The 230686-nt window shown below is 75.7% G+C and carries 188 protein-coding genes and 2 pseudogenes (2 of these 190 cut by a window edge); 88 read left to right on the forward strand and 102 right to left on the reverse strand.

What is annotated here, in order from left to right:
* From SK069_RS08505 to SK069_RS08515, 3 genes are all read left to right on the forward strand, one after another.
* Positions 1 to 1028 carry the 3' portion of an MMPL family transporter gene (locus tag SK069_RS08505; protein ID WP_319953781.1) on the forward strand. The gene continues 1144 nt to the left of window position 1, outside the view, so the window shows 1028 of its 2172 coding nt (coding positions 1145–2172); its start codon lies beyond the left edge, outside the window; the stop codon is at positions 1026 to 1028.
* Between the two features lie 492 nt (positions 1029 to 1520).
* On the forward strand, positions 1521 to 2471 hold the full coding sequence (locus SK069_RS08510; RefSeq protein ID WP_319953782.1) for a spermidine synthase: 951 nt from the start codon (positions 1521 to 1523) through the stop codon (positions 2469 to 2471).
* Positions 2472 to 2667: 196 nt separating this feature from the next.
* On the forward strand, positions 2668 to 3123 hold the full coding sequence (locus tag SK069_RS08515; RefSeq protein ID WP_319953783.1) for a MarR family winged helix-turn-helix transcriptional regulator: 456 nt from the start codon (positions 2668 to 2670) through the stop codon (positions 3121 to 3123).
* 19 nt (positions 3124 to 3142) lie between these two features.
* On the opposite strand, the gene SK069_RS08520 is transcribed toward SK069_RS08515, so the two are convergent.
* The 3 genes from SK069_RS08520 to SK069_RS08530 form a co-directional block, all read right to left on the reverse strand.
* Positions 3143 to 4651: a long-chain-fatty-acid--CoA ligase gene (locus SK069_RS08520; protein WP_406628272.1), complete on the reverse strand. Its 1509-nt coding sequence runs from the start codon at positions 4649 to 4651 to the stop codon at positions 3143 to 3145.
* A 188-nt stretch (positions 4652 to 4839) separates the two neighbouring features.
* Positions 4840 to 5274 carry a hypothetical protein gene (locus SK069_RS08525; protein ID WP_319953785.1) on the reverse strand — a complete coding sequence of 145 codons (435 nt, stop codon included), beginning with the start codon at positions 5272 to 5274 and terminating at the stop codon, positions 4840 to 4842.
* 239 nt (positions 5275 to 5513) lie between these two features.
* Positions 5514 to 6662: a phosphotransferase gene (locus tag SK069_RS08530; RefSeq protein ID WP_319953786.1), complete on the reverse strand. Its 1149-nt coding sequence runs from the start codon at positions 6660 to 6662 to the stop codon at positions 5514 to 5516.
* 193 nt (positions 6663 to 6855) lie between these two features.
* On the opposite strand from SK069_RS08530, the gene SK069_RS08535 reads away from it, so the two are divergent.
* Together SK069_RS08535 and SK069_RS08540 are read left to right on the forward strand one after the other, a co-directional pair.
* On the forward strand, positions 6856 to 7851 hold the full coding sequence (locus SK069_RS08535; RefSeq protein ID WP_319953787.1) for an ABC transporter ATP-binding protein: 996 nt from the start codon (positions 6856 to 6858) through the stop codon (positions 7849 to 7851).
* Positions 7848 to 8555, forward strand: a complete 708-nt coding sequence (locus SK069_RS08540) for an ABC-2 transporter permease (protein WP_319953788.1) — start codon at positions 7848 to 7850, stop codon at positions 8553 to 8555. The genes SK069_RS08535 and SK069_RS08540 overlap by 4 nt, the downstream gene beginning before the upstream one ends.
* A gap of 136 nt (positions 8556 to 8691) precedes the next feature.
* Here SK069_RS08540 and lon read toward each other — a convergent pair whose 3' ends face one another.
* The 4 genes from lon to SK069_RS08560 all read right to left on the reverse strand — a co-directional run bounded on the left by lon (position 8692) and on the right by SK069_RS08560 (position 16307).
* A complete protein-coding gene (gene lon, locus SK069_RS08545) occupies positions 8692 to 11100 on the reverse strand; it encodes an endopeptidase La (protein ID WP_319953789.1) in 2409 nt (802 codons plus the stop codon).
* A 384-nt stretch (positions 11101 to 11484) separates the two neighbouring features.
* Entirely contained in the window at positions 11485 to 14469 is a 2985-nt protein-coding gene (locus SK069_RS08550; protein WP_319953791.1) for a hypothetical protein, read from the reverse strand.
* A gap of 84 nt (positions 14470 to 14553) precedes the next feature.
* Positions 14554 to 15648, reverse strand: a complete 1095-nt coding sequence (locus SK069_RS08555; RefSeq protein ID WP_319953792.1) for a UDP-N-acetylglucosamine 2-epimerase — start codon at positions 15646 to 15648, stop codon at positions 14554 to 14556.
* The gene (locus tag SK069_RS08560; protein WP_319953793.1) at positions 15645 to 16307 is read right to left on the reverse strand and encodes a hypothetical protein; all 663 of its coding nucleotides are present in this window, start codon (positions 16305 to 16307) and stop codon (positions 15645 to 15647) included. Before SK069_RS08560 ends, SK069_RS08555 begins: the two co-directional genes overlap by 4 nt.
* Between SK069_RS08560 and SK069_RS08565 the strand changes: the two are divergent.
* Positions 16273 to 16755 (forward strand): annotated as a pseudogene (locus SK069_RS08565) (S16 family serine protease); the annotation flags it as partial. The gene SK069_RS08560 and the pseudogene SK069_RS08565 overlap by 35 nt on opposite strands.
* Positions 16756 to 17837: 1082 nt before the next feature.
* On the opposite strand, the gene SK069_RS08570 reads toward SK069_RS08565, so the two are convergent.
* Both SK069_RS08570 and SK069_RS08575 read right to left on the reverse strand, forming a co-directional pair.
* A complete protein-coding gene (locus SK069_RS08570; RefSeq protein ID WP_319953795.1) occupies positions 17838 to 19280 on the reverse strand; it encodes a hypothetical protein in 1443 nt (480 codons plus the stop codon).
* 135 nt (positions 19281 to 19415) lie between these two features.
* The gene (locus tag SK069_RS08575) at positions 19416 to 20873 is read right to left on the reverse strand and encodes a hypothetical protein (RefSeq protein ID WP_319953796.1); all 1458 of its coding nucleotides are present in this window, start codon (positions 20871 to 20873) and stop codon (positions 19416 to 19418) included.
* Between the two features lie 554 nt (positions 20874 to 21427).
* Here SK069_RS08575 and SK069_RS08580 point away from each other — a divergent pair.
* From SK069_RS08580 to SK069_RS08590, 3 genes are all read left to right on the forward strand, one after another.
* A complete protein-coding gene (locus SK069_RS08580) occupies positions 21428 to 23266 on the forward strand; it encodes a hypothetical protein (protein ID WP_319953797.1) in 1839 nt (612 codons plus the stop codon).
* Positions 23263 to 25188 (forward strand): NHL repeat-containing protein, encoded by a 1926-nt coding sequence (locus SK069_RS08585; RefSeq protein WP_319953798.1) that lies wholly within the window; start codon positions 23263 to 23265, stop codon positions 25186 to 25188. Before SK069_RS08580 ends, SK069_RS08585 begins: the two co-directional genes overlap by 4 nt.
* 117 nt (positions 25189 to 25305) lie before the next feature.
* The gene (locus SK069_RS08590; RefSeq protein ID WP_319953799.1) at positions 25306 to 26157 is read left to right on the forward strand and encodes a class I SAM-dependent methyltransferase; all 852 of its coding nucleotides are present in this window, start codon (positions 25306 to 25308) and stop codon (positions 26155 to 26157) included.
* A gap of 48 nt (positions 26158 to 26205) precedes the next feature.
* Here SK069_RS08590 and SK069_RS08595 read toward each other — a convergent pair whose 3' ends face one another.
* Genes SK069_RS08595 through SK069_RS08610 form a run of 4 tightly spaced genes read right to left on the reverse strand, consistent with a single transcriptional unit; the run spans position 26206 to position 32561 of the window.
* Positions 26206 to 27018 (reverse strand): class I SAM-dependent methyltransferase, encoded by an 813-nt coding sequence (locus SK069_RS08595; RefSeq protein ID WP_319953800.1) that lies wholly within the window; start codon positions 27016 to 27018, stop codon positions 26206 to 26208.
* 31 nt (positions 27019 to 27049) lie between these two features.
* Positions 27050 to 28177 carry a class I SAM-dependent methyltransferase gene (locus tag SK069_RS08600; protein ID WP_319953801.1) on the reverse strand — a complete coding sequence of 376 codons (1128 nt, stop codon included), beginning with the start codon at positions 28175 to 28177 and terminating at the stop codon, positions 27050 to 27052.
* A complete protein-coding gene (locus SK069_RS08605; RefSeq protein WP_319953802.1) occupies positions 28159 to 30204 on the reverse strand; it encodes a glycosyltransferase in 2046 nt (681 codons plus the stop codon). Before SK069_RS08605 ends, SK069_RS08600 begins: the two co-directional genes overlap by 19 nt.
* Positions 30205 to 30215: 11 nt before the next feature.
* Positions 30216 to 32561 carry a glycosyltransferase gene (locus SK069_RS08610; protein ID WP_319953803.1) on the reverse strand — a complete coding sequence of 782 codons (2346 nt, stop codon included), beginning with the start codon at positions 32559 to 32561 and terminating at the stop codon, positions 30216 to 30218.
* A 41-nt stretch (positions 32562 to 32602) separates the two neighbouring features.
* Between SK069_RS08610 and SK069_RS08615 the strand changes: the two genes are divergently transcribed.
* Genes SK069_RS08615 through SK069_RS08625 form a run of 3 tightly spaced genes read left to right on the forward strand, consistent with a single transcriptional unit; the run spans position 32603 to position 37970 of the window.
* On the forward strand, positions 32603 to 33844 hold the full coding sequence (locus SK069_RS08615) for an ABC transporter ATP-binding protein (protein WP_319953804.1): 1242 nt from the start codon (positions 32603 to 32605) through the stop codon (positions 33842 to 33844).
* Positions 33841 to 34737: an ABC transporter permease gene (locus SK069_RS08620; RefSeq protein ID WP_319953805.1), complete on the forward strand. Its 897-nt coding sequence runs from the start codon at positions 33841 to 33843 to the stop codon at positions 34735 to 34737. Before SK069_RS08615 ends, SK069_RS08620 begins: the two co-directional genes overlap by 4 nt.
* A gap of 29 nt (positions 34738 to 34766) precedes the next feature.
* Positions 34767 to 37970, forward strand: coding sequence for a glycosyltransferase (locus tag SK069_RS08625; RefSeq protein WP_319953806.1), 3204 nt, complete (start codon positions 34767 to 34769; stop codon positions 37968 to 37970).
* A gap of 34 nt (positions 37971 to 38004) precedes the next feature.
* On the opposite strand, the gene SK069_RS08630 is transcribed toward SK069_RS08625, so the two are convergent.
* Positions 38005 to 39345: a rhamnosyltransferase WsaF family glycosyltransferase gene (locus SK069_RS08630; protein WP_319953807.1), complete on the reverse strand. Its 1341-nt coding sequence runs from the start codon at positions 39343 to 39345 to the stop codon at positions 38005 to 38007.
* 462 nt (positions 39346 to 39807) lie between these two features.
* Here SK069_RS08630 and SK069_RS08635 point away from each other — a divergent pair, with 462 nt between their 5' ends.
* Complete coding sequence (locus SK069_RS08635; RefSeq protein ID WP_319953808.1) at positions 39808 to 41499, forward strand: glycosyltransferase; 1692 nt, start codon at positions 39808 to 39810, stop codon at positions 41497 to 41499.
* Positions 41500 to 41533: 34 nt separating this feature from the next.
* Here the strand turns inward: SK069_RS08635 and SK069_RS08640 are convergent, their stop codons facing one another.
* The 4 genes from SK069_RS08640 to SK069_RS08655 all read right to left on the reverse strand — a co-directional run bounded on the left by SK069_RS08640 (position 41534) and on the right by SK069_RS08655 (position 47705).
* Positions 41534 to 42835, reverse strand: a complete 1302-nt coding sequence (locus SK069_RS08640; protein WP_319953809.1) for an alginate O-acetyltransferase AlgX-related protein — start codon at positions 42833 to 42835, stop codon at positions 41534 to 41536.
* Positions 42836 to 42838: 3 nt separating this feature from the next.
* The gene (locus tag SK069_RS08645; RefSeq protein ID WP_319953810.1) at positions 42839 to 44275 is read right to left on the reverse strand and encodes an MBOAT family O-acyltransferase; all 1437 of its coding nucleotides are present in this window, start codon (positions 44273 to 44275) and stop codon (positions 42839 to 42841) included.
* Positions 44276 to 44313: 38 nt separating this feature from the next.
* Entirely contained in the window at positions 44314 to 46419 is a 2106-nt protein-coding gene (locus SK069_RS08650; RefSeq protein WP_319953811.1) for a DUF2142 domain-containing protein, read from the reverse strand.
* A 101-nt stretch (positions 46420 to 46520) separates the two neighbouring features.
* The gene (locus tag SK069_RS08655; RefSeq protein WP_319953812.1) at positions 46521 to 47705 is read right to left on the reverse strand and encodes a glycosyltransferase family 2 protein; all 1185 of its coding nucleotides are present in this window, start codon (positions 47703 to 47705) and stop codon (positions 46521 to 46523) included.
* Positions 47706 to 47841: 136 nt separating this feature from the next.
* On the opposite strand from SK069_RS08655, the gene SK069_RS08660 reads away from it, so the two are divergent.
* Positions 47842 to 47979 carry a hypothetical protein gene (locus SK069_RS08660; protein WP_319953813.1) on the forward strand — a complete coding sequence of 46 codons (138 nt, stop codon included), beginning with the start codon at positions 47842 to 47844 and terminating at the stop codon, positions 47977 to 47979.
* Here SK069_RS08660 and SK069_RS08665 read toward each other — a convergent pair.
* Positions 47922 to 48329 carry a DUF192 domain-containing protein gene (locus SK069_RS08665; RefSeq protein WP_319953814.1) on the reverse strand — a complete coding sequence of 136 codons (408 nt, stop codon included), beginning with the start codon at positions 48327 to 48329 and terminating at the stop codon, positions 47922 to 47924. The genes SK069_RS08660 and SK069_RS08665 overlap by 58 nt on opposite strands.
* Before the next feature lie 151 nt (positions 48330 to 48480).
* Between SK069_RS08665 and SK069_RS08670 the strand changes: the two genes are divergently transcribed.
* Both SK069_RS08670 and glmS read left to right on the forward strand, forming a co-directional pair.
* Positions 48481 to 48765 carry a hypothetical protein gene (locus SK069_RS08670; RefSeq protein WP_319953815.1) on the forward strand — a complete coding sequence of 95 codons (285 nt, stop codon included), beginning with the start codon at positions 48481 to 48483 and terminating at the stop codon, positions 48763 to 48765.
* Positions 48766 to 48781: 16 nt separating this feature from the next.
* Positions 48782 to 50614, forward strand: coding sequence for a glutamine--fructose-6-phosphate transaminase (isomerizing) (glmS, locus tag SK069_RS08675; protein WP_406628273.1), 1833 nt, complete (start codon positions 48782 to 48784; stop codon positions 50612 to 50614).
* A 54-nt stretch (positions 50615 to 50668) separates the two neighbouring features.
* Here the strand turns inward: glmS and rfbC are convergent, their stop codons facing one another.
* Both rfbC and SK069_RS08685 read right to left on the reverse strand, forming a co-directional pair.
* On the reverse strand, positions 50669 to 51232 hold the full coding sequence (gene rfbC, locus SK069_RS08680; protein ID WP_319953817.1) for a dTDP-4-dehydrorhamnose 3,5-epimerase: 564 nt from the start codon (positions 51230 to 51232) through the stop codon (positions 50669 to 50671).
* Positions 51233 to 51369: 137 nt separating this feature from the next.
* Complete coding sequence (locus tag SK069_RS08685) at positions 51370 to 51960, reverse strand: TetR/AcrR family transcriptional regulator (protein ID WP_319953818.1); 591 nt, start codon at positions 51958 to 51960, stop codon at positions 51370 to 51372.
* A gap of 70 nt (positions 51961 to 52030) precedes the next feature.
* Between SK069_RS08685 and SK069_RS08690 the strand changes: the two genes are divergently transcribed.
* Positions 52031 to 52585 (forward strand): hypothetical protein, encoded by a 555-nt coding sequence (locus SK069_RS08690; RefSeq protein WP_319953819.1) that lies wholly within the window; start codon positions 52031 to 52033, stop codon positions 52583 to 52585.
* On the opposite strand, the gene SK069_RS08695 is transcribed toward SK069_RS08690, so the two are convergent.
* Together SK069_RS08695 and SK069_RS08700 are read right to left on the reverse strand one after the other, a co-directional pair.
* Positions 52521 to 53510, reverse strand: coding sequence for a COX15/CtaA family protein (locus SK069_RS08695; protein WP_319953820.1), 990 nt, complete (start codon positions 53508 to 53510; stop codon positions 52521 to 52523). The two genes, SK069_RS08690 and SK069_RS08695, sit on opposite strands and share 65 nt — an antisense overlap.
* A 169-nt stretch (positions 53511 to 53679) precedes the next feature.
* The gene (locus tag SK069_RS08700) at positions 53680 to 54669 is read right to left on the reverse strand and encodes an Ig-like domain-containing protein (protein ID WP_319953821.1); all 990 of its coding nucleotides are present in this window, start codon (positions 54667 to 54669) and stop codon (positions 53680 to 53682) included.
* 883 nt (positions 54670 to 55552) lie between these two features.
* Here SK069_RS08700 and SK069_RS08705 point away from each other — a divergent pair.
* The 4 genes from SK069_RS08705 to SK069_RS08720 are packed head-to-tail and all read left to right on the forward strand — an operon-like array spanning position 55553 to position 60361.
* Positions 55553 to 57088: an oligosaccharide flippase family protein gene (locus SK069_RS08705; RefSeq protein ID WP_319953822.1), complete on the forward strand. Its 1536-nt coding sequence runs from the start codon at positions 55553 to 55555 to the stop codon at positions 57086 to 57088.
* Positions 57089 to 57098: 10 nt separating this feature from the next.
* Positions 57099 to 58301 carry a glycosyltransferase family 4 protein gene (locus tag SK069_RS08710; protein ID WP_319953823.1) on the forward strand — a complete coding sequence of 401 codons (1203 nt, stop codon included), beginning with the start codon at positions 57099 to 57101 and terminating at the stop codon, positions 58299 to 58301.
* A gap of 3 nt (positions 58302 to 58304) precedes the next feature.
* Positions 58305 to 59240 (forward strand): glycosyltransferase family 2 protein, encoded by a 936-nt coding sequence (locus SK069_RS08715; protein ID WP_319953824.1) that lies wholly within the window; start codon positions 58305 to 58307, stop codon positions 59238 to 59240.
* Complete coding sequence (locus tag SK069_RS08720) at positions 59237 to 60361, forward strand: glycosyltransferase family 4 protein (RefSeq protein WP_319953825.1); 1125 nt, start codon at positions 59237 to 59239, stop codon at positions 60359 to 60361. The genes SK069_RS08715 and SK069_RS08720 overlap by 4 nt, the downstream gene beginning before the upstream one ends.
* Here the strand turns inward: SK069_RS08720 and SK069_RS08725 are convergent.
* Both SK069_RS08725 and SK069_RS08730 read right to left on the reverse strand, forming a co-directional pair.
* Positions 60345 to 61478: a glycosyltransferase family 4 protein gene (locus SK069_RS08725; protein ID WP_319953826.1), complete on the reverse strand. Its 1134-nt coding sequence runs from the start codon at positions 61476 to 61478 to the stop codon at positions 60345 to 60347. The two genes, SK069_RS08720 and SK069_RS08725, sit on opposite strands and share 17 nt — an antisense overlap.
* Complete coding sequence (locus tag SK069_RS08730; protein WP_319953827.1) at positions 61475 to 62566, reverse strand: glycosyltransferase family 4 protein; 1092 nt, start codon at positions 62564 to 62566, stop codon at positions 61475 to 61477. The genes SK069_RS08725 and SK069_RS08730 overlap by 4 nt, the downstream gene beginning before the upstream one ends.
* A 67-nt stretch (positions 62567 to 62633) precedes the next feature.
* On the opposite strand from SK069_RS08730, the gene gmd reads away from it, so the two are divergent.
* Positions 62634 to 63599: a GDP-mannose 4,6-dehydratase gene (gene gmd, locus SK069_RS08735; RefSeq protein WP_319953828.1), complete on the forward strand. Its 966-nt coding sequence runs from the start codon at positions 62634 to 62636 to the stop codon at positions 63597 to 63599.
* Between the two features lie 30 nt (positions 63600 to 63629).
* Here gmd and SK069_RS08740 read toward each other — a convergent pair whose 3' ends face one another.
* Positions 63630 to 64322, reverse strand: coding sequence for a class I SAM-dependent methyltransferase (locus SK069_RS08740; RefSeq protein WP_319953978.1), 693 nt, complete (start codon positions 64320 to 64322; stop codon positions 63630 to 63632).
* A 45-nt stretch (positions 64323 to 64367) separates the two neighbouring features.
* Between SK069_RS08740 and SK069_RS08745 the strand changes: the two genes are divergently transcribed.
* Positions 64368 to 65546: a glycosyltransferase family 4 protein gene (locus SK069_RS08745; RefSeq protein WP_319953829.1), complete on the forward strand. Its 1179-nt coding sequence runs from the start codon at positions 64368 to 64370 to the stop codon at positions 65544 to 65546.
* A 10-nt stretch (positions 65547 to 65556) separates the two neighbouring features.
* Here SK069_RS08745 and SK069_RS08750 read toward each other — a convergent pair whose 3' ends face one another.
* Positions 65557 to 66702, reverse strand: coding sequence for a glycosyltransferase family 4 protein (locus tag SK069_RS08750; protein ID WP_319953830.1), 1146 nt, complete (start codon positions 66700 to 66702; stop codon positions 65557 to 65559).
* Between the two features lie 160 nt (positions 66703 to 66862).
* Positions 66863 to 67858: a GDP-mannose 4,6-dehydratase gene (locus SK069_RS08755; protein WP_319953831.1), complete on the reverse strand. Its 996-nt coding sequence runs from the start codon at positions 67856 to 67858 to the stop codon at positions 66863 to 66865.
* Between the two features lie 299 nt (positions 67859 to 68157).
* Here SK069_RS08755 and SK069_RS08760 point away from each other — a divergent pair, with 299 nt between their 5' ends.
* The 4 genes from SK069_RS08760 (at position 68158) to SK069_RS08775 (ending at position 72349) form a co-directional block, all read left to right on the forward strand.
* On the forward strand, positions 68158 to 69069 hold the full coding sequence (locus SK069_RS08760) for a WecB/TagA/CpsF family glycosyltransferase (RefSeq protein WP_319953832.1): 912 nt from the start codon (positions 68158 to 68160) through the stop codon (positions 69067 to 69069).
* A gap of 92 nt (positions 69070 to 69161) precedes the next feature.
* The gene (locus SK069_RS08765) at positions 69162 to 70463 is read left to right on the forward strand and encodes a nucleotide sugar dehydrogenase (protein ID WP_319953833.1); all 1302 of its coding nucleotides are present in this window, start codon (positions 69162 to 69164) and stop codon (positions 70461 to 70463) included.
* Between the two features lie 37 nt (positions 70464 to 70500).
* Positions 70501 to 71361, forward strand: a complete 861-nt coding sequence (locus SK069_RS08770; RefSeq protein WP_319953834.1) for a class I SAM-dependent methyltransferase — start codon at positions 70501 to 70503, stop codon at positions 71359 to 71361.
* Between the two features lie 28 nt (positions 71362 to 71389).
* On the forward strand, positions 71390 to 72349 hold the full coding sequence (locus SK069_RS08775; RefSeq protein WP_319953835.1) for an NAD-dependent epimerase/dehydratase family protein: 960 nt from the start codon (positions 71390 to 71392) through the stop codon (positions 72347 to 72349).
* A gap of 6 nt (positions 72350 to 72355) precedes the next feature.
* Here SK069_RS08775 and SK069_RS08780 read toward each other — a convergent pair whose 3' ends face one another.
* The 5 genes from SK069_RS08780 to SK069_RS08800 form a co-directional block, all read right to left on the reverse strand.
* Positions 72356 to 73678, reverse strand: coding sequence for a hypothetical protein (locus SK069_RS08780; protein ID WP_319953836.1), 1323 nt, complete (start codon positions 73676 to 73678; stop codon positions 72356 to 72358).
* A 10-nt stretch (positions 73679 to 73688) separates the two neighbouring features.
* On the reverse strand, positions 73689 to 74717 hold the full coding sequence (gene galE / locus SK069_RS08785) for a UDP-glucose 4-epimerase GalE (RefSeq protein ID WP_319953837.1): 1029 nt from the start codon (positions 74715 to 74717) through the stop codon (positions 73689 to 73691).
* Between the two features lie 120 nt (positions 74718 to 74837).
* Positions 74838 to 75956 carry a glycosyltransferase family 4 protein gene (locus SK069_RS08790; protein ID WP_319953838.1) on the reverse strand — a complete coding sequence of 373 codons (1119 nt, stop codon included), beginning with the start codon at positions 75954 to 75956 and terminating at the stop codon, positions 74838 to 74840.
* Positions 75953 to 76441, reverse strand: a complete 489-nt coding sequence (locus SK069_RS08795; protein WP_319953839.1) for a DUF6314 family protein — start codon at positions 76439 to 76441, stop codon at positions 75953 to 75955. The genes SK069_RS08790 and SK069_RS08795 overlap by 4 nt, the downstream gene beginning before the upstream one ends.
* 122 nt (positions 76442 to 76563) lie before the next feature.
* Entirely contained in the window at positions 76564 to 77343 is a 780-nt protein-coding gene (locus tag SK069_RS08800; protein ID WP_319953840.1) for a glycosyltransferase family 2 protein, read from the reverse strand.
* Positions 77344 to 77434: 91 nt separating this feature from the next.
* Between SK069_RS08800 and SK069_RS08805 the strand changes: the two genes are divergently transcribed.
* From SK069_RS08805 to SK069_RS08825, 5 genes are all read left to right on the forward strand, one after another.
* Positions 77435 to 78793 (forward strand): glycosyltransferase, encoded by a 1359-nt coding sequence (locus tag SK069_RS08805; protein ID WP_319953841.1) that lies wholly within the window; start codon positions 77435 to 77437, stop codon positions 78791 to 78793.
* An 8-nt stretch (positions 78794 to 78801) separates the two neighbouring features.
* Positions 78802 to 79857 (forward strand): glycosyltransferase family 4 protein, encoded by a 1056-nt coding sequence (locus SK069_RS08810; protein ID WP_319953842.1) that lies wholly within the window; start codon positions 78802 to 78804, stop codon positions 79855 to 79857.
* A 174-nt stretch (positions 79858 to 80031) separates the two neighbouring features.
* Positions 80032 to 80658, forward strand: coding sequence for a hypothetical protein (locus tag SK069_RS08815; protein ID WP_319953843.1), 627 nt, complete (start codon positions 80032 to 80034; stop codon positions 80656 to 80658).
* Positions 80648 to 82831: a tetratricopeptide repeat protein gene (locus SK069_RS08820; protein WP_319953844.1), complete on the forward strand. Its 2184-nt coding sequence runs from the start codon at positions 80648 to 80650 to the stop codon at positions 82829 to 82831. The genes SK069_RS08815 and SK069_RS08820 overlap by 11 nt, the downstream gene beginning before the upstream one ends.
* A 53-nt stretch (positions 82832 to 82884) precedes the next feature.
* Positions 82885 to 84489, forward strand: a complete 1605-nt coding sequence (locus tag SK069_RS08825; RefSeq protein WP_319953845.1) for a cellulase family glycosylhydrolase — start codon at positions 82885 to 82887, stop codon at positions 84487 to 84489.
* Between the two features lie 63 nt (positions 84490 to 84552).
* Here the strand turns inward: SK069_RS08825 and SK069_RS08830 are convergent, their stop codons facing one another.
* Together SK069_RS08830 and SK069_RS08835 are read right to left on the reverse strand one after the other, a co-directional pair.
* The gene (locus tag SK069_RS08830) at positions 84553 to 85740 is read right to left on the reverse strand and encodes a glycosyltransferase (RefSeq protein ID WP_319953846.1); all 1188 of its coding nucleotides are present in this window, start codon (positions 85738 to 85740) and stop codon (positions 84553 to 84555) included.
* A gap of 234 nt (positions 85741 to 85974) precedes the next feature.
* Positions 85975 to 87051, reverse strand: coding sequence for a glycosyltransferase family 4 protein (locus SK069_RS08835; protein ID WP_319953847.1), 1077 nt, complete (start codon positions 87049 to 87051; stop codon positions 85975 to 85977).
* 152 nt (positions 87052 to 87203) lie between these two features.
* On the opposite strand from SK069_RS08835, the gene SK069_RS08840 reads away from it, so the two are divergent.
* Positions 87204 to 88340: a glycosyltransferase family 4 protein gene (locus SK069_RS08840; RefSeq protein WP_319953848.1), complete on the forward strand. Its 1137-nt coding sequence runs from the start codon at positions 87204 to 87206 to the stop codon at positions 88338 to 88340.
* A 2-nt stretch (positions 88341 to 88342) separates the two neighbouring features.
* The gene (locus tag SK069_RS08845; RefSeq protein ID WP_319953849.1) at positions 88343 to 89278 is read left to right on the forward strand and encodes a glycosyltransferase family 4 protein; all 936 of its coding nucleotides are present in this window, start codon (positions 88343 to 88345) and stop codon (positions 89276 to 89278) included.
* A gap of 117 nt (positions 89279 to 89395) precedes the next feature.
* Here the strand turns inward: SK069_RS08845 and SK069_RS08850 are convergent, their stop codons facing one another.
* Positions 89396 to 90310 (reverse strand): 5'-3' exonuclease, encoded by a 915-nt coding sequence (locus tag SK069_RS08850; protein ID WP_319953850.1) that lies wholly within the window; start codon positions 90308 to 90310, stop codon positions 89396 to 89398.
* 60 nt (positions 90311 to 90370) lie between these two features.
* Here SK069_RS08850 and SK069_RS08855 point away from each other — a divergent pair, with 60 nt between their 5' ends.
* On the forward strand, positions 90371 to 90949 hold the full coding sequence (locus SK069_RS08855) for a cadmium resistance transporter (protein ID WP_319953851.1): 579 nt from the start codon (positions 90371 to 90373) through the stop codon (positions 90947 to 90949).
* A 91-nt stretch (positions 90950 to 91040) separates the two neighbouring features.
* Here SK069_RS08855 and ptsP read toward each other — a convergent pair whose 3' ends face one another.
* From ptsP to SK069_RS08895, 8 genes are all read right to left on the reverse strand, one after another.
* A complete protein-coding gene (gene ptsP / locus SK069_RS08860; protein ID WP_406628278.1) occupies positions 91041 to 92699 on the reverse strand; it encodes a phosphoenolpyruvate--protein phosphotransferase in 1659 nt (552 codons plus the stop codon).
* 69 nt (positions 92700 to 92768) lie between these two features.
* Positions 92769 to 93053, reverse strand: coding sequence for an HPr family phosphocarrier protein (locus SK069_RS08865; RefSeq protein WP_319953853.1), 285 nt, complete (start codon positions 93051 to 93053; stop codon positions 92769 to 92771).
* 64 nt (positions 93054 to 93117) lie between these two features.
* Positions 93118 to 94647, reverse strand: a complete 1530-nt coding sequence (locus tag SK069_RS08870; RefSeq protein ID WP_319953854.1) for a PTS fructose transporter subunit IIC — start codon at positions 94645 to 94647, stop codon at positions 93118 to 93120.
* Positions 94647 to 95099, reverse strand: a complete 453-nt coding sequence (locus SK069_RS08875) for a PTS sugar transporter subunit IIA (protein WP_319953855.1) — start codon at positions 95097 to 95099, stop codon at positions 94647 to 94649. Before SK069_RS08875 ends, SK069_RS08870 begins: the two co-directional genes overlap by 1 nt.
* Positions 95096 to 96049, reverse strand: coding sequence for a 1-phosphofructokinase (gene pfkB / locus SK069_RS08880; protein ID WP_319953856.1), 954 nt, complete (start codon positions 96047 to 96049; stop codon positions 95096 to 95098). The genes SK069_RS08875 and pfkB overlap by 4 nt, the downstream gene beginning before the upstream one ends.
* Positions 96046 to 96807 carry a DeoR/GlpR family DNA-binding transcription regulator gene (locus tag SK069_RS08885; protein WP_319953857.1) on the reverse strand — a complete coding sequence of 254 codons (762 nt, stop codon included), beginning with the start codon at positions 96805 to 96807 and terminating at the stop codon, positions 96046 to 96048. Before SK069_RS08885 ends, pfkB begins: the two co-directional genes overlap by 4 nt.
* A 173-nt stretch (positions 96808 to 96980) precedes the next feature.
* Positions 96981 to 97991 (reverse strand): glycosyltransferase family 2 protein, encoded by a 1011-nt coding sequence (locus SK069_RS08890; protein WP_319953858.1) that lies wholly within the window; start codon positions 97989 to 97991, stop codon positions 96981 to 96983.
* A complete protein-coding gene (locus SK069_RS08895; RefSeq protein ID WP_319953859.1) occupies positions 97988 to 99034 on the reverse strand; it encodes a glycosyltransferase family 4 protein in 1047 nt (348 codons plus the stop codon). The genes SK069_RS08890 and SK069_RS08895 overlap by 4 nt, the downstream gene beginning before the upstream one ends.
* Before the next feature lie 151 nt (positions 99035 to 99185).
* Between SK069_RS08895 and SK069_RS08900 the strand changes: the two genes are divergently transcribed.
* Entirely contained in the window at positions 99186 to 100004 is an 819-nt protein-coding gene (locus tag SK069_RS08900; protein WP_319953860.1) for a WecB/TagA/CpsF family glycosyltransferase, read from the forward strand.
* Positions 100005 to 100034: 30 nt separating this feature from the next.
* On the opposite strand, the gene SK069_RS08905 is transcribed toward SK069_RS08900, so the two are convergent.
* From SK069_RS08905 to SK069_RS08925, 5 genes are read right to left on the reverse strand one after another with little or no spacing between them, the layout of a single operon-like run.
* Complete coding sequence (locus tag SK069_RS08905; protein WP_319953861.1) at positions 100035 to 101210, reverse strand: ABC transporter permease; 1176 nt, start codon at positions 101208 to 101210, stop codon at positions 100035 to 100037.
* Positions 101211 to 101251: 41 nt separating this feature from the next.
* Positions 101252 to 102031: an ABC transporter ATP-binding protein gene (locus SK069_RS08910; RefSeq protein WP_319953862.1), complete on the reverse strand. Its 780-nt coding sequence runs from the start codon at positions 102029 to 102031 to the stop codon at positions 101252 to 101254.
* Positions 102028 to 103125 (reverse strand): peptidoglycan-binding protein, encoded by a 1098-nt coding sequence (locus SK069_RS08915; protein ID WP_319953863.1) that lies wholly within the window; start codon positions 103123 to 103125, stop codon positions 102028 to 102030. Before SK069_RS08915 ends, SK069_RS08910 begins: the two co-directional genes overlap by 4 nt.
* A complete protein-coding gene (locus SK069_RS08920; RefSeq protein WP_319953864.1) occupies positions 103122 to 103697 on the reverse strand; it encodes a hypothetical protein in 576 nt (191 codons plus the stop codon). The genes SK069_RS08915 and SK069_RS08920 overlap by 4 nt, the downstream gene beginning before the upstream one ends.
* Complete coding sequence (locus tag SK069_RS08925) at positions 103694 to 104290, reverse strand: M15 family metallopeptidase (protein WP_319953865.1); 597 nt, start codon at positions 104288 to 104290, stop codon at positions 103694 to 103696. The genes SK069_RS08920 and SK069_RS08925 overlap by 4 nt, the downstream gene beginning before the upstream one ends.
* An 86-nt stretch (positions 104291 to 104376) precedes the next feature.
* On the opposite strand from SK069_RS08925, the gene SK069_RS08930 reads away from it, so the two are divergent.
* Both SK069_RS08930 and SK069_RS08935 read left to right on the forward strand, forming a co-directional pair.
* Positions 104377 to 105063, forward strand: a complete 687-nt coding sequence (locus SK069_RS08930) for a response regulator transcription factor (protein ID WP_319953866.1) — start codon at positions 104377 to 104379, stop codon at positions 105061 to 105063.
* On the forward strand, positions 105060 to 106172 hold the full coding sequence (locus SK069_RS08935; RefSeq protein WP_319953867.1) for a sensor histidine kinase: 1113 nt from the start codon (positions 105060 to 105062) through the stop codon (positions 106170 to 106172). The genes SK069_RS08930 and SK069_RS08935 overlap by 4 nt, the downstream gene beginning before the upstream one ends.
* A 47-nt stretch (positions 106173 to 106219) precedes the next feature.
* Here SK069_RS08935 and SK069_RS08940 read toward each other — a convergent pair whose 3' ends face one another.
* The 3 genes from SK069_RS08940 to SK069_RS08950 form a co-directional block, all read right to left on the reverse strand.
* The gene (locus SK069_RS08940; RefSeq protein WP_319953868.1) at positions 106220 to 108256 is read right to left on the reverse strand and encodes a hypothetical protein; all 2037 of its coding nucleotides are present in this window, start codon (positions 108254 to 108256) and stop codon (positions 106220 to 106222) included.
* A gap of 263 nt (positions 108257 to 108519) precedes the next feature.
* On the reverse strand, positions 108520 to 111453 hold the full coding sequence (locus SK069_RS08945; RefSeq protein WP_319953869.1) for an ABC transporter substrate-binding protein: 2934 nt from the start codon (positions 111451 to 111453) through the stop codon (positions 108520 to 108522).
* Between the two features lie 10 nt (positions 111454 to 111463).
* The gene (locus tag SK069_RS08950; protein WP_319953870.1) at positions 111464 to 113914 is read right to left on the reverse strand and encodes a hypothetical protein; all 2451 of its coding nucleotides are present in this window, start codon (positions 113912 to 113914) and stop codon (positions 111464 to 111466) included.
* A gap of 282 nt (positions 113915 to 114196) precedes the next feature.
* Here SK069_RS08950 and SK069_RS08955 point away from each other — a divergent pair, with 282 nt between their 5' ends.
* The 9 genes from SK069_RS08955 (at position 114197) to SK069_RS08995 (ending at position 124933) form a co-directional block, all read left to right on the forward strand.
* Complete coding sequence (locus SK069_RS08955; protein WP_319953871.1) at positions 114197 to 115039, forward strand: MlaE family ABC transporter permease; 843 nt, start codon at positions 114197 to 114199, stop codon at positions 115037 to 115039.
* Positions 115036 to 115854 (forward strand): MlaE family ABC transporter permease, encoded by an 819-nt coding sequence (locus SK069_RS08960; RefSeq protein WP_319953872.1) that lies wholly within the window; start codon positions 115036 to 115038, stop codon positions 115852 to 115854. Before SK069_RS08955 ends, SK069_RS08960 begins: the two co-directional genes overlap by 4 nt.
* On the forward strand, positions 115851 to 117194 hold the full coding sequence (locus tag SK069_RS08965) for an MlaD family protein (RefSeq protein WP_319953873.1): 1344 nt from the start codon (positions 115851 to 115853) through the stop codon (positions 117192 to 117194). Before SK069_RS08960 ends, SK069_RS08965 begins: the two co-directional genes overlap by 4 nt.
* Positions 117191 to 118456: an MlaD family protein gene (locus tag SK069_RS08970; protein ID WP_319953874.1), complete on the forward strand. Its 1266-nt coding sequence runs from the start codon at positions 117191 to 117193 to the stop codon at positions 118454 to 118456. The genes SK069_RS08965 and SK069_RS08970 overlap by 4 nt, the downstream gene beginning before the upstream one ends.
* Entirely contained in the window at positions 118453 to 119715 is a 1263-nt protein-coding gene (locus SK069_RS08975) for an MlaD family protein (protein ID WP_319953875.1), read from the forward strand. Before SK069_RS08970 ends, SK069_RS08975 begins: the two co-directional genes overlap by 4 nt.
* Positions 119709 to 121097 carry an MlaD family protein gene (locus tag SK069_RS08980; RefSeq protein ID WP_319953876.1) on the forward strand — a complete coding sequence of 463 codons (1389 nt, stop codon included), beginning with the start codon at positions 119709 to 119711 and terminating at the stop codon, positions 121095 to 121097. Before SK069_RS08975 ends, SK069_RS08980 begins: the two co-directional genes overlap by 7 nt.
* Positions 121094 to 122737 carry an MlaD family protein gene (locus SK069_RS08985; protein WP_319953877.1) on the forward strand — a complete coding sequence of 548 codons (1644 nt, stop codon included), beginning with the start codon at positions 121094 to 121096 and terminating at the stop codon, positions 122735 to 122737. Before SK069_RS08980 ends, SK069_RS08985 begins: the two co-directional genes overlap by 4 nt.
* Complete coding sequence (locus SK069_RS08990; RefSeq protein WP_319953878.1) at positions 122734 to 124050, forward strand: MlaD family protein; 1317 nt, start codon at positions 122734 to 122736, stop codon at positions 124048 to 124050. Before SK069_RS08985 ends, SK069_RS08990 begins: the two co-directional genes overlap by 4 nt.
* 508 nt (positions 124051 to 124558) lie before the next feature.
* Positions 124559 to 124933, forward strand: a complete 375-nt coding sequence (locus tag SK069_RS08995) for a VOC family protein (protein ID WP_319953879.1) — start codon at positions 124559 to 124561, stop codon at positions 124931 to 124933.
* A gap of 659 nt (positions 124934 to 125592) precedes the next feature.
* Here SK069_RS08995 and SK069_RS09000 read toward each other — a convergent pair.
* From SK069_RS09000 to SK069_RS09010, 3 genes are all read right to left on the reverse strand, one after another.
* Positions 125593 to 126951: a nucleotide sugar dehydrogenase gene (locus tag SK069_RS09000; RefSeq protein WP_319953880.1), complete on the reverse strand. Its 1359-nt coding sequence runs from the start codon at positions 126949 to 126951 to the stop codon at positions 125593 to 125595.
* Positions 126948 to 128006, reverse strand: a complete 1059-nt coding sequence (locus SK069_RS09005) for a Gfo/Idh/MocA family protein (RefSeq protein WP_319953881.1) — start codon at positions 128004 to 128006, stop codon at positions 126948 to 126950. Before SK069_RS09005 ends, SK069_RS09000 begins: the two co-directional genes overlap by 4 nt.
* A 192-nt stretch (positions 128007 to 128198) precedes the next feature.
* Entirely contained in the window at positions 128199 to 128711 is a 513-nt protein-coding gene (locus SK069_RS09010; protein ID WP_319953882.1) for a glucosaminidase domain-containing protein, read from the reverse strand.
* A gap of 921 nt (positions 128712 to 129632) precedes the next feature.
* On the opposite strand from SK069_RS09010, the gene SK069_RS09015 reads away from it, so the two are divergent.
* From SK069_RS09015 to SK069_RS09025, 3 genes are read left to right on the forward strand one after another with little or no spacing between them, the layout of a single operon-like run.
* Positions 129633 to 130517, forward strand: a complete 885-nt coding sequence (locus SK069_RS09015) for an acyltransferase (protein WP_319953883.1) — start codon at positions 129633 to 129635, stop codon at positions 130515 to 130517.
* Positions 130518 to 130574: 57 nt separating this feature from the next.
* Positions 130575 to 131396: a hypothetical protein gene (locus SK069_RS09020; RefSeq protein ID WP_319953884.1), complete on the forward strand. Its 822-nt coding sequence runs from the start codon at positions 130575 to 130577 to the stop codon at positions 131394 to 131396.
* Positions 131393 to 132109: an RDD family protein gene (locus tag SK069_RS09025; RefSeq protein ID WP_319953885.1), complete on the forward strand. Its 717-nt coding sequence runs from the start codon at positions 131393 to 131395 to the stop codon at positions 132107 to 132109. Before SK069_RS09020 ends, SK069_RS09025 begins: the two co-directional genes overlap by 4 nt.
* A 6-nt stretch (positions 132110 to 132115) precedes the next feature.
* Here SK069_RS09025 and SK069_RS09030 read toward each other — a convergent pair whose 3' ends face one another.
* From SK069_RS09030 to SK069_RS09065, 8 genes are all read right to left on the reverse strand, one after another.
* Entirely contained in the window at positions 132116 to 133438 is a 1323-nt protein-coding gene (locus SK069_RS09030) for an adenylosuccinate synthase (RefSeq protein WP_319953886.1), read from the reverse strand.
* A 176-nt stretch (positions 133439 to 133614) separates the two neighbouring features.
* Positions 133615 to 134553, reverse strand: coding sequence for an ATP-binding protein (locus SK069_RS09035; RefSeq protein ID WP_319953887.1), 939 nt, complete (start codon positions 134551 to 134553; stop codon positions 133615 to 133617).
* Between the two features lie 3 nt (positions 134554 to 134556).
* Positions 134557 to 136128 (reverse strand): replicative DNA helicase, encoded by a 1572-nt coding sequence (dnaB, locus tag SK069_RS09040; RefSeq protein ID WP_319953888.1) that lies wholly within the window; start codon positions 136126 to 136128, stop codon positions 134557 to 134559.
* 274 nt (positions 136129 to 136402) lie between these two features.
* Positions 136403 to 136855: a 50S ribosomal protein L9 gene (gene rplI, locus SK069_RS09045; protein WP_319953889.1), complete on the reverse strand. Its 453-nt coding sequence runs from the start codon at positions 136853 to 136855 to the stop codon at positions 136403 to 136405.
* 189 nt (positions 136856 to 137044) lie between these two features.
* On the reverse strand, positions 137045 to 137647 hold the full coding sequence (locus tag SK069_RS09050) for a single-stranded DNA-binding protein (RefSeq protein ID WP_319953890.1): 603 nt from the start codon (positions 137645 to 137647) through the stop codon (positions 137045 to 137047).
* A 553-nt stretch (positions 137648 to 138200) separates the two neighbouring features.
* The gene (rpsF, locus tag SK069_RS09055; protein WP_319953891.1) at positions 138201 to 138551 is read right to left on the reverse strand and encodes a 30S ribosomal protein S6; all 351 of its coding nucleotides are present in this window, start codon (positions 138549 to 138551) and stop codon (positions 138201 to 138203) included.
* Between the two features lie 1555 nt (positions 138552 to 140106).
* Complete coding sequence (locus SK069_RS09060; protein WP_319953892.1) at positions 140107 to 141606, reverse strand: alpha,alpha-trehalose-phosphate synthase (UDP-forming); 1500 nt, start codon at positions 141604 to 141606, stop codon at positions 140107 to 140109.
* A 68-nt stretch (positions 141607 to 141674) separates the two neighbouring features.
* Positions 141675 to 142616 (reverse strand): AraC family transcriptional regulator, encoded by a 942-nt coding sequence (locus SK069_RS09065; protein WP_319953893.1) that lies wholly within the window; start codon positions 142614 to 142616, stop codon positions 141675 to 141677.
* Between the two features lie 133 nt (positions 142617 to 142749).
* Here SK069_RS09065 and SK069_RS09070 point away from each other — a divergent pair, with 133 nt between their 5' ends.
* On the forward strand, positions 142750 to 143556 hold the full coding sequence (locus SK069_RS09070; RefSeq protein WP_319953894.1) for an alpha/beta fold hydrolase: 807 nt from the start codon (positions 142750 to 142752) through the stop codon (positions 143554 to 143556).
* Positions 143557 to 143650: 94 nt separating this feature from the next.
* Here SK069_RS09070 and SK069_RS09075 read toward each other — a convergent pair whose 3' ends face one another.
* Complete coding sequence (locus SK069_RS09075) at positions 143651 to 144922, reverse strand: PucR family transcriptional regulator (RefSeq protein WP_319953895.1); 1272 nt, start codon at positions 144920 to 144922, stop codon at positions 143651 to 143653.
* 120 nt (positions 144923 to 145042) lie between these two features.
* Between SK069_RS09075 and SK069_RS09080 the strand changes: the two genes are divergently transcribed.
* Entirely contained in the window at positions 145043 to 146305 is a 1263-nt protein-coding gene (locus tag SK069_RS09080; RefSeq protein ID WP_319953896.1) for a cytochrome P450, read from the forward strand.
* Positions 146306 to 146379: 74 nt separating this feature from the next.
* Entirely contained in the window at positions 146380 to 147837 is a 1458-nt protein-coding gene (locus SK069_RS09085; protein ID WP_319953897.1) for an aldehyde dehydrogenase family protein, read from the forward strand.
* Positions 147838 to 147954: 117 nt separating this feature from the next.
* Here SK069_RS09085 and SK069_RS09090 read toward each other — a convergent pair whose 3' ends face one another.
* The 3 genes from SK069_RS09090 to SK069_RS09100 are packed head-to-tail and all read right to left on the reverse strand — an operon-like array spanning position 147955 to position 151291.
* On the reverse strand, positions 147955 to 149154 hold the full coding sequence (locus tag SK069_RS09090) for a S1C family serine protease (protein ID WP_319953898.1): 1200 nt from the start codon (positions 149152 to 149154) through the stop codon (positions 147955 to 147957).
* The gene (locus tag SK069_RS09095; protein ID WP_319953899.1) at positions 149151 to 150596 is read right to left on the reverse strand and encodes a sensor histidine kinase; all 1446 of its coding nucleotides are present in this window, start codon (positions 150594 to 150596) and stop codon (positions 149151 to 149153) included. Before SK069_RS09095 ends, SK069_RS09090 begins: the two co-directional genes overlap by 4 nt.
* Positions 150593 to 151291, reverse strand: coding sequence for a response regulator transcription factor (locus tag SK069_RS09100; RefSeq protein WP_319953900.1), 699 nt, complete (start codon positions 151289 to 151291; stop codon positions 150593 to 150595). Before SK069_RS09100 ends, SK069_RS09095 begins: the two co-directional genes overlap by 4 nt.
* Before the next feature lie 149 nt (positions 151292 to 151440).
* Here SK069_RS09100 and SK069_RS09105 point away from each other — a divergent pair, with 149 nt between their 5' ends.
* Together SK069_RS09105 and SK069_RS09110 are read left to right on the forward strand one after the other, a co-directional pair.
* Positions 151441 to 153183, forward strand: coding sequence for a M28 family peptidase (locus SK069_RS09105; protein WP_319953901.1), 1743 nt, complete (start codon positions 151441 to 151443; stop codon positions 153181 to 153183).
* Entirely contained in the window at positions 153180 to 153920 is a 741-nt protein-coding gene (locus SK069_RS09110; RefSeq protein WP_319953902.1) for a sortase, read from the forward strand. Before SK069_RS09105 ends, SK069_RS09110 begins: the two co-directional genes overlap by 4 nt.
* 9 nt (positions 153921 to 153929) lie before the next feature.
* Here the strand turns inward: SK069_RS09110 and thiL are convergent, their stop codons facing one another.
* The 3 genes from thiL to SK069_RS09125 all read right to left on the reverse strand — a co-directional run bounded on the left by thiL (position 153930) and on the right by SK069_RS09125 (position 157371).
* On the reverse strand, positions 153930 to 154922 hold the full coding sequence (gene thiL, locus SK069_RS09115) for a thiamine-phosphate kinase (RefSeq protein ID WP_319953903.1): 993 nt from the start codon (positions 154920 to 154922) through the stop codon (positions 153930 to 153932).
* A 54-nt stretch (positions 154923 to 154976) separates the two neighbouring features.
* A complete protein-coding gene (gene infA, locus SK069_RS09120) occupies positions 154977 to 155195 on the reverse strand; it encodes a translation initiation factor IF-1 (protein WP_007577037.1) in 219 nt (72 codons plus the stop codon).
* A gap of 133 nt (positions 155196 to 155328) precedes the next feature.
* A complete protein-coding gene (locus SK069_RS09125; protein ID WP_319953904.1) occupies positions 155329 to 157371 on the reverse strand; it encodes a transglycosylase domain-containing protein in 2043 nt (680 codons plus the stop codon).
* A gap of 228 nt (positions 157372 to 157599) precedes the next feature.
* Between SK069_RS09125 and SK069_RS09130 the strand changes: the two genes are divergently transcribed.
* The 4 genes from SK069_RS09130 to pyrE all read left to right on the forward strand — a co-directional run bounded on the left by SK069_RS09130 (position 157600) and on the right by pyrE (position 161565).
* Positions 157600 to 158907: a mannosyltransferase family protein gene (locus tag SK069_RS09130; RefSeq protein ID WP_319953905.1), complete on the forward strand. Its 1308-nt coding sequence runs from the start codon at positions 157600 to 157602 to the stop codon at positions 158905 to 158907.
* Positions 158908 to 159030: 123 nt separating this feature from the next.
* Positions 159031 to 159882, forward strand: coding sequence for a CPBP family intramembrane glutamic endopeptidase (locus SK069_RS09135; protein WP_319953906.1), 852 nt, complete (start codon positions 159031 to 159033; stop codon positions 159880 to 159882).
* Positions 159883 to 159991: 109 nt separating this feature from the next.
* Positions 159992 to 160984, forward strand: a complete 993-nt coding sequence (locus tag SK069_RS09140; protein WP_319953907.1) for a L,D-transpeptidase family protein — start codon at positions 159992 to 159994, stop codon at positions 160982 to 160984.
* A gap of 23 nt (positions 160985 to 161007) precedes the next feature.
* Positions 161008 to 161565, forward strand: a complete 558-nt coding sequence (gene pyrE, locus SK069_RS09145) for an orotate phosphoribosyltransferase (protein WP_319953908.1) — start codon at positions 161008 to 161010, stop codon at positions 161563 to 161565.
* A gap of 204 nt (positions 161566 to 161769) precedes the next feature.
* On the opposite strand, the gene SK069_RS09150 is transcribed toward pyrE, so the two are convergent.
* From SK069_RS09150 to SK069_RS09160, 3 genes are all read right to left on the reverse strand, one after another.
* The gene (locus SK069_RS09150; protein WP_319953909.1) at positions 161770 to 162171 is read right to left on the reverse strand and encodes a hypothetical protein; all 402 of its coding nucleotides are present in this window, start codon (positions 162169 to 162171) and stop codon (positions 161770 to 161772) included.
* Positions 162171 to 164003, reverse strand: a complete 1833-nt coding sequence (locus SK069_RS09155; protein WP_319953910.1) for an acyl-CoA dehydrogenase — start codon at positions 164001 to 164003, stop codon at positions 162171 to 162173. Before SK069_RS09155 ends, SK069_RS09150 begins: the two co-directional genes overlap by 1 nt.
* 99 nt (positions 164004 to 164102) lie before the next feature.
* Positions 164103 to 165311, reverse strand: a complete 1209-nt coding sequence (locus SK069_RS09160; protein ID WP_319953911.1) for a helix-turn-helix domain-containing protein — start codon at positions 165309 to 165311, stop codon at positions 164103 to 164105.
* An 88-nt stretch (positions 165312 to 165399) separates the two neighbouring features.
* Between SK069_RS09160 and SK069_RS09165 the strand changes: the two genes are divergently transcribed.
* From SK069_RS09165 to SK069_RS09230, 14 genes are all read left to right on the forward strand, one after another.
* Entirely contained in the window at positions 165400 to 166254 is an 855-nt protein-coding gene (locus tag SK069_RS09165) for an SDR family NAD(P)-dependent oxidoreductase (protein WP_319953912.1), read from the forward strand.
* Positions 166251 to 166667 carry a hypothetical protein gene (locus tag SK069_RS09170; protein ID WP_319953913.1) on the forward strand — a complete coding sequence of 139 codons (417 nt, stop codon included), beginning with the start codon at positions 166251 to 166253 and terminating at the stop codon, positions 166665 to 166667. Before SK069_RS09165 ends, SK069_RS09170 begins: the two co-directional genes overlap by 4 nt.
* Entirely contained in the window at positions 166664 to 168223 is a 1560-nt protein-coding gene (locus tag SK069_RS09175) for a flavin-containing monooxygenase (protein ID WP_319953914.1), read from the forward strand. Before SK069_RS09170 ends, SK069_RS09175 begins: the two co-directional genes overlap by 4 nt.
* Positions 168220 to 170211: a linalool dehydratase/isomerase domain-containing protein gene (locus tag SK069_RS09180; RefSeq protein WP_319953915.1), complete on the forward strand. Its 1992-nt coding sequence runs from the start codon at positions 168220 to 168222 to the stop codon at positions 170209 to 170211. Before SK069_RS09175 ends, SK069_RS09180 begins: the two co-directional genes overlap by 4 nt.
* 2 nt (positions 170212 to 170213) lie before the next feature.
* Positions 170214 to 170387 (forward strand): hypothetical protein, encoded by a 174-nt coding sequence (locus tag SK069_RS09185; protein WP_319953916.1) that lies wholly within the window; start codon positions 170214 to 170216, stop codon positions 170385 to 170387.
* A 128-nt stretch (positions 170388 to 170515) separates the two neighbouring features.
* Complete coding sequence (locus SK069_RS09190; RefSeq protein ID WP_319953979.1) at positions 170516 to 172075, forward strand: sensor histidine kinase; 1560 nt, start codon at positions 170516 to 170518, stop codon at positions 172073 to 172075.
* The gene (locus SK069_RS09195) at positions 172072 to 172773 is read left to right on the forward strand and encodes a response regulator transcription factor (protein WP_319953917.1); all 702 of its coding nucleotides are present in this window, start codon (positions 172072 to 172074) and stop codon (positions 172771 to 172773) included. The genes SK069_RS09190 and SK069_RS09195 overlap by 4 nt, the downstream gene beginning before the upstream one ends.
* A 347-nt stretch (positions 172774 to 173120) precedes the next feature.
* Positions 173121 to 174941, forward strand: a complete 1821-nt coding sequence (kdpA, locus tag SK069_RS09200; RefSeq protein WP_319953918.1) for a potassium-transporting ATPase subunit KdpA — start codon at positions 173121 to 173123, stop codon at positions 174939 to 174941.
* The gene (locus tag SK069_RS09205) at positions 174941 to 175630 is read left to right on the forward strand and encodes a potassium-transporting ATPase subunit C (RefSeq protein WP_319953919.1); all 690 of its coding nucleotides are present in this window, start codon (positions 174941 to 174943) and stop codon (positions 175628 to 175630) included. Before kdpA ends, SK069_RS09205 begins: the two co-directional genes overlap by 1 nt.
* A 73-nt stretch (positions 175631 to 175703) precedes the next feature.
* Positions 175704 to 177815 carry a potassium-transporting ATPase subunit KdpB gene (kdpB, locus tag SK069_RS09210; RefSeq protein ID WP_319953920.1) on the forward strand — a complete coding sequence of 704 codons (2112 nt, stop codon included), beginning with the start codon at positions 175704 to 175706 and terminating at the stop codon, positions 177813 to 177815.
* Position 177816: 1 nt separating this feature from the next.
* Positions 177817 to 178962, forward strand: a complete 1146-nt coding sequence (locus SK069_RS09215; RefSeq protein WP_319953921.1) for a histidine kinase — start codon at positions 177817 to 177819, stop codon at positions 178960 to 178962.
* 7 nt (positions 178963 to 178969) lie between these two features.
* The gene (locus tag SK069_RS09220; protein WP_319953922.1) at positions 178970 to 179623 is read left to right on the forward strand and encodes a hypothetical protein; all 654 of its coding nucleotides are present in this window, start codon (positions 178970 to 178972) and stop codon (positions 179621 to 179623) included.
* Positions 179620 to 180261, forward strand: a complete 642-nt coding sequence (locus tag SK069_RS09225; protein ID WP_319953923.1) for a DsbA family oxidoreductase — start codon at positions 179620 to 179622, stop codon at positions 180259 to 180261. The genes SK069_RS09220 and SK069_RS09225 overlap by 4 nt, the downstream gene beginning before the upstream one ends.
* A gap of 108 nt (positions 180262 to 180369) precedes the next feature.
* A complete protein-coding gene (locus SK069_RS09230; protein ID WP_319953924.1) occupies positions 180370 to 180549 on the forward strand; it encodes a hypothetical protein in 180 nt (59 codons plus the stop codon).
* Between the two features lie 12 nt (positions 180550 to 180561).
* Here SK069_RS09230 and SK069_RS09235 read toward each other — a convergent pair whose 3' ends face one another.
* On the reverse strand, positions 180562 to 181203 hold the full coding sequence (locus tag SK069_RS09235; protein ID WP_319953925.1) for a TetR/AcrR family transcriptional regulator: 642 nt from the start codon (positions 181201 to 181203) through the stop codon (positions 180562 to 180564).
* A 164-nt stretch (positions 181204 to 181367) separates the two neighbouring features.
* On the opposite strand from SK069_RS09235, the gene SK069_RS09240 reads away from it, so the two are divergent.
* From SK069_RS09240 to SK069_RS09250, 3 genes are all read left to right on the forward strand, one after another.
* On the forward strand, positions 181368 to 182501 hold the full coding sequence (locus SK069_RS09240; RefSeq protein ID WP_319953926.1) for an alpha/beta hydrolase: 1134 nt from the start codon (positions 181368 to 181370) through the stop codon (positions 182499 to 182501).
* Positions 182501 to 184006: a flavin-containing monooxygenase gene (locus SK069_RS09245; RefSeq protein ID WP_406628279.1), complete on the forward strand. Its 1506-nt coding sequence runs from the start codon at positions 182501 to 182503 to the stop codon at positions 184004 to 184006. Before SK069_RS09240 ends, SK069_RS09245 begins: the two co-directional genes overlap by 1 nt.
* A gap of 62 nt (positions 184007 to 184068) precedes the next feature.
* Entirely contained in the window at positions 184069 to 184257 is a 189-nt protein-coding gene (locus SK069_RS09250) for a hypothetical protein (RefSeq protein WP_319953928.1), read from the forward strand.
* Between the two features lie 173 nt (positions 184258 to 184430).
* Here the strand turns inward: SK069_RS09250 and SK069_RS09255 are convergent, their stop codons facing one another.
* From SK069_RS09255 to SK069_RS09265, 3 genes are read right to left on the reverse strand one after another with little or no spacing between them, the layout of a single operon-like run.
* Positions 184431 to 184721 carry a cytochrome C oxidase subunit IV family protein gene (locus tag SK069_RS09255; RefSeq protein WP_319953929.1) on the reverse strand — a complete coding sequence of 97 codons (291 nt, stop codon included), beginning with the start codon at positions 184719 to 184721 and terminating at the stop codon, positions 184431 to 184433.
* 3 nt (positions 184722 to 184724) lie between these two features.
* Entirely contained in the window at positions 184725 to 185348 is a 624-nt protein-coding gene (locus tag SK069_RS09260) for a cytochrome c oxidase subunit 3 (protein WP_319953930.1), read from the reverse strand.
* A gap of 15 nt (positions 185349 to 185363) precedes the next feature.
* On the reverse strand, positions 185364 to 185744 hold the full coding sequence (locus SK069_RS09265; protein WP_319953931.1) for a hypothetical protein: 381 nt from the start codon (positions 185742 to 185744) through the stop codon (positions 185364 to 185366).
* On the opposite strand from SK069_RS09265, the gene SK069_RS09270 reads away from it, so the two are divergent.
* Positions 185743 to 186384, forward strand: a complete 642-nt coding sequence (locus tag SK069_RS09270) for a GMC oxidoreductase (protein WP_319953932.1) — start codon at positions 185743 to 185745, stop codon at positions 186382 to 186384. The genes SK069_RS09265 and SK069_RS09270 overlap by 2 nt on opposite strands.
* A gap of 30 nt (positions 186385 to 186414) precedes the next feature.
* Here SK069_RS09270 and SK069_RS09275 read toward each other — a convergent pair whose 3' ends face one another.
* From SK069_RS09275 to SK069_RS09300, 6 genes are all read right to left on the reverse strand, one after another.
* A complete protein-coding gene (locus SK069_RS09275) occupies positions 186415 to 187866 on the reverse strand; it encodes a WS/DGAT/MGAT family O-acyltransferase (RefSeq protein ID WP_319953933.1) in 1452 nt (483 codons plus the stop codon).
* A gap of 113 nt (positions 187867 to 187979) precedes the next feature.
* The gene (locus tag SK069_RS09280) at positions 187980 to 189422 is read right to left on the reverse strand and encodes a hypothetical protein (RefSeq protein ID WP_319953934.1); all 1443 of its coding nucleotides are present in this window, start codon (positions 189420 to 189422) and stop codon (positions 187980 to 187982) included.
* A gap of 100 nt (positions 189423 to 189522) precedes the next feature.
* On the reverse strand, positions 189523 to 189924 hold the full coding sequence (locus tag SK069_RS09285; RefSeq protein ID WP_319953935.1) for a nuclear transport factor 2 family protein: 402 nt from the start codon (positions 189922 to 189924) through the stop codon (positions 189523 to 189525).
* Between the two features lie 43 nt (positions 189925 to 189967).
* A complete protein-coding gene (locus SK069_RS09290) occupies positions 189968 to 191011 on the reverse strand; it encodes a carbon-nitrogen hydrolase family protein (RefSeq protein ID WP_319953936.1) in 1044 nt (347 codons plus the stop codon).
* Positions 191012 to 191020: 9 nt separating this feature from the next.
* Positions 191021 to 192664 (reverse strand): NAD(P)/FAD-dependent oxidoreductase, encoded by a 1644-nt coding sequence (locus SK069_RS09295; RefSeq protein ID WP_319953937.1) that lies wholly within the window; start codon positions 192662 to 192664, stop codon positions 191021 to 191023.
* Positions 192665 to 192811: 147 nt separating this feature from the next.
* A complete protein-coding gene (locus SK069_RS09300) occupies positions 192812 to 194065 on the reverse strand; it encodes a LuxR C-terminal-related transcriptional regulator (protein ID WP_319953938.1) in 1254 nt (417 codons plus the stop codon).
* Positions 194066 to 194208: 143 nt separating this feature from the next.
* Between SK069_RS09300 and SK069_RS09305 the strand changes: the two genes are divergently transcribed.
* The 4 genes and pseudogenes from SK069_RS09305 to SK069_RS09320 all read left to right on the forward strand — a co-directional run bounded on the left by SK069_RS09305 (position 194209) and on the right by SK069_RS09320 (position 198950).
* Entirely contained in the window at positions 194209 to 195729 is a 1521-nt protein-coding gene (locus SK069_RS09305; RefSeq protein ID WP_319953939.1) for a long-chain-fatty-acid--CoA ligase, read from the forward strand.
* A 5-nt stretch (positions 195730 to 195734) separates the two neighbouring features.
* The gene (locus tag SK069_RS09310) at positions 195735 to 196556 is read left to right on the forward strand and encodes an enoyl-CoA hydratase/isomerase family protein (RefSeq protein WP_319953940.1); all 822 of its coding nucleotides are present in this window, start codon (positions 195735 to 195737) and stop codon (positions 196554 to 196556) included.
* Between the two features lie 13 nt (positions 196557 to 196569).
* Positions 196570 to 198117, forward strand: a pseudogene (locus tag SK069_RS09315) (succinic semialdehyde dehydrogenase); the annotation flags it as partial.
* Between the two features lie 8 nt (positions 198118 to 198125).
* Positions 198126 to 198950 carry a hypothetical protein gene (locus SK069_RS09320; protein WP_319953941.1) on the forward strand — a complete coding sequence of 275 codons (825 nt, stop codon included), beginning with the start codon at positions 198126 to 198128 and terminating at the stop codon, positions 198948 to 198950.
* A gap of 41 nt (positions 198951 to 198991) precedes the next feature.
* On the opposite strand, the gene SK069_RS09325 is transcribed toward SK069_RS09320, so the two are convergent.
* Genes SK069_RS09325 through SK069_RS09365 form a run of 9 tightly spaced genes read right to left on the reverse strand, consistent with a single transcriptional unit; the run spans position 198992 to position 209412 of the window.
* Positions 198992 to 200323 carry an MlaD family protein gene (locus SK069_RS09325; protein ID WP_319953942.1) on the reverse strand — a complete coding sequence of 444 codons (1332 nt, stop codon included), beginning with the start codon at positions 200321 to 200323 and terminating at the stop codon, positions 198992 to 198994.
* Positions 200320 to 201561 (reverse strand): MlaD family protein, encoded by a 1242-nt coding sequence (locus SK069_RS09330; RefSeq protein ID WP_319953943.1) that lies wholly within the window; start codon positions 201559 to 201561, stop codon positions 200320 to 200322. The genes SK069_RS09325 and SK069_RS09330 overlap by 4 nt, the downstream gene beginning before the upstream one ends.
* Positions 201558 to 202892 (reverse strand): MlaD family protein, encoded by a 1335-nt coding sequence (locus tag SK069_RS09335; protein WP_319953944.1) that lies wholly within the window; start codon positions 202890 to 202892, stop codon positions 201558 to 201560. The genes SK069_RS09330 and SK069_RS09335 overlap by 4 nt, the downstream gene beginning before the upstream one ends.
* The gene (locus tag SK069_RS09340; protein WP_319953945.1) at positions 202889 to 204169 is read right to left on the reverse strand and encodes an MlaD family protein; all 1281 of its coding nucleotides are present in this window, start codon (positions 204167 to 204169) and stop codon (positions 202889 to 202891) included. Before SK069_RS09340 ends, SK069_RS09335 begins: the two co-directional genes overlap by 4 nt.
* Entirely contained in the window at positions 204166 to 205506 is a 1341-nt protein-coding gene (locus SK069_RS09345) for an MlaD family protein (protein ID WP_319953946.1), read from the reverse strand. Before SK069_RS09345 ends, SK069_RS09340 begins: the two co-directional genes overlap by 4 nt.
* Positions 205503 to 206825: an MlaD family protein gene (locus SK069_RS09350; protein WP_319953947.1), complete on the reverse strand. Its 1323-nt coding sequence runs from the start codon at positions 206823 to 206825 to the stop codon at positions 205503 to 205505. Before SK069_RS09350 ends, SK069_RS09345 begins: the two co-directional genes overlap by 4 nt.
* Complete coding sequence (locus tag SK069_RS09355; protein ID WP_319953948.1) at positions 206822 to 207694, reverse strand: MlaE family ABC transporter permease; 873 nt, start codon at positions 207692 to 207694, stop codon at positions 206822 to 206824. The genes SK069_RS09350 and SK069_RS09355 overlap by 4 nt, the downstream gene beginning before the upstream one ends.
* Before the next feature lie 7 nt (positions 207695 to 207701).
* On the reverse strand, positions 207702 to 208592 hold the full coding sequence (locus SK069_RS09360; protein ID WP_319953949.1) for an MlaE family ABC transporter permease: 891 nt from the start codon (positions 208590 to 208592) through the stop codon (positions 207702 to 207704).
* Position 208593: 1 nt separating this feature from the next.
* Positions 208594 to 209412: an ABC transporter ATP-binding protein gene (locus tag SK069_RS09365; protein WP_319953950.1), complete on the reverse strand. Its 819-nt coding sequence runs from the start codon at positions 209410 to 209412 to the stop codon at positions 208594 to 208596.
* 115 nt (positions 209413 to 209527) lie between these two features.
* On the opposite strand from SK069_RS09365, the gene SK069_RS09370 reads away from it, so the two are divergent.
* The gene (locus SK069_RS09370; protein ID WP_319953951.1) at positions 209528 to 210388 is read left to right on the forward strand and encodes an SDR family oxidoreductase; all 861 of its coding nucleotides are present in this window, start codon (positions 209528 to 209530) and stop codon (positions 210386 to 210388) included.
* A 20-nt stretch (positions 210389 to 210408) separates the two neighbouring features.
* Here the strand turns inward: SK069_RS09370 and SK069_RS09375 are convergent, their stop codons facing one another.
* Positions 210409 to 211251 (reverse strand): helix-turn-helix transcriptional regulator, encoded by an 843-nt coding sequence (locus SK069_RS09375; RefSeq protein ID WP_319953952.1) that lies wholly within the window; start codon positions 211249 to 211251, stop codon positions 210409 to 210411.
* Between the two features lie 145 nt (positions 211252 to 211396).
* Here SK069_RS09375 and SK069_RS09380 point away from each other — a divergent pair, with 145 nt between their 5' ends.
* Complete coding sequence (locus tag SK069_RS09380) at positions 211397 to 212332, forward strand: SDR family oxidoreductase (RefSeq protein WP_319953953.1); 936 nt, start codon at positions 211397 to 211399, stop codon at positions 212330 to 212332.
* A gap of 9 nt (positions 212333 to 212341) precedes the next feature.
* On the opposite strand, the gene SK069_RS09385 is transcribed toward SK069_RS09380, so the two are convergent.
* Together SK069_RS09385 and SK069_RS09390 are read right to left on the reverse strand one after the other, a co-directional pair.
* A complete protein-coding gene (locus tag SK069_RS09385; RefSeq protein WP_319953954.1) occupies positions 212342 to 215155 on the reverse strand; it encodes an ATP-binding protein in 2814 nt (937 codons plus the stop codon).
* A gap of 69 nt (positions 215156 to 215224) precedes the next feature.
* The gene (locus SK069_RS09390; protein ID WP_319953955.1) at positions 215225 to 215989 is read right to left on the reverse strand and encodes a SigB/SigF/SigG family RNA polymerase sigma factor; all 765 of its coding nucleotides are present in this window, start codon (positions 215987 to 215989) and stop codon (positions 215225 to 215227) included.
* 449 nt (positions 215990 to 216438) lie between these two features.
* Between SK069_RS09390 and SK069_RS09395 the strand changes: the two genes are divergently transcribed.
* On the forward strand, positions 216439 to 218394 hold the full coding sequence (locus SK069_RS09395; protein WP_319953956.1) for a hypothetical protein: 1956 nt from the start codon (positions 216439 to 216441) through the stop codon (positions 218392 to 218394).
* Here the strand turns inward: SK069_RS09395 and SK069_RS09400 are convergent.
* Complete coding sequence (locus SK069_RS09400) at positions 218391 to 220838, reverse strand: molybdopterin oxidoreductase family protein (protein WP_319953957.1); 2448 nt, start codon at positions 220836 to 220838, stop codon at positions 218391 to 218393. The genes SK069_RS09395 and SK069_RS09400 overlap by 4 nt on opposite strands.
* A gap of 121 nt (positions 220839 to 220959) precedes the next feature.
* Between SK069_RS09400 and SK069_RS09405 the strand changes: the two genes are divergently transcribed.
* A complete protein-coding gene (locus tag SK069_RS09405) occupies positions 220960 to 221943 on the forward strand; it encodes an arsenic resistance protein (protein WP_319953958.1) in 984 nt (327 codons plus the stop codon).
* Here SK069_RS09405 and SK069_RS09410 read toward each other — a convergent pair.
* The 3 genes from SK069_RS09410 to SK069_RS09420 form a co-directional block, all read right to left on the reverse strand.
* Entirely contained in the window at positions 221936 to 222478 is a 543-nt protein-coding gene (locus tag SK069_RS09410) for a hypothetical protein (protein WP_319953959.1), read from the reverse strand. The two genes, SK069_RS09405 and SK069_RS09410, sit on opposite strands and share 8 nt — an antisense overlap.
* 123 nt (positions 222479 to 222601) lie before the next feature.
* Positions 222602 to 223069 (reverse strand): hypothetical protein, encoded by a 468-nt coding sequence (locus tag SK069_RS09415; protein ID WP_319953960.1) that lies wholly within the window; start codon positions 223067 to 223069, stop codon positions 222602 to 222604.
* Between the two features lie 127 nt (positions 223070 to 223196).
* A complete protein-coding gene (locus SK069_RS09420) occupies positions 223197 to 223955 on the reverse strand; it encodes a SigB/SigF/SigG family RNA polymerase sigma factor (RefSeq protein ID WP_319953961.1) in 759 nt (252 codons plus the stop codon).
* 471 nt (positions 223956 to 224426) lie between these two features.
* On the opposite strand from SK069_RS09420, the gene SK069_RS09425 reads away from it, so the two are divergent.
* The 3 genes from SK069_RS09425 to SK069_RS09435 are packed head-to-tail and all read left to right on the forward strand — an operon-like array spanning position 224427 to position 227338.
* A complete protein-coding gene (locus tag SK069_RS09425) occupies positions 224427 to 225062 on the forward strand; it encodes a TetR/AcrR family transcriptional regulator (protein WP_319953962.1) in 636 nt (211 codons plus the stop codon).
* Positions 225059 to 225883 carry a hypothetical protein gene (locus SK069_RS09430; protein ID WP_319953963.1) on the forward strand — a complete coding sequence of 275 codons (825 nt, stop codon included), beginning with the start codon at positions 225059 to 225061 and terminating at the stop codon, positions 225881 to 225883. The genes SK069_RS09425 and SK069_RS09430 overlap by 4 nt, the downstream gene beginning before the upstream one ends.
* Positions 225884 to 225907: 24 nt before the next feature.
* Complete coding sequence (locus SK069_RS09435; protein WP_319953964.1) at positions 225908 to 227338, forward strand: cytochrome P450; 1431 nt, start codon at positions 225908 to 225910, stop codon at positions 227336 to 227338.
* A gap of 77 nt (positions 227339 to 227415) precedes the next feature.
* Here the strand turns inward: SK069_RS09435 and SK069_RS09440 are convergent, their stop codons facing one another.
* The 3 genes in view from SK069_RS09440 to SK069_RS09450 are tightly spaced (each overlapping or abutting the next) and all read right to left on the reverse strand, a layout consistent with a single transcriptional unit that may run on beyond the window.
* Positions 227416 to 228411, reverse strand: a complete 996-nt coding sequence (locus SK069_RS09440; RefSeq protein WP_319953965.1) for an oxygenase MpaB family protein — start codon at positions 228409 to 228411, stop codon at positions 227416 to 227418.
* Positions 228408 to 230606 (reverse strand): molybdopterin-dependent oxidoreductase, encoded by a 2199-nt coding sequence (locus tag SK069_RS09445; RefSeq protein WP_319953966.1) that lies wholly within the window; start codon positions 230604 to 230606, stop codon positions 228408 to 228410. The genes SK069_RS09440 and SK069_RS09445 overlap by 4 nt, the downstream gene beginning before the upstream one ends.
* Positions 230603 to 230686, reverse strand: partial view of a phosphotransferase family protein gene (locus SK069_RS09450; protein ID WP_319953967.1) — the 3' portion only. Its footprint extends 501 nt past the window's final position; 84 of the gene's 585 nt are visible here — the last part of the coding sequence; the start codon falls outside the window, past its right edge; its stop codon occupies positions 230603 to 230605. Before SK069_RS09450 ends, SK069_RS09445 begins: the two co-directional genes overlap by 4 nt.

The following is a 230686-nucleotide window of genomic DNA, read 5'->3' on the forward strand; positions in this document are numbered from 1 at the left end:
AGCCCGACGACGGCAACCAGCCGGCGGACAAGACCCAGCGCATCGCCTACGACCAGCTGACGAAGGCGTTCGGCCCGGGCTCCAACGGCCCGTTCCTCATCGCCGTGGACACGCCGGGCGGCTATCAGGCCAACGCGGCGCCGGTCGCGAAGCTCCGCGACGCGGTCGCCGGGGATCGCGGCATCGTGAAGCAGGGCGTCGTGGCCGTGCCGTCGGAGGACGGGCGGATCGCGACGATCTTCGCCACGCCGACCTCGGCACCGCAGGACGAGAAGACGACGAAGACGCTCGAGCGACTGCGCGACGACGTCATCCCCGCCGCGACGGAGGGCACGCCGATCGCCGGCAAGGCCTACGTCGGCGGGCAGACCGCCGGGTTCCAGGACTTCTCGGACAAGGTCTCCCGCGGGCTGCCGCTGTTCTTCGCGGTCGTCATCGGGTTGTCGGTGCTCCTGCTGATGGCGGCGTTCCGGTCGTTCTGGATCCCGCTGGCCTCGGCGGTCTTCAACCTGCTGTCGATCGGCGCCGCCTACGGCGCGGTCACGGCGGTCTTCCAGGACGGCGTGGGCGCGAGCCTCATCGGGGCCGACAGCGGCGTGCCGATCGTGTCGTTCATCCCGGTGATGCTCTTCGCGATCCTCTTCGGCCTGAGCATGGACTACAACGTGTTCCTGCTCAGCCGGATGCACGAGGCGTACAAGGAGGGCGACGGGCCGCGCGAGAGCGTCATCAACGGCATGGCGAGGATCGGCAAGGTCGTCCTCTTCGCGGGGCTCGTGATGGCGTCGGTCTTCCTCGCGTTCGTCACCCAGGACGACGTGATCGGGAAGATGTTCGGCGTCGGCCTCGGCCTGGCGATCCTCATCGACGTCCTCATCGTGCGCCTGCTCATCGCCCCCGCGGTGGTGACGCTCCTGGGCGACAAGGCGTGGTGGATGCCGAAGTGGATGGACCGCCTGATCCCGAACGTCTCGCTCGAGGGGCACCTCGTGAAGAACGTGGATCCGAAGGGCGAGCCCGTGCAGTGATCGCGAGGCCCTCGTGGTCGCTGACCAAGGAGGTCGTCGTCCGGACCCGAGAGCCAGGCTGGTGGCCTGACCGAGGGGCCGGGCGGCGAGATCCGCCGGTCAGCGGCCGCGAGGGTCCGTGAGCGCTGCACGGGCTCGCCCCCGGGCGAGCCCGTGCAGTGATCGTGGATGCCCGGTGGGCGCCGACCGAGGAGGTCGGTTCCCGGCCCTGAGAGCCAGCTCGGTGACCTGACCGAGGGGTCGCCCTCGACGAACGGCTCGCCCTTGGGCGAGCCGTTCGTCGTTCTCGCCACGCCCGGCGCCGCGAGAGCGACGCTCGGCACGTCATCGATGCCGATCGTCGGGCTCGCGCCCGCCCCGATTCGAGATCGCCGTCGGCGACGTGCCCGGCAGGCGGGCACCGGATGCGGCGCGGGGAGGGTCGGGAGCGTCCCGCGCTCGGTGACCGGCGGGTGCGAGCCGGGCGGAGGGGGCGCGCCGACGATCCGCGTCGTGGCTCGAGGGCACCGAGCTCGCCGCCCCGGGCGCCGGGCGAGCTCAGCGCTAGCATCGCCGCGTGCTTGCTGGCGCTCCGTCCTCCCGCACGCCTTCGTCGCGCCCGGCCGCGACGAGCGGCTCGCCGCGCCGGGCTGGCTGATCATGGCCGGGCGGGGGCGCCGCGGCGGCGGCCGGCCGGCCGTCGTGCGCGCGACGTCGAGCATCGGCCCGCTGGAGCTCGAGCCCGACCCGCGGCGCCGGGGCGGGCGGACGCTGCTCATCGACGGGCTCGTCCACGGGTACGTCGACCTCGACGACCCGACGCACCTCGAGGTGGACTACGTCGCCCGGATCGGCGCGGCGCTCGAGGTGCTCGTGCCGCGCGGCGCGGCAGCGCGCGTGCTGCACCTCGGGGGCGGCGCGTTCAGCCTGCCCCGGTTCCTCGCCGCGACGCGACCGCAGGTCGAGCAGACGGTCGTCGAGCGCTCCACGGCGATCGTGCGACTGGCCGAGCAGCACCTGCGCCTGCGCCGCACGGACCGCCTGCGCGTCGTGACCGCCGACGCGGCGCGCGCCGTGCGCCGGCTCGAGGACGGCGCGTTCGACCTCGTCCTGGGCGACGCGTTCGTCGGCACGGAGACCCCGGACGCGCTGACGGGCGCGTTCGCGGACGAGGTCCGGCGGCTGCTCGCGCCCGGCGGGCGCTACCTCTGGAACGTCGTCGACCAGCCGCCCTGGCCCGTCGCCGCCGCGGAGCTCGCCGCGCTGCGGGAGCGCTTCGCCCACGTCACGGCGTTCGGCGGTCGCGAGGTCGCCCGCGGACGCCACGCGGGCAACCTCCTGCTGCTCGCGAGCGCCGCGCCCCTGCCGCTCGAGGCGCTCGCCCGGCGGCTGGCGGGCGGCGCGCACCCCGCGGAGCTCCTGGCCGCCGGCCGGCTGGCGTCGCTCGCCGACGGCGCGGGCTGATCCTGGGTCCGCCGAGGCGCCCCGGCGACGCGCGGGCAGCAGCGCGAGCTGCGGCTCGTGCTCGAGCTCGCCGCCAAGGACGTCCGGCGGATCCGGCAGCCCCGGTCCCGACCGGGCCGCCGGACGGGACCGACGTCGGGTGCGGATCGGGGAACCGACGCCCGGTGCGGCCGGGCGCGCGCGTAGCATCGCGCCGATGCCCTCACCCGCCCGAGCGTCCCACCGCCTGAGCGCCGACGAGCTGGCCACGTGGGAGCTGTTCCTGCGGTCCCACGCCCAGATCAACCGCCGGCTCGAGCAGGATCTCGCCGCGCACGACCTGACGCTCAGCGACTACGACGTGCTCGTCCAGCTCGTCCAGGCCCCGGAGGGCTGCCTGCGGCCGATCGAGCTGAGCCGGCGGGTCCTGCTGACCCGCTCGGGGATCACGCGCCTCGTCGCCGGGCTGGAGCGTCAGGGACTCGTCGAGCGCCGGCCGGCCCCGGAGGATCGCCGCGGCCAGCTCGTCCAGCTCACCGAGGCGGGGCGCGAGCTGGTGCGCGAGGCCGGACGCACCCACGCGCGCGGCATCCGGGAGCTCTTCGCGGATCGCCTCGACGCCCGGCAGCTCGCGACGCTCCGCGAGCTGCTCGTGCCGCTCACCGCCGACTGACCCGCGCCGGCGCCCCGGGTCAGGCGGAGATCTCGCGCTTGAGGATCTTGCCCGTCGGCCCCTTCGGCAGCGCGTCGACGATCTTCACCGTGCGCGGGTACTTGTACGCCGCGACCTGCGCCTTGACGTGCTGCTGGAGCTCGTCCTCGGTCACCGACTGACCGTCCTTGAGGGCGACGACGGCGGCGATCTCCTCGCCGAGCTCGTCGTGCGGCACGCCGATCACGGCGGCCTCGGCGACGGCCGGGTGCTCGTAGAGGACCTCCTCGACCTCGCGCGGGTAGACGTTGTAGCCGCCGCGGATGATGAGGTCCTTCTTCCGGTCGACGATGAAGAAGAAGTCGTCCTCGTCCTTCTTCGCCATGTCGCCGGAGGCGAACCAGCCGTCGTCGCTGATGGCCTTCGCCGTGGCCTCCGGGTTGCGCCAGTAGCCCTTCATGACGTTCGGGCCCTTGATCTGCAGCTCGCCGACCTCGCCGACGCCGACCTCGTTGCCCTCGTCGTCGACGAGCCGCAGCTGCACCCCGTCGATCGCGACGCCGATCGAGCCCGGCTTCAGCGGCAGGTCCGCCCGGCTAAACGACGCCACGGGCGAGGTCTCCGAGAGGCCGTAGCCCTCGAGGATCGGCGAGCCGAACGCCTCCTTGATGCCCTTGAGCACCTCGACCGGCAGCGCCGAGCCGCCGGACACGAAGAGTCGCAGCGAGCTCGTGTCGAAGTCGCCGCGCTTGGGGTGGTGCAGGACGGCGCCGTGCATCGTCGGGACGCCCATGAAGATCGTCACCCCGTCGCGCTGCACGACCTCGAGCGCCTTCGTCGGGTCGAACCGCGGCAGCAGCGTGACCTCCGAGCCCGTGGCGACGGAGACGTTCAGCGTGCAGGTCTGGCCGAAGACGTGGAAGAACGGCAGGCCGCCGAAGAACACGTCCTCCTCGCTCGGGTCGAACAGGCCGATCGAGGCCTGCACGTTGGAGCCGATCGAGTGGTGGGTGAGCTCGGCGCCCTTCGGCCGGCCGGTCGTGCCCGAGGTGTAGAGGACGACGGCGGTGTCGTCGCCCTCCTTGTGGGCGACCTCCTCGATCGCCGGCGCCGCCGCGACGCGCTGGGCGATGTCGGTCGGCTCGACGAGCAGGACCTGGGCGTCGCCCTCGGCCTGCTCGGCGCCGCCCTCGGCGGAGGCCGCGAAGTCGTGCCAGGCCAGCAGGACCTTCGCCCCGGAGTCGTCGAGGTAGTAGGCGACCTCGCGCGGGGACAGCAGCGGGTTCATCGGCACGACGATCGCCCCGAGGCGCAGCGCGCCGTAGTAGGCCATCGGGAAGTGCGGCGTGTTCGGGAGCATGATCCCGACGCGGTCGCCGTCCTCGACGCCCATCTCGCGCAGCAGGCCCGCGACGCGCTGGCTCGCGGCGTCCAGTCCCGCGTAGGGCACCGCGATGTCGTCGAGCCGGATCGCGATCCGCTCGGGGTGCTTCGCCGCAGTGGTGGTGAGGAGCGTCGCCAGGTTCGCGTTCGTGCCCATGAGCGCCATCCTGCCAGCCCGGCGCCCGGACGCGGGAGGGACCTCTGCCCAGCACGGAGCCCGTGCGCTGTGCAGGGTGCCCCGTCCCGCGTCCGGTCGAGGCGTCGAGGCGCCCCTCTCGGGCTCCGGTCGGTCGAGCCGCGACCGACCGAAGGTGGGCGACGCGACCGGAGCGGCCGACGTCGGACGTGGGTCGCTCAGGCGCGGACGGTCCCCGCGAGCGCGTCGAGGAGCGCGTCGGCGCGTCCCGCGGTCTGCAGCTCGAGGGATCCCTCGAGCCCGGCGCCGGTGATCGTGACCTTCGTGCCGAACCTCGCCGGTGCCGTCGCGACGACCGCCGTCGCGCGGTCGAGCTCGAGCAGCACGCCGGTGGCCTTGGGCGTGCGGCTCCAGCGGACCTTCGGCTGCGACAGCGCGTACAGGCGGTCGCTCGTCACCGCGAGGAGGAACATGTCGGGCAGGCCCTGCGCAGCGCGCTTGCCACGGTGGCGCTGGATGGCGCCGGCCGCGCCCGAGACCTGACCGAGCGCGAGGGCGGACAGGCCCTTCGTGCGGGTGCAGGGGCCGCAGGCGACGACGGGTCCGGGGACGACGGCCTCGGCGGCGGTGAGGTACTGCTGATCGTTCGGCATGGGCGGCATCCTGCGAACCGGGGCCGGCGACCACATCAGGGGGTCCCCTGAACCCCCTCCCCCATCCCGTGCGGGTCCCGCACCTGCTTCGGACGACTCGAGTCACCCAGGTACCGAATCCCCTACCCAGACGACTCGAGTCACCCAGGCACCGAATCCCCTACCCGGACGACTCGAGTCACCCAGGACCGGAATCCCGCGCCCGAACGACGCGCGTCACCCAGATCGTCTCGGCGGGGTCAGCTCGCCGCCCACCGCGGGGCGTCGGCGTCCCCGCGGAGCGCCGCCAGGCGGACGTCGACCTCCGGGTCTCGCGCCGCGCGCGAGGTGCGGGGCTGGGCCGCCACGAGCCACAGCGCCGAGGCGAGCTCCCGCAGGTCGACGAACGCGTCCTCACGCGGGTCCCGCGGCGGACCGTAGGCCTCGCGGGCCGCGTCCCACCACGCCGGCGATCCCCCGGCGTAGCGTCGGGCGTGCAGCGCCGCGGGCGCGAGGTCCCAGGCGCGGGGACCCCGCGCGACGAGGTCGAGGTCCAGCAGCACGGCCCCCTCGGCGCCGAGCAGGACGTTGCCGGGGTGCGCGTCACCGTGGACGACCACCGCGTCCCGTTCCCATCCGGCGACGGCGGCCAGCCGCGCGTCGCGCAGGCGACGCAGCAGCGCGCGCTCGTCGTCGTCGACCGCCGGGTGGTCGTCGAGCCCGGCGAGCCAGCCGTCGATGATCGCCGGCTGCCGCCAGGGACCGAGCACGACCGGCGCTGGCCCAGGTCGCGCCACCCCCGCCACGACGTCCGCGTCCCGTTCGCCGTGCCCGACCAGGCTCGACGAGGCGTCCGCGTCCCGTTCGCCGCCACGCGCCGACCTCGCCGCCGCGTCCGGGCCGCCGCCCTCGTCCGTCCTGGCTCCGAGGTCCCCTCCCGGCCCGGCGAGGTCCGCCGTTCCGTCGTGGAACCGCCGCAGTAGCGCGCCGAAGGCCGCGCCGTCGACGCGCGCGTCGGGGTCGTGCGGGATCCATCGCCACGTCGTGACCCAGTGACCGCCGCGCGCCGCGCCCGGATCCGGCCTCCGTCCCGGCGCGGACTCCCGGCCCGATTCCGGGGCCCGCGCTCCCCGCGGCGCCGGATCCGCGCCGACGAGCACCGACTCGCCCAGCGGCTCGACGACCGGGACCCCCGCGGCCGCCGCATGGCGCGCCACCGCGACCTCCGCGGCGACGGCCTCGTGCTCGCGCCCGGCCGGCGCCACGCGCACGACGACGTCACCCACGCGCGCGGTCGCGTTCGTGCCGAGCCGCAGGATCCGCGGCTCGACCGACGGGAGCCCGAGCGCGGCCGCGGCCGCTCGCAGGAGCGGCAGCGCGTCGGTGCTCGTCCACGCGCGACGACTCACCCGCCCATCTTCCCGCGGAGCGTTCGCCCGCGATCCGTGCCTGGCGCCTGGACGCTCGTCCAGGCCGCGGGGACCCTCGCCCTGGACGCGACGCGGGACCCGCTCACGGGCGGGCGAGCGCCCGGCTATCGTGCGGCGGGCCCGCGTCCCTCGCCGGCGCCGCCGCGCGCGGCACGTCCTCCGGAAGGCCCGCATGGACCACGTCATCTCCCTGCGCAACGTCACGAAGCGCTTCGGATCGAACACCGCCGTCGACGACGTCACGATCGACGTCCCGTCCGGCCACTGCTACGCGTGGCTCGGCCCGAACGGCTGCGGCAAGACCACCCTGATCCGGATGATGCTCGGGCTCGCGCGGGCGTCGTCGGGGCAGATCGTGGTGCGCGGCAAGCAGGTCCCGAGCCAGGGCCGCGAGGCGCTCTCGCGGGTCGGGGCGATCGTCGAGGAGCCGCGCTTCTACCCGTACCTCAGCGGGCGCGCGAACCTCGAGATCTGGGCCGCGCACCAGAGCGCCGACGCGAAGGCCGCGATCGGCGGCGCGCTCGATCGGGTCGGGCTCTCGTCGCGCGCGGGCGACAAGGTCGGCTCCTACTCGCTCGGCATGCGCCAGCGACTCGGCGTCGCGCGGGCGCTGCTGAACGACCCGGAGCTCCTCGTCCTCGACGAGCCGACGAACGGCCTGGACCCCGCCGGCCTGCAGGAGTTCCGCGGCATGATCCGCGAGCTCGTGGCCGAGGGCCGCAGCGTCTTCATCTCCTCGCACATCCTCAGCGAGGTCGAGAAGATGGCCGACTCGATCGCGATCATCGAGAAGGGGAAGGTGCTCGCGTCCGGTCCCGTCGAGGACCTCATCCGCGGAGGGCGCCAGGCCGTGGGCGTGCGCGTGGACGACCCGGGGCGCGGCCTGCCGGTCCTGCGCGGCCTGCCGTTCGCGCGCGAGGTCCGCGAGACGGACGTGCCGGGCGCCTACGAGGTCCTCGTGGAGGAGCTCGCCGACGACCAGCTGCTGGCGACGGGTCGCGAGCTCTTCGCCGCCGGGATCGGGGTGCTGGAGCTGCGTCCGGTCCGCGAGACCCTCGAGCGGCGGTTCCTCGAGCTGACCGGCGACCACGCCGGCGAGCTCGCGCGCGCGGAGCTGGGGGACGTGCCCCCGGCGGACGACGCCCCGACCGGAGGGACCGACCGATGATCGCGCTCGTGCGCGCCGAGACGCGCCGGATCACGGGCCGCCGCGGCTCCTTCTGGGGCGGACTGGGCTTCGTCGCCACCATCCTCGTGATCGCGGTCCTCGCCAACGGCGACGACGGTGCCGACAAGCTCGAGGCGACGAGCACGATCGGCCGCTACGCCGGCCTGCTGTCGGTCGTCGTGATGGGCGCGCTGGCCGGCTCCTACGACACCGCGAACGGCACGATGCGCTACCTCGTGCTGACCGGCGTCCCCCGCTGGCAGCTCGCCGTCGTGCGGCTGCTGGGGATCATGGTCACCACGATCCCGATGGCGCTGCTGATCCTCGTCGTCGCGCTCGTCACCGCCGGCGGGTCGTTCGACGGCACGGACGTCGGCAACGCGGTCTGGGCGACGTTCTCCACGCTCTGGGTGTGGGGGGTCGTCTGCGCCGCGATCGGGATGCTGCTGCGCTCGAACGGGCCCGCGATCGCCGCGGGCGTGGTGCTCTTCTTCGGCGGGTCCCTGATCACGTCGCTGGTCTACGAGTACCTCTCCGAGACGGTCGGCAACTACCTCTTCCCGGGGCTCTTCGCGCAGGTCTCCGAGCTCTCGGACGACGACGACTTCAAGATCTCGCTGGCGGCGGCGTTCGTCGGGCTGGCGGTCTGGATCGCGGCGATCGTCGCGCTCGCGATCGGGCGCGTCCGGCGCGACGAGTACTGATCCCGTTCGCCGCGCCGCGGGCGTGGTCCCGGCTCGCGGTCGAGCGGGACCCACGCCCGGCGGGGCGGATCCGGCCGGGTGCGGTCCCCGGCCGTCAGCGCCCGACGGGCCCGCACGCGTACGGGCCCGTCGTCGGTCAGGCGGTCTGCGTCACCGCGACCGGCCGCTCCTCCAGCGCGACGGCGAGGACCTCGTCGAGGCTCATCGTCGGGTGGAACGTGATCGCGTCGCGGACCTCCTGCGGCACGTCGTCCAGGTCGCCCCGGTTGCGCTCGGAGATCACGACGTCGGTCAGGCCGGCGGCGTGGGCGGCCAGCGACTTCTGCTTCAGCCCACCGATCGGCAGCACCCGGCCCTGGAGCGTCACCTCGCCGGTCATGCCGACCGTGTGCTTCACCGGACGCCCGGTGAGCAGCGACACGAGCGCGGTGACCATGGTGATGCCGGCCGACGGCCCGTCCTTCGGGATCGCGCCCGCCGGGACGTGGACGTGGAACTCCGCGTCCTCGAACCGCTCGGCGTCGATCCCGAGCCGCTCGGCGTTCGCGCGGACCCAGCTCAGCGCGATCCGCGCGGACTCCTTCATGACGTCGCCGAGCTGGCCGGTCAGGACGAGCCCGCCCTTCGAGCCCGACACGGGGATCCGCGTCGCCTCGATGAACAGCACGTCGCCGCCGGTCCCGGTCACCGCCAGGCCGGTCGCCACGCCCGGCACCGCCGTGCGCGCCGCCGACTCGTGGAAGACCTTCTGCCGGCCGAGCGCGTCGCGCACCCGGTCGAGGTCGATCCGCACCGGCGCCTCGTCCTTGCCCGAGGCGATGCCGGTGGCCGCCTTGCGCAGGAGCTTGCCGACCTCCCGCTCGAGCTGACGCACGCCGGACTCCCGCGTGTACTCGTCGACGACGAGCCGCAGCAGGTCGTCGCTGATCGTCACCTCGTCGTCGCGCAGCGCGTTGGCGCGCCGCTGCCGCGGGACGAGGTGATCGCGCGCGATCGCCGTCTTCTCGGCGACGGTGTAGCCGTCGAACGGGATGAGCTCCATCCGGTCCAGCAGCGGCGCCGGGATCGTCTCCAGGCTGTTGGCCGTCGCGAGGAACAGGACCTGCGACAGGTCGAGCTCGACGTCGAGGTAGTGGTCGCGGAAGCTGTGGTTCTGCGCGGGGTCGAGGACCTCGAGCAGCGCCGCGGACGGATCGCCGCGCCAGTCCGCGCCGACCTTGTCGACCTCGTCGAGCAGGATCACCGGGTTCATCGTCCCGGCGTCGCGCAGCGCCCGGACCAGGCGGCCCGGCAGCGCGCCGATGTACGTGCGGCGGTGGCCGCGGATCTCGGACTCGTCGCGCACGCCGCCGAGCGCGATCCGGACGAACTCGCGGCCGGTCGCCTTCGCGATCGACTCGCCGATCGACGTCTTGCCGGTGCCGGGGGGCCCGACGAGGGTCAGGATCGTGCCGCCGTCGCGGCGGCGCGACGCGGCGGGGCGGCGCGGGGCGTCGTCGCGGCGGGGCGCGTTCTCGTCGGCCGCGTCGTGGTCGGTGCCGGCGGCGGCCACCGGCGCCTCCCCCGCGTCGAGGCCGCGGTCGGCCCGCAGCTTCTTGACGGCCAGGAACTCGACGATTCGGTCCTTCACGTCGTCGAGGCCGAAGTGGTCGGCGTCGAGCACCTCGCGAGCGTGCGTCGGATCGAGGTTCTCCTCCGACCGCGCGCCCCACGGCACGGCGACGAGCCAGTCGAGGTAGTTGCGGATCATCTGGGCCTCGCCGGAGCCCTCGCCGCCCATCCGCTCGAAGCGGGCGAGCTCCTTGTCGGCCTGCTCGCGGACGTGCGCGGGCATCCCGGCGTCCTCGATCTTGCGCCGGTACTCGTCGACGACCGAGGCGTCGTCGTCCCCGAGCTCCTGGCGAATCGACTCCATCTGCTTGCGCAGGAGGTACTCGCGCTGCTGCTTCTGGGCGCCGGACTCGACGTCCTCGCGGATCTTGCGCCGCAGCTGCAGGTCGGCGAGCCGCTCGCGCAGGACGCGCAGGGTCAGCTCGAGCCGCTCGGTGACGTCCAGCGTCCCGAGGATCTCGATCTTCGTCCCGACCGGCAGCTCGGGGTCGTAGCCGACGGAGTCGGCGAGGGTGCCCGGCTCCTTGATCGCGCGCAGGACGGCCGCGACGCTGCCGTCGTCGCCGCGGAGCTGCAGCAGCTCCTCGATCGTGGCGCGCAGCTCGCGCTCGAGCTCGCGGGTGCGACCGTCGACGGGCACGTCGTCGGGCCGCTCCTCGACGGTGACGCGCAGCTCGCCGGTCGGGCCGGTGTGGGCGGCGCCGGCGACGCCGCGGGCCTCGCCCTCGAAGAGCGCGCCGCGACCGCCGCCGGGGAGCCGGACGCGGCGCTTGACGCGCGCGATCGTGCCGACCTGGGCGAACTCGCCGTCGGTGCGCGGCACGAGCAGGACGCGCTCCTCCTCGCCGGGGTCGACCGGCAGGGTGACGTCCATGGTCGGGAAGACGACGAGGTCGTCGAGCGGGATGAGGAGGAGGTTGGAGGTGGTGGACATGCTGGCTGTGGTCCTCGGGACGGAGGGACATCGACCGTGCGAAGGACCACCGAAGATGGTCATCCACCGATCGCCTGATGAGATCTTAGCGCTATCGACGCAGATCTACTAATGCCCAGATACGAAGGGGCGGCGGACCCCGGGAGCTGCCCGGGGCGAGGGCCGCGAGGGCCCGCGGCGAGGCGCCGTCCGGGAGCACCGTCGTGAGGGACGGAGCGGGGCGGGGCGGGGCGGGGCGGGGCGCGGCGAGACGCCGATCGAGGAGGGCGCAGCGACGGCCCAGGGGCCCTTCAGGGCGAGGAGGCACCGAGCCGGACGCGTCGGCCGACGGGAACGACGGGAGCGGCGGCACCGACGAGGGGCAGCGAGGTCGAGAGGGGCGGGTCAGGGGTGCGCGACCGGACTGGCGTCCGGGCGTCGCGGCAGGCGCAGTCGCGACCACGATCGCGGCCGCCCGCCCGCCCTGGCGCGTGCGGCCTGCACGACGAGCCCGGCGCCGACGGCGCCGACGAGCACGAGCGCCCCGGCGACGTCGAGCAGGAGGGTCTCGGACGCCGGTTGCGCGGCGGTGATCGCCGCGGCCGCCACGAGCACCGCCGCCGCACCGCGCCGCACCGCCGCCACGAGCGCGAGCGGCAGGAGCAGCAGCAGGAGGGCCCAGCGCACGGCCGGCGCACGGACGACGTCCTGGTACGCGGCGAGGACCCGCAGCGGCGGCCGCTGGACGACGTCGGGCGCGATCCAGCCGGCGCGCTCCCGGCGGCGAACGGCCTTGCGCAGCTCGGGCAGCGGGACCGGCCGGCTCAGCCGCACCGGGTCGCCGGGGCCGCTGCGGACCTGCTCGCGGAGGCGCCCCTCCTCGATCTCGGCGATCGCGCGCAGCCGCGGGGCGATCGCCTGCTGCCGCGCGCCGAGGTCCAGCGGGGCCAGCGCGCGCCCCTCGACCCAGGTGCGCCGCCAGGCGCTCCGCAAGCCGGAGACGATCGCGGGAGGCGCGCCGCCGACGGCGTCCAGCCAGCGCTCCAGGAGCACCCGCTGCGTCGCGGCGTCGCCGGGCGCGGTCGCGCGGACCCGGCCGGCGAGCGCGGCGCGGGAGGTGTCGTCGCCCCCGGTGACGCAGAGCGGCCGCAGGTCCGCCGCGACGTCCGGCGGGCAGGTCGAGCGCTGCGCCGCCGCGACGTAGCGGCTGAAGGGCGCCGCGGCGTCGAGGCGCAGCCGGCCGCCGACGACGTCCCAGGTGTCGACGGTGACGAGGGTCAGGACGACGAGCGGCACGACGGCGACCGCCCCGGCGTGCAGCGCGGCGCGGCGCGCGCCGGCCCCGGCGCGAAGGCCCGCGGCGGCGACCGCCGCGGTCGCGAGCAGCGCGACGATCCATGCGACGGTCCCCGGCAGGTCCAGCAGGACGAGCGTCGCGGCTGCGCCTCCGGCGACGGCGCGCCACGCTGACGGCCGCGGCACGGCGAGCAGCAGCACCGCGAGCGCCAGGCCGAGGAAGCCGAGCGAGGAGGCACCGGCGAGGTGCTCCAGTGCGACCCGGTCGGGATCCAGGCCGATGAGCGCCGCGGCCCCGACGCCGGCCCAGCGCGGCGCGCCGAGGCGACGGACGACGACGTAGGCGAGCAGCACGCAGACGAGGCCCAGGAGGTGCTGGAGGCCCGCGGCGACGCCCTGACCGATGCTCAGCGCCTCGTGCAGCCGGGCCCAGAGCGGGTCCGCGGGCGCTTGCACGAGGTCCGACCAGAGCCCGTAGCGGGCCTGGACGATGGCCGCCTCGGTGCTCTCGCGGTCGGTGATCGCGGGCTGGATCGCGAGCATCGTGGCGATCCGCAGCAGCGCGGCGGCGCCGAGGACGACCCACAGCGCGCGGGGCGCGCGCCCCGCCGCCGCGCGCGCCGCGACGAGCGTCCGCGAGGCCCGGGCGCGAGCGCGCGCCCGCCAGGCGCCTCGGCCGCGCCAGCGCGTCCGTACCCAGGCGGGCGCCCCCATGGCCTGGAGCGCGAGCAGCGCCGCCGCGGCCGCGAACGGCTGGGCCGGGACCGCGTAGCGCGGGTTGTAGAGCTGGATCGCGGCGCCGCCGGCGATGAGCGTCCCGGCGACCGAGCCGAGCAGCGCGACGGGTCGCCGGCGCCCCCGGCCGCGTGCGAGGCCGAGGGCGACCGCGACGAAGGTGGGCAGGAGCAGCCACGGCCAGAACCGCGTGAGCTCCTGGATCCGCGCCGCGAGCTCGAGGCGTCCCTCGTCGCTGCGGTACGAGGAGGCGAGGCCGCGGTCGCGGAGCGGCCCGATGGTGCCGCCCTCCGCCGCGCGCCAGCGGACGTCGGCGGCGAGCTCCTCCTGCGGGCCGACGATCTGGGCGGACCGGCGCTGCGCGTAGGCCGGCCAGGCGGAGCGGACGACGTCGCGGAGGCGGACCGCCGCCGACTCGAGCGGCATCTGCCGACGGACCTCCGCGGCGAAGCGCGCCAGCTCGTCGTTGCCCGGTCCCGGACCGCCGAAGTGCTGCAGCGCCGGCGAGGCGTCCATGAGGAACCAGTAGGCGCGGACGTCGGGACGGTGTCCGGCGCCGGTCGGGCCGCTCTCGCAGAAGCGCCGCAGGTCGGCGGGCAGGGTCATCAGGTCGCAGTCGGCGATCTGCGCGACGCGCCCGTACGCGCTCCACCCCTCGGCGATCGAGAGGCTCGCCCGCCCGGTCTCGACCTTCCGGTGGTGGAGGTAGGGCCCCATGAGCGCGCCGGCGCCCGCGACCCCGGCGAGGAGCAGCGCGACGCCGCGCAACGACGGGCGCGGGCCGAGGAGCCAGACCGCGAAGATCGGCAGCAGGAGGAGGCCGACGGTCCGGACGATGACGCCGGCGACGAGGACCGTCCCGAGCGCGGCGGCGAGCAGCGCGAGGACCGGGAGCGGCCACGCGGTCCGCCGGTGCTCGACGATCGCCGCCAGCAGCAGCGCCAGCGCGAGCACCACGAGGAACGCCTGCTCGCTGACGAACGTGTGTCCGAGCACGACGACGTCGCCCGACGCCGCGGCGACGAGCGCCCCGCCGCCGGCCGCCCAGCGCGCGCCGCCCAGCAGTCGCACGGCCGCGTAGATCGCGGCGGCCGCCGCCAGCCCGGCGAGGTGCTGCAGCACGATCGCCCCGGACGCCGACCCCGCCAGGTCGAACGCCCAGCGCAGCGCGAACATGTAGCCGGGCGGGTGCAGCGCGTTGCCGACGGTCGACCCGCCGAGCGTCTCGGCGACGAAGACCGCGCCGTCGGCGTTGTTCAGCAGCCCGGGCGACGCGGCCAGGAAGAGCCCACCGCGGAGCGCCGCGCCGAGGGCGAGGATCGGCCCGAGGACGACGAGCTCCGGGAGCAGGGCTCGCATCCACCGGCGGCCGCGAGGGAGACGGAGCCGTGGTCGGTGCACCTGCGGCTCGACCCTAGCGAGCGTCTGCGCCGATGGTCTTGGTCAGCGCGCCGGGCCGACCGTGGCGAGGGAATCCGCGACGATGTCCGACGGGCTCTGCTCCATCCGGACCGGAGCTCGCCGCCACGATCCGGGATCGGCGAGGAATCGCCGCAGCTCGGAGACGTCGTTGCCGGTCAGCGGAACCGACCCGTCGAGCCCGACGGACCGCTCGCTGCGGTCCCGGTGCACGGCGCACGGGTGCCCGAGGTAGCCGCACTCCTCTTGGCTCCCGCCGGAGTCCGTCACGAGGAACGCGCTGCGCCGGAGCAACGGGATGAAGTCCTGGTACGGCTGCCTGGGGATCCGCCGGAAGCGGTCGCCGTCGAAGAACCGCTCGAGCCCGTGGTCCGCGATCGCCGCCGCCGTGATCGGGTGGTCGACGAACAGCAGGCGGTCGCGGGCCGCGACGCCGGCGAGGATCTCGAGAACCTCGGCCAGGTCCTCGGGGCGCCGCAGCAGCTCGAAGCGGTGGATCGAGACCAGCCCGAAGCGCTCCGGGACGTCGAACGGCAGCGGCCGCGACGGATCGAAGAGGTTGTCGAAGACCGTGTTGCCGCCGGTGTCGACGATCACGCCCGACGTGTGCTCGCGGCGGAGGTTCTCGACGGCCTCCTCGCCCGGGCACAGGTGGTGCTGGACCAGCCGGCTGACGAGGCGCCGATTGAGCTCCTCCGGGAACGGCGACTTCCACGAGCCGCTGCGCAGGCCCGCCTCGACGTGGACGACCTCGAGGCCGAGCAGGCGACCGACGAGCGTGCCGATCACGGTCGTGAACGTGTCGCCGTGGCCGACGACCACCGGCGGTCCCCCGGCGCTCGCGACGGCCAGCAGGTCGCGGCGCTTGCGCAGGATCTGGACGGCGAGCTTGATCCCCCACGGCGGGATGTCGGTCGTCCGCTCCAGGTCGCGTCCGCCGGCGCCGCGCCCGAGCCACAAGTGCGGACGTGGGATCCCGAGCGCGTCGCTCATCGGGTTGATCTGCCGCGCCTGCTGCCCGGTGCAGACCATCACCGGGACGATCTCGCGGTCGACGAGGCGCCGGACGATCGGTGCCAGCTTGATGAGCTCGCCGGTGGTGCCATACGTGATGATCACTTCGGGGTCTCCTCCTGACCGCCGTTGAGCCGGTGCTTGATGACGCCGCGACAGATGCCCAGGGAGGAGACGGCGGCGAAGGGCAGCGACAGGGCGGAGAGGAGCAGCGCGTCGCCCGCGTCGACCTTCCGTCGCAGGGCGAACGCGAGGCTCGCTACGGGCAGCAGGGCGCTCGCGAGCAGCGTCCGCGGCCACCGCAGCGCGACGAGCACCCCGGCGATCGTGGCGAGCGGGAACGCCCGCACCAACGCCGTGAACCGCGTGCCCGGGACCGAGAACCCGTCGTAGAAGGTCGTGCCGCGGTAGAAGACCTGCTTGAAGAAGCCCTTCGCGGTGGTCCTCGGCTCGTACGTGCACCCGAACGTCGGGGCAAGCCAGATGCGGTGGTCCTCGGCAATCCGACGCATCACCGCGGTGTCGTCGTTGACCAGGCGGTCGTCGCCGACGCGCGACCGGAACTCGGCCATGGCGCCGCGCATGAGCTCCGTGCGCAGCAGCAGGCAGCCGGTGCCCTTCGGGTAGTGATCGAAGTCCTCCAGGCCGAACGACGTCTCGCGCCGGTCGCCGTAGTACCTGAACCACGCGATCTCGGTGACGGCGCGCCAGAACCGTCCGAAGAAGGGCGGGCTCGTCCTGACCGGCCAGCTCGGCGACGTCATGAAGGAGTCCGCGCGGATCGCGCTGAGCTGGGTTCGGGCGAACGCCGAGCGGCTCGGGATCGACGCCGAGCGGTTCGAGGACGCGGAGTTCCACGTCCACGTCCCGGCGGGCGCGATCCCGAAGGACGGGCCGTCGGCCGGCATCACCATGGTCACCGCGCTCGTGTCGCTGCTCACCGGGCGTCCGGTGAAGCACACGGTCGGCATGACCGGCGAGGTGACGCTGCAGGGCCGGGTGCTGCCGATCGGCGGGCTGAAGCAGAAGTCGCTGGCGGCGCACGCGGCGGGGCTCACAGACGTCGTGATCTCGGAGCGCAACCGGGGCGACCTGGACGACGTCCCGGAGGAAGTCCGCGACGCCGTGACCTTCCATCCGACGATGACGCTCCACGAGGTGCTCGCCGTCGCGCTGGAACCGCTTCCGGCGACGGTCCCGACGACCGCCTGAGCGGACGATCCGCCCCCCCCCGGGGGCGTCCCGATCGGGACGCTTCCGGGGGGCGCCGAGGCCCGTGACCGAGCGCCCCTGGACGTTTGTTGGCGCTCGATCCTGCGGCACGGTAGTTTTCGGGGTCCGGGGGACCACAAAGCTTCCCGGGGCGCCGGCTGGGATCGGTGTCGAGATGTCCACCGATCCCAGCCACACCGCGGCATCTCGAGCGAGACGTCCGAGCGTGACGAACGCGGGTTGTCCGTCCGCTCCTGCGCATCGTCCACGGGGGACCGTCGCGGAGCCTGGAGTGTTGCACGCACCGTCCACGGGTGACCCCGGTCGGCCCGGATTCGACGGACGCGCCCGACGGTCGTGGGGACCGCGACCCGCCGGTCGGCGGACCCGGAAACGCAACGCGGGTGAACGTCCGCCACCTCGCGTTCTCCGCTCCCCCCGGGCGCGCAAGAGCCGGACGCGCGCCTCCCGCGGTCGGACAGGCCCGCCCTCCCGCGTCCGCGCCTCGTCCAGACCCCTGGCGCCAGCGGTTGGCGATCGTCACGCTGGCGCGCTGCGGCACCGTCCCGGTGCCGCCCCGCGTCCCCGACGCGGTGTGGCTGGGGTCGACGCGGACGTCGCGTCGATCCCAGCCGGCGCCCCGGCCGCACGGAGGCCGGGCCGGCCGGGCGCGCACTGGTCCGGGCGAGCGATCCTCGCTTCCCGGCGGGTCCCAGCACGAGTTCGGCGGCGCGCGCGGCCGACCACGATCGCCTCTGAGGCCCTCCCCGCCCGAGGGGGCGCGGACGACAGGGCGCGGCCGGGCGCGGTCGGCGCCCGGCGTGGACGCCGACGGGTGCCACCGACGCGCGCCCGGGCTGGTGCGAAGCCGGGCGGGACGCGGCCGCGACTCGCCCTGGTTCCGAGCTCAGCCTGGATCCGCCGATGCTCGGCCGAGCCTCGCCGTCGAGGACCGGGAGTGGGCGGAGACGCCACCGCAGGACGGTCGGGACCGTCCGGCGGGGACAGGTCCGCCCGGGCGCCGGTCGTCGACGGCAAGACGATCGGCGGATCGGTGGACCCGCGGACCGGTGGTTCCAGGCTCAGAGGCCGACGACCTGGCTCAGCGAGGCGCCGAGCGCACCCGGGAACGTCCCGGCGGGGAAGACCACCGTGCGCGCGGCCGCCAGCGCCTGAGCGCCGCCCGGCACGTCGTACACCAGCGTCTTCGCGCCCGGCTGCCCCTGGAAGGCGCTCGAGACGGCGGGCACCAGCGGGCTGCCGATCGGCTGGCCGGCGGCGTCGAGCAGGGTGACGGGGCCCGGAGCGCCGGTCAGACGGGTGTCGATCGTCACCCGCAGCTCGTTGCTGTCGGTCTTCGCGACGGCGAGGACCTCGGGGGTGACGGTCCAGCCGACGGCCGAGGCCCCCTCGTTGGCGCCGAGGCTCGCGATGTCGCGCGCGACGGAGGTCGCGGCGGGCCGACCGCTGACGGCGAACGCCGCCTCGTCGACCGTCGCGGCGACCGCGTACTCCTGCACGCCGACGGCGTTGCGGAACGTCACGTCGACCACGCGCGGGTCGTCGGGGTTGGCGGTCGCGTCCCCTGCGACCGCGGCGATCCGGCGGCCGTTGGCGAGCACGAGGCCGAAGCGGGTGGCGTCGAGGCCCGACACCACGGACTGGTCGAAGACGTACCGCACGACCGTCCCCTGGCCGAAGCCGAACGAGGCCGAGACGAGATCGGTCGACACGAGGTCCGCCCGCGCGGTCCGCGTGCCGGTCCGGCCCGGCAGCGGCGCCCGGCCGATGGTGGCGAGGGTGCTCGCCGTCCCCGGCCCGTTCGGCGCGGACGCGGTCACGGCGCCGTCGGCGACGGAGGCCGAGACGGCGTTGTCCAGGATCCCCGGGGGGAACTGCGTCCGGACCTCGCCCGACGCGCTGCCCGACAGCCCCGTGGCGGGCAGCTCGTCGCCGCCCGCGTCGGCGACGCGGAAGCTGCCCGCCCCCGCCGGAGCGGTGATCGAGCGGTCGAAGACGTAGACGAGGCCGTCGAGGCCCTCGCGGCGCACCGAGATCAGCCGCGGCGCCGAGGACACCCCGCGCGTGCCGTCCTTCGACGGGCTCGTGGTGACCGGCGCCGCGTCGGGGAGGTTGCGGAAGTCGTTCGCCGTCTGGTTGTCCGTCGTCACGGCGTTCCCGGCGACGGTCCCGGCCGTCATCCGCGCGAGGTCGCCGCTGAAGGCGGCGCGAACGGCGCTGCCGTTGACGGTGGCCGAGCTGGCGGTGCGCGGGCCGCCGGCGTTCGTCACCAGGGTGAAGTCGGCCGGGGTGAGCGCGACGCCGCTCTCGAGCGCGCGGTCGAAGCGGTAGACGGCCTGCGAGCCGCTGACGGTGACGGAGACGAGGTTCGGCCGGCGGTCGCCGGTGCCGGGCTTGGCGGTGCCGAGCGCGGCGCCCGCGGTGGCGGGCAGCGCGAGCCCGGCGATCGCGGTCAGGGCGGCGGCGCGTCGAAGGCGCGGGGCGGGACGTGACGGGTGATGCACAGGTGACCTTCTCGTGATGATTCGGTGAACGGACGGGCCGGAACGCACGAACGGCCTCCGCGAGGGAGGCCGTTCAGAGACTGCGGTCCGGCCCCGGCGTTCGCCGGGACCGGAGGATTGCGGAACGCGTGGTGCCTAGAAGCCAACCAGCTGGTCGAGGCTGGCGCCGAGCTTGCCCGCGAACGTGCCGGCCGGGAAGTACACCGACACGGCGCCGGCAAGCGCCTGCGCGCCACCCGGGACGTCGTAGATGATGGTCTTCGGACCCGGCTGGCCCTGGAACGCGCTGGAGGGCGCCGAGGTCAGGAGCGGGTTGCCGATCGGGTTGCCGGCGGTGTCGAGCAGGACGATCGGACCCGGAGCACCGGTGAGACGCGTGTCGATCGTGACCCGCAGCTCGTTGGAGTCGGTCTTCGCGACGCCGAGGACCTCCGGCGCGACGGTCCAGCCGGCCGCCGAGGCGCCCTCGTTGCCACCCAGGTCGGCGTCGGCGCGCGCGACCGAGCTACCGGCGGGCTGGCCGCTGATGGTGAACGCGCCGTTCCCGACCGTGGCGCGCACGGCGTACTCCTGCACCCCGAGGTCCGCGGCCGGAGCCGTGAAGGACACGTCGACGACCTTCGGGTTGTCCGGGTTCACCGTGGCGCTGTCGCCCGTGAGGAACGAGCCGTCGGCGAGCGTGACCTGGAAAGCGGTCGGGTCCGCCGCGGACGTGGCGGCCTGATCGAACGTGTAGCGGACGACCGTGCCCTGGCCGAAGCCGAAGGACGAGGAGATGAGCTCCGCCGACAGGAGGTCGGCCCGCGACGTGACCCCGTCCCTCCCGGGCAGGGAGACGCGCGAGACGCGGTTGTCGCGGTTCGCCGCGACGCTCGCCGCGGTGGCCGAGCGGACCGCTGCGGGCCGCACGAAGGCGGAAACGGCGTTGTCGAGGATGCCGGGGGCGAAGGTCGCGCGGACCTCGTTGGCCTCAGCACCGACGTCGATCACCGTGGCGGCCGTCTCGCCGGCGCCGGCGTTCGCGACCTGGTAGTCGGCGGTCGTGGTCGTGAAGTTCGACAGCTCGCGGTCGAAGACGTACACGAGGCCGTTCAGGCCCTCTCGACGGACCTCGACGAGCTCCGGAGCGGCGGACACCCCGCGCGTGCCGTCCTGGGAGTCGGTCGTCGTGACCGGCGCCGAGTCGGGGAAGTTGCGGAAGTCGTTGCCGGTCTGGTTGTCCGTGACGACGGCGAAGGCCGCGACCGAGCCGGCCGTGTACTTCGTGAGGTCCTGGTCGGTGCCGAAACCGACGCGCACCGCGCTGCCGTTGACGGTCGCGGACTGGCCCGGGATCGAGCCCTGCGCGTTGCTGGTGAGGGTGAAGTCGGTGGCGGTGAGCGCGACGCCCGACTCGAGACCGCGGTCGAAGCGGTACACGGCCTGCGAGCCGTTGACGGTCACCGAGACGAGGTTCGGCTTGCGGTCGCCGACGCCCGGCTTCGCCGTGCCGAGGGCTGCACCCGCCGGAGCAGCGGCGGCGAACGTCAGCGCGAGGGTGCCGGCGCCGATGGCGGCGCGGCGAGCCAGGCGCGAGGAGGGCTTGAGACCCATGGGTGATTCTCCTGTGAGATGTCGGTGGTGAAACATCGCTGTCCCTCGTCTCGTGTCCTGGGTCGAACCCGCGAGCAACTCCACGCCGGACAAGGCGATCCCGCTTTCCCAACGAATGTTGGGGGTCAGCGCCGAGCAGTGTGGCAGATTTGAAGGCGCGAGGCGAACATTCGTTGAAATCGGCTTGAGGTCCGACGCGGCGTGGCCGATGGGGCCGGGCCTCCCCCCACGGACGCAGTACACGCGAACAGCCCTGCAGGACTCGCGAGATCCGGGATGTCGCCTCACAGGTCGACGCGCGCCCGCGCACGTGCGCACGTGCGAGTCCCACTCTCGTCCCAGCCGGGTGTGCAGTCGAGCGCATACGTCGTCCATCAGCCCGTCGTGCGCCAGGTCCCGAGACCGCCGCCGCGGACGTGCGGCCAGCGCGCGCGGCGCGTCGATCCGTCCCGGTACCTGCCGCCCGCGCTGGATCGGCTCGGTAGCCTGCGATCGCTCGACCAGTTCGCGACGCGACCTGCATCCCCCACGTCCGACCCGAGGAGCAACCAGACATGTCCGAGCCCTTCCGTCCCAGGCGCGCGACCGGCGCGATCTCCGGCCTGCTGGCCGTCAGCGCGCTGGCCGCGCTCGCCCCAGCCGCGCAGGCCGCCGACCCCGGCCAGCTCGACACCGCCTTCGGCGGCGGCATCGTCCGCCTCGACGCCGGCACCGCCGTCAACGCGCTCGCGGTTCAGCCCGACGGCAAGGTCGTCGCCGTCGGCTACCGGGGCGCCGCCGCGAAGACCGGCCAGCCGTTCGCCGTCCGCCTGAACCCCGACGGCTCTCGCGACGCGAGCTTCAACCCGCAGCTCGTCTCCCCGGAGGCCGTCGGCGGTGCCGGGGCCAAGGGCCTCGCGCTGACCGACGTCGTCATCCGCGGCAATGGCGTCGCGATCTCCGGCACGGTGTTCGACGACAGCGAGGCGCCGGCGGGGATGGTCGCCATCGCGCTCAACGCCGACGGTAGCCGCGACGGCGGGTTCAGCGACGACGGCATCGCGACCGCGGAGACCGGCTTCCTCGACGCGGGGCAGGGCAACGGGGTGTCCCTGACGTCCGGCAACGGCATCGCGATCGCCGGCACGTCGATCGACGGAGGCGCCCAGAACCGAGCGACCGTCGCGCGCTTCACGGCCTCCGGCGCGACGGCGGGCACGACCGACGTCGGGCCGCCGAACGCGAAGTTCTACGCGATCGCCGCGCAGAGCGACGGGCGCTTGGTGGCGGTCGGCGAGCACCGTGACGGCCAGCCCCGGCTCGGCTTCGCGGCCCGGCTGACCGCCGGCGGTGACGTCGACGGCGGCTTCCGCGGCAACGGCTCGTTCAGCGCGAACTACGCCGGAAACGGAGCCCAGTCGCCGCTGACCGACGTCGCGATCGCGTCGGGCGACCGGATCGTCGTCTCGGGCAGCGCCGCGCAGAGCGGGGCGAAGGCCTTCGCCCTCCGCCTGAGCGCCAACGGCAACCCGGACGGCGGGTTCGGCAACGGGGGCCAGGCCACGCTGAGCGCGTCCCCCAACGCTCAGAACCAGGACGTCAGCTTCAAGAATCCCGGGCCCGGGTCCACGAACATGGTGCCCGGGGCGTCCGGCGTCGCGATCGACGGCGACGACGTCTTCCTCGGCGGCACGGCGTACGAGGGGATCCACCGCTTCTTCGCCGCGCGCCTGACCGGCGCCGGCCAGCCGTTCGGTGGCTTCGCCGGCTCGGGGCAGACCGCCTTCGGCGTCGACGCGGCGTCGACGCCGGTCCGCGGCGTCGGCGGCGTCGCGCTGAGCACCCAGGGCCTCTACGTCGGCGGGACCGTCGGCGACACGGGGGCCGTCGCGCGCGTGGGCGCGGTCGCGCGGGTCGAGGTGCCGCCCGGCACCGGAGGCGCCGACCAGAACCCCGGGACCGGTCAGCCTCCCGCCGGCGGTGGCGGCGGCGGTGGTGGCGGGACGAAGCCCAAGGCACCGTCGCTCTCCAGCGTGTCGCTGAAGCCCGCCAAGATCACCGCGAAGAAGTCGGCGACCCTCAGGTACAAGCTCGGCGGCGCCGGCTACGTGACGCTCGCCGTCGAGCAGCGCGCGAAGGGCCGCCGCGCGACCTCGGGCCGCGCGAAGGGCTCCTGCGGTCGGCCGACGAGCGCGAACCGCCGCGGCAAGACCTGCACCTACTACGCCACGATCGGCAGCACGAAGCGGATCAAGGTGACGAAGGCCGGGACTCGCACGGTGAAGCTCAAGCGCAAGGTCACGAACCGGACGCTGAAGAACGGCACGTACCGGCTCGTGGTCCAGGCGCTCGACACGACGCGCAAGGTCAAGGGCACGACGAAGCGGATCACGTTCCGCGTGGCGTCGCGATGAGTCCGCGCCGCGCCCGGCGGCGGTCGGTGGCCGCCGCCGGCGCGGCGGCCCTCACCGCCGCCGCCGCCACCGCCCTGCTGCTTCCGAGCGCGGGATCCGCCGCGCCCGGTGACCTCGTGCAGACCTTCGGCAACCAGGCGCCCCTGACCCGCGGCATCGTCGCCGCCCCGAGCGGCGTGCGCCTCTACGCCGCGGCCGCTCAGGGGGACGCCATCCTCGCCGCAGGCACCCGCAACGGGCAGATGGTCGTGCTGCGGATGACGCAGTCCGGTGCGCTGGACTCCTCCTTCGGCTCGGGAGGCATCGCCGCCGTGGGTCAGGGCGTCGCGCGCGATCTCGCCGTCGCCGGCGACCGAATCGTCGTCGCCGGCGAGCGCGCCGGGTTCGGCGGGTTCTCCGGTGCGATCCTCAACGGATCCGGCGCCACGATCGCATCACTCGCCCTCGCCCTGCCGAACGACGCGCAACGGGCAGGGCGTCTCGTCGTGCAGCCCGACGGCAAGGTCGCGCTCTCGGGCACGGCCCTCTCGGGAACCGGGTTTCCGACGGCGACGATCGTCCGCTGGCAGGTGGACGGCGCGCTCGACAGCAGCTTCGACGGCGATGGGATCGTGACGTTTCCGGCTTCGGCGAGCCGTCAGTCCAGCGCGACGGGCCTGACGCGGCAGTCCAACGGCACCCTGGTCGCCGTCGGCTCCGTCACCCCGGCGAACACCGTCGCCGCGCTGGCCTGGCGGGTCAGCAGCGGCGGCGCGACGCTCGGCGCCGCGCAGGAGGCGCTTCACACCGGCAACGGTGGCCGCTCCGAGCTCCGGGCGGTCGCTACCCGCCCGGATGACTCGCTCGTCGCGGTAGGTGCGAACAACACCGGCGGCACGTCGGACCAGCTCCTCGTCCGCCTGACGTCGGGCGGCGCGATCGCCGGCGTCACGCGCGACGCGTCGTCGGCCGGCAGCCCCGGGAACCCCCTCGCGGGCGGCGAGACCGTCCTGTCGACCCGCGACCACGTGTTCGTCGGCGGCGGCTTCGACGCGACCGGGCCGTTTCGCGTGCTGTCGCTCAGCGCCCGCACCCCTGCGAGCCTCGCCGCCGACTCCGGCTTCGCGACGGGGACGGCGACGGCCGGTCCCGGGTCGGTGTCGGGGACTCGGCGCGTCGCCGTTGACGGACAGCTTCCGAATTGGACCACCGGCCGCCAGGGTCAGATCACCGGCATCGCCCGCCTGCCGAACGACCGGATCGTGGCGGTCGGCAACGCCGGGAGCTCCGTCGGCACCTTGGACGCGAGCGGGCAGGGCGTCGTCGCGCTCTTCGAAGGTCTTGCCGACACCTCGGCACCCCCGGGTGGGGGCACGACGAACCCCGGCGGCGGAACGACGAACCCTCCCGGCGGCGGAACGACGAACCCCGGCGGCGGAACGACGAACCCCGGCGGCACAACCACGAGCCCCCCCAGCGGCGGAGCGACGAACCCCGGCGGCAGCACGACGAACGCCGGTGGCGGCAGCAGCGCGCCGCCGCCCCCGGCCGCGAATCCGGCCACGCGCGTCCCGGCCGTGCGCTCTTGGAGCCTGCGCCCGGCGACGATCACCGCTCGTCGGGCGGCAACGCTGCGGCTGACGCTGACTCGCGCCGGTCGCGTGCGGCTCGAGGTCCAGCGCCCGGTCACCGGCCGCCGTGCCGCCGACGGCCGCTGCCGCGTCACGCGGTCGCGGACTGGCCGGACCTGCCGCACCTGGGTGCGTACGGGCGCCACCCGCACCGTGCGCCGCGCGAAGGGCAGCTCGACGTTGAACCTCGGCACCCGCGTGACGAACCGACGGCTCCGGGTCGGCCGGTACCGCCTGGTCCTGACGCCGCTGGCGGCGTCGGGACGTGCTGCGGGTACCGTCCGCACGATCGCGTTCCGGATCGCCCGCTGACGCCCCGCGAGGCGGGCGCTCCGGTGCCCGCCTCGCTGCGTCCCCGCCCGGGGGCGCTTCGCTAGGGTCGAAACGATGAACGGCTCCGCCCCCGTGCACCGACCCGTTGAGCTGCCGATGCTGACGGATCCGGTCTGGCAGATGACCTACGGCGAGCGAGCGGCGTTCCAAGGGGTGCTCGAAGAGCTGCGCCCCGCCCTCGCCATCGAGATCGGCACCTGCGAGGGCGCGTCACTGCGGCGGATCGCGCGCTACAGCTCCGAGGTCCACTCCTTCGACCTCGTGGAACCGCAGCTCGAGGTCCCCGACCACGTCACGCTCCACACCGGCGACTCGCATGCGCTGTTGCCGGAGGTGCTGGAGCGCTTTGCCGTCGAGGGCCGCAACGTCGATTTCGTGCTCGTCGACGGCGACCACTCCGCCGAGGGTGCGCGGCAGGACATGGAGGACCTGCTCCGCTCCGACGCAGTCCGCGAGACGATCATCATCGCCCACGACACGGCCAACGAACTCGTGCGGGCGGGTCTCGACGCCGTCGACTACGCGGCGCACGAGAAGGTGCGGTTCGCCGAGCTCGACATGGTCCCCGGCCATCTCGGTCACCGACAGTTTCCGGGGGAGCTCTGGGGCGGCCTGGGCCTCGTCGTGGTGTCCGCGTCGGACCCGCGCGACGCCGACGAGACGGCCGTGCGCGATTGGTACGCCCATCACGCCCGTGCGCTCGAGGCCGCGCGCGACGCCCCGACGCGGGCGGAGGAGCACGCCGCGCTGCAGGAGCGCGCGCACGTCGCCGAGCTGCGCGTGGCCGAGCTGGAGGCAGAGCTCGCCCGCGTGCAGCAGCGCAAGCGCGAGGCCGAGGTCGAGGCACTGCACCACGAGCGGCTCGTGCGCGACCTCACGCGGTCGCCGAGCTGGCAGGTGACCGCGCCGCTGCGCGCCCTGAAGCGCGCGGCGCGCCGTCGGCGTTGACGGCCTCTGGATCGCCGTCGCTCGGCGAATCGTCGTACCGGACGCGCGTCAGCCGCGGCGGTGCGCCAGCCGCTTCGCGGCGCGGAGCGGCGCCGTGACGCGCCAGCTCGGCGAGCGCATCAACGCCTGCCACAGATCCCGGTGATGGACGACCTCCCGCTCGAGCGCCGCTATCCGCTCGTCACGGGCGTCCAGCGCGGTCGCCGATGTCCCCGCGCGTGCCGGCGCACCGGCGAGCGCGTCGCGGGCCACGGCAAGCAGCTCGCCGCCGTGATGCCGGTCGCGCTGGACCGGATCGCCCGCGCGCGGGCGATCCGCATCGACCACGATCAGCCCCAAGCCGTACCAGAGCTCGCCACCGAACCGTTCCCGACCCAGGTGCCCCGGCACGAAATCGAGGTCGACGTGGACGACCTTGTCGTGGGCGGCATAGTCCACGGCGTCGAGGCCGGACCGGACCAGCTCGTTCCCGGTGTCGTGCGTCACGATCACCGTGTCCCGGACCGCCGAGCTGGCGAGGAGATCCTCGACGTCGCGACGGACGCCCTCGGCCGAGTGATCGCCGTCGACGAGCGCGAAGTCGACGTTGCGGCCCTCCTGGGCGAAGCCCGCGAGGACCTCGGGCAGCAGGACGTGCGAGTCGCCGGTGTGAAGGGTGACGTGCTCGGGGACCTCGAGCTGCGGGAGCACGACGTCGAACGAATGGACCTCGGCGCTGTGCGCCGCGATCCGGCGCAGGCTCGCGCCCTCCGCAGTCCCGACCTCGATCGCGAGCGCCGGGCGGCGGGCCGACAGCAGCCCCTCGATCGCAGCGCGCTCGCCCCAGGCCATCTGCCACACGTCGTCCTCGAAGAGCTCCATCGAACGTCGAGGGTAATGGTCTGACGGCCGATCAGGCCGGTCCGCGCAGCCGCCGCGCCAGCGCCGCGGCACCCAGCGCCATCCGGACGGCGCGGCGCTGCCGAACGGCGCGGAGGCGCAGGAGCTCGGCCTCCTGCTCGGCGATGCGCTGTCGCAGCGCGTGCACGCGCCGCTCGTCCTCGAAGCGCTCCGCGACCTGGGTGGCCAGCGCCGCCTCCCGTTGCTCGAGCGCGGCCGCGCGTCCTGCGACGCGGGCCTCCTCCTGCGCGACCCGCGCCTCTCGATCGGCCACGTCCAGAAGCGCGCGCTCGGCCGTCTCCGCCCGCGCCCTCCAGCGGTCCAGGACCGCCGCGCTCGCCGCGCCGAACGCTGAGGGCCGCTCACCCGTGCCGATCCGGACGTTCTGCTGCCACAACTCCCGGTTGGCCCGCTCCAGCGACTGCTGCCAACGGGCGTTCACCGGCTCGGCGACCCAGGCGAGCATGCCGCCGGGAACTCCGGCCGGCTCGAGCCCGACGAGCAGCAGATAGTGCATCGCCCAACCACGTGGCCGCTCGCCTGCCGGCACGCCGGGGGACTCCAGCATCGCGGGATCCGCGTCCGCGCCGTCCTCGGGGGCGATCAAGACGCCCTCGGCGTGCCACTGCCCGAGCACCACGGCGTCGAGTGCCGCTGCCCACCGACCCACCGCGTCGCGGTCGAAGTTCGTGAGGTGGAACGCGTTGTCCTCCTCGTAGCGCCGCGAATTCGGCACCGAGACGAGAAGGCGTACCCCCCCGGCCGCCAGGCGTCGAAGGCCATCGAGGACCGCCTCGCCGTCCGCGAGGTGCTCGATCCCCTCGAAGCAGACGAGGACGTCGAGCTCGGACGGGTCGACCGTCCCGAGCCACGTCACGGCATCGGCCTGGTCGAACCGCACGCCGTCGAGCGCGCCGTGCGCGCGACGCGCCTCCTCGACCGCCCGGGGGTCGACGTCCAGTCCGAGCACGGACGCGGCCTGCTCGGCGAGGATGGCGCTCCCGTACCCGACGCCGCAGCAGAGGTCCACGACGCGCCGTCCGGCGCAGAATCGCGCCGCGAACCGGTAGCGGTGGCGGTGCTCGAGAGCCAGCAGGGACTCCCCGTGGACCGCGTCGTTGCTCAGGCGTTCCAGGGACACCACTCCACCTCCAGCTCGCGCCGTCGGGCACGCATCTCGGCCATCAGTCGCTCCGCTGCGGGCTCGCCTTGGGTCCGGAGCATCGAATCGGGTCGGATCCGGTAGTCGAAGAGCCGCTCGGGGATCGCGATCCCGCGGCGTCCCGCGTCCCGCAGACGCAGGTACAGGAACCAGTCCTCGAAGCTCGTGAGCTCCTCGTCGTAGAAGAACCCATCATCGAAGATCCGCCGACGCAGCAGCGCCACCGCGTCGCCCGCGACGTTGCGCTCCGCGAGGATCGCCGGGTCGTTGGAAAGCGGCTGCCAGCCCTCGTCCGGTCCGGCACGAAACGGCTGGCCGGCCTCGTCCACGTAGCGGGACCAGCTCGTGACGAACTCCAGGTCCTCCCGTCGCATCAGCACGTCGAGACACCGCTCCACGAAGGTCGGGCCGAGCAGGTTGTCAGCGTCCAGCGGCACGACGAAGTCGCCCAGGGACGCGCGGACCCCCGTGTTGCGCGCCGCACCGAGTCCCGCGCCGGCCTTCGTCAGCACCGTCACCCGGTCGCGCTCCGCGAGGCATCCGAGCACGGCGTCTCCCGGGTCGGTGGACCCGTCGTCGACCACGACCACCGTGACGTTCGGATGCGTCTGGTCCAGCGCGCTCTGCACCGCCGCCTCGACGTACTGGGGCAGGCGGAAATACGGGATCACGACCGTCACCCGGGACGCGGGACCCGCGACCGGCTCGGCGCGGTCCCAGCGGGGTGCGCGAGCGAGCAGGCGCCGGTAGCCGGCCTTGACCGCCCCCGAACGCGTCAGCTCCTCGAAGCGGGCACGGGCGGCCGTACGGCGCGCAGGGTCGCGCACGGCGTCGAGATCGGCCGCGAGCTGCTCGATCCGCTCCAGCAGCGCCTGACCGCTCGCGTCGCGCGCGAGCCAGCCCCCGGGGCGGCGACCGTCGTCGTCGGGCGGTCCGACGATCTCCACCAGACCGCCGACGGGACGGGCCAGGACGGGCACGCCGACTGCGAGGGCCTCGAGCGCGACGTTGGGCCAGCACTCCCACGTCGATGGGACCACGACCGCGTCGTGCCCGGCGACGAACGCAGGAACGTCCTCCGGGGGCAAGGGGTCCTGAAGACGCACCCGCTGGTCGCCGGCGGCCGCCAGGCGGACCGCGGCGCGGACCGACACGCCACGCGGCCCGGTCTCTGTGTCCGCGCCGAGGACGGTCAGCCGCAGGTCCGCAGGCGTCGCGCGGAGCGCCTCGACGAGCGCCTGCACGCCCTTGCGGCGCTCGAGCCGCCCGAGGTACAGCAGTCGCAGCGGACCGGGCTCCGTCTCGTCGACCGGTGCGGCCTGCCGAACCACCCGGGGCACGGGGTGGCGCACCTCCACGGTCGGCGCGAGCTCCCCGTCGTAGAAGCGCCGATACAGCGCGCCCACCTCGGCTCCTCCGACCACGCACGCGTCCGCCTCGCGCAGGACGTAGCGCTCGAGCTCCCAGAGCAGCCGCTGAGGCTCGTCGTCGGGCAGAGCGCCGTTCAGCGTCCACACGACCTCGTGCGTCGTGTGCGCCCGAACGACGATCCGCGTCCCACGCAACCACGGCACCTGCGCGGCGCGCGCCTGCACGAGGACGGCCCCCTCGGCGAGGTAGTCGGGCACCTCGATGAGGTCAGGGCCGCGACCGTCGTAGTGCGCGGCGACGGCCGCATACACGCTGGCGGCGTGCCGGTGCGCGGCGTTGAAGTAGGACCCGGGCCCGCCGTCGACGTCGTCGGGGACCGCGACGAGGGCCACCCGCGGGTCGAGTGTCCAGACGGAGCGCTGCTCGTGGTTGACGCGCTCGAGGGCCCTCACGGTGCTCGCGCGGGTGAAGAGGGTGACCTCGGCCCACTCCGCGAGCGTGTCGGCGAGGGCAGCGACATAGGCAGCGATCCCTCCGCCGTTGGCGGGCGCGACGTCGTTGCTGACGACGGCGATCCGCGGACGCGTTCCGACGGCGGCCGTCGCCGTTGACGAGGCCTGAGGAGAGCTCGGCACCGGCCGCGATCCTAACGGCCGTCCCCGGCGCGGCGCTCGCGCAGGTACCGGCGTGCGCGCGCTGCCGTCCGGCGCGGCTGCGGCAGCGCCGCCAGCCGGGCGTCCTCCCGCTCCCGCGCGACCTGGCGGTCCTCCTCGCGCAGCCGCTCCAAGACCTCGCGAACGGCCGGGACGAGGTCGGCGCCCGAACGAATCCGGTCCGTGCGCTCACAGGCGACCTGACGCGCGCGAGCAACGCGCTCCGCGACCGCGGGCCCGGCGGCGAGCACCTCCCGCAGCGCCCCGCTCGCGGCCCCGAGGTCGGGCTCGGCCCAGCGGGCACCCTCGGGGTAGGGCGCCAGGCCTGATGGAACCCGACCCGGCGTCCACGGGATGGGCCACCCCGTCCGATCGTCGAGGAGATCGGTGCTGCCCCCGTAGTCCGTGGCGACGACGGGGACGCCTCGCAGCATCGACTCGACGATCGTGAGGCCGAGACCCTCGGCGCGGTGCAGCGCGAGGTGCGCGGCCGCCCCCGCGACGAGCGCCGCGTGCTCCTCGGCCGGAAGGCGTTCGTCCACGAGCTCCACCGGCACGCCGGCGTCCAGCGCCGCCAGGCGCACGCGCTCCGCCTCACGCGGCCACGCCCGCCCGCCGACCGACTTGACCACGAGTCGGACGTCAGCCGGGGGATTCGCTCGCGCGAAGGCCTCGATCGCCCCGACCGGGTTCTTGCGTTCCGCGCGGGACGCATAGTCGAAGACGCTCAGCACGTACCGGCCGTCGCGGGGTCTCGCGGCACCCAGCGTCGATGGCGAGGCTGCGCCGAGGGGGACGTGCCGGACCGGCCCGTCGAACGCGCGCTCGAACGCCGCTGCGACGAACGCCGTCCCCGCCCAGATCTCGTGGACCAGGCCGATCGCAGGTCGCCAGCTGTCGGGGACCTGCTCCAGCTCCCACCACCAGACGGCGATCCGGTACTCGTTCGCGGGGACCCGCCGACGCAGGCGCCGCAGCACGACGGGCAGCAGGTCGGCGTTCAGGCAGGCGAGCGTCACGCGGTACCGGAACGGCGCGTCGCCGTCCGCGGGCCGGGGTCGGCCGCGGCGATCGACGCGAACCCGGTCGACCGGGATGCCGCCGGCCTCCAGCCCGTCGGCGACCTGGCGCGCGATCTCCGCGACACCGAGCGCCGACTCGTCGAACAGCCCGATGACGTTGACCCCGCCGTACGGGGCCGCGACGACCTCGGGATCCATCTCGGGGTCCGTAGGCGGGTCTGCCAGCGCCGCAGGGAGCCCGACGAGCCGACCGTCCAGGCCGGAGGCGGTGCGCGCCCATTCGACGAGCCGCCGGGCGTCGTCGCGATCGTCGAGGTCCGCGAACGCGGCCTGCAGGTCGTACCGACCCCGGCGGAGCTCGACGAGGTAGCGATTCAGGCCCCAGACGGTCTCCTCGGCATCGGACTCGCCGACCCAGGCGAGGAACCTCTCGCGAGCTCCAGGGTCGTCGCGCAGGACGCGCATGCGCTCCTGCGCAGGCCACCGGGAAAGGAGGGTGCGCAGCACGGGGTCGCCCGGCCACGGGTCCGGCTCGTCGGGGACGTCGACGACGGAGGCCCGGAGGTTGCCGTAGGCGCGCACGAGCACCCGCAGCGCCCCGTCCTCCGAGGGGCGCAGGCGGCTCATGTCCGGGTGCGGAAGGTGCTCGTGGCGGGCGGACCAGCCGTCGAGGTCGGCGACGGCGAGGGGGCGCGAGGCGGCCGTCAGATCCTCCGGCCGGCTTCCGGCCAACGGCCGCTCGTGGACGTTCCACCACGCGAGACCGATTCCCGGGTCTTCGACGAGCACGAGTCCCGGCACCTCGCTCTCCAGCAGCACGTCGCGGCGCGCGGGTTCGACGTCCAGCAGCGCGGCGAGCGGGGCCAGCCGGGGATCACCCGCGCGGCAGGCGAAGAGCCGAGGATGCGTCGCTCCGAGCGTCACGACGTCCTCTGCGGAGGGCCGCAGGCCGTCCGCGTCGTCCGGCGGGGCCACGAACCGTCGGGCGACCGCCACCCCGCCGTCCTCGGCGACGGACACGAGCGGCCCGGGCGGGTGCAGGACGAAGGACGTCACCGGCAGTCCGACGAGTATCCGCGACCCCTCGGTGCGCGCCGCGAGCGCGACGAGCAGCGCTCCGGCGTCCCCGGGCGCGACGTCGAGGTCGGCCCAGCTGAGGACCGTCGTGCCTGGCCCGTGAATCCGGCGGTGCGCGGGCTTCAGGTCCGGGTGATCGACGAGGACCGTCGCCGGCGAAGCGGTCGTCGAGCGCCAGGAACGCACGGCGGCCGCCGCCGACCCGAGGTCCCCGCCGGACGCGAAGACGACGCCGAGCACCTGACGGAGTCTACGTCGGAGACGCTCTACCCTGTCCGGCAATGGCCGACGTACCGCTCGCCGTCTCGGTCTCAGGGCTGCACAAGACCTTCCGCATCGCGGAGCACCAGGTCAGCACGCTGAAGGAGCGCGCGCTGCACCCGCTCCGCCGGACGGCCCACCACGACCTCGAGATCCTGCGCGGAATCGACTTCGACGTCCGCCGGGGAGAGTTCTTCGGCATCGTCGGGCGCAACGGCTCCGGCAAGAGCACGCTGCTGAAGTGCCTGGCCGGGATCTACACGGCCGATCAGGGCACGATCCGGATCGGCGGGCGCCTCGCGCCCTTCATCGAGCTCGGGGTCGGCTTCAATCCCGACCTCACCGCGTACGAGAACGTCCAGATCAACGCGGTGATGATGGGCCTCTCGCCACGCGAGGCCCGCGAGCGGTTCGACGAGATCATCGCCTTCGCCGAGCTCGAGGACTACCTCGACCTGAAGCTCAAGAACTACTCCTCGGGAATGCAGGTCCGGCTCGCCTTCGCGGTCATGGTGCAAGCCGACGCCGACGTGATGCTCGTCGACGAGGTGCTCGCCGTCGGCGACGCCGCCTTCCAGCAGAAGTGCCTCGACGTCTTCTGGGAGCTCCGCGAGCAGGGCAAGACGATCATCCTGGTGACGCACGACATGGCGACGGTCGAGCGCTTCTGCCACCGGGCGATGTTCATCCGCCAGGGCGAGATCGAGCTGCTCGGCGACCCGAGGCAGGTCGGCCTGGCGTACCTCGACGCGAACTTCGGGCGGACCGACGTCGTGGTCGCCGACAGCGCCGACTCCCCCGCGGTCACGCTGAACGCCGCCTGGGTCGAGAGCGAGGGCGAGAAGGTCGACCACGTCCAGTCCGGGGAGCACTTCGTCGTCCACATGGACCTGTCGTTCCACGTGGCGACCGACCACGGGTACCTCGTCGTCGAGCTGCTCGACGAACTGGGCAACCCGATCACCGGCGTGGAGCACGGCCTGACACCGACCGACGCGGGCCTCGACGGCACCGAGCTCCCGGGAGGCGCCAACGTCGTCGTCCGCTGCGGGTTCCGACCGCAGCTCGCGGACGGCAGCTACACCGTGCGGATGCGCATCACTCGCGGTGTGGGCCGTCAGCACGTCCTCGCCGACGTCCCCGAGGTCGCGCAGCTCGTCGTCCACGGGGCAGACCACGTCGTCGGGGCAGTCGGCGTGCCCCGCCAGGTCCACCTGACGGCCACCCTCCCCTCGGCCGAGCCGATCGAGGGCACCGCATGAGCACCCAGACGCAGCCGCGAACGGCCCCCGACCACCTGGCTCCCATCCGGGACTACGACGACGAGCTGCCGCTGCGACTGATGCCAGGGCCGGGCGCGCTCGGCGGGGGCTGGCGGCGCTTCGCCCACCTCACCTGGACGATCGCGGTCACCGATTTCCGGCTGACGTACTTCGGCTCCGCGCTCGGGTACCTCTGGTCGCTCGCGCGACCGCTGCTGCTCTTCGCGGTGCTCTACACGGTGTTCACCGAGGTCGCGAAGTTCGGGGACGAGATCCCCAATTACCCCGTGCTGCTGTTGATGAACATCATGTTCTACAACTTCTTCGCGGACGCGACGAACACCGCCGTGACCTCGCTGGTGGTGCGCGAGACGCTCGTGCGCAAGATGCAGTTCCCACGTGCGGTGATCCCGCTGGCCGTCGTCACGACGGCGGCGCTGAACCTCCTGAGCGCGATGGTCGTCGTGGTGCTGTTCATGCTGGTGTACGGCGTGGATCCGACGTGGACCTGGCTGTTGCTGCCGGTCGGGCTCGCCCCCCTCGTCCTGCTCGCTGTCGGCGTCGCCCTGCTCGTCTCGGGGCTGTACGTGCGGTTCCGCGACGTGCAGCCGATCTACGCCGTGATCTCGACGGCGCTCTTCTACGGTTCTCCCGTCCTCTACACGATCGACAACGTGGACGGACCGGTGAAGGAGATCCTGAGCTACAACCCGCTCACGGGCATCCTCGAGCAGATGCGCGCCTGGATGGTGGACCCGACCGCGCCGGGCGGCATCACGGCGCTCGGGGGATGGACCGAAGCGATCCCCGCGGTGGCGATCGCGATCGGCATCTGCGCGCTCGGCGTGTGGGTCTTCGACCGCGAGGCTCGCGGCGCGGCCGAGCGCCTCTGACCGTCGCCTCCGCCCCCCAGTTCCTGCACATGCGCGTCAGCGTCGTCATCAACACGTACAACCGGGCCGACAGCCTCCGCCAGACGCTGGAGGCGCTCGGCGCGCAGACCCACCGTGCGTTCGAGATCATCGTCGTCGACGGGCCCTCGACGGATCACACCGCCGAGGTCCTCGCGCGCTTCGCCGACCGCATCCGCATCGGCCGCGTGCCCGGTCGCAACCTCTCCATCTCGAGGAACGTCGGCATCGAGATGGCGGCCGGTGAGCTCGTCGCCTTCGTCGACGACGACGCGATCCCCCTGCCGCGTTGGCTCGAGGAGCTGACGGCGCCGTTCGACGACCCGGGCGTCGTGGGAGCAGGCGGCCTCGTCCACCTCCCGGACGGGCGCGAGCTCCAGTATCGGTACTCGCTGTGCGACCGTCTGGGGCGGACGACGTTCCCCGACGAGCCGCCCGGCCCCGAGGCCACCACGCCGGGCGCCGACCCCTTCGTCTACCTCCAAGGCACGAACATGTGCTTCCGGCGATCGGCGCTGGAGGCGGTTGGGGGGTTCGACGAGGAGATCGAGTACAACTACGACGAGGTCGACCTCTGCGCCCGCCTGATCGACGCGGGCGGCCGGCTGGTCTCACTGGACGCCGCTCCGGTGATCCACAACTTCCTGCAGAGTCACCTGCGGGGCGCGGACTCCGAGGTCACCGACCCGTACCCGGCGGTCAAGAACCGCTACTACTTCGCGTTCAAGCTGGGGCGGGCCGCAGGTCACAGCGTCGGGGAGATCGGACACGTCACGGACGAGTGGGTGCAGGACCTCCTGGGGTACCAGGACCGCCGCGTCCGGGCGAAGCTGCTGACCACCGAAGCGTACGACCGGCTCCGGGCGTCGATCGCGCGGGCAGCCGACGTCGGGCTCGCGGCAGGTCTGCGCGGCTGCACCGCGGCGCGTGCGCTGCGGCCGCGCGTGCCAGACGACTTCCTGCTGCACGCCGGCCCCCGGCCGACCGGCGCGAGAATGGCGTTCGTCTCTCTGGAGTACCCGCCGGGGCCGATCTACGGGATCGGCCGGTTCACGAACGATCTCGCCACGACGCTCGCCGCCCGCGGGCACGAGGTCCACGTCGTGGCCGACGCCGCCGAGCGCTCGACGGTCGAGCTGCTCGAGGGCGTCTGGGTCCACCGAGTCGCCCCAGGGCCGCCGCTCGCCGCGCTCAGCGACCGGGCCGCCGAGCCGATGCTGCGCCGGAGTTTCGCGGTCGCCGCCGCGATCGACGAGATCGACCGGCGCTTCGGGCCCACGCAGGTCGTGTCGGCCCCGATCTGGGGCGCCGAGGGTCTCGTCGTCTCCCACGTCCCAGGTCGGGCGGTCGTCACGACGCTCATGACGACCATGCGGACCATCAGCGAGCTCCACCGCGAGTGGTCCGACGCCGCTGTCGCGGACCAGCTCGCCCTCGAGCGAGCCGCGCTGAGCGCCAGCTCCCACCTGCACGCCATCAGCGAGGCCATCCGCGAAGGGGTCGCGGAGCAATATCCCGAGGAGACGGCTGCCGTGCCCGTCACCGTCGCCCACCTGGGCACGAGGGACGTCGGGCCCGGACCTCCCCGAGCGGCGGTGGGCCGACCGGTGCGGATCCTCTTCGTCGGGCGTCTCGAGCACCGGAAGGGCGTCGACCTCCTGCTGGAGGCCGCCGCGCGCCTGCATGGCGCCGGCCGCTCCTTCGAGCTCGTCCTCGTCGGACGGGACACGAGCAACACCGGAACGGACGAGACGTACCGTGAGGCGTTCGAGCGCTCGGCGCCCGCGGAGCTGCGTGCGCGGGTCTCGTTCCTCGGTGAGATCGACGATGCGGCGCTGCATGAGCAATACGCCACCGCCGACGTCTTCTGCGGACCTTCGCGCTACGAGTCGCTCGGGCTCACTCACGTCGAGGCAGCGATGATGGGCCTGCCGGTGGTCGGCTGCGCGATCGGCGGCATGCGCGAGGCGGTCTCCGATGGCGAGACCGGCGTCCTCGTTCCGCCGGACGACGTCGACGCGCTCACCGCCGCGCTCGGCGCCCTCGTGGAGGACGCACCCGCGCGCCGCCGACTCGGCGAAGCCGGACGGCGACGCTATGAGGAGCACTGGTCGCTCTCGCGGGCGGCGGAGCGATGTGAGCGGGCCTACCTGGCGCTCGGCCCCGTCGCTCGAGACGGCGACTGGCGTGACGCGTTGCAGGAGACCCTCGGCTCGGCACTCGCGCTGTCGGAGGACGAAGCGCGCGAGGTCGTGCGCAACGGGCTCGGAGAGCTCGACGGACTGGTGCCGCCCCTCATCGCTCGGGCCTGGGACGGCGAGGCGCGGGCGCTCGTGTCCGCTGGGTTCCGAGAGCTGCTGGGGCGACCGGCCAGCGACGGCGAGCTCCGCGCGTGGACCCGCAAGATCGTCGCCGAGGACTCGCCGCCCGGAGCGGTGCTGCAGCAGATCGCGGCGTCCGATGAGGCGACCGACCGCGGGCCTCGGCCGCCGTGGCTCGCCGCCCTGGTCGGGCTGCCGGGCTGGGAGGTCGAGGACGCGCTGCTCCACGCGTTGCGCCAGACGTCGCCGCGCCAGTGGGCGATCGAGACGGCGGACGTGTGGCTCGGGGCGCAGGCCGACACGGAGGACCTGGCCGCCCTCCAAGGGCGCCTGCTCGACGCCCTCGCGCGAACCGGCGACGACCGGCTCGCCGCGCTCGAGCAGCTCGACGAGGAGCGCGGGCACCGGCTCGCAACTGCCGCCCGGGACGCTCTGGCCATCGCCCGCGCGGACGCTGCGCAGGACGGACCGGCGGCCCCGCCGCCCCAGCGCGTCCGCGTCGGACCCCGGCGGCTCGCGCGCGCGGTCCCGACCCTGTACCACCGCGTGGCCGGGGTGTCAGCAGCCGTCGGTCGACTCGAGGTCGAGAGCGAGGCGGGCCGCGGGACGCCGGAGGCGGTGTCGCGGATCGAGCTGGCGACCGCCGGGGTCCCTCGGGCGCTCGACGCCCTGCGAACGACCCTCGACGAGGTGTCGTGGGGCGTTCGCGAGACCGTTGGGCGGCTCGCCGCCTCCCACGCCGAGCAGACTGCGGCCTCCCGCGAGATCGCGACCGCGATCGCGGCGCTCGGCGACGACCTGCGACGGGTCGCCGACGCCGTCGAGGCGCTCGAGGCGCGTCAGCGGGCCGTCGAGGACCGGCTCGACGCCGATCTGCCGGACGTCGCGCGCTGACCCGGCCCCGGTGGCCGCGCCCGCCGGCCGGACGTCAGGGCCGCCAGCCCTCGGGGTCGTCCCAGGTCGCGGCCGCGGGGTGGGTGATCGTCTCCCAGATCCGCTCGAACTGCCCGGGCCAGCTGAGCGCGGCCATCTCGCGACGACCTTCCTCGGCGATCCTGTGACGCAGCTCGGCGTCCTCGACGAGCCGCCCGATCTCCTCCGCGATGATGGTGGCCGCCGGCGGGGCGACGAGGCTGTTGCGCTCGTGATGCAGGAACCACGCGGTGTCGGGGTTCTCGTTGGAGACCGTGGCCATCCCCGACGCCATGAACTCCAGCGGCTGATAGCTCGGGTGCTTCGTGAACATGAACACGAGGCCGACGTCGCAGGTCCGGTAGAGGTCGGACACGGCGTCCAGGCCAGGCAGGCGGCCGACGTTCGTGAGCACGTCGGCGACGCCGTAGGCCCCGGGGCGCCACTCCTCGCCGGCACTGACGATCTCGACGCGGTCGCGGTAGCGCTGCTTGACCTTCGCGAGGGTCGCCATGCCGAGCCCGAACGCGTTGCGTGGCGTGCTCGGGCGCCCGTAGAAGAAGATCCGGACCGGCCCGTCGCCCGAGCGCGGCGTCGCCGGCGGGTGGTAGCGCTCGTCGACCGCGGGGACGAAGGAGACGGCCGGGTTGCCGTACGCGCGGTAGGCGGCCGCGAGGCCCGGCGTGTTGATGATCCCGGGGATCCCGAGCCGGTAGGTCTGCTCGACGAGCGCCGAGCCGGCGCCGGCGGGGTAGAACTGCGGCTCGTAGTCCTGGACGAAGTAGAGCTTCGCCTTCACGCGGTTGAACCGCAGGAGCGGGTAGGCCCCGGTCCAGAGCGTCGAGATCGCGGCGTCCGCCTCGCGCAGGTGACCGAACTGCGCCTGCCCGTCGACCTTCGACCCGGTCACCTCGGCGTCGGCGAGCGACGGGAACGCCTCGTGGATCTGGCGCGCCAGGCGGCTGATCGTCGGCTCGTCCGGCGACGCGTCGTAGAGGCAGAAGCGGCTCTCGACGCCGTGCTCGCGGTGCAGGTGGTCGGCGAAGCGCAGGATCGTGTAGACGCCCCCGAAGTACGCGTGCGCGAAGTACGGCAGGAACCACTGGATCGAGCGGATCTCGCACGTGTCCATCGCCCGGTACGCGTCGACGACGGCGCGGTGCGCCGCCAGCTCGTCGCGGCTGTAGTCGAACGCGCCGGAGATCGCCAGCTCGTCGGACTCCGTGAGCGTCGTCTCGTCGTCGCGCTGGTTCTTGCGCCGGCGACGGGCACGGAAGTACGCGTACCCGAGCTCCGTCGGCCCCTGCCGGGCGATGTTGCGCATGTACCGCAGGCGCTCGCGGTTCCAGGGAGCCATCTTCGTCAGTCGACCGGGGGACGGGGAGGGGGCGCGACCGGGGACGACGGGCCGCGGTGGCGGAGCCTAACGGGTGGTCCCCGGACCGCACGGCGCCCCCGGGCCCGTGGCGGGGTGCCGCGAGCACCCGTGCGGGTGCGCCCAGCGCCCCACCCGGGGGCCGGCGGCAAAGGCGCCGTGTCGCGCACGCGTCGCGTGCGCGACACGACGGGTGCGAGAGCGGCGGCCGCAGGCGACGCTCGATGCACGGGAACTCGCGGCCGGCCGTGCCGCGGCGTGCGCCGGGGAACCACGGCCCGTCGCGCCACGCCGTCCGCCGGGGAACCACGGCCCGTCACGCCACGCCGCGCGCCGGGGAACCACGGCCGTCGTGCCACGCCGTCCGCCGGGGAACCGCGGCTCGTCGCGCCACGCCGTCCGCGGTCGCGGGCGACCGACCATCTAGGCTCCGGCGCGTCCGTGATGCCCAGTCCGCTCGCCGTCTCCACCGTCGTCCTGGTGCTCGTCCTGCTCGCGCTCGTCGCGGCGGGCGGCGTCGTCGCACGCGCCGTGCTGCGGCGTCGGAGCGCCCGACGCCCGACCCCCGAGCAGCGCTGGCGCCACTTCCTGGCCGCGGTCGAGCCGACCCTCGCCGCGAGCCCCCGCGTCCACCTCGTCGGCGCCGTCCCGCTCGAGGGCGATCCGACGACCGCCGCCCGCCCGCTGGCCGTCGGAATCGTCGTCGCCGGCGACGACGAGGCCGCGATCGCCCGTACCGCCGCGAGCGTCGGGGCGCAGACCGTCGCGCCGACGACGGTCCTCGCCGGCACCGCCGCCGACGTCATGCGCGAGGCCCAGGAGGCCGGCGACGCCCCGGTCGTGCTCGTCGATGCGGGCGACGAGCTCGCGCCGCTCGCGCTCGAGCGCCTCGGCCAGGCGTGGACGCTGGCGCCGGAGGTGGCGCTCCTCACCGCCGACGAGGACGTCCTGGACGACGCCGGCGGCCGGCAGCATCCGCGTCTGCGCCAGGGCCCGTCGCCCGACGGCCAGCTCGCCCGCGCCGCCGCCGACGGCCTCGTCGCGCTGGACCCGGCCCGCCTGCCGGGCGCGGCGAGCGCCGCGATCCGTCAGGGCACGGGAACGCGTCGGCTCGTCGCGACGCTCGCGGCCGGACCGGATGCCGGCGGGCACGGCCACGTGCCGCTGCTGCTGCTGCACCGGCGCGCGCCCGTCGGTCGCGCGTGGGACGCACCGTGGCGACCCCAGGACGCCGAGGCCGCGGCCACCGCCTTCGGCGAGGCCGCGAGCGCGGAGGTCGCCCCCAGCGGCCTCGTCCGCGTGCGCTACCCGCTGCCGGCGGCGCTGCCGAGCGTCGAGGTCGTCGTGCTCTTCCGCGACAAGCCGGAGCTGACCGAGCGCTGCGCCCGGTCGGTCCTCGACGAGAGCACGTACGCCGGGCCGCTGCGGCTGCAGCTCGTGGACAACGGGTCGGAGGATCCCGGGGTCCTCCCTATGCTCGAGCGCCTCTCCGCGGATCCGCGGGTCGTCGCCGTCCGCGACGACCAGCCGTTCAACTACGCCGCGCTGAACAACGCCGCCGTGCGCCGCAGCGACGCCGACGTCGTCCTGCTGCTGAACAACGACACCGCGGTCCGGTCGCCCGACTGGATCGAGGGGATGCTCGAGCACGCCCTGCGACCGTCGGTCGGCGCGGTCGGCGTCCTGCTCACCTACCCCGACGGGACCGTCCAGCACGCGGGTGCGGCGCTCGGCCTGCACGGCTTCGCCGGCCATCCCTGGCAGGGACGCCGACCCGACGAGGACACGCCGCTGGGCGCGCCCGGCGACGGCGTGCGCAACTGGCTGGCGGTCACCGCCGCGTGCCTCATGGTGCGCCGCGACGCCTGGGACGCCGTCGGGGGCTTCGACGAGGGCTTCGTCGTGGCCGGCAACGACGTCGACCTCTGCCTGCGGCTCACCGCGTCGGGGCGCCGGTCGGTCTGCGTGCCGCACGTGGCGCTCCTGCACGACGAGTCGAAGTCCCGGGGCACGTACGTCGACCCCGGCGACTACGAGGCCAGCATCCGCTCCTACGGCGCGTTCCGGACCGTCGGCGACCCGTACTTCCATCCCGCGCTCGCCCTGGACGACAGCAGCGTCGTCCTGCGGGGCTGAGCGCCTCTGGCCGGCTCCCCGGCACCGCGAGCGGTCAGCGCCGCTCGGTGGCCTGCGCGCCGGGCGCCTCGCGCAGCGCCGCGAGGATCCGGTCGACCGTCGGGGGGTAGAAGATCGAGCCCTTCGCGCGCCCGAACGCCGTGCGCTCGACGAGCTCCACGACGACGTTCTCCGCCTGGCGGAACTGGTCCAGCACGAGCCCGAGCGCCTCCTCGGGACGCTCGCGCGCGGGGCCGCGCGTGAGCTCCGGGACGCGCCAGAGGTCGGCGAAGAGCGGCTCCATCTGCGGCAGCGCGCGCTCGGTGAACGAGTCGCCGAACCACGCCGTGCGGCCGGGGACGACGGGGTGCGCGCGCGTCCCCGTGGCGGCGAGGTGGAAGAGGGGGAAGCCGCCGAGCGGGTCGAGCTGACCGCCCGGCAGGACGGTGACCCCCGGCCGCGCGAAGCGGTAGATCTCGTCGGGGCCCTCGGCCGGCTGCCCCTGGATGACGGTCAGGTCGCCCTGCGCGCGCTCCGTCCCCGTCCGCTCCAGGGGCGCGGACCGCGCGACCCGGGGGTCGAGCCGACGCACGACCGAGGCCAGGAAGGTCGCCGAGCCGCGGGAGCTGACGTGCGTGTCCAGCCGCAGGTAGGGCCGCACGCCGGAGCGTCGCAGCCGCAGCAGGTCGGACTGCACGTCGACGACCTCCGGCAGGCCGAGGCGCCGCAGCCCATCGAACCGCTCCTGCCGGGCCTTCGCCGCGCAGCCGCGCTCCGGCAGGTCCTTCGGCAGCAGCTCGGTCTCGATCCCGCTCTTGTCCGGCACGATGACGATCGCCGCGCGCTTGCCCGCGGCGCGCAGGCCGAGCGCGAGGCGCCGGACCTGCTCGAGCGTCTCCGACGTCGGCGCGTCCGGGCGGCAGGCGCGGGCGAACTCCTCGCCGAAGAACAGCGTGCCCTCGCGTCCCTCGAGCACCTGCAGCGATCGATCCTGGACGTAGCGGGTGCCGCCCGACGCCGCGCCGCCGGCACCGACCGGCCCGGACCGCGCGGCGGGCGGGGGCGGCTCGCCGAAGAGGCGGTCCGAGACGGTGCGCCGTAGGTCGATGGCGGCGTTGCGCACCGGCACGCGGTCGGTGAAGAACGCCGTCGCCTGGTCGGTCGCCTCCCAGCCCTGGTCGAGCGCGGGACGCGCCGCGAACGGCCGGTTCTCGACCGCCGTCGCGCGCTCGCCGGCGGCCCAGAGGATCACGGGCGCGAGGAGGACGACGAGGCCCACGACGCCCGTGAGGGTCCGCAGCACGCCCACGCGGCGCAGGCTGTCGGTGATCCGGCGGGGGAGCGGGACGCGGGCCATGGGTCAGAACTGGAAGTAGAGGAAGGGGGAGAACGTCCCGGCGGCCACCATGAGCGCCGCGTACGGTCCGGCGACGGCCGTGGTGACCGCGCGCCCGGCGTCCGCGAGCCGGCCGCGTCCGAACTCGATCCAGCGGCCGGTGACGAAGCTCCCCGGCAGCAGCAGCACGAGCAGGCCGACGACGAGCGTCGCCGTCGCCTGGTTGCCGAGCGCCACGCCGACCTCGGGCGGCAGCACCCCGCCGGTCGGCCAGAACATCGCGCCGAACACGTCGAACGCCGTGCCGAGGTCCGGTGCCCGGAAGAAGACCCAGCCCACCACGACGATGAGGAACGTCAGGATCCGTCGCGGCCAGTGCCACGTCGCGTCGGGCAGCGTCCGCAGGCCGGTCGCGCGCTCGATGAGCATCCACGTGCCGTGGTAGACGCCCCAGACGATGAAGGTCCAGTTCGCGCCGTGCCACAGCCCGGTGAGGAGGAAGACGATCGAGAGGTTCACGTACGTGCGCGACGGGCCCTTGCGGTTGCCGCCGAGCGGGACGTAGAGGTAGTCCCGGAACCAGTTGGACAGCGAGATGTGCCACCGGCGCCAGAAGTCGGTGATCGACACCGCCGAATACGGGCGGCGGAAGTTCTCCGGCAGGCGGAAGCCCAGCATCCGCCCCAGGCCGATGGCCATGTCGCTGTAGCCGGAGAAGTCGAAGTAGATCTGCAGCGTGTAGGCGATCGCGCCGACCCACGCGGCGGTCGTCGTCATCTCGCCGCCGTCGAGCGCGAACGACGCGTCGGCGATCGGCGCGAGGGCGTCGGCGATGACGACCTTCTTGAACAGGCCGAGCATGAACCGCGGCACGCCGGCGGTGAAGTCGTCCCAGCGGTCGCGCGGCGCGTCGTTGGGCAGCTGGTCGGCGATCTCGTTGTAGCGGACGATCGGCCCCGCGACGAGCTGCGGGAACATCGAGATGTAGGTGATGAACTCCAGCGGCTTCTTCTGCGCCCCGCGCACGCCGCGGTAGACGTCGACGATGTAGCTGATGTGGTGGAACGTGAAGAACGAGATGCCGATCGGCAGCGCGATCTGGATCACGTCCCCGACGTCGTCGCCGAGCGCCCGCCGGACGTCGGCGATCTGCTCGAGCGCGAACGTCCCGTACTTCCAGACGACGAGGATCGAGAGGTCGAACGCGATCGTCGCCGCGAGCACCGCCTTGCGACGGCCCGGCCGCGCGCGAAGCCCGTCGGAGTCGATGGCCTGACCGGCGGCGAAGTTCACCGCCATGCAGGCGAGCAGCAGGAGGACGAACTCGTGCGCGCCCCACGCGTAGAAGACGAGGCTCGCCGCGCTGACGACGAGGTTCCGCGCGCGCTTCGGCGCGGACCAGAGGACGAGGAGCACCGCGGGCAGGAACGCCCACAGGAAGATCGGCGAGGCGAAGACCACCTAGCGGCCCGCCTCCGGCGTTGCGCGCCCGCGCCCCACTAGCCGTAGTACCTGCCCACGGTCGCGAGGATCGACGCGATCGAGTGCAGGCCTGCGAGGCCGACGACGACGATCGCGAGATACGGCGCGACGCGCCGCCCGGTGAGCCGCAGCGCGGCGACGAGCACCGCCGCCCAGAGGGCGAGCAGCGGGAAGAGGTAGCGCACCTGCTCGAAGACCTCGCGGCCCCGCTGGAGGTCGAGGTCGACCCGGTACCGGTAGCCCAGATGCGCGATGAGCAGGAGGAACGCGCCGAGCGACGCCGCATAGGCGAGCAGCTCGAGGACGCGTCCGCGCAGCGCGTCGCGCCGGCGCACGAGGAACGCGCCCGCGGCGGCGACGATCACCCAGAAGGCCGTGCGCCCGAGCTCGTAGGCCCAGCTCGGCAGCACGACGTCCTTCCAGCCGTAGACCCCGACCATCTCCCGCACGTAGACGAACTGCAGCGGCGATCCGTCGAACAGGGGCGTCATCGACGGGAGCCGCGGCAGGAAGAACTGCCAGACGTAGCTCAGCTCCTCGCGCAGGGACCCCGTGCCGATCGTCCCGGCCTGGCCACCCCCGGTCGTTCCCTGGCTCCACAGCGCCGAGCTCAGGCCCTGGTAGACGAGGAAGAGGGCCGCGAAGAGGCCGCCCGCCGCGACCACCGCGGGCAGCATCGCGCGGGCCGACGTCCCGCGGGCGCGCCACAGCAACGCGAGCAGCGCGATCGCCGCGCTGGGCACGAGCATGAGGCCCGCGAGCTTGCTGAGCGACGCGGCGGCCAGGAGCCCGCCGAGCAGCAGTCCGCCGCGGACGTCCAGCCCGTGGCGGAACGCGTGCGCGATCCGCCAGAGGACGAGGCTGCCGAACGCGAAGAGCATCGCGTCGGGGTTCACGCTGCCGGAGATGAACGCGACCTGCGGCAGGAGGGCGACGAGCAGGCCTCCGACGGCCGCCAGCCGCGGCGTGCCGGGCAGCGCCTCGCGCAGGAAGAGCACGACGCCCACGGCGGTGACGCCGAAGAGCAGGGCGGAGAGCAGCCGCACCCACAGCTCGCCGCCGAACGGGCCCGCTCCGGTGACCCGGTAGGGCACCGCGGCGGCCGCGTAGTACAGCAGCGGGTTGCCCTGGGCGTTGGCGACGACGCCGCCGTCGGCGTCCGAGAGCGCGCTGGACGGGCGTGGCCCGGCGTCGACCTGCCGCAGGGGCGGCGTGGCGAACTGGACGAAGCGGATCCCGTGCTCGCGCGTGTACCGCTGCGTCGCCGCGAGGGCCGAGGAGACCCGGGCGTCCCCGTCCTCGACCGGCCCGCCGTGGTGGGCGACGTGCGCGACGTAGGAGAGGTGCGACTCGGAGTCGGGCGTCTGCAGCGGCGGCACGACGAGGGCCCAGCTCGACGCGCTGGCGACCGCCACCAGGGCGACCGCCACGAGCGCGCGGCGACCGTGCCCGAGCCGCCCGGCGACCGCCGCCCAGGCGACGGCGATCCCGCCGAGCGCGGCGAGGGCGATGAGCAGGAGCCCGAGCCAGGCGGTCCACTCGCCCTGGTGGGCCGGCCGCCCGGGCGCGACGCGGTCCAGCACGCCGCCCGCGCGGCTGAACCAGCTCGCGGAGCCCGCCCGCTCGTAGATCACGCCGAACGCGGCGTCGCGCGCGAGCGGGTCGGGCCCGACGCCGCGGAGGGAGATCGCGAACCGGGTGCCGGTCGTGCGGTAGCGCAGGCAGAGCCGCGTGCCGTCCGGCACGGCCGTTCGGTCCAGCGCGATCCGCAGGTCCTCCCCGCGTCGGTCGTAGCGCACCTGGCGGGTCTCGTCGCCGGGAGCGCGGAGGGTCGCCCGCGTCCCGGCGCGCAGGGCCGCGTCGCGCAGCGGCTCGCCCTGGCTGTCGACCGCCACCGCGATCAGCCGCGCGACCTGCGCGCGCTTCGGCACGTCGCGCAGCGTCGTGCAGCTGCGGCGGTGCCCCGGATCGAGGAAGCCCCCGACGGCGGAGCCGACCCGGCCGTTGTCGCCGAGGCGCTCGGGGCCGCTCGCGGAGAGGATCAGCGCCGTGCCGAGCCCCACGAGGAGCACGGACAGGAGGGCGACGAGGAGGAGGGCGCGGCGGTGGGGGACCGGCGGCACTCAGCAGCCCCGTTCCGCCGGGGACGTCGCGGCGCGTCGCCGAGCCGCGGCGTGCCCCGCCCCCGCCGCGCGGCGGGGGCGCCGGTTCGCGCCTGGGCCCGTCACCGGGTCTGGCCCCGCCGCAGTCCGATGATGGAGAGCAGGAAGGAGGAGAAGACGATCTGCAGGCCGATGACCATGAGGGTCACCGCCGCGATCGCCAGGTCGGTCTGGGCGAGCGCGCCGAAGTCGTCGGCCGCCCAGCGCACGACGATCACCCCGGCGACGATCAGGCCGACGAAGGTCAGCGCGCCGCCGATCGCCAGGCCGTGCTCGAGCCGGTACCGCGCCCGCATCCGGTCGAACCACGGATCGACGTCGCTCATGAAGTACATGCCGTACGCGTGCGCGCAGAGGCCGAGCGAGATCACCTGGACCCCGACGATCGTCGCGAGCGACCCGGCGATGAGCGAGTGGATGCTCCAGTCGCGGCCGAAGACGTCGATCCCGAGGAGGACCGTCCCCATGATCGCCACGCCGAGGGCCAGCAGGAGCAGGCCCGGGACGAGGAAGAGGTGCGTCGGGCTGTGGACGAGCAGGAAGCGGAGGTGCCGCCACCCGTCGCGCCAGGTCGAGAGCTTCGACTCGCCACCGCGGGGGTGGTACTGGATGTCGAACTCGCGGATGTCGAGGTTCGCCTTGCTCGCCCGGATGACCATCTCCGACGCGAACTCCATGCCCGGCGTGCGGAGGTCCATCGCCGGCAGGGCGCTGCGGCGCACCGCGCGCATGCCGCAGTGCGCGTCGCGTACGCCGGTGCGGAAGAGGGCGTTGAGGAACCCGGAGAGCAGCGGGTTGCCGACGTACCGGTGCAGCCACGGCATCGCGCCGGGCTGGATGTTGTTCATCCGGTTGCCCATGACGAGGTCGGCCCCGTCGTCGAGCTCGCGGACGAAGTTCGGGATCTCGTGGAAGTCGTAGGTGAGGTCCGCGTCGCCCATGACGATGTAGCGCCCCTGGGCGGCCTCGAAGCCCCCGAGGTACGCCGAGCCGTACCCGCGCCGGGGCACGTGGACGACCCGCGCGCCGGCCTGCGTGGCGAGCTCGGCCGAGCGGTCCTCGCTGTTGTTGTCGGCGACGATCACCTCGCCACGGATCCGCGCGTCGACGAGCGCCTCGCGCGCCTGGGTGACCACCGCGACGATGTTCTCCTCCTCGTTGAGGCAGGGGATCACCACGGAGACGACGAGGTCGCCGACGGGAGGACCGGCGTCGTCCGCGGGCCGGGGAGTGATCGTCGTGCTCATGGAGGGCACCTACGGCGGAGGAACACGCGAGCGGGCGGAAAGTCGCGCACGCACGTCGGGAGACCGCCGTCAAGGGTAGTGGACCGGCGTGCCAGGCACCCGCGCCCGTCACCGGGCGAGCCGTACGATCCCCGGCATGGCGCTCGCTTCGCTGGGCTCGACCCTCGTCGGTGCGGCCGGGATGGTCGTCGTCCTCGCGATGGCGTCGCTGCTGCTCTACCGCGGGTCGCGGACGCGCGCCGAGGACGAGGATCCCGGGGACGCGGACGACTGAGCCCGCCGCTGGACCTCGGCGGACCCGGACCGGGCGGCGAGCGCCGCGACGAGCGCCGGGCCTCGTCCCGCGGCGACCTCGAGCACGCCGCCGCGCGCCGCCACGCACGTCCGCACCCGCCCGGCACGCACCCCCGGGTCCAGCCGCGCCACCCCGCCGTCGGCGCGCAGCCAGACGAGGTCCAGCGCGAACCGCATGCCGATCGTGTGGACGGAGCGGACCGGCAGCCAGAGCGCGTCGCGCGGGCCGAGGCCCGTGCGGCCGAGCAGCCCGCGGGTCCGAGCGGCGCGCGTCGCCGCCGCGGCGATCCGCCAACCGGCGGCGGAGGGAGCGACGGGGCGGGGGCGCATGGCCCGACCATCGCAACGCCGCTCGGGTATGCCAGCCGTTGCCGCGGAACCGGCACGAAGGACGCGCGATTTCGGCGCATTCAGGCTCATCCTGCCCGGAATCGGGCAGATCACTTGCGTTCAGCGGCCCGGTCGTGCACCATCCGGCGCCGTGACCGCCACGACCGGGCCGTCTCCGACGTTCGGGGAGCTGCGCAGCCACCTGGCGCGCACCACCTCGCTGACGCCGAACGAGGCGGACCGCGTCATCGCCGAGGTGCTGCGGTACTTCGACGAGGACGTCCCGGGCTTCGTGCGGCGTCGGCACCGGGAGCTCCAGGCGCGCGGCCTGCGCAACGAGCAGGCCTTCGCGCGGATCGCCGAGGAGCTCCCCCACCGCCGGTTCAGCCCCCCCGCGCTCTCGCTCCGGCAGCTGCGCAGGATCGTCTACACGTAGGAGGAATCCCCAAGTCATGTGCGGCATCGTGGGATACGTCGGCACCCGCGACGGGGTGCCCATCGTGCTCGAGGGCCTCCAGCGCCTCGAGTACCGCGGCTACGACTCGGCGGGCATCGCCGTCGTCGGCGGCGGGAAGAGCAACGGGCTCAAACTCCACAAGGCGAAGGGCCGGATCCGGGACCTGCAGTCCTCGCTGCCCAAGCGGCTGAAGGGCGCGCCGACGATCGGCCACACGCGCTGGGCGACCCACGGCGCCCCGAACGACGTCAACGCCCACCCGCACGTCGACTTCAGCGGCCGGTTCGCGATCGTCCACAACGGCATCATCGAGAACGCTCCCCAGATCAAGGAGCGCCTCGCGGCCGAGGGCATCGAGACGACGTCCGAGACCGACACGGAGCTCGTCGCGCACCTCATCGGCCTGGCCGCCCGCGAGCACGACGACCCGATGGCCGCCGTCCGGGCCGCGCTGCGCCGCGTCGAGGGTGCCTACGGGCTGGCGATCGTCGACGCCGAGCACCCCGACCGCGTGATCGTCGCCCGTCTCGGCAGCCCGATCGTCCTCGGGCTCGGCGACCGCGAGATGTACGTCGCCTCCGACGTCGGCGCGATCGTCCGCCACACGAAGCAGGTCGTCCACCTCGAGGACGGCGAGATCGCGCAGCTCGAGCCCGACGGGTTCACGACCCAGACGCTCGACGCGCGACCGGTCCAGAAGGTCTCCGAGCTCGTCGACCTCGACGCCGCCGACTACGACCTCGGCGGCTACGAGCACTTCCTGCGCAAGGAGATCGGCGAGCAGCCCGAGGCGGTCGAGCGCTGCATCAGCGGCCGGATCGACGAGCGGTTCTCGACGGTGAAGCTCGGCGGACTGAACCTCGAGCCGCACGACCTGCGCGCGATCAAGCGCGTCCACATCCTCGGCTGCGGCTCGGCGTACTACTCCGGCGAGGTCGGGGCGCACCTCATCGAGAGCCTCGCCCGCATCCCGGCGACGGCGGAGGCGGCCTCCGAGTACCGCTACCGCAACCCGGTGATCGACCCGAACGGCCTCTACATCGCCGTGAGCCAGTCCGGCGAGACCGCCGACACGCTCGCTGCCGTGGAGGAGCTCACCCGCAAGGGCGCGCGCGTGCTCGGCGTCATCAACCAGGTCGGCTCGGCGATCGCCCGCTCGAACAACGGCGGCATCTACATCCACGCCGGGCCCGAGGTCTCCGTCGCCTCGTCGAAGTCCTTCACGTCGACCTGCGTCGCGTTCGCGATGCTCGCCATCCACCTCGGTCGCATCCGCGACCTCTCGCCCGCCGACGGCGACCGCATGATCACGGCCCTGCGCGAGCTGCCGGCGAAGATCGCCGCGATCCTCGAGCAGGAGGACCAGATCGAGGAGGCCGCCGGCTGGCTGGCCGGCTTCGAGAACGCGATGTTCATCGGCCGCGTCCGCGGCTACCCGATCGCCCGCGAGGGCGCGCAGAAGATCAAGGAGGTCGCCTACCTCCACGCCGAGGCGTACCAGGCGGCCGAGCTGAAGCACGGGCCGCTCGCCCTCATCTGCCCGGAGATGCCCGTCGTCGCGGTCGTGGCCGACGACGAGCTCGCCGAGAAGCAGCGCTCGACCCTCCACGAGATCAAGGCGCGCCAGGGCCCGATCCTCGCGATCGCCCACGAGACGCTGCCGACCGAGCTGGCCGAGCGCACGATCGTCGTGCCCCGGACCGAGCCCGAGCTCGACCCGATCCTCATGAACATCCCGCTCCAGCTCCTGGCCTACCACGCCGCTCGGGCGCTCGGGCGCGACATCGACAAGCCGCGCAACCTCGCCAAGAGCGTCACCGTCGAGTAGCCGCGCTCCGCCGGCGCCGGGGGCGGTTCGCGCCCCGGGGTCCGGGGGCGGCGGTCAGCCGGCGTAGCGGAACGGCAGCTCGTCGCGGAACTCGGCCAGCGTCGGCCCGGTCGCGTCGCGCTCGGAGACCTGGATGTCGCCGGGCTCCAGCGGCCACCGCACGCCGACCTCGGGATCGTCGTAGGCGATCCCGCGCTCGACCTCGCCCGAGTAGTACGCCGTCTGCTTGTAGAGGACGTCGGCGACCTCGCTGATCACCGCGAAGCCGTGGGCGAAGCCGACGGGCACGTAGAGGGCGTGCATGTTCTCGTCGGTGAGGTCGAAGCCCTCCCACTTCCCGTAGGTCGGCGAGCCCTCGCGGAGGTCGACGATGACGTCCCAGATGTGGCCGCGGCCGCAGCGCACGAGCTTCGCGCAGCCGTCGCCGATCTGGAAGTGCAGGCCGCGCACAACGCCGCGCGCCGAGCGGGAGTGGTTGTCCTGGACCCACGCGTCGTGGATCCCGTGCTCGGCGAGCACCGACTCGCGGAAGGTCTCGCAGAAGAAGCCGCGGTCGTCCGGGAAGACCCGGGGAACGACCAGCTTCGCGTCGGGCAGCGTCGTCTCGAGCACCTGCATGCGACGCCGAACGGTAGCGGCCGCCGCCACCCGGAGCCGTGCGCGGCGCACGCCCGCCCGTCCGATCCGCGTCCCCGGCGGCGAGGTGCCGTTGACGCCCGCACCCGGCGGCGCGCCGCGCGCCACGTCCGGCGTCCTCAGCGCACGGCCCGCCGCAGGTGCGCGAGCTGCGCGTCGACGACCGCGAGCATCGCGTCCGCGTCCACGAGGCCCGGCCGCTGGACCGCGTGGAGCACGAGCCCGTCGACCAGCGCGAACAGCGCCTCCGCCTCGGCCGCGTGCCGGGCCGGCGGAAGTCCCGGGGCGACGAGCGAGACGACCTCCGCCGCGATCGACCAGATGGCGTCGTACGTCTCGACCACCAGCGGCTCGAAGGCCGGCTGCGTGCGCGCCTGCGCGGCGAAGGCGAACCAGATCTCCGCCTCGGCCTGCCGCTCGTCGTCCAGCGGCAGAAGCTGCGCGAGCGCGGCCCGGCAGCGCTCGACCGGCTCGCCGGTCGACGGGATCGCCCGCAGGCGCTCCGCGATCCGCTCCATGAGCGCGCGCATGGCCGCGCGCTGCAGGTCGAGCTGTCCGGCGAAGTAGTGCCGCATCGCCCCGGGCGACAGCCCGGCCTCGGTTGCGACGTTGCGCACCGAGGCGTGCTCGATGCCCTCCCGGCGCACGACCCGCCAGAGCGCTTCCGCGACGGCGCGGCGCCGCTCCTCGTGGTCGACGACCTTCGGCACGTTGCCTTTATAGCACGGCCGTGCTACATTCTTTTCCGCACAGTCGAGCTACAACGACCGGGAGGTCGCCGTGATCGCGCTCGCCATCGTCCTCGCCGAGGTCGGCTTCTGGTTCCTCATCGCCGCGGGATTGCTCCTGCGCTATCCCCTGCGACGGCCGCGGGCGGGGCTCGTCCTGCTCGCAAGCGCGCCGGTCGTCGACGCGCTGCTGCTCGGGTTCGTCACCTGGGACCTGGCACACGGCGCCACCGCGACGTCGTTCCACGCGCTGAGCGCCGTGTACATCGGCGTGAGCGTCGCGTTCGGGCACCGGATGGTGCGCTGGGCGGACGTGCGGTTCGCTCACCGGTTCGCGGGCGGCCCGCCGCCGGCGCCCAAGCCGACCGGGGCGGCGCGCACGCGGGCCGCCCGCGAGGGATGGCTGCGGCACCTGCTGGCGTGGTCGATCGGCGTCGGCCTGCTCGTCGTGGCGATCGTCGTCGTCGGCGACGCCGACCGCACCGCGGCGCTGCGCGCGATCGCGCAGGGCTGGACGGTGGTGCTGCTCGTCGACGCGGCGTTCAGCCTGCCGGCGACGCGCCCGGCTTCCCCGGACCGGCGACCTGCCACGCCCACACGACGGTGACCCACGTGATCGTCGCGAGCGTCACGTGGACCCAGACGAGCTCGCCGGGGAGCTCGAGGCCGTACTGGACGAGGCCGAGCACGCCCTGCAGCGCGACGAGCATCGCGGCGAGCGTCAGGACGAGCACGAGCCGCCGACCGGCCCCGCGCCACTGAGCGACGCCCCAGGCGGCGACGATCATGACGGCGAAGAGGCCGGCGACCACGCCGTGGCGCTGCACGATCCACTCGAGCGTCGCGGTGCCGTGGACGTCGAAGCGCTTGACGACGTCGCCGGTGCCCTCGCCGCCGCTGTTCGGCCCGGCGGCCGTGGCGAGCGTGCCGGCGGCGAGCGCGAGCACGCCGATCGGCAGCAGCGCCTGCACGACGCGGGCGGTGAGGCGGTCGGTCGCCTGGTGGTCGCGCGGGGCGGCGGTGTCGTGCCCGGCGCGCCACACGAGCAGCGCGGCGGGGACGAGCAGCAGGACGATCGACACGAGGTAGTGCGCGCTGATCCAGATCCAGTCGAGGTCGTAGAGGACGCTCAGGCCGCCGATGACGCCCTGGGCGAAGATCCCGACGAGCAGCCAGCAGGAGAGCACGAGCAGGTCCTTGCGCCACGGCACGCGGGTGAGGGCGCAGAAGATCGCGAAGAGGGCGGTGGCCGTGACGCCGATGGTCAGCAGCCGGTTGCCGAACTCGATGAACGTGTGGGAGTGCGTCTCGGTCGGGAAGACCTCGGTGTCGCACTTCGGCCAGTTCGAGCACCCGAGGCCCGAGCCGGTCACGCGCACGAGCGCGCCGGTGAGCATGATCCCGATGTTCGCCAGCAGCGCCAGGCGGGCCGCCAGGAGCATCCGCTCGGGGCTGCTGCGGAACCGCCCGCGGAGCCGCTGGAGCCGGGCGGGCGCGCCGTCGCCCGGCGCGTTCGGGGTGCTCGTCGCCATCGCCCGGCAAGGATGGCGGATCGGCCGATCGGACGGTTGCCCGCCGACCGCCGCGTGAGGGAGGACGGTGGTGCCGGCCCCCTGGGGCGACGAGGTTCCCGGGCCTCCGCGGTGGCCGGCCCGGCGGACCGACGTGGGGCAGGGCGCCCCACGTCGGCGCAATGAGCGATCAGCGGATGCGGATCGACCGGATCGGCGAGGTGCCCGTGGCGTACGGGTAGTCGCCGCTGCGGCGGACGCGGGCCCGCATCTGGAACCGCGCCGGGCCGGGGTTGCGGAAGCGGTACCTGCTCGAGAACGCGCCCTTGCCGTTCGCGCGGACCGTCCGGAACGTGATCCAGCGACCGCCGGGGTCGCGGGCCTGCAGCTCGACGACCTTGCCGCCCTTCGGCAGGGGGCGACCACGCAGCGTCCCGCGCAGGCGGACCGACTGCCCGCGCCGCGCCGTCGTGCGACTGAGCCGGAGCGTCACGCCGGCGGCGACCTGCAGCCGCAGGGTCTTGACGACGACGGGCTGGTCGTCGCGCACCCGCTGGTAGTAGGCGAGCTGGATCCGCCGCGAGCTGCTGCCCTTCGGCATCCGCCAGCGGAAGCGTCCCTCGGAGTTCGTCGTCAGGGACTCCCGCTCGAACGGCGGCGAGTTCCGCGCGTCGCGGGTGATCGTGACGCGCACGAACGCGTCCCGGATCGGCTGCCCCGCGGCGGTGAGCAGCTGGCCGCGAAGGACCGGCTGCTGGTTGTACTTGATCGACCGCAGGTCGGACTCGCGTCCCTCCCACGCGGCCTTGATGATCGCCTGGTCGACCGCGGGCGTCCCGTTGTTCGGCCCCGGATCGGTCTTGCGCAGGCGCTTCGTGGTCGGCCCGTAGACGGTGGCCTGGTTGCCGGCCGCGTCCTCGACGAGCACCCGAACCGTGTGGACGCCCTCGGGGAGGTCCTTCGTGTCGAACGTGCTCACGCCGCCGACGCTCGACGGGCACGGCTTCGGCGCGAGGAAGGTGCGCTCGGTCCCCGGCCACGCCCGGCAGGGGTCCCCGGCGAGGTTCACGGTGCTCAGGACCTGCCCGTCCACCTCGATCCCCATCCGATAGACGCCGCCACCTTGATCGGTCGCCCCGAACGAGATGCCCGTCGGCCCTGCCCAGGTGGTGTTGGTCACGGCGTCACCGGTGGCAGGGGCCACGACGGCAGGAGAGTCGCGGTCCTCAAGCGTCACCGTCGAGCGGTACACAGAGAAGGCGGCCACTCCCGGCCCGCCATCGGGCGCGCACGACCACGTCATCGCGCCCTGCCCCGAGCAGACCGCGTAGATCGAGAATCCGCTCGTAGGTTCACCCGCCCATCGCCGAACTCCCCGGGGTACGAGGCCGGCGCCCGCGAATCCGTGCCACCGGAAGTCGTAGTCCGGGTCGACGCGACCGTGGCGGAGCAGCACCAGATCTCCGAAGTCGCCGTCCGCATCGGTCACGCCTCGGACGGCCCCATCCATGTCGACTTCGTAGCTGGTCAACTGGGTCGAAGCCGGCGCGGCGAAACGCCATTCGAGCGTTGCCTGTGCCGGCTGCGTATTCGTCGCCGTGACTTGCGCGGCGAGGTGGCCTCCGTCTACGCATCGGTTCTCGAGCCTGAAGCCGCCAGACGGCTCAACGCCGGAGCTTCCCAGTCGCCATCCGCCAGCGTCATCCCCGGCTCGGATCGGCGCGCCAGCAGGATCCCGGCAGGACCAGACTTCGTACGACGCCGCGGCCCCCGGCGCGGCTCCGGGCCCGAGCAACGTCACCAGCGTCGCGGCGGCTGCCGTCGCGCCGAGAAGCCATCTCGGCCGTGCGGTGTGGGTGAAGAACAAGCGATCCATGTCTCGGTGACCTGAGCGGGGCCCTGGATTCTCCCCCCTGACGTGGCGACCAGCTCCTCGCCGACGGGGCGTGGCCTCCGACTGGGCGGCGGACCGGCCGATGCCGAGGGGCGACGGCATCGTTGGCGCGCCTCCTACCCGACGTCGTGCACGGGAGCTGGCAACTCCGCGTACCGTTGCGGCGCCGATGAGTGACGGAGCGAGCAACGCGCGGGAAGCGGAGGCGGAAGCCCGGCTGCGCGACGACAAGGTCGCGAGCCGCGTCGTGCTCGGGACGGCTGCCCGCGGCGGGAGCTTCCTCGCGGTCCAGCTGCTGGGTCTGGCGGGTGCCATCGTCACGCTGCGGTACCTCGGCGCGGACGAGAACGGCCGCTACGCCGCGGTGATCGCGCTCGCGACGGTCTTCAACGCCCTGACCGACGTCGGGCTGAGCGTCGCCGCGGCACGGATGCTCTCGCTGCGCCGCCCCGGGGCGGAGCGCCAGCGGATGGTCAGCGCGGTGGCCGGGGTGCGCCTCTCGCTGTCGATCGCGGTCGCACCCGCGATGCTCGCGTTCGCCCTACTGGCCGGCTACCCGAGCCGGATGATCGCCGGCGTCGCGCTCGCGGCGCTCGGGGTCGCGCTGCAGGGCATCTTCGCCGCGTACACGACGAGCCTCCAGGTCGAGCTGCGTCAGGGGCGCGTCGCGGTCACCGAGCTCGTGCGTCAGTCGCTGACGGTGCTCGGCATCGTCATCGCGGTGAAGACCGACGCCGGCCTCGTGGGCCTCGTCGCGGCGCTACCCCTGGCGAGCGCCCTGATGCTGCTCTTCAGCCGCTGGCTCCTCGGACGCGGGCAGATCGTCCGCCCGCGTCTCTCGCGCGCCGAGGCGTCGTCGATCGTGCGAGAGGCGGCGCCGATCGCGATCGCGTCGATCATCGGGATGGTCCAGATGAAGTTCCTGGTCATCCTCATGTCGATCATCTCGGCGTCGGACGAGACCGGGTACTACGGCCTGACCTCGCGGCTCTACGAGCTGGCCGGCGGGCTGCCGATGCTCGTGACCGCCGTGGTGCTCCCGGTGCTGACCGTCGCCGCCGCCGAGCGTCGCGAGCGCTTCGTGCTCATGCTCGGCCGGCTGACCGTCGTGACGCTCATCGCAGGCTGCCTGGGGACGATCGTCTTCGCGCTCGCCGCGCGCCCGCTCGTGTTCATCCTCGGCGGCGCGGACTTCGAGCCGTCGTTCGCCTCGGTCCAGGCGCAGGCGCCGTCGATCCTCTTCGTCTTCCTCTCGCAGGCGGCGGTCGCCGGCATCGTCGCGCTCGGGGCGCAGCGGCGGCTGACCCGGGTCAACGGCGCAGGGCTCCTCGGGATCGTGCCGCTCGGGGCCGTCCTCGTCCCCCTCGCCGACAGCACCGGCGCGGCGGTGGCCGCGACGCTCGGCGACCTCATCCTCGTGGTCGGCGGCTACGTGGCGCTGCGCCGGGCCGCCGGCCTGCCGCTCGCGGTGCGCCCAGGCACCGATGTCGTGACGGTCCTGCTGGCCGCGACCGTCGCGTTTCTCGCCGGCCTCGCCGCGACCGAGCTCACCGGCCCCCTCCTGCCCAGCGGCGCCCTCGACCCGGCGGCGATCGCGGGCACGGCGGTCGCCGTGGCGCTCTTCGTGCTCCTCCTCGCGGCGACGCGGACGCTGCCCGGAGAGGTCGGCGCGGCCCTGCGGCGGTCGCCGCGAGCACCCGCATAGGATCCCGCCGATGCGGATCTGCGTCGTCAGCCAGGAGTACGCGGGCGCCACCCCGTACTGGGGTGGCCTCGGCGCGCAGTACGCGCACGTCATGCCCGAGCTGGTCCGGCTCGGCCACGACGTGACGCTCGTGACGAAGCGCCACGACGGCCACGTCCCACCCGACGTGCTCGACGGCGTGCGGATCGTCGCCGTCGATGACGTGGATCGCCGGCTCCCCATCGCTCCGGCCCTCTGGGCCCGACGCGTCGCCGGTGCGCTCGACGGTCTGCCGGACCTCGACGTGGTCATCGCTCCCGAGTTCGGTGGCGAGCTCGCCACGTACGCCCGGCGCCGTGCCCGCCCGCCGGTGGTGACGCATCTCGTCACCTCGCTGCGCCAGCTGCTGTCGGTGCGCGAGGACCTCACCCGCCTCCAGCGCTCGGGCCCGCGGGCCCAGGTCGATCTGCTGCTCGAGCGCCGGCAGACCCAGGCCTCGGACGTCCTGCTGGGCGCGGGCGCGGCCGTGGTCACCTGGGCGCGGGAGCTCTGGCCGGCGACCGCCGAGATCCCTACGCGGACGCTGCCGCTCGCCGTCGACAGCGAGCAGGTGCGCGCGCTCGCCGACGCCGGGGCCCTGCCCGCCAGCTTCCCGACCGGCCCCGAGCCGACGGTCGTGCTGCCGAGCCGTCTCGACGCCCACAAGGGCATCGACGAGCTCGTCCGGGCCATGCGCGTGGTGTGGGGCCGCCACCCGGATGCCCAGCTCGTCTTCGTCGGGCGGGACGCCCAGTTCCAGGGCCGTCCGACGAGCGAGCACCTCTACGAGGTCGCCGGCGACCGGGCCTCCTCGGTGCACATCACGGGCTTCCTCGAGCCGGCCGACTACTTCGCGTGCGTCCAGGCCGCCACCGTCGTGGCGATCCCGTCCCGCTGGGAGTCCTACTGCCTGGCGGCGGTCGAGGCCCTCGCCCTCGGACGGCCGCTCGTCGCCACGGCGGGGCACGGCTTCGACGAGTACGCCGTGGACGGCCAGTCGGCGCTGCTCGTGCCGCGGCGCGATCCTCCGGCACTGGCCCGCGCGATCGAGTCCCTGCTGGAGGACGCTGACCTCCGCGCGCGGCTGGCCGGCCCGGGACCCGCGATCGCCGACGCGCATCGACCCGCGGCCCTCGCTCCTCGCTGGGCGGCGTTCTTCGAGGACGTCGCCGCCGGAGCGATCGCGAGCGCCTGAGGAATGGCCGCCTTCGACGCGACCGTCGTCATCACGACGAAGGACCGCCGCGACGAGCTCCGCCGTGCTCTCGAGAGCGCGGTCGCCCAACGCGGAGCGGCGGTCGAGGTGCTCGTCGTCGACGACGGCTCCTCCGACGGCACCGCTGCGATGGTCGCGGAGGAGTTCCCGCGCGTGCGCCTGGTCTCGCACGGCGCCAGCCGCGGCCTCATCGGCCGGCGCAACGAGGCCACGGCGCTCGCTCGTGGCGCGATCGTCGTGCACGTCGACGACGACGCCGTCTTGTCCTCCGAGGACACCGTCCGCGTGACGGTGGCGGAGTTCGACGACCCGCAGGTCGGCGCCGTCGCGATCCCGTACGTCGACGTGCTCCACGGGCCACGGGTCCACCAGCGGGCGCCCGCGCCCGGGGTCTGGGCCGTCGACACGTTTCGCGGGACGGCCCACGCGCTGCGGCGGGACGTCTTCCTGCGCCTCGGCGGGTTCCGCGAGGACCTCGAGAGCCACGTCGAGGAGCCCGAGTATTGCCTGCGCCTGCTCGACGCGGGCTTCGTCGTCCGGCTGGGCAGCGCCACGCCGATCCGGCACTACGACAGCCCGCGACGATCGCCCGCGCGCAACCAGCACCGGATCTGGCGCAACAACCTCGTGCGGGCCTGGAGCCTCGTGCCGCTCCCGTGGCTCCCCGGGCGCGTCGCGAAGATCGTGGTGGCCGGTCTCCTCGCGGGTCGTCGCGAGGGACAGCTGCGCGCGACCGTCACCGGCCTGGCCAGCGGCCTGGGCCGCGCGCCGTCCGAGCTGCTCCGGCACCGCCACCCCGTCGAGCGACGGACCTATCGGGTCGAGCGCCGGCTGCGGTACGGCGGCCCGATCCGGCTCTCGGAGATCCGGGCCGAGCTGCCGCCGCCCGCACCGGCCACCCACCCGGAGGAACCATGACCCGTCGTCCGCGCGTCGTCGTCCTGCGGGGCCACCAGGCGAACCCCTGGGAGCTCCGCCCCTGGACCCTGCTGGAGGAGGAGTTCGACGTCGTCGTGCCGCGCCCGCTGCGGGGCGATGGATTCGACACCACGACTCTGCCGCTGCGACGCGTCCCGGTGCGGACCGTCCGCGACCTGCTGCCCGCCGGCCGCGTCGGCGACCTGCTGACCCGGGTCCCGGGCGACCGGTACCTCGGGCTCGCGGACGCGCTGCAGGGCGCCGACATCGTCCACGCCCAGGAGCTGGGCTACTGGTACACCGCACAGGCTGCTCGGTTGCGGCCGCGGATGGGGTTCCGGCTCGTCGCGAACGTCTGGGAGACGCTGCCGTTCGCCGAGGCGTACCGGAACGTCCGCACGCGGCCGTACCGCGAGCGGGTGCTGCGCGAGACGGACCTCTTCCTCCCCGCCACGGAGCGTGCCCGCGAGTCGCTCCTCGTCGAGGGCGCGGACCCCGGGCGGATGCGCGTCTGCGAGCCGGGCATCGACGTCGGGCGGTTCCGTCCGGTCGGCCCCACCGCCGCAGACGTCGTCGTGGTGTCGGCCGGCCGACTCGTGTGGGAGAAGGGCCACCAGGACCTGCTCCGGGCGATCGCGCTGCTGCGTCGCCGCGGCGACGCCACGCTGCCCCGGGCGGTGCTCGTTGGCCGCGGGCCCGAGGAGCAGCGGCTGCGCGCGTACGCCGACGAGCTCGGCATCGGCGACCTCGTCGAGCTGCGGTCGTTCGTCCCGTACGACGAGATGCCCGCGCTGTACGCGAGCGCCTCCGCGCTGTGGCTCGGGTCGATGCCGATCTGGTCGTGGGAGGAGCAGTTCGGCATGGTCCTCGCCGAGGCGCACGCCTCCGGGCTGCCCATCATCACGACGACCTCCGGAGCGATTCCCGAGGTCGCCGGGCCGCAGGCCTCGTACGTCGCCCCCGGTGACTGGGTCGGGCTCGCCGAGCGGCTCCGGGAGCTGACCGGCCCGCGCGAGCCCCACCGGATCCGCGACCCGGAGCGCGTCCAGCGGTTCTCGACCGAGGCCGCCGCCGAGCGCCTCGCCTCGGCGTACCGGTCGCTGCTCAGCGGGTCGCGCTGAGCGTCCGCCGGAACACGGCGAGCGTCTCATCGGCCGTGCGGCGCCAGGTCAGCTCACCGACGCGCCGGCCCCCGCGCTCGCGCAGCGCGGCGGCCTCGCGGTCGTCCTCCAGCACACGGCGCAGGGCGACCGCCGCCGCGACGTGGTCGGTGGCCGGGACGACCGCGGCCGCGCCGCCCGCGGCCTCGACGAGCGCCGGCGTGTCGGACACGACGGCCGGGATGCCTCGCTGCATCGCCTCGATCGCCGGCAGGCCGAAGCCCTCCAGCAGCGACAGCTGCGCCGCGACCGACGCGACGGCGTAGAGCCCCTCCAGGTCGGCGTCGGACACCCAGGCCGGCAGGCGCACGCGCTCGCGCACGCCGAGCTCTCCTGCGAGGTCGAGCAGGTGATCGCCGTGCCCGTAGTCCGCGCCGGGCGCGACGAGCAGCACGTCGTCGTCCAGCCGCGCGAGCGCCCGGATCACCGTCTCCAGGTTCTTGTGCGGTCGCTTCTGGCCGACGCTCAGGACGACGCGCGCGTCGCCGAGGTCGAACCGGCGACGGATCTCGGACGGCGAGGTCGGGAGAATGCGCGACGACGTCCCGGCGCCGTTCAACACGACATGGAGCTTGTGGTGCGGCACACGGACGAGGCGGTGGATCTCGTCGGCCGCCGCGTGCGAAACCGCGAGGACGGTCCTCGCGCGGCGCGCGGCGTCGATCGTGAGCGCCCACCAGACGGCCGCGGAGCCACGGCCGAAGCCGCTGAGCGCCGGATGCTCGATCCACATGACGTCGTGGATCGTCGACACTGCCGGGGTACGGCCAGTCCACGGGACGAACGTCGCGGGACCGTGCACCAGATCGCACCGGCGCCGCTCGGCGAGGTCCCCGAGCGCCAGCAGCTGCGCCGGGTAGAGCTCCTGCGGGCGGTTGCTGCGCACGCGCAACCGGGTCAGCCGGGCGCGGTCGGCGCCGGCGAGCTCGCGCACCCACTCGGGCGCATCGGCGGGAGCGAACAGCTCGAGCTCGACCCCCGGGTCGACGGAGAGCATCTCCGCGTAGAGCTCGCGCGCATACCGTCCGACGCCGCCGGCGGCCGGGCCGAGGGCGAGGAGGTTGGCGGCGATCCTCATCGCGCCGTCGCCGCTCGCTCGAGCATCGCGAGCGTCGCCGCCGCCGTCGCGTCCCACGTGAGCGCCGCCGCCCGCTCCGCGCCCCGTCGGCGCAGGTCGGACGCCAGGTCCGGCTCCGCGAGGACCCTCGCGAGCGCGGCGCCGATCGCGGTGACCGATCGCGGGTCCACGGTCAGCGCCGCGTCGCCGGCGACCTCGGGGAGACTCGAGACGTCCGACGTGATCACCGGTGTCCCGACCGCCATCGCCTCGAGCACCGGCAGGCCGAACCCCTCGTGGAACGACGCGTAGACGAACGCGTCCGCCCCGGCGTACACCGCTGGGAGGTCCGCGTCGTCGACGTAGCCGGCGACGTGCACGAGCTCTCCGGCGTCGCGGATCGCGGCGTCGAGCTCGTCGTCGGCCCATCCCCGGTGCCCGACGAGCACGAGCCGGCGACCGGCCCGGACCTCGTCGCCGAGACCGCGGAACGCCGCGATCGTCCGGACGAGGTTCTTCCGCGGCTCGCGCGTGCCGACGCTCAGGACGTACCCGTCCGGCAGGCCGAGGCGCTCGGCGCAGTCCGGCCGCGCGGCGGCCCGCGACCGCAGATCCTGGTCGACGCCCAGCAAGGTGACCTCCGCCCGCCCCGCCGCGGAGGGGAAGCGGTTCAGGAGCTCTTGGCGCGTGGCGTCGGAGATGCAGGCGAACGTCGTGCGCCGCCGGCGGAGCGCCAGCGGCAGCGTCGCCCGCTCCGCCAGCGCGCCCCGCGGCGGCCGGGTCTCCGGGTCGAACGCCACGAGGTCGAACACGGTGGCCACCGTCGGCACGGGGCTCGCCGCCGCCAGCAGGTAGGACGCGGACGACAGCAGCGCGTCGCCGGCCGCCCCCGAGCGCGCGGCCCGAAGCGCCCACCACGGGTCCGGTCCCGGCACGGTGCGCCACGTGAAGCGCGGGTCGGCGGGCCGGTCGCGCCACGGCGCGCGCCCGACGAGGAGGTAGTCGTGGTCGTCGTCGCGCCGCGCCAGCCCGTTGAGCAGCTCGCGCATGTAGCGGCCGCGGCCGGCGGGCACCTCGGCGGCGACTCGCGCGTCCAGGACGAACCTCACGCGGCGCAGCGTAGTGACGCCGGCACCGCCAGCACTACGACGCGCGTCGTTCCCTAGGCTCTCCGCCATGTCGAAGCGCGCCCTCGTCACCGGGATCACGGGTCAGGACGGTTCCTACCTCGCCGAGCTGCTGCTCGAGAAGGGGTATGAGGTCCACGGCATGGTCCGCCGTGCGTCGACGGAGAAGTTCGACCGGATCGAGCACCTGCGGGACACGATCACCCTGCACCAGGGGGACCTGCTGGACCAGCGCTCGCTCGTCGACACGCTGCGCGCGTCGAAGCCCGACGAGATCTACAACCTCGCCGCGATGAGCTTCGTCGGCCTCTCCTGGCAGCAGCCGACCCTGACGGCCGACTTCACCGGGGTCGGCGTCACCCGCATCCTCGAGGCGATGCGCGAGGTCGCACCGGAGGCCCGCTTCTACCAGGCGTCCTCGTCGGAGATGTTCGGCAAGGTGCGCGAGGTGCCGCAGAACGAGGACACGCCGCTCTACCCGCGCTCGCCGTACGGCGTCGCCAAGGTCTACGGCCACTTCATCACGGTGAACTACCGCGAGTCCTACGACCTGCACGCGACGAGCGGCATCCTCTTCAACCACGAGTCGCCGCGCCGCGGCCTCGAGTTCGTCACGCGCAAGGTGACCTGGCACGCGGCGGCGATCAAGCACGGCCTGCGCGACAAGCTCGCCCTCGGCAACCTCGACGCCAAGCGCGACTGGGGCTACGCGAAGGACTACGTCGAGGCGATGTGGCTCATGCTGCAGCAGGACGACGCCGACGACTTCGTCATCGCGACCGGCGAGACCCACACGGTGCGCGAGTGCGTGCAGGTGGCCTTCGACGAGGCCGGCCTGGGCGACTGGGAGCAGTACGTCGAGATCGATCCGCAGTTCGTCCGCCCCGCCGAGGTCGACCTGCTGATCGGCGACCCGACGAAGGCGAAGGAGAAGCTCGGCTGGACGCCCGCGACGAGCTTCGAGGAGCTCATCCGCCTCATGGTCCGCGCGGACCTGGAGCTCCTCTCGAAGTAGCGGTCTCGCACGCCGCGGCGCGCGGGACGGTCAGCGGCGCCTGTAGCGCTGGACGAGGAACGCGCCGTGCCGGCGGTCCAGGCGCGTCGCGACGCGAGAGCACCGGCGACCCAGCGGGTAGTAGCCCGCCGTCACGTCGACTTCGTTTCGCAACCCGTGATGCTCGGCAAGCTCTCGAAGCGCTCGGTTCGTGAAGATCCGACGGTGCATCGGGTAGCTCGATCCCGGGGCGTGGTCGTCGACGTTCAGCGGGTTGCCGACAATCACCTCATCGGAGACGTGGTTCGGCATCGGCTGCCAGCCGAGCACTAGCGACGCGACGTTGTGCCAGCTCGCAAGGTTGTTCGTCGAGAGCACGACGTAGCCGCCGGGCGCGAGCACGCGACGGATCTCGCGCAGGAACAGGTCGGTGTCCCAGAGGTGCTCGATCACCTGGTTGCTGATGAGCCCATCGACGCTGCCGTCCTCGAAGGGCAGACGCTGCCCGAGGTCTGTCTCACGGACCTCGATGCCGCGCTCAGCGGCGGCCGCCACATAGGCGGGATCGGTCTCGATCCCGACGGTGCGGCCGGCGCCGGCGCGCCGCGCCGCCTCGACGGTGAAGGCGCCGTCCCCGCAACCGAGGTCCACCAAGAGCCCGCCCCGCACCGACTCGACGTGCTCGAGGATCGTCTCGTTGTTCACCTCCGCCGCCGTGGCGTACAGCTTGCGGATGCGGTCCATGGCTGGCACGGGACGAGCGTATCGACGCTTCGTCACGATGGAGCCGTGCGGATCTGCGTCGTCTACGACTGCCTCTTCCCCTGGACCGTCGGGGGTGCCGAGCGCTGGTACCGGAACCTCGCCGAGCGGCTCGCGGCGGAGGGGCACGAGGTCACCTACCTGACCCTCACGCAGTGGGACGAGGGAGATGCTCCGCGGATCTCCGGAGTCGACGTCATCGCGGTCGGACCGCGCTTGGACCTCTACGTCGGCGACCGGCGGAAGATCGGTCCTCCGCTGCGGTTCGGACTCGGTGTCGGGTTGCACCTCCTGCGTCGTGGTCGCCGGTACGACGTCGTGCACACCGCCTCGTTTCCCTACTTCTCCCTCCTGGCCGCCGCTGTGACTCGTCCGCTCGGACGTTTCCGCATCAGCTGCGACTGGCACGAGGTATGGAGCCGCGAGTACTGGCTGGGCTACCTCGGCGGCCTCGGAGGACGCGTGGGCTGGGCGGTGCAGCGGTTGTGCGCCGCGGTCCCTCAACGTGCGTACACGTTCAGTCGGCTCTACGAGCGACGTCTTCGCGAGGTTGGCCTGCGGGGTGAGATCACGGTGCTCACCGGCGAGTACGCGGGGTCCCTCGAGACACCGGCGGCGACGCCTCCGGCGGATCCGCCGACGGTCGTGTACGCCGGGCGGATGATCCCCGAGAAGCGGGTCCCGCTCGTGGTCGACGCGATCGCTGCGGCGCGGGAGCGGGTGCCGGGCCTGCGCGGACGGATCTTCGGGGCCGGGCCGGAGCACGAGCTCGTGCGGGCGCGGATCGCCGAGCTGGGGCTCGAGGACGTCGTCGAGGCGCCCGGGTTCGTCGACGCGGCGGAGGTCGACGCGGCGATGCGTGGCGCGCTCTGCGTCGTGCAGCCCTCGTCGCGCGAGGGCTACGGGATGGTCGTCGTCGAGGCGTCCGCCCACGGCGTGCCGGCGATCGTCGTGGACGGGGAGGACAACGCCGCCGTCGAGCTCGTCGACGCCGGCCGCAACGGCTACGTCGCCGCCGCGGCGACGGGCGCGTCGATCGCCGACGCGATCGTGCGCTGCCACGAGGACGGCGAGACCCTGCGGGCCGGCACGCGTGCGTGGTTCGCCGAGAACGCGGACCGGCTCTCGCTGGCCGGGTCGCTGCGCACCGTCGCCGCGGCGTACGCGGCCCCGGCGGGGCGGCGCCGCCGGCGTCGAGCGGCGTAGCCCCGAGGGCTCAGCCGCGGTCGAGCGCGCGGTGGTACGCGTCGGCCGTCTGCGCCGCGGTGCGCTCCCACGAGAACGTCGCCGCCCGCGCCCGGCCCCGCCGCGCGAGGTCCTCGCGCAGCGCCGGCTCGTCGAGCAGACGTGCGATCGCGTCGCGGACGGCGCGGCCGTCGGCGGGGTCGAAGGTCAGCGCCGCGTCGCCGGCGATCTCCGGCAGCGACGCCCGGTCGCTGCACGCGCCCGGCACCCCACGGGCCATCGCCTCGAGCACCGGCAGGCCGAAGCCCTCGTAGAAGGACGGGAACACGTGCGCGACGGCGATCCGCCACAGTCCCTCGACGTCGGCGGAGGACAGCCAGCCGGGGAACCGCACGTCCTCGGCCACGTGCCGGGCCGCGGCGCGGCGACGCAGCACCGCCTCGTGCTCGGTCGCGTACCCGGGGACGACGAGCAGCGGCCGGCGATCCGGCGCGAGCGCGGCGAGCGCGTCGATCAGGCCCTCGACGTTCTTGTGCGGGCGCTTGGCCGCCATGCTCAGCAGCACCTGGCGGTCTCCCAGGCCGAGCCGGGCGCGCAGGTCCGGCTCGGGAGTCGGCGACACCTGCAGAACGACGGCGGCCTCCGGCACTACATCGAGCCTCGCAGGCTCCAGCTTTAGGATCCGTACGAGGTCTTTAGCAGTCGCCTCTGACACCGCGATAACCCTCCGCGACGCGCGCACGGCGGCCGGGACGAGGACCCGCATGCCGAGCCCGCGCAGGCCGAAGTGCGCCTCCGGCGCCACGGCGTAGTGCAGGTCGTGGACGGTCGTCACGCGCGGCGGGCCGCCCGCCCAGCGCCCGGGGCCGGTCGAGGCGAGGGAGTGCACGAGGACGGCCCCCGCCTGCTCGGCGAGCCGGGGCACGTGGCGCTGCTCCCCCCAGACCCACTGGCGCCGGTCGCGCGCGTCGACGTCCGCCACGAGCGACGGCACGGTGCCGTCGCTCCACGGCGCCCCCGCGTCCTGCGCCGCCACCCGGTTGACGATCGCGACCGGCTCGATGCCGTCGATCGCCGCCAGCCGCGGCAGCAGCTCGCGGGCGTAGACCTCCATCCCGCCGGTCTCGCCGGGGGTCAGGTACACGAGGTTCAGGGCGACGCGCAACGACCCGGGCACGGCTCGGGATCGTCGCAGGAACGCCGCCGGCGGCGACGCCCAGCGCTCGCCGCGCCAGGCCGCCGCGCCGCGGCAGGCCCCGGGACGCGCTGCGGCCCCGCAGGCCGCAGGCCGCGTCCCGCGCGACGCCGAAGCCGGGCCGGCGCACCCCCGGCCCGGGTCAGCTCGCGGCGTCGAGCAGCGCGAGGTCCGCCCGGACCATCTCGGCCACGAGCTCCTCGAAGGTCACGCGCGGCCGCCAGCCCAGGACCTCGCGGGCTCGCGACGGGTCGCCGACCGGCGGCCACTGCTCCGGCGGGCGCACGAAGCGCGGGTCGACGCGCACCCGGTCGCGGGTGCTGCCGTCGGCGGCGGCCACGTGGCGGTCGACGCCGGCCGCCGCGAACGCCGCGTCGACGAGGTCGCCGACCGTTCGCGGCTCGCCCGAGGCCAGGACGTAGTCGCCGGGCTCGTCGTGCCGCAGGGCGAGGACCATGCCGTCGACGACGTCCGCGGCGTGCGACCAGTCGCGCACCGCCCGCTGATCGCCGAGGGTCAGCTCGTCCTCGAGGCCACGCGCGATCCGCGCGACCCCGCGGCTGACCTTCCGCGGCAGGAACCGCTCGGGCCGCCGCGGCGACTCGTGGTTGAAGGTGATCGCCGAGACGAAGAAGCGATCGTGGTGGGAGCGGAGCGTGCCGACGAGCCCGTGGGCGGCGAGCTTCGCCACGCCGTACGGGCTGCGCGGGCGCATCGGGGCGCCCTCGGCCTGCGGCGAGACGCCCGCGTCGCCGAAGATCTCGCTCGACGTCACGACGAGCACCCGCGTGCCGTCGCGCTCGAGCGCCGCGCCGAGGATCGTGCCGGTCGCGCCGGCGATCGCCTCGACGACGGAGCGCGGATCGCGCCACGAGTCGGGCACGAAGGTCGGGGCGGCGAGGTGGTAGATCTCGTCGGGCTGCGCCTCGTCCACCGCGCGGCGCAGCGCGTCGGCGTCCCCGAGCTCGGCCTCCAGCAGCGCGACGCGCCCCGCGAGCTGCGCCAGCCCCCCCCGCTCGAGCGCGCCGTCGGCGCGACGGACGGTGCCCACGACCTCGGTGCCGTCGGCCAGCAGCCGTTCCGCGAGGTACCCGCCGTCCTGGCCGGTGATCCCGGTGATGAGCGCTCGTCGGGTCACGCCCGGCCACCGGTGCTCGCCATCGGCCGCAGGCTATCGAGGCACGCCGCCCCGTCGTCCCGGGGCGCGGCGGCCGCCGACGACCGCGCCGATCGGGCGGGCGCGCGCGCCGGACGACCGTCCCGGCCGCCCGTCGCCGCCGCTCGACGCCCGATAGGGTCGTCCTGCACCCCCGCCACCAGACGAGCGTCAACGCGCCACGTGCCCGCGATGCTCGCAACTTCCGGCGTTTCCCCGGGTTGAGATCGGGGAACGCGCCCACGACCGCTCCCCCCGCGGCCCGCTCGGACGGATCCCCTATGCACCACGACGGCCCCACGGTCACCAACGCGAACGTGCTCAGCGCGCTCGCAACGCCTCCGCCCCAGGTCGAGGTGCTCGGCGTCCCCCTGGCGCTCACGACGTACGAGCGCACGCTCTCGTGGATCGACGCGATGGTCGCCTCGCGCCGTCAGGGCTACGTCTGCGTCGCGGCGACCCACACCGTCATGGTCTGCCAGGAGGACGAGGAGACGCGCGCCGCGGTCCTCGGCAGCTCGCTGACCGTCCCCGACGGGCAGCCCCTCGTCTGGGCGCTGAACCTGCTCGGGCACGAGCAGCCGAGCCGCGTCTACGGCCCGGACCTCATGGCGAAGCACTGCGAGCGCGCCGCCCAGAACGGCACCCGCGTGTACCTCTACGGCGGTCGCGACCGCCTGGCGCTGGACCGCCTCGCCCGTCGCCTCCGGGACCGCTTCCCGGGCCTGCGGATCGTCGGCGGCTGGTCGCCGCCGTACCGCGAGCTGACCGACGAGGAGCAGCAGGGCGTCGTCGACGACATCAACGGCTCCGGTGCGGACGTCGTGTGGGTCGGCATCGGCGTGCCGAAGCAGGAGAAGTGGATGGCCGCGATGCGCTCGCGGCTGGACGCCCCGGTGCTGCTCGGCGTCGGCGCGGCGTTCGACTTCCACGCCGGCCTCGTGCCGCAGGCGCCGCGCTGGATCCAGTCGATGGGCCTGGAGTGGGCGTTCCGCCTGTCGCAGGAGCCGCGCCGGCTCTGGCGGCGCTACGCCCGCTACAACCCGCTCTTCGTCGCCCGCTTCAGCCTGCAGCTGCTGCGCCAGCGCCTCTCGGGCCAGCCGACGGCACCGGTCCTGCGCAGCGGTCCGCCCGCTCGCCGGCAACGCCAGGGCGCGCTGCGGCGGCGGTCGGCGCCCGCCGCCGGGCGCTGAGCGTGGCCGCGTCGGCCGGTGGTCCCGCGTCGCCGGACCTCGCCGCTCCCCGCGCCGTCGGGTCGCCGGGCCGATCATCTAGCCTCCCTGACGTGGATCTCGACGTCGCCGTCGTCGGTCTGGGCCGCGTAGGCCTGCCGCTCGCCCTCGCCTTCGCCGACCGTGGCCTGCGCACGATCGGGATCGACGTCGACGCCTCGCGGACGGACGCCGTCGCCGCCGGGCGCATGCCGTTCTTCGAGCCGGGCGCCGACGAGGTGCTCGCCCGCGTCCAGGGCCGCGCCGACGCGACGCTCGAGGTCTCGCGCGACGTCGCCCAGGCCGCGCGCGCCAAGCACGTCGTGCTGACCCTCGGGACCCCGTCGTTCAGCCACATCGAGATCGACGTCTCGCAGATCCGCAGCGTCCTGGACGACCTGCTCCCGCACCTGCGCGAGGGCCACTGCCTCGTGCTGCGCTCGACGATCGCCCCCGGCACGACGGAGTTCGTCGCCGGCTACCTCGAGCTGCACCGCGGGCTCGTCGTGGGCCGCGACGTCTTCGTCGCCCACGTCCCCGAGCGGATCGCGGCCTCGCGGTTCTTCGACGAGATCTCGACCCTGCCCTGCATCGTCGGGGGCGTCGGCGAGCGCTCGGGCGAAGAGGCCGCGTCCGTCTTCGCCGCGCTCGGCGCGCCGATCGTGCAGACCACCCCGGTCGAGGCCGAGCTGGCGAAGATCTGGACGAACATCCTCCGCTACACGCTCTTCGCGCTCCCGAACCGGCTGATGATGGAGTGCGAGCAGTACGGCGCGAACGTCTTCGAGGTCATCGACCTCATCAACCGGGACTACCCCCGGGGTGGCATGAAGCTGCCGGGGATGACCGCCGGCACCTGCCTGCGCAAGGACTTCACCTTCAGCGAGGAGCGCTCGCCCGCCCCGGGCATGCTGCTCGCCGTCAGTCGCGTCAACGAGTCCGTGCCGCTGTTCCTCGTCGACGGGCTGAAGCGGCGCCTGCCGGGCGAGACGCTGCGGGCCCGCAAGGTCGCCGTGCTCGGGCTGGCGTTCAAGTCCGACACCGACGACGAGCGCGACTCGCTGAGCTTCAAGCTCATCCGGCTGCTCGAGCGGGAGCTCGCGCTCGTGGCCGCCCACGACCCGCTCAGCCCGTCGTCGACGCTGACGCTCGAGGAGGCGGTCTCCGGGGCGGACGCCGTCGTGCTGGCGACGAACCACAGCGACTGGCAGGACGCGGCGACGCTCGAGCGGATCGCCGCGCTCGCCGCCCCGGGCGCGGTGCTCGCCGACCCGTGGGACTGCTTCGGTCAGCGCGCCGTCTTCGGCCCGGCGTCCGAGCTCGCCGCCGACGTGGCCGACCGCGACGGGCACGTCGCGGCGCAGCCGCTCGCCTGAGGCAGCCGGCCGCCCGGCGCCCTGCGACGATGGGCGCGTGCCACCGCTCCCCGGTCGTCCCGTCGACGCCGTCACCGCCGACCGCCTGAACGCCGCGCGCTGGGACGCGCTCGCCGACGTGCACGCCGCCGGGACGGGGCGCTTCTACGACACGGACGCGCTGGTGCGGGGCGAGAGCCCGCTCTGGGACTGCGAGCGCGCCGCCCTGGCCCGCGTCCTCCCCGACGGGGTCGCCGGGATCGACCTGCTGCACCTGCAGTGCCACCTCGCCGGCGACGCGATCCACTTCGCCCGCGAGGGCGCCCGCGTCACGGCGCTGGACCGCTCGCAGCGGGCGCTCGCGCACGCCGCTCGCCGCGCCGCCGCGTGCGGCGTGGACGTCCGGTTCGTGGCCGCCGACGCCGCGGCGCCGCCTGCCGAGCTCGACGCGTCGTTCGACCTCGTGTGGGCCACCATCGGCATCACGGGGTGGGCCACCGACCTGCGCGCCTGGTTCGCCGCCGTCGCGCGGATGCTGCGGCCCGGCGGCCGACTCGTCCTGATCGACGTGCACCCGGTCTACGGCATGCTCGGCGGTCTCGATCCGCTGCTCCTGGACTTCCCCCACGGCGGCGGGACCGTCCTGGCCTTCGACGAGCCGGGCAGCTACGACGACCCGGACGCCGACGTGGCGGCCACGGACGCGGCGTGCGTGGCGTGGAGCGTCGGCGAGCACGTCGAGGCCGCGATCGCCGCAGGCCTCGTCGTCGAGCACCTCGCCGAGGACACCGAGACCGAGCACGACCCGCGCGGCCTGCTGGAGCCGGAGGCCGACGGCCGCTGCCGCGCCCGCCTGCACCCCGGCGCCCCGCCGCTGCCGCTGCTCATGACGCTGCTCGCGCGGCGGCCGGCCGCCTGAGCGGGACCGCCCGCTAGCCTGCGGCGCGATGCCCCGCGTTCTCGTCACCGGCGGTGCCGGCACCATCGGTGCGGCCGTCGTCCGCCGTCTCCTCGCCGACCCGCGCTTCGAGGTCCGCGTCTCGGACCAGCGCGAGGCGCCGGACTGGATGCGCGAGGGGTGCGAGATCCACCAGGGCGACCTGCGCGATCGCGACGAGGCCCGGCGCGCCACGAAGGGCTGCAGCCACGTGATCCACCTCGCGGCGATCGTCGGCGGGATCGGCAACTTCCACAAGCTGCCGTACACGCTGACCGACATGAACTCGTCGCTCTACAACAGCGTCATGGGCGCGGCGATCGCCTCCGACGACCTCGAGCGCTTCACGTACGTCTCCAGCTCGATGGTGTTCGAGAACGCCACGACCTTCCCGACGGAGGAGGCACACGTCGACAAGGTGCCGACGCCGACCTCCGCCTACGGCTTCTCGAAGCTCACGGGCGAGATCCAGGTGAAGGCCGCCCACGACGAGCACGGCCTGCCGTACACGATCTGCCGCCCGTTCAACGCCTACGGCCCGGGGGAGATGCCCGAGGACGAGCCCGGGATCGCCCACATGGTCCCCGACGTCATCAAGAAGGTCCTCGCCCTGCCCCAGGGCGCCCCGCTGCCGATCTTCGGCACCGGCGAGCAGACCCGGACGCTCACCCACGTCGACGACATCGCCGACGGCATCGTCACCGCGACCGGCCACGAGGCGGGCGTCAACGAGGACTTCAACGTCTCCGCCGGGGACGAGCGCACGATCGCCGAGGTCTGCCGCGTCATCTGGGAGCAGTGCGGGCGCACCGACGAGCTGACCTTCGAGCACCTGCCGACGTTCCAGGTCGACGTGCAGCGCCGCTGGCCGAGCGTCGAGAAGGCCAAGCGCCTGCTCGACTGGGAGGCGCGGATCCCGCTGGATCGCGGCATCGCCGACACCGTGCGGTGGCTGCGCGCCGTCGCCTGATCCCGCTCAGGGGCAGCGCGGGACGTCGGCGTTCATCCGCGCGAGCGTCCCGCGCAGGTGCGACGAGCGCGAGGTGAGGAAGAGGTCGGGCTGGTCGGCCGGCATCCGACGGACCGCGACGAACGCGAGGTACGGCGCCCCGCTGTAGGGGACGCCCGCGGGGCAGGCCCGAGCCCGCGCCACCTCGCGGTCGACCTCCTGGCCGGACAGCGCCCGGTTCCAGGCGACCGCCGACAGCGGTCGCAGGAAGACGACGGGATCGTCGGGGCGGGCGAGGAGGGCGGCGGACTGCACGAGCGGGAAGGCCGCCAGCACGACGAGCACGGCTCGCGCCCCGGGCGCCGGCCACGCGCGCCACGCGAGCGCGAGGCCCAGGAGGGCGACCGGCAGGAGGGCCGCCTCGATCGGCACCAGGACGTTCAGGGCCGTGCCGTCCTTCAGCATCGTCCCGGTCGTCAGGAGCATCGCGGCGGCGAGCGCCGCGCTCGCGCGCAGCTGCGCGGGGTCCCGCCGCAGGACCCCGCCGGCCGCGGCTCCGTCGGCGCCCGCGCCCCGGGCGCGCCACCAGAGGACGGCGAGCGCCGCCGCGCCGGCGAGCGGGCCCGCGAGGTTCCATCCGGCCTGCACGAGGACCTCGGCGAGGTAGCGCACGGAGCGCGTCGCGCTGTCGCTCTGCGCCACGACCGCGTCGTCCCACAGCCCGCCGCCGAAGATCGCCGTCCAGAGCCCTGCCTGCAGGATCAGGGCGCCGACGAGCCACGCCGCCAGCCGGCGGCGCTCGACGGCGACGAGCGTCAGGGCGAGCGCCGGCAGCAGGAACGTCACCTTCGTGAAGACCGCGAGCGACAGCAGCAGCGCGGCCCACGGCGCGCCGCCCCGGCGGGCCACGAGCAGCGACGCCCCGAGCAGCAGCGGCAGCCCGACCGTCTCGGGCGTCAGGGCGCCGTGCTCGTGCACCGCCCACGGCAGCAGGAGCGTCAGCGCCGGGGCGGCCGCGACCGACGCGCGCGGGGCCCCGAGCCGGCGCAGCGCGACGGCGGCCAGGACCCCGCCGCCGAGCTGGAGGGCCGCCACGGCGAGCCGCAGCCACTCGATCGTGTCCGAGACGGCGAGGATGCCCGCGCCGACGACGAAGAGCACCGGGGGCTGCGCCGCGACGACCTCGCCGTAGACCGGCTGTCCGTCGAGGAGCAGTCGGGCGGTCAGCGCGTAGACGCCCTCGCTGAAGTTCCAGTGCGCCCCGTCCTGCAGGAGGCGCACGACGACGAGCGCGACGAGCCCGAGGAGCGCCCCCGCGACGAGGGGCGGGAGGCGGGCCGGCCGGGGCACGGGCGGCAGCCTAGCCCGCGCGGCGGGCGGCGTCCTGCGCCGCCTCGCGCTCGGCCGCGCCCGGCGCGGTCCACGCCGTCCACGCGCCGCGGACCATCTGCTCGAGGTCGCGGCCCGGCTTCCAGCCGAAGTCCCGCTCGATCCGGGTCGCGTCGCCGACGACGCGCGCGGGGTCGCCGGGCCGCCGCGCCACCACGTCGTAGCCGAGGTCCTCCCGCTCGACGACCGCGAGGATCGTCTCGACGATGCCGCGCACCGACACGCCCTCGCCCCGACCGACGTTGTACGCCGGCGCGAGCTCGCGGCCCTCCTCGAGCAGCAGCGCCGCGCGGACGTGGGCCTCGGCGAGGTCGACGACGTCGACGTAGTCGCGGATGCACGACCCGTCCTCGGTCGGGTAGTCGTCGCCGAAGACCTTCGGCCGGCGGTCCGCCGACAGCGCCCGGAACACGAGCGGGAAGAGGTTGTACGGCGAGTGGTCGACGAGCGAGACGCCGTCGGCGGTCGCGGGGCCGGAGCCGACGACGTTGAAGTACCGCAGCGAGGTGTGGCGCAGCGACGGCCGGGCCCGCGCCTGGTCGCGGATGAGCCACTCGCCGATGAGCTTCGACTCGCCGTACGGGCTCTCGGGCCGCTGCGCGCCGTCCTCGTCGACGATCTCGCCCTCGATCGTGCCGTAGGTCGCCGAGCTCGACGAGAACACGAGCCGGTCGATCCCGCGCTGCGCGAGCTGCTCGAGCAGGACGCGGGTCCCCTCGACGTTCGCGCGGTAGAAGTCCAGCGGGACGTTCACCGACTCGCCCGCGTACTTCAGGCCCGCGAGGTGCACCACGCCCTCGACCGGCTGCGCGTCGAGCGCGGCGGCGACGGCGGCCTCGTCCTCGACCCGCCCCTCGTGCAGCGTCACGCTCCCCGGGACGAACTCCCGGAACCCCGACGACAGGTCGTCGAGCACGACGACCTCCCGCCCCTGGGCCAGGAACGCCTGGACGATGTGCGAGCCGATGTAGCCCGCACCGCCGGTCAAGAGCCACGCCATGCGACGGCAGTGTAGGGCGCCGCGGCCGACGCTCCGGCGAACGGGCGGGCACTCGCCGGCCCGACCGGCTCCTGGCGAGCGCCGGCGACGAGGTGCCCCGGCGGCGGGGCGGGGAGCCGCTCAGTCCGCGGTCGCCGCGCCGTAGGCGTCCGCGAGCCGCCCGACGACCGCCGCCGGATCCGTGAGCCGCGCGGCCGCGTCGCGCTGACGCGCCCCGACGGCGGCGTCGCCGGCCACGCGCAGCCAGGCGGCGGCCAGCGCCCCGGGGTCGCCCGGCGCCACCCGGGCGTCGTCGGGGACGAGCTCGCGCAGCGCCCCCACGTCGCTGGCGACGACCGGCAGCCCGCGCAGCATCGACTCCGCCGCGGCGAGGCCGAACGTCTCGTGGGCCAGCGACGGGACGAGCTCCACCGCGGCGGACGACCGCAGCGCGTCGAGCGCCGGTCGCGGCAGCCGGCCGACGAAGCGGACGCCGGGCAGGTCGGCCGCGGCGGCGCGCAGCGCCTCCTCCTGGGGGCCGCCGTTGGCCACGACGAGCGGCCGACCGGTGATCCGCGCCGCCGCGATCGCCACGTCGGTGCCCTTCTCCGGCGCCAGGCGACCGGCGACGATCGCCGCGCCCTCGGGGTCGGGCGCGATCGGCGCGCCGGGGACGACGGGGTGCGGGACGACGTGCCAGCGACCGTCCACGACGATCCCGAGCGCGCGCAGGCGGTCGCGCGCGGCGACGCTCGGCACGACGATCGCGTCGGCGGCGGCGAGCAGCGCTCGCTGCTGGCGCACGAGGCCGCCCGCGTACGCGAGCGCCTCGACCCGCCCGCCGCGGCAGACGTGGCGCACCCCCGGCCGGACGTCGCGCCCGTGGCAGGACGTGCAGTCGCGGCCGTCGCGCACGCAGGTCCCGATGGCGCACACGAGCCGGTAGTTGTGCAGCTGCAGGACCACGCGCGCCCCGGCCGCGCGGGCGGCGCGCAGCGCCCGCACGCCGAACGTCGGATGCACGTTGTGCGCGTGGACGATCCGCGCGCCGGTCCGCCGCACCGCCGCGGCGACCTCGTCGGGATCCAGCCCACCGCGCAGCAGGCCCAGCGCGGCCCGCGACGACGGGACGGCGGCGGAGTCGCGCTCGAGCAGCGCCGTGCCCTCGCCGAGCCGCTCCTCGGTCAGCGCGCGCAGGGCCGCGACGGCCGCCTCCTCGCCGCCGAGCGTCCGGTACCGGTGGTGGAGGTGGAGGATCACCGGCGGTAGAGCGACGAGATCAGCTGGTCCTTGCGCGGCCCGACGACGCGCCAGCGCGCGCGGAACGCGTCGCGGTCGAGGACCGCGTAGCTGCCGGCGTAGTGGTCGGCGCGGCACGGGTGGTCGACCGCGCAGCCGCCGTCGCGAAGGTCGAGCGGATGGAACGGCCGGCCGTCCTCGAAGCGGACCTCCCAGCGACCGACCGCACGCGATGGCGGCGCCCCCGCCGGGCTCGGCCGGCCCACGTCCTCGTCGGCGGGCACGATCCACAGCCGTCGCGTCGCCGCCGTCTCGAGGTCGCCGATCCGCAGCGTGCCGCGCTCGAGCCACTCGAGCCGCGCGCCCCGGGGGCGGAACGTCGCGGTGCCGCGCAGCGTGCCTCGCCGGCCGGCGAGGCGGTCGTCGATCTCGCGCTCGATCGTCCACGCCCCGAGGAGGAAGGCGGGCAGGTCGGGAACCGCGAGCAGGCCGTGGGCGGCGTCCATGGCGCCGTCCAGCGTACGCCGCCCCGTCGCGGGCCCCGGCTCGCGTGGCGGATCCGCCTCGCCCGTCGAGGACGATCCGCCACGCGACCGCACGGCGGTCCGGTCCGGGGCGCCCATCGCCGTCAGATCCGTCGCGTGACGTTGCGGAAGAGCCAGTCGCACGCGGCGCCCCGCAGCGGCGGGACGTGCTTGGCCCGGAAGCGCGCCAGCGACGCGTCGAGGTGCTCGTCCCGCCGCGCCACGACGCCGCCGACGTGGCCCGCCGAGACGGTCGGGTCGTAGACGATCCGACCGCCGCGCCCGCGCAGCCGCAGGCAGAGGTCCTCCTCCTCCTTGTAGAGGAAGAACCCCTCGTCGAAGCCGCCGACCGCGTCGAACGCCGACCGGCGAAGGAGCAGGAACGCGCCGGAGACCCACGCCGCCGGGACGGGCCGGGAGCGCGTCCGCCAGTGGCTGTGCCCGGCGCCGCGCGCGACGGCGGCGCGCACGCCGCGCAGCTCGCCGTGGTCCCACCGCTGCGGCGCGCCGTCCTCCGTCCGCAGCAGCGGCCCGACGGCCACCACGCGCGGGTCGGCGCCGTGGCGCAGCAGCCCGCGCAGGACGCCGGGTCGCGGGATCGTCACGTCGGGGTTCACGCAGCAGAGCCACGGCGACCGGGCGGCGGCCGCCAGGCGGTTGTGCCCGCCGCCGAAGCCGAGGTTCCGCGCGCCGACGAGCAGCTCGACGCGGTCGCCGCGTGCCGCGACGAGGTCGGAGAGGTCGTCGCCGGAGCCGTTCTCCAGCACGAGCACCCGGTGCGGGATCCCCACGTCGTCGAGGTCCGCCAGGACGCCGTCGAGGCACGGACCGAGGACGTCCCGCGTCCGGAAGTTCACGATCTGGACGACGAGCTCGGGATCCATCGGGTCAGCGGGAGCGCCGCCGGTCACCGGTGGTCCACGACGGAGGCCACGCGACGCCGTAGAGTCCGGCGCGTTGCAGCCTACCCCGCCCGTGCGTCGATCCCCCGCCATCGAGGGCGCCGGCCCGAAGGTCTGCGTCGTCGCGGAGTTCTACCCGCGGGCCGAGGACCCGGTCCTCGGGATCTGGGCGCACCGCCAGGCGGTCGCCGCCCGCGACGCCGGCGCCGAGGTCCAGGTGCTCGTCCTCTACCGCCCCGTCCCGCCCCGGGCCACGCGCCTGCGGGACGTGCCGCGGACCCTGCGCACGATGCTCGCGCAGCCGGCCGAGGCCCGGATCGACGGCATCCCGGTGCGCTACGTGCGGTTCCTCGCGCCGCCGCGCGACCGCAGCTACGGGCGCTGGGGCGCGTCGGCGGCGCGACCGCTGGCCCGCGCGCTGCGGCGCCTGCGCCGGCGCTTCCCCTACGAGGTCGTCCACGCCCACAACGCGGTCCCGGCCGGCGACGCGCTGCGACGCGCCGAGGGCCGGCGCGGCGTCCCGCGCGTGCCGCTCGCCGTCTCCGTCCACGGCGGCGACGTCCTCTACACCGCGCGCCGCTCGGCCGAGGGCGAGCGGGCCGTGCGCGCGACGTTCGCCCGTGCCGAGCTCGTCCTGGCCAACAGCGCCGGCACCGCGGAGCGCTGCGCGGCGCTCGGCGCCGAGCGCACCCGGGTCGTGCGCCTCGGCACCGACCTGCCGGACGCCGACGCGCTCGACGCGTGGCGCGAGGGGCGCTCCTGGGAGCCGCCGGCGGCCTCGACCGACCGGCGCGCCCCGGCGCGGGCGCCCGGGCGCTGGGGCAGCGGACCGCTGCGGGCCACGACGATCGCCGCCGCCGCGCCGGAGCCGGTGCTCGTGACCGTCGCCCACCTCGTGGCCCGCAAGCGCCACGCCGACGTCATCCGGGCGCTCGCGTGGCTGGGCGACCGCCACCCCGGGGTCCGCTACCGGATCATCGGCGACGGCCCCGAGCGCGAGCGGCTCGCGGCCCTGGCCACCGAGCTCGACGTCGACGACCGCGTGGAGCTCGTCGGGCAGCTGCCGCACGCCGAGGCGCTCGCGGCCGCGCGGCGCGCCGACGTGTTCGTCATGCCGTCCGTCGACGAGGCGTTCGGCGTGGCGTACGTCGAGGCGATGGCCGCCGGGATGCCGGCGGTCGCGGCGCTCGGCGAGCCCGGCCCGCAGGAGATCGCCGCGGCCGGCGACGGGCTCGTGCTCGTGCCGCCCGGCGACGTCGCCGCGCTCGCCGAGGCGCTCGACGACCTGCTCGCCGACCCCGCCCACCGCCGCGCGCTCGGGGCGCAGGCCCAGCGGACCGTGGCCGGGGGCTTCACGTGGGAGCGCTGCGGGCGCCAGACCGCCCGGATCTACCGGGAGCTCGCGGAGCGCCCCGCCACCGATCGAGGATGATGCGCGGCGTGGGTACGCGCCCGATCCTCATCGTCACCCCGCGGATCCCCGCCGAGCGCGTCGGCGCGCTGCAGGCGCTGGCCGAGCGCGCGCCGGTCGAGGTCGCGACGTTCGGCGGCCGCGACCATCACTTCGCCGGCGCGGCCCCGGACGCGGGCGTCCCGGAGCACCGCGTCCCCGAGCACCGGATCGCCCGCGTCGTGCGCCGGGGCGACTGGCGCGCGGTCGTCGTCGGGACCGCCGGGCGGATCGCGCTGCCGACCGCCTGGCGGGCGACGCGCCGCGCGCGCCGGCCGTTCGTGCTCTGGAGCGCGCTGTGGCACGAGCCCGGCACCCCGGCGTTCCTCCTCGCCCGGCCGCTGCTGCGGCGGATCGTGCGCGACGCCGATGCCGTGGCGGCCTACGGCTCGCACGTCGCCGCCCACGTCTCGGGACTCGGCGCTCGTCGCGTGCTCGTCGCCCCGCAGGCCGTCGACCCCGCCACGTGGGTCGTGCCCGCACCGGCGCCGCGCCCGGCCGACGACCCGTTCCGGGTCCTCTACGTCGGACGCGACGCGCCGGGCAAGGGCGTCGAGAGCCTGCTCGTCGCCTGGCGCCAGGCGAAGCTCCACGAGGCGATCGGCGCCGAGCTCGTGCTGCTCGGCCCGCAGCCGGCCGCCGACGCCGGGCTGCCGGGAGCGCGCGCGCTCGGGTCGGTGCCGCCCGACGAGGTCCGCGGCTGGCTGGACCGCAGCGACGTCCTGTGCGTGCCGTCCGAGCGCACGCCCGGATTCGTCGAGCCGTGGGGCCTCGTCTGCAACGAGGCGATGCACCGCGGCGTGCCGGTGCTCGCCACGGACGCCGTCGGCGCCGCCGCCGGCGGGCTCGTGCGGGACGGGCGCAACGGACGGATCGTCCCGGCCGGCCAGCCGATCGAGCTCGCCCGCGCGCTCACCGCGCTGGCGGTCGACCCGCCGGCCGCGCGGGCGCTCGGGGAGGCCGGGCGCCGCGACGTCGGGGCGTTCTCGTTCGCCGCCTGGGCCTCGGGGATGCTCGCCGCCGTCGAGGCGGCCGAGGCACGCTGAGCCGCGGGGCGCGTACGGCGTCCCTGGGCGCGCGCGTGCGCAACTTCCCGCCTCGGCGACGGTTGCTAGCGTTGACGGCCAGCGTTCGTCGCCGCCGCGCTCCCCAGGTCACCCGCGCGGCGCCCGCGACGATCGTCCGGCTGCTCGCGAACCCGATACGAACGCGAACTCCCCGTGCGCTCCCTCCTCCGCCTCCTGCCCCTCCCGATCGTCCTCCTGGCCTTCGCGGCCGGCGGCGCGGCCCCCGCGAGCGCGGACTACCGCGCCGTGCTGAAGGACTGCACCGACGGGTCGCTCGAGGGGCGCTACTCGCAGCGCGACCTCGAGCTCGCGCTGCGCAACATGGCCGCCGGCGAGGCCGACTACGGCGACTGCGCCGACGTCATCGCCACGGCGATGTCCACCGCCGGCTCGAAGGGCTCCGGCGGCTCGGGCTCGTCGGGCTCGGGATCCGGCTCCGGCGGGTCGGGCGGCTCGTCCGGGGGCGGCAGCTCGAGCAGCAGCGGCGGCGACGCCGGACAGGGCGCCGACACCTCGGGCGCGGTCGGCGCGTCGCGCACCGCGACCCCCGAGGAGCAGGTGAACGCCACGAAGGCCGCGACCGACGTCGCCACGGAGGCGACGAAGGCCGACGAGGTCGCGCTGCGCAACGTCCGCGTGCCCGCCTCGGCCGACCTCGGCGAGGCCGGCGCGTCGCTGCCGACCTCGCTGCTGCTGGCCCTCATCGGCTGCGGCGCCGCCGCCTGCCTCGCCGGCGGGGCCGTCGCGATCCGGAGCCTGCGACGCCACCGTGGCCACTGAGGCACCGTCGCCCCAGGGCGACCCGACGGCGGACGCGCAGCGCACCCGCACGCTGCCGGTCGTCGGGACGGCCCCGGCTCCGGCCCGCGCGCCGGTCACCGGCCGCGCCCGCCTGACCGGGCTGCTGCGCGGCGACCTGCCGTGGACGCTGCTCATCGCCGCGCTCTTCGTCTGGACGGTCACCGAGGCCCAGATCGGCGCCGACGTCGGGCGCACGGCCCCGGTGCTGCTCGGACTGCTGCTCGTCTCGGGGCTCGTCTGCGTCGCGTCCCTGCTGGCCGCGCCGGGCACCGCGCGGCCCTGGGGCGCCGGGACGCTCGCCCTCGGCGGCGCGCTCGTCGTGCTGACGGGCGCGTCGATCTCGTGGTCGGTGGCGCCCGACGCCTCGTGGCAGGACGCCAACCGGATCCTCACGTACCTCGCCGTCATGGCGGCCGGCGTCGCGGGCGCCCGCCTGGCGCCGGGCCGCTGGCAGGCCCCGCTCGGCGGCGTGCTGCTCGGGTCGACGATCGTCGTCCTGCTCGGGCTCGGGCACAAGGTCTTCCCCGAGGCGATCGATCCCGCCCAGGTCTACGCCCGGCTGCAGGACCCGATCGGCTACTGGAACGGCCTCGGCGCGATCGCGGCGTTCGCGCTCGTCCTCTCGCTCTGGCTCGGCAGCCGCCGCACCGGCTACCAGCCGCTGAACGCGCTCGCCTACCCGATCGCGGCGATCGCCGTCCTCGGCCTGCTGCAGTCCTACTCCCGCGGCGGCCTGGCCGCCGCGGCGATCGGCGTCGCGCTCTGGATCGCCCTCGCGCCGCGTCGCCTGCACAGCCTGCTCGTGCTCGCCGTCGGCGTCGCCGGGGGCGGGTTCGTCGGGATCTGGACCTTCGCGAACGACGCGCTCTCGACCGACAACGTGGCGCTCGCCGCCCGCGAGTCGGCGGGGGCGGAGCTCGGCGTGCTGCTCGTCGCGACGCTCGTCGTCCTGCTCGTCGTCGGCCTCGCGATCGAGTTCGCGATGCTCTTCGCCGGCGTGGGCGCCGCAGAGCGCCGCCGGCTCGGGCTGATCGTCGCCTGCGCCGTCGCGGTCGTGCCGATCGGCGGGGTCGCGGTCGTCGCGTCGAGCGAGCGCGGCCTCACGGGCTCGGTCTCCCACGCCTGGACCCAGCTCACCGACCCCGACGCCGCGGTGCCGAAGGGCGACCCGTCGCGCCTGGGGGCCGTCGGCTCGTTCCGCTCGCGCTACTGGCGCCAGGCCTTCGACGTCTTCGAGGCGCAGCCGCTGCGCGGCGTCGGCGCCGACGGGTTCGGCGCCGTGCAGCCGCGCGTGCGGACCGACGTCGCGGTCGCCAAGCACGCGCACGGCTGGGTGCCCCAGACGCTCGCCGACCTCGGCTGGATCGGCATGCTCGTCTCGCTGGCCTTCGGGCTGGCGTTCGTCGCCGCGGCCGCCCGCGCCCTCGGCTACCTGCGCACGCCCGGCGTGCCCGCCCGGCCGCGTGGCGGCCTGCGCCCCGAGCGCGACGGGCTCGTCGCGGCCACGGCGATCGTCGCGACCTTCGCGGTGACCTCCGTCGCGGACTGGGCGTGGTTCGTGCCCGGCGTGACGCTGCCGATGATGCTCCTCGCCGGCTGGGTCGTCGGCCGCGGCGCGGAGGGCGCGTTCGTCCCGCGGCCCCGGCCCGCGCTGCGGATCGCCGGACCGCGGGGCGCGGCCGCGGCCGGCGTCGCCGTCGCGGTGGTGCTGGCGGGCCTGTCGGTCGCCGCGCCGTGGCGCTCGCAGCGCGCGCAGGAATCCGCGTTCGCGGCCCTCGAGCGCGGCGACGTCGCGGCCGCCGAGCGCGACGCGCGCGACGCGCGGCGACGGAACCCGCTGTCCGCCGACGCCGACTACGTGCTCGGCACGGTGCTCGCCCGCAAGGGCGACGTCGACGGCGCCCGCGCCGTCTACGAGCACGCCGTGGAGCGCCAGCCGGCCGTCCCGGACACGTGGCAGCGCCTGGCCCGCTTCGAGCTCGACGTCGCCGATCGCCCGTACAACGCCCAGCGCGCCGCCGGCGTCGCGCTGCGCCTGGCCCCGACGAGCCGCGCCGCGCAGCTCGTCGCGATCGCGGCGACGCGGCGCGCGACGGAGAAGCGCGCCGCCCGCGAGCAGCAGGCGGCCGAGCGGCGCGCCGCGCGCGGATGACGCCGGCCGGACCGCGACCTTCGCCCCCCTCCTGGGTTCCAACCCGTGCCCCCATGCGCCGACTGCTGCTCCTGACCGCCACCCTCCTCGTCCTGCTGCCGACCGCCGGCGCCAGCGCGTACTCCCGGATGGAGTCGACGTTCCAGGACGATCCGCGCCTCGTCTACGGCACGCCGAAGGTCCGCAACGCGACGCTCGACGAGGTCAAGGCCCTCGGCGTGGACCGCATCCGCGTCAGCGTCTTCTGGAACCTCCTCGCGCCGCAGCCGACGTCCGGCACGAAGCCCGAGGGCTTCGACGGCAGCGACCCGAACGCCTACGCCGCGTCGGCGTGGGCGCGCTACGACGACCTCATCGACGCGATCCACGCGCGCGGCATGAAGGTGAACCTCAACCCGACCGCCCCGGGGCCGCTGTGGGCGATGTCGGGCGCGTTCGACGCCCGGATCGCGGACCGCACGAACCCCAGCCCGGAGGAGTTCGGGGCGTTCATGGTCGCGCTCGGCCGCCGCTACGCCGGCGACTTCGTGCCCTCCGGCGCGACCGCGCCCCGGCCCCGGATCGACTACTGGTCGATCTGGAACGAGCCGAACCAGGGCGGCTGGCTGTCGCCGCAGTGGACGGCCGTGGGGACCTCCGGCGTCGAGCAGTCGCCGCAGCAGTACCGCCGCCTCGTCGACGCCTCCTGGGCGGCGCTGCAGGCCACGGGCCACACGCCGCAGTCCGACACGATCCTCGTCGGCGAGACGGCCCCGAAGGGCACGCACGCCGCGAAGGACCGGCGCACCCGGGCCTCCGCGATGGACGCCATGCGGTTCTTCCGTCGCCTGTACTGCCTGAACGACCGGATGGGCTTCCTCACCGGCGCCGACGCGAAGGCCGTCGAGTGCCCGGAGACGCCGACCGCGGCGGAGTTCGTCGCCGCGCACCCGGGGCTCTTCCAGATGACGGGCTACGCGCACCACCCCTACGAGCTGACCCTCGCCCCCGACCGGCGCCCGACGTACCCCGACGACTGGGTCACGACGGCGAACCTCGGGACGCTCACCGACCAGCTCGAGCGCGCGATGGCGCGCTACAAGGTCAACCGCAAGGCGATCCCCCTCTACCTGACCGAGTTCGGCTACCAGTCCTTCGCGCCCGACCCGCTCGGCGTGTCGCTGGCCAAGCAGGCGGCGTACATCAACCAGGCCGAGTACATCGCCTACAAGAACCGCTACGTCAAGACGCTCGCGCAGTTCCTCCTCTACGACGACGCCCCGACGGCCGGCGACAGCAACGAGAACACCCGCTGGAACTCGAGCTTCCAGACCGGCCTGCGCTTCGGCGAGGGCTCGGGGCGCGAGGGCCGCGCGAAGCCGAGCTACGACGCGTACCGCCTGCCGATCTACCTGCCGCGGCGCAACGCCGACAGCAAGGGCCGCCTGCCGCTGTGGGGTCGCGTGCGGCCCGGGGCCGGCAGCGGCGCGCGGACCGTCGAGGTCCAGGTCCGCGGCGCGAAGGGCTCCTACCGGCGCCTCGCGCGGTACCGGACGAGCAAGTACGGCTTCGTGAACCGCACGATCCGCGTGCGCCGCACCGGCGCGGTGCGCCTGGCCTGGAAGAGCGGGACGAAGACGTACTACAGCCGCGGCGTCTCGTTCCGCGCGCGCCGCTGACGCTGGCTCCGCCGATGATCGGCGGAGCCCGCTGAGCCCCGCCCCGGGCCCGGCGCTCCCGCGCTAGGGGACGAGCCCGGCGAGCGACGGCGCCGGGGCGTCGTGGTCGACGAGCGAGGCGTCCAGGCGCCCGGCGCCGCGGCCCTCGACGACGCGCTGCAGCAGCGCCTCGTAGCGGTCGGTGACGACGTCCCAGGAGTAGGCCTTCGCGCGCTCGAGCGCCGCGTCGCGCAGGCCGGCGACCCGCTCGGGGTCGCGCAGCAGCGCCTCGAGCTCGCGGGCGAGCGCCGGGGCGCCCTCGGACCCGGAGAACGTCGCGCCGGCGCCGCCGATCGTCTCGACGTTCGGGGCGTGGTCGTTCACGAGCACCGCCGCCCCCGCCGCCATCGCCTCGAGGATCACCGGGTGCGTGCCGCCGACCTCGGTCGGCACGACCGAGAGGTAGCTGTGCTTCTGCAGCTCCCAGTAGCCGCGGCCGAAGACGTAGCCGGGGAAGACGACCCGCGGATCCGCGCCGCGGCGGACGTTGCGGATGAACTCGTGGGCGTACGGCGCGCCGCCGACGATGACGAGCTTCTTGCCCTTCGTCGCCTCGTACGGGATCCGGCTGAACGCGTCCACGAGCATATGGGGGTTGTTCTCCGGCTCGAGGCGCCCGACGAAGAGCACGTACTCGCGCGGCTCCAGGCCGAGCGCCTGCAGCGCATCGGTCGTGCCGTAGTCGGGGTCCTGCACGCCGTAGGGGATGACGTCGATCCGCTGCCCGTAGCGCTGCGCGAAGATCTCGGCGACGGCGTCGCTGTCGGTCAGGGCGACGTCGGCCCAGCGGGGCGCATGGCGCTCGGCGAAGCGGAGGTACGCCTTCGCGGCGGCCGGCCACTTCGAGCGGTCCGAGTCCAGGCCGTCGACGTTGATGACCGTCGGCAGCCCGGCCTTGCGCGTCAGGCGCGTGAGCGGGCTGTTGCCGGCGATGAAGAAGAGCGCGACGTCGGGCCGCAGCCGGCGGACGCAGTGCTCGGCCGAGAGGTACGTGTGGACGAAGGTGTCCAGGTACTTGTTGCGGATCGTCGGCAGGTGGATGAGCCGCGCGCCGAGGTGCTCCTTGAGGTCCGCGTCGACGACGTGGGGCCGGCAGTAGACGTGGACCTCGTGCCCCCGCTGCACGAGCCGCTCGGCGAGGTGCTCCGCGGCCGTCTCGAAGCCGCTGTAGGCGGCCGGGATGCCGCGGGTGCCGAGGATCGCGATCTTCATGGGGTGGGCTCCGGCACCCGCTCGGGGCGCGCCCGAGCCACGCACCGGAGCACGCGAGGGTACCTGAGCGACCCTCCTCCCCGCCGGTCCGCCAGCCGGTGGTGCGGTGCCCCGCGGGTGCGACGCCCCTCACGCGGCGCGACCGATGCTCGCGGTCGCCGGTCGGAGCATCCGCGCTCCGCCAGGATCCACCGATCCTCGGGGCCTCGCGGCCGATCGTCGGTGCCTCCCGACTCAGTCGCCGTCGCGCGTGCGTCGCAGCGCCAGCTCGTAGGCCGCGACGTGCGCCTGCGCCGCCTGGGTCCAGCTGCGCGCGCCGGCCACGCGCCGCCCCGCCTGGACGAGGCGCTCGCGCATCCGCGGCTCGGTCGCCACCCGCGCCAGGACGCCGGCGAGGGCGTCCGCGTCACGGGGCGGGAAGAGCGCGGCGGCGTCCTCGACGGTCTCGGTGACGCCGGGCGCGCGCGCGGCGACGACCGGCACGCCCCGTGCCATCGCCTCCAGCGGCGTCAGCCCGACCCCCTCGTGCAGCGCGGGGTGCACGAGCGCCAGCGCGCCGTCCATGAGCGTCAGGAGCGCCTCCGCATCGGGCTCCTGCACGAGCCGCTCCCCCGGGGCCGGCGGCAGGTCGAGCCGACCGGCGAGGACGAGGTCGGGCGTCCCGTCCCCCAGCGCGTCGCGCAGGAGCGCGTAGCCGGCGCGCAGCGTCGGCAGGTCCTTGCGGGGCTCGGCGTCGCCGACGTAGAGCAGGTACGGGCGCCCGGGCGCCGGCGCGTCGCGGACCGTGCGCCCCGCGCGCACGTCGCGGGCCCGCCACTGCCCGGGGCCATGGGGGGCGACGACGATCCGGTCGGCGGGGACCCCCCACCGCTCGCGGACGTCGCGCGCCGTCGTGCGGGACACGGCGACGACCGCGCCGGTGCGCAGCGCGGCGGTCCGGTGCGTGCGCGACGCCCAGCGGGCGAAGCGCGGGTCGAAGCACTCGGGCAGGACCTCGAAGGCCAGGTCGTGGACCGTCAGCACCTGCGCCACGTCGCCCAGGCGCCGCGCGTGCGCCGGCAGCGGGTGGTGCAGGACGTCCACGCCCTGTCGACGCGCGTGCCGCGGCAGCTCCTCGTGGAGCCAGCGGAGGTCGTGGACGAGGTTGCGCGCCGAGCGCACGCGGCCTCCGCCCGGGGCGCCGCGCGTGACGTCGGCGACGGTGCGCACGTCGACGCCCTCGTCCCGCAGCGCGGCGGCCAGCCGCTCGAGGTAGACCCCGGTGCCGGTCGCGCCGCGCAGGGCGTAGCTCGTGTCGAGCAGGACCTTCACGAGCGCTCCGCTGGTCGCGGCCAGGCCATCCGGTCCGGACCCTAGATGATCGGTCGCGGCGTCCGCCGGACCGTCGCCGCGCGTCGGTCGTCCGTCCGCGACGGACGCCGCCGGGCCCGGCCGCCCGGCCGGGGCACTAACGTTCCGGTCCGATGCGCTCGCTCCTCGTGGTGCACGCGGTGGACCGGCCCGGAGGCGCCGAGATGGCGCTGCTGCGCGCCGCGCCCCTGCTGGCCGAGCGCGGATGGCGGATCACGATGACGAGCCCGAGCGGCCGCCGGCCCGCCGACGCCCCGGAGTCCGTCACCTGGCGTCAGCAGCCGGTCGGCGGCATGGGCCGCGGCCAGGGCCTCGCCGCGCTGCTCGCCTACCGGCGCTTCCGCGCCCTCGCCGCCGAGCACGACGTGACGCTGCTCAACGGCACGGTCCCGGCCCGGCTCCTGCCGGCGCTGCGCCCGCCGGGCCGCCCCGCCGCGCGGATCGCCACCCGCGTCGCCGTCCACCTGCACGACATGGTCGAGCGGGTGCCGCGCTTCTGGGACGCCGCCGACGTCCTGCTCGCCGACTCCCGCGCCTGCGCGCGACCGGTCGCGCAGCGCCTCGGCCGCGAGATCGCCGTCACCGGCTGCCCCGTCGACCTCGACCCGCCGGCGATCCCGCCGCCGTGGACGCCCGACGGGCGACCGATCGTCGCCTTCGTCGGCCGGATCGAGCCGCGCAAGGGCCCGCTGGACCTGCTGCGCGCGGCGGACGCGATCACCGGCGCGGCGCCCCGCACGCGGATCGTCGTCGTCGGCGACGACCCCTACGGCAGCGATCCGGCGTACGTCCGCGCCGTCGAGCGCCAGGCCGGTGCCGCCGGCGTGGAGCGCTGGCCGTGGCAGGCCGCCGGCCCGTCGTTGCTGCGCCACGTCGACGTGCTCGTCGTCCCGTCCCGTCGCGAGCCGTTCGGGACCGTCGCGGCCGAGGCGCTCGCCGCCGGCGTCCCCGTCGTCGCCTCCGCCGTCGACGGCCTGGTCGAGGTCGTCGAGGACGGCCGGACCGGGCGGCTCGTCCCGCCCGGTGATCCCGTCTCGCTCGCCCACGGCGTCGTGTGGGCGCTGCGCGAGCGCCTGCTGCTCGGCGACGCCTGCCGCGCGTCGGCGCAGCGCTGGAGTCGCGAGGCGGTCGCCGAGCGGATCGACGCCGCCCTGCGCGGGGCGCCGGTCCCCGAGCCCGAGAGCCCCGCCGACGCGCTGTCGCGCGCGGCCACCGGGCACGCGGGCGCCGGGACCCCCGAGGACGCCTGACCGTGCGCGTCGCGCTCGACACGCGGGGCGGCGCGGACCTGCGCGGCATCGGGCGCTACGTCCGCTGCCTGCACGACGCGCTGCTGGCGACCGCCGGAGAGGGCGACGAGCTCGTGGAGCGGCGCCGGCCGACCGGGTGCGACGCGTTCCACAGCCCGTGGCTCGACGGCGTCCTGCTGCGGCCCGGCCGGCCGCAGGTCGTCACGCTGCACGACCTCGTGCCGCTCAAGCGCCGCAGCGAGTACCTGCGGACCGGCATCCGCTTCCGCCTGCGGTACCTCGCGGTGCAGCGCGCCGACCGGGTGATCGTCCCGACCGCCGCGGTCGGGCGCGACGTCACCGAGCACCTCGAGGTGTCCCCCGCCCGCCTGCGCGTCATCCACGAGGCGCCCGCCCCGGTGTTCCGGCCGGCGAAGGGCGACGCCGTCGCGGAGCTGCGCTCGCGACTCGGCCTGCCGGAGCGGTTCCTGCTCTGGGTCGGCGGCATGCGCCACCGGGACCCCCGCAAGCGCCTCACCGAGCTCACCGCCGCCCCGCGGACCCTCCCGCTCGTCCTCGCCGGACCGGCCGGCGAGTGGACCGCGTCGCTGCCCGACGTCCAGCTGACGGGCGAGCTCACCGACGAGGACCTCGCGACGCTCTACAGCGCCGCCCACGCCCTCGTCCTGCCCTCCGACGACGAGGGCTTCGGCCTGACCCCGATCGAGGCGCTCGCCTGCGGCTGCCCCGTCGCCTGCAGCGACGTCCCGGCCGTCCGCGAGGTGCTCGACGGTCGCGCGGCGTTCGCGCCGCGGGAGGACGTCGACGCCCTCGTGGCGCTCGCCGAGACGCTCGAGCGTCCGGCTCCCGCCCCGCCCGCGTGGACCTGGGCCGACGCCGCCCGCGCCACCTGGGACGTGTATCGGGAGTTGGCGGGCCCCAGCCCGCGCGTCGCCTGACCACCCGCACGACCCGAACCCCGCCACCGACCCGCGACCCAGCGCCCCGCCCGCGGCCGGCGCGGAGGTCCCGCGCCCGGCACGACCGAGCGCGTGCGGCGACCGACGCCGAGCCGGTCAGCCCTCGCCGCGCAGCTCGGCGGCGAGGCGGGTCATGCCGAGGGCCTCGGCCGCCGCGGCGCCGCCCTCGCGATCGGTCGTCCCTGGGGCCACCGGCTCCACGTCGGCCTCGACGAGGCGGGCGACCTCGCGGTCGCGGCGGACCTCGGCGGCGTGCTCGCGCAGGACGGCGGCCAGTCGCGGCGTCAGGCCGTCGCCGTGGACCGGGGCGCCGCCCGGCTCGCCGTCGGGGCCCGGGGCGCCCGCGGCGCGCAGCACGCCCTCGAGGTCGCCGTGGGCCGCGAGCAGCCGCGCCGCCGTCTTCGCGCCGATCCCGGGCGCTCCGGGGATGCCGTCGGACGGGTCGCCGCGCAGGGCGATGAGGTCGGTCACCTGGCCGGGCTCGACGCCGAGCAGCTCCCGGACCCCGTCGACGTCGACGGTGACGAAGCCCGGGCCCTGGCCCTTGGCCGGCGGGCGCCGCGCGACGACGCGCTCGCCGACGCAGGCCAGCAGATCGCGGTCGGCGGTCGCGATCGCCGCCGTCGCGTCCGGGTCCTCCTCGACGTGGCGCCGCGCGAGCGTCGCCATGACGTCGTCGGCCTCCAGGTCGCCGCCGTCCCGGACGCTCCATCCGAAGGCGCGCAGGAGGTCCGGGGCCTGCTCCCAGCGACGCCGCAGCGCGTCGGGCATCGGCTCGCGGTGCGCGTGGTACGCGGGCAGGAGGGCCGTGCGGTGGACGGCCTCCTCCGCCCCCGTCGCGCAGACGACCGCCACCGGATCGAGCTCCTGGACCTCGAGCAGGATCGTGCGGACGGTGCCGAGAAGCGCGCCGATCGGCTCGCCGTCGGCGCCCGCGATGCTCGACGGCAGCGCGAAGTGCGCGCGGTAGAGGAGCCAGGGGACGTCGAGCAGGAGCAAGGGGCCGGGCACGCGGCCAGGCTACCGCCGCCCGGCGCGGAGGCCGCGCGGCGCCCGGCTAGGGTCCCCGCCGTGCGCGCCGAGACGATCGCCGCGGCGATCGGGCTCTTCGCCGTCACGAACATCGACGACCTCGTGATCCTCGCCCTGCTCTTCGGCCGGGCCGCGGGCGACCGGCGCGCCGAGCGGGCGATCCTCGCCGGCCAGCTCGCCGGGTTCGGCGCGATCGTCGTGCTGGCGCTCGTGGCGACGGCGGGCGCGACGCTCCTCCCCGACGACGCGATCCCGTACCTCGGGCTCCTGCCCCTCGCCCTCGGGGTCCGCGCGGCGTGGGCCCTGCGCGGCGGCGAGGACGAGGAGGGAGCGCCGCCCGCGCTCGGCGTCGGGGCCGTCGCGGCGCTGACGCTCGCCAACGGCGGCGACAACGTCGGCGTCTACGTCCCAGTCTTCGCTCGCGCCGACGCAGGCGCCGTGGCCACGACCATCGCGGCGTTCCTCGTCCTCGTCGTCGCCTGGTGCTGGGCCGGGCGGCGGCTCGCGCGTCACCCGCCCGTCGCCCGCCTCCTCGCCCGGTGGGGCCACGTGCTGCTGCCGGTGGTCCTCGTCGCCCTCGGCGTGGCGATCCTCGTCGAGGGCGACGCGGGCGCCTGACGCGAGGCGGGCCCGCCGGGCTCGCGGTCGTCGCGTGGCGGGTGCGCCTCGCCCCGCGACGCGAGGCCGCCACGCGACGGGCGGCGCGGTCTCAGCCGCCGAGGGCGATCTGCCGCGCCGCCGCGGCGTCCGGCGCCGCGAGGACGGCGTCGGCGAGCGCGCGGCACTCCTCGAGCGTGCGCTCCGCGAGCGCCGCGCGGACGTCGGGGACGCTCGCGGCGGCCATCGAGAGGCTCGTGACGCCGAGGCCGACGAGCACCGGGGCCAGGAGCGGGTCGCCGGCGGCCTCGCCGCAGACGCCGACGGGCTTCGCGCGCGCCCGCCCGGCGGTGGCGGTCGTCGCCACGAGCCGCAGGAGCACCGGCTGCCAGACGTCGAGCAGGTCGGCGAGCTCGTGGTCGAGGCGGTCGGCGGCGAAGGCGTACTGGGCCAGGTCGTTCGTCCCGAGCGAGACGAAGTCGCACGCGTCGAGGATCCGGCCGGCGTCGAGCGCGGCGGCGGGCACCTCGACCATCGTGCCCGCGACCGGCAGTCCGTGGCCGCGCACCTGGGCGGCGAACGCCGCCGCCTCCCCGGGCAGCGAGACCATCGGGGCCATCACCCAGACCTCGGCGCCCGAGCCCTCCGCCGCGTCGGCGATCGCGCGCAGCTGCTCGTCGAGCAGCTCGGGGTGGCGGCGGCCCGTGCGGTAGCCGCGCACGCCGAGCGCGGGGTTCGGCTCGTCGGGGTCGGTGAGGAACGGCAGCGGCTTGTCCGCGCCGGCGTCGAGCGTCCGCACGACGACCTTGCGCCCCGCGAACGCGGCGAAGATCCGACGGTAGGCGGCGCGCTGCTCGTCGACGGTGGGCGCGTCGGGCCGGTCGAGGTACAGCAGCTCGGTCCGCAGCAGCCCGACGCCCTCGGCGTCGACCGCGGCGGCGTCCTCCGGCGCCTGGCCCGCGCCGAGGTTCACGAGGAGCTTCACCGCGTGGCCGTCGGCGGTGCGCCCCGGTCCGTGGTGGGCGGCGGCCCGCGCCGCGCGCGCCTCCTGCTCGGCGCGACGCCGCGCGACCTCGTCGCCGTCCGGCGCGGGCAGCACGGCGCCGTCGCGTCCGTCGACGAGGACCGGGGTCTCGTCCGGCAGGTCCATCGCCCCCCGGCAGCCGACGACGGCCGGGATCCCGAGCGAGCGGGCGATGATCGCCGTGTGGCTCGTCGCGCCGCCGAGCGCGGTGACGATCCCGACGACCTGCGCGACGTCGAGCGTCGCGGTGTCGGCCGGCGTCAGGTCGTCGGCGACGAGCACGTGCGGGTGTCCCGGCTCCGGCAGCCCCGGAAGCGGCACGCCGAGCAGCGTCGCCACGACGCGGTGGCGCAGGCCGTCGAGGTCCGCCGCCCGCTCGGCCATGTAGCCGCCCTGGGCGACGAGCTGCTCGCGGAACGCGTCGAGCGCGACGGTCACCGCGACGGCTCCCGGCCGGCCCTCGGTGACCAGCGCGGCGGCGCGATCGGCGAGCACCGGGTCGGCGGCCATCATCGACTGGGCATCGAGGATCTCCGCGGCCTCCTCGCGCCCGCGCTCGCGGGCCGCCTCGGCGGCCTCGTCGAGCGCGTCGGCGGCGGCGTCGAGCGCCGCCTGGACCCGCTCGACCTCCGCCGCGGGGTCCGCGGGGGCCGGGAGGTCGCGCGGCACCTCGGCCGGGCGCCCGATCCGGGCGACCGGGCCGACGGCGACGCCCGGGCAGACGCCGACCCCGGCCAGCGGGCCCACGGGCGCCGCACCGGGACCGCCGGGGGCCTCCGTCGCGCGCAGGGTCGTCGTGCGCCGGGCGTCCACCGCTCAGTCCTCCTCGCGCTCGACGATCGCGACGAGCTCCTCGAGCGTCGCCGGGGCGTCGTCGCCGGCGGCGCTGAGGGTCACCTCGTCGCCGTGGCGCGCGCCGAGCGCGATCACCGAGAGCAGGCTGCGGGCGTCGACGGCCTCGCTGCCGGCGACGCTGATCGTCACGTCGACGCCGCGGCGACCGGCCTTCGTCGCGGCCTTGACGAGCAGCGACGCGGGACGGGCGTGGAGGCCGACGGACGAGCCGACGACGGCGGTGGCGGTCTGCGTGGTGGTGGTCATGGGAGCTGGTTCCTCCGGGAGCGGGAGGTCCGGCGCCGTGCGACGCCGGACCGGACGTGGTGGCTCAGGCGTGCGCGGCGGGTCGGGCCACCGGCGCGGCGCTCGTCGCGGTGGCGACGAGCACGGGACCGTCGTCGGACGCCGCGTCGGTGGCGCCGACCGGGCGCCGGCCGAGCGACTTCGCGCCGATCAGGCAGGCGCAGGTGACGGCGGTGCCGGCGACGATCGACAGGACCCAGAGGCCCGGGGAGCCGATCAGCGGCACGATCCAGAGCCCGCCGTGCGGCGCCGGCGACGAGGCGCCCAGGCCCATCGACAGCGCCCCGCCGACCGCCGAGCCGGCCATCAGCGAGGGGATGACGCGCAGCGGATCGGCCGCCGCGAACGGGATCGCGCCCTCGGTGATGAACGACGCGCCGAGCAGCCAGTTCGCCTTGCCGGCCTCGCGCTCGTCCTCCGTCCAGAGCTGCCGCCGCACGACGGTCGCCAGCGCGATGCCCAGCGGCGGGGTCATGCCGGCGACGATCACCGCGGCCATGATGTCCGGATTCGCGGTGATGCTCGCGACCCCGAAGGTGTAGGCGACCTTGTTGATCGGGCCGCCCATGTCGAAGGCCATCATCAGGCCGAGCAGGCCGCCGAGGAGGATGGCGTTCGAGCCGCCGAGGCCCTCGAGCCAGTCGGTGACGGCGTCCATGAGGTCGGCGACCGGCGGACCGACGACGGAGATCATGAGCAGGCCGACGATCGTCGTGGCCGCGAGCGGGACGACGACCACCGGCATGATCCCGCGGACGTTCCTGTGGACCGGGATCCGGTTGATCGCGAGGACGACGGCGCCGGCGAGGAGGCCCGCGACGAGACCGCCGAGGAAGCCGGCGTTCACGGCGTTCGCGAGCAGGCCGCCGACGATGCCGGGGACGAGGCCCGGTCGGTCGGCCATGCCGTAGGCGATGTAGCCGGCCAGGATCGGCACGAGCATCGAGAACGCCGTGGCGCCGATCTTGAACAAAACGCCCGCGATCCCGACCTGGGACCAGATCTGGGTGATGTCCTCGATCGCCTTGTAGGTCGTGCCGTCGAACGTGCCGCCGTTGACCTTCGTGGCGATCTCCGGACCGCCGACGAGGAACGCGATCGCGATCAGCAGGCCGCCCGCGGCGACGAACGGGATCATGTAGCTCACGCCCGTCATGAGCCACTGGCGCAGGAGCGAGCCGAAGCCGGTCTCCTTCGGCGGCGTGGCCGGTCGCGCGGCGGCCGGGGCGGCCACCCCGGACGCGGCGCGCGCCTCGGCGGCGGCCTGGGCGTCGCCGACCATCCCGGCGGCGTGGTTGATGGCCTGCTTCACGCCGCCCTCGACGATCGGCAGGTGGTCGAACCGCTCGCGGCCGCGCACGGCGACGTCGGCGGCGAGGATCACCGCGTCGGCCTGCTGGAGCTGCTCGTCGGTGAACGGCGTGGAGCCGGCGGAGCCCTGGGTCTCGACCACGATCTCGTGGCCGGCGGCCTTCGCCGCCTGCTCCAGGGCCTCCGCGGCCATGTACGTGTGCGCGATGCCGGTGGGGCACGCGGTGACGGCGATCAGGCGCATCAGCCCTGGACCTCGTTGATCAGCGCGGCCACGGCCGCGGGGTCGGCGGCCTGGCGCAGGCCGTCCTTGAACTCCGCGCGGACCAGGCGACGAGCCAGGCCGGCGAGGATGGTCATGTGCTCGTCGCCCGCGCCGTCCGGCGCGGCGATGAGGAAGATGAGGTCGGCCGGGCCGTCCTCGGCGCCGAAGTCGACGCCGGAGGCGCTGCGGCCGAACGCGACGCTCGCGGTGGTCACGGCCGCCGAGCGGGCGTGCGGGATGCCGATGCCGCCCTCCAGGCCGGTCGGCATCTGCTCCTCGCGCGCGGCGACCGCGGCGAGGAACTGGTCGCGGTCGGTGACGCGCCCGGCCGAGACGAGCCGCTCGGCGAGCAGCGCGGTGGCCGCGGCCCGGTCGAGGCCGGCGGGCAGGTCGAGGACGACGAGGTCGGGGGTGGTGATGGTGGTGGTCACAGGGATCGTGCCTCCTCCAGCACGTGATCGAGGTCGGGGTGCTCGTGCAGGCGGACGCCGGCACGATCGAGGTCGTCGGGGCCGGGCATCCGGCTCCCGGGCAGGGCGGTGGCGGCGGCGCCCCAGGCGAGGGCCTCCGCCAGGGCGCGCGGGCCGTGCGCGCCGCCGGCGAGGTAGCCGGCGAGCATCGCGTCGCCGGCGCCGACGGTCGAGCGGGGGGTGATCGACGGCGGGGCGCCGTGCCAGGCGCCGGCCCCGTTGACGATCACCGCGCCGTCCGGTCCCGCGCTGGCGAGGACGCCGTCGATGCCGCCGTCGCGCAGCTCGGTCGCCGCGGCGACGAGGTCGCCGACGGTCCGCAGGTCGCGACCCACGGCCTCCGCCAGCTCGGAGACGTTCGGCTTCACGAGGTCGGGGCGGTGCGCGAGCACGCGCTGCAGCGCCGGACCGCTCGTATCGACCGCGACGCGGACGCGGACCTCGTGCAGCGCGTCGACGAGGCGCCCGTAGAGGTCGTCCCCGGGCCCGGGCGGCAGGCTGCCGGCCAGGACCGCCCAGCGCGCGCCGACGGTGGCGGCGATCACCGCGTCGACGAGGCGGTCGGCGTCCCGGGCGCTCATCCGCGGCCCGGGCTCGTTGACCTTCGTCGTCGTGCCGTCGGGCTCGTTGATCGCGATGTTCGAGCGGGTCTCCCCGGAGACCGGCAGCGGCCGGACCTGCAGGCGGGGGCTGCCCGTGAGCAGCGACTCCAGGTGGCGTCCGGCGTTGCCGGCGACCGGCACGACGGCGCGGACCTCGACGCCGTTGGCGGCCAGCGCGCGGGCGACGTTGATGCCCTTGCCCCCTGCGTCGACCTGGCGGGTCGTGGCGCGGTGGACGGCACCGCGCTCGAGCCGCTCGACGGCGAGCGTGACATCGAGGCTCGGGTTCGGGGTGACGGTGACGATCACGCGCGCACCACCCGCGGGCCGGCGGCGGCGATCTCGCGCGCGGTGTCCTCGTCGACGCCGGTGTCGGTGACGAGCACGTCGAGCTCGTCGAGGCCGCCGAAGCGCGCGAACTGGTCGTCGCCGAGCTTCGTGTGGTCGGCGACGGCGACGACGTGGCGCCCGGCGGCGAGCATCGCGCGCTTCACCGCGGCCTCCTCCGGATCGGGCGTCGTCAGGCCCCGGGCGACGGAGACGCCGTTCGTGCCGAGGACCGCGACGTCGACGACGAGCTCGCGCAGCGCCCGCACCGTCCAGTCGCCGACGGCGGCGAGCGTCCGGCCGCGGACGCGACCCCCGAGCATCATGAGCGTGACGTTCGTGCGCGGCGCGAGCTCGCTGGCGATCGAGAGCGAGTCGGTGACGACGGTCAGCTCGCGATCGCGCGGCAGGAGCGCGGCGAGGCGCGCGGTGGTGCTGCCGGCGTCCAGGAGGATCGACGACGCGTCGCCGAGCTCCTCCAGCGCGGCGGCCGCGATCCGCTCCTTCTCCCCGCGGCGCAGCGCGTCGCGGGTGTCGAGCGCGGTCTCGAACCGCAGGCGGTCGACCGGGATCGCGCCGCCGTGCACGCGCCGCAGGACGCCGTGGCGCTCGAGGACGGTCAGGTCGCGGCGGATCGTCTCCGCCGTGACGCCGAGGAGGTCGGCGAGCGCGGTGACCTCGGCCCGACCCTCCGCCCGGGTGCGCTCGATGATGCGCTGCTGTCGTTCTTCTGCGTACATGCCCGTTTGAGCCCGTTTGACTGTGTTTGCATTTGTATAGCGGGCGACCGTGTGCTGTCAAGCACAGAAACGGGCAATCGGAAGGGCCCGACGCGCGCCCTCCCCCGATCGACGGAGGAGAACGGGGCGAATCGGGCAGGAACGGGCGGCCGGAGACGGCGGCCGGCGATGCGTCAGCGGGACGCGGTCGGCGCCTCGGGCGCCACGGGGCCCGGCGGCACGAGGCCGAACGGCGGCGCTCCGGCGTCGGGCCGCGCACGCCGCAGCTCGCGACGGCGCCGCTGGACCCACCGCCGGCGACGGCGGGCGCCGGGCAGCTTGCGCAGGAAGTCGACGTACGCCCGCCAGAGGAACTGCTCGCGCAGGACCATCCAGCCGAACGCGGCGATCTCGTAGCCGACGATCCACGGCGCGTGGCGCAGGAAGCCGCCGCAGGTCTCGTTCTTCACGACCATCAGCAGCCGGTTCGTGAACTGCAGGCGACGGTGCGCGCGGTCGACGCGGTGGCGGTTCGTCGGGCTGTAGAACCGCTTGTGCCAGGCGACCGCGCGCGGCTCGTAGCGCGCGTCCCAGCCGAACAGCCGGGCCCGCCAGGCGAGGTCGGCGTCCGTCGCCCAGAGGAGCATGTCCTCGTCGAGGACCTCGAGCCCGAAGGCGCAGTCCTCCAGCGTCTCGCGCCGGTAGAGGACGCACGCCCCGTCGCCGCCGAAGACCGGACCCGTCCGCGGGTAGCGGTCCAGCGGCTCGCCGTGGCCGACGAGCGAGTTCTTGCGGCGACGGTCGATCGTCATGCCGGCGGCATCGAGCTCCTCGAGCCGCTTCTCCGGCGTCATGCCCGTCGCGCGCAGCAGCCGCGGGACGACGATCCCGATCGCCGGGTTGTGGAGGTGCGGGCGCAGGGCGTCGAGGAACCCGTCCGCGAGCACGCAGTCGGCGTTGCACCAGAGCAGCCAGTCGCCGCCGCAGGCCGCGATCCCGGCGTTCATCGCGGCGGCGTAGCCGCGGCGCCGCGTCAGGCGCAGCCGCCGCGCGCCGTAGCGCTCGCACAGCTCGGGCGTCGCGTCGGTGCACGCGTTGTCGATGACGACGACCTCGTCGGCGCCCTGCGCGCAGGCCGCGGGCAGGGAATGGCGCAGCAGGGGCGCCTCGTTCACCGACAGGATGAGGATCGTGATCCGACTCACGGAGCCACGGAACGGTAGACGGCCACGGTCTCCTCGGCGGCCCGCTCCCAGCTGAACGCCGCCGCGCGGGCGACGCCGGCCCGGGCCAGCGCGTCCGCACGGGCGAGCGCGTCGACGATCGCGCGCGCGAGGTCGTCGACGTCCCGCGGGTCGAAGAGCTCGGCCGCGCCGCCGGCCGTCTCGCGCAGGGAGGGGATGTCGCTGCAGGCCACCGGCACGCCGCGGGCCATCGCCTCCAGCAGCACGAGCCCGAAGCCCTCGAAGAGCGAGGGGTGCACGAGCAGGTCCGCGCCGCGCAGCAGCGCGTCGAGCTCGTCGTCGGCGAGCCAGCCGCAGAGCTCGGCGCCCCCGGCGCGCAGGCGGGCGGCGAGCTCCTGCTCGGCGCCCGGCGCGCCGCCGGCCGTGCCGACGAGCAGCAGGCGATGCTCGACGCCGCTGCGCCGCCAGGCCGCCACGAGCCGCTCGAGGTTCTTCTTCGCCCGCAGGTCCCCGATCGCCACGACGTAGGGCCGGCCGTCGTGCGGGCCGCCCGGCGTCGTGCCCGGCGCGATCCCGGGTGGACGGGTCCCGTGGCCCAGCGACGGGCCGTTCGGCACGACGTGCAGGCGCGCGGGGTCCGCGTCGTAGCGCTCCAGGACGTCGTCCGCGGTCGCGCGCGAGACGCAGATCACCGCCTCGGCGTCGGCGACCGCCCGGCGGGTGAACGTTCGGTACTTCCAGCCGGTCCGCGGCGCGAAGTCGTCCGGGTGCACCTCGAAGGCCAGGTCGTGGACGGTGACGACCCCCGGACATGGTCGGTGCCGCGGCAGGAAGCAGTTCGGCTGGTGCAGGAGGTCGGCGCCGTCGCCGGCGATCCGCGCCGGCCAGCCGACCTGCTCCCAGGCGATCTCCGGCAGCCGGCCCCCGGCCGCGGGCCCGCAGGCGCGGACGGCGACGTCGTCCCGCCGTCGCAGCGCCGCGAGGAGGTCGGCGGCATGGCGGCCCCAGCCCCGCCGACGGACGTCGCGGGCGTCGCGCGCGTCGAAGGCCACCCGCAGAACCACGGCGAGCGATCCTACGGGGGTCGCGGGCGGCGGCGACGCCTCCCGCGGGCCGTCGGGGCGGTGGCGCGTGCCGCCCCCGCGCGACCGGGCGGGGCTCTACCATGGGCGCTCGCCGGTCTCGGGCTCCGTCCCGGGATCGCCGTCCGTGCCCATGTCGACCGCGACGTCCACGCCCTCCTCCGGCACCGTCCGGCTGTTCGACATCGCGATCGAGCTCGACCCGCCCTCGGTCATGCTCGACCGGATCACGTCGTGGGTCGCCGAGGGTCGTGCCGAGCCCGGGCGCCCGGCGCGACGGGTCATGTACGCCAACGCCCACGTCCTGAACCAGAGCCACGCGATCCCGGCCCTGCGCGACACGCTGCGCTCCGCCGACCTCGTCTACTGCGACGGCTACGGCGTGCGGCTCGCCGCGCGGATGATGCACCTGGACTCGCCGCACCGGATGACCGGCGCCGACTGGATCTGGGACCTCGCCGAGCTCTGCGAGCGCCGCGAGCTGTCGCTCTACCTGCTGGGCTCGGAGCCCGACATCGCCCGCCGCGCCGCCGCGAACCTCGTCGCCCGGCACCCGCGGCTGCGGATCGCGGGCACGCACCACGGCTTCTTCGCCCCCGACGAGCCGCACGGCGAGCGGGTCCTCGAGGACATCGAGGCGTGCCAGCCCGACATCGTCCTCGTCGGCATGGGCAGCCCGAAGCAGGAGCTGTGGGTCGACGCGGTCGCCGCCCGCGTCTCCACGCCGGTGCTCTGGACCGTCGGGGCCCTCTTCGACTACGTCTCCGGCCTCGTGCCGCGCGCGCCCTCGTGGCTCGCCGACAACGGCTGGGAGTGGATCTTCCGCCTCGCGATCGAGCCCGGCCGGATGTGGAAGCGCTACCTGCTCGGCAACCCGGCGTTCCTCGCCCGGATCGTCGACGAGGCGCAGCACCGCCGGGGCGATCCGCCGGTCGCCGCGCCGTCCCGCTGAGCCCCGACCCGCAGGGGCCCGCACCGGCCGTCACGCCGTCCGCAGCGCCGCGGCCGGGGGCAGCCGCGCCGCGCGAACGGCCGGCACGAGGCCGGCGACGGCGCCGATCGCGATCGCCGCGCCGATCCCGCCGGCCCACGCCTCGACGGGGAGGACGACCGACCAGCCCCTCGCGGCGGCGTAGGCGACCGTCGCGGCCGTTCCCGCGAGCACGCCGGCGACGCCGCCGAGGACGGCGAGCAGCACCGCCTCGCCGAGGAACTGGGCGCGGACCTGCCGCCTCGTCGCGCCGAGCGCCCGGCGCAGGCCGATCTCCGAGCGACGCTCGAGGACCGAGACGATCATCGTGTTGGCGACCCCGACGGCGCCGACGACCAGCGCGACGGCCCCGAGTCCCAGGAGCAGGCCGTCGAAGGCCCCCGCCGCCGCGGCCCGGGCCGTCAGCACGTCGGAGGGCTGGCTGACGTTCGTCTCGCTGGGGACCTCGGGGTTCGCCGTCCGCGCGAGCCGCGCCTGGACGGTCGCCTCCCGGCCGGTGGCGGTGCGCGCGTAGATCGAGCTGGCCGGGCCGGCCTGCGCGGTGCCGCGGACGACGCGCACGTAGCCGAGCCGCCGCTCCGCGGTCGGGTAGCCGACGAGCGCGCTGACGTCGATCTCGGGCGCCAGCGGCGAGGGACGCAGCACCCCCACGACGGCGAACCACTGGTCGCCCAGCCAGATCCGCTGGCGCTGGTCGATGCGCTCGATGCCCAGGCGCGTCGCCGCGTCGGCGCCGAGCACGGCGACCGGCACGCGGGCCGTGGCGGCGTCGAGCCAGAGGCCGCGGGCCAGGCCGGTGCCCAGCACCGCGGGGAGGTCCAGGCTGGCGGCGCGCACCTGCAGGCCCCCGGTGGCGCTCGCGGGGATCATCGGGCTCCGGTAGACCCGCGCATCCGGCAGCAGGGCGGCGTGCGCCACGCGCTGGACGTCGTCGAGGTGCGCGATCCGCGCCGGCGCCTCCGGCGGCAGCTCCGCCGGCCCGCCGGTCAGGCGCTGTCCGGCCTCGACGGTCAGGAGGTTCGTGCCGAGCCGGTCGATCTCGGCGAGCAGCCCGGCCTGCGAGGAGGCCGACAGCCCGAGGATGGCCACGATCGCCGCCGTGCCGATCGCGATCCCGAGCCCCGAGAGCGCTGCGCGGAGCGGCCGGGAGCGGAGGCCGACGCTCATCACGCGCAGCGCATCCGCGGGCCGCAGTCGCACCGGCGCGCTCACGTCGCCGCTCCCGTCCCGCCCGGGTCGTCGCTCGGCCGCCCCTCGCGGCCGCGCCGCCCCTCCGGGTCCCGGGGCGCGCGAGGGTCGCCGCTGTCGGCCGCGACCCGGCCGTCGAGCATCCGGATCCGGCGCGGCAGTCGCTCGGCGAGCGCCGGGTCGTGGGTGATCACGAGGATCGTCGCGCCGTCGGCGTGGAGCTCGTGCAGGAGCGCCATGATCGCGGCCCCGGTGGCGCTGTCGAGGTTGCCGGTCGGCTCGTCGGCGAGCACGACCGCGGGCCGGCCGACGAGGGCCCGCGCGATGGCCACGCGCTGCCGCTGCCCGCCGGAGAGCTGCGGCGGCGTCGAGCCCGCGCGGTCGGCGAGGCCCACCCGGTCGAGCGCCTCCTCCGCGCGGCGCCGGCGCTCGACGGCCGGCACCCCGGCGTAGAGCAGCCCGTCGGCGACGTTCTCCCGCACCGTGGCGTGCTCGGACAGGAAGAACCGCTGGAAGACGAACCCGATCCGGAGCGCGCGCAGCTGCGACAGCGCCCGGTCGTCGAGTCCGGCCGCGTCGACGCCGTCGATCCGCACGACGCCGCTGCTCGGTCGCTCCAGCGTGCCCATCACGTGCAGCAGGGTCGACTTGCCGGATCCCGACGGTCCGACGATCGCCACGAGCTCGCCGGCGCGCACGGCGAAGGAGACCCCGCGGAGCGCCGGGACCGGCGACCGGTCGGACCGCTCGCCGTAGACCTTCGTGACCTCCTCCAGCTCGAGGACGGCGGAACCGGTCATGACGACGGCACCACGACGCGATCGCCCGCGCGCACGGCGCCCTCGACCTGGACCCGGCCGGCGGTGGCGTCGACCAGCCCGATCCGCACCGCGACGAGCCCGCGGCCGCCGTCCGCGCGCACGACCTCGACGGCGAGCCCGCCGCCGGTCCGTCCGACGAGCGCCGTGACCGGGACGCTCAGCGCTCGCGCGACGCCGGCGGTGACGATCTCCGCCCGGACCGGGGCCTGGTCGAGCCCGTGCGCCGCCCGCCGGTCGTCGAGCCGGATCGCGGCCGGGATCGTCGCGGTGCCGACGTCGCCGTCCTCGTCCGCGGTCCGCGCGACGCTCCCGATCCGGGCCACCCGGCCGGTCGTCGACCGGTTGCCCGGCAACGTGATGCGGACGCGGTCGCCGCGGCGCACCTGCCCCTGCTGGGACGGCTCGAGGTCGACCTGCACCTCGAGCTCGTCGCTCGTGGCCCGCGCGACGGTGGCCCCGGGCCGGGCGGCGCCGCCGAGCGTGCCGACGGTGCCGGCGATCCGCGCCGCCCGCGGCAGGACGACCGCCGCGGCGCGGTCCACCCTCCCGGTCGCCTCGGCCCCGACGCGGTGCTGGCGATGCACGAGCGCCGCTCGGGTGCTCCAGGTGAAGTCGTGGTCGTCCGGATCGACGGCGACGCCCGCGGCGCGGTCGTCGCCGAGCCGGTGGAGCTCGCGGTTGAGCTGCCGCACGTCGCGGCCGCGGTCGCCGATCGCCAGGTCGCGGTAGGCCGGCAGCGCGCCGCAGAGCAGCAGCACCGGCTCGTCGTCGACGCGGTAGAGGACCTCGCCGCACCCGATCCGGTCGCCGATCGCCGGCAGCCGGGTGTACGTGCCGGCCGCGTGGTTGATCACCGGGGAGGCCGCGCCGTCCTCGTCGCCGCGGTGGGCGAGGGTCCCGTTCAGGGAGACCGTCGCCGAGAGCGGTCCCCGCTCGACGGCCGCCGTCGCCGGTGGCGGCGCGCCGCCGGCCGCGGTCGCGTCGTCCGATCCGGTCGCCCGGACGACGCCGAGCGCCGCGACCGCGGTCGTCAGGACGGCGGCGCCGATCGGGACCCGGGTCCGGCGGCTCACGGCGCGCTCACCCCCGCGTCCCCGGCCTGCCGCCCGCACGCGCCCATCGCGGCGTTCAGCGCGCGCATGCCGGCGTCCGTGGCGGCGGACGGGATCCGGCGCGTGTCGACGAGCGGCGCGTCCGGCGTGGGGTCCGGGAAGTCCGCGACGCCGTGCACGCGGATGCACCGGGCGAACGCCAGCGCGCCCCGCTGCTGCGCGGCGCTGCGCTCGTGCCCGGTGAACCCCGCCGGCTGCAGGTCCTCGCAGCTGGCGAGGGCCGACGTCCACGGCGGTCCGCTCGTGTCGATCGCGGTCCCGTTGACGACGCCGTCGACGGTCAGCTCGCCCGACGCGTCCGGGTCCGGGAAGGCGCGGACGCCGTGCTCGCGCATGCACTGCGCGAAGCGGACGGCCTGATCGCGGGTGGCGCTGGTCGCCGACCGCCCGCCGCTCGGGCCGTCGCCGGCCGCACCGGGCTCCGACGACGCGCAGCCGCTGCCCGCGACGCCGACCGCCGCGAGGGCGGCCGCGGCGAGCAGCCGACGCGCGAGGCGTCCGCGGGCCCGGCGGTCGCGCAGGCGCGGGCTCATCGATGCATCCGCGGATCGTGGGTCGGATCGGCGTACGTCGCCGGACAGCCGCGCTGCGCCGCGGCCGGGCGCAGCTCGAAGTGCCAGGGCTCGTTGTCGTAGATCCGGCACAGGCCGTAGCGGGATCCGTGATCGCCGAGCCAGCGCCATGCCGCGGCGGGACCGATGTCGACCGCGTCGCCGGAGACGTGCGCCGACGTCTCGGGCGTCGCGACCCAGCGCGCGGCCTCGGTCGCCGAGCCGTACCGCGCGATCGCCTCGCGCAGCAGCCGTCGCTGATGCTCGGGGGTGCGGCGTCCGCTCGTGACGGAGAGCCGGAGGCCCGCGCCCGCGGCATCGGACGCCGCTCGTCGCAGCGCCCGGCGGAGGCCGGGGGCGAGCCCGGCGGTCCCCGCGGGCGCCGCCGTGGCGGAGGGGGGCGCGGCGCGGCGCGCGAGGGGCGCCAGCGCGGCGGTGGCGGTCGGGAGCGCCGCCGAGGACGCGAGCTGATGGCCGAGCGCCGCGACGCCCGTCGCGCCGGCGATCGCCGCGACGGCGAGACGGGTCCCGCGACGGCGGCGCGCGATCGACCGGGGATCTGCGGGAGAGGGCATGCGGCCATCCAAGGCGGCGACGCGTTGCCCCGGCGTAGGCCGTTTCCGATACGCCGGCGATATGCCCCGCCGCTAGCCTCGCCGGCATGCGGGTGCTGGTCGTCGAGGACGAGCCGTACATGGCGGAGGCGATCCGCGACGGCCTGCGCCTCGCGGCGATCGCCGCGGACGTCGCGGGAGACGGCGAGGCCGCGCTGCGGCTCCTGCACGTCAACGACTACGACATCGCCGTCCTGGACCGCGACGTGCCCCCGCCGACCGGCGACGAGATCGCCGCGCGGATCGTCGCGTCCGGCAGCGGGATGCCGATCCTCATGCTGACGGCGGCCGACCGGCTCGACGACAAGGCGTCGGGCTTCGAGCTCGGCGCCGACGACTACCTGACCAAGCCGTTCGAGCTGCAGGAGCTCGTCCTGCGGCTCCGCGCGCTGGACCGCCGTCGGGCCCACCACCGGCCGCCGGTGCGCGAGATCGCCGGCCTGCGCCTGGACCCGTTCCGGCGCGAGGTCTACCGCGACGGCCGCTACGTCGCCCTGACGCGCAAGCAGTTCGCCGTGCTCGAGGTCCTCGTCGCGGCGGAGGGTGGCGTCGTGAGCGCGGAGGAGCTGCTGCACCGCGCGTGGGACGAGCACGCCGACCCGTTCACGAACGCCGTGCGGATCACCGTCTCGGCGCTGCGCAAGCGGCTCGGGGAGCCGTGGGTCATCGCCACCGTCGCGGGCGTCGGGTACCGGATCGATCCGGACGCGCGTCGCGCGGAGGCCGGCGCGTGACGCGTGCGCCCGGGCTGAGCGTCCGGTGGAAGCTCACCTTGAGCTACGCGGGCTTCCTCATGCTCGCCGGGGCGCTGCTGCTGGCGGTCGTGTGGGTCTTCCTCCTGCGGTACGTCCCCGACATCGCCGACCGGCGGATGCCCCCCGGTCGCTCGGTCCTCATCACGGGACCGACCCGTTCGGACCTGCTCGACGCGTTCGTGCCGAAGGCCGCCATCGCGCTGGGCGCGCTGCTCGTCTTCGGCCTCGTGGGCGGGTGGATCCTCGCCGGCCAGATGCTCCGGCCGCTGGCGCGGATCACGAGCGCCACCCGCGTCGCCGCGGGTGGATCGCTCGCCCACCGGATCCGCCTCAAGGGCCGTCAGGACGAGTTCCGCGAGCTCGCCGACGCCTTCGACGCGATGCTCGCGCGGCTCGAGGCGCACGTCGCCGAGCAGCAGCGGTTCGCCGCCAACGCGTCGCACGAGCTGCGCACGCCGCTGGCCATCACGCAGACGCTGCTCGACGTCGCGCGCAGCGATCCCGCGCTCCACGACGCCGAGCTCGTCGAGCGGCTCCACGTCGTGAACGCCCGCGCGATCGAGCTGACCGAGGCGCTGCTCCTGCTCAGCCGCGCCGATCAGCGGTCGTTCGTCCGCGAGCCCGTCGACCTGTCGCTGCTCGCGGAGGAGGCGGTCGAGACGCTGCTGCCGCTCGCCGAGCGCCACGGCGTCGCCCTCGAGGCCACCGGCGACGCGACCCCGGTCCGCGGCTCGCCCGCCCTGCTGCTGCAGGTCGCCGCGAACCTCGTCCACAACGCGATCGTCCACAACCTGCCCCACGGCGGTCGCGCATGGGTGACCACCGCCGCGACCGGGGAGCGGGCGACGCTCACGGTCGAGAGCACGGGCGAGCCGCTCGCGCCGGAGCTCGTCGCGACGCTCGGTGAGCCCTTCGTGCGGCGCACGAGCCGGGTCCGCGGCGGTGCGCACGCGGGCGTCGGCCTGGGCCTGGCGATCGTCCGCAGCATCACCGAGGCGCACGACGGCCGGCTCGTGCTCGCCGCCCGGCCCGGCGGGGGCTTCCGCGCCACCGTCGAGCTGCCCGTCGACGGGGGTCCCGGTCGCTGATCGGGGTCCGGCCCCGGCGGGACGGCGGACGCGCGGCAGGGCGACGGTCAGAACATGCCGCCCGGCACCAGCGACGGGGTGACCGTCAGCTGGCCCATCGCCTGGCGGCGCGTGCCCCAGGCGCTCAGCGGGTGCGGCAGGACGAGCGTGCGCGACGCCCGCTGCGGGATCCGCGCGGCTTCCCGGCCCGGCAGGCGCATCCGCCAGATCGCGTAGCGGCGGTTGGCGACCACCGGCCGGCCCGCGGCCCACCGCGGAGCCGGCAGCGGCCGGTCGCTCGCGAGGTCCCGGCGCAGGCCGAGCACGAAGTCGGCCCGCTGCCCGCGCGGCGGCACGGAGTACGTCGTGTCGCTCGAGACGGGGTCGGTCGCCGCGAGCGGGTGGTTCGCGGCGAGGAAGAGCGTCGCCCAGAGCTGGAAGCCCGAGGCCGGGAGGTCGACGAGGATCGACGCGCCGCGCGGCAGCCGGTCGCTCCAGGTGCCGATCTGCTGCAGGTCGCCCGTGGCGTTGACCTCCGACCGCGACAGCTGCTCGCGCGCCGCACCCACGGCCGGGACCGCCCACGCGACGAGGACGACCGCCCCGAGGGCCATCCAGGCCGGACGCCGCGTCCGCAGCGCCGCCAAGGCGCCGCCGAGGGCCAGCGGCAGGAGCAGCAGGGCCGTGAACGTCACGTGCTTGTAGTCGGCGTAGGCGGCCGTCGGGCGGTCCCGCAGCAGCTGGTCGACGGCGAGCAGCGCGACGGCGACGCCGGCCCAGGCCAGCGCGTGGCGGCGTCCGACGGCCCGCCAGACCGCCCCGACCGCGACCACGGCGACGAGCACCGGCAGCCACAGCCAGTCGCGATCGATGCCGTAGGCCGCCGCGTGGGGCGCGAACGTGTTGACGTCCCCCTGCCAGAACGTCTGGCTCCCGTCGAGGAACTGCCCGAGGACGCCGACGATCTTCCCGATCGCCCACAGCACCGGCAGGCCGAGGACGACGAGCGCCACCCACCACCAGCGGCGCAGCCGCCGGCGCGCGCCCTCCGGCAGGCGGGGGCGGCGCCGCGCCCCGACGGCGATCGCCGCGCCGGCGAGCGCGACGTAGGGCAGCGTCGTCGGGTAGGCGATCATCCCCAGGACGGTGAAGGCCACCGCGAGCTGCGCGGCGCGGTCGTCGTCGTCGCGCAGCCAGAGCCAGGTCATCGCGACGGCGGCGCTCAGGAGCGTCATGCCCCAGACCTGGTTGTAGTAGGGGTGCAGCAGCGAGTAGAGCGTCGCCGCGGAGCCACCGACCGCGACGGCCACCACGCCGCCGGCCCAGGCCGGCAGTCGCAGCGCGATCGTCGCCGCCAGGCCCGCGGTCAGCGCGAGCGTCGCGGCGAGGACGGCCACGAACGGCGTGAACATCTGGATCGGGCCGGTCAGCGCGGCCTCGGTCGCCGCGGCGAGCGGCAGGAAGATCGGGAACCGGCCGGCCCAGGCGGGGGGCAGCTGGTCCAGTGCCGTGGCCGCGTTCACCGCCAGCGGGTGCGACTCCTGCAGGAACCAGACCACGCCGATCACCTGATGGGCGTCGGGGTTGTTGCCCGACGGCGCGAGGCCGCCGAAGTACGCCAGCGGCAGCAGCGCGAGCGCCCCGGCGGCCGCCGCGCCGGCCAGCAGCGCCAGCGACGCCGGCCAGTCGGCGGGTGCCACCGGTCGGCGGCGATCGCGCCAGAGCAGCGCGAGCGTCAGCAGGACGAGCGCGAGCGTCGCCGGCCGCGGCCGCAGGCCGACGAGCGCCAGGACGGTCAGGGCGAGCGTGCCGCCGACGAGGCCCAGCGGCAGCACGAGGACCGGCCAGAGCCGCTCGAGCGACGGCGGCGTCCAGCGGCGAGCGAGCGGCACGCCCGGCAGGGCGACGACGAGCAGCGCCGCGACCGTCGTGCGCAGGCCGTCGCGCCACGGCAGCGCGCCGTCGAACCGCGCGCGCGCCGTGCCGAGCGCGACGAGCGCCGCGAGCGCCAGGACGGCCACGCCGATCGCGGGCCACCATGCGCGCAGCCGCGCACCGCGTCCGGCCGGCGGCGCAGGTGGGGACGCGTCGGCCACGGCGTGCACGACGGTCAGGGTACGGCCCCACGGGGCTCGCGGGACGCACGGGCCGGACCACCCGCGCGAGGCCGTGGGGCTCCGCGCGGGTGGCTCGGTCCTGCCAGGGAGCCTCAGGACCTCTCTCGGTTTCACGCGGTCCGTGGCGGCCGGCGACACATCGGATCTCGCCCCGAACGCCCTCCGTCAGGTCCCGACCTGGCTCTCGGGCGTCCAGGACGACCTCCTCGGTCGCCGACCACCACGACTCCACCTGAAACCGAGAGAGGTCCTCAGCCGGTCGGGTACTGCTGACCGGGCGAGACCGGCGGTGCCGGCGCCGGGCTCGACTCGAATCCCTGGATCTGCGGGCCGTAGGACCGGCCCTGCAGCGGGGACCAGGCACCGTCGACGAAGAACCGCCCCGCGAACGACGACCCGCCGGCCTGCTGCGGGATGAGGTTCTGCGGCAGGAACGTCGCCTGGACGAGCTGGAACAACGGGGCCCCCGCGGAGCGCGCGTCCGCGCGCCACGGGACGACGAGGGCGTCGGTGAACCGCTTGGGCCGGCGCAGGCGCGCCTCGACGTCGCCGGCGTCGCTGCCGTCGGCGAGCCCCTCGGTGAGCGCGAGGCCCGCGACGTAGCCGCGCAGGCCGGCGATCGACGGTCGCTCGCCGGGCAGCAGCAGGCCGACGATGTTCGCGTAGGCCTCGGCGTCGCGCGACCCGAGCTGGACCTCGGAGAACGGCGCGATCGCGCCCTCCCGGCCGAGCGACCCGCTGTCGACGATGAACCGCTCGTCGAGCAGCGTCGACGGCGCGACGATGAGGTTGTTCGCGAACTGCGGGCGGTCGTCCCCGAGCCGTCGCAGGGCGGGGGCGAGATCGGCCGCGTCGCCGTCGAGGACCGAGACGAGCTGGTTGCGGGCGTCGATCGCCCGGGCCAGGTCGTCCTGGTCGGCGACGGTCGATCCGGGCAGGACGCGGACGCGGATCCGGGACCCGCGCACGCCCTCCTGCAGGCCCGCGAGCCGCGCGCGGCTCGCCGCCGTCGGTCGGGCCGGGGCGACGTACGTGATCACGAGCGGGGCGCCCGGACGCGACGTCGGGCCCTGCTCGGCGACGAACTTCGCCATCCCGATGCCCTCGCTGCGCGGGTCGCCCGCGGTGCGGAAGATCCGCTTGCCCTCGACGATCGGCGTCCCGGGCTCGCCGACGACCGCCGGCAGGTCGCCCGCGGCCCGCAGCGCGCCCCCGGAGCCCGCGCCGCACGGCGACAGCAGCGCGATCGCGCCGTCGTCCCGCGCCTCCCGGACGATCTCGGCGGCGCGCTCGGGCGAGCCGCCGTCGTCGACGGTCCGCAGGACGACCTTGCGGTGCCCGTCGATGCCGCCGCGCGCGTTCAGCCGGCCGATCGCCAGCGACGCGCCCTGCGCGTGCGCCCGGCAGGTGCGGTTGCCCGCGCCGGAGAGGTCGGCCGTCTGGACGACCGTCCGCGGGGCCGGGCCGCCGTCGCGCACGTCCCCGATCGCGAGCGCGACCGGGGTCGCCTCGTCCTCGTCGCCGACGGTGAGGTACGCGAACCACGCGCCGGAGGCGGGCAGGCGCACGGGCGCCGACCACGTGCCGCCCGCGCCCCGCGTGAGCGTCGCCCGGATCTCGCCCTTCGCGCACGCACAGCGCAGGCGCGCGGTGATCCGCTTCGGCGCACGGGCCGCGGTGCCCTCCTTGAGGGTCGCGGGCAGGACCGCCAGGACGTTGGCGCCCGGCTCGGCCGGCGCGACGGTGACGCGCGCGAGCGCGCCGCCGGTGGCGAAGGTCGCCAGCGCCGGTCCGCCGAGGATGTTGCCCTGCTGCGCGGCCGTCGGCTGCCCGCGGCCGGGCACGAGGCCCGCGATCACGGCGGCGAGGGCGAGGATGGCCACCGCCCCGAGCGCCTCGACGCGGAGGATCCGGCGGGGCGCGTCGGACGCCGCGTCCGGAGCGTCGGCGCGGAGCTTCCGCGTGACGCGCCACCCGAGGGCGACGGTGGCGAGCGCCAGGAGGACCTTCACCGCGAGGATCCGGCCGTAGTCGCTCCAGCGCAGCGCGTACCACCCGTCGAGCTCGCGCAGGGCGGCGACGACGCCGGAGACCGACAGCACGGCGACGGCGCCGATGGCCAGCGGGGCGTAGGCGCGGATCGCGGGCCGTCCGCCGCCGAGGAGGAGCAGCGCGAGCAGGCCGCCCGCCCAGACCCCGGCGGCCAGCCCGTGCGCGGCGCCGACGACGGCCGCCACGAGGACGCCGCCGTCGAGGCCCTGGACGTGGCCGTCGAGGCCGTAGGCCGCCAGCGAGGCGGCACCGGCCAGGCCGAGCAGGACGTCGCTGCGATCGGTCCCGCCCACGCGGCCCGAGCGGGATCGCGCGACGAGCGCCGCCGCGCCGAGGGCCGCGGTGAGGACGAGCCGCAGGAGCGCGACCCGGCCGTTGCCGTTGCCCGTCAGCAGGGCGAACGAGGGGTCGCCGACACCGGCGGTGGCGAGCACCGCCACGGCCTCGGCGGCCCCGAAGAGGGAGAGGGCGAGGGCGACGACCGCGATCCGCTGCCAGCGGCGGTGCTCGCGGTCGCGATCGGCGGCCGAGCGGTCCAGCCGGCGGGTCCGGCGGCGCAGCAGGACGCCGCCGAGCAGCGTCGCGGCGCCGAGCAGGCCGAGCCAGCGCACCGCGAGCTCGAACCAGCCCTCGTTCTGGACGTCCTCGGAGCCGCGGGCCCCGAGGCCGGTGGAGCTGCCGCCCGCGAGGCGCTCGGCCCCCGGCGGCGGGGCGCCGTTCTTGCCGGACACGCCGAAGCGGAAGCTGCCGCTCGTCGTGTGCCCGTCGGCGCCGAGGGCGACCCAGCGCACGTCGTAGACGGCGGAGCGCAGCCCGGCCGGCAGCGGCGCGGAGAGGACGGTGCCCTTCTCCAGCCGCGGCCGCCCGGAGGCGATGCGCGCGCCGCGGGGCCCGCGGACCTCGATCGAGGATCCGCGGGCGATGACCTTCTCGGTGAACGCGAGCCGCACCGCGGCGGGCGGCCGCTCGCTGGAGAGCCCGCCCAGCGGGGCGGACTGCACCAGCGACGGATGCGCCGACGCCGTTGCCGGGAGCAGCAACGCGAGGGTGAGGAGCGCCAGGACGGCCGCGGCCGCGGTGGAGGACCACCGCGGCCGCGTCTCGCCGAGCGCCCGGGGGCGGCTCGTGCTCATGCGTCGGGCCTCAGCGCACCGTCAGGCGGTGCGCCACGCGCTTCCCGTCGGGGCCCTTGCCGGCCGCGGTGAACGTCGCGCGAGCGCGGGACGTCCAGCCCTTGCCGGTGGCACGGGTCACGGTGACCGTGACCGTCTTGCCGGCCTTGATCGTGCGCGCCTTCGAGCGGGCGACGACCTTGCCACCGCGGACGACCTGGATCCGGACGCCGGTGGCGTTCGCCCCGGAGACCTTCACGCGGACCTTCGCGGTGCGCTTGCGCTTCAGGGTGCGCAGGGCCGTCTTCTGCCCCGTCACCTTGATCTTCGCCTTGACCGCGGCCGGCGCGGCGTCGGGCAGGATCGGCAGCGGCGCCTCGTTCTTCTTCGAGATGCCGGGCGGCGTCACCCACAGCATGGAGTGCGGCTTGTAGAAGCCCGCGTCCGGGGACCCCGGCCAGTTGCGCCGGTTGAAGTTGATGCCCAGGGCACCGGTCTTCTCGTCCCGGAAGTCCTCGTCGTAGGACAGCTTGCCGTCCTTGTCGATGTCGACGAGGTAGTACCGGTGGTCACCGTCGACGCCGGTCCGCGACACGAAGTAGTTCGAGAACACGAGCCGGGTCGGGTAGCCGTCCGGGGTGTAGCTGTGGTTGTCCAGCGCCGCCCAGTGCGGGCCGCCGGTCGTGTTGTCGTGGACCTCGAGCGCGTTGATGAACCGCGGGCAGTCCACGAGCGTCTCGCCCTTGGCGAGCTTGTGCACCGCCTGGATCGCCGTCAGGTCCTTCTTGCCGTCGCCGTTCGTGTCGATCCCGTTCGTCAGGTCGCACTCGACCTTGCCGTCCTGGGCCGACTTGATCAGCGGCTCGATGTCGAGGTTGTAGATCTGCTTCGTCGCGCCGCGATCGAAGTAGTTGTCCGAGCCCGGGTTGCGGCCCTGGACGGAGCGGAAGAACCACTTGTTGTTCCGCGAGACCTGGTGCCAGGCACCACCGGCGCAGTCGCCGGGCTGGTCGAGGAACTTGCTCGCGTCGCCGTCGGAGCTGCTCTTGGAGAGCAGGTTCGACAGGCCGTCGTCCCACACCTGGATCCACTGCTTGGACGAGTCGCCCTTGAGCTTCGTGATGTCCGGCGTGAAGAAGATGCCGCCGCCGCACATCGAGCCGGCGAAGGCGCCCTTCGACTCGAGCGTCGAGGGGTACGCGGGGGTCACGGGCCAGGTCTTGGCGTTCTCCATGATCCCGTAGTTCTCGTGCGCCCGCTGGGCCGGCTCGCGCCACCCCTTCGGGACGTGGCCGACCGACTTGAGCTTCGGCGCGCCCGGGTTCGAGATGTCCCAGGTGCGGATCGTCGGGCGGAAGGCGTACTTGCTGACCGTCTTGACCGGATCGAGGACGATCTCGCGCGGCTCGGCGTAGTCAGAGGTCACGACCGTCTTGAGGTCGGCCCGGACCTGGATGCCGTGCGGGTTGGCGCACGTGCCGAGCGGCCGGCCCTCGGCGCCCGAGCAGGGCTCCGGGACGCCGCCCTCGTTCTTGCCGAGGCCACCGGCCGCGAGGATGTATCCGCCCGGGACGACGTTCTCGACGGTGAGGCCGAGGTTCTTGTTCGGCTTGAAGACGGCGAGCGCGCCCGGCGAGCCGCCGAAGTTCGCGATCGGACCGCCCATGTAGGTGCCGATGAAGCGCCCGTCGCCGACCGCGTCGTACGCGTCCGGGATCGAGTAGCCGACGCCCGTGAGCGGGATCTGGTTCTTCAGCTTGACGTTCGGGATGTCCGAGACGTCGAGGACGTGCGTGGTGGACACGAAGAGCGCGCCGGCGATGACCGGGTCCCCGTCCTCCCACTCGTACTGCATGTGGTGCGGCTCGTTCTCGACGCCCCACGGCAGCGGCAGCTGGACGAAGTTCACGACCTTGGAGTAGTCGGGGTTCTCCGTGCCGTCGACGTTGCGCTTGCGCACGTCGATGACCTGCCAGCCGTCGAGGCCGGGGAGGAACTGCGGCCCGAGCATCTCGAGCAGGCCCTGCGGGTTGATCGTCAGGTTCTGGACGAGCTTCGAGATGACGTCGGCGTTGATGTCCGCGACGTTCTGCTTGCCGGACCAGACGAGGTTGTACTCCGGCTTCGCCGTGGGATCCGGGTAGAGCTTCTTCGCCTCGGCGATCTTCGCCGCGCGATCGGGGCCGGAGGCCTTCTCGGCCTCGGCGTAGGCGGCCTTGTAGCGGGCGACCGCGGCCGTCCACTCGGCCTTGGCCTTGTCGCGCCGCTCGATCGCGCCGGGGATCGTGTTGTTGTCGACGGTGCCGAGCTTCAGGCCGCGGCTGAGCGTGTTCGACAGCCACTCGGCGCTGATCACCGCGTCGTTGTCCCCGGCCGTGGCCGAGGAGGTGGCGAGCGCCGTCCCGCCGCCCAGCGCGACGAGCGCGGCGAGCGCCGCGACCGCGCGGCGCTTGCGGGGGAGCGCCCTTCGGATTGGGTTCATTGCGTGTGTGCCTCTCCTGGTGGCGCGACCCTGGGATCGCGCCAGTTTCGGGGGGTCCTGCACCGCCCGGACGAGCGGTCGAGCGCGAAACAGTACATACGGATCAGATTTCAAGCAATCTGGCCGCCTGTTCGATGTTCGCGGTATCGTTGCCTGCCGTCAGGGAATACCTGACGTCTGTGACGGAATATTGGCAGAGTCGGACCCGGATTAGCGTCTTTTGCCATGATGGCGACCGGCGAACCCGCCGACCGTCTGCCCCGCCCGCCCGTGCCCGCCACCGTGACCACCGCCCCAGAGGCCGCGCCCGCGGTGCGCCCGGCCGCCGTCGCGGACCGCGTCGGCGAGGCCGGCGTCTCGCACCTCTCGCGGCTCGGCGGCATGCTCGCGCTGGCGATCGCCGTGCTGCGCGAGCTCGCGCGACCACCCCTCGCGTGGCGCCACGAGTTCCTGTCGTCGGCGGTGACGATCGTCCGCACGACGTTCTGGCCGATCACGATCTCCGTCGCGATCTGGGGCTTCTCGGGCCCGGGCCTGCAGGCCGGGAACTTCCTCCAGGCCTTCGGCTCGATCGACCGAGCGGGCGGCTTCATGGTCGTCTCGATCGTGCGCGAGTTCGGCACGTTCGTGACGGCCGGCATCGCGGCCGGGATGGTCGGGACGATGCTCACCGCCGAGCTCGGGACGCGCCGCGTGCGCGGCGAGCTCGACGCGCTGGAGGTCCTCGGCGTCGACCCGGTCGCGGCGATCGTCGCCCCGCGGACGCTCGCGATCGTCGTCGTGATGATGGCGATGAACGTCTTCGCCCTCGTCTTCGGCGTCGCGGGCGGCTACGTCGCCTCCGTCGGGATCATGGGCGGGACGACCGGCGCGTTCCTCGAGTCGTTCGTCGCCAACGCGACGTTCCTCGACCTCGCGGCGAGCGTCGTGAAGGTCGGGCTGTTCGGCTTCCTCATCGGCATCATCTCGGCCTGGCACGGCCTGCACGCGGCCGGCGGGGCCCACGGCGTCGGCCAGGCGGTGAACCGCGCGGTCGTCGGCAGCCTGCTCGCCGTCTTCGCGGTGAATCTCGCGTACACCCAGTGGTTCCTCGCCGCGTTCCCGCAGGTGAACGTCCTGCGATGAGCACCGCGCGCCGTCAGCCACGTCCGGCCGCGCCGGCGATCGAGCGCTCGCAGGGGCTGCTGCCGCTGATCGGCAGCCTCGTGACGTTCGCGGGCGAGCTCGTGCGCGAGCTGCCGCGGCTGCGCCACCTCGGCGGCGAGGTGCTGCGCCAGGCCGCGCTGATCGCGTCCGGCTCGCTGCTCGTGATCATGGCGATCGCGTTCTTCGCCGGCGGCTCGTGCGGCCTGGAGTCCACCGCGCTGGCGCGGGCGTTCGGCTTCGACCCGATCTCCGGCGGCTTCAGCGCCTGGTGCAGCCTGCGCGAGGTCGTGCCGTTCGTCTTCGGCTACATCCTCGCGGCGAAGGTCGGCTGCGGGATCGTCGCCGAGCTCGGCGCGATGCGCGTCGGCGAGGAGGTCGACGCGCTCGAGGCGATGGGCGTGCGCTCGCTCGCCTACCTCGCGCTCACGCGGCTCGTCGCCTGCGCGATCGTCCTGCCGGTCGCGTACCTGCTCTCGATCGTCTCCGCGTACGTCGCGAGCTACCTCATGTCCGTCGTCCGGTTCGGCGACGTCTCGCCGGGCACGTGGAAGCTCTTCTTCCTCGCCTTCCAGGACGAGTGGGACGTGCTCTTCTCGGTGATCAAGGGCATGGCGATCGCCGTCTGGGTCGTGCTCGTGGCGCTCTTCCACGGCTACCGCGTGGAGGGCGGGCCGGTCGAGGTCGGCATGGCCACCGCCCGGTCGATGGCCGTCTCGATCATCGGCGTCACCGCCATCTCGATGCTCGGCACGCTCGTGTTCTGGGGAGCCAATTCCAGGATCCCGATCGGATGACGCCCCGCGTCGACACCGCGACGGCGCGCCCATCACGGGCGCGGGTCGTCGCCGTCGGGGGCCTCGTGGCGATCGGCGCCGCGGTGGGCGTCATCGCCACCGGCGTGCTCGGCGACGACGGCGGGCGCCGTCTCGACGCGCTCTTCGCGTCGACGAACGGCCTCGTCGAAGGCGCGAAGGTCCAGGCCGGCGGCGTCGACGTGGGCACGGTCGAGCGGATCCGGCTCGACGCCGAGCGGCCGCGGGTCACGCTGCGCCTGGACGACGGGCGCGTCGTGCGTCGTGGCGCGCGCGCCGACATCCGGCTCGTCTCGCTCAGCGGCCAGCTCAACCGGGTCGTGGCGATCGAGGACGGCCCGGCCGGCGCGCCCGCGCTGCGCGACGGGGCGACGCTCGGCCGCGAGCGCACCGACCAGCCCGTCGAGGTCGAGGACGTCCTGGCGACGCTCGACCCCGCGACCCGCGCCGACGTGCGGAGGATCCTCCGCGGCGCCCGCCGCGCCACCGACGACCGCGGCCCGGCGCTCGCCGCGTCGCTGCGCCGGGCCCGGCGCGGCCTGCGCGCGACGAGCGACGTGCTCGGCGACGTGACCGCCGACGGCGCCGCGCTGCGCGACGTCGTCGTCAGCACCGCGAAGGTCACGCGCAGCCTCGCCGCCGCGCCGGGCACGACCGGCACGGCGGTCGACGCGCTCTCCGCCGCCCTCGGCGACGCCGCGGCGGAGCAGGAGGCGCTGCGCGCGACGCTGCGCGAGCTGCCGGGCGGCCTGCGCGCCCCCCGCGCGACGCTCGCGCGGCTCGACCGGCAGCTGCCCGCGCTGCGCCGGCTCGTCGCGGACGCCGGTCCGGCGGTCCGCGCGGCCCGCGCGATCGCCCCCGAGGCGCGCGTCGCGCTCCAAGGCGCCGCGCCGGTCCTGCGCCAGGCGCGGCGGCTCACCGCCGACGGCCCCGCGCAGCTGCGCGCTCTCGTGCCGCTGCTCGACGAGGCCCGGCCGCTGCTGGCCGAGCTGCGCCCCGCGCTGGAGCGCGGCGGGCCGATCCTCGACGAGGCACGCGTCCGGATGCCGGACTTCTTCTCGTTCTTCTCGAACTGGGCGGACTTCACGAGCAACTACGACGCCAACGGGCACGGCGCCCGCGTCGGGCTGATCCTGCCGCCGGTGCCCAACCGCGTCGCCTCCCCGGACGGGCAGGCGGCCGGGCACCTCGAACGGCCGTTCCTGCGCGTCCCCGGATCGCTGCAGGGCGAGCCGTGGACGGGCTACCGCTCCTCGTTCGTCAGCCCGACGGGGGCCACGCCGGCCGCGACCCGCCCGCCCCTGCGCGAGGTGCGCCCGTGAGCGCCGGCACGTCCCGCCGCCGCGTCGGCCTCGCCGGGGCGCTCGTGCTCGTCGCCGCGCTCGCGATCGGGCTCCTCGCGGCCGTCGCGGTCGACCGGCTCGTCCGGGGCAGCGAGGGCCCGCGCGTGGCGCTGGACTTCCGCGACGCCCGCGGCCTCGTGCCCGACGCCGACGTGCTCGTCGCCGGGGCGAGGGCCGGGCGCGTCGAGCGGATCGCCCTGACCGACGCCGGCACCGCCCGCGTGACGGTCCGGCTGCACGACGACGTGCCCGCCCCGCGCCGCGACGCGACGGCGGCGATCCGCCCCGCGGACCTGCTCGGCGACGTCGTGCTCGACCTCTCGCCCGGCCGCGATCGCGCGCCGCTCACCGGGCCGCTGCCCGTCGCCCGGACGGTGAACGCCCCGCGCTTCGAGGAGCTGCTGGAGACCTTCGACGGCCCGACCCGCGACGGCCTGCAGGCGCTGCTCGCCGAGGCCGGGCGCGCGCTGACGGGCCGCGGCGCGGACCTGTCGGCGGCGCTCGTGGCCCTGCGCCCCGCGCTGCGGGCCGGCGACCGGGTCCTGCGCGAGCTCGACGCGCAGGACGACGCGCTCGGCCGGGTCGTCGCCAGCGCCGAGCGCAGCGTCGGCGCCCTCGCCGCGACGAGCGGCGACGGCGAGCGGGCGATCGACGCCCTCGACGCCCGCCTGCGGACCGTCGCACGGGCCGCCGACGACGGGCGGCTGGCCACCGGGCTGGCGCGCCTGCCGGGGACGGTCGCGCGATTGCGCGGGGCCGCCGACGCGCTGACCACCTCCGCCGGCCGCCTGCGCCCGGTCGCCGCCGACCTCGCCGCGCTCGCGCCCGGCCTCGCCGAGAGCGCCCGCCGGATCCGGCCGTTCCTCACGACGACCACCCGCGCGACCCGCGACCTGCGACCCGCGCTGCGTCAGGTCGGGACGCTCCTGGCCGAGGGCGGGCCCACGCTGGCGGCGCTCACGAGCGGCCTGCGCGCCGGTGAGGCGATCGCCCCCGACCTCGCGCGGTTCCTCGCCGTCGCCGAGGAGGCCGCGCCGGCCACGGCGCGCGGCTTCTTCGTGAACTTCGCCGACCAGGGCGCGGAGGGCGGCCGCCAGCCGCTGGACCCGACCGCCGACCCGGCCCGCAACTACTGGCGCGGCGCGGCGGTCTTCTCGTGCGAGGCGTTCGGCGTCCCGATCCGCCCGAACTGCCTCGCGGACGCCTTCGCCCCCCGCAACCGGGCCGGAGGCCGCAAGTGACGACCCGTCCCGTCAGCGGTCGCAGCCGCCGGGCACGCGCGGCGGACCCCGCACGCCGTCGCCGTCGTGACGCGCTCCTCGGCGTCGTCGTCGTGGCGCTCGTCGCGATCGTCGCCTGGCTCTCGACCGTCGCGATCGACGGGGGCCCGTTCTCGGATCCCTACGCGATCCGGGTCGCGGTGCCCGCCGGCGCGCCCCTGCTGAAGGACGGCGACGAGGTGAAGATCGCCGGGCAGCGGGCCGGCACGGTCCGGCGCGTCGAGCGCGGCCCCGACGGCGGGCCGCTGGCGACGCTCGAGCTCGACGACGGTCCGGTCGGCGCCGACGCGACGGCCCGGGTCCGCCTGCGCGGGGTCGCGGGCGCCGTCTACGTCGAGCTCGACCCCGGGACGACCGACGGCCCGCGGCTCGCGGACGGTGCGACCCTGCGCACCCCGGTGCGCGCCGCCGTCCAGCTCAGCGACGTCGCCGCGACGTTCGACGCCACGACCCGCCGCGCCGTCCGCCGCACCGTGGGCGCGTTCGGGCGCGGCCTGCGGTCGGGCGAGGGCGGCGCCCGGCTCAACGCGACGCTCGCGGAGCTGCCCGGGACCCTGCGTGCCCTGACGCCGATCGTCGCCGCCGCCGTGCCCCGCGAGGGCGGCCTGCGCCGGCTGCTCGACGACGCCGACGGCGTGCTGGGCGCACTCGACCCGGCGACGCTGCGGACCCTCGTGCCGGCCGCACGGGCGACGCTGGAGGCGCTGCCGGACGCCGAGCTCGACGCCACCCTCTCGGCGTTGCCGGGCACCCAGGCCCGGATCGACCGCACGCTGCCGGGCGCGACGCGCCTGCTCGACGAGGCCGGTCGCACGGCCGAGGACCTGCGCCCGGCGACGGCGGCGCTGCGGACCGCGCTGCCGACGGTGCAGCGGGTGCTCGGGCGCGACGAGGACGTGCGCCGGTTCGCCGCGCTCGCCGATCGCGCCACGCCGGTGCTCGCCGCCGCCACCCCGGTGCTGCGCGACGCGCGCCCGGCCGCCGCGCTGCTGCGGCCGCTCGCCGAGCCGCTCGGGCCGCTCTCGTCCTTCCTCGTGCCCTACCGCGAGGACATCGTCGAGGCGGTCACCGGCTTCACCCGCTGGGGCGACTTCCGCTTCGACGACGGGCAGGCGAAGGGCGCCCGCGCCGTCCGGTTCTCGATGGTCCTCACCTGCCACAACGGACGCGACCCGTACCCCGCACCCGGTGCCGCCTCGAAGGAGCGCAAGCCGTGCTGAGTCGGCGCCCCCGGCAGGAGGACCCCGAGCGCGCGGAGCGGCGCCGCGCGGCCGCGGCCGGGCACGCGCCCGACGCGACCGTCCTGCCGTCCCGCCGGCGCCTGGCGGTGCGAGGCGCCGTGGCGCTGCTCGTGCTCGCCGCGGTCGTGCTGCTCGGCTGGCAGCGACCGAATCCGTTCTCGCGCGACCTCGTCGTCCGCGCCCAGGTCACGGACGCCTCGGGGCTGCGCCCCGGGAGCGAGGTCCGCGTGGCCGGCAGCGCCGCGGGCGAGGTCACCGACGTCCGGGCGCTCGGCGGGGCCGGGCGGGGCCGGGTCGAGCTGACGCTCCGCGTCGACCGCGACGCCGGACCGGTCCACGCGGACGCGACGGTCGCCGTCTGGCCGCGCCTGGCCTTCGAGGGCACCTCGTACGTCGAGCTCGGCCCCGGGTCGTCGCGCGAGGCGCTCGGCGACCGCCCGATCGGCGTGGAGCGCACGACCGTCTACGTGCCGATGGACCGCGTCCTGCGGCTGGCCGACGCGCCGACCCGCGCCGCGATCCGCGCCGACGCCGAGGGCCTGGCGCGGGCCTCGGACGGCCGGACGAGCGACGCCGTCCGCACCACGATCGGCCGCGCGCCGTCGCTGCTGGCCCGCACGGGCCGCGTCGCCGACGCCGCCCGCGGCCCGGAGGACGGCGGCCGCGCCCTGCGCCGCGCCGTAGCCGGCCTCGCCCGCACCGGCGACGCCGTCGCCGAGCGATCCGCCGACCTCGTGCCGCTCCTGCGCGACGCGACGGCCACCGCCGTCGCCGCCCGCGGCGACGGCGCCCTGCGCGCGACGCTCGCGGCGCTGCCCGCGAGCCTGCGCGCGGTCCGACGGGGCTCCGCGGACGCCGACGTGACGCTCGAGCGCCTCGACGGGCTCACCGGCGACCTCCGTGCCGGGCTGCCGGACGTCGCCCCGACGCTCGAGCGGGCGCGACCGACGACGCGGCGGGTGGCGCGCGTGGCCGCGGTCGCGAACCCGTGGGTCCGCGACCTGCGCGCCGCGCTGCGCGACGGCGCCGCCTCGGCCGGCGACGCGCAGCGGCTCGCCGCGACCCTGCGCCCCGTGGCCCGGCGCCTGGACGGCTCGCTGCTGCCCGCGCTCGAGCGACCGACCCCGACGCTGAAGCTCCCGTCGTACCTCGCGTTCCTCAACATGTTCGCCGGCGGCGGTGGCGCCTCGCGCGCCTTCCAGCGCCCGGGTCAGTCGTCGCTGGGCGACGGCCACTTCATGCGCTTCGGCATCCGCTTCCTCACCGGGATCGGCGCGCCGTTGCCCCCCTGCGGCGACGTCCGGGCGTCGAATCCCCAGATCGCCCAGCTGCTCTCGAGCCTGGAGCTCTGCACGCCGTGAGCGTCGACGACCGCCATCCGCTCCCCGAGGCGCGGCGCGGCCGCGTCGCCTCGCGCACCGCCGGCGGCGTGCTGCCGCCGCTGGGCCGCACGCTGCTCGTCGTGCTCGTGCTCGTCGGCGTCGCGCTCGTCGGCTGGACGCTCGCCCTCAACGAGCGCTGGCCCTTCGCGCAGGACGGCGCCCGGCTGACGCTCGCCTTCGACGACGGCGGCGGCCTGCGCGGAGCGGACGGCTCGCTCGTGACCGTGGCCGGCGTGGCGTCCGGGCGGGTGCTCGGCGTCGAGCACGAGGGGGGCCGCGCGATCGCCCGGATCCGGCTCGACGACGACGCACTGGGGAAGGTCCGCGAGGGCGCTCGCGCGATCGTCCGGCCGCGCTCGCAGCTCGGCCAGCTCGTCGTCGAGCTCTCGCCCGGCCCCCGCGCCGGGCGCCCGCTACGCGACGGCGACCGGATCCCCGCCTCCCGGACCGCGGCCAGCGTCCCTGCCAGCCGCGTCGTCTCGACGCTCGACGCCGACACCCGCACCTCGCTGCAGCTCCTCATCGGCGAGCTCGCCGCCGGGATCGGGAACGGGCGCGGCAGCGCCCTCGCGGCCGCGTTGCGCGACCTGGAGCCGGTCGCCCGCAACGCCGACGGGGTGCTCGGCGCGCTCGATCGCCGCCGGTCGCTGCTCACGCGCCTCGTCGGGCACCTCGACGTCCTCTTCACCGCCTCCGGGCGCCACGACCAGGAGCTGCGCCGGGCGATCGCCGCCGCGCGCAGCACCCTGACGGTGACCGGCCGGCAGTCGGCGGCGCTGCGCCGCACGGTCGCCGCGCTGCCCGGCACGCTGCGCAGCACGCGCGCCGCGGTGACGGCCTTCGGCGACCTCGGCACCGATCTGAACCCGGCGCTGCAGCGCCTGCGGCCGGTGGCGCGCGAGCTGCCGGCCACGCTGCGCGCCGTGCGCACCGCGCTGCCGTCGCTCGACGCGACGCTCCGGGACGCGGCGCAGGCGGTGGCGCGCAGCGACCGCGCCGCGGCCGGCGCCGCGCAGACGGCGGCCGTGCTGCGGACGTCGGCGCCCGCCCTGCAGCCGGCGGTGGAGCGCGTCGATCCCACGCTCGCGCCGATCGACCGCCACGCGGACGGCATCGGCCTGCTCGGCGAGCGCTTCAGCGGCATCTTCTCGACGGCCGACGCGAACGGCACGCTCCTGCGGGGACTCGGGTTCTTCGAGACGTTCAACCCGGCGAACTTCGGCTTCGGGGCGAGCGCCCGGTCCGGCGCGGGGCGGCAGCGAGCAGCCGACCAGGTGGTACGGGCCTCCCTGCGCGCGTGCCGCGAGAACGCGTTCGCGTGCCTCCTGCCGTTCCTCGTCCCGGGGCTCCAGGACGCGGCGGTGCGGGGCGCCTCCGGCGCCGCGACGGCGGCCGGCGGCACCGCGACCGGGTCGTCGCGCGCGACGGCCGACGGTCGCGCACGGGCGGCGGAGCGTCGGGCCGCGGACGCCCCGGCCCGGCGCGCCGCCGACGGCGTGCGTCCCCCCGCGGGGTCGGGCCGCTCCCCCGCCGGAGGCGCGGTGGACCGCGACGCGCAGGGCGACCGCGCCGCCGCCGCGCGCCGCGCCCTCTCGACCCTCCTGGGAGGCTCCCGATGAGCCCGCGCGCCACCCGCGGCGGCCTGCTGCTGCTCGCCGGCTTCCTCGCGCTCGCCGCGGCGATCTTCCTCGTGCTCGGCGCGCGCTTCGGCGGTCCGGCGATCCGGGTGTCCGAGCCGTTCCTCCTGCGAGCGTCGCTGCCCGACGGCCAGGGCCTGACCGTGCGCTCCGACGTGCTGCTGCGCGGGGTGCGCGTCGGGCACGTCCGCACGATCCGCCGCGCGGGCGGGTCGGCCGCCCTGACGGTCGCCTTCGACGTCGAGGACGTCGTGCCGCGGCGGGGCACGACGCTGCGCGTCGGCACGAAGACCGCGCTCGGCGAGGCCTACGTCGACGTCGTCCCCGGCCCCCGCGACGCCGCTGCGCTGCGCTCCGGCGCGACGCTGGCGGCCGGCGCGATCCGCCCCTCGGTGGAGGTCGACGAGGCGCTCGAGGCGCTCTCGCCGTCCGCCCGGCGCGACCTCGCCGCGAGCACGCGGACGTGGGGCGAGGGCACGGCGTCCCCGGAGGCCGACGCCGAGATCGCCGGCGCGATCGCCGGCGTCCGCGACGCGGTGGGGGGCCTGCACCGGCTCGGCGACGTGCTCGGCGGGCAGGCCGACGACGTCGCGTCGATCGTCGACGCCGGAGGGCGCGTGGCCGGCGAGCTCGCCGCGCGGCGCGCGCGGCTCGGGTCCCTCGTCGCCGGCGCGGACCGGACGCTGCGCGCGACGGCCGCGGGCCACGAGGACCTGCGCGCGACGGTCGTCGAGGCGCCCCGGCTGCTGCGCGCGGTCCGCCGGACGCTCGCCGACGCCGATCCGCTCGTCCCCGAGGCCCGGCGCCTCGTGGCCGACGCGCGCGCCGCCGCGCCCGATCTGGCCGCAGCGACCCGCCGCGTCCCGGCGGTCGCCCGCGACGCCGACCGCGTCCTGCGCGGCGCCGCCGGCCTGCGGCGCGCCGCGGACCCGGTGCTGGACCGGGCGCCCGCCGTCCTGGACGCCGCCGGTCCGGTGACCCGCCTCGCCGAGCCGGTGCTCGCGAACGCCGCCACCATGACCCGGTACTTCGAGCCCCGCAAGCGCACGATCGCGGCATGGTTCTCGAACACCGCGGCGATCGGCACGAACGGCGACGCGAAGGGGCGCTGGGCGCGGTTCTTCGTCTTCTTCGACCCCGCGACGCTCCTGGGGATGAAGGACGGCCTGGCGACGAACGCCTACACCGGTCCGGGCGACGCGGCCGACAACCAGCCCTACCGCGCCGGCGACTTCCCGCGCCTGCGCGCGACGCCCGCCCCGGTCTCGCCGGAGCTCCCGCCCGCGAGCCGCTGACCGCGCCGCGCGGGCCGTCCGATCCTGTCGTGCGCCGCACGGCGCACGACAGGACACGACGGACCGGCGCGGCGGGGCGTCCCCGACGCGGCGTCCTCCCTGCAAGACGTCGATCTCGGGGCTCACCCGGCAGCGACCACGACGAGCCGCGCGCATGCCGTGCCGTTCGACGTCCTCGCGGCCGCACCGGCCTCGAGACCGACGGGCGACGCCAGCGTGCCTGCCGGACGAGGCCGCGAAGTCGGGACCGGGGACGCCGACGTCGCGAGGCCGCGCGGCGAGCGAGGACGCACGACCAAGACCGGCCCGCCGGTGTCGCAAGGCCGGTCGCCGGGACGCGCCGCACGACGAGGACCGGCCCGGCCACGCCGCGACGCCCATCGGCCGGACGAGGCCGCAGGGCGGGACGCGTGAGCGCACCGACCGATGATTCCCCGCGCCGGCGACGGTCCTTCCTGACGAGGCCGCCCGTCCCGGACGGTCCGCCAACGACCGCCGGAGGTCCTCCGTGCTCCGTCACAGCGCCGCGTTCAGCGGCTACTCGATCGACGACGTCGACGCCGCGACCCGCTTCTACGGCACGGCCCTCGGCCTGCGCGTCCTCCCCGACGACGCGATGCCCGGCATCCTCGAGCTCGACGCGGGAGGCCGCGGCGTCCTGCTCTACGCGAAGGACGACCACGTCCCGGCGACGTTCACCGTCCTGAACTTCCCGGTCGTCGATATCGAGGCCACCGTCCGCGGCCTCGCCGAGCGCGGCGTGACGTTCGAGCGCTACGACGCGATGGACCAGGACGACCTCGGCATCCACCGCGGCGGCGGTCCGCTCATCGCGTGGTTCACGGACCCGGCCGGGAACGTCCTGTCGGTGATGGAGGTCTGAGCCGGGCGCCGACGGCGTCGGCGCGGGTGGAGCACGGCTCGAGGCGGCACAGCGTCCTCGACGCGGAGCGACGCCGCACCGCGACTGGCGCGACGCCGCAGCCTGACGCGCAGCGACGCCGCACCCCGACGCGCGCGGCACCGGGCGGTGCGCATCCTCGCCGTCGCGGCCGCCAGGAGATCTCCGCGCGACACGACCGACCGCCGCCCTGACTCATCCGCCCCGCAGGGCGGGGCGTCCCGGCGCGGGCGAAGGCGGCGCACGACAGGACGCGACGGAGAGCGGCGCCGCAGAGCGGACCCGACTCGGCGTCCCACCTGCAGGACGTCGATCTCGCCGCCTACCCGGCGGCGAGCAGGACGAGCCGCACGCATGTCCTGTCGTTCGTCGCTCTCGCCATCGCCCGAGCGACGAGACCGACGCACGACACGACCGACCGCCGTCGGCGCCGCCCCGCCGACGAGCGTCCGTCACTTCCGTCGGCCCGGACCACGTCGTGCCGCCGCGCCCGACTCCCCGGGACGGCGAACGCGCGACGGCGCCCGGCTCCCCGCGCGGACCTCGACCGGGAGGCCCCGGGCCGCGACCAGGACCAGGACCCAGGACCGCGACCGCGACGCCGCCCCGGGATCGCACGTGCACGACCGCGGCGAGGACCCTCAGCGACCGGCGCCGATGCGCCGCACCGGGATCCCGGCCGCGTGCCACGCATCGGTGTCCAGCACGCCGCGGCCGTCGACCACCGCGCGCGCACCGGGCACGTCCGCCGGGACGAGGGTCCGGTAGGCGGCGTGGTCGGCCTGGAGGATCGCGCCGTCGACCGGGCCGCCGCGCCACGGCTCGAGGTCGAGCGCCTCGAGCTCCTCGTCGGCGTAGAGCGGATCGGCGACGACGGCGCGGGCGCCTGCCGCCGCGAGCGCGTCGCGCAGGCCGAAGACGCCGCTGAAGGCCGTCTCCTTCACGTCGCCGCGGTAGGCGGCGCCGAGCACGAGCACCGTCCGGCCCCGCAGGTCGCCGTCGAGCAGCCCGGCCAGCAGGCCGACCGCGTAGGCGGGCATCGCCTCGTTCACCGCGCGCGCGGCGGCGGGCAGGCTCGCCCCGGGGTCGCCGGCGAGGTAGAAGCGCGGGTAGACCGGGATGCAGTGCCCGCCCACCGCGACGCCGGGCCGGTGGATGTGGCTGAAGGGCTGCGAGTTCGCCGCGTCGATGACGGCCTGCACGTCGACGCCGATCCGGTCGGCGTGCTGGGCGAGCTCGTTGGCGAAGGCGATGTTCAGGTCGCGGTACGTCGTCTCGGCGAGCTTCGTGAGCTCGGCCGCCTCCGCGCCCCCGAGCGACCGGACCTCGATCGGGTCCTCCGTCGCGGGCCGGGCTGCGGCCTCCTCGCCGTTGAGCAGCCGGCGGTAGCGCTGCGCGGTGCGCGCCTCGCCGGCCGGGTCGAGGCCGCCGACGAGCTTCGGGTACGTCTCGAGGTCCCGGAAGATCCGTCCGCTGTAGACGCGCTCGGGGCTGTGGGCGGCGTGGAAGTCGACGCCCTCCCGCAGGCCCGAGATCCGCTCGAGCAGCGGAGCGACCCGCGCGCGCGTGGAGCCGACCGGCAGGGTCGTCTCGACGACGATGCTCGGCGGCTCCCCGTCCGGCCCCGCGGCGGTGCCGCCCTCCTGCGCGGCGCGCGCGAGGCCGGCGCCGACGGCGGTCAGCGCCGCGTCGATCGCGCGCCAGTCCGGCTGGGCGTCGGCGTCGACGATCAGCGGCGGCACGACGAGCACGAGGTCGGCTCCACCGCCGGCGGCGATCGCCGCGACGGTGTCCGTCGTGGCGGACAGGCGTCCCGCCGGCACGGCGTCCGCCAGGGCCTCCGCGAGCCCGCCCTCCCCCGGGAACGGCTCCTGCGCGTCGTTCACGAGCGCGACGACGCCACGGTCGATGTCGCAGCCGACGACCTCGTGGCCGCGGCCGGCGGCGAACGCGGCCAGCGGGAGGCCGATCTTCCCCAGGGCGACGACGACGACCCTCATCGCGCCGCTCCGGTCGCATGGCCGCCCGGGGCGACGTGCACCGTCTCGCCCTCCGCGGCGCTGCGCAGCACGGCGTCGGCGAGCTCGACGGCCGCCAGCCCCTCCTCGAGCGAGACGACCGCCGCCTGCTCGTCGCCGCGGACCAGGGCGCAGAAGCCCTTGAGCTCGACGAGCAGCGGCTCGCGCCGCGAGAGCGCGTAGCGGGTGACGTCGCCCTCGCTCACGCCGCGCAGCGTCCGAGCGGCGTCCCACTCCGACGTCACCTCGCCGTTGGCGTAGAAGGTCAGGTCGGCCGTCAGCGTGTCGGCGACGAGCATCCCCCGCTCGCCGAGGACCCGCGTGCGGCGGACCTTCGTCGGCGAGAGCCAGTCGACCATCGTCGTGAAGGTCGTCCCGTGGGCGAGGCGCCCGACGACGTTCACGAGGTCCTCGTGCCGACGGCCCATCCGGTGCTGGGTCTGCGCGGCGAGCGTCACGACGGGGCCGCCGCCGAGCCAGCCGACGAGGTCGAGGTCGTGCGTCGCGAGGTCCTTCACGACCCCGACGTCGCGGATCCGGTCGGGGAACGGGCCGATCCGCTCCGTCGCGACGTGGAAGACCTGGCCCAGCTGGCCGGCCTGCGCGCGGCGGCGCAGCTCGATCAGCGCGGGGTTGCAGCGCTCGACGTGCCCGACGGCGCCCTGGACGCCGGCCGCGCGGACGGCGGCGATGAGCTCGCGCGCCCGCGCGGGATCCTCGGCCAGCGGCTTCTCGACGAGGACGGAGACCCCGGCGGCGACGAGCTCGAGGACCGCGGGCACGTGCTCCTCGGTCGGGACGGCGACGACCGCGAGCTCCGGGGCGCTCGCCGGGTCGTGGTCCAGGAGCGCCCGGACGGTCGGGAAGACGAGCGCCGGATCGGCGACCGCCCCGTGCCGGTCGCCGCCCGGATCGACGGCGCCGACGAACGTCGTCAGGCCCGACGTCTGCAGGAGCCGCGCGTGGTGGCGGCCCATCATCCCGAGGCCGACGATCGCGCCGCGCAGCGGCCGGGGGGCGGCGGTGGTCGCGCTCACCCCGGGGAGCCTACGGACCTCGCCTGCGGGCGGAGGTCCTGCGCGGCACGGCGTCGCCGCCGCTCGTGACCGGTCCGCGGCACGGCGCCGCCCCACCCGCGGTCGGGACCGCCCGCCGCCCGGGCGGCGGGCGCCCGCCGGTCACGCGCCGGTCATCCGTCGACCGGCGGGCGGGAGCGAACCGCTCCGGGCTCAGCGGACGTCGAACCGGTACAGGTCGTTGGCGTCCATGAGCGAGATGACCTTCTGCGGGTACTGCGTGTCGGTCGCGTAGCCGGCCTTCCAGATCGCCCGCACGAACGCGCGCGAGTCGTCCTTCACGGCGAACGCCGGGCGATAGCGCGAGGACTCCGAGAGGAACTCGCTGTGGTCGACGAACGAGTCGGTCGCGCTGCGGTAGAGGCGGAACGCCGCGAGCACGGTGTACTCCGAGCCGTCCGGGCGCTGCTCCTTCGTCTTGCGGAAGACGCAGCCGACGGCCTCGTCGCCCCACCGGTAGCGCTGGCCGCCCTTGTGCGCGGCCTTGATGCCGAAGTAGTTGTTGGCGCCGGCGGTGTGCTGGCCGTCGCCGGACTCGAGGATGCCCTGACCGAGCGTCACCGCGGCCGGCACGCCGGTACGGCGGTCGCTCGTGGAGGCGCCGGGGCCGAACCGCGCGACGAACTCGGCGCGACTGCCGGGCGCCCGCTCGAGCGCGAACGGCACGTCGGAGGTGCAGCGCCCCTCCTCGGCCTGCCCGGGCTGCGGCCCGCCGCCGGGGTTCGGGGCCTGGTCGCCGCCGCCGGGATCGCTCTCGGTCGGCTTGCAGTCCGGGGCGATCCGCCCGTCCGAGCCGGTGTACGTGTAGGAGTCCGGGACGAAGCCGACGGCCGGCTGCGTGATCCGGTTCCAGAGCTTCGAGGTGCCGTACGTGCCCTGGACCGCCGGGCCGATCGCCTGGCAGCTGATGCGGACCTTCGTGCCGGTCGGCAGGCGCGTGACCTCGCGCGCGGTCGTCGTCGGGCCGCGGCGGACGATGAGCGGCAGTCGCTCGGTCCCGATCCGGCCGGGCTTCGTCGCCCCGGCGGCGGGCCTCGTGCCGCAGGCGCCGGTGACGAGGCTGTCGGACCCGGTGAAGACGCGGCTGTCGGAGACGAAGCCGACGCGCCGCGGAAGCAGACCTTGTCCCAGATCTTCGAGCGCCCGTAGGGACCGGAGACGAGCGGGCCGGAGGTCTGGCAGACGATCGGCGCGCGGGCGCCCTTGGCGAGGCGGCCGATCCGCTTGCCGCCGGGCCTGGCGAGGACGGGGACGGCGCCCTTGGCGGCGGTGGCCGTGACGCCACCGCGGGCCGTGCCGGGCGCGGCGCCGGCCGCGGGGGCGAGCGTCAGCAGGCCGAGGGCGGCCGCGGCGGCCGCGGCCGCGTGGGAGGGGCGAGGCATGGGACTCCTCAGGGAACGCGTTGGGGGGACGGGCCGCGACGGTGGCGACCCCGCGACCGGCTGCGGGCTACGACGCCGGCGGGGCCGGCTCGGGGTCGTCTCATGGAGTTCTCACCGCGTCGCGCGACCCGCGGGCGCGGCGCTGCGCCGTCGGCGGGAGGCCGCGAGCGGTCCGCGCTGCGCGCCGCCGACTACGCTCCCGCCCATGGCTCGCAAGCCGCCGCGCGCGTCGATGCATCCCTCGGCCGTCGCCGACCCGACCGCGGCAGCCGGCGCCGGCTCGCTCGTCGGCCCGGAGGCCCGGCTCGGGGAAGGCGTGCGGCTGGCGCCCTACGCCGTCGTCGACGCCCGGTGCCGGGTCGGGGAGGGGACGATCATCGGGACCCACGCCGTCGTGCACCGCGACGTCGTCCTGGGTGCGGGCTGCGTGCTCGGCAGCCACGTCGTCGTGCACCCCGGCACGACCGTCGGGGACGGGGTCGTCGTCGGCGACCACGCGGTGCTCGGCAAGCCGCCGCGCCTGCGCGCGGGCTCGGCGTCGGCGCGCGAGGGGATCGCGCCGCTCGTCATCGACGACGGGGCCTCCGTCGGCGCGGGGTCGGTCGTGGCCGCCGGCGCCCGGATCGGCCGCGGCACGATCGTCGGCGACCAGGCGTTCGTCCGCGAGCGCGCGATCGTCGGCGCGGGCGGCGTCGTCGGCCGCGGCAGCACGGTGGACTGCGACGTCACCGTCGGCGACCGCGTGAGCATCCAGACCGACGTCTACCTGACGGCGCGCAGCACGGTCGAGGACGACGTCTTCCTCGGCCCCGGCGTGCTGACGACGAACGACGACCGGATGGGCCGTGCGCCGCTGGGCCCGGACGGGGAGCCCGAGCCGTCCGGGATCGAGCTGCGCGGCGCGACGATCCGCCGCGGTGCCCGTGTCGGCGGCCGCGCGACGCTCGTCCCCGGCGTCGAGATCGGCGCCGACGCGTTCGTCGCCGCCGGTGCGGTCGTCACGCGGGACGTCCCGCCCGCGACGCGCGTCATCGGCGTCCCGGCCCGACCGGCGGGCGAGGTGCCCGCCGCGGACCGGCTGCGCGACTGACGTCCGCCGAGTTGGCGCGTCGGCGCGATCGACCCCCCGCTCGGATACGCTCGCCGCGTGCCCGCCGCGCTGATCGGTTCGCCGCCGACGGTCCTCCGGCCCGGTCGCGCGCGGCGCGCCCGACGGCACGCCGCGCGGGCCCTCGCCGCGGTGCCGGTCCGGCTGGAGACCCCGGGCGCGCGCCGTCGCACGGCGTCCGAGCGGCGCACCCGCGCGTTCGCCGCGGCGGCGGTCGTCACCGGAGTCGGGGCGGTCGCGCTCGAGGTCGCGCGCGTCTGGCGTCGCGGCTCGGCGCCGCTGCCGTCGGAGGCCGACCACGTGCTGGACGCCGGGGCGGAGGCCGTCGGCGAGACGGTCGCCGTCGCGGTGGCCGGCTACCGCGAGGGATCGGTCGGCGAGAACGCGCTGCTGCACCTCCTGCTCTCCTTCACGGGCACGTGGCTCGTGACGCGGCTGTCGACGAGCGTCATCCGCCGCCGGGGCGGCTTCGGCCCGTTGCGGGACGTCGTCGTCGGCGACACGCACGTCCACCACTTCGTCCCGGGCATCGGGATGGCGTTCGCCGCGGGCGGCACGGCGATCCTCGCGGGCGCGGGCGGCGGTGGTCGCCGGCGCCTGCTCGGCTGGCTCGCCGTGCCGTACGGCGCCGGCCTGGCGCTGACCCTCGACGAGACCGCGCTGCTGCTGCGTCTCGACGACGTGTACTGGTCGGAGGAGGGCGTCGTGAGCGTCCACGTGACCCTCGGCTCGATCGCGCTGCTCTCGACGGCGCTCGTCGCGTCCCGGGTCGTGCGCCGCGGCGAGCAGGCCGTGCTGGCCGACCCGGACGACGACCGACCTTCCGACCCCGACGCACCGCACCTGCGGGTGGTGGCATGAGCCAGGATCCTTCCCCTCCGGTCCCCGACGACCCGGTCCCGGAGCAGCCGCCCGGCGCCCGGCGCCCGGAGCGCCCGGATCCGCCGATCGACGACCCGACCGGCCGCCCGTCCGGGGATCCGCCGCCCGGCGAGCAGCCGGAGAAGATGCCCTACCCCGGCCCGTTCGGCATGCGCCGCCCGGACCCGATCGGCCCCGACGGCCGTCCGCTCGCCTCGTGGGGGCGTCGCGTCCTGGCCTTCGTCCTGGACTCGATGATCATCGGCCTGCTGAGCCTGCTGCTCGGCGCGATCGCCGAGGGCGCCACCGGCGAGGACGTCCTCGTCATCGGGGAGGAGAACCGCAACGCGATCGGCCTGGACGCGATCTGGTCCGACGTCGGGGTCGGGGTCGCCGCGACGCTGCTGGCGACGCTCCTCTACGTCGTGCCGATGCTCGCCCGGACGAACGGCTTCACCGTCGGTCGCCGCGTGGCCAGGACGCAGCTCGTCCGCGCCGACGGCCAGCCGATCGAGCTGTGGTTCGCCACGACGCGGGAGATCTTCGTCAAGGGCCTCGGGGTTGCCGTCGTGGCCGCGCTGCCGGGCCTCGGCCCGATCATCGTCGCGGCGAACTACCTCTGGCCGATGGCCGACACCCAGCGCCGAGCGCTGCACGACTTCCCGCTCGACACGCGCACGGTCCGCACGAACGCCGAGCCGGCGACGAGCTGAGCGGGATCAGGCGACGTCGAGGGCCGCGGCGGCGGCCTTCGACGCCCGGCCGGCCGCGGTCCAGATGACCTGGTGCTGCGCCGGCCCGACGCCGATCATGCCGATCGGCACCTTCACCTGGTCCTCGATGTACTCGAGGTAGTCGCGGGCGGCCTGCGGCAGGTCCTCGTAGCGCGCCACGCTCGAGAGGTCCTCCTCCCAGCCGGGCAGCTCGTCGTACTCGGGCTCGACGTGGTGCAGGACCGACTGGTGGTACGGGAACCGCTCGAGCTCGGCGCCCTCCGCGCTGCGGTAGCGCGTGGCGACCTTGATCGTCTCCTGGCCGGTGAGGACGTCGAGCTTCGTGATGCAGAGCTGGTCGAGCGTGCAGAGGCGCGCGGCGTAGCGCAGCGCGACGAGGTCCAGCCAGCCGATCCGGCGGTCGCGACCGGTGGTCGTGCCGCGCTCGGCGCCCTTCTCGCGCAGGCCGTCGGCGAGCGGGCCGTCGAGCTCGGTCGGGAACGGGCCGGCGCCGACGCGGGTGCAGTACGCCTTGACGACGCCCCAGATCTCGTCGAGGTCCTTCGGGCCCGCGCCGGAGCCGACCGCCGCCGCCCCGGCGACGGGGTTCGACGAGGTGACGAAGGGATAGGTGCCGTGGTCGATGTCCAGCAGCGCGGCCTGGGCGCCCTCGAAGAGGACGTTGCCGCCGTCGTCCAGCGCGTCCCAGACGAGCGCGGCGGTGTCGGCGATGTGGCGCTCGAGCCGATGACCGTAGGCGAGGTACGTCTCGGTCATCGCCTGCAGGTCGAGGACCGGGTCCTTCTGCCAGGGGCGCAGCGAGCGCTCCTTGGGGTGCAGCGCGGCGACGATCTTCTTCTTCAGGATCGACTCGTCGAGGAGGTCCTGGACGCGGATGCCCAGGCGCAGCGCCTTGTCGGCGTAGCAGGGGCCGATGCCGCGCTTCGTCGTGCCGATCTGGTTCTTGCCCAGCCGCGTCTCGCCCGCCACGTCGAGGAGCTTGTGGTAGGGCATGATCACGTGCGCGTTGGGGCTGATCCGCAGCCCGCTGGCGTCGACGTCCTGGGTGGCGAGCTGCTCGAGCTCGCGCAGCAGGACCTCCGGGTCGACGACCACGCCGTTGCCGATGACGCACGTCGTGCCGGGGTAGAGGATCCCCGACGGCACGAGGTGGAAGGCGTACTTCACCTCGCCGTGGACGATCGTGTGCCCGGCGTTGTTGCCGCCCTGGAAGCGGACGACGACGTCGGAGCGCTCCGCGAGCAGGTCGACGAGCTTCCCCTTGCCCTCGTCGCCCCACTGAGCGCCCACGATCACGATGCCTGGCATGTCGGCAGGGAGGGTATCGACCGCTGCCTCGTGGACCGGTCGCGACCGCCGGCTGGCAGACGTCAGGAGGCCGGCGAGCCGCGGTCGCGAGCGGCGGCGGCGGACCCGGGAGGCCGCTGCGCGGCGGTCGCGGCCCGCGCCCGGCCCGGGGCGACGGCAGGACGCGGGGCGCGAGCTCAGCCCTGGTCGCGCCCGCGGCGCACCGGGCGGTGCGCGCCCTGCGGGTCGGTGCCCCAGGTCGGCGGGATGACCGGCGGCGGCGCGTCGTCGTCCCAGCCGCGGTCCCAGCGCTCGCCCTCGGAGGGCAGCAGGGCCCCCGGGTCGCCGGGGATGAGCGCTCCGGCACCGCCGGGGATCTCGTGGCCCGCGACGCCGAGGCCGGCGGCCTCGGCCCCCCACCGGTCGCGCGCGGGGCGCCCACCGGGGCCGCCGTCGGTCGGCTGCCGGTGCCGGTGGTCGACGGCGTCGGGGATCATCACGATCCGGCACATCTCCTCGAGCCGGGAGACGGTCCGCTCGCCGACCTGCTCCCGCAGCGCGTCGGGATCGAGGTTCGTCGTGATCATCACCGCGCGCTCCTCCTCGTAGCGCGCGTTGACGATCGAGTAGAGCTGCTCGAGGACCCACGGCGTGGACTGCTCGGCGCCGACGTCGTCGATCTGCAGCAGGTCGACGCGGGTCAGCGCGTCGTGGAGCTGCAGCATGCTCAGGCCGCTGTCGTTGTCGAAGGTGTCGCGGATCTCGGCCAGCAGGCGCGGCAGCGAGTAGATCGCGACGGTCCGCCCGGCCTCGATCGCGTGCTTGGACACGAGCGTCGCCAGCGACGTCTTCCCGTTCCCGGTCCCACCGGTGAGCCACAGCCCCTCGCCGGCGGCGAGCCGCTCGTCGAGGTGGGCGACGTAGTCGCGGGCGATCCCGACGACGCGGCGGTCCATGAGCGAGACCGGGGGCCGGTCGAACCCGAGGTCGCGGTACTTCTTCGCGATCCGGGCCCGGAGGCCGCCGGCCACGCGCCGGGCGCGCTGCTCGCCCTGGCAGCGGCAGGGGGTGGCGGTGCGGGTCCGGTCGTCGACGATCCAGCCGGAGCCGTCGCAGACGTCGTACGGGCAGCGCACGGGCTACGGGCTCCCCGGGAGCGGCGGGCCGCCGTTGCCCGGCAGCGGAGGGCCGCCGGCGCCCACCCCGACCGGCGGGCCGCCGCTGAAGTGCGCGGGCGGGCCGCCGTCGTCGGGCCGGTGGGCGAGGGTCAGGAAGCGCGGGTACTCGCTCTGGAACAGGAGCTTCACGGTCCCGAGGCGACCCGAGCGGTTCTTGGCGATGATGAGCTCCGCGACGCCCGGCTCCTCCGTGGTCTCCGGGTTGTAGTAGTCGTCGCGGTAGAGGAACATCACCTGGTCGGCGTCCTGCTCGATGTTCCCCGACTCGCGCAGGTCGCTGAGCATCGGCCGCTTGTCGGGCCGGCTCTCCACCGCGCGGGAGAGCTGCGACAGGGCGATCACCGGGCAGCGGAGCTCCTGGGCGAGGATCTTCAGCCCGCGCGACATCTCGCCGACCTGCTGGACGCGGTTCTCCGCGCGCCCGTCGGCCCGCATGAGCTGCAGGTAGTCGACGATCACGAGCGAGACGCCGTGCGGCTGCGAGGACGCGAGCCGGCGGGCCTTCGCGCGGACCTCCATGATCCCGATGTCCGAGCTGTCGTCGATGTAGAGCGGCGACTGCGACAGCCGGTCGGCGACCTCGAGGACGTCGGGCCAGCGGTCGCCGATCCGGCCCTTGCGCACGTCGTCGCCCTTGATCGCGGCCTGCGAGGCGATGACGCGCTGCAGGAGCTCGCGCTCCGGCATCTCGAGCGAGAACAGGGCGACGGCGCCCTTGTTCTGGAGCGCGACGTTCTCGGCGAGGTTCGTCACGAGCGCCGACTTGCCCATCGCCGGCCGAGCGGCGAGGACGATCATCGCTCCCGGCTGCAGGCCGGCGGTCGCGAGGTCGAGGTCCCGGAAGCCCGTCTCCAGGCCGGTGATGTCGCGACCGTCCTTCTCGAGCTCCTCGAGGTGCTGGACGGCGGCGTCGACGAGCTCGCCGACGGCCGTCAGGCCCTGCGTCGTCTCGCTCTGGGAGACCTCGAAGACCCGGGCCTGCGCGCGCTCGAGGACGTCGGCGGGGTCCTGGTCCCCTCGCGAGATCTCCAGCTGGATGTCATAGGTCGCCTGCTGCAGCCGCCGGAGGCGGCCGAGCTCGAGGACGATCTGCGCGTGGCGCGGGAGCGACGCGACGTCGGTGACCGCGGAGGCGAGGCTCCAGACGGCGTCCTCGCCGCCGGCCTGCTCGAGCGCCGCGTTGCGCCGCAGCCGGTCGACGACGGTGATCGAGTCGACGGGCTGGCTCTCGCCGTAGAGCTGGCGGATCGCCTCGTAGATCGCCTGGTGGCGGGCGAGGTAGAAGTCCTCCGCGCGCAGGCCGTCGTCGATCGTGACCGCGTAGCGCGCCTGCTCGGAGAGCATGAGCGCCCCGAGCACCGCCTGCTCGGCCCGCAGGTCGTGCGGCGGCACGTGGGCGGCGGCCGCCGGGGTACCGCCCTCGCCGCCCAGGGCACCGAGGTCCATGCTCGTGCCCGCGTCGTCGTCGCCCGCGAACGCGTAGCCGTCGTCGGAACCGTCGTACGGGGTCGGGTCGTGGTCGTCGGTGGACATGGGAACGGCGAGCGGGGCCGCGGGCGTCGGAGGGTCGCTCACGACCTTCGCACCCGGGGCGGCGGGACGCAGGCACCCGTGCGGCGGAGCCGCCCGGGGCGTGCGGAGGTCGGAACCTAGCAGCGGCGGGACCGCTGGCCGCGGAGCGCGGGACGACCTCCCCGCTCCGTGCGGGAAATCCCGCGTCCCGCGGCGTGACCCGGCCCCGGAACGCACGACGGCGCCCGGAGGGCGCCGTCGGAGCAGCAGGTCGCCGCGGAGCGGCGGGCGCGGATCAGCGCTCGGTGACCACCATGGTCTTGACGTTCGCGATGACGCCCTCGGCGAGCTCCACGTCGACGACGTACGTGCCGGTCGCGCGGATCGGCTCGGCGAGCCGGACGCGGCGACGGTCGACCTCGACGCCGCGCGCCTCCTGGATCGCGTCGGCGATGTCCTGCGCGGTGACCGAGCCGAAGAGGCGGCCGTCCTCGCCCGTCTGGTGGGTGATGGTGAGGACGGTGTTCGTCAGCTGGTCGGCGAGCTCGCGCGCCTGGCCGATGGCCTCGGCGCGCTGGCGGGCCTGCGCCTCGGCGACGCGCGCGGCGTGCTCGATGGCGGTCTTCGTCGCGGGCGCGGCGAGCTGACGGGGGAGCAGGTAGTTGCGGAGGTACCCCTTGGACACCTCGACCACGGCACCCTTGGCGCCGAGCTGCGGAACGTCCTGGAGAAGAATCGCCTCAGGCATGCGTGTCACGTGCAGTCGTGGATCGGAGACCGGGCGCAGCAGCACGCGCGCCGCACGGCCGGACACGAGAGGATGGCACGTCGGTCCGGTCCCGCGCGGTGCGACCCCGTCCCGGCGGAGCGGCGGTGCGGTCCGCGCGAGCCGCTCCGGACGGGATCTGCCTGCGTACGGGCGCCGCGGTCCTCGTGCCTAGAACGGGATGTCGTCGTCGGCCGGCGCGCCGACGCCCTGGTTGTAGCCCCCGCCGCTCCCGCCGCCCTGGCGCGGACCGCCGAAGTCGCCCTGGTCCACGGCGTAGTTGCCGCCGCCGCCGAAGCCGCCGGCCGCCGCGGGCTGGGGCTGCTGCGGCGGGGCCTGCTGCGGCGCCTGGGCGGGCGGGGCGCCCCAGTCGTCCTGCGGCGCGGGCTGCTGCTGGTTCCAGCCACCGCCGTTGCCGCCACCGCCGCCACCGCCCGGAGCGCCGTCGCGGCCCCCGATGAACTGGACCTCCTGCGCGACGATCTCGATCGACTCGCGCTTGTTGCCCTGCTGGTCCTGCCACTCCCGCCAGCGCAGACGGCCGTCGACGGCGACCTGCCGCCCCTTGCTGAGGAAGCGCCCCGCGGCGTCGGCGGAGTTGCCGAAGATCGAGACGTTGAAGAAGTTCGGCTCCTCGACCCACTCGCCGGACTGGTCGCGACGGCGGCTGTTGACGGCCACGCGCAGGCTGCAGACCGACCCTCCGGACGGGAGGGTGCGGAGCTCGGGGTCGCGGGTCAGGTTCCCGACGATCGTGACGCGGTTGATCGGCATCGTGTGCTCTCTCTCGTTTCCAGGGGGCCGAGCGACCGTACCGCGCGGCGGGCGGTGCGCCGCCGCTCGTGACGGCTTCGGCGCGCTCTCCGGACGACATCGACGCGCGGAGCCGGAGAGTCGCGGCTGCGGCCAGCATGGCAGGGCTCTCGGACGCGGTTCGGGCCGCGCGAGAACCCCCTGGAAACGGCCGGTTCGCCGGTGTCCGGGGCGGCGCGCGGACCGGGCGGGACGGGCCGGCGCGCGCCGGCCGCCCGGGACCGGCGAAGCGCTCCGAGGAAGCCGACGGGCACGCCGACGGACAGACCGGCGGGCGCCGAGGACCGACGGGAGCACGGCGGAACGCCGGCCGCGGCACGTCGGGACGCCGGCCGGGGGACGTCGGAACGCCGGCCGGGGGACGTCGGAACGCCGCCCGGGCCCACCGACACGCCGGTCGTGCCAGAGGACCGCGGCCCCGTTGCCGACGCGCCCCGCCCCCGGAACGACGAACGCCGCCCGGTGGGCGGCGTGCGAGGGGCCCCGCCGAGGCGGGTGCGACGGTGCGTCGGGCTCAGGCGGCCGCGGCGGCGGCGTCGATCGCGCGGAGGTCCGGGAGGTCGACCGGGTTGCGGTCGAGCTTGATGATCCGGTGGCGCACGACGATGTCGGCGATCTTCAGCTGGCGATCGAGCTCGTTGAGCAGCTCGACCGGACCCTGGAAGCGGAAGACGCGGTACTCGGCCGTCGTCTCGTCGCCGATCGGGTAGGCGAGCTGGCGCACGCCCCACTCCCGGCCCTCGAGCACCGTGCCCTGGCCCTGGATGAGCTGCTCGACCTCGACGGCCAGCTTCTGGCGCGCCTCCTCCTCGGCGGAGGCGAGGAGCAGGAGGACGAGGTCGTAGGAAGGTGCGGGAGCGGCCATGAGAAAGGTGTTTCGCTGCGGGAGCGGCGACCGAAGGTAGCAGAGCCCACCGGCCCGCCGTCGCCCGGTCGAGGCGCGCGACGGGCGCTCCCACGGGCGGCCGAGGCGCTCCGACCTCCCCACGCGCGTCGCGTGTCGGGGACGCTTCGGCTCCCGAGCGCGGGCCGACGCGCGCGGGCCGACGCCCGCGTGGCCCACGTCGCGTGTCGGGGACGGTCCGAGGCCCGGACCCGGACCGACACGCGCGGACGTCCTCGCATCGCCGGATCGCGTGTCGGGGGCGTTCCGGGACCCGAACGCCACGGTCCGTGGGGAGAACCGCGCCGCGCCGCCGGGTCAGGGAAGCACGATGCCGCTCCCCCGTCTCGATCCCTCCCATCCGCTCGCGCGCGTGCGCTGGGCGAACGTCCTCGCCGTCCTGGCGGTCGCGGGCGCCGTGCTGGTGCTCGCGGCGTGGCCGCGGGTCGGCGGCGGTCCGCCGGCGGTGCCCGACGGCGACCGCCGGTCGCTCACCGGCGAGCCGCTCGCGGCGGCGCCCGGAGCGCCGGGGGACCGCCGAACCGCGCCGGGCCTCGGCGACGCGGGCGCGCGCGGGCCCGCCGTCGAGGGGCCGGCCGACGGGGACGGCGGGGCGTCGCCCGATCGGGACGCGCACCCGGACGGCGGCACGACGGACCATCTCGGAGGCACGCCCGGCGGTGCGGGCGACGTCGAGCGGGAGCGCGCGAGGGCCGACGACGGTCGGGGCGGGACGCGCGGAGGCCCCGGGCGCGACGGAGACCGAGCGGCGGGCGGCGACCGGCGCGCCGCCGGCGACTCGGCCGGCCGAGAGGAGCGCGCCGAGGGTCGTGCCCGCCGAGCGGACGGGCGGCAGCGGCGGGCGGGCCGGCGGGGGCAGCGCGCCGCCCGCCGGGCGTCGACCGGGACCCGCAGGCGGTCCGCCGATCGGCGTCGGCGCGCACGACGGCGCGCGTCCGCCGCCCGTCGCCCGCGCGCCGCGCGGACGGCCCGGTCGGCGCCGGCGGCCCGCCCGTCGCCGCGGCGACCGGCTCCGGCCGTCCGTCCCGCACCGGCGGCGGCGGTCCGCCCGGCCCCGGCCCGCCCGCACCCGCGACCCGCGCGTCCCTCCGGTGCGTCCTCCGAGTTCGGCCAGCCGTAGGCGCGCCGGCGACCGCGGCTCACCGTGCCGCGTCGCCACCGCCGCCGCCCCGCCGAGTCCAGGCCGCTGTCCGGGGCGGCCACCCTGCCGCGTCGCGACCGCTGCCCCGCCGAGTCCAGGCCGCCGCCGCGGCGGCCACCGTGCCGCGTCGCCACCGCCGCCGCCCCGCCGAGTCCAGGCCGCTGTCCGGGGCGGCCACCCTGCCGCGTCGCGACCGCCGCCCCGCCGAGTCCAGGCCGCCGCCGCGGCGGCCACCGTGCCGCGTCGCCACCGCCGCTGCCCCGCCCAGCCAAGTCGCCCGGCGGCGACGGTGCCGCTGGCCTCCGAGATCGACGACGCGCGTCGTGCCGCGCCGCCCCGGCCGGCCGACGGGTGGAGGCCCGGGACCCGGACCGATCAGGCGCCGTCGCCGTCGGCGACGGCCGCCGCGTCCGCGCTGCCGCCCTCGTCCTTGCGGCGGATGTCGGCGAGCTGCTCGTCGATCCAGTCGCCCGGGTCGCGGCGGGTGATCGTCTCGCGCAGGCCGGTGATGCGGTGCTCGCGCTCCTCGCCGCTCATCGTGAGCGCGCGGTGGATCGCGTTGGCGAGCGACTGGACGTCGAACGGGTTGACCGTCAGGGCGAACTCGCCGAGCTCCTCGTGGGCGCCGGTGTTCTCCGACAGGATCGAGACGCCGTCGCGCTCGTTCACCATCGGCCCCTCCTTCGCCACGAGGTTCATGCCGTCGAACATCGCGTTGACGATGTGGACGTCGTAGTGGCGGTAGGCGGCCATCGCCTCCTCGAGGTCGTCGCGGAGCTTCAGCTGGATCGGCATCCAGTCCGGCGTGCCGTGGCGGTGGTTGACGACCGCGACGAGCGCCTCGATCCGCTCGAGGTACTCGCGGTACTCCGGGACGTCGGTCCGGGACGGCATGAGCTGCGCCATGAACGTCACGCGCTCGGCGAACTCCGGGTGCTGCTCGAGGAAGAGGTCGAAGGCGGTGAAGCCGCGCAGGACGTTCTTCGAGAGGTCGGCGCGGTCGACGCGCAGGATGAGGAAGTCGCGCCGTCGGCGCAGGAGCTCGTCCTCGAACTCGCGCACGCGCGCCCGGCGCGAGACCTCGCGCGTGGCCTTCGCGTCGATCGGCAGCGGGTAGGCCCGGACCCAGACCTCGCGGTCGTCGAGGTGGACGACGCCCCGCTTGTGGTCGACCTCGAGGTCGAGCAGGTCCTCGCAGCACTGCAGGAAGTTCCGCCGGTAGCTGCGGGTGTGGAAGCCGACGATGTCGTTGGCGAGGATCCCGCGGTAGAGCTCGTTGCGGATCTTCGTCGGCAGCACGCGCCAGCTGTCGGACTGCGACCACGGGATGTGGACGAAGTGGTGCAGGAAGGCGTCGGGGCGCCGCTCGCGGACCATCTGCGGCAGGAGGTACAGGTGGTAGTCGTGGACCATCACGACCGGCTCGCTCTGGCCCTCGATCTCCTCGACGACCGCGTCGGCGAGGTCCTGGTTGACGAGCTTGTAGCCGTACTCGTACGCCTCGACCTCGTGCGCCCGGATGTCCGGGGCGTTGCTCTGGTCCCAGAGGTAGTGCTGGATGAACCAGAGCATCGGGTTGGCGATGATCGAGTAGAAGCGCTCGTAGGCGACCTCGTCGGAGACGACGAGCCGCACGTCGTACGAGCCGCCGGCCGGGGAGTCGACGGTGAACGCCTTGCCGCCGGCCTCGCGCGAGCGGTCCGCGTCGCCGCGACCCATCGCGCTGGCGATCCACGTCGCCCGGCGGTGCGAGGCCAGGCCGGTGAGCGCCGTCACCAGCCCACCCGTCCCGCGGCTGATCGAGCCGTCGGTGTCGAAGGTCACCGGACCGCGGTTGGAGACGAGGACCAGCGGCTGCTCGGCGGACTCGGTCATCGCCTCCGACCCTAGCGAGCGCTCCGCCCGCGATCGTCAACGCCACGTGCACCGCCACGACGGGCCGGTCAGCGCACTGCCCGCGCCCGGCGGCGACGCTCGCCCGGGGAGATCCCGTAGCGGTCGCGGAACGCGGCGTGGAACGTGCTCGCCGAGCCGAACCCGCACGCCGTCCCGACGTCCAGCACGCCGACGTGGTCCCACTCGGGGGCGGCCAGCCGCGCGTGGGCGCGGAGGAGCCGGGCCGTCCGGATCGCGGCCGCGGGCGTCGTGCCGCGCAGCTGCAGTGCCGCCTGGACCTGCCGCAGCGACCAGCCGAGGGCGTCGGCGAGCGTCGCCGGGGTGAGCGACGGGTCGTCCGAGCGCCGCCGCGCCTCGGCGAGCGCCGCCGCGGCGAGGTCGGCGAGCGGCTCGCCGTCGCCGGGACGCGCCACGCACCGCGCCCAGAGCTCGGCCAGCCGGTCGCCGAGCTCGGCGAACTCGTCGCCCCGCAGCTCGTCCCGCCGCGCCGAGAGCTCGCGCACGAGCGTCGCCGCGATCCCCGGCAGGCCCCGGTCCGCGCGCAGGACGACCGGCTCGGGCCCGGGAGCGGCCGCCGGCCAGCGATCGCCGGGCACCGTCAGGACCCAGGCGCGGGCCCCCGCGGCGTGCTCGAGCAGGAGCGGTCCGGTCGCCAGCACGCCGGCCTGCCCGGGACGGAGCGTCGTCGGCTCGCCCGTGCCGCCGAGCCGCAGCGCGCCGCGCAGCGGCAGGAAGACCCGGACGTGGTCGTCGTCGATCGCGCGGGCGGCGGCCGCGCGGTGGACGTAGCTCGCCTGCCCGGACCAGAACTCGACGAGCTGGTGGCCGCCGCCGCGCTGCACGACGGTGCCGCCGACGAAGCCCCGCGGATCGCCGACGCGGACCTGCAGCGGCCCGTGGTTCTCGCGCACGTGATCGCACCAGGCGGCGACGCGGTCGTCCGGGTCGACCGCCGTCGTCGTCGCTCCGCTGACCGCGTACTCGAGCATCGCCTCGCGGGCGCTCCGCGCGGATCCGGCGCGTCCGTGCGCGGATCCGGTCGCCGGGACCTCGCCCGGCTGCGAGCTTCGCACAGGACCGCCGCGCGGTCCACGCGCCGCCGTCCACGACCCGAGAGGCACCATGCGCACGATCGAGCTCGACGACACGACGATCGCCTACGAGGAGGGCGGCCCCGCCGACGGCGTCCCGGTGCTGCTGAGCCACTCCCTCTTCTTCGACCACCGGATGTTCGACCCGCTCGCGGCGCTGCTGCAGGAGGCGGGGTTCCGGACGATCGCGTACGACCAGCGCGGCCACGGGCAGACGCCGGGCGCACCGCGCGAGCGGCTGACGATGGACGCGCGCACCGCCGACGCGGCGGCGCTGCTGCGCGGCCTCGACCTCGCTCCCGCCCACGTCGTCGGCAACTCGATGGGCGGCTTCGTCGGCCTGCGGCTCGCGGCGCGTCACCCCGAGCTCGTGCGCACGGTCGGCGCGCTGGGCTCCTCGGCCGAGGAGGAGCACCAGCTCGAGGCGTTCGCCCCGCTCGTGGAGCGTCTCGGCGAGGAGGGCGCCGCGCCGGCGATCGACGTCCTGCTGCACATCATGTTCGGCGACACGTCGCTCGCGTCGCGGCCGGACCTCGTCGCTCCGTGGCGCGAGCGGATGGCGGCGCTCTCGCCCGCGATCGCCGACAGCGCGCTGGAGGTCATCCACCGCGCCCCGGTGGTGGAGGAGCTCGCCGGCTGCGCCGTGCCCGTCCTCGCGATCTCGGGCGCCGAGGACCACGCCTATCCGCCGCCGCTCTCCGACGAGCGGCTCGCCGACGCGGCCGGCGGCCGCTGGGTGCGGGTCGACGGCGCCGGGCACTCCGTCGCGCTCGAGCAGCCCGAGGCGTGCGCCGCGGCCCTGCTGGAGCACTTCGCGCGCCACGCCGTGCCCGCCTGAGCGCCGCCCCCGGCCGTCGCCGCGACCGAGCCGCCGCTCCCCGGGCCGCCGCTCCCCGGGCCCGCAACCGGGCATCGGGCCGCCGCGGGAGGCGTCACCGCCGGCGGCGGAACGCGACCCCGCCGGCCGCGGTGCGCTCGACCGGCCCGAGCTGCGCGACGACGTGCAGCGCGAGCTCGACCTCGAGCCGCCGCGCCGGATCGACAGCGGCGTCGAGCTCCTCCACGAGGAGCCCGACCGCGGCGAGCCGGCTCGCGACGGTGTTGCGGTGCACGCCGAGCCGCTCGGCGGCGCGCGAGCGGCTCGAGCCGGCCGCGAGGTACGCCCGCAGCGTCCCGCGGGTGCGCGCGGCGGCCGTCCGGTCCTCGGCCAGCGGGCCGAGCACCCGCGCCACGAAGCGGGCGGCGTCGTCGGGCTCGCGCGCGAGCAGCGCCACGAGCTCGAACCGCTCGTGCAGGGCGATCCGCCCGTCGCCCGCGAGGCCCGCCTCGCGCACGAGCTCGGCCGTGCGCAACGCCTCGCCGTGGGCGCGGACGAAGCCCGCCACGCCGTCGTGACGCGCCGACATCGCCACCCCGACGCCCGCCGGGCATGCGACGTCGGCGGCCCGTGCCGGGTCGAGCTCGCCGTGGGTGCTGCACCAGGCGTAGGCCCGGTGCCGCGTCGTCGTGCGCAGCACCCGCGCGGGCGCGAGCGCGGCGCCGATCCGCTCGAGGGCGACGTCGAGCGCGTCCGGCGCCGCGCTCTCCCGCGCTCGCCAGAGCACGAGCGCCACGTGGCGGCCGGTGAGCGGGTGGTTCAGCGTCCGCGCCGCCGCGTCCGGGTCGATCCGCTCGCCGGCCAGCAGCCGCCGGACGAGGTGCGCCCGGCGCCCGTCGGGACTCGTCTCGTGCGCGCGGCGCTCCCGCTCGTAGCTCGCGCGGATGCCGACCGCGGCGACGTCGATGTACGTCACGATCCGGGCCTGCAGGCGCCGCGTCGCGGCGGGCAGCAGCGCCGGCGGCGCGATCGCCGCCAGGCGCGCCTGCCACCAGTCGGTGGCCACGCCCTGCGCGGCGCGGTAGGCCTCGAGCAGCGAGATGAGCGGGATGCCGTGCTGGATCGTGCTCTGCAGCAGGTCCTCGGCCTCGATCGGCAGCGCGGCGCTGCGGGGCGCCGGCTCGGCGAGGAGCTGGTGCAGCCGGGCGACGTTCGCCGCGACGGCGGCGGCCATGTCGCGCGCGACGTCGGCGTCGGCGAAGAACTCCGGCAGACCCGCGCGCAGCCGCTCGAGGATCAGGCCGACGAGCTCGTCCCGGTCCCCGTCGGCCTCCTCGGCCACGCGCCGCACCAGCGCCTCGGCCCGCTCCGCGCTCCTCCCTGCCACCGGGCGAGTATCGCCGCCCGCGGCCGGCGCGGGGTGACGGATCCGCACGGACGACGTGTCCCGACCGGGCAGGAACGCACAGGTTCGCGGTGACGGAGCGGGGCTAGCGTCGATCGCGAGATGCCCGAGCGATTCAGCCCCTTCGAGACGCACCTCGGCGACCTCGACACGTTCGCCGACGGCCCGCCCCACGAGCTCTTCCGCCGGATGCGCGACGAGGCGCCGGTGATGTGGACCGCCGCCCCCGCCGACTGGCCGGAGATCGACCAGCCCGGGTTCTGGAGCGTCACCCGCGCCGCCGACGTCACGACCGTCAGCAAGGACCCCGAGACGTTCTCCTCCTGGCGCGGCGGCTTCACGATGCGCGCCGCCGAGGTCGGCTCGCTCGACGTCCAGCGCAGCGTGATGATCGGCAAGGACGGCGCCGAGCACGCCCGGATGCGCGGCACGGTGAACCGGGCGTTCACGCCCTGGCGGGTGCGGAGCCTCGGCGCCGGGATGCGCGAGCGCGTCGCCGGGCTCGTCGACGCCGCCCTCGAGCGCGGGCGCTGCGACCTCGTCCACGACCTCGCCGGACCCCTGGCCAACGCGACGGTCGCCGACCTCATCGGCGTGCCGGAGGCCGACCGTCCGCAGCTGGACCGCTGGACCGACGCGTTCCTCAACGCCGACGACGCGGTCGCCGGCGGCATGCGCGGCGACGAGGCCCTCGCGGCGTCCGCGCAGTACCTCATGGGCCTGCTGCTGGAGCGCGAGCAGCACCCCGCCGACGACCTGATCACCGCCCTCGGCGTCGCCGCCGGGGAGGGCGAGGGCCTGAGCCGCGAGGAGCAGGTGGGGATCTTCAGCCAGCTCTTCGCGGCCGGGATCGACTCGACGAAGGGCACGATCGCCAGCGGCGTCCTGACCCTCCTGGAGCACCCCGACCAGCTGCGGCTGCTGCGCGACGACCCGTCGCTGGTGCCCCAGGCGATCGAGGAGCTGCTGCGCTGGCGCCCGGCGTTCACCCACCAGCGCCGCACGACGACCCGGCCGGTGACGCTCGGCGGGGTCGAGATCCCCGAGGGCGACTCCGTCGTCATGTGGCTGCCGTCGGCCAGCCGCGACCCGCGGGCGATCGAGCGCCCCGACGTCTTCGACGTGACGCGCGGGGCCAAGCGCTGCCCCCACCAGGCGTTCGGCGGCGGCGGACGGCACTTCTGCCTCGGCGCGGGGCTGGCGCGGATGGAGCTCACCGTCTTCTTCGAGGAGCTGCTCGCGCGCACGGAGGAGATCCGCCTCGTCGGCGACGCCGTGCGGATCCGCTCGTGCTTCGTCGACGGCTACGTCCGCGCGCCGCTGGAGCTCGTGCCGGCGCGCCGCCCCGCCGCCGCGGCCGCCTGACCGCGCCGCGCCGCGATCCGCACCGAGACCCTCCGGCCGCCGCGTGGCGGCCGGCCCGACCGAGACGAGGACCGATGACCCTGGCCAGCTCCACCATCGTCGCCCGCGAGGCGACCGACGACGACGCCGGCGCGATCGCCGCGCTGCAGGAGACGATCGCCGCCCAGCGCGCCGCGTTCCGCGCCGACCCGTACCCGAGCCTCGAGCGCCGCGTCGCGCACCTGCGGGCGCTCGCCGGGATGCTCGTCGGCAACCGGGCGCGGATCCGCGCCGCCGTGGACGAGGACTTCGGCGGGCATCCGGCGCGCTTCACCGACCTCATCGAGATCCTCGCCCCCGCCGGACGCGCCGCGATCGCGATCGAGGAGCTCGCCGGCTGGATGGCCGAGGAGGAGCGCGCGATCGACCCGGGGATGTACGGCACCGGACGCGCGAGCATGCGCTACGAGCCCAAGGGCGTCGTCGGGAACATGGCCCCCTGGAACTTCCCGTTCGAGATCGCCTGCGGCCCGGTCGTCGAGATGCTCGCCGCCGGCAACCGCGTGGTCATCAAGCCCTCCGACCTCGCGCCGGCGTCCGCGTCGCTGCTCGCCGAGCTCGTCGCGGAGACCTTCGACCCCGATCACGTCGCGGTCAGCGTCGGCGGTCTGGAGCTCGCCCGGGCGTTCGCCCGCCAGCCGTGGGACCACCTCATGTACACCGGCAGCCCCGGCGTCGGGCGCGAGGTGATGCGCGCCGCGGCCGAGCATCTCGTGCCGGTGACGCTGGAGCTCGGCGGCAAGTGCCCGGCGGTCCTCACGCCCAGCGGCGTGGGCGCCGCGGCGGCGGAGGCGATCCTCGGCACGAAGCTCATCAAGAACGGGCAGATGTGCATCAGCGTCGACCACGTCCTCGTGCCCCGGGACCGCCTCGAGGAGCTCGTCGAGCTGCTCGTCGACACGGCTGCGGCACGGGTGCCCGGGCATTCCGGCACCGACGACTGCGTCGGCATGATCAGCGAGCGCCACCGCGAGCGGATCGAGGCGCTGCTGCGGGAGGCCCGCGACGCCGGGACGCGGATCGTCGACCTGGAGCCGGGCGCCGCGCGCGACGGCCGGCGCCTGCCGCTCTCGCTCGTGATCGATCCGGACCCGTCGCTGCGCCTGAGCCGGGAGGAGCTGTTCGGTCCGATCCTCCCCCTCGTGCCCTACGACGACCTCGGCGAGGCGGTCGCGGCGATCGACGCGACCGACCGGCCGCTCGGGCTCTACGTCTTCGGCGAGGACCCCGCCGAGTGCGAGGCGATCGTGCGGGCGGCCCGCTCGGGCGGGGCGTGCATCAACGCCTGCGCCCTGCAGGGGGCGCTGCCGACGCTCGGCTTCGGCGGCAGCGGGACGAGCGGCATGGGCCGCCACCACGGCATCGAGGGGTTCCGCGAGTTCAGCACCGCGCGCGGCGTGGTGGTGCGGGGCCGGGACGACGCGATCGACCTGCTCTACCCGCCCTACGACGAGCGGCTCGGGGCGGTCGTCGACGCGGCGTTCGCCGGCTGACGAGCGGGCCCAGCCGGCCACCGGGGACGGCCGACGCCGCCGCGTCGGCGGGGCGACGGGACGCCGGGGCCCGTGACGGCGCCCCGCCGATGCGCCCCGCTCCGCCGGGACCCGCGCTCAGCGCGGCAGGACGCGCGGGCGCTCGGCGAGCGTCAGCCGGACGTTCCGCGGCTTGCCGTCGCGGTAGACGCGCAGCGTCACGGTCTGACCGGGACGGAAGCGCAGCGCGACCTCGGCGAGGTCGGTCGAGGAGCGGATCTCCTGGTCGTCGATGGCCACGACGACGTCGCCGCCGGTGCGGTACTCGGCGACCTGGAAGCGCTTCGCGTCCCCGTTCGAGGGCCGCACGCCGGCCTTCTCGCCCGGGCCGCCGTCGGGAACCTCCTGGACCCACGCTCCGTGGTCGACGCCGAGCCCGAACCGCTTGGCCAGCTGCGGGTAGACGTCGACGGTCGAGACGCCGAGGTACGGGTAGGCGACCTTGCCGTCGCGGCGCAGCTGGCGGACCGCCCGCCGGACGGTCTCGGCGGAGACGGCGAACCCGACGCCGGAGCCGTCGCCCGAGGTCGTCTCGATCTGGGAGTTGATCCCGAGGACGCGCCCGTCCCCGTCGAGCAGCGGACCGCCGGAGTTGCCGCGGTTGATCGCCGCGTCGGTCTGGATCGCGTCGACGGTCTCGAAGCCGGTGAGCGAGCGGATCGACCGGTCCAGCGCCGACACGACCCCGATCGAGACCGACTGCTCCTCGCCGAACGGGGAGCCGATCGCGACGACCGGCTCGCCGACGGTGAGCGAGCGGGCGGAGGCGAAGCGCAGCGGCACGAGCCGCAGGCCGCGCGGGTCGACCTTCAGCAGCGCGACGTCGTTGAACGGGTCGAAGCCGAGGATCTTCGCCGGCACCTGGTTGCGATCGGCGAAGCGGACGAAGACCTCGTCGGCCTCGCGCAGCTTCTCGCCCTCGCCGCCGGTGACGACGTGGGCGTTCGTCACGACGAGCCCGTCGTCGGAGACGACGAAGCCCGAGCCCAGCCCGCTGTCGGAGTCCAGCGCCTGGCGCCCGCCGCGCCCCTGCGTCAGGACGGTCACGACGCCCGGCCCGAACCGCTCGTAGATCCGCGCGGCGTCGATCGTCCTGCCCGACGCGCTCGCCGCGGCCTCGCCGCCGTCCTGCGCCTCGCGCACGACCTCGACGGTGCGGGTCGTGATCGCGCCCGCGCCGGCGCCGTCCTCGTCGTCGCCGCAGGCGGCGAGCCCCAGCGCCGCGGCGGGCAACAGCGCGAGACCGGCGAGCAGGGCGGCGGGGCGGGTCGAGGTCATGCGGGCAGCTCCAGGGTGAAGGTCGTGCGTCCGGGCGCGGTCGATGCTCGCAGGCTGCCGCGCATCCGGTGCGCCAGCTCGTGGGCGATCGCCAGGCCCAGCCCGGCTCCGGAGCGGTCCCCCGCGCCGTGGAAGGGCTCGAACAGGTGGGGCACGTCCTCGGCGGCGATGCCCGGGCCGTGGTCGGTGACCTCGATCCGGGCGACGCCTCCGCTGCGGGCGACGCGGATCTCGACCGCGGCGCTCGCGTCGGCGTGCTTCAGGGCATTGTCCACGAGGATCCGGATCACCTGGGCGACGCGGTCGGGGTCGCACCGCTGCCGGACGGTCCCGCCGACGAGCCGCACGCGCAGGATCCGTCCTTCCCGTTCCACGACGGGCGCGAACTCGTCGGCGACCGCCGCGGCGACGTCGTGGAGGTCGCAGACCTCCGGCCGCAGCTCGAGCCCGCCGCTCTCGAGCCGGGAGAGGTCCAGCAGGTCGTCGGCCAGGCGCGTCAGGCGCCCGATCTGCGCGCTGAGCCGGTCGAGGAAGGCGCGGCGCTCGTCCTCGTCGAGCTCCTCGTCGCGCAGCAGCTCGACGAACCCCGACAGCGTCGAGAGCGGCGTGCGGAGCTCGTGCGACGCCGTGGCGATGAACCGCTTGCGGCTGCCGTCGAGCTCGGCGAGCTGCCGGCGCATCGTCTCCAGCGACCGCCCGAGCTCGCCCAGCTCGTCGCCGCCGGCGGTGTCGAAGCGCGTGGTGAAGCGCCCGGCGGCGACCTCGCGCGATCCGCGCTCGAGCGCGCGGATCCGGGCGGAGATGCCCACGGCGAGCGTCGCCCCGGCGGCGAGCGCGACGAGCAGCGCCAGGAGGCCGCCGAAGAGCACCCGGCGTCCGACGAGCCCGACCGTCGAGTGGACGTCTTCCAGGCCCTCGCTGACCACGAGCACCGCGCGCCCGGACGACGCGCCGCCGAGGTCGACGGGCACCGCGACGCGGGCGGCGAGGCGCCCCCGCCGGTCGATCTCCCCCCGCGCGCGGTCGACCTGCAGCGCGCGAGCGGCGAGGCGCATCGCGGCGTCCGAGGGCGCGGCGGTGCCGCGGGTCGTCTGGCGCACGGCCATCGCCCCGGGTCGACGGTCGTCGGTCACGAGCAGCGTGACGGTCCCGCCGGTCCGCGCGGCGACGGTCTCCACGACCTGGCGCGGCGTCGGGGGGCGCCGCGAGCGGCCGGCGGCCTCCTGCTCGCCCGCGGCCCGCTCGGCGTCGGTCGTCAGCGACAGCAGCCGCTGCTGGCTCAGCGACGACTCGAGCGTCGGCAGGACCTGCAGCGCGATGACGCCGACGGCGACGAGCGTCACGACGAGGAACGCCACCACGAGCCGCAGGCGCAGCGTCCAGCGCGTCGCGCGCCGCGGTGCCGCGGGGGGCCGCGGCGGGCGGTCGGGACGCTCGCTCACGGGTCGCGGAACCGGTACCCGAGGCCGCGCACGGTGATGATGTGCTCCGGCGCCTTCGGGTTGCGCTCGAGCTTCTCCCGCAGGTGGAGGACGTGCACGTCGACGGTGCGGCGCTCGCGGTAGGCCGAGCCGCCCCACGCCCGCTCGAGCAGCATGTCGCGCGTGAAGACCCGCCCCGGGGCTTGCGCGAGCGTCACGAGCAGCTCGAACTCGAGGTGCGTGAGCTCGACCTCCTCGCCGCGGACGACGACGCGCCGCCGGTCGGCGTCGATCACGACGTCGCCGATCTCGATCGGCGGGGTGGCGCCCGGGCGCGCCGCCGGCAGCGCCGCGCGCCGCAGGGCCGCGCGCACGCGACTGCGCAGCTCGCGGACGGAGAACGGCTTCGTGACGTAGTCGTCGGCGCCGGCCTCCAGCCCCGCGACGCGGTCGCCCTCCTCGCCGCGCGCGGAGAGCATGATGATCGGCACCGCGCTGCGCTCGCGGAGCGCGCGGCAGACGGCGACGCCGTCCAGCCCCGGCAGCATGACGTCGAGCAGGACGAGGTCCGGTTGCCCGCGCTCGAACTGCTCCAGCGCCTCCGGGCCGGTGGTGGCCGTGAGCACCTCGTGGCCGTCGCGCCGCAGCGGGAAGGCGAGGAGCGCGCGGATCGACTCCTCGTCGTCGACCACCAGGATGCGGGCGGGGGCGTCCATCTCGCGGGGCGCGGGCGCAGCGACCGCGTCCTGCAAGCCTAGCGGGGGCGGTCGCGACCGCCCGCCCGTGGTCGGCGCCCGCCCGCCTCGGGCCGGACGTCCCCAGGGGCGGGGGGCGGGGCGGGGCGGCGCCGGTAGCCTGCGGGCTCGTGGCTCTCCGGGTCGGCATCGGCGCAGTCCTGCTGGCGGTGCTGATCGCGGCCTTCTCGCTGCGACCGACGCCGCGTCCGCTGACGGGCGGCCTCGGCGGGCAGACCTTCGACGCCTCGGCCGCGTCGCGGCAGCTCGACGAGCTCGCCCAGCGCTACCCGAGCCGCCGCGCCGGGTCGTCCGGCGACGCGCTGCTCGCGACCCGGATGGCGGCCGAGCTCCGGCGCGCCCTGCCGACGGCGTCGATCGATCGGGACCGCTTCCGCGCCGACACCCCCGACGGCAGCCGGGAGCTCGAGAACGTCTCGGCGACCGTCCGCGGGCGGCCGGGGCCCGGGCTCGTCGTCGTCGCGCACCGCGACGCGCTCGAGCCGGGGTCGAAGGCGGAGCTCTCCGGGACCGCGGCGCTGCTCGCGCTCGCGCGCGCCGTCGGCGAGTCCCGCTTCGACCACACGATCCAGTTCGTCTCCACGAGCGGCGCCTCCGGGGGCGGGCTGACCGGCGCGACCCGGCTCGCGCGCACCCTGCGCGGGCAGGCCGCCGCGGTGCTCGTGCTCGGCGACGTGAGCGGGCCGCCGTCCCGGACGCCGGAGGTCGTCACGTGGTCCAACCGCGGCCCGTCGGCGCCGCTGCGGCTGCAGCGCTCCGTCGTCGCCGCGATGCGCCAGGAGGGCCTCGCCGTCAGCCCGCAGGCCGGCCCCTGGTCGCAGATCGTGCGACGCTCGCTGCCCGCGACGGTCGGCGAGCAGGGCGAGCTGAACCAGGCGCGGATCCCGGCCGTCCTCGTCACCTCGGGCTCCGCCGTGCCGCCCGCGGCGGACGCCCCCGTCGAGGCGCCCCGGATGGGGGCCTACGGTCGCGCCGTCCTCCGCACCCTCCACGCCCTGGACCGCACCCGCGTCGGCGTCGGCGCGCCGCAGACCGAGCTGGCGATCGTGGGCCGGCTCCTGCCGCAGTGGTCGCTGCAGGTCCTGCTGCTGGCCCTCGTGCTGCCGCTGCTCTTCCCGGCGGTCGTCGTCGCGCTGACCCTCGCGCGCGACGGTCACCCGCTGCTGCCCGGCGCCGCGTGGGCGGCTGGCTGCGCGACCGGGCCGCTCGTCGCCGGGCTCCTCGCGATCGGCCTCGGGCGGATCGGGATCGTGTCCCCGGCCGTCCCCGCGCCGTTCGCGGGACCCGCGCTCGAGCTCGGCGTCGGGTCCTGGGCGCTCGTCGTGCTGCTCGCGGCGATCCTCGTGACGACCGTCGTCCTCAGCCGCCCCCGCCTGGCGCGCGAGGCGCCCGGCCCCGACGAGCCGACCCCGGTGGCGGTCGCCACCGCGGTCTTCGCCGCGCTCGTCGCCGTCGTCCTGACGCTCGTCGTCCTCGAGCCGCTCGCCGCGATCCTGCTCGTGCCCGCGCTGCTGGCGTGGCCGGCCGCGCTGTCGCTGCCGATGCTGCGGCCGCTGCACCGCTGGCTGCTGCTGGGCACCGGCGCGCTGCTGCCGCTCGCGGCCCTCGTCTCGGTCTCCGGCGCGCTCGACGTCGGCGTCGTGGACCTGCCGTGGTGGCTCGTGCTGCTCGTGGCGGGTGGGCAGATCACGCCGGTCGCGATGCTGCTGACGAGCGTCGTCCTCGGCGCGCTGCTCGCCACGACGCTCATGCTGCTGCCGCGGGGCCGGCGGCCGCGTGGGCGGGCGGCGGCCCCCGGCCGGGGGCCGCGGCGCCGGCGCGACGACGCGCCCCTGCTCGTCGAGGACCGATGAGCCCGTCGCCGGGGTCCGGTCGCCGCGGCGCGTCGCGGACGGCGACCCGCGACCGCCGCGTGACGCCCCGCGAGCTCGTGCGGACGCTCGGCACGACGCTCGCCCTCGCGGGGGCCCTCGTCCTCGCCGACGTCGCCGCGACGCTCTGGTGGCAGGAGCCGGTCACCGCGGTCGTCGGCCACCTGCGCCAGCGGGGCCTCGCGGAGCGACTCCCGGCCCCGCCCGCCGGCGCCGAGCGGCTCGCCGTCGCCGAGCTCGCCGACGACCGGGCGCGCATGGCGTTCCTCGCCCGGCGCCAGCGGCAGGCCCTGCGGAGCGGCGAGCCCGCCGCCCGGCTGCGGATCCCGCGGCTGGGCCTCGACCAGGTCGTGGTCCAGGGCGTCGACCGCGGGCCGCTGGAGCGCGGTCCGGGGCTCTATCCCTCGCAGCCGCTGCCCGGCGCCCCCGGGACGGCGGCGATCGCCGGGCACCGCACGACGTACGGCGCCCCGTTCCGCCACCTGGACCGGATGCGTCCCGGGGACCCGATCACCGTCGAGCTCGCCTACGGCCGGGTCCGCTACCGCGTGACGACGGTGCGCAGCGTCGCGCCCGACGCGGTCTGGGTCCTCGACCGGCGCCGCGAGGACCGCCTCGTGCTGACCGCCTGCGACCCGCCGTTCAGCGCGGCGCGGCGGCTCGTCGTCTCGGCGCGGCTGGACTCCGCCGTCCTGGCCCGCCCGTCCTGGGCGTCCTGACCGCGCCGGTCAGGCGCCGTGCTCCCAGCCGCGCCACGGGCGCGGGGCGCCGTCGCGCAGCAGGCGCGCGCCCGGCGCGCCCCCGGCGTCGTGGACCGTGCCGACCCAGCGGACGCCCAGCGCGGCGAGCGCCTCGCGCGCCGCCGGGGGCGCGGCGACGAGCAGCTCGAAGTCCTCGCCGCCCTCCGCGGCGGTCCGGGCCGCATCGGCGCCGAGCGCCGCGGCGACGGCGTCGACGCCCGCCTGCCGGGGCAGCGCGTCGACGTCGACGTCGATCCGCACCCGCGAGCGCCGCGCGAGGTGGTCGGCGTCCGTGGCCACGCCGTCGGAGAGGTCGATGGCCGCGACGGCGCCGGCGGCGCGCAGCCGCCGCCCGAGGGCCACGAGGGGCGTCGGGCGCAGGTAGCGCTCGATCAGCGCCTCCGCCTCAGCGGGCGGGCAGGGCGCCGGGACGTCGGCCCCGGCCAGCCGCGGGTCGGTGAGGAGCGCCAGCCCGGTCGCGCTGCCGCCGAGGACGCCGGTGACGCCGACCGACCACCCGGGCCGCGCCCCGTCGCGGCGCAGGAGCTCGGCCTCCGACGCCGCCCAGCCGACGACGGTGACGGTGACCACGAGCCCGGGGCCCGCCGACACGTCGCCGCCGGCGATCGTCGTCCCGGTCGCGGCCGCGACCGCCTCCGCACCGCGCACGAGGCCCTCGAGCCGCGCGTCGTCCCACGCCGGGGGCGCGGTCAGCGCGACGTACGCCTCGCCGGGGGCGACCCCCATCGCGGCGAGGTCCGACAGCGCCGTGGCCATCGCCCGGTGGCCGACGACCTCCGGCGTGACCCGCGGGTGCCCGTCCGGCGGCAGGTGGACGCCGAGGACGGTCGTGTCGGTGCTCGTGACGGCGAGCGCGTCGGCGCGCACCACCGCGGCATCGTCGCCGGGGCCGACGAGCAGCCGATCGCCCCGCCGGCCGAGACCGGCCACGACGCGCTCGATGAGGTCGCGCTCGGCCATCGGACGGAGGGCGGAGGAGGCGGCCGCCGTGCCGCGCGGCTCAGCGGCGCGCGATCAGCGGTGGCGGTAGACGATCCGAGCGCGGCTCAGGTCGTACGGGGAGACCTCCACCCGCACGCGGTCGCCCGGCAGGATCCGGATCCGGAAGCGGCGCATCTTGCCCGCGACGTGCCCGAGCACCTCGTGGCCGTTGTCGAGCTGCACCTTGAACATCGCGTTCGGCAGCGCCTCGACGACTTCGCCCTCGAACTCGACCTTGTCCTCTTTGGCCATCCCACCCACGGTAGCACCGGGTCGGCGTCCGGCGCGGGCCGCCCGAGGGCCGCGATCGCCCGCCACGGCGGCGATCCCGCCCGCCCGCGCGACGGCGACGCGCGCCGTCGACCCGGCCCGCGAGGGACGCTCCTCAGCGCGGGAGGTCCTGGAGCGGCTGCTCGTAGGCGCCGGGGTCGGGGGTGCCCGTGCCGGGCACGTCGGAGTCGGGGCCCGCGGCGTCGTCGTCGCCGCGCAGCGCCTTCGACCCGCCCGACGCGTGCTCGCCGGTGCCGCGGCTCCCCTGGAAGGGCGCCTTCGGGAACGGCCCGCAGACGCGATCGTCGACCGCGCTGGCCATGAAGTCGTGCCAGGTCTGCGCCGGGCGCCCGCCGCCCTGTTCACCGGTGGAGAGCAGCGTGCTCTTCGGGTAGCCGACCCAGGTCACCGTCGTCATGCCCTTCGTGAAGCCGGCGAACCACGCGTCGGCCGCGCGGTCGGTCGTGCCGGTCTTCCCGGCCGCGGGGCAGTTCGAGAGGATCGCCTTGCGGCCGGTGCCGCCCTGGACGTTCTTCGCGAGGATCTCGGTCGCCTTGCTCGCGACGCCGGCGCTGAAGGTCCGGACCGCCTTCACGTTCTGCGGGCGCAGCGTACGCCCGTTGGGCAGCTCGACGCGGGTGACGATCCGCGGCGTGATCCGCTTGCCGCCGTTGGCGATCGTCGAGTAGGCGCGCGCCATCTCCAGCGGGTTGACGCCGTGCTTCAGGCCGCCGAGCGACTCGGCGGGGAGCGACTGCAGCGTCGAGGTGATGCCCATGAGGCGCGCGGCCTTCGTGACGTTCTGCGGCCCGACGTCGAGGTCGAGCTGCGCGTAGACGGAGTTGTCGGAGGCGAGGGTCGCCTTCGTGATCGACATCGTGCCGCCGCTCTTGCCCGAGAACGTCTTCGGCGCCCAACCGTCCGGCGTCAGCTTCTGGCCGCTCACCGACGTGTAGCTCGTGGAGTCCGGGTCGATCCCGGCCCGCAGCGCCGCCATCAGCACGACGGTCTTGAAGGTCGAGCCCGGCTGGCGCTCGCTCTGCGTGACGAGGTTGTACTTCGAGTCCGCGTAGGAGGCGGTCGAGGCCATCGTCGTGACGTCGCCGGTCTTCGGGTTGATCGAGACGATCGCCGACGCCGGGCCGCCCGGGACGAAGTTCTTCGCGAGCGCCGCGCGGGCGAGCTGCTGCCGCTTCAGGCTGATCGTCGTGTGGATCCGCATGCCGCCCTCGCGCACCCGGTTGGCGCCGTACTTCTTGATCAGCTCCGCGCGGACGTAGTCGATGACGAACTGCTCGCGGCGGCGCGTGTAGTAGTCCGACGCCTTGAGCCCCAGCGGCTTGTCCTGCGCCTCGGCCGCTTCCTCGTACCCGATGTAGCCCTGCTCGGCCATCCGTCGCAGGACGTCGTTGCGGCGCTTCAGCGCGGCGTCCGGGTGGTAGAAGGGGTTGTAGTCCGACGGGGCCTGCGGGAGACCGGCGATCGTCGCCGCCTGGGCGAGCGTCAGGTCCTTCGGGCGCTTGTTGAAGTACACCCGCGCCGCGGCCGCGACGCCGATGATGTTCTGGCCGTTGCGCGCGTTGCCGTACGGGACGGAGTCGAGGTACTTCGTCAGCACCCACTCCTTGCCCTCGCGCCCGGGATGGCGCTTCTCGAGCTGGTCGGCGAGCTTCGCCTCGCGGATCTTCCGCTTGTAGCTCTCGTCCCGGTCCCCGGTGTAGAGGTTCCGGATGAGCTGCATCTCGAGGGTCGACGCGCCCTCGCGGTTGGCGCCCTCGGTGACGTTGCGGATCGCTGCCCGCGCCACGCCCTCCACGTCGACCCCGCCGTGCTGGTAGAAGCGGCGATCCTCCACGGCGACGGTCGCCTGGCGGATGTAGCGCCCCATCTCCTCGCCGCGGATCGACTGGCGCAGGATCGGGCCGTCGATGTAGCCGAGCTTCGTCCCGTCGGCGGCGAAGACGACGGAGTTCGCACCCGGATCAGCCGGCTTGAGGTCGTCGAGGTCGACGTCGTCGGCGATCGACGCGACGTAGCCCACGGCGCCCGCGCCGGCCACGACCGTGCCCGTCACGAGCGCGACGAGCAGGACGAGGAGGACGCGCGTGGCGCCGCCCTTGGCACGGCGCTGACGGCGCTTGCGGGCTGCGTAGGACATGTCTCGACGGAGGTGGTCGCGGTGCGCTGGAGGACGGTCGATGCACCACGACCGGGAGCGGGGTGCCTCCCAGAGTACCGGGCCGCCGCCGGTTCTCCTGCCGGTTGAAACGGAAGTGGCGGGCGCGGGCCGCCGGTCGCGCGTCCGTCCCGCGACGCGGGCCGGCAGCGGACCGCGGGCGCGTCCCCGGGAGCGTCGCCGGCGGCCGGGCTGCCAGCATGCCCCCGGATGGCGCGCGACGCGACCCTCGAGCAGGACCCGCCCCTGCGGCTGCGACGCGCCGCGGTCGTCGCGCCCGTCCCGGCGCGCGCGACGAGCTGGGCCGAGACGGCCCGCGCGGTGCTCCCCGCGTTCCTCGTGACGCGGTTGATCGTCCTCGTGGCCGGAGCGCTCGCCGTCGCGATCTGGGGGATCGTCCCGGTCGACGACGTCTACGACCCCCAGGGCCGGACGACGGCGCTCGGCGAGCCGCTGAGCACGATCATCGCGCCGCTGGCGCGCTGGGACAGCGCCTGGCTCCTGGACGTCGCCGACGTCCGCTATCCCGCCGGATACGAGCCGCGGACCGCGTTCTTCCCGCTCTACCCGCTGCTCGTCCGGGTCCTCGGGTTCGCGCTCACCCCGCTCGTGGCGGGGCTCGTCCTCTCGGCGGTCGCGGCGTTCGGCGGCGCGATGCTCGTCCACCGGATCGCCGAGCGCGAGCTCGGCCGCCGGGTCGCCGACCGCGCGGTCTGGGCGCTGCTGCTCTTCCCCGGCTCGCTCTGGCTCAGCGCGGTGTACACGGAGGGGCTGTTCCTCCTGCTCGCCGCGGGCTGCATCCTCGCGGCCCACCAGGGGCGGTGGCTGCTCGCCGGCACGCTCGGCGCGCTCGCGTCGGCGACCCGCAGCGCCGGCATCGTCCTCGCCGCGGTCCTCGTCGTCGTCTGGTGGGAGCAGCGTCGTGCCGCGCTCCACGAGCGGCGGCCGCTGCCGGACGCGCCCACCGCCGCGCTGGCGGCGGGCATGGTGCCGCTCGGGCTCGTCGCCTTCCTCGTCGGGCTCGCGCTCGCCGGCCACCCGTGGACGGCGCCGTTCGACGTCCAGGCCGAATGGCAGCGCCAGACGACCGCGCCGTGGATCGGCGCGTGGGACGGCCTCGTCGCCGGCTGGCACGGCGCGGGGCAGGTCCTCGGCCTGGAGCGGGCGCCCGCGGAGGGCATGCTCGGGCTCGCCCGGCTGAACGTCGCGCTGCTGCTCTGCCTCGTGGGCGCGCTGCTCTGCCTCGTCGGCACGGCGCGGCGCCTGCGGCCGAGCCTCACCGCGTACGCCGGGCTCGCGCTGCTCATGCCGCTCTGCTCGCCGGCCTCGGCCGACGGCGGGACCCAGCCGCTCATGTCGCTGCCGCGCTTCGTCGGGGTCCTCTTCCCGCTGGCGATCTGGCTGGCGTGGTGGCTCGGCCGCCGGGGCGCGGGCTGGCGCTGGACGCTCGCCGTCGCCGGCGGGGCGCTGCTGGCGCTCGTGGCGGCCCTCACCGCCCGCTGGACCTTCGTCGCCTGAGCCTCGTCGCAGGCCGGTCCGGGCTCCATGCGGCGCCCGTCGGCGCCCCGTCGGTCCCCTCGCCCGGCCGTGGACCGCGACGGCCGCCGCTCCGCCGCGGCGGGACGGCTACCGTTCTCCGCCGTGAGCGACGCGCGGCCCGAGCCCGAGACCCCCGCCACGGGCCGCCGCTGGGGCGCCCTCGAGGGGATCCTCGCGCTCGTCACCGCGATCGGCCTCACGCTCTTCGCCGGCATCCCCCAGGTCGTGATCGGCGACGACACGGGGACCGCCGAGGTCACCGGCAACGCCATCTCGATGGTGCTGCAGAACGTCATCTTCGTCGCCGCGCCGATCGCGCTCCTGGCGGTCATGGGCCACCGGATCGGCCGGCGCGACCTCGGCTGGCGCGGGCCGCGACGGACGTGGCTGGCGATCGGCCTGCTCGTCGGCGCCGCCGTCGCGTACCTCGTGCTGTCGTCGGGCCTGGCGCACCTGCTGGGCGTCGCCGACGAGCAGGACGAGCTGCCCGACAAGCTCGGCGTCAACGTCTCGGCCCTCGCCGGGATCGTCATCGGCCTGGCGGTGACCGTCCTGGCGCCGATCGGCGAGGAGACGCTGCTGCGCGGCGTCGTCTACCCCGGCCTGCGCACGACCTTCGGCCGGATCGCCCCCGGCTGGCTCGCGATCGCCCTGGCGGCCGTGATCGACGGCCTCCTCTTCGGCGCGCTCCACGCCGCGGGCACCGACGTCGGCTTCCTGCCGATCCTCGCCCTGTTCGGCGCGGTCCTCTGCCTCCTCTACCAGTGGACCGGCTCGCTGTACCTGCCGATCGTCCTGCACGCGACGAACAACACCGTCGCGATCACGCAGGCCGCCGACTGGAGCGCGGGGCAGGGCATCGCGCTATGGGTGGCGGCGATGGCGATCCTCGCGCTGCTGGGCGTCGGGGTCCGGCGCGGCGCCGGCGACGCGCCGTTCCTGCCCGCACGCTGAGCGCGGTCCACGTCACGACGCCGTCGCGCGCGGCCCACCGACGGACCGGGGCGCTCGGCCCGCGCGGCGGGCGGCTTCGGCCCGCGAGCGCCGGGGTATCGTGTCCGCCATGAGAGCCTCCCTTCGCGCCGGTGCGCTGGCCTCCGCCGTCCCGCTGGTCCTCGTGTCCGCGGCGTCCGCCCAGGCCCAGGACCCCGCTCCGGCGCCCGCGCCGGCCGCCCCGGCCGCGCCACCGGCGCTCGACCTGAAGCTCTCGATCGAGAAGGCCCCGGGCAACCTCTCGTTCAAGGGCAGCACCTGGCGCGCCCTCGTCGTCACCGACCGGTACGTGCCCGGCACGAAGGTGACGTTCGAGTTCACCGCCGGCACGCGCCGGACGGTGAAGCGGGTGACGCTGAAGCCGGTCAAGGACTCCGCGAAGGGCGTCGTCCGCGCGTCGTACCGCAGCGCGAGCGCCAGCCGCGTCGTCGTGCGGACGCGGATCGGCGAGGGGCAGCCCGCCGCCCCGACCGGCCGGGAGACCCAGATCGTCCAGCAGTTCACGCCGAGCGTGAAGGCCGGCGCCTCGGGCACCGCCGTCACGTGGCTCCAGCGCAAGCTCAAGGCGAAGGGCTACGTCCCGGGCCGCGCCGGGCGCTACGACGCCCGGACGAGCCGCGCCGTCCTCGCGTACCGCAAGGTCACCGGGATGGCGCTGACGACGCAGGCCAACCGCGCCGTCTTCGAGGGCCTGCGCGCCGGGAAGGGCACCTTCAAGGTCCGCTTCCCGAGCCACGGCCGCCACATCGAGGGCGACATCCGCCGGCAGGTGCTCGCGCTCATCGGCGAGGGCGGCAAGGTCGAGCGGATCTACCACACCTCCCCCGGCGCGCCGGCGACCCCGACGATCCGCGGCACGTTCCGCGTGTACCGCAAGGACCCCGGCACGAACGCGAAGGGGATGTACGCCTCCTCGTACTTCATCCGCGGCTACGCGGTCCACGGCTATCCGTCCGTGCCGACCTACCGCGCGAGCCACGGCTGCTTCCGGGTCCCGATGGAGGACGCCCGCTCGATCTACGACTGGATCCGGATGGGCACGATCGTCGACACGTACGTCTGAGCGGCTGGACTAGCCTGCCGCGCATGGGGACCGCCGACGCGAAGGCCACGCTGATCGCCGAGCTGCGGGAGCACGCGCTCGTGCTCGGCGAGGTGACGCTCACGAGCGGGCTCACCGCGTCGTACTACGTCGACGCGAAGCGGGCGATCCTGCGTCCGGCCGGCTTCCTCGCGCTCGGCGCGCTCGTCGCCGATCAGGCGGCCCGCCTGGGCGCGACCGCCGTCGGCGGCATGACGATGGGCGCGGACCCCGTCGCGTGCGCGGCGCTCGCCGGCGGGGCGCGGGCCAACGCGTTCTTCGTGCGCAAGGAGAGCAAGGCCCACGGGCTCCAGCGCCGCGTCGAGGGGCCGCTGCTGACCGACGCCGACCGCTGCCTCGTCGTCGAGGACGTCGTCTCCACCGGCGGCTCGACGGTGCAGGCGCTCGAGGCGCTGCAGGCCGAGGGCCGGACGGTCGTCGGCGTCGTCTCGGTCCTCGACCGCCTGATGGGGGGCGCGGCCCGGATCGAGCAGGCCGCCGGCGCCCCGTACGTCGCGCTGACGACGATCGACGACGTCTACCCGGACCGCCCCGCGCGCTGAGCCGGGGACCGGCGGCGCCCTCGACTGCCTGATCGCCGCCCCGTGCGTCCGCACGGGCGCGCCGCTGCTGCACGCCGACGCCGACGTCGACCGGCTCGCCTCCTGCACCGGGCTCCGGATCTACCCGATCGGCGCCTGACCCGTCCGGTTCCCGTCGTCGACGCCGCCGGAGCCGACCGAGGCCGCCTCGCGCGGGCTCCGCGCTCAGCGGCCCGCGCGCCAGGCGTGGACCGCCAGCCCGCAGAAGCCGACGGTGGTGGCGACGAACGAGCCCACCGCGGCCGCCTGGTAGGGCAGGCCCTGGTCGAGGTCGTCGGAGAACGCGAGCGGCAGGAACGCCATCGCGATCGTCCACGCGCCGATCTGCAGCGCGCGCGTCGGCACCCGCGGGGCGTCGGGCAGCGCGGCGCCGAGCGCGACCGACGCCGTGCCGAGCGCCGCGAGGTCGAGGTGCCACTGGCGGATCCGCGCCGGGTGCTTGATCCCGAGCCGCCGCGCGAGCTCCGGCTGCTGGCGGCAGAGCGTGAAGACCCAGCCCGAGAGCGCGCCGGCCGCGAGCTCGGCGGTGCCGGAGCGCACGAGGGGCGAGGGACGATCGCGGGCCATCAGTCGAGCCACGCGTCCCGGGTCTCCAGCATCGTCCGGTCGCGCGCGGCGAGCAGGTCGAGCTGCGGGCCGGTCCGCGGCAGCTCGTGGCGGAAGTAGTACCGCGCGGCCTGCCGCTTGCCGTCGTGGAAGTCGCCCTCCCGGCCGGCGGTCGCCAGCCACTGCTCGAGCCAGATCCAGGCGACGACGAGGTGCCCGGCGGCCTCGAGGTACGCCGTGGCGTTCGCCAGCGCGACCTCGGCCCCGGCGGGGCCGTCGCCCCACAGGATCCCGGTGACCTCCAGCAGCCGCTCGAGCGTCCCGGCGAGCGCGTCGGCGAGCTGGGCCGCCTCGCCGCCCTCGTGCCGGGCCCGCGCGACGGTCGCGCCGATCGTCTCGGCCAGGAGCGCCAGCCCGGCGCCGCGCTGCATCGTGACCTTGCGGCCGAGCAGGTCGAGCGCCTGGATCCCGTGCGTGCCCTCGTGGATCGGGTTCAGGCGGTTGTCGCGGTAGTGCTGCTCGACCTCGTAGTCGCGGGTGTAGCCGTAGCCGCCGTGGACCTGGATCGCCAGCGCGTTGGCCTCCAGGCACCACTGCGACGGCCACGACTTCGCGATCGGGGTGAGGACCTCCAGCAGCAGCCGCGCCCGGGCGCGGGCCTCCGCGTCGTCCAGGCTGCGCTCGTCGTCGACGAGCTTCGCGCAGTACATGAGCAGCCCGAGGCCGCCCTCGACGTAGCTCTTCTGCGCCAAGAGCATCCGGCGCACGTCGGGGTGCTCGACGATCGGGGACTGCGGCGCGGCGGGGTCCTTCGCCCCCAGTGGCCGGCCCTGCGGCCGCTCGCGGGCGTAGCGCAGCGCCTTGCGGTAGCCCGTCGACCCGAGGGCCACGGCGCCGAGGCCGACGCCGATCCGGGCCTCGTTCATCATGTGGAACATCCCGGCGAGGCCCTGTCCCGGCTCGCCGACGATCCACCCCACCGCGCCGGGCGCGCCGCCCGGCCGCTGCCCGCCCTCGCCGAAGGCCAGCACGGTGTTCACCGTGCCGCGCCAGCCCATCTTGTGGTTCAGGCCGACGAGCGCGACGTCGTTGCGCTCGCCGATCGATCCGCCGTCCTCGAGGAGGAAGCGGGGGACGAGGGAGAGCGAGATCCCCTTGGTGCCCGCGGGCGCGTCGGGGAGCTTCGCGAGCACGAGGTGCACGATGTTCTCCGTCAGCTCGTGCTCGCCGCCGGAGATCCACATCTTCGAGCCGAAGAGGCGGAAGCTCCCGTCGGCCTGCGGCTCCGCGCGCGTGGCGATGTCGCCCAGCGACGAGCCGGCCTGCGTCTCCGAGAGGCACATCGTCCCGGCGAAGCGGCCCTCCGCGATCGGCGGCACCCAGGTGGCGATCTGCTCCTCCGACCCGGTGGCGAGCAGGAGGTTCGCGGCCGCCGTGGCGATCATCGGGTACGCCGCGGTGCCGACGTTCGCCGCCTGCTGCCACGCGAGCGCCGCCTGCGAGATCGTCGTCGGCAGGTTCATGCCGCCGACCTCCTCCGGCAGCGCCAGCCCGCCAAAGCCGGCCTCGGCGTAGGCGGCGAGCGCCTCGCGCACCCCCTCGACGAGCACGACGCGACCGTCCTGGTCGACGTGCGGCTCGTGCTCGTCGGCGGCGCGGTTGTGCGGTGCGAACCGCTCGACGGCGAGCCGCTCCGCGAGCGCGAGGACCTCGTCGTAGAGCTCGGCCGACTGCCCCGCGAACGCCTCGCGCTCCGCGAGCGCGGCGACGTCGAGCCAGTCGTGCAGGAGGAAGCGCAGGTCGCGCCGGGACAGCAGCGTGCCCTGGTCGGTGGTGGTCTCGGTCGTGGCCATCGTGCAGTCCCTCCGGGATCGTCGCGCCCGCGAGCCTACGCCGCCGCGGGCGCGGCGTCGCCGGACCCGGTCGCCGCGGCCGGCCGCCCGGCGCGATGCTCAGCCGGTCCCCGTGCCGGAGCGGCCCTCGACGATCGCCAGCGCCGCCTCGACCTCGCGGGTGCGCTCGTCCAGGCGGTGGCCGAGCAGGGCCTCGGCGCGGCGCAGGCGACGGGTGACCGTGTTGCGGTGCAGGCCGAGCGCGAGGGCGGCGCGGGACCGGTCCTGGCCGCAGGCCAGCAGCGCGGCGAGCGTCGCGCGCAGCTCGGCGGGACCCGGGCCGTCGGCGGCGAGGGGGCCGAGCTCCTCGGCCGCGAAGCGGCGGGCGCCCTCCGGGTCGGCGAGCAGGAGGACGAGCAGCGCGACGTCCCGGTACGCGACGAGGCCCCGGCGACCGGCCGGGACCGCGCGCTCGGCGCGCCGCGCCTGCTCGTGCGCGGCGGCGAAGCCGTCCGGGCCACGACCGGGCTCGGAGACCGTCGCACCGAGCTCGAGCCGCCGCAGCGCCTCGTCGAGCGTCGCACGCTCGCGGGCGTCGAGCGGGGCGTCGCGGGTGATCCAGGCCGCCGGCCGCCCGTCCGCGCCCGGGGCGATCAGCGGCCGACCGCGCGCGAGCGGCCGCAGCACGTCGCGGACCTGCTCGGCGATGAGCGCGGCATGGTGGTCGCCGTCCTCGCGCGCCGAGCGCAGCGCGAGCGCCACGTGCGGGCCGTCGAGGCGGTAGGCGAGCAGCCGCTCGGCCTCGTCGCGGTCGACGGCCTCGCCGGCGAGGATCCGCCGGACGGTCGCGCTGGCGCGCGCGACGTTCGTGCGGACGGCCTGCTCGCGCTCGCGCTGGTACGTCGCGGTGACGTCGCGCATGACGTCGTCGACGAACCGGAACGAGAGGCCGATGAGGTCGCCGAGCTCGCCCGGCGCGTCCTCGAGCTCGGCCTCCGCCGCCAGCCGCGAGGCGATCGCCACGACCGCCTCCTGCCCCAGCCGGTACGAGCGCAGGACGTCGGCGAGCGGCACGTCGCGGCTCGCCAGCCGCAGCGCGTAGGCGGTGGTGGCCGCCGGCGCGCGGTAGCGCTCGCGCAGGCCGACGCGCAGCGCGTCGCGGAACTCGACGAGCAGCGCGCGGCTGCCGACCCGGGCGAGCTCGGCGAGCTCGTCGTGCGCGAGCATCCCCGGCAGCTCCGCGTCGACGCGCTGCACGACCCGCGCCGCGTAGTCGTCGGCGTGGGCGGTGAGGTCGTCGGTGACGAGCTGACGGAGGCGCGGAGGCATCGCCGTGGTGCAGTCTGCACCAGAACGGCGTAGCCGTGGGGCGCGTTGCCCCTTCGCACGGGGCAGGGCGCCCGGGAGGCTGTCACGCATGACGGAACGCTCCTCGCTCGCCGGCCGCACGGTCGCGATCACCGGCGCCGCGCGCGGGCTCGGCCTCGCGACCGCCCGCGAGCTCTCCCGCCGCGGCGCGCTCGTCGTGCTCGGCGACCTCGACGCCGACCTCGCCCGCGAGGAGGCCGCCGTCCTCGACGGGATCGGCCTGCCCCTCGACGTCACCGACGACGCGTCGTTCGCCGGGTTCCTCGCCCAGGCGGCGGAGCACGGCGGCCGGGTGGACGTGCTCGTGAACAACGCCGGGATCATGCCGACCGGCCCGTTCCTCGAGCAGGACGACGACCTGCTGCGGCGGCTCTACGAGATCAACGTCCTCGGCGTCGCCCGCGGGGTGCGCCTGGCGCTGCCGGCGATGCTCGCCCGCCGCTCGGGCGAGATCGTGAACGTCGCCTCGATCGCGGGACGGACCGTCGCCGCCGGGATGGCGAGCTACTGCGGCACGAAGCACGCCGTCGTCGGCATGACCCGCGCGCTGCGGCGCGAGCATCACGGCTCCGGCGTCGGCTTCACGCTCGTCATGCCGTCGTTCGCCAACACGCGGATCACCGCGGGCGCCGTGTCGGGGCTGATCCCGGTCGCCCAGCCCCACCAGGTCGGTCGGGGGATCGCCGACGCGCTCGAGCGCGGCCGGCGCGACCTCGTCGTGCCGCGCTCCGCCGGCGTCATGGTCCGCCTCACCGAGCTCCTGCCGCGCGGGATCGCCGACGCGACCGCGCGCCGGCTCGGGGCCGACCTCATGTTCCTCGACGAGCAGGGGCGCAACCGCAACGCGGGCATCTCGCCGACCGGCGAGGCGCCCGTCGCGCCGCCGTCCGGGAGCCCGCGATGAGCGCGCCCGCCGTCCCGCCGCGCCGGCCCGGGCCGCGCGCCCTCCTGCCGGCCGACGCCGCCACGACGGTCGCGGCGATCGCCCTCGGCGCGCTGGCCACGACGCTCGTCGTGCTGCTGCTCGCGGCGCTCGGCGGCGCCGCGGTCGAGGGTCCGACCACCGGCCTCCTCGCCGTCCCGGTCCTCGCCGCCCTGGCGCTGCGCGCGCCCGGCGCGCTCGTCGCCGCCACGACGACGGCGCCCGGCCTGCTCGCGCTCGGCGCGGCGTGGACCGTCCTGCCGCTCGTCGACCACCACCTGCTCGGGGCCGTCGCGATCAGCGGCGCCCCCGCCGACCTCGCCTTCCACGTCGCCGGCTGGAGCGCGCTGCTCGCCTCCGCCCGGCTCGGCCGCCACCAGGAGCCCGCACGATGACCACCACCTCCACGACCACCCGCACGCGGGTCGCGATCGTCGGCGCCGGCTTCGGCGGCCTCGCGATGGCGATCGAGCTGCAGCGCGCCGGGATCGACGACTACGTCGTGCTCGAGCGCGCCGACCACGTCGGCGGCGTCTGGCAGGCGAACTCCTACCCCGGCGCGGCCTGCGACGTGCCGTCGGTGATCTACCAGTTCTCCTACGCGCTGAAGGTCGACTGGTCCCGCCGCTTCGGCTCCCAGGCCGAGATCCGCCAGTACCTCCACGACGTCGCCGACGAGCAGGGCGTGCTGCCCCACGTCCGCTACGGGCGCGAGGTCACCGAGGCGACCTTCGACGAGGGCGCCGGGCGCTGGCGCGTGTCCACGACGACCGGCGAGGTCTACGACGCGCAGGTCCTCCTCTGCGCCACCGGGCAGCTCTCCCGCCCGCGGATCCTCGACCTGCCCGGCCGCGAGGCGTTCGAGCAGGCCGGCGGGATCGACTTCCACTCCGCGGAGTGGGACCACGACGTCGACCTCACCGGCAAGCGGGTCGTCGTCGTCGGCGGGGGCGCGTCGGCGATCCAGGTCGTGCCGGCGATCGCCGACCGCACGCGGCACCTGACCGTCGTGCAGCGCTCGCCGAGCTGGGTCGTGGGCAAGTACGACCGGGCGCCGTCCGGGCTGGAGAAGGCGCTGCTGCGGCGCTTCCCGTCGCTGCACCGCCGCTACCGCGACGCGATGTGGTGGTGGTTCGAGTCGCGCTTCCCGCTGACGAAGCGCCGGATGGATCCGCTGCGCAAGGGCTGGGAGGCGTTCCTGCGCTGGAAGATCGAGCGGACCGTCGGCCCGGAGAAGGCGGCCGCGGCGACCCCGGACTACCCGCTGGGCTGCAACCGGATCCTCCTCTCCTCGCAGTGGTTCCGGACGCTCGCGCGGCCCGACGTCGACGTCCGCCGCACCGCCGTGACCGCGCTGCGCGCCGGGGGCGTGACCCTGGCCGACGGGACCGAGGTCGACGCCGACGTCGTCGTCTGGTGCACCGGCTTCACCGCCACGGAGTACCTCGCCCCGATCCGGATCGTCGGCCGCGACGGCGTCGAGATCCGCGACGCGTGGCGGGACGGCCCGGAGGCCTACCTCGGCCTCGCGACCCCCGGCTTCCCGAACCTCTTCATGAGCTACGGCCCGAACACCGGGTCGCTGACGAACACGATCGTCTGGCTGCTCGAGCGCCAGGCCGCGTACGCCCGCCAGGCCGTCGAGCACGTCGGGCGCACGGGCGGCTGGGTCGACGTGCGGCGCGGCGTCCACGACGCGTTCAACGACGAGCTGCAGCAGCGGCTGCAGGGCACGGTCTTCACCCGCCCCTGCCCCGGCTGGTACACGACGGAGGCGGGCAAGGTCACGCAGGTCTGGGTCGGCTCGCACGTCGAGTACGGCCGCCGCACGCGGGTCTTCGACCCGGGGATCTACGAGCACGGCGGCGGCGCGTTCGCCCGCGACGCCGGGACGGGCGGCGCGGGGACCACCTCCGCCGCGCCGCACGCCTCCGCGGAGGTCTCGGCATGAGCACCGTCGAGCGGCCCGCCCAGGGCGACCCGACCACCACCGGCGAGCCCGCCTGGCTGCGTCCCGAGGACGCGCTGCGCGAGCCCGGGATCGCGCGCCTGCCCGCCCGCGACCGCCCGGACGGCCCCGTCACGACCGCGCGCCTGCGCCGCACCGTCGCGGCGTACGCGGCGGTCGCCGGGACCGGCGCCGTCGTCGCGCGCCTCGCGGGCCGTCGCGGCGCCGCGAACGCGGCGCTCGGGCTCGTCGCCCCCGGCGCCGGCTACCTCAGCGGCGGGCGACCGCTCGCCTGGGCCGGGACGCAGGTCGGGTTCGGGCTCTCGCTCGTCGCCTGGCTCGGCTCGGGGAACATCGTCGCTCCCGCCGCCGCGTGGCTCGGCAGCGCGGCGCACGCCGGCCGCTCCGGGGTGCGGTGGCGCGGTGCCCGGACGGTCGTCCCGGCCGCCGCGGGCGCGGCGATCGCCGGGGCTGCGGTGGCCCGCGAGCGCGCCCACCGCCGCGCGATCGAGCGCCGTGCCGCCCGCGACCGGTTCCTCGACGAGCGCCGCGCCGCGGTCGACGTGCGCGTCAGCGCGGCGTCGGCGCCGGCCCCGGAGGCGGGGCCGGAGCTCACCCCGGACGAGCTCGCGCACGCCCGCTGGGTGCTCGATCGGGCGTTGCAGCCGACCGCGTCGTTCGAGGGCTTCGACAAGATCGAGCAGTTCCAGACGAGCTCGATCCGGTACCAGCTCACGACGCTCGGCCACGCGCTCTCGACGATGCAGTTCGCGCGCACGCCGGCGTTCCACGGGTACCTCAGCGCCGCGCAGCGGAACATGATCCGCAAGTGGGAGGAGCGGATCAACTGGTCCTACTGGGCGAAGGAGAGCGCCTGGGGGCACCTGCGCCACAACCCGGACCCGGTCCCGCGGGACAACATCATGCTCACCGGCTGGCTCGGGTACCAGATCGCCAGCTACGTCTCCAACACCGGCGACGACTGCTTCTCGAAGCCGGGCTCGATCACCTTCCGCCACCCGCGCGGACCCGAGTACGCCTACGACCTGCACTCGATCGTCGGCGCGCTCGTGGAGAACTTCGAGCGGTCGGACTTCACGCTCTACCCGTGCGAGCCGAACTGGATCTACGCGCTCTGCAACGGCTACGGGATCCTGCCGCTGCCGATCCACGACCGGCTCTTCGGCACGGACCACGCCGAGCGGCTGCTGCCGCGCTTCCGGCGCGGGTTCGAGGACGAGTTCCTCTCCGTCGACGGGCGCACGGTCGGCATCCGGTCCTCGCTCACCGGCCTCTCGATCCCGGCGATGACGTCGATCCTCTCGGACGCCGCGGTCATCTGGCAGCTCGCGCCGGTCTTCCCCGACCTCTCCCGCGCGCTGTACGAGATCGTCCGCCACGAGTGGATCCGGATCCCCGCCGATGGCCCGGTCCAGATCGACATGAAGGGCTGGGACCGGATCGACACCGGCAACTACCAGCCGGTGCCGGCGACGGCGTTCGCCGCGATCCGCTGGGCGGCGCTGGAGATGGGCGACACGGAGCTCGCCACGCGCCTGGGCGCCGACGGCGAGGCGCAGCTGGACCCGGTCGTCGAGGGCGGCGTGAAGCACTACCGCGCGGCGAGCACGCTGAGCAACGGGGCGCTCTTCGGCGCCCAGGTCGCCAACCCCGCCGGCCACCGCCACCGCGTCGCCCACGGGCTGCCGGAGGCGTGGGCGACCGGTCCGCTGCTCGACGGCTGCGCCTACCCGGACGTCCTCGTCGCCCGCGCCGTCTCGGACGGGCGGGACCTGCGGCTCGTCCTGCGCCCCGGCCGCGCCGGCGGCAGCGGTCGTCAACCGCTGGCGCTGAAGCGGCTGCGCGCCGGTGCCCGCTACCGGCTCACCGGCGCGGTCGAGGAGGCGCTCGTCGCCGACGAGCGCGGCGAGGCGACCGTCCACGTCGACCTCGACGACCGCGTGGCCCTCGCCATCACGCCGGAGGACTGACCATGTGCCCCGCCTGCATCGCGATCGCCGGCCTCGTGGCGACCGTCTTCCGGCCCTGGCGCGCGCGGCGCAAGGCCGAGCGCGACGCCGCCGCGGCGGCGTGGCGGGCGGACGCCACGCGAGCCCCCGACGCCCCGTCGTCGGCGTCGCGCTGGCCGGGCGCCGGCACGGCCTGAACCGGGCGCCGGCGCACGGGCCGCCGACCTGCCCGGACCGCAGCGCGCTCGGGTTCCGCCGTCGCGCGGGGCGACCAGCGGCCCGGAAGGCCGCGACGGGCGCGACCTGGGTCTACGCTGCCGCGGTGATGGTCTCCGCGGCCGAGCATCCGTCACGAGGCCGCGCGCTGCGGGCGGCGGCGGTCGTCGCGGCCGGCGTCGGCGCGACCACCGGCCTCGTCGCGGCGCTGGACCCGGTCGCGCCCGCGGTGTCCCTCGGCGTCCTCTACGTCGTGCCCGTGCTCGTGGCGGCGGCGACCTCGGGGCTCGTCGCCGGGCTCGCGGCGTCCGTGCTCGCCGGCGTCCTCTTCGACCTCTGCTTCCTGCAGCCGACCGGCACGCTGACGATCGCCGACGGCGAGCACTGGGCGGCGCTGGCGGTGCTCTTCGTCGTCGCGGTCGCCGTCGCGCGGATCACCGGCGCCGCGCGCGAGGCCGCCGACCGCGCCCGCGCCGCGCGCCGCGACGCCGACCTCCTCGCCGAGCTCTCCCGCGTCGTGCTCGGCGCGCCGCCCGGCGAGGACGTGCGCGACCCGATCGCCCGACGGCTGACGGAGCACCTCGGCCGGCCCGTCCGGCTCGCCGACGAAGACGACCGGCGCGGCGAGCGGGACGACGAGCTCGTGCTCGACGGCCCCGGCGGGCGCGTCGGGCGGCTGCTCGTCACCGGCGCGCTGCCCGGCGGCACGCGCCGCGCGCTGCAGGAGCGGATCGCGCCCGCCCTGGCCGCGCTGCTGGAGGCCGCACGGGAGCGCGAGCGGTTCGCCCGCGCGGCGATCGAGGCCGCCGCCGTCCGTCGCAGCGACGAGCTGAAGACGACGCTCCTGCGCAGCGTCGGGCACGACCTGCGCACGCCCCTGACGCAGGTGACCGCGTCGGCCGCCGCGCTGCGCGAGGAGGGGCTGGAGGACGCCGACCGTCGCGAGCTCGCCGACGGGATCGTCGCCGGCGGCGAGCGGCTGGCCGCGATGATCGACAAGCTCCTGGACCTCTCGCGGCTGGAGGCCGGCACGGCCGCGCCGCGCCCCGCGCTGCTGCCCCTGGACGACGTCGTGCGCGACGCGCTCGACGAGGTGTCGCGCAGCCGCCAGGCGCACGACGGCGCCACTCTCGGCGAGCGGATCCGCCTCGAGGTCCAGGATCCGGTCCCGACCGTCCGCGCCGACGCCGCGCAGCTCACGCGGGCGCTCGTGAACCTCGTCGAGAACGCCCTGCTGCACGGCCGCGGCGAGGGCCCCGGCGGCGACGCCCTGCTCGTGCGCGTCGTCGCGCGGCGCGGGCACGGGGTCGTCCGCGTGATCGACCGCGGACCGGGCATCGGGGCCGCCGACCAGGAGCGGCTGTTCGCGCCGTTCGAGCGCGGCGCGGGCGCGCGCGGCCCCGGGTCGGGCCTCGGGCTCGCGATCGCCCGGGGCTTCGTCGAGGCCGCCGGCGGGACCCTGCGCGTGGAGAGCTACCCGGGCCAGGGCGCCGCGTTCGTGGTCGAGCTGCCGCTCGCCGACGACGACGCCGCCGCGCGCGAGCCGGAGGGCGACGAGGACGGCGCACCGGGCCGGCCGACGCGCGATCCGCACGCCGTCGAGGACGCCTCGCGCGGGGCCCGCGGCGACGGACCCGGCTCCGCGAGCGCCCGAGGAGGAACGCGATGACCGCGCCGCGACGAACCGTCCTCGTCGTCGACGACGAGCCGCAGATCGTCCGGGCGGTGAAGGTCCTGCTGCGCGGCGCCGGGCTCGATGCCCTCGCGGCGCACGGCGTCGAGGAGGCGCTCGACCTCGCCGCCCTGCACCGGCCCGACGCGGCGATCGTCGACCTGCTCCTGCCCGACGGGACCGGCGTCGACGTCTGCCGCGGCCTGCGCGAGTGGTCGGGCATGCCGATCCTCGTCCTCTCCGCCGTCGACGAGGAGGACGAGAAGGTCGCCGCGCTCGAGGCGGGCGCCGACGACTACGTCACGAAGCCGTTCGGCTCGCGCGAGCTGCTCGCCCGGCTGCAGGCGGCGCTGCGCCGCGCGAGCCCAGAGCCCGAGGAGCCGGTGATCGCCGTCGGGCCGCTCGAGGTCGACCTCGCCGCCCAGCTCGTGCGGGTCGACGGGCGCGAGGTCCACCTGACCCGCACGGAGTTCGGGCTCCTGCGCGCGCTCGTGCGCGACCGCGGCAAGCTCCTCACCCACCGCTCGCTCCTGCGCGAGGTCTGGGGGCAGGCGTACGTCGAGGACGTCGCGACGCTGCGCACCCACATCGCGAACCTCCGCCGCAAGATCGAGGCGCCCGACGGCGCCGACGGCGCGCCGCCCCGGCGGCTCATCCGCACCGAGACCGGGGTCGGCTACCGGCTCGCCCCCTGACCGGCCCGGCCGCAGTGGAGGGGGGACGGCCGGGGCGGGCACGTTCCCGCGCCTGAGGCGGGAGATCGCCCGCCGTGCCACGACCGGCGGCCCAGGCCGGGCGTCTTCACGCCGTCTTGATGCCGGCGCCCGGATCCTTCCGCCTGCCTTGACGCCGCCGGGCGCACGCTGGCAGGCATGGACCTCCTCGCCATCGCGCTCGCGCTCGCCGTGTTCGCCGGCCTCTTCCTCCTCGTCGAGGCGGTCGACCGCGCATGAGCCTCGCCACCGTCCTCGCGCTCCTCGCCGTGCTCGCGGTCGGCGGGTACCTCCTCTTCGCGCTCCTGCGCGGCGAGGAGCTCTGAGCGATGAGCCTCGCCGCCGTCGCGCAGCTCGCGCTGCTGCTCGCGATCGTCCTCGCCCTCACCCCACCGGTGGGCGCGTACCTGGCGCGCGTGTTCGCCGGGGAGCGCACGGTCCTCTCCCCGCTGCTCGCCGGACCCGAGCGCCTGCTGCTGCGCGGCATGCGGATCCGTCGCCGCGCCGACGGCACCCCCGTCGACCAGGACTGGAAGGCCTACGCGCGCAGCGTCCTGTGGTTCTCGCTCGCCTCGTGGCTCGTCCTCTACGCGCTGCTGCGGCTCCAGGGGGTCCTGCCGGGCAACCCGACGGACCTCGGCCCGGCCCCGTGGGACGTGACCTTCAACACCACCTCGTCGTTCGTGACGAACACGAACTGGCAGTACTACGCCGGCGAGACGACGCTGTCGTACGTCGCGCAGATGACCGGCCTGGCGGTCCAGAACTTCGCCTCCGCCGCCGTCGGCCTCGCCGTCGCGATCGCCGTCATCCGTGGCCTCGCGCACCGGCGGGCTCCGGACGCCCGCGACGGCGACCGTCCCGTCGGCCTCGGGAGCTTCTGGGTCGACCTCGTGCGGGCCTGCCTCTACGTGCTGCTGCCGATCTCGCTCCTCGCCGCGCTCGTGCTCGTCGGCCAGGGCGTCCTGCAGACCCTCGGCGGCCCGGTGACCGTCACGACGCTCAGCGGCGCCGAGCAGGTCATCGCCCGCGGCCCCGTCGCCTCGCAGGAGGCGATCAAGCTCCTCGGCACGAACGGCGGCGGCTTCTTCAACGTCAACTCGGCGATGCCGTTCGAGAACCCGACCGGCCTGAGCAACCTCGTGCAGATGGTGCTCGTGCTGCTGCTGCCGGCGGCGCTCACCGCGACGTACGGCCGGATGGTCGGCAACCGCCGCCAGGGCTGGACGCTCCTGGGCGCGATGGCGGCGATGTTCCTCGTGCTCGTCGTCGTCGCGACGCTCGCCGAGCAGCACGGCTCGCCGGCCCAGCACCTGGCGGGCCTCTCGACGGCCGCCACCGACGGGTCCTCCGGGGGCAACCTCGTCGGCAAGGAGCAGCGCTTCGGCGCGGCGGGCAGCGCCCTCTTCAACACCGTCACGACGGTCACCTCGACCGGCGCCGTGAACTCCGGGCTGGAGTCCTTCACCGGTCTCGGGTCGCTCGTGCCGATGATCGGCCTGGCCACCGGCGAGGTGATCTTCGGCGGCGTCGGCAGCGGGCTCTACGGGATGCTGACCTTCGTCCTGCTGGCCGTCTTCATCGGCGGCCTCATGGTCGGGCGCACCCCCGAGCTGCTCGGCAAGAAGGTCGAGGCGCGCGAGATCAAGCTCGCGATGCTCGGCGCGCTGTCGATGCCCTTCGCGGTGCTCGTCACGACGGCGCTCGCGGTCGGCACGCGATGGGGCCGGGTCTCGAACGTCGCCGGCGGACCGCAGGGCTTCTCCGAGTCCTTCTACGCCTCCCTCTCGCAGGGCAACAACAACGGCTCGGCGCTCGCCGGCTACACCGGCTTCGTCCAGCCGAACGGCACGAACGACGGCGCGTTCGGGATCACCTTCGCCGACCTCCTCGGCGGCGGATCGATGCTCGTCGTCCGCTTCTTCCCGATCGTCGTGCTGCTGGCGATCGCCGGGTCGATGGCCGGCAAGCGCGCGCCGGTCGGCGTGGGCGGGACCGGCCCGGCGGTCGGCTCCGGCACGCTGCGCACCGACAGCCCGACCTTCGCGCTCCTGCTCGTCGCGGTGATCGTCCTCGTCGGTGCCCTGACGTTCCTGCCGGCCTTCCTCCTCGGGCCGGTCGTCCAGTCCCTCACCACGGAGCTCTTCTGATGCGCAAGGACGCCCTCTCGGCCGTGCTCGCGATCGCGCTGCTGACGGTCGTGCTCGGCCTGCTCTACCCGCTGGCGGTCACCGGCGTCAGCCAGCTGACGATGCCCGGGCGGGCCGACGGCTCGCTCGTGCACCGCGACGGCCGGACGGTCGGCTCGGCGCTGCTGGCCCAGGACCTGCGCCGGCCGGTCGCGAACCCGGACGGCTCGCCGCGGCTGGACGAGGACGGCGAGCCGGTGACCGTCCCGGACCCGCGCTGGTTCCAGCCGCGACCGTCGGTGACCGGCTGGTCCGGCAGCGCGACGTCCTTCTCGAACGCCGGGCCGAACGCCGTCGCCACCCGCGACGCGCTCGTGAGCTACCGCGACGCGTACCTCGCCCTCGAGCGCCCGTACTCGCCCAGGCTGCGCGCCGCCGACGTCCCCGTCGACGCGGCCACCGACTCGGCCTCGGGCGTCGACCCGACGATCTCGGTGGCGAACGCGCGGATCCAGGCGCGCCGGATCGCCGCCGTCCGGCGCCTGCCGCTGGACCGCGTGCTCGTGCTCGTCGCCGACCACGTCGACGGCCGCGACCTCGGCGTCCTCGGCGAGCCGGGCGTGAACGTCCTGCGGCTGAACCTCGCCCTCGACCGGCTCGCGCCGGCCGCGACGGCAACGACCACCACGACGGACGGAGCAACGCGATGACCGCCGGCCCGACCCCCGACCGACCGGGGCGCGCGACGACCGCCGCCCCGACCACGACCGACGGAGCGGGGCGATGAGCACCGTGGCGAGCGCGCCCGGCGCGCGGCGCACCGGCGGCGCGTCGGTCCTCTCCCCCGCGATCCTGCGACCGGCGCTCGTGGAGAGCGTCGTGAAGCTCGACCCGCGGATCCAGTTCCGCAACCCGGTGATGCTCGTCGTCGAACTCGGCGCGGTGGTCACGACCGGGATCTGGCTGGCCCAGGCGACCGGGTTGAGCGACGGCGACCAGCCGGCGTGGTTCGCGGCCACCGTCGCGATCTGGCTCTGGCTCACGGTGGTCTTCGGCAACCTCGCCGAGGCACTCGCCGAGGGGCGCGGCAAGGCGCAGGCCGACGCGCTGCGCGCCATGCGCACCGACACCGTCGCCCGGCTCGCCGACGGCGGCACGCGCCCGGCGAGCGCGCTGCGGCCCGGCGACCGCGTCGTCGTCGACGCCGGCGAGACGATCCCCGGCGACGGCACGGTCGTGGAGGGGATCGCCTCGGTCGACGAGTCGGCGATCACCGGCGAGTCCGCGCCGGTGATCCGCGAAGCGGGCGGCGACCGCAGCGCCGTGACCGGCGGGACGCGGGTGCTCAGCGACCGGATCGTCGTCGAGATCACCCAGGAGCCCGGCGGCTCGTTCCTGGACCGGATGATCGCCCTCGTCGAGGGCGCCGCGCGCCGCCGGACCCCGAACGAGGTCGCGCTCGGGATCCTCCTGGCGGGGCTGTCGCTCGTCTTCCTCGTCGTGGTCGCGACGCTGCGACCGTTCGTCGACTTCGCCGGCTCCGGCGTCTCGACGGTGACGCTCGTCGCGCTGCTCGTCGCGCTCATCCCGACGACGATCGGCGCGCTGCTCTCCGCCATCGGCATCGCGGGCATGGACCGGCTCGTGCGCCGCAACGTCCTGGCGCTCTCGGGCCGCGCGGTCGAGGCCTCCGGCGACGTCGACGTCCTGCTGCTCGACAAGACCGGCACGATCACCTTCGGCAACCGACGCGCCACGGCGTTCCTGCCGGTGGCGGGCGTGACGGAGCGCGAGCTCGCCGAGGCCGCGATGCTCGCCTCGCTCGCCGACGGGACGCCCGAGGGGCGCTCGGTCGTCGACCTCGCCCGCGACGGGCACGGCCTGGATCCGTCGGCCGCCGGGGCCCAGCGGGCCGGCGTCGAGGCGATCCCCTTCACCGCCGAGACGCGGATGAGCGGCGTCGACCTCCCCGGCACGGGGCCGGACGAGCCGACGCGCGAGCTGCGCAAGGGCGCCGGCGACGCGGTCGTCGCCCGCGTGGGCGACCTCGGCGGCACCGTGCCCGACGAGCTGCGCCGCCTGCTGGACGGGGTGGCGCAGGAGGGCGGCACGCCGCTGGCGGTCGCCGACGGCGCCCGCGTCCTCGGCGTCGTGCACCTGAAGGACGTCGTCAAGCCCGGCATGCGCGAGCGGTTCGACCGCCTGCGCGCGATGGGCATCCGGACGATCATGGTCACCGGCGACAACCGCATCACCGCCGCCCGGATCGCCGAGGAGGCGGGCGTCGACGACGTGCTCGCCGAGGCGACGCCGGAGCGCAAGCTCGAGCTCATCCGCGAGCAGCAGCGGGGCGGGCGGCTCGTCGCGATGACCGGCGACGGCACGAACGACGCGCCGGCGCTCGCGCAGGCCGACGTCGGCGTGGCGATGAGCAGCGGCACCCAGGCCGCGCGCGAGGCCGGGAACATGGTCGACCTCGACTCCGACCCGACGAAGCTCATCGAGATCGTCGAGGTCGGCAAGCAGCTGCTCATCACGCGCGGCGCGCTGACGACGTTCTCGATCGCCAACGACGTCGCGAAGTACTTCGCGATCCTGCCCGCGATCTTCGCCACGGCATGGGCGACGCGACCGGGGGACGACGGCCCGCTCGCCTCGCTGAACGTCATGGACCTCGGGACGCCGAGCTCGGCGATCGTCTCGGCGATCGTCTTCAACGCGATCGTCATCCCGCTGCTCGTGCCGATCGCGCTGCGCGGCGTGGCCTACCGGCCGGTCGGGGCGACGGCCCTGCTGCGGCGCAACCTCCTCGTCTACGGCCTCGGCGGCCTGATCGCGCCGTTCATCGGCATCAAGCTCATCGACCTCGTCGTCCACGGGGTGCTCGGGGCGTAGCGTGCCGCGCGGCCGGCACACCGTCATGCTCGGCATGGCCCCCGGAGTGGGGAAGACGTACCGCGCGCTCCAGGACCTGCGCCGCGCGCGCGACGCCGGTCGCGCGGTGCTGATCGCGGTGCTCGAGACGCACGGGCGCGCCGAGACCGCCGCCCAGGCCGACGGCCTGCCGATCCTCCCCCGGCGGACGGTGGCCCATCGCGGCCTCGCGCAGGAGGAGCTCGACCTGCCGGCCCTGCTCGCGCTCCCCGCCGGCCCGGCGACGGTCCTCGTCCTGATCGACGAGCTCGCGCACGCCAACCCGCCCGGGCTCGAGCACCCGAAGCGGTGGCAGGACGTCGAGGACGTCCTCGCCGCCGGGATCGACGTCGTCTCGACGGTGAACGTCCAGCACCTCGAGTCGCTGAACGACCAGGTCGCCGAGCTCACCGGCGTCCGCGTCCGCGAGACCGTGCCCGACCACGTGCTCGTCGACGCCGAGGACGTCGTGGTCGTCGACCTCCCGCCCGACGCGCTGCTGCAGCGGCTGCGCGACGGGCAGATCTACCCGCCCGAGCGGATCGGACCGGCGCTGCGCAACTTCTTCCGGATCGAGCAGCTCACCGCGCTGCGGGAGACGGCGCTGCTGCAGGCCGCCGAGGAGGTCGGCGCGCGGCGGACGCGGCTGCACGCGCCGCGCCCGCGGCGGGACGACGAGTCCGGCGAGCGGCGCGCGATCGCCGGCGAGGTCCCGGACGCCGTCCACGAGCGGCTGCTCGCGCTCGTCTCCGCGCACCCGAGCGGGCAGCGCGTGCTGCGCCGGGCGTGGCGCTCGGCCCGCCGCCTGCGCGCGCCGCTCGTCGCGCTCCACGTCCGCCATCCGGGGCGCGCGCCGGACGCCGAGGCCGCCGAGCGACTCGCGGGCCTGTCGCGGCTGGCGACCCAGCTGGGCGTGCGGCTCGAGGTCGAGGAGGACGACGACCTCGTGGCCGCGACCGTCCGCGTCGCCCGCCGCGAGCGCACGACGTACCTCCTGCTCGGCGTCCCGCGCCGGCGGGTCGGCGACCGCTGGCGCCGCCCGCTCGCGCTGCGCCTGCTCGCCGCGCTGCCCGGCGTCGACGTCCGGCTCGTCGCCGACCGCGACGAGCGCCCGGAGCGCTCCGGATGACCCACCGATGCACGCCCTCGACCTGATCATCCCCCTGACGACCGCGGCGCTCGGCGTGCTGGGCACCCTCGCCTGGCGCCGCCGGCCCGGCGACGGCGGCCCCGCCCCGCGGGTGCTGCTGGCGCTGCCGGGCGGCGCGCTGGCCTGCGGCGCGATCGACGCGGCGGCGCGGGTCGCGCGCGCCGAGCGCGCCATCGTCGTCCCCGCGGTCGTCCTGCTGACCCCGGCGCGCTTCCCGCTCGACGCGCCGCGACCCGAGGCCACGGAGCGGACGCTCGACGTCCTCGAGGCCGTCGAGCGACGCCTGCGCGCGTCGGGCGTCGCCGTCGACGCGCGGATCGTCACCGGCCGGACGGTGCGCCACGCGCTGCGCCGGGCGGCCGAGGAGCTGCCCCACGAGCGCCTCGTCGTGCCGGCGGGCGCCGGCCACGGGGGGTTCGCCGCCGAGGACGTCGGCTGGCTGCTGGACCACGTCGACGGCGAGGTCCTCGTCCTGCGCCCCGGGAATGCCCGTCCCGTCCCGCGCCGGCGGGTCGCGCCGACGCCCTGCGCTCCCCGACCGGGCGTCCCGGCGGCCGCGGCGGCCCGCCGGGCCGCTCCGCCCCCGATCGGGCCCTCCCGTCGAGCCGCCGGAGGCCGGTCCGTATCGTCGGCGTCATGAAGGTCGAGATCTGGTCCGACGTCGCCTGCCCGTTCTGCTTCATCGGCAAGCGGTCGTTCGAGGACGCGCTGGAGCGGTTCGAGCACCGCGACGACGTCGAGGTGACGTGGCGCAGCTTCCAGCTCGACCCGTCCGCGCCGCCGAGCAGCGACCACGGCCTCGACGAGCTGCTCGCGCGCAAGTACGGGCGCACGATCGAGCAGGCCCGGCAGATGAACGACCAGGTCACGCAGATGGCGGCCGGCGTCGGCCTGGAGTACCACCTCGACCGCGCTCGGCCGGGCAACACGTTCGACGCGCACCGGCTCATCCACCTCGGCCGCGCCCATGGGATCGCCGACGCGGTGAAGGAGCGGCTCCTGCGCGCGTACTTCACCGAGGGCGAGCTGCTGAGCGACCACGAGACGCTCGTGCGGCTCGGCGCGGAGGCGGGCCTCGACGCCGACGAGGCGCGCGACGCGCTCGCCTCGGACCGCTTCGCCGCGGCGGTCCGCGAGGAGCTCGTCGAGGCCCACGACCTCGGCCTCCAGGGCGTGCCGGCGTTCGTCTTCGACCGCCGCTCCCAGGTGACCGGCGCCCAGCCCGCCGACCTGTTCCTCCAGGCGCTGGAGCGCGCCTGGGCGACGTCCGCCGCCTGAGCCCGGAGACGGGCGCGAACGCCGGGCGACGACCGTCCGCCCGACCCCGGCGCCGCGGAGGGGGAGCAGCGTGGTTTCCCGCACGGTCCGATCGGGGACCGGCCGACCATGACCGACGAGCGCGACGTCCAGGACGTCCAGGCCGAGCTGGGCCGCTGGATCGCCGTGGGCCTGGTCCTCGGCGCGGCGGTCGGCCTGCTGCTGGGCAACCTCGCCATCGGCATCGGCATCGGCCTGGCGCTCGGCGCGGGCTACGGCGCCACGCGCCTGCGCCGCGACGAGGAGTAGGCGCGGTCCCGGTCAGGCCGGGTCGTCGAGGATCGCTGCGGCGGCCTGGAGCATGATCGGCTTGATCTGCTCGAACCGCCCGGCGAGCGCGTCGGCGCCCCAGATCGGGACGGCGGAGGTCAGGCCGCGGACGAGCGCGATCGACGCGTCGATCGCGGCCGGCAGGCGCGGGTCGTCGCGCCACTCGGGGAACAGCACGACCGCGTTCTGCAGGAGCAGGCCGGTGATCCGGCTCTCGAGCTCGCGCAGCGTCGGCACGAGCTCCGGCTCGACCCAGACCGCGGCCCACATCTGGGCGACGGCCAGCGACTCCGGGGAGGTGAACTCGCGCCACACCTCGTCGAGCACCGAGGAGCGCAGGGCGGGGGTGCGGAGCCCCGTCAGGTCGAGGCGCTCGAACGCCTGGGCCGCGAGGCGCAGCGCGAGGAGCTCCACCGCGGCGACGAGCAGCTCCTCGCGCGTCGGGAAGTGGTGCATCACCGTGCTCTGGGCGACCCCGGCCCGCTGGGCCACCCGGCGCGTCGTGAGGTCCGCGTAGCCGTCGTCGACGAGGACGCCGGCGGTCGCCGCGACGATCGCCTCGCGCGTGCGCTCCCGCTGCGCGGCCCGCGTGCGCGGTGGGTGGGCGCCGTCCGCTCGATCTTCGTCGATCACGTGATCGGCGATGCTACAGTGCCGTTCGCCGTTCGCTCGATCGGCGAGTCGGGACCGAGGAGGAGCCGTGCCGCCACGCCACCCCACCGCGCTGCGAGGCCGTCGATGAGGGCCGCCCGGCCGCCCCGCTCGCGACGGTCGCCGCGGCGCGCACGGTGCGCGGCGTGAGCGCGTCGTCGACGGCCGACGCGCTGCCGCGCCCGGGCGACCTGCCGCTCCTCCCGCGCGCCGCCTACCACGCGTCCGTCGTCAGCGACTACGCGCTGCGGACCGGCCTGGCCAGCGCGATCGCCGCCGCGTCGCTGCCCTCGGCGATCGGGCCGGTGGCGAAGGTCGAGCGCCGCCGGCTCTCGTTCTACGCCGAGCTCGCGGCGTCCCGGGACGCGGACTTCGTCTTCGTGCCGCCGCAGGGCGCGGCCGCCGTCGACGTCCGCGAGGGCCGACCGAACGGCCTGCCGGCCGACGGCCGGATCGAGCTGCTGCGCTTCCCCAGCACGTACGTCGCGCGCAACCCCGAGCTGCGTCGCAGCTACGCGCGCCACGTGCGCAACGCGACCGCGCGGGCCCAGCACTGGCGCCACGCCGACGGTCCGCGCCCGACGCTGCTGGTCATCCACGGCTTCGGCGCCTCGCCCGCGTGGTTCAACAGCGCGTTCTTCTCGCTGCCGCGGTTCTTCGCCGAGGGCTGGGACGTCCTGCTCTTCACGCTGCCGTTCCACGGCTCCCGGCGCGACCCGCGGGCCGTCAACGGGCTCGGCCTCTTCGCCCAGGGGATGGCCGGGTTCAGCGAGGCGCTGCTGCACGCGATCCACGACCTGCGGGTCGTGCTCGAGCGGCTGCGCGGGCAGGGCGTGCCGCGGATCGGCGTGACCGGCCTCTCGCTCGGCGGCTACACGAGCGCGCTCCTGGCCTCGGTCGATCGCGACCTGGACTTCGTGATCCCCAACGCCGCGGTCACCTGGCTGCCGCCGATGCTGCGCGCGTGGTTCCCGGCGAGCACCGCCCTGCGCGCGGCCCGCGCGCTCAGCGGGATCCCGCAGGACGCGCTCGAGCAGGCGCTCGCCGTCCACTCCTCGCTGAACTACGCCTGCCGCGTCCCCCACGACCGGCGCCTGATCGTGGCCGGCCTCGGCGACCGGCTCGCGCCCCCGGAGCAGAGCCTGCTGCTCTGGGAGCACTGGGGCCGACCGCGGCTGGAGTGGTTCGCCGGCAGCCACGTGATCCACCTCGGCCGCCAGGCGTACCTCGACGCGATGCGCGAGCTCGTGCAGCGCCCCCGGAGCGACGGAGACCGATGATGCTGCGCCAGCCCGACCACGAGATCGTCGTCGTCGGAGCCGGGTTCTCCGGCATCGGCGCGTCGATCAAGCTCCAGGAGGCCGGCTTCGACGACCACGTCCTGCTCGAGGAGGGCGACGGCGTCGGCGGCACCTGGCACTGGAACACGTACCCCGGCATCGGGGTGGACATCCCGTCCTACAGCTACCAGTTCTCCTTCGAGCAGCGCGGGGACTGGTCGCGGGTGTACGCCCACGGCCACGAGCTGAAGGCCTACGCCGAGCACTGCGCGGACCGCTACGACGTGCGGCGCCGCGTCCGCTTCGGCACCCGGGTCGCCGCGGCGCGCTTCGACGAGGACGCCGAGCTCTGGATCCTCACGACCACGACCGGCGAGGAGCTCGCCGCCCGCTTCGTCATCGGCGCGACCGGGGTGCTCACCCAGCCCAAGCGCCCGGACGTCCCCGGGCTGGACGCCTTCGCCGGCACGACGATGCACACCGCCCGCTGGGACCACGACGTCGACCTGCGCGGCGCGCGCGTCGGGATCATCGGCACGGGGGCCTCGGCCGTCCAGGTGATCCCGTCGATCGCCGAGGAGGTCGAGCACCTGACCGTCTTCCAGCGGACGCCGATCTGGTGCCTGCCGCGCCCCGACGGCCCGGTCCCGGCACCGGTCCGCGCCGCGCTCTCGCGCGTCCCCGGCGCGAAGGCGCTCGCGCGCCTGGCGGCGCAGGCGTTCGTCGAGGCGACGTTCCCGATCCCGGCGCACTTCGACGGGATCGTGAAGGTCGGCCGCGGCGCGGAGGCGCTCGGGCGCGCGTGGCTGCGCAGCCAGGTCCACGACCCCGCGACGCGCGCGGCGCTCACGCCGGCCTACGGCGTCGGCTGCAAGCGGCCGAGCTTCTCGAACACGTACCTCGCGACGTTCAACCGCGACGACGTGACGCTCGAGACCTCGCCGATCGAGCGGGTCACGCCGAGCGGCGTGCGCTGCGCCGGCGGCCGGCACGACCTCGACGTCCTGCTGCTCGCGACCGGCTTCCAGGTGATGGAGGCGACGAACATGCCGCCGTTCCGCCTCACGGGCCGCGGGGACGTCGAGCTCGCGGCGTGGTGGGGCGAGCACCGGATGCAGGCCTACCAGGGCGTGAGCGTGCCGGGGTTCCCGAACTACTTCGCCGTCCTCGGGCCCTACGCGTACAACGGCGCGAGCTACTTCACGCTGATCGAGAACCAGGTCCGCCACATCGTGCGCTGCCTGCGGCGCGCACGCGACACGGCCGCCACGACCGTCGAGGTGACCGCCGAGGCGAACGAGCGGTACTTCCGGGAGATGCTCGGGCGCCGCGACCGACAGATCTTCTTCCAGCCCTCGTGCGCCGGGGCCAACAGCTACTACTTCGACGAGCACGGCGACGTGCCGTTCCGCTCGGCGCTCACCCTCGAGTCCGCGTGGCGCAGCGCGCGCTTCGACCTCGCCGACTACCGCTTCTCGGCGCCGGCCGGGGCCGCCGCCCCCTGATCGGCCCGAGGACGCGGCCCCCTCGGCGTGTGCAGCGCGCCACGAGCGGGTACGTTCGGAGCGTGTTCCCCCCACACACCCCCGCCCCCGTCCCGGTGCGCGCCGGTCACCGCCCGCGCCACCGCGCCACGTCACGCCACTGCGGGCCGCGCACGCCGGCCCCCGACCTGCCGCTCGCCGCCACGGTCGACGCCGACGCCCCGTCGGCCGTCGAGTGGCTGCCGCGTCCGCGACCCGACCGCGCGCTGTGAGCGCCCGGCGCGTGCGCGCCGCGCACCACGTGCGCCGCCGCACCGTCCGCCGTCCGGGCGCGACGTCCGCGCGCCCGCGCGTGCCGGTCGCCCCGGCCCGCCGCGAGCGCCCGCAGCCGCACCGGCGCCGAGCCGCGGTCGCGGTCGCCCGCTGAGGTCGGCGCGCCGGCCGCTCAGGCGCTGCGCAGGAACAGCCCGATCACGATCGCGGCGGTCACGACGAGCCAGAGGAGGAACGCGCGGCGCAGCACGAGCGGCGCCGCGCGCAGCTCCATGAAGTCCGCGCCGACGAAGTGGATCTTCACGAAGGCGACGGCGAGGACCGCCACGGAGGCGACGGTGACGCCGTCCCCGTCGCTGAACCAGCCGTGGTCGGTGCCGATCCACCACGAGGCGAGCGTGGCGAGGATCAGCAGCAGGCCGACGACCGTCGTGCGGTGGCGGAGGATCGAGCTCGTGGTCATGGCTCAGTGGGCGAGGTAGAGGAGCGGGAAGAGGACGATCCAGAGCAGGTCGACCATGTGCCAGAAGGTCGCGCCACTCTCGACGTACGAGCGGTGGGTCGCGTCGATCGCCGGCCGCCGCGCCTGGAGCAGGCAGTACGTGAGGATCCCGACGCCGATGCAGACGTGCAGCAGGTGGATCCCGGTGAGGCCGAAGTAGTACGTCCAGAACTCGTTGGTCAGCATCCCGATGTCCGCGTCGACCTTCGCGCGGTACTCGAAGAACTTCACGACCGCGAAGGTCACGCCGCAGGCGATCGCGCCCGCGAACATCCGGACCGCGAGCGTCGAGAGGCCCCGGCGGAACGCCCGCACGCCGGTGGCGACGAGCAGCGAGCTGACGAGCAGCACGACGGTGTTCACGACGCCGAGCGTCTGCTCGAGCTGCGCCTGCGAGGCGGTGAAGAGCTCCGCCTTCCCGTCGCGGTCGTGGAGGTACGCCGCGAACAGCGCGGTGAAGATGACGAGGTCGGCGAAGATGAAGAACCACGTGCCGAGCTCGCCGGGGACGTGCCCGGCGTGCGGGGCCTCGTGGTCGCGGGGCGCGGACGCCGGGGTCGCGGCGTCGACGGTCGTGTCGGTGCTCACGTGCGCTGCTCCCGCTCAGGCGGCGATCGGCTCGCGCTCGAGCGCGACGGCCTGTCGTTCGTCGGCGACCTGCTGGCGCACGGCGCGCTGGACCGCCCAGGACATGACGAGGAACCAGACGCAGAACGCGCAGAGGATGACCCAGAACGGCGCGATCCCGTTCCAGGCGAAGGGCCCCGACTTGAACCAGAAGATGAGGACGTCGGGCAGCATCACGACGCCGACCCAGAGGTTGAAGAAGCCCAGCCAGCGGGGGAAGACCCGCTGCTCGGGGTGCTGCAGGATGCAGAGCCCGACGGCGATGACCTGGATGAACGTCGCGTAGAAGACGCCGACGAACGGCAGCCAGCCCGCGTCGTTCAGGGCCTCGCTCGCCTCGCCCGTGGTGCAGGCCATGGGCTACGTGCGGACCGATCCGTCGCTGGACCGGCCCGACCTGCAGCTGCACTTCCTGCCGTTCGCGTACCGGCTGAAGCCCGAGTCGCGCTCCGCGCTGACCGCCGAGATGCCGCTGCGGGCGGCGGTCGCGATGCAGCTCACCCTCTGCAAGCCGCACACGCGCGGGCGGGTCACGATCACGGACGCCGATCCGCTCAGCGCGCCGACGATCGACCACCAGCTGCTCGGCGACGAGCGCGACCTGCGGACGATGATCGCGGGCTGCCGCCTGCTCGAGGAGCTGTTCGAGCACCCGGCGTTCGAGGGCTCGATCAGCGGGCGGTTCAACCCGCCCGCGCCGATCGAGGACGACGCGGGGTGGGAGGCGTTCGTGCGCCGCAACTGCTGCGTCGCCTACCACCACACGGGCACCTGCCGGATGGGCCGCGCCGACGATCCCGACGCCGTCGTCGACGCCGACCTGCGCGTCATCGGCGTCCGCGGGCTGCGCGTCGTGGACGCGTCCGTCATGCCCGTCGTGCCGAGCGCGAACACGTACGTGCCGACGCTCGCGGTCGCCGAGAAGGCGTCGGACCTCATCCGCGGCGTCGCCGCCCCGCGGTCGCCCGTGACCGCCGCGACGGCCGCCGAGGGCTGAGCGCCGGCTGCGCGGGACGTCCGCCGGCCGTCAGCGGCCGGCGGACGCGCCCTCCCCGAGGAGGATGCCCGTGAGCTCGTCGAGCGCCTCGCCGAGGTAGACGGCCAGCCGCTGGAGGTGCGGCAGCGTGTCGCGCGCGCCGATGAGGCCGAAGTTCATCGTGCCGGCGTAGCTGATGCAGGTGACGTTCAGCGCGGCGCCGTGGAAGACGAGCGAGACCGGGAAGATCGCGTCGAGGCGGGAGCCGGCGAAGTACAGCGGCTCCGCCGGTCCGGGGACGTTCGACAGGAGCATGTTGAACGGCCGCGGCGTGCGCCCCTTCAGGCCCGCGACGAGGCCGAGGATGAACGGGCCGTTGACGACGACCGTCTGCGAGCTCAGGGCCTCGGCCGGCATCGCCTGGAGGTGCTCCTTCGCGGCGGCCGTCGACGCGCGGATCGCCTCCAGCCGCTCGAGGGGATCGCCGACGTTCGTGGCGAGGTCCGCGACGAGGGTGCCGATCGCCGTCCCGACGCGATCGTCGTCGGCGGAGCGGAGGCTGACCGGGAATCCGACCGTCAGCGACCGGCGGGGCAGCTGGGCGTGCTCGCTGAGGTAGCGTCGCAGCGCGGTGCCGCAGAGGTACAGGCAGACGTCGTTGACGGTGCAGCCCCCGGCCCGGGCGAGCTCCTTCAGCTGCTCGAGCTCGTACTGCTGGGTCGCGAACCGCCGCGAGCCGCCGATCGTGCCGCCGAGCGCCGAGGAGGGCGCGCGGAACGGCGCCTGGAGCGCCCCGCCGCTGAACGCCGCCCGGGTCAGCTCGCCCGCCGCGCCGGTCAGTCCGCGGAGCGCCCGCAGGCCCCCGCGCGCCTGGCGTCCCGTCCGCGCCAGGGCGCTGCCCGGCCCCCGGCCGGCGGCCGGCGCGTCCCGAGGAGGCGCCGCGGGCCCGTCGTCGCCGGCGACCCGCGGCCGCCGTGCGCGGCGCGGCCCGACGGTCCAGATCGGCGGGGTGTCGGGGTCGTCGGCCGACGTCGACAGCGCCTTGAGGATGAGGCGCATGCCGCTGACCCCGTCGATCAGCGAGTGGTGGATCTTCGCGTACATCGCCCAGCGGTTGCCCTCGAGGCCCTCGATGACGTGGACCTCCCAGAGCGGCCGGTGGAAGTCCAGCGGGTTGCCGTGGATCCGCGAGACGAGGATCCCCAGCTCGCGCTGGCTGCCGGGGTTCGGGAGCGCGGAGTGGCGCACGTGGTAGTCGAGGTCCACGTCCCGGACCTCGCGCATGAGCGGGAGCCGCGCGCCGAGGATCGGGGCCTCGACCGGGCGCAGGTTCCACGGCGCCGCGAGCTGCCGCTGCGCGCGCATCCGGGCGAGCTGCCGGCGCAGGTAGTCCGGCGGCGCGTCCTCCGGCAGCGTGAGCTCCAGCAGCGCCCCGACGTGCATCGGCGTGTCGCGCGACTCCACCAGCAGCCAGGCGCCGTCCAGCGCCGAGATCATCCGCATCGCTCCGCTCCCTCCATCGGGGAGCAGTCTCGCGCGGCCGCGGGCGGCCACCACCCAGCGCGCGGCCGGAGCACCGTCCGTCCCGCGCCCCGGCGCGGGACGGACGCCGCCGCTCAGCGACGGACCTTCGCGGTGGTGCGGATCGCGCCGGCGCGCAGCTCGAGCACCGCCGAGCGCTTGCCCTTGAGGGCCCGCTTGCCGGCCGCGGACAGCTTGAGCGTCGCCGACACGACGCCGGTCGTGCCGACCTTCACCGTGCGCCGGGCGACGGTGCGCTTGCGGTAGCGGACCTGGAGCGCGGTGCGCGCGCCGGCCTTCAGGCCGCTGACGCGCAGCGTCACGCCCTTGCGCAGGACGGAGGACAGGCGCAGGGACCCGCGAACGGTGATCGCCGGGCCGCGCGGCGGCTTCGCCGTGTCGGGCTTCGGGTCGGGCTTCGCCGTGCCGCCGCCCCCGCCGGTGTCGCCGCCGGTCCCGCCGCCGCCGGTGCCGCCACCGCCGCCGGCGCCGCCGCCCTTGCCCGGGCCGGCGGGCACGTCGGCCGGACCCCAGTCCGGGCTCGTCGCCCCGGGGATGAGGAGCCGCTTGGCGTGCTCCGCCGTCGGCGTGCCGCAGTCGGTCGCGAAGCTCGGCAGCGGCAGGACGTTGATGCCGGAGTCGTCGGCGAAGGCGAGCGTCGTGCCGTCCGGCGACCAGGAGGGCGAGCTGATCCGACCCGTGCCGTCGGTGAGCTTGTAGCAATTCTCCGGCACGTGGGGATGGCCCCCGTTGCCGCGGTAGAGGAACAGCGTCTCGTGCGCCTGGCCGGTGACGAAGACGAGCTTCGTCCGGTCGCGCGTGAGCTCGCCGTCGGCCAGGCCGCCGGTGGCGCTCGGGTCGAAGAACCACGGCGACATCGCGCCGCGGATGCCGTTGTGCTGGTCGCCCGGGGTGTGGACGACCGCGTCGGGGTTCCCGACCTGGATCGGGTCGGAGATGATCGTGCCGCCGTCGCTGGTCCACGAGGGACCGACCCAGCCGGTCTGCTCGTTGAAGCCGGGCTGGTCGAACGGGCTCTTGCCGTCGGGCGAGATGTAGTTCGTGCCCTGGCGGCCGTAGACCGTCTGGCAGCCGTTGGACGGGTTGCAGTTCGGGGTCTGCCCGGTCTGCGTGTAGTACCAGGAGTACGCGATCCGCATGCCGTCCGGCGAGATCGCCGGGTCGAACGGGCCGCGGAACATCGTGCCCGGGTGCGTGTAGGAGTGCGGCGTGAGGATGTCGTAGCGGCGGCTGCCGTCGACGTGGATCGGCGAGCCGTCCGGGTTGAACGTGCTGATCCGGTCGCCGCGCAGCGCCGCGATCCGGCCGCTGTCGGACTGCGAGACCTGCGAGTAGCCGCCGTCGTCGGTGACGCGGTACTGCCGGGAGCCGTCGGGCGTGGAGAGCCAGACGTCGCCGCCCTTGACGTAGGCGATCGAGTCGGCGGAGGCGGGGGTCGCCGCGGCGGCCAGGACGCAGGCGGCGAGGGCGGCCGCACCAGCCGCGCGGCGGCGCAGGGGACGGGAGGTGGATGACATGGCGAGCATCCTGCGATCGATCGCCGTCCCCCACCACGGGGAAGCCCCCCGAACCCCACCCCAAACCTTCGTCGGGGTCCCCGACCCGCCCGAGCGACGACTACCCGTGGACGAGCTGCAGCGGCGCGGCGCCGAAGCGGGGCGCCATCTGGTTCTGGAGGGCGATCAGCCCGGTCAGCGGGCGCACCATGACGGTGAACTCCGCGATCAGTCCGTCGTCGTCGAAGCGCAGGTAGTCGACGCCCTGCAGGTCGCGGTCGCCGATCCGCGCGCGGAACGGCAGGACGACGAACGGGGCGGTCGACACCGGCGCGTCGAAGCGCAGCTCCTCGAAGATCTCGAGGATCGCGCCGAGCACGCGCGCGACCTGCTCGCGTCCCTCGAACGGCTTGGGCGTCACCGGGCTGTGGAGGCGGATCCCCTCCGCCAGCGAGGCGCGGACGCCGTCGAGGTCCCCCCGCGCCATCGCCCGCTCGTAGCGCTCGTGGACCTGCTCGCTCATCCTCGGCTCCTGCTGCTCGTGCTCGGCGATGCGCTCCGCGTGCTCATGCCGTCGTCCGCTCGCGGGCGCGATCGCCGGTAGCGGCCTCGGCCTCGGTCGGCGGCGGCACGTAGCCGGGCAGGTCCGCGTCGGGCAGCTCCTGCCAGGGGAACGCTCCTCGCGCCTTGTCGATCGCGTAGCGCGCGCGGCCGTGCGCGTTGTACATGTGCCAGACGGCCTGGAGCGAGAACGGCATCGGCGCCATCCAGAAGCCCGAGGGGACCGGATCCAGCGGGCGCGGGTCGGCGAGGCCGATCTCCGCCGCGACGTAGCCCTCGCCGTCCTCGTAGGCGAGCCGGGCGAGCACCGTGCCGTCGCGCTCGACGATCTGCGTCTCGCCGACGTAGAGCGTCCGGTACGGGACGCCCGGCATCAGCGGCGTGCCGCTGCGCACCTCGCCCACGTGCTGGGCGATCGCGACCGGGGCCCCGACGGCCCGCGCCATCCGCGGCGCCATCTCGCGGGCGACCGCGACGTTGTACTGGTGGTCGCGCCCGAACCACGACCGCACCGGCAGCCAGTCGGGGTAGGACCACCAGCAGGACCCGCCGAGCACCGCCCGCACCCGGCCGCGCAGGCGGCGTGCCGTGCGGCTGCGGTTCCACTCGAACCCCATCGCGGTGCCGATCGGCCCCAGGCCGGTCGTGAACAGCCCGTCGTCGGTGCCGGCGGTCGTGTAGGCGTTCTCCCACATCGACGGCTGGTCCTTGTCGTGCAGGTGCGCGCCGCCGTCGGGCTCGGCGATGACGTACGTGCCGCGCGCGTCGGCGCCCCGCTTGGCGACGAACCCGCCGCCGATCGTGCAGTCGAGCTCCCGCGCGAGGCGCCGAAGGAGCGCGAACGGCTCGCCGGCGACCGGCCGCGCGACGGTGCGCACGACGGCGCCGTGGGCGCTGGGCGAGGTCATCCCCTCCGGGAGGAGCACGACGTCCGGCGCGTGCTCGCGGTGGGCCTGGCGGACGAGGTCCGCGACCCGGCGCAGGTTGCGGTCGACGTCGCCGACGACGAGCTGCGGCTGGATCGCCGCGACGGTGATGCGATCGGGCATGGTCGGTCCTCAGGCGGCGGTGGTGGCGGGCTGCTTGCGGCGGCGCGCCGGGCGCGGCGCCGGCGGGGCGCCGTCGCCGGCGGACCCGGGCGGGCTCGACGCGGCCGCCGGCGTGGTCTCCCCGGCGGGCGGCGCCGGGTCCGCACCGGCGTTCCACGAGGCGTCGACGGGACGCTGGCGGACGGGCGCCGACGGGGCGGGACGCGCAGGGCGCAGCGCGACCCGCGGAGACCAGCCGTTGCGGCCCCAGCGGTTCCAGGTCCCGCCCCCGGCGCGTCGCCCGGAGCGCAGGACCGCGAGGTCCCACTGCATCCGCGCGTCGAGGCGCAGCTCCTCGACGGCCTCGCGGACCAGCGCGCCGCGGTCGGCTCCGCGTCGCAGCGCCGCCTTGGCGAACCAGCGCAGCTGGCGGTCGAGCCGGAAGAGCTGCTGCGGCTTGCGCGTGCGGGCGAAGACGTCGGCGAGCTCCTGCGCGAGCCGCGGGTCGTCCGCGGCCTCCCGGAAGAACTCCTGCTCGAGCTGGCTGACCGGGTGCGTCCGCGTGTGCTTGCGGCCGAGGTAGAAGCTCGGCAGGCACTCCGCGTCGCGCTCGAGCTCCCAGGCGAAGAGCCGCCGGTCCAGCCACTCCGGATGGTCGAGCGCCTCCGCCGCCGTCTCGCCGAGACGCCGCCCGAACCGCAGCGCGTCGCGGATGCCCTGGGCCACGACGGGGTCCTTGAAGTGGCCGGCGTCGCCGACCAGCGCCCACCCGGCGCCGCTGGAGACGCGGAAGAACGCCTCGACGTCCGCCGTCGAGCGGAGCTTGCCCTCCCGCTCGGTCCCCGCCAGCCGGCGCCGCAGGCCGGGGTTGCTGGCGACCTTCTCCGCCCAGACGCCGTCGGCGTCCTTGCGGAAGCGCGAGATGTCCTCCTTCGGCGGCATGAACAGCGCCAGGCCGCCCTCCTGGTCGGTCGGGAAGAACATCCCCAGCGTGTCGCCGACGCGCCACTGGGTGATCGAGTCGCGGTGCGCGGCGCCCTCCGGGTCCCCGGCCCACGGGTCCCGGACGTAGTGGAAGGCCAGACCGCGACCGTTCTCGGCCGTCCGGTAGACGTCGGAGCCCAGGAGCTGCGCCATCTGCGACCGGCGGCCGTCGGCGCCGACCACCAGCCGGGCGCGCAGCTCGCGGGACGCGCCGTCCGGGTCCGTGTAGCGCACGCCCGCCGCACGGCCGCCCTCCCACAGCACCTCGGTGACCGTGCAGCGCTCGCGGACCTCGGCCCCGGCGGCCCGCGCGGTCTCCACGAGGGCCATGTCGAGGCCGATCCGGCGCACGCAGAGGCCGTAGTCGATGCCGTCGACCGGCGTGTAGTGCCCGCGGACGTCGTGGCCGGCGGCCGAGAGCTGCACGGCGGGGAGCTTCGGGGCGCCGGTCTCCAGCACCCGCTCGAGCGCGCCGCTGCGGTGCAGCTCGACGACGCACCCCGCGAAGAGCACGTGCGTGGAGAGGGTGTCCGACGGGAACGACGCGCGGTCCAGCGCGACCACCCGCCGCCCCCGGCGGGCCAGGGCGATGGCGGTCGCGGTCCCCGCGGGACGCGCCCCCACGACCACGACGTCGACGACCTCCGTGCTCTGCGACATGCTGCTCCGTCCCTCCTCCGACGACACCATGCCGCCAGGCTAGGTCGGGGCCTCGGCCCGGCGAAAGTCCCGTCGGGGGTAACCCGTTCCCCCGACCGAGCACGCCGTCCGCGGACGTCCCGACCCGATGGGGAGGGCGGGCGGGCGGGTGCGCTCGGCGCGCCCCGGCGACGCCGCTCAGCGGCGGTCGAGGATCCCCTCGACGGCCTCGTCGGCCGCCTGGATCCCGCCCTCGAGGCGGAGGAACCGCGACACCGCCTCCGCGCGGTTGGCGGCGCGCAGCTTGCGCAGGATCCGCTTGACGTGCGACTTCACCGTCCCCTCGGACAGCACGAGCTGATCCGCGATCACGGCGTTCGTCGCGCCGCCGGCCATGAGTCGCAGGACCTCCATCTCGCGGCGGCTCAGCAGGCGCTCGGCCGGCGAGCCCGGGGCGCCGATCACCGGCCGGGTCGCGCGCGACGCCGCGGGAGCCGGCGGCGATCGGGGGACGTCCGGCGCGTCGAGGCCGATCTCGGACTCGCAGAACGCCGAGACGAAGTCGTCGGTGGCCTGCAGCATCGAGCGGACGTGGTCGCGCTGCGCCGTGAGCCGGTCGACGAGCACCTTGCGCTCGATCATCGACCCGAGCGCGGCGGCGAACGCCGCCAGCACGTCGCGGTCGATCGCGTCCACGCGCCGCCCCGAGAAGTGGCGGTCCGCGTGGATGGTGGCCAGGACCTTGCCCTCCGGCATGACCGGCACGGCGACGTAGCCGCTGGTCTCGATCTTGTCGACGATCGGCTTGTACCCGCGCGGATCGTCCATCGGATCGAGCATCAGGGCGGCCGCCCGCCGGCGCAGCATCTCCGTCTCCAGCAGCATCGACTGCAGCGGCACGGGATGCGCCGCGGCCACGGCGTGGCACTCCGAGGCCCACGCCTCGTGGTCGCGGAAGTGCGTGGCGATCGCCGACAGCCGCGAGCCGTCGACCCGGAAGAGCATGGCCCGGTCGAAGCCGTAGCGGCGGCACGCCTCGATCGTCTCGCGCTCCAGCAGCTTCTCGACGCTCGACTCCCCCTGCGGCCGGGCGAGCGCGTCCTGGAACGCGCCCAGCGTCCGCAGCCGCCGTCCGACCGACCGCTCCTGGTGCTCGCGCGCGAGGTCCTGCAGCTCGAGCGCCAGCCGCGAGACGGCGAGGAGGTCGTCGCGCTCGAGCCCGGCCGGGGACTCCAGCGCGTCGCGGAGCTGCCCGACGGCCCCCGTCAGGGCGTCGGCGGCGTCCGGCGATGCTCCCGCCTCGTCGTCCTTCGGCGGGTCGACGTCGACGTACCGGGCGGCCCGCCGCAGCGCGTCCCCGATCCGCCGCCCGAGCGCGGCGTCCTCGCGCCGCAGGGTCTCGGCGTCGTCCCACTGGATCCGCCGCGAGGCGGATGCGATCTCGATCGGCACGACCGTCCCCTCTCCTCCGATAGACCGGCCGATTCGAACGTACACCCGGCATCTCCCGTCGGGGGGATTTCGGCCCGAACGGGGGAACGAGTGACCCCCGTCGAGGCCTGTCGCGCCGGGCCTGGGGCGAGCAAGATCGCCGCATGGGCCTGAACCTCGCCGCGCTGCTCAGCCAGACCGCCGCCGCGCGGCCGCACGCGACCGCCCTGCGGCGCTCGGACGCACCGGGCGAGGCCCTCTCCTACGGCCGGCTCGACGAGCAGGTCGCCGGGTTCGCGGGGGCGCTGCGCGATCGCGGCGTCGCGGCCGGCGACCGCGTCGCCCTCATGGCGCCGAACGTCCCGGGGTTCGTGATCGCGTACTGGGCGATCCTGCGGATCGGCGCCGTCGTCGTGCCGATGAACCCGCTCCTGAAGGCGAGGGAGATCGCCTACTACCTCGAGGACTCCGGCGCGCGGGCGTTCCTGCACCTCGACGCGCTGTCCACCGAGGCGCAGGCCGGTGCCGCCGCCGCGGGCGTGGCGACCGTGATCGGGTTCGACGGCGGCTCGTCCCCGCTGCCGCAGGGCGAGCGCCCCGTCGCGTCCTGGACCCCGCGGGGCGCCGACGACGCCGCGGTGCTGCTCTACACCTCCGGCACCACCGGGTCGCCGAAGGGCGCGGTGCTGACCCACTCGAACATGACCTGGAACGCCCACGTCGGGGCGATCGACCTGCTCGAGGCCACCCCCGAGGACGTCGTGATCGGGACGCTCCCCCTCTTCCACAGCTTCGGGCAGAGCGTGGCGATGAACGCCACGCTGGCCACCGGCGGCACGCTCGTGCTCGTGCCGCGGTTCGACCCGGAGGAGGTCGTGCGGGCGATCGTCGGCCGTCGCGCGACGATCTTCCTCGGCGTCCCGACGATGTACGGCGCGCTGCTGCAGGTCCTCGGCGACCGCGACGTCTCGAGCCTCCGCCGCTGCCTCGCGGGCGGCGCCGCGCTGCCCGTCGAGCTGCTGACCGCCGCCCGCGAGCGCCTGGGATGTCCCGTGCTCGAGGGCTACGGGCTCTCGGAGACGTCGCCGGTGGCGTCCTTCAACCGCGCCGACGACTGGCGCGCGGGGTCGATCGGCAAGCCGATCCGCGGCGTCGAGCTGCGCGTCGTCGACGGGGACGCCCGCCCGGTCCCGGTGGGCGAGGTCGGGGAGATCCAGATCCGGGGGCACTGCGTGATGGCGGAGTACCTCGGCCGTCCCGAGGCGACCGCCGCGGTGCTCGACGCCGACGGCTGGCTCTCGACCGGCGACCTCGCGCGGACCGACGAGGACGGCTTCGTCTACGTCGTGGACCGCAGCAAGGACCTGATCCTGCGCGGCGGGATGAACGTCTACCCGCGCGAGATCGAGGAGGTCCTCTACCACCACCCCGCCGTGGCCGAGGCCGCCGTCCTGGGCGTCCCGCACGAGCAGCTCGGCGAGGAGGTCGCCGCCGTCGTGGCCCTGCGGCCGGGCGCCGCCGCGAGCGAGGACGAGCTGCGCGAGTTCGTGCGCGAGCGGATCGCCGCCTACAAGTACCCGCGGGTCGTGCGGGTCGTCGCGGCGCTGCCGAAGGGCCCGACCGGCAAGATCCTCAAGCGCGAGATCGACCGCGCGTCGCTCGCGGCGACCGCGCCGAGCCGATGAGCGGCGTGCGCAGCGCCCCCCGTCCGCCGGGCGCGGCGGACCGCGCGGAGGCCCTCGTGACCGTCGCCGACCACGGTCCGGTCCGCTCGATCGCGCTGAACCGCCCCGCGAAGCGCAACGCGCTGGACGACGAGCTCGTCGCGGCGCTCGCGGACGCCTTCCAGGCGGCCGAGACCGACGTCGCCGTCCACGCCGTCGTCGTGCGCGGCCACGGGCCGGTGTTCTCCGCCGGCATGGACCGCGCGACCCTCTGCGAGCTGGCGGAGGTCCCCGGGCGGATCCGGGAGTTCCACCGGCTCGTGAGCCGGACGTGGAGCCTGCTGGAGCAGATGCTCAAGCCGACGATCGCCGAGATCCACGGGACGTGCCTCGGCGGCGCGCTGGAGCTCGCGCTGGCCTGCGACCTGCGGGTCGTCGCCGACGACGCGCGGCTCGGCCTCCCGGAGGCGCGCATCGGCCTGATCCCCGACTGCGGGGGGAGCTCGCGGCTGCCGTCGATCGTCGGCCTCGGCCGCGCCAAGGAGCTCGTGATGACCGGGCGCGTGATCGACGGCCGTCAGGCGCACGCGATCGGCCTGGCCAACCGGACCGCGCCCCGGGGCGAGCTCGCCGGCGCGACCAGCGACCTGCTGGACGAGCTGCTGCAGTGCGCGCCCGTCCCCGTGGCCTACGCCAAGCGCGTGCTCGACGCCGCCGCGAAGCCCGGCTTCGCGGCGACCACCGAGCAGGAGGTCACCGTGCAGCAGATCTGCGCGCAGACGATCGACTTCGTCGAGGGCACGCGCGCGCTGCAGGAGGGCCGCCGCCCCGCGTTCTGCGGCTTCTGAACCCCGAGGAGAGGAGCGCGCGATGTCGACCATCGACGCGATCGAGCAGCACCCCGTCGACGCCGCCGCGGCGTCGATCACCGTCACCGACCCCGCCACCGGCGCCGTGATCGGCACGGTGCCGATCACGAGCCCGGACGCGGTCGCCGCCGCCGTGGCCCGCGCCCGCGCCGCCCAGCCGGCGTGGGAGGCGGCCGGGTTCGCCGGCCGCCGCGAGGTCCTGCTGCGCGCGCAGCGGTGGCTCGTCGACCACGCCGAGGAGCTGATCGACGTGATCGTCTCCGAGACCGGCAAGACGCGCGAGGACGCGCAGATCGCGGAGGTCGCCTACGGCGCCGCCGCGCTCGGCTTCTGGGCGCGCAGCGCCCCGCGCTACCTCGCGGACGAGAAGGTCCGCTCGTCCAACCGCTTCCTCACCGGCAAGCGGCTCCGGCTGCGTCACCGGCCGGTCGGCGTCGTCGGCGTGATCGGCCCGTGGAACTTCCCGCTGACGAACTCCTTCGGCGACTGCGTCCCGGCGCTGGCCGCCGGCAACGCGGTGCTGCTGAAGCCCTCCGAGCTCACGCCGCTGACCTCGCTGTTCCTCGCGCGGATGCTCGAGGAGGTCGGGCTGCCGGAGGACGTCTTCCAGGTCGTCACCGGCGACGCGACGACGGGCGAGGCGCTGATCGACGAGGTCGACTACCTGCAGTTCACCGGCTCGACGGCGACCGGTCGCAAGGTCATGGAGCGCGCCGCCCGGACGATCACGCCGGTCGGGCTCGAGCTCGGCGGCAAGGACCCGATGATCGTGCTCGCCGACGCGGACCTCGAGCGCGCGGCCAACGGGGCGGCGTACTACTCGCTGCTCAACGGCGGGCAGATCTGCATCTCGGTCGAGCGGATCTACGTCGAGGACGCGATCTACGGGCCGTTCGTCGAGCGGGTCGCCGACAAGGTCGCGAAGCTCCGCCAGGGCGTCCCGGGCGCGGCCGGCTCGGTCGACGTGGGCGCGGTGACCTCCGCCGCCCAGCTGGAGATCATCGACGCCCACGTCCGGGACGCCGTGGCCAAGGGCGCCCGCGTCGTCACGGGCGGCCGGCGCGGCGAGGGCCCCGGCCAGTTCTACGAGCCGACGGTGCTCGCCGACGTCGACCACTCGATGGACGTCATGCGCGAGGAGACGTTCGGGCCGATCCTGCCGATCATGCGCGTGCCGGACGCCGAGGAGGCGCTGCGGCTGGCCAACGACTCCCCGTACGGGCTGCAGGGCTCGGTCTGGACGCGGTCGGTGGCGCGCGGACGGGCCCTCGCCGAGCGGCTGCAGGTCGGCGGCGCGTCGGTGAACGACGCGATCCTGCTCTACACGGCGCTCGAGGTCCCGATGGGCGGCGTCAAGCGCTCCGGGATCGGGCAGCGGCACGGCCAGGCCGGGATCCGCAAGTACACGCACCCGCAGGGCATGCTCGTGATGCCGCTGTCGCTGAAGCGCGAGATCAACATGTACCCCTACCGCGCGTGGTCGACGGGGCTGCTGGGCCGGGCGATCCGGCTGCTGAACCGCGGCCGCGCCTACCGCTGAGCATCGCGATGGCGCTCGCGTTCGTCGAGCTGGAGTTCACCCACGCGCTCGGGCCCCCGCCCGGGCGCTACCGGCTGGCCGACGGGGACGTGCTGCTGCTCGACGTCCGCGGCGGCCCGCTCCCGCCGGTGCTCCCCCGGCTGCGCCGCTCGCGCGCCCTCCCGGTCGACGACGCCGAGCCGGAGCGGCCGGTCGCGCTCGCCGTGGCGCGGCTCGTGCGCAGCAGCCGCCCCCTCGACGAGCCCGCGGCGCTCATGCGGCGGTGGCGCGACGACGAGGGCCTGCGCGAGCGGGACGTCGCCGCCGCGCTGGCGGTCCTCAACGGCGCGATCCGGGCGTTCCGGGTCGCCGCCCAGAACCCGTACGTCGTCGAGGTCGGCCGCTGGGACCCGCGGGTCGTGCGGCTCGGCTGGGGTCGCCCGGAGGAGATCGACGAAGGTCGCGCGTCGGAGCTGCTGGCGCTGCAGGCCCGCCGCCGTCCGTGGGGCGGCCCGCCGCTGGCGCAGCGGCTCGCACCCGACGAGATCGTCGCGGCGCTGCTGCGCACCGGCGGGACCCTGAGCGGCGCCCACGACGTGCTGCTGCGGGGCCTGCTGGACCTCGCCCACGACCGGCCCGCCGCGGCGCGCGCGCAGGCGCGCGCGGCCCTCGAGCTCGTCGCCGGTGAGCCGGGCGTGCCGGACGACCTGGCCGCCGCGGCCGGCGAGCTGCGGGCGGCGGCGCGCGATGCCGACGACGTCGGCGCGCTGGCCGACGTGCTCGACGCGGCGGGCGCGCTGCTCCTCGCGCTGCGCGAGCACGAGCTCGCCCGGCTGACGCAGCCGACGCCCTAGGGGATCGGGGCTCGCCGGCCGTCGCCGCGCGCCGGAGGGGCTCAGCGCCCGGCCGGCGGCTCGGGCGCCGGCCCGTCGCCGAACGGCCCGGGGTCCTGCAGGCGCCCGGGCGCCGGGTAGGCGTTGCGGTGCTCGCCGGTGAACGGCGCCACGAGCCCGCTGTGCGTCAGGCCCTCGAGCGCCCGCCGCATCTCCGGCGTGAAGAGCGAGAGGCTCGTCGGGCTGTAGTACTGCTGGACCCGCAGGTAGTGCCCGACGCCGTCCCGGCGCTGCGTCGTGGAGCCGACGGCCGCGAAGAACGCGCCGAGCTCGCGGCGGTAGGGGGCGAGGTGGCGGACGAGCGGCTCGAGCTGCGCGACCAGTCGGCGCGTCGGGTCCACGGCGGGCAGCGCCTGGTCGGCGAGGCCCCGCAGGCCGTCCAGCAGCGGATCGGCGCGGCGCAGGAACGGCGGGAGCTCGCGCAGCAGCCGCCGCCCCTGGACGGCCGCGGGACCGAGGTCGTCGACGACGGGGCGCAGCGTCGCCACCGACGCGGCGAGCGCACGCACCGTCGGCGTGCCGGTCCGCGAGAGGCCCGCCAGCCGCCGGGACGTGCCGGCCGCCTGCTCGAGCGTCGCCGGCAGTGCGTCGATCGCCCGGCCGAGCGCGACGTCCCGCGCCGCGGCGGCGTCGGCCGCGCGACGCGCCTGGGTGGCGAGGGTGCGCACCGCGGCGCTGCGCCGGCCGAAGGCGGCCAGGACCCGGCCGGTCTGGTCGGCGAGGTCGGCCAGCGCGTCGCGCTGCCCGCGCAGCACCCCGGCGACGGCGTCGACGCGGCCGACGGTCGGGCGCAGCGCCGCGAACAACTCGCCGACGTCGGCTCCGCGACCGTCGACGCCCGGCCCCAGCGCGTCGAGGTTGCGCTGGACCTCGGCCCGCGTGCGCCGGTCGAGCGTCGAGAGGATCCGGTCCAGCTGGACCGCCTCGCCCGCGTGGTCCAGCGGCAGCGCGTCGCCCTCCGCGAGGGCGCCGGCCGCCGCCGTGCCGGGGTCGACCTCGAGGTAGTTCTCGCCCACGAGCGTCTTCGTCCGCAGGCGGACGCGGGCGTCGCGGTGGATCGGCGCGTAGCGGCGCTCGATCGCCAGGTGCACGACGCCGGCCGCGCCGCGCGGCTCGATCCGCTGCACCTTGCCGATCCGGACCCCTGCGGCCCGCACGTCGGCGTTGGCGACGAGCTGGAACGGATCGGGTAGCACGACCGCCACCTCGTAGCGGTCCTCGGCGAGGGGCAGCCGGCCCCCGGCCAGCACGTAGAGCCCGGAGAAGACCGCCGCGCAGACGGCGAGGAACGCGACGAGGACCGCCGCCTTGCGTCCCAGGTGCGACGTCGTCATTCGGCGCAGTCCTCCTCATGGCGGGCGTTGGGCTCGCGCAGCGCCCCGTCGACGCTGTCGACGCCGAGCACCGACTCCGCGCGGGTGTAGGCGGCGTTGGCGTCCCCGAACTTGAACACCGACAGCGACCAGTGCAGGAACTTCTGGCTCGGCAGCAGGCAGCCGGCGACCTTCGTCGTGACGCGGTCCAGCCGCGGCGCCTGGGGGGCCAGGCGCGTGAACGTCCGCTCCAGCCCGGCGGCGGTCGGGCGCAGCGCGACGCTCAGCGGCTCCAGCGCGACGACCGACGGCCGCAGGGCCCGGACCGCGGGACGCGCGTCGCGGCCGAGCCGCTCCAGGGCCGTGAGCCCCGGCTCGAGGGCCCGGGCGACGGGCCGCAGCTCCCGCAGCGCCGGGTCGACCTCCCCCGTCGCCGCATGCACGCGGGCCAGTCCCCGCTCGAGCGTCGTCAGCGTCGCGGGCAGCGCCCGCAGGGTCCGGTCGAGCGGTCGGTCGCGGCGGGCGAGCTCGTCGAGCGTCGCTCCACCGCCGCGGACGAGCCCGGCGAGCTGCCGGTCGCGCGCGGCCACCGCCCCGCTGACGCCGGCCAGCGCGTGGACGAGCCGCCGCATCGTGGTCCGTCGTTCCGCGAGCACCCCGGTCAGGCGCCGGGCGTCGTGCAGGAACGGCCCGAGCTGCGCGAACGCGGCGCGCAGCTGGCGTCCGCCCTCGTCGTCCAGCCCGCGACCGAGGCCCTCCAGCAGCCGGGTCATCCGCACGCGGGTGTCGGCGTCGAAGGTGTTCAGCACGCGCGACACGTCGACCGGCGACGTCGTCCGCTCGGCGCCGAGGACCGTCTCGGGACCGAGAGCGCCGGCGCGCACCGACCCGCGGTCCTCGATCGCGACGTACATGTCGTTCAGCGGCGTCTGCGGGCGGATCCGCAGGCGCGCGTCGCGATGGATCGGGGCGTAGCGGCGCTCCAGCGACAGGGTGAGGACCGGTCGGCGCCGCTGCAGGTCGATCCGCTTCACGACGCCGACGACGACCCCGGCGATCCGCACCTGGTGGTTGACCTGCACGCCCTTGGCGTCATCGACGGCGACCCGGACCTGGACGTAGTCGTCCCACGGGCGCTCGAACGTCTGGTTGCGGAAGACGACCCAGGAGGCGAGCGCCGCGCAGAGCAGCAGCCAGCCGATCCAGAGCAGCGGGCGCCGGGCGCGGCGCAGCTCGAGCCGCAGGCGGGGAGCGATCATCGGCGAGCCTCCCGCGCCGCGGGCGGGACGCCGAGCAGCGCCCCGAGGGTTCGCTTGAGCCCGTCGCAGCCGACCGATCCCCCGGCCGGATCGGCGAGCACGAGCCGGCAGGGCAGCGCGTCCAGCGACCGCGCGCTCAGGCCCGGCTGCATCCGCAGGAGGTAGCCGTTGGCGTCGAAGCGGCTCGCGACCGCCGACGCGCCGCTGAACCACGGGCCGATCGCCCAGCCGTTGGCGAGCTTCGTCTCGTCGTCCCGGCGCGCGAGCCACGGCACGAGCTCGCGCAGCGAGCGGTCGACCGTCGGCTCGAGCGCGGCGATCAGCGGCCGTCCGACGGCGCTCGCCCCGCGCAGGGCGGCGATCGCCGGGCGGAGCTCCTGCAGCGTCGGGCGGGCGGCGCGCAGCAGCGGACGCGCGTCGTCGAGCGCCGGACGCAGCGCCGCGACCGTCGCGTCGAGCCGCCGGGCGCCGGGGCGCAGCTCCTCGACGAGCGGGTCGAGGAGGTCCAGCGTCCCGCGGACCCGTCGCAGCGTGCGCTGCGCGCGGTCCTGGGCGCCGGGGGCCACGGCGATCAGGCGTCGCAGGTCGGCGGCCCGCGCCGCCGTGGTCGCGAACGTGCGCGCTCCCTGCTCCACGAGACCGGCGAGGTCGTCGTCCTCGCGCGCCAGCGTCCCGGTCACGCGCGCGGCGTCGCGCACGAGACGGGTGAGGTCGCCGTTGTCGCGGCCCCGGAGCGCGGCGAGCCCCGGCGCGGCGGTCGCCGCGGCGGGCGCCGCCTCGTCGATCGCGCGGCGGACGTCGGCGGGGCGGCGGAACCCGCGCTCGAACTCCCGGGTGGCGACCCGCAGGGCGCGTCGTCCGCCGGGGTCGAAGACCTGCAGGAGCTGGTCGACCTCGACCTGGGCGCTCGTGCGACGCGTCGGGATCTCGTCGTGCAGGGCGTCGGCGGCGTCGCCGGGCTCCAGCTCGACGTACATGTTGCGACCCAGGAGGGTGCGCCAGTAGAGGTGGGCGCGGGCGTCGCTGCGCAGGTCGAGGTCCTGGCCGCGATCGATCCGCATCCGGACGATCGCGCCGCGGCCGCCCGGCCCCAGCTCGACGCCGGAGACCTCGCCGACGTCCACGCCCGAGACGCGCACCGGGGCACCCGCGCGCAGGGAGTCCGCGCGGGCGAAGCGCGCGGTGACCTCGTCGCGGCGGTCGGGCCACAGCGGCACGCCGCGCCCGAAGCCGGAGACGAGCACGAAGGCCACGATCGCGACGAGGATCGCGCCGTTGCGGACGGTGCGCGGGCGGTGCTGCCCGGGGACGTAGCGGAAGAGGCGCCTCATCGGTCGCGGCAGGGCTCCGGGTAGGCGTCGGTGCGCAGCGGCGGGAGCGCCTGCGACAGCGCGGGTCCCTGGCCGCCGACCGACTCGAGCGTCGTCAGGAGGTGCAGGCGCAGCGCCGTGGCGGGGCCGATCGGCGCGCCGGTCGGGACGCCCTCGGTCAGCACGCCGCGCCAGCCGCGGAACCAGCGCCGGACGTCGCAGTCGCGTCGGCCCAGCTCGACGAGCAGCGGGCTGGACGCCCGGGCGGTGCGGGAGATCGCGGGGACGACCGGATCGAGCGCCGTGAGCAGCCGCAGCGTCGGATCGGTCGCGGCCTCGGCGCGGCGGAGCACCGGCGGCGCGGCCCGCAGGCCGGGACGGCCGTCGCGCAGCATCCGCGAGACGGCGCGGAACGTCCGCGGCCCGCGCGTCAGCGCGTCGGCGCCCGCGGTGCCCAGGCGTCCCACGGCCGTCAGCAGGGGATCGGTCCGGCGCAGGTCCTCCGCGATCCGGCGCAGCGCGTCGGGCGCCACGGCGAGCGTGCCGTCCACGCCGGCCTCATGCTCGGCGACGGTCCGCAGGACGCGGGCCTCCGGCCGCAGTCCCGCCGCGATGTCGCCGCTGACCGGCGCGGCGGCGCTCGCCGCGGCCTCGGCCCCGGCGACGAGGCCGGCGGTCGCGCCGGTCCGGGCGTTCAGCGGCGCGAGGGCCGAGCGCGTCCGGCGCAGCGCGCGCGGCGCCGACTCCAGCGTCGCGGCGACGTCCTCGCCGCGGTCGGCGAAGCCCCGGCCCAGCTCGCGCGCGGCGGTCGCGGCCTCCCGGCGCCGCCGGCGGTCCAGCGTGCCGAGCACGCGGTCCAGCGGGACGGTGGCCGAGCTCTGGGTGGCCGGGATCACGGCCCCGTCGGGCAGGGGCGCGCCGCGCCGCCCGGGCCGCAGCTCGACGAAGCGCACGCCGATCGGGCTGCGCGGACGGACGACCACGCGGGTGTCGGCGCGCAGCGGCGCGATCCGCCGCTCGAGCTGGAGGTCGATCACCGCGCGGCCGTCCCGGACGCGCGGGTGCAGCACCTGTCCGACGTTGCGCCCGCCCATCCGGACCTGGTGGTGCGCGGTCAGGTTGTCGGCGTCGTCCAGCGCGACGGAGAGGGTGTAGTACCCGCGGCCGGGGATCCGGTTGGGCGCGTCGTAGCCGACGGCCAGCAGGAGCGCGGCGATGGCGGTCGTCGCCACGCCGAGGGCGACGAGCGCGACGCGGCGGGGCGGACGGCCGGCGGGGCGCCGACGGCGCGGCCTCATGGGGCGAGCACCTCCCGCAGGAGCCGCTGGATCCGGCCGGGGACCTCCGCCGCGGGCCGGGCCGTGCGCGACGCGCGGGACCCGGACCCGGGACGGTCGCGCTCGCCGCCCCGCGCCGGTCGTGGCGAGGAGGAGGACCGGGCGCGGGACGACGAGGGGGCGGACGACCCGCCGAGCCCGCGGCCGAGGGCCTCGAGCGCGGTGCGTCCGACGATCAGCCGCAGGCGCAGGACGTGCCCGAGGCCGTCGCGCTCCTGCTGGGCGCGGGCGTAGCCGTGGACGAAGCCGAGGGCGTCCGCGATCGTCCGATCGAGCGTCGTCGTGACCGGCTCCAGCTCCGCGGCCAGCTGCGCGAGGTCGCCGGTCAGCGGCTCCAGGCGACCGACCGGCCCGGTGCCCTCGCGCCCCAGGCGCGTCAGGGCCGGGGCGACGGCGCGCGCGGTGCGCAGCGTGCCGCGCGCGTCGTCGGCGAAGCCCGGGGCGCGCTGCAGCGCCTGCCGCAGCGCCGGCGCCGACGCCCGCAGCCGGCTCGCGGCGGGGACGAGCCGGTCGGCGCTCTCGGCCAGGACGCCGACGCTCCGCCCCAGCTGGGTCAGCGCCTGCGGCGCGCGGTCGATCGTGGCGCCGAGCGCGGCGCGGCGACGAGCGGTGACGCGCAGTGCGGCGTCGGCCTGGGCGACGAGCTCGGCGAGGTCGTCGCGACGCCCGTCGACGTCCCCGACGACCCGCTCGCCGGCGACGATCAGCCGCCGCATCCGCGCGTTGTCGCGTCCCAGGTCGTCGACGGTGCGCCCGAGCTCGTCGAGCGCCGGGGGCAAGTGCGCCAGCAGCGCGTTGAGGTCGGCGCCGCGGCCGGCCAGCGCCACGCCGGCCTCGTTCACGAGGATCCGCAGCCGCGCCCGCACGTCCGGGCCCAGCGCGTTGAGCACGTCGTCCAGCTCGACCGGGGACGCGGTGCGCCGCAGCGGGATCGTGGACGCCGACGCGCGCGGGTGCCGGACGTCGCCCGGGTCGAGGTCGACGAACTTCTCGCCGAGCAGGTTCACCGGCCGGGCGCGGGCCGACGCCCCGGCGCCGATCGGCGCGGCCTCGTCGTCGAGGCGCATCGTCACCATCGCGGTGTCGCGGCGGGTGAGCGTCACGTCGGTCACGCGGCCCCCGGTCGCGCCGCCGACCTTCACCGCCGAGTTGCGCCGCAGGCCGGCGGCGTCGGCGATCTCGGCCCGCACGACGTACCCGCCGGAGTGGTCGAAGAGCAGGTCGCGCCCGAGCAGCACGACGCCGACGGTGGCGACGCCGACGAGCAGCGGCAGCAGCGCGCCCCGGACGCCGCTCATCGCCGCGCCTCCGGATCCTTGGCCGGGTCCAGCGCATCGGGCCCCGCCCCGCACTCCGGCAGGGACCGCGGACGGCCCTCGTTGAGGCCCGGCGGCCGGGGCAGCGCGTAGGTCACGCCGGGCACGACCCGGACGAGCTGCGCCGAGCTCAGCGGCTGGTCGTTCACGGAGGTCGGCCCCTGGAGGATGTGGGTCCGGGCGTAGTGCCCGCCGGCGTCGAGGTTCTGGCTGAAGCCGGTCCAGGTCGAGAGGAACGCGGCGATCTCGGGGGCGTACGGCCGCACGCAGCGCGCGGTCGGGACGGTGCCCTCGAACGCGCGTCCGACGCGGCCCAGGAACGGGGCGGCGTCGCGCAGCAGCCCGGTGACGCCCGGGGCGTCGGCGGCGACCGCGCGCAGGACCGAGGCGCCCAGGCGCGAGGTCCGTCGCAGCTCCGCGGCGGCCGGGACGGCGACCGGGGCGAGCGTGCGCAGGCGGCGGGCGCCGGGCGCGACGTCGCGCAGCAGGGCGTCCAAGCGCGGGACGGTCGCGTCGAGACGCGCGAGCGTCGTCCGGGTCTCGCGCAGCGTCGCGGGGAGGCGCTCGATCGACGCCCGCACCCCGTCGGCGTCGCGGGACAGCGCGTCGAAGGTCGAGGCCGCGCCCTGCAGCAGCCGCTCGATGCCGGGAGCGCGGGCGGCCAGGACGGCGCTCGCGCGGTCGCCGCCGGCGATGAGCGACGCCAGCGCCCCCTCGTCGACGGCGAGGTCGCCCAGCACCCCGCCGAGCGAGGCGACCGCGCCGGGTCCGCGGCGCAGCGCGGCGTTCAGCTCGCGGCCCCGTCCGCTCGTGCCGGCGGCGCTCAGGCCCATCGCGTCCTGGAAGCGGCGGCGGGTCGGGGCGTCCATCGTGTCGAAGAACCGGTCCAGCTCGACCGGCGCGCGCGTGTCGCGGCGTGCGATGACGCCTCCGTCGGGGATCGCCGGCGCGTCGCGCGGACCGGGGTGCAGCTGCACGGTCCGGGTGCCGTTGCCGACCGTCGTCCCGAAGCGGATCTCGGCGGTCGTCCCGCGCGGCAGCGGCCAGACCCGCTCGTCGTCGATGCCGAGCTCGACGATCGCCTCGCCGTCGCGATAGGCGACGTCGCCGACCTTGCCGACGTCGACCCCGTCGACCTGGACGTCCAGCCCGGAGGTCAGGCTGACCGCGGACGAGAACACCGCCCGCACGTGGTGGGGCTGGCGGCGGGTGCCGGCGGCCCACCACGCCACGAGCGCGGCGGCGAGCGCCAGCACGACCACCCACGGGCGGTCGAGGAGATGCCCGGCGGCGCGCCTCATCCGCCGATCGGCCACCGCGCGTTGAGGCCCCAGAAGACCATCGTCCCGAGCGCGCCGATGACGTGCAGGACGATGAGGTTGAGGATCATCGACCGCGCGGTGGCGGTCCCGACGCCGACCGGTCCGCCGCGGGCCCGGAAGCCGTAGTACAGGCCGATCAGCGTGATCGCCGTACCGATGCTCATCGCCTTGATCTGGGCGTAGAGCACGTCGATCGGGTCGGCGAAGGCCCAGTGCGTCAGCTCCCATCCGCCCTGGGAGACCTCGCCGATCTGGACGATCAGGACGAGGTAGTTGGCGAGGTAGTAGAAGCCGAGCCCGACGATGTAGAGGAACGGGAACGCCAGCCACGCGGCCACCAGGCGCGTGGCGATGACGTAGCGCATGGGGTTGATCCCCTGGGCCTCCATCGCGTCCAGCTCGTCGCTGATCCGCATCGACCCGATCTCCGCGACGAGCCCGCAGCCGACCTTCGCCGCGAGCACGTAGCCCCACATGAACGTCGTCAGCTCGCGGAGCCCGCAGCCCTGGGTGAAGAGCCCGGCGTAGGCGGTCGCGCCGTACCCGCGCAGGACGTAGTTGGCCTCCGTCCCGCACATCGTGCCGACCATGAACTCCATGAACCAGATGACGAGCGCCGATCCGGAGACGAGCAGCGCCGTCTGACGCAGGATCTCGCCGGTGTAGCGCCAGACCCCGGGCAGCTCCACGAGCGTGCGCCCGACGAAGGTCGCCAGCTCGCCGGCCTCGCCCAGCCCGCGCCGGACCGGCTCGCCGAGCCCGCGGGCCAGCCGCTGGGACGGGGTGCGCGCCTGCCCGACGCGGAACGGGCCGACGGGCTGCTGCTCGTGCTGCGAGGCCGCTTCCATCCCGGCCTCAGTGGAGGTTCGCCGTCTCGGGGAAGGCGGCGAGCAGCGTCGAGGTGAACGCGTAGTTGAAGACCCAGATCCCGACGAAGGAGACGACGACGGCCTGGTTGACCGCGCGCCCGACGCCGGAGGAGCCGCCGCTGACGTGCATGCCCTTGTAGCAGCAGACGATCGCGACGATGAAGCCGAAGCCCGTCGTCTTCAGCACGCTGCCGAGGAGGTCGGGGAGGCTGAAGTTCGACGCGAACGTCGAGAGGAACCCGGACGTCGACTCGCCGAACACGACGACCGCCGACACCCAGCCGCCCATGACGCCGAAGACGAGCGCGATGATGTTCAGGAGGAACGTCATCACCCCGAGCGCGTAGAAGCGGGGGACGACGAGCGAGCGGATCGGGTCCACGCCCATCACGAGCATCGCGTCGAGCTCCTCGCGGACCTTGCGCGCGCCGAGGTCGGCGCAGATCGCGGTCCCTGCGACGCCCGCGACGACCATCGCGGTGATCCACGGCGCGAACTCCCGCACCGAGGCCATGACGAAGAACGCGCCGAGCCGGTCCGTGGTGCCCAGCAGCGTGAGGAAGTTCGACGCCTGCAGCCCGGGCGCGCTGAAGCCGAAGAAGACCGTCGAGAAGATCATCGGCACGAGGCACCGGCGCAGCAGCAGGTACGCCTCGTCGATCACCGCCGGGCGCCACGAGTAGGGCGGGGTCAGCGACGTCGTCACCACCCGCGCGGTGAGCAGCACCATCCCGGCGACCTGCTCCATCGCCCGGACCGGCGCGCCGAGCGGCCCCTCGGCGGCCGGCGCGCCGGCGGGGGGTGCCTCCGCCGCGCGCGGCGGCGTCGCTCGCCCGCCGCCCGGCGCCGGGCCGCGGACCGTCAGGTCGCCGGACACGTCAGTCCATCCCCAGGGGTCCGCGCGGCGCGCCGGCGAGGAACTGCCGGACGAGCGGGTCGTCGGACGCGAGCATCTCGGCGGCGGGGCCCGACGCCACGACCCGGCCCTTCCAGAGCACGGCGAGGACCTCGCCGATCCGCCGAGCCGACGCGATGTCGTGGGTGATGACGACGTACGTGCCGCCGTGCTCGGCGTGCATGGCCTGGATGAGCTCGCAGAGCAGCGCGGTGCGGACCGGGTCCAGGCCGGAGTCCGGCTCGTCGAAGATGACGATCTCCGGCTCGAGGACGAGCGCGCGGGCGAACCCGGCGCGCTTGCGCATCCCGCCGGAGAGCTCGCTGGGCAGGCGGCGCGCCACGGCGCCGAGGCCGACGTCGTCGAGGCGCCGGCGCACGACCTCCGCGACCCGGTCCTCCGGCAGGTCGGTGTGCTGGCGCAGGGGGAAGGCGACGTTGTCGAAGACGTCCATCGAGCCGTACAGGGCCCCGTCCTGGAACAGGACGCCGAACCGGCGGCGCATCGCCAGCAGCTCCCCGAGGTCCATGTGCGGGACCGAGCGACCGCGGACGAGCACGTCGCCGCGATCGGGGAACAGCAGGCCGATGAGGTGCTTGACGAGGACGGACTTGCCGGTTCCCGACGGGCCGAGCACGACGGTGATCGAGCCCTCCGGGATCCCGAGCGAGAGCCCGTCGAGGACGACGCGGTCGCCGAAGCGCTTGTGGACGTCGCGCACCTCGACCGACCAGCGATCGCCGGGCTCCCGCTCGTGGGGCGCGCCGCCGGGCAGGCGGGTCGTGGGGACCGTCGCGGTCATGGGCCTACTCTCTGCGGCGCCCGCCCGGCGCGGAAAGGCTCTCTGGGGGCAACCGATGCCCCCGACCGGATGAATCCCGTTGCCGGGCGCGCGGTGCGGGCCTACGTTCGCGGCGATGAGCACCCTCGAGAACCGCACCGTCTTCATGTCCGGCGGCAGCCGCGGCATCGGCCTGGCGATCGCCGAGCGCCTCGCCGGCGCCGGCGCGAGCATCGCCTTCGTCGCCAAGACCGACGCCCCGCATCCGTCCCTGCCCGGCACGGTGCACACCGCCGCCGCGCGGATCGAGGCCGCCGGGGGACGCGCGCTCCCGATCGTCGGCGACATCCGCGACGGCGACGCCGTCGAGCGGGCCGTCGCCGAGACCGTCGCGACCTTCGGCGGCATCGACGTGTGCATCAACAACGCCAGCGCCGTCGACCTCTCGCCGATGGGCGAGCTGTCGCTGAAGCGCTACGACCTGATGCAGGCGGTGAACCACCGCGGCACGTTCGTCGTGACGAAGGCGTGCCTGCCGCACCTGCGCCGCTCCGACCACGCCCACGTGCTGAGCATCAGCCCGCCGCTGGACGTCGCGCCGCGCTGGCTGGCCGGCAACGCCGCCTACACGCTGTCGAAGTACGGCATGACGATGCTGACGCTCGGCCTCGCCGCCGACGAGCCGACGATCGCCGCGAACTGCCTGTGGCCGCGGACGGCGATCCAGACCGCCGCCGTCCAGAACCTCCTCGGCGGCGACGCGACGATGGCCCGCGCGCGGACGACGGAGATCGTCGCCGACGCCGCGCTGGAGATCCTCCGCCGCGCCCCGCGGGAGCGGACCGGGCGGGCGCTGATCGACGACGAGGTGCTCATCGAGGCCGGTGCGACCGACCTCGGCCGCTACCACCCGCACGGGGCGGCGACCGCGCTCGAGCCGGACTTCTTCATCGACGAGGTCCCGGACGAGGCGACGCTGCGCGCGGCGCTCGCCTGATCCGGCGAGCCGCGTCCGCCCTAGCCCAGGGCCTGCGCGCCGAGCACGCCGAGGAGCCGGAGCTTCTCCTGGCTCTCGCTCCCGGGGACCGCGGTGTAGACGAGCAGCCGGTGGCCCTGGTCGGGGTCCACGAGCGACTGGCAGTGGAGCTCGAGCGCGCCGACCTGCGGGTGCGCGAAGCGCTTGAGCTCCCGCGGTCGGAGGCCGACCTCCTGGGTGGCCCAGAGCGCCCGGAACTCCTCGCTCTCGGCCAGCAGCGCCTCGGCGTAGCCGACCGCGCGCGAGCCCGGGCCCCGCAGCGCGGCGATCTCGCGCAGGCCCGACGCGTAGAGCCGCGACAGGAACGCGTGGTCGTCCGGCGCGTAGCGGGCCCGCGTCGCCGGATCGGTGAACCAGCGGTAGCCGAGGCTGCGGGCGGGCCCGGTCCGTTCCCGGGCGTCGCCGTTGAGGGCCACCCCGACGGGGGTCTGGCGCAGCGTCTCGCCGAGCTCGGTGACGATCTCGGCCGGCGTGTCGGCGAGCCGGTCGAGGATCCGCAGGAGACCGGGGCTGACGTGCTCGCCGTCACCGCCGCGGGGCGGCGGCTGGTGGCCCGCGAGCCGGAAGAGGTGGTCGCGCTCCTCCAGCGACAGGTGCAGCCCCTGGGCGATCGACGCGATCATCGCCGGCGACGGGTGCGGTCCGCGCTCGCGCTCGATCCGCGCGTAGTAGTCCGTCGACATGTGGCTGAGCGCGGCGACCTCCTCGCGGCGCAGGCCCTGCGCGCGACGGCGCCGGCCGCGGGGCAGCCCGACGTCCTCCGGTTGCAGCGACGCGCGGCGGCGTCGGAGGAACGCCGCCAGGCCGGCTCGATCGATGACCATCCGCCGTCCGTTCTACCGGTCCGCGGCGGCGCCGACCACGACCTGTCGATCCCCCGCTGCGGCGCGGACCGGGGGATCGACGGGTCCTGGTTGCGCGCGGGCGGCTGCGCCACCGTGGAGGGGACCCGCACGACCAGGAGCCTCGATGTCCCGCCCGCCCCACTCCATCACCGTTCCCGACCTCGCCGGCCGGCGCGCCGTCGTGACCGGCGCCAGCGACGGCATCGGCCTCGGGATCGCCGCCCGGCTGGCGGCCGCCGGCGCCGAGGTCGTGCTGCCGGTCCGCGATCCCGCGAAGGGCGAGGCGGCGCTGGCGGAGATCCGGCGCCGGACGCCGGACGCCGCCGTCTCCCTGCGGACGCTGGACCTCGGGTCGCTGGCGTCCGTGGCGGCGTGCGGCGCGGCGCTGCTGGAGGAGGACGTGCCGATCGGGATCCTCGTCGGCAACGCCGGGGTGATGACCCCGCCCGACCGCCGGACGACCGCCGACGGCCTGGAGCTGCAGCTCGGGACGAACCACGTCGGGCACTTCGCGCTCGTCGACCGGCTCCTGCCGCTGCTGCGCGCCGGCCGGGCGCGCGTGACCTCGCAGATCAGCATCGCCGCCGATCGCAACGCGATCAACTGGGAGGACCCGAACTGGGAGCGCTCGTACCACGGCATGCGGGCCTACAGCCACTCGAAAATCGCCTTCGGCCTCTTCGCCCTCGAGCTCGGTCGCCGCAGCGAGGCCGGGGGCTGGGGGATCACGAGCACGCTCGCGCATCCGGGCGTGGCGCCGACGGGCCTCCTCTCCGCGCGACCCGAGCTCGGCCGCGAGCGCGACACCCGCAGCGTGCGGGTGATCCGGGCGCTGTCGGCGCGCGGGATCCTCCTCGGCACCGTCGAGACCGCGTCGCTCCCCGCGGTCGTCGCCGCCACGGCTCCCGAGGCCGCGAACGGGACGTTCTTCGGTCCCTCGGGCCTGGGGAGGCTCGGCGGGCCGCCGGCCGAGCAGCGGCTCTACTCCCGCCTGCGCAGCCCCGAGGACGCGCGCCGCTTCTGGCGCATCACGGAGGAGCTCATCGCCGAGCGCGGCTGAGCGGCCGGCTCAGCCGCGCGCGGCGGTCGCCGGCGCCTCGCGGCCGAGCGCCGCCGCGAGGGCGGCGCGCGAGCGGATCCCGAGCTTCGCGTACGCCTGGCCGAGGTGATGCTCGACGGTCTTGCGGGTGACCCAGAGCTCCTCGGCGATCTGGCGGTTCGTCAGGCCCTCGGCCGCGAGGTCGGCGGCACGGCGCTCGCTCGGGGTCAGGGCCTCGACGCCGCTGAGCCGCTCGCGCCGCGGACGGGCGCCCGCCGCCTCGAGCTCGTCCCGGACGAGGCGCGCGAGCAGCGTCGCCTCCGCCGCCGCGGCGAGGTCGAGCGCCGGCAGCAGCGCGTCGCGCGCGTCGGCGCGGTGCCCCGCGCGCCGCAGCGCGCCGCCGAGATCCAGGCGCGCCCACGCGGCCTCGAGCCGCATCGGCCCGCCGTCGAGGATCGCGACGGCCTCCCGCAGCGCCTCGATCCGCTCGTCGCCGTCGGTCGTCGTGGCCCGGGCGCGCAGCGCGGCGCCGAGCGCGCCGTCGGTCCCGGCCGCGCGTGCCACCGCGACGTCGTGGTCGGCGAGGGCGCGTGCCTCGTCGCGGTCGCCGTGGGTGGCCAGGAGCGTCGCCAGGCGCAGACGCGCCCGCGTGGCGAACGGGCTGCGCCAGCCGCGGAGGTCGCCGGAGGCGAGCGTGCGGCGCAGGTCCTCCTCGGCGCCGGCGACGTCGCGCCGCCACGTCCGCACGAGCGCCCGCGCGGAGCGGACGTAGGGCTCGACGAAGGTCCCCTCGCACGCGCCGAGCGGCACGTCGACGGCCTCGGCCGCCTCGTCGAGCCGGTCCAGCAGCACGAGGTTCTCGGCGGTGATCGCGGCGAGGGCGCGCTCGGTCATCTCCAGGTCGAGGCGCCGGATCGCGTCGAGGCCGAGCTGCGCGCGTGCCGCGCCCGTCGCGATCGAGCCGAAGTCGCGGTGCCAGTAGCCCCACGACTGGTTCACGAAGATCGAGGCGAGGTGGTCGCCGGTGCTGCGCACGTGCGCGTCGGCCTGCCGGAGGAGCTGCTCCGTGCCTGCCACGTCCTCGGCGAACCGGTGCGCGTGGGTCAGGAGGTTCCACGTCGAGCCGGCGGGGCCGACCGCGTCGATGAGGCGGCCGTCGGCGAGCGCGCGGCGGGACAGGGTCAGCGTCTCGGCGGGCGGCGCGCCGGCGCACGAGGCCTGCAGGGCGAGGTGCGCGAGCATCACCGGCGACGGCTCGGCCGCCGCGGCCCCGGCGGCGAAGCGCCGCTCGCGCTCCTCGGCGAAGCCGTCGACGAAGACGAGCGACTCCAGCAGGAACGACTCCAGCCGCAGGTCCAGGCGCGGGTCGGTGGTCTCCGCGCGGGCGCGCTCGGCCTCCCGCAGCGCCGCGGCGGGGTCCGTGTGCAGGAGGACGAACGCGCGCGCGGCGCGGGCGCGCGCGGCCTCCTCGGGCCCGAGCCCCGCCTCGAGCGCGCGCTCGAGGTGGTGCATCGCGTCGGGGTGGTGGGCGTGCAGCGCGCGCTCGCCGAGCTCGAGCTCGACGATCCCCCGCAGCGTCGCGGGGGGCGGCTCCTGCACGGCACGACGCAGGAGCTCGAGGGCCGTGCCGGTGGCGCCCTCCGCCGCCGCGCCGGCCGCCGCGGCGCGGAGGTCGGCGACGGCCTCGGGGTCGCCCTCGGGATCCGCCGCGAGGCGGTGGACCGCGACCTCGCTCGCCCGGGCGCCCCGCGCGCGGAGGAGCCGTGCCGCATGGCGGTGCAGCCCCGACCGGTCGCTGCGCGGCACGCCGCGCAGGACCGCGTCGGCCACGAGCGGGTGGGTGAACCCCCAGCCGGCGGGCGCCAGCAGCTCGGCTTCCCGCAGCACCCCGACCGCGGCGCGGGTCCGCTCGGGATCGAGCCCCGCCAGGTCGGCGACGTCGGCGAGCGACGCGCGCTCCCCGGCGACGGCGAGCGCGCGCGCCGCCGCCGCGGCGTCGGGGCCGACCGCTCGCAGCCGCCGGGCGATGACGGGCGCGACGCCCTCGCTGGCGAGGTCCAGCAGGCGCGCGATCTCGTCCTCGCGGCCGCGCAGCGCCGCCCGCCGGGCCTCCTGCACGAGGATCGCCACGAGCAGCGGATTGCCGTCCGTGGCGCGGTGCGCGGCCGCGGTGAACGCCGGGACCGCCCCGCCGCCGAGCGCGTCCTGGACGAGCGTGGCCACGGCGCCGGCCGACAGCGGGCCGAGCCGGACGACCTGCGCCGCCGGTCCCGCCGCGAGCTCGCCGAGCAGCTCGGACGGCGCGCCGGGCTCGTTCGGGCGCAGCGACGCGACGACGACGATCGGCAGCTCGTCGATGCGTCGCCCGAGGAACTCGAGGAACCGCGCCGAGGCCTCGTCGACCCAGTGGAGGTCGTCGACCCGCAGGACGAGCGGCTCGTCGTCGGCGAGGTTCGCCAGCAGCCAGTACAGGCCGTTGAGCGTCGCGTGCTCGACCTCCGCGCCCGGCGCGCCCGCGGCCGGCTCGAGCACGCGCCGCGCCAGCGACGCCGCACCGGTGGCTACCCGGGCGCGATCGGCCTCGCCGAGCGCCGTCCAGGCCGGCTCGACGAGCTGGTGCACGACGCCGAAGGCGAAGCCCCGGTCGAGCTCGGCCGCCCGCGCGCCGAGCGTCCGGGCGCCGTGCGCGGCGGCGAGCGCGGGGACGCGGTCGAGGAGCGCGGTCTTCCCGATGCCCGCGGGCCCCTCGAGGAGCAGGACGCCGCCCCGACCGCTCGCGGCGCGCTCGACGGCGGTGCGCAGGGCCTGGAGCGGGGCCTCGCGCTCCAGCAGCGACGGTTCCATCGCGGTCGATTCTAGGGCGGCGTCGCGGCGGCCCCGGCGGTCCGGGATCGCCGCGACGCCGCCGCCGGCTCAGCGCGCCTCGGCGAGCTCCCGCCCGCCGCTCGCCGCCGCGTGGGCCGCGAGCTTCTCGAGCGACTGCCGCAGCAGCCGGGAGACCTGCATCTGCGAGACGCCGATCCGGCCGGCGATCTCGCGCTGGTACATGTCGCGGTGGTAGCGCAGGTAGAGGATCCGGCGCTCGCGCGGCGTCAGGACGCGCAGCGCGTCCCGCACGAGCAGCTGCTCCTCGACCTGCTCGAAGCCCGGCTCGTCGACGCCGAGCTTGCCGATGAGGACCTGCGCCTCGCCGGCGTCGCCCTCGAGCGACCGGGTCCGGTACGCGGCGCCGGCGCGCGTCGCGTCGCGCACGTCGTCGACGGTCACCGCGAGCGTCGTGGCGAGCTCCTCGTCGCTCGGCAGCCGGCCCGTGCGATGCTCGAAGCGCTGGCGCGCCTGCTGGACGCGAGCGTCGAGCTCCTTCATCGACCGCGGCACGTGGACGGCCCAGCAGCCGTCCCGGAAGTGCCGCTTGATCTCGCCGGTGATGTTCGGGACGGCGAACGTCGCGAAGCGGACGCCGCTGTCGAGGTCGAAGCGGTCGATCGCCTTGACGAGGCCGACGCAGCCGACCTGGATCAGGTCGTCGAGCGGCTCGCCGCCCCGCTCGTACCGCCGGGCGCACGAGCGCACGAGCGGCATGGCGCGACGCACGAGCGCCTCGCGGGCCCGTTCGTCACCGGTCTCGCGGTAGCGCCGCAGCAGCGCGAGATCGTCGTGGTGATGGTGCTTGGACACTGGGGGGTCCTCCTGTTCGTGGGGGTGTCGAACCGGGAGCCCCATCGGCCGAAGCGGGGTGAGCGCAGCGACCCGAGGGGCGAACCGCCTCCTTGTCCGCTGCAGGCGTCCGTCCGGCCCGGGAACGCGGGCACCGTCGGGCCGGTGTCCGCGCGGCGCCCGCACCGCGAGCGACGCACCGAGATCCGGCCGCCTAGGCCACCTGCAACGTGCGTGTTCGACGATCGACGGGCGGCCCGAGGGACCGCTCCGTCCTCCGTCGGCGGCGCCCCTACCCCGCCCTCGCCGCGGCCGAAACATCGGCGGGCGAGGAGCGGTGCGCACGGGCCCGCGAGGGCCCGATCCGCGACCGGCGGGCTATGCTCGCGCCGGTCCGTGATCCCGCGCACACGACCGCCCCGCCGATGCCCCACCCGCACCGCCCCCGACCAGCCACCACGTCGCCGGGGGTGACGCGGCGGACGCTCGTGCGCGGCGCGGCGGCGACCGCTGCGGGCGGCGCGCTCGCCGGCCTCGTGGACCTGCCCGCCCGCGCGACGCCCGGCCGTGCGCGGACGCCGATCTCGCTGCCCTCCCCGCAGCAGGTGCGCGCCGACGTCCAGCGGATGGTCGACTTCGGGCCGCGCCTGACCGGCAGCGCCCCGCACCAGCACTTCGTCGCGTGGCTCGAGCGCGAGCTCGTCGCCGCCGGCGCCCGGCTGCTGCCCTGCGACGACTACGCCTACGAGCGCTGGACCGCCGAGGACGTCGGGCTCGAGGTGCTCGACGGCCCGGGGCGCGGCGCGGTGCGCGTGGCCACGAGCTTCACCCGCGCGCAGGAGACCCCGGCCGGCGGCGTGACGGGACCGCTCGTCTACGGCGGCGTGGCGCCCGTGCCGTCGATCGACGGACTCGACCTCGCGTCGCTCTCGACCTCCCTGGCCGGCTACGGGGAGCAGCTGGCGAGCTTCGTCCAGGGCCTGCTCGGCACGCTCGCCGGCGGCACCCGCGACAGCATCCTCCTCGTCGACCTGCCGCTGCCGCTGCCGCTCGTCTCGGGCATCTTCCTGCCGCTGCTCACCCACCTGCAGTGGGAGGGCCACACCGCGGCCGACCTCCTGACCGAGGAGTACCGCCGCAGCTGGATCCTGCCCGGGCTGCAGCTGCCGCTGGCGCCGTTCCAGGCGCTCGGCGCGCGCGGCGTCGTCTTCGTCCTGGACCGCTCGTACGAGGCCCTGCGCGGGCAGTACCTCCCGTTCTTCGGCGACCACGAGCCCCTGCCCGCCCTGTTCGTCGACCGCGACACGGGGCGGCGCCTGCGCGCGCTGGCCGGCGGGCGGCCCCGGACCCGCCTGACCCTCACCGCCTCGCGGGCGACGGTCACGACGCCGTCGGTCACCGCCGTGATCCCCGGTGCGAGCGACGAGGTCGTGATCTGCAACACCCACACCGACGGCCAGGGCTTCGTCGAGGAGAACGGCGGCGTGGCGCTCGTCCAGCTCGCGCGGCACTTCGGCTCGCTGCCGCCCGGGGAGCGGCTGCGCCGGACGCTCGTGTTCGCCGCGTGGCCGGGCCACACGGGCGGCCATCAGCTGCCGGAGCTCGAGGGGTGGATGGGCGCCCACCGCGACCTCGTGCGCCGGGCCGCGGCGGCGCTGACGATCGAGCACCTCGGGTGCACGCGGTGGCAGGACACCGCCGACCGCGGCTGGCACGCGACCGGCGAGCACGAGCTCTTCGCCGCCTGGGTCACGCAGGGCCGGCTCCACGACATCACGCGCGACGCGCTCGTGCGGGCGAGGATCGACCGCACCGCGCTGCTGCGCCCGCCGGTCCAGTTCGGCGTCGGGGCCGCGTTCCAGCACGCCGGCGTGCCGCAGATCGGCGCGCTCGCCGGGCCGGAGTACCTGCTCACCGTCTCGCCGAACGGCGACATGGACAAGTTCGACGAGCGCCTCGCAGCACGCCAGATCGCCTGGTTCGCCGACGTCATCCGGCGGATCGACGACGTCTCCGCGGCCGAGCTGCGCCGCGGCGACCCGACGCTCGGCAGCTCGGTGCCGTCCGGGGACGTCAGCCGCCCCGTGGTCTGCGGCCCGGGCGACCGCTTCGTCGCCGACGGCGGAGGCGGGGCGGCGCTGCGGGTGCGGTTCTACGGCCGCCGGCGACGGCTCCGCGGCGCGGTCCTCCTGCGGCTCGAGGCGACCGGCGCGGCGCTCGACGGCGTCACGATCGAGCTGCGGCGCGGCGGGCGGCTCGTCGCGCGCACGGGCCGGATGCGGATCGGCGGCCGGCCCCGCGACGTGGTCCTGCGGCGCACTCGCGGCCGCCGGTTCGCGCTCGGGCGCTACAGCCTGCTCACCCGCCGCGCCGGCACGATCATCGACCGGCGCTCGGTGCGCCTCGGCCACGCCACGCGGAGCTAGGGACCGCCGCGCGCGACCGCCGGCCCCGTCGTCTCGGTCACGCGCGCGTCAGGGCCGCCGGCCGTCGCCGCCACGGGCGCGAGGGGGCGCGACGCGGTCGTCGTGGGCGCCGGGGCCGGGCGACCGTCCTCGGCCGGCGCCACGCGCTCGACGCGGCAGGCCGCCTGCTTGAACATCGGCTGCTTCGACGCCGGATCCCACGCGGTGCGCGTCAGCTCGTTCGCCGCTCGATCGCGCCGGCCCTCGGCGTCCCAGGTGCCGTAGTGGAACGGGACGAACACCGAGCCCTCCCGGATCTCGGTGACCCGGGCCCGCGCCCGGACCCGTCCGCGGGCGGTCACGACGTCGACGAGGTCGCCCTCCGCGACCCCCGCCCGCTCGGCGTCGGGCACCGACAGCTCGGCCCAGACCTCGGGGGCCGCGGCGGCGAGCTGCGGGGCGCGGCCGGTCTTCGTCCGGGTGTGGAAGTGGTAGACGGTGCGTCCCGTGTTCAGGCGCAGCGGGTGCTCGGCGGAGGGCTCCTCCTCCGGCGGGACGTACGGCGCGGCGCGCAGCATCGCGCGTCCCTCCGGGTTGCGGGCCCGGTAGGCCTCCGCCGACACCGGCTCGCCGGTGAGCAGGTCCTTGCCGTACGTCTCGCAGCGATCGGGGTGGGCGGGGAAGTCGCGGTCGTCGTACAGCCGCTCGCGCCCGTCGGGCCACCGGTCGTTGCAGGGCCACTGGGTCTCGCCGCCGGCGCGGAGCTTCTCGTAGGAGAGGCCGGTGTAGTCGCAGGGTCGCCCCCGGGTGCACTCCTGCCACGCCGCGAACGCCGACGCGGGATCGTGCCACGGGATCAGCGGCGCGCCGTCGCGGTCGCGGAAGTCCATCCGGCGGGCGTAGTCGAGGAAGATGTCGAGGTCCGCGCGGGCCTCCCCCGGGGGCTCGACCGCCTTGTCGGAGTGGTGGACGGTGCGGTCGGCGTTCGTGAACGTCCCCTCCTTCTCGCCCCACGTCGCGGCCGGCAGCACGACGTCGGCCAGCTGCGCCGTCTCCGTGAGGAACAGGTCCTGCACGACCACGAAGAGCCGCTCCTGCGCGAGGATCGACCGGATCCGCGCGAGCTCGGGCAGCGAGACCGCCGGGTTCGTGGCGGAGATCCAGAGGACGCGGACGTCCCCCTGCTCGGCGAGCTCGAAGATCTGCATCGCGTGGGTCGGCGGCCCGTGGTGGTCGATCGACTCCGGGTCGACGTTCCAGAGGGCGGCGAGCTCGCGGACGTGCTCGGGGTTCGCCCAGTTGCGGAACCCGGCGAGGTCGCCGTCGGCCCCGCACTCGCGCGTGTTCTGCGCCGTCGGCTGGCCGTTCATCTGCAGGATGCCGCCGCCGGGCCGTCCGACCGCGCCGCGCAGCAGGTTGATGTTGTTCACCTGGACGGCGGCGGCCGTGGCCTGGTGGGACTGGTAGACGCCCTGCAGGCAGGTCGAGAGGATCCGGTCGGTGCCGGCGAGCAGGTCCGCGGCCGCGCGGATCCGCTCCGCCGGCACGTCGCAGATCGCGGCGGCCCACTCGGGGGTGCAGTCGGCGACCTGCGCGACGAGCTCGTCGTAGCCGATCGCGTGCGCGTCGACGAAGGCGTGGTCGACCGCGTCGCGGGCCACGAGCTCGTGCAGCAGCGCGTTGAGCAGCGCGACGTTCGTGCCGCTGCGCACCGGCAGGTGGACGTCGGCGCGCCGGGCGGGGAGCGTCGGGCGCGGGTCGACGACGATCAGCCGCGGTGGGTGCGGGCCCTCGAGCCGGTCGAGCATGCGCTCCCAGAGCGTGACCTGGGTCTCGGCCACGTTGTGCCCGACGAGGAACAGGACGTCGCAGTGGTCGACGTCGGTGTACGAGCCGGGCTGGCCGTCGCAGCCGAACGTCTCCTTCAGCGCCTCGCCGGCGGTGGCGGTGCAGAGCCGGGTGTTGCCGTCGATGTGGTTCGTGCCGAGGCCGGCCCGTCCGAGCACCCCGAGCGTGTAGTACTCCTCGAGGAAGAGCTGGCCGGACGTGTAGAGGCCGAACGCGTCCGGTCCGTGCTCGTCGAGGACCTGACGCGACCGGTCGACCATCGCCGCCATCGCCGTGTCCCAGTCGGTCTCCACGAGCTCGCCGGCGCGACGGACCAGCGGCCGGGTCAGGCGGTCCGCCGAGCGGTTGGCCTGCCACCCGAAGAGGTCCTTCGGACCGAGCCGGCCGTGGTTCACGCGGCTGTCCGCGCGCCCGCGGACCCCGACCATGCGCCCGTCGCGCACGGCGATGTCCAGCGCGTCGCCGTTGGAGTGCAGGATCGACGCCGTCGGCACCCACGCGTCGACGTCCTCCGGCCGAACGCCGTCGTCCAGGCGCGTGTCGACCCGCACCGGCCATCGCGCGTCGCGGGCGTAGGGCGTGCGGGTCCCCCAGGGCTCGGCGATCCGGTCCGGCATGCCGGACGGCTACCCGCCCCGCTCCGGGACGGGCACCCCGTTCGCGCCAGGTTCGCGAGCAACGGCGCCTCTCGGCGCAGTGCGGTGAGCAGCAGGAGCCCGAGCGCCCTACCCTCGTCCGGTGCTCACCGCAGCCCGCGCCGACCGGCTCGAGCGGCACCAGGTCCCGGTGTACCTGTGCGCGCTGGCGGTCGGCGCGCTCCTCGGGACGCTGGCCCCGGGGCTCGAGCGCGTGCTCGGCGCGGCGCTCTGGCCCGTCCTCGGCGCGCTGCTGCTCGTGACCTTCCTGCCGGTCCCGCTCACCGCGCTGCGGGACGCGCTCGCGGACCGGCGGTTCCTCGTCGCGGCGCTCGTCTCGAACTTCGTGCTCGTGCCGCCGCTCGCGTGGGGCCTGGCGCAGCTGGCGCCGGGCGGCACCGCCGTCGAGCTCGGCGTCCTGCTCGTGCTGCTCACGCCCTGCGTCGACTACGTCATCGTCTTCACCCGCCTGGCCGGCGGCAGCCACCGACGGCTGCTGGCCGCGGCGCCGCTGCTCCTGCTCGCGCAGATGGCGCTGCTGCCGCTCTACCTGTGGCTGTTCCTCGGCGGCGAGCTCTCCGCCGTCGTCGAGCCGGGCCCGTTCGTCGAGGCATTCCTGCTCCTCATCGTCGTGCCGCTCGCGCTCGCGGGGGCCACGCAGGCCTGGGCCGCGCGCTCCCGCCGCGGCGCGCGGGTCCGGAGCGGCGCCGAGCGCACGCCGGTGCTCCTCATGGCCGCCACGCTGCTCGTCGTCGTCGCGTCGCAGTGGCCCCGCGTGCAGGACGACCTCGACGCGGTCGCGGGCGTCGTCCCGCTGTACGTCGCGTTCCTCGTCGTCATGCTCGCTGTCGGCGCCGGCGTCGCGCGCCTGCTGCGGCTCGACGCCCCGGAGGCCCGGGCGCTCGTCCTCAGCGGAGCGACCCGGAACTCGCTCGTCGTGCTGCCGCTCGCGCTCGCGCTGCCCGACGGGTACGCGCTGACCGCCGCGGTGATCGTGACGCAGACCCTCGTCGAGGTCCTCGGGATGGTGGCCTGCGTCCGGCTCGTGCCGCGGCTCGTGCCGGCGCGACCGGGCCCGGTCAGCTGACGGAGGGGGCCGGGCGGCCGTGGTGCTCGCTCAGCGTCGCCGCGAGCGCGAGCGCCCGCGGCAGCGTCAGGACGAGCCGCGAGACGACCTGGCCGTCGCGGCGGTGGGAGCGGCACTCGGCCTCGCTGAACCACGCCTCGCTCGGCAGGTCGTCGTCCAGGCCGGCGACCTCCGCGCGCACCACCACGAGCGCGAGGCGACCGTCGTCCGGATCCTCGAGGCACAGTCCGATCGGTCGCCCGCGCTCGTCCTGCCGGCTGCCCGGCGCCCACCACCGCTGGACGCCCGCGAACTGGATGCCGAGCTCCTCCCGGTACCGCGCGGCGCCGCGCAGGGCGCCGACGACCTCCGGCAGCGCGTCGACGTGCACCGTCGCGATCGAGCGATCGATCTCGACCTCGACCGCCGTCGGCGCGACGCGGACCGTCAGGCCCGGGAGCGGCTCGGCGACGACGACGGGATCGTCGGCGGGCCCGCCGGTGACCGCGGGGGCCTCCGCCAGCGCGTCGACGGCCGCTGATCGGTAGTGATCCATGCGTCCATTATCAAGGACGGCGGACGGATGGACAGGGGGGCCGTCGCACGACGATCGGGCGTCGGCCGTGGCGAGACGCCACGCGCGGCCGCCGGCGCCGGGCGCCGGGCGCCGGATCGCGGCTCAGCCGCGCCGGCTCCAGGGCCAGCGGATCCGGTGGCGACCGAGGTTCCCGTGCGCGCGCTCGACGTAGGCGTCGTCGGAGAACGACACCTCGCTGATCCGGGGCCGCCCGGTCGCGTCGCAGTAGCCGATCGCCAGGTGCGACGCGACGCAGAGGTGGAAGTGCTGCAACCGGTCCAGCGCGCCGCGATCGTGGGTCACGTCCCCGAGCAGCTCGCCGAGCGCGCGCAGGAGGGCGGTCGTGGGCAGCTCGCTGGGATCCTGATGGCGCGCGGCGGAGGCGTCGAGGACCGCGCGCACCGCCGCCGCGGACGCCTCGGGCGAGCGCTCCCCGACGCGCAGCGGACCGCTCGCGGCCGCCTGCAGGACATGGGCCGCCGACAGGTGCAGGGAGCGGTCGGGCTCGGGCAGCTCCTCGGCCACGCGGGTGCTCGCGGTGATCGCCGCGCGGATCTCGGCCGATGCCATCGCGCCACGATCCCACGTCGGACCGGGGAGCGGCGCAGCGCCACCCGGCCCGGCGCCTCCCCTGGGAGGGCCGGACCGGACGACGGCGACGCGGCGCGTGGGCGTCCACGCGCCGGGCGACGCGACGTCAGCCCGCCACGAGCGCCTCGCGCTCGGGCCGCGCCGCACGGGCCGCGAGCTTGTCCAGCGCCTGGCGGAGGAGCCGCGAGACCTGCATCTGGGAGACGCCGATCCGCTCGGCGATCTCCCGCTGGTACATGTCGCGGTGGAAGCGCATGAAGAGGATCCGCCGCTCGCGGGGCGTGAGCGTCGCGAGCGCGTCGCGGACGAGCAGCTGGTCCTCGACGGTGTCGAAGCCCGGCTCCTCCTGCCCGAGGGTCTCGAGCATGATGCGCGCCTCGCCGGCCTCGCCCTCGAGCGACCGCGAGCGGTACGCGGCGCCCGCCCGGACCGCGTCCTGGACCTCCTCGACGGTCACCTCGAGCAGCCGCGCGAGCTCCTCGTCGGTCGCGGGGCGGCCCCGCTCGTGCTCGAACCGCTCGCGGGTGCGGTGCACGCGGGCGTCGAGCTCCTTCATCGCCCGCGGCACGTGCACCGCCCAGCAGCTGTCGCGGAAGTGCCGCTTGATCTCGCCCGTGATGTTCGGCACGGCGAACGTCGAGAACGTCACGCCGCTCTCGAGGTCGAAGCGCTCGATCGCCTTGACGAGCCCGACGCAGCCCGCCTGGACGAGGTCCTCGAGCTGCTCGCCGCGTCGCTCGTACCGCCGGGCGCACGAGCGCACCAGCGGCATCGCACGGCGCACGAGCTCGTCGCGCGCCGCCTCGTCGCCCTGCTCCTGATACCGGCGCAGCAGCGCCAGGTCGACCTTCTTGTGATCGGACACCGGGGGGTCCTCCTGTTCGGGAAACGCGAACCGGGAGCCCCATCGACCGAAGCGGGGGGAACGCAACGATCCGAGGGGCGAACCACCTCTATGCCTGCCGTCGGCGTCCGGGACGGACATGGCGGTCGCGCCCAGCGCGAGGGCCCGCTGCGCGAGCCGTGCGCCCTGCGTCGACCTGTAGGCCGCCGACGACGAACGACGATCGACGCGGTCCCCCACGTCGGCCGTCGCGCCCACAGTACCCCTTCCCGGAGAGCGCAAACGCACGGTCGCGAAGCGGCTCGATCGACGCGACGCTGCGCGCCCGGCCGGTCGTGCGCGGGGCGAGCCCGGGCGCCCTCCCGCCGGGGGGACGGGCCGCGGCGACCACGCGCCCGCGGCGGATCGAGCAAGCTCCTTGCCAAAGTCGACGATGAGACGATAGCGTCTCCTCGTATCACCAGCGCCCCGCGACGAGCGAGTCGAGACCCGATGCCTGCACCACCCCCCACCGAGCCCGCCGACGCACCGCCGCTGTCGGCGGCAGAGCTCCTCGCCGCGTCGCCCGCCGAGGGCGACCTCGAGGCGCTCCTCGACGTCGCGACCGCCGAGTTCGCGCGCTACGGGGTGGCGCGGACCTCGCTCACCGACATCGCCCGGCGGGCCGGCGTCTCGCGTCCGACCGCCTACCGTCGCCTCGGCAGCAAGGACCTGCTGCTGCGACGGATCCTCGTCCGGGAGATGCGGCGGTTCTTCACGTCGCTCGCCGCGGCGCTCGAGGGGGTCGACGATCCGGTCGACCGCGCCGTGGAGGCGTTCGCCGTCGGGGTGCGGACCGCGTGGGAGCACCCGCTCGCCTCGCACCTGCTGGCCGAGGAGCCGGGGGCGCTCGTCCCCCACCTCGCCGACCGCGGCGCGCCGTGGATCGCCGCCGCCCGTGCCGCGCTGGCGGCCGTCCTGGGCCCCGGCGACGGGACCGACGCGCTGGCCCATCGGCGCGCCGAGGTCGTCGTGCGGCTCAGCACGTCGTTCTTCCTCACCCGCGAGAGCGCGCTGCTGGCGCCCGGCCCCGACGGGCTGCGCGCGCTCGCCGACACCGTCGTCCGCGCCGCCGTGGAGGCCGCATGATGCCCGGGCAGTCGGGGTTCCTGACGCCGGCCGGCCCGCTGACGGGCGCCGATCCGACCGTCTTCTGGATCTTCGCGGGCGCGACGTTCCTCATGGTCGCCTGCTCGGTCGCCCTCGCGCTGCGGGACGCCGTCCGGCTGCGCACCGCGCTGCCCGTGGTGCTGCTCGTCAGCGCGACGGCGTGGCTCCCGAACGAGCCGTTCATCGACGCGATCCTCGGCTTCCAATACGCCGCCGACGCGCCGGGCGAGCTCTACACGCTCGCCGGCCGCGTGATCCCGGTCAGCGCGCTGGGGATCGGGGCGATGTTCTCGATCTTCACCTGGTACCTGCACCGGCAGATCGTCGGCGGCGCGTCGTTCGGGCGGATCGTCGCGATCGCGGTCGTCGCCGGCGTCATCGACTGGCCGCTGGAGATCATGGCCATCCAGGCGAACGTCTTCGAGTACTACGGCGACAACCCCACGCGGGTCTTCGGCCTGCCGTTCACGAGCATGGTCCAGAACGCGTTCCTCTACGTGTTCATGGCGTCGATCGTGACGCTCGCCGCGCCGTACCTCCGCGGCTGGCGGTCGCTGCTCTTCCTGCCGGTGATCCCCGGCTGCTACTACGCCGTGGCGCTGCTCTGCACCTGGCCGGCGTACCTCGCCCTGCACGGCGGCATGGCGACCGCGCCGTTCCTCGCGCTCGGGGTCCTGGCCGCCGCGATGAACGCCGCCTTCCCGCTGGCGCTGCTGCGCCTCGCGTTCGACGTGCGGACGCGCAGCGACGCCGACGCCCGCTCCCCGGCCCCCGACCCGCACGCACCGGTCGCCGCCTGAGCGGCCCGGTCGACGGAGGACCCCATGCACCCCACCGCCACCGCGGCCCGCTGCCCCGTCGACCACGGCGGCGGCTCGTCGCGCCCCTCGGCCGCCACGCCGCCGCCGGGACCTCGAGGACTGCCGCTCGTCGGCGCGCTGCCGCTGCTCGTGCGCGACATCTACCGCGCACCCGAGCGGCTGCGAGCGCGCTACGGCGACGTCGTCCGGGTCCCGGTGCCCGGCACGGCCGAGCTCGTCCTCGTCTCCGACCCCGACCTCGTCGTCGAGGTCTTCAACCGCCGGGCGACCGACTACGGCAAGGGCGAGATGAACTACGCCCTCTTCAGCAGCGAGCACCACCTGCCGCTGCCGGTCTCCGACGGCGAGCCGTGGAAGCGGATGCGGCGACTCCTGAGCCCGAAGTTCGGCGCGAAGCAGCTCGAGACGGTGGCGCCGCTCGTCCGCGACGCGATCACCGAGCGGATCGACCGCTGGGACGCGCACGTCGGCACCGGGCGGCCGGTCGACCTCGACGGGCCGTGGAGCGACGTCACGATGTCGGTGCTGCTGCGCTCGATGTTCACGACCCGGCTTGACGAGCGCACGATCGACGAGGCCGTGGTCGCGTTCCGGACGTTCGCCTACTACGCGGCGGTCAAGATGATCGCCACGAACGCGCCCGCGGGCCTCCCGCTGCCCTACCGGCGGCGGGGCGAGCGGGCCATCCGCTGGATCCACGACTTCCTCGACCGGATGGTGCGCGAGCGTCGCCGCGATCCCCTGCCGGAGGGCGGCTCCGACATCCTGCAGATGCTGCTGGAGATCCGGGACGAGGACGGCGCGGCGATGACCGACGAGGAGCTGCGCAGCGAGCTCTTCGGGATCGTCTTCGGCGGCTTCGAGACGACGGCCTCCGCGCTCTCGTGGACGACGGCGATGGTCGACCTGCACCCCGACGTCGCCGCGACGCTCGACGCCGAGATCGACGCGCTGGGCGACGCGCCGCTGACCGCGGAGCACCTCGACCGCCTGCCGTACCTCCACGCGGTCTTCGACGAGGCGCAGCGGCTGCAGGGCGGCCCGATGTTCAGCCGCACGCCGCTGCAGGACACCGAGCTGGGCGGGTACCGGATCCCCGCCGGATCGATCGTCTGGATCTCGCCCTACGCCCTGCACCGCGACCCGCGGCACTGGCGCGACCCGGAGCGGTTCGACCCGCGCCGCTTCGCCCGCGACGAGATCCACAAGGGCGCCTTCATCCCGTTCGGGCTCGGTCCCCGCAAGTGCATGGGCATGCGCCTGGCGTACATGGAGGCGGCCTTCGCCATCGTGACCGCGCGGCGCCGCTACCGCTTCCGCCTCGCGCCGGGGTTCGTGCCCCGGCACCAGTTCCACATCTCGACCGGGATGAAGGGCGGCTGCCCCGTGACGCTGCACCCGCGGCACGCGCCCGGGGTCGGGCCGACCGCCTAGCGCGCGCCCGTCGCGGCGGGCCCGACCCGGCCGGGCCCGCCGGGGCGCGTTGCGGGGCGGGGCGGGGCGGGGCGCCGTCAGTCCGCCAGGACCTCGGGACGCCAGTTGGCGACCAGGTCGTCGATCGGCGCCACGAACGCCGACGGGTCCGGGCACGCGAACGTCCGCGCGGCCCGTTCGTGGCCGCCGGCCCGGTGCTCCGCGTCGCGGGCCCGGCGGACGATCGCGGCCACGTCGGCCTTCATGAACCGCTCCCACGCCGCGACGCCCCGCGGGCTGCCGAGCCCGGCCGCCAGGAGCCGGGCCGAGGCGCGGACGGCGCGGGGCGAGCGCAGCTCCGGTCTGCGCGGGAGCGAGAGCAGCTCGCGGTCGGCCGGGTCCATCGTCAGCAGCGCGACGTCGGTCAGGCCCCGGATCGCCCGACCGACGAGGAGCCGCCGGAGCGGCGGCAGCTCGCCGATCACCGACCCCGCCGGGTACTCGCCCATCGTGAACGGCCGCAGGATCTCCCGCGCCTGGTCGCCCGCCGCCCATCGCCTGCGCGCGACCGCGATGTACCGCTGCAGCTGCGCGGCGGTCGCGGGCAGGTGCTCGGGCGGGACGCCGAGCAACGCACCGGCGACGCGCTGCTCGGCGACGAACCCGTCCCGCTCGGCGTCGGCGAGGGGCCCGACGAGCAGCTCGTACGACGCGATCCAGGAGTCCGTCAGCAGCGCCTGGGTGAGCGAGAGCTCGTACTGCGAATGCGCCTGGTAGGGCGCGCCGGAGACCGGCTCGATCCCGACGACCCGCACGTGGTTGCGCCGGACGAATCCCGCGACGCGCTCGGCCTCCGCCGGCGTCCCGTAGACCGTCGAGTACGCATAGCGGGCGATCGTCCGGTACCGCGCGACGGGGTCCTGATGGACGCGGTCGTGGTCGACGGCCGCCGCCGCGAACGGCGGGTGCAGCGTCAGGAGCAGGCCCTCGCGCAGCAGCGCGACGACGAACACCGCCGGGTTGCGCAGGACCTTCCAGCTCACCGCCCCGGGCCCGAGCGCCCAGGTCGCGGCCGACCGCGGCGAGCTGCTCATGCCAGCGCTCCCGAGCCGCCGGCCGCGAGGCGCTCGAGCCGCACCGGGACCCCGTTCGTGACGGTCATGCCGGAGAGCGGCTCCGCCGATCCCGGGCCGGTGGCGATGAGGGCGTTGACGTTCGGGCCGCCCAGCGCGTTCGCCCGCTGCCACCCCCCGGTGCCGTGCCCGAACCCGTGCGGCATGCAGACCGCGCCGCGGCGGACGTCCTCCGACGCGCGCACGGCGACCGACAGCGCGCCGGCGGACGAGCGCAGCATCACCCGCTCGCCCGACCGTGCGCCGAGCGCCGCGAGGTCCCCGGGGTGCACGAGCAGCTCGGGCTCCTCGAGCCGCGGCTGGAGCTTCTCGACGTTGTGCATCCAGCTGTTGATCGAGCGCAGCTCGCGGCGACCGAACAGTCGCAACGGGTACGCCGGATCGGTCGCGGTCTCGCGCAGCCGGACGAGCCCGCGCTCGAGCGCCGGGCTCGCGATGTCGACGAGCCCCCCGGGGTGGGCGACCCGCCGACCCCGCATCCCGGTCGGCATCCCCTCGCCGAGGACCACGCCGTGGGGCCGACGCCGGAGCTTCGCGACGCTCCACCCCCCACGCCGCAGGCCGAAGCGGTCGCCGACCGGGCCCGTTCGCAGGAGCAGGTCCACGAGGAGGCGGGGCGTGAGACGGCGACCGACGCGCCCGAGCCGTCGGAGCGCCCGTGAGCTGACGGGGACGAGGTCGAGCTCGGCGGCGAGGTCGCGGAGGATCTCCCACTCCTCGCGGCACTCGCCACGCGGCGGCACGACGGCATCGGTCCACTGGAGGAACGGCTGCAGCTGGTAGGGCAGCATGTTCAGGATCAGGTCGTCGCGCTCCAGGAACGTCGTCGTCGGCAGCACGTAGTCGGCCAAGCGGTTCGTCTCCGTGAGGTACAGGTCGAGCGAGACGAGCAGCTCGAGGTCCTCCAGCGCCGCCCGCAGGCGTCCGCCGCCCGGGCAGCTGAGGATCGGGTTGCCGCTCGACACGACGAGCGCGCGCAGCCGGCCGGGGCCGGGGGTCGTGATCTCGTCGGGCAGCACCGCCGCCGGCAGGGTGCCGAGCACCTCGGGGTAGTCGCCGATCCGCGAGCGGTACGTGTCGTAGGTGTCCAGGCCCGCCTTGCGCGCGGGACCGTAGGTGTCGATCGGCGCCTCGGGGAACAACGCGCCCCCGCGGGCATCGAAGTTGCCGGTGACGACGTTCAGCGTGTCGAGCAGGAGGTTGACGAGCGTCCCGTGCGGACCGGTGCAGGCGCCGACGCGGCCGTACACCGCGGCGCGGGGCGCCCGGGCCAGCGCCCGCGCGAGCTCACGGACGGCGCCGGCGTCGATCCCCGACCGCTCCGCCGTCCGCTCCGGCGAGAACGGCGCGACGAGCTCGCGCAGGCGCGCCGCGCCGGTGCTCGCTCGCGCCAGCGCGACGCGGTCCTCCAGCTCCTCGGAGAGGATCACCTGCAGGAGCGAGAGCAGCAGCCACGGATCGCCGCCCGGGAGCACGGCGAGGTGCTCGAAGCGCCGAGCGGTCTCCGTCCGCCGCGGGTCCACGATGACCACGCGCCCGCCGCGCTCGGCGATGCCCGTGAGCTCGCGCCGGACGTCCCCTCCGGAGATGAGCGACCCGTGCGAGACCCAGGGGTTCGCCCCGATGACGAGCAGCAGGTCGGTGTGGGCCAGGTCGGGCACCGGCACGGCCAGCGGCGAGCCGTAGAGGGCCTGCGACGCGACGAACCGGCTCGAGGTGTCCTGCGAGGACGCCGAGTAGAAGTGCCGCGTCCCGAGGGCGTCCATGAAGCCCTTGAACCAGAGCATGTGGGAGGAGGAGAACGCCGCCGGATTGCCCATGTACCCGCCGATGGCGCCCTGTCCGTGGCGGTCGCGGATCCCGCGCAGGCGCACGCCGATCTCCGCGATCGCCGTCGTCCACGAGATCTCGTCGAAGCCGCTGCCGTCGGCACGGCGCCGCAGCGGTCGCTCGAGCCGGTCCGGGTCGTTCTGGACCGCGGTCATCGCGATGCCCTTGGGGCAGGCGAACCCCCGCGTCAGGGGGTGCTCCTTGTCCGGACGCAGCTGCAGCAGGCGGTCTCCCTGGACCGTCGCGACGAGCCCGCAGTTCGGCTCGCAGATGCGGCAGTAGGTCGTCCGGCGCTGCTCGGGCGCCGCGGCGCGCCCGCCGGTCATCGCCCGGCCCCCTGCGCCCGGGCGTCGAGGGCGGCGAACGCGTCGTGGTCGACGAGGGCCGCGCTGATCCGCCGCAGCAT

The organism is Patulibacter brassicae, assembly GCF_033949425.1.
Lineage (GTDB): Bacteria > Actinomycetota > Thermoleophilia > Solirubrobacterales > Solirubrobacteraceae > Patulibacter > Patulibacter brassicae.

Excerpts from the sequence above, each read along its gene's own strand:
- rplI (WP_319953889.1), bottom strand. The coding sequence starts at position 136,855 with ATGCCTGAGGCGATTCTTCTCCAGGACGTTCCGCAGCTCGGCGCCAAG.
- SK069_RS08800 (WP_319953840.1), bottom strand. The coding sequence starts at position 77,343 with ATGGATCCCGAGCTCGTCGTCCAGATCGTGAACTTCCGGACGCGGGAC.
- SK069_RS09050 (WP_319953890.1), bottom strand. The coding sequence starts at position 137,647 with ATGCCGATCAACCGCGTCACGATCGTCGGGAACCTGACCCGCGACCCC.
- SK069_RS09320 (WP_319953941.1), top strand. The coding sequence starts at position 198,126 with ATGGCGCTCGCGTTCGTCGAGCTGGAGTTCACCCACGCGCTCGGGCCC.
- SK069_RS09180 (WP_319953915.1), top strand. The coding sequence starts at position 168,220 with ATGAGCACCGTCGAGCGGCCCGCCCAGGGCGACCCGACCACCACCGGC.
- galE (WP_319953837.1), bottom strand. The coding sequence starts at position 74,717 with ATGGCGTGGCTCTTGACCGGCGGTGCGGGCTACATCGGCTCGCACATC.
- SK069_RS08990 (WP_319953878.1), top strand. The coding sequence starts at position 122,734 with ATGAGCCCGCGCGCCACCCGCGGCGGCCTGCTGCTGCTCGCCGGCTTC.
- SK069_RS09110 (WP_319953902.1), top strand. The coding sequence starts at position 153,180 with ATGAGCCCGTCGCCGGGGTCCGGTCGCCGCGGCGCGTCGCGGACGGCG.
- SK069_RS09230 (WP_319953924.1), top strand. The coding sequence starts at position 180,370 with ATGACCGACGAGCGCGACGTCCAGGACGTCCAGGCCGAGCTGGGCCGC.
- SK069_RS09290 (WP_319953936.1), bottom strand. The coding sequence starts at position 191,011 with ATGCCCGATCGCATCACCGTCGCGGCGATCCAGCCGCAGCTCGTCGTC.
- SK069_RS08945 (WP_319953869.1), bottom strand. The coding sequence starts at position 111,453 with ATGAGCACGAGCCGCCCCCGGGCGCTCGGCGAGACGCGGCCGCGGTGG.
- SK069_RS08950 (WP_319953870.1), bottom strand. The coding sequence starts at position 113,914 with ATGAACCCAATCCGAAGGGCGCTCCCCCGCAAGCGCCGCGCGGTCGCG.
- SK069_RS09415 (WP_319953960.1), bottom strand. The coding sequence starts at position 223,069 with ATGGCATCGGCCGAGATCCGCGCGGCGATCACCGCGAGCACCCGCGTG.
- SK069_RS08900 (WP_319953860.1), top strand. The coding sequence starts at position 99,186 with ATGTCGACCGCGACGTCCACGCCCTCCTCCGGCACCGTCCGGCTGTTC.
- SK069_RS08575 (WP_319953796.1), bottom strand. The coding sequence starts at position 20,873 with ATGGGTCTCAAGCCCTCCTCGCGCCTGGCTCGCCGCGCCGCCATCGGC.
- SK069_RS08660 (WP_319953813.1), top strand. The coding sequence starts at position 47,842 with ATGGCGCTCGCTTCGCTGGGCTCGACCCTCGTCGGTGCGGCCGGGATG.
- SK069_RS08560 (WP_319953793.1), bottom strand. The coding sequence starts at position 16,307 with ATGACGTCGCCGAGCTGGCCGGTCAGGACGAGCCCGCCCTTCTTCGGA.
- SK069_RS08515 (WP_319953783.1), top strand. The coding sequence starts at position 2,668 with ATGCCCTCACCCGCCCGAGCGTCCCACCGCCTGAGCGCCGACGAGCTG.
- SK069_RS09025 (WP_319953885.1), top strand. The coding sequence starts at position 131,393 with ATGAGCCAGGATCCTTCCCCTCCGGTCCCCGACGACCCGGTCCCGGAG.
- SK069_RS09385 (WP_319953954.1), bottom strand. The coding sequence starts at position 215,155 with ATGGAACCGTCGCTGCTGGAGCGCGAGGCCCCGCTCCAGGCCCTGCGC.
- SK069_RS09155 (WP_319953910.1), bottom strand. The coding sequence starts at position 164,003 with ATGGCCACGACCGAGACCACCACCGACCAGGGCACGCTGCTGTCCCGG.
- SK069_RS08725 (WP_319953826.1), bottom strand. The coding sequence starts at position 61,478 with ATGAGGATCGCCGCCAACCTCCTCGCCCTCGGCCCGGCCGCCGGCGGC.
- SK069_RS08795 (WP_319953839.1), bottom strand. The coding sequence starts at position 76,441 with ATGGACGCCGCCCACGGCCTGCTCGCGGTTCCCGACCTGCCCGCCTTC.
- SK069_RS09170 (WP_319953913.1), top strand. The coding sequence starts at position 166,251 with ATGAGCGCGCCCGCCGTCCCGCCGCGCCGGCCCGGGCCGCGCGCCCTC.
- pyrE (WP_319953908.1), top strand. The coding sequence starts at position 161,008 with ATGGGGACCGCCGACGCGAAGGCCACGCTGATCGCCGAGCTGCGGGAG.
- SK069_RS09340 (WP_319953945.1), bottom strand. The coding sequence starts at position 204,169 with ATGAGGCCGCGCCGTCGGCGCCCCGCCGGCCGTCCGCCCCGCCGCGTC.
- SK069_RS08585 (WP_319953798.1), top strand. The coding sequence starts at position 23,263 with ATGAGTCCGCGCCGCGCCCGGCGGCGGTCGGTGGCCGCCGCCGGCGCG.
- SK069_RS08540 (WP_319953788.1), top strand. The coding sequence starts at position 7,848 with ATGATCGCGCTCGTGCGCGCCGAGACGCGCCGGATCACGGGCCGCCGC.
- SK069_RS09085 (WP_319953897.1), top strand. The coding sequence starts at position 146,380 with ATGACCCTGGCCAGCTCCACCATCGTCGCCCGCGAGGCGACCGACGAC.
- SK069_RS08635 (WP_319953808.1), top strand. The coding sequence starts at position 39,808 with ATGCCCAGTCCGCTCGCCGTCTCCACCGTCGTCCTGGTGCTCGTCCTG.
- SK069_RS09375 (WP_319953952.1), bottom strand. The coding sequence starts at position 211,251 with ATGGTCATCGATCGAGCCGGCCTGGCGGCGTTCCTCCGACGCCGCCGC.
- SK069_RS09190 (WP_319953979.1), top strand. The coding sequence starts at position 170,516 with ATGGTCTCCGCGGCCGAGCATCCGTCACGAGGCCGCGCGCTGCGGGCG.
- SK069_RS08665 (WP_319953814.1), bottom strand. The coding sequence starts at position 48,329 with ATGCGCCCCCGCCCCGTCGCTCCCTCCGCCGCCGGTTGGCGGATCGCC.
- SK069_RS08720 (WP_319953825.1), top strand. The coding sequence starts at position 59,237 with ATGACCCGTCGTCCGCGCGTCGTCGTCCTGCGGGGCCACCAGGCGAAC.
- glmS (WP_406628273.1), top strand. The coding sequence starts at position 48,782 with ATGTGCGGCATCGTGGGATACGTCGGCACCCGCGACGGGGTGCCCATC.
- SK069_RS09030 (WP_319953886.1), bottom strand. The coding sequence starts at position 133,438 with ATGCCAGGCATCGTGATCGTGGGCGCTCAGTGGGGCGACGAGGGCAAG.
- SK069_RS08705 (WP_319953822.1), top strand. The coding sequence starts at position 55,553 with ATGAGTGACGGAGCGAGCAACGCGCGGGAAGCGGAGGCGGAAGCCCGG.
- SK069_RS09435 (WP_319953964.1), top strand. The coding sequence starts at position 225,908 with ATGCACCCCACCGCCACCGCGGCCCGCTGCCCCGTCGACCACGGCGGC.
- SK069_RS09410 (WP_319953959.1), bottom strand. The coding sequence starts at position 222,478 with ATGGATCACTACCGATCAGCGGCCGTCGACGCGCTGGCGGAGGCCCCC.
- kdpB (WP_319953920.1), top strand. The coding sequence starts at position 175,704 with ATGAGCACCGTGGCGAGCGCGCCCGGCGCGCGGCGCACCGGCGGCGCG.
- SK069_RS08640 (WP_319953809.1), bottom strand. The coding sequence starts at position 42,835 with ATGGCCCGCGTCCCGCTCCCCCGCCGGATCACCGACAGCCTGCGCCGC.
- SK069_RS09400 (WP_319953957.1), bottom strand. The coding sequence starts at position 220,838 with ATGCCGGACCGGATCGCCGAGCCCTGGGGGACCCGCACGCCCTACGCC.
- SK069_RS08620 (WP_319953805.1), top strand. The coding sequence starts at position 33,841 with ATGAGCACCCAGACGCAGCCGCGAACGGCCCCCGACCACCTGGCTCCC.
- thiL (WP_319953903.1), bottom strand. The coding sequence starts at position 154,922 with ATGGCCGAGCGCGACCTCATCGAGCGCGTCGTGGCCGGTCTCGGCCGG.
- SK069_RS08775 (WP_319953835.1), top strand. The coding sequence starts at position 71,390 with ATGCCCCGCGTTCTCGTCACCGGCGGTGCCGGCACCATCGGTGCGGCC.
- SK069_RS08615 (WP_319953804.1), top strand. The coding sequence starts at position 32,603 with ATGGCCGACGTACCGCTCGCCGTCTCGGTCTCAGGGCTGCACAAGACC.
- SK069_RS08910 (WP_319953862.1), bottom strand. The coding sequence starts at position 102,031 with ATGACCGGTTCCGCCGTCCTCGAGCTGGAGGAGGTCACGAAGGTCTAC.
- SK069_RS09070 (WP_319953894.1), top strand. The coding sequence starts at position 142,750 with ATGCGCACGATCGAGCTCGACGACACGACGATCGCCTACGAGGAGGGC.
- SK069_RS08830 (WP_319953846.1), bottom strand. The coding sequence starts at position 85,740 with ATGAAGATCGCGATCCTCGGCACCCGCGGCATCCCGGCCGCCTACAGC.
- SK069_RS09440 (WP_319953965.1), bottom strand. The coding sequence starts at position 228,411 with ATGAGCAGCTCGCCGCGGTCGGCCGCGACCTGGGCGCTCGGGCCCGGG.
- gmd (WP_319953828.1), top strand. The coding sequence starts at position 62,634 with ATGTCGAAGCGCGCCCTCGTCACCGGGATCACGGGTCAGGACGGTTCC.
- SK069_RS09350 (WP_319953947.1), bottom strand. The coding sequence starts at position 206,825 with ATGAGGCGCGCCGCCGGGCATCTCCTCGACCGCCCGTGGGTGGTCGTG.
- SK069_RS09245 (WP_406628279.1), top strand. The coding sequence starts at position 182,501 with ATGCTGCGCCAGCCCGACCACGAGATCGTCGTCGTCGGAGCCGGGTTC.
- SK069_RS08920 (WP_319953864.1), bottom strand. The coding sequence starts at position 103,697 with ATGAGCCCGCGCCTGCGCGACCGCCGGGCCCGCGGACGCCTCGCGCGT.
- SK069_RS09220 (WP_319953922.1), top strand. The coding sequence starts at position 178,970 with ATGCACGCCCTCGACCTGATCATCCCCCTGACGACCGCGGCGCTCGGC.
- SK069_RS09330 (WP_319953943.1), bottom strand. The coding sequence starts at position 201,561 with ATGATCGCTCCCCGCCTGCGGCTCGAGCTGCGCCGCGCCCGGCGCCCG.
- kdpA (WP_319953918.1), top strand. The coding sequence starts at position 173,121 with ATGAGCCTCGCCGCCGTCGCGCAGCTCGCGCTGCTGCTCGCGATCGTC.
- SK069_RS09205 (WP_319953919.1), top strand. The coding sequence starts at position 174,941 with ATGCGCAAGGACGCCCTCTCGGCCGTGCTCGCGATCGCGCTGCTGACG.
- SK069_RS08905 (WP_319953861.1), bottom strand. The coding sequence starts at position 101,210 with ATGAGCGTCGGCCTCCGCTCCCGGCCGCTCCGCGCAGCGCTCTCGGGG.
- SK069_RS09090 (WP_319953898.1), bottom strand. The coding sequence starts at position 149,154 with ATGACCTCGACCCGCCCCGCCGCCCTGCTCGCCGGTCTCGCGCTGTTG.
- SK069_RS09255 (WP_319953929.1), bottom strand. The coding sequence starts at position 184,721 with ATGACCACGAGCTCGATCCTCCGCCACCGCACGACGGTCGTCGGCCTG.
- SK069_RS08760 (WP_319953832.1), top strand. The coding sequence starts at position 68,158 with ATGCACCACGACGGCCCCACGGTCACCAACGCGAACGTGCTCAGCGCG.
- SK069_RS09345 (WP_319953946.1), bottom strand. The coding sequence starts at position 205,506 with ATGAGCGGCGTCCGGGGCGCGCTGCTGCCGCTGCTCGTCGGCGTCGCC.
- SK069_RS09080 (WP_319953896.1), top strand. The coding sequence starts at position 145,043 with ATGCCCGAGCGATTCAGCCCCTTCGAGACGCACCTCGGCGACCTCGAC.
- SK069_RS09425 (WP_319953962.1), top strand. The coding sequence starts at position 224,427 with ATGCCTGCACCACCCCCCACCGAGCCCGCCGACGCACCGCCGCTGTCG.
- SK069_RS08695 (WP_319953820.1), bottom strand. The coding sequence starts at position 53,510 with ATGGCGACGAGCACCCCGAACGCGCCGGGCGACGGCGCGCCCGCCCGG.
- lon (WP_319953789.1), bottom strand. The coding sequence starts at position 11,100 with ATGTCCACCACCTCCAACCTCCTCCTCATCCCGCTCGACGACCTCGTC.
- SK069_RS08930 (WP_319953866.1), top strand. The coding sequence starts at position 104,377 with ATGCGGGTGCTGGTCGTCGAGGACGAGCCGTACATGGCGGAGGCGATC.
- SK069_RS09065 (WP_319953893.1), bottom strand. The coding sequence starts at position 142,616 with ATGCTCGAGTACGCGGTCAGCGGAGCGACGACGACGGCGGTCGACCCG.
- rpsF (WP_319953891.1), bottom strand. The coding sequence starts at position 138,551 with ATGGCCGCTCCCGCACCTTCCTACGACCTCGTCCTCCTGCTCCTCGCC.
- SK069_RS08590 (WP_319953799.1), top strand. The coding sequence starts at position 25,306 with ATGCTGACGGATCCGGTCTGGCAGATGACCTACGGCGAGCGAGCGGCG.
- dnaB (WP_319953888.1), bottom strand. The coding sequence starts at position 136,128 with ATGTCCACCGACGACCACGACCCGACCCCGTACGACGGTTCCGACGAC.
- SK069_RS08535 (WP_319953787.1), top strand. The coding sequence starts at position 6,856 with ATGGACCACGTCATCTCCCTGCGCAACGTCACGAAGCGCTTCGGATCG.
- SK069_RS09165 (WP_319953912.1), top strand. The coding sequence starts at position 165,400 with ATGACGGAACGCTCCTCGCTCGCCGGCCGCACGGTCGCGATCACCGGC.
- SK069_RS09285 (WP_319953935.1), bottom strand. The coding sequence starts at position 189,924 with ATGAGCGAGCAGGTCCACGAGCGCTACGAGCGGGCGATGGCGCGGGGG.
- SK069_RS09150 (WP_319953909.1), bottom strand. The coding sequence starts at position 162,171 with ATGGCCCGCGATCGTCCCTCGCCCCTCGTGCGCTCCGGCACCGCCGAG.
- SK069_RS08825 (WP_319953845.1), top strand. The coding sequence starts at position 82,885 with ATGCGCCGACTGCTGCTCCTGACCGCCACCCTCCTCGTCCTGCTGCCG.
- SK069_RS09280 (WP_319953934.1), bottom strand. The coding sequence starts at position 189,422 with ATGTCATCCACCTCCCGTCCCCTGCGCCGCCGCGCGGCTGGTGCGGCC.
- SK069_RS09305 (WP_319953939.1), top strand. The coding sequence starts at position 194,209 with ATGGGCCTGAACCTCGCCGCGCTGCTCAGCCAGACCGCCGCCGCGCGG.
- SK069_RS09160 (WP_319953911.1), bottom strand. The coding sequence starts at position 165,311 with ATGCCTCCGCGCCTCCGTCAGCTCGTCACCGACGACCTCACCGCCCAC.
- SK069_RS08710 (WP_319953823.1), top strand. The coding sequence starts at position 57,099 with ATGCGGATCTGCGTCGTCAGCCAGGAGTACGCGGGCGCCACCCCGTAC.
- SK069_RS08550 (WP_319953791.1), bottom strand. The coding sequence starts at position 14,469 with ATGCGAGCCCTGCTCCCGGAGCTCGTCGTCCTCGGGCCGATCCTCGCC.
- SK069_RS08870 (WP_319953854.1), bottom strand. The coding sequence starts at position 94,647 with ATGCGCCTGATCGCCGTCACCGCGTGCCCCACCGGCATCGCGCACACG.
- infA (WP_007577037.1), bottom strand. The coding sequence starts at position 155,195 with ATGGCCAAAGAGGACAAGGTCGAGTTCGAGGGCGAAGTCGTCGAGGCG.
- SK069_RS09335 (WP_319953944.1), bottom strand. The coding sequence starts at position 202,892 with ATGAGGCGCCTCTTCCGCTACGTCCCCGGGCAGCACCGCCCGCGCACC.
- SK069_RS09325 (WP_319953942.1), bottom strand. The coding sequence starts at position 200,323 with ATGACGACGTCGCACCTGGGACGCAAGGCGGCGGTCCTCGTCGCGTTC.
- SK069_RS08865 (WP_319953853.1), bottom strand. The coding sequence starts at position 93,053 with ATGACCACCACCACGCAGACCGCCACCGCCGTCGTCGGCTCGTCCGTC.
- SK069_RS09275 (WP_319953933.1), bottom strand. The coding sequence starts at position 187,866 with ATGCGGATGATCTCGGCGCTGGACGGCGCCTGGCTGCTGGTGGAGTCG.
- SK069_RS08715 (WP_319953824.1), top strand. The coding sequence starts at position 58,305 with ATGGCCGCCTTCGACGCGACCGTCGTCATCACGACGAAGGACCGCCGC.
- SK069_RS09295 (WP_319953937.1), bottom strand. The coding sequence starts at position 192,664 with ATGGTGTCGTCGGAGGAGGGACGGAGCAGCATGTCGCAGAGCACGGAG.
- SK069_RS09175 (WP_319953914.1), top strand. The coding sequence starts at position 166,664 with ATGACCACCACCTCCACGACCACCCGCACGCGGGTCGCGATCGTCGGC.
- SK069_RS08595 (WP_319953800.1), bottom strand. The coding sequence starts at position 27,018 with ATGGAGCTCTTCGAGGACGACGTGTGGCAGATGGCCTGGGGCGAGCGC.
- SK069_RS09225 (WP_319953923.1), top strand. The coding sequence starts at position 179,620 with ATGAAGGTCGAGATCTGGTCCGACGTCGCCTGCCCGTTCTGCTTCATC.
- SK069_RS09130 (WP_319953905.1), top strand. The coding sequence starts at position 157,600 with ATGGCGCGCGACGCGACCCTCGAGCAGGACCCGCCCCTGCGGCTGCGA.
- SK069_RS08580 (WP_319953797.1), top strand. The coding sequence starts at position 21,428 with ATGTCCGAGCCCTTCCGTCCCAGGCGCGCGACCGGCGCGATCTCCGGC.
- SK069_RS08520 (WP_406628272.1), bottom strand. The coding sequence starts at position 4,651 with ATGGCGCTCATGGGCACGAACGCGAACCTGGCGACGCTCCTCACCACC.
- rfbC (WP_319953817.1), bottom strand. The coding sequence starts at position 51,232 with ATGCAGGTGCTCGAGACGACGCTGCCCGACGCGAAGCTGGTCGTTCCC.
- SK069_RS09060 (WP_319953892.1), bottom strand. The coding sequence starts at position 141,606 with ATGACCGAGTCCGCCGAGCAGCCGCTGGTCCTCGTCTCCAACCGCGGT.
- SK069_RS08960 (WP_319953872.1), top strand. The coding sequence starts at position 115,036 with ATGAGCACCGCGCGCCGTCAGCCACGTCCGGCCGCGCCGGCGATCGAG.
- SK069_RS09430 (WP_319953963.1), top strand. The coding sequence starts at position 225,059 with ATGATGCCCGGGCAGTCGGGGTTCCTGACGCCGGCCGGCCCGCTGACG.
- SK069_RS08655 (WP_319953812.1), bottom strand. The coding sequence starts at position 47,705 with ATGAGCACGACGATCACTCCCCGGCCCGCGGACGACGCCGGTCCTCCC.
- SK069_RS09265 (WP_319953931.1), bottom strand. The coding sequence starts at position 185,744 with ATGGCCTGCACCACGGGCGAGGCGAGCGAGGCCCTGAACGACGCGGGC.
- SK069_RS09380 (WP_319953953.1), top strand. The coding sequence starts at position 211,397 with ATGTCCCGCCCGCCCCACTCCATCACCGTTCCCGACCTCGCCGGCCGG.
- SK069_RS08525 (WP_319953785.1), bottom strand. The coding sequence starts at position 5,274 with ATGCCGAACGATCAGCAGTACCTCACCGCCGCCGAGGCCGTCGTCCCC.
- SK069_RS09370 (WP_319953951.1), top strand. The coding sequence starts at position 209,528 with ATGAGCACCCTCGAGAACCGCACCGTCTTCATGTCCGGCGGCAGCCGC.
- SK069_RS08925 (WP_319953865.1), bottom strand. The coding sequence starts at position 104,290 with ATGCCCTCTCCCGCAGATCCCCGGTCGATCGCGCGCCGCCGTCGCGGG.
- SK069_RS09195 (WP_319953917.1), top strand. The coding sequence starts at position 172,072 with ATGACCGCGCCGCGACGAACCGTCCTCGTCGTCGACGACGAGCCGCAG.
- SK069_RS08965 (WP_319953873.1), top strand. The coding sequence starts at position 115,851 with ATGACGCCCCGCGTCGACACCGCGACGGCGCGCCCATCACGGGCGCGG.
- SK069_RS08840 (WP_319953848.1), top strand. The coding sequence starts at position 87,204 with ATGCGCTCGCTCCTCGTGGTGCACGCGGTGGACCGGCCCGGAGGCGCC.
- SK069_RS09100 (WP_319953900.1), bottom strand. The coding sequence starts at position 151,291 with ATGGACGCCCCCGCCCGCATCCTGGTGGTCGACGACGAGGAGTCGATC.
- SK069_RS08885 (WP_319953857.1), bottom strand. The coding sequence starts at position 96,807 with ATGTACGCAGAAGAACGACAGCAGCGCATCATCGAGCGCACCCGGGCG.
- SK069_RS09445 (WP_319953966.1), bottom strand. The coding sequence starts at position 230,606 with ATGACCGGCGGGCGCGCCGCGGCGCCCGAGCAGCGCCGGACGACCTAC.
- SK069_RS09270 (WP_319953932.1), top strand. The coding sequence starts at position 185,743 with ATGGGCTACGTGCGGACCGATCCGTCGCTGGACCGGCCCGACCTGCAG.
- SK069_RS09185 (WP_319953916.1), top strand. The coding sequence starts at position 170,214 with ATGTGCCCCGCCTGCATCGCGATCGCCGGCCTCGTGGCGACCGTCTTC.
- SK069_RS09140 (WP_319953907.1), top strand. The coding sequence starts at position 159,992 with ATGAGAGCCTCCCTTCGCGCCGGTGCGCTGGCCTCCGCCGTCCCGCTG.
- SK069_RS08740 (WP_319953978.1), bottom strand. The coding sequence starts at position 64,322 with ATGGACCGCATCCGCAAGCTGTACGCCACGGCGGCGGAGGTGAACAAC.
- SK069_RS08630 (WP_319953807.1), bottom strand. The coding sequence starts at position 39,345 with ATGGCTCCCTGGAACCGCGAGCGCCTGCGGTACATGCGCAACATCGCC.
- SK069_RS09125 (WP_319953904.1), bottom strand. The coding sequence starts at position 157,371 with ATGTCCTACGCAGCCCGCAAGCGCCGTCAGCGCCGTGCCAAGGGCGGC.
- SK069_RS08625 (WP_319953806.1), top strand. The coding sequence starts at position 34,767 with ATGCGCGTCAGCGTCGTCATCAACACGTACAACCGGGCCGACAGCCTC.
- SK069_RS09365 (WP_319953950.1), bottom strand. The coding sequence starts at position 209,412 with ATGACCGCGACGGTCCCCACGACCCGCCTGCCCGGCGGCGCGCCCCAC.
- SK069_RS09015 (WP_319953883.1), top strand. The coding sequence starts at position 129,633 with ATGGCTCGCAAGCCGCCGCGCGCGTCGATGCATCCCTCGGCCGTCGCC.
- SK069_RS09355 (WP_319953948.1), bottom strand. The coding sequence starts at position 207,694 with ATGGAAGCGGCCTCGCAGCACGAGCAGCAGCCCGTCGGCCCGTTCCGC.
- SK069_RS09000 (WP_319953880.1), bottom strand. The coding sequence starts at position 126,951 with ATGAGGGTCGTCGTCGTCGCCCTGGGGAAGATCGGCCTCCCGCTGGCC.